The organism is Solibacillus sp. GQ1 (assembly GCF_059758555.1).
Map to the genome: position 1 here is coordinate 634,387 of NZ_JCAXEX010000001.1, position 230,686 is coordinate 865,072.

Below are 230,686 nucleotides of genomic sequence, written 5' to 3' on the forward strand. Positions count from 1 at the left end.
ATCTATAATCAAAAAGGGTTTTCTTACATTAAGCGTGAGAAAGCCCTTTTTCTAACTAATTTTCCGGAGTGGGATGTACCTTGTTACTAGTATTAGAGAATGCTGGATAATTGCGGTAAAAACTAAAGTTTATTTGAAAAAAACTGATTTTTCGGTACATAGCAGTAATAACTATTCCATTCAGCACAAACTAAGTCAATTGATTAAATATAACGCATCACCACAACCCGGAAGCCTATATAGCAACTTTGGCGTCTAATATTAAGGAACAATTTTTAAGTAGGTGAACAAAGATTGGATAAAAAGAAAAGTACTAAAACAAAAGCAAAGGCAAAACCGACGCTAAAGCCAAAAACGAAAGAGGAGCTCCATCCGCTCGCATATGAAATTATCGGATTATTGCTGATTGCATTAGCCATTATCGAATTTCTGGAGTTCGGACTTGTTGGAAGAATGCTCCATTCAATCGCCATGTTTTTCTTCGGCAATCTGCATTTTATCATCCCATTACTATGCTTTTTAGTCGCTGGGATGTTAATGGTCAAACGCCGGGGTGTCCCATTTAATACCCGTGTCGTATACGGTGTGTTGTTTGTCGGTGCCAGCTTGACGATTTTCAGTCATAGCTTGTTATTCGAACAGATGCTTGCAACAAACACACTGTTGTCAAATTCCGTATTAAAGGAAACATGGAGAATACTCATCAGCACAGATGGAATCGTAAACCGCAGCAATGCGCTCGGTGGCGGTATGATCGGCGGATTATTATTCAGCCTGTTCCATGTATTATTTGATGCATCCGGAGCAAAAATTGCCGCATTTGTATTATTGGCCATCGGGATAATTTTAATTACCGGAAAAGCACTCGTGCCAATATTAGTAGAGAAGGCCCCTACACTTAAGGGAAAGTTCAAAAGAACGAAACGCAGCACAAGAAGTAAGCCAAAACCTGAACCTCAGCAGAAGCAGCGTCGTTCTAGAACCGAACCGATGATCGAAGAGGAAGCGGCTGATTTGGAAGACCTGATTATTACGACAGCAACGCCAACACATCATGAGCCGATCATTTCGAATTTTGTGGAGCAAGTAAAACAGGAACAGCAAAAAGGTATCGAAAACGAAGTGGAGGAAAAAATAAGTGAGCCGATTATGGCCGTAACATCCGAAACGGACCAAACCTACATTTTGCCGTCAATGCAGCAGCTGAACCCGCCGCCCGAACATGATCAAAGCGGCGAATATTCGGTTATTCAAACAAATGCAAAGAAACTGGAACAAACATTTTTAAGTTTTGGTGTAAAAGCGAAAGTGACACAAGTTCATTTAGGTCCTGCAGTGACAAAATATGAAGTAATGCCGGACACAGGTGTAAAAGTAAGTAAAATTGTCAGCCTTCAAGATGACTTGGCACTTGCCCTTGCAGCAAAAGATATTCGTATTGAAGCACCGATTCCCGGGAAATCGGCTGTCGGGATCGAAGTACCGAACAGTGAAGTGGCAGTCGTAACGTTACGTGAAGTGCTTGAAGCAAATGAGCAGGTAAAAGTCGGAGCCAAATTGCTGGTAAGTTTGGGACGCGATGTAACAGGCCAGGCGATTGCGGCAGAATTAAACAAAATGCCACACTTATTAGTTGCCGGTTCAACAGGGAGCGGTAAAAGTGTATGTATCAATGGTATTATTGTGTCACTATTGATGCGCGCAAAACCGAGTGAAGTAAAAATGATGATGATCGATCCGAAAATGGTGGAGCTAAGTGTGTACAACGGTATTCCGCATTTATTGGCACCAGTTGTAACAGATCCGCGTAAAGCGGCCCAGGCATTGCAGAAAGTTGTGTCGGAAATGGAACGACGCTATGACCTGTTTTCACATTCCGGTACAAGGAATATTGAAGGATATAACGAATATATCGATTTAAGCAATGAAGAGGCAATGGAGAAACAGCCGAAGCTTCCGTATATTGTCGTAATTGTCGACGAGTTGGCGGACTTAATGATGGTTGCGTCGAGTGAAGTGGAGGATGCGATTACACGACTTGCCCAAATGGCACGTGCAGCAGGGATTCACCTCATTATCGCAACACAAAGACCGTCTGTTGATGTTATTACCGGCATCATCAAAGCGAATATTCCTTCACGTATTGCATTTGCCGTGTCGTCGTCTGTCGATTCCCGCACAATCTTGGATATGGGCGGTGCCGAAAGATTACTTGGCCGCGGTGATATGCTGTATTTACCGGCAGGAGCATCTAAACCAGTTCGTGTGCAAGGTGCATTTGTAAGTGATCATGAAGTCGAAAGAATTATTAATAGTGTCATTGAGCAGCAAAAAGCTCAATATGAGGAGGCGATGATTCCGACTGATGAACCAATCGTTGACGTGATGGACGAAACGGACGACTTGTATGACGATGCCGTACAACTCGTATTGGAAATGCAAACAGCTTCCGTATCTTTACTGCAGCGCCGATTTAGAATCGGGTATTCACGTGCAGCCCGGATTGTCGATCAAATGGAGCAGCGCGGGGTTGTCGGACCACCAGAAGGAAGTAAACCACGTCAGGTTCTAGGAAATCGATTTTAACTAGGAAAACCTTGACATTGTCGCACTTTTCGGAATATATTCTTTTCTATAAGTTTTGAAATAAATTCGCTAATTTTTCACATTAACATGACACATTTAAAGAAATATGTTTTCTTTTTTCGTTTAAAGTGTTATATTATTCACGAATTAGTAGGAATGTTGTACATCAGATGTCTGATCTCTATGTTATGGTGGTGATACTAATTGACAATTAAAGCAGATCATCGTCATTTATACTTACAAGTTATTGATCGTTTGAAGTCAGATATAGATAAAGGGACCTATCGTGAGAACGAAAAATTACCCTCAGAATTCGAACTTTCAAAAACATTGGGTGTAAGTCGTGCAACGCTTCGTGAAGCACTGCGACTTTTGGAAGAAGAAAACGTTATTATCCGTCGTCATGGTGTTGGTACATTCGTCAATCCAAAGCCGGTCTTTACATCAGGCATTGAGCATTTATCGAGTGTATCTTCTATGATTGAAAACGCTGGTATGAATCCAGGCACAATCTTTATCAGTGCGAAGGAAGAAAAAGCCACGGAAGATGATGTGGAACGTTTCCAAGCTGACATTGATGACAATGTTATCACGATTGAACGTGTAAGAACGGCAGACAATGAACCGGTTGTTTACTGTGTAGACAAAGTACCGGCCAATTTACTGCCAAATGAATTTATAAGTAATCAAAACGTTTCGATTTTCTCGGCTTTAGAGCAAACCGGATCTATCCGTGTCGCATATGCAGTGACATATATTGATCCAGTAGGCTTCCACGATGAAGTATCACCGATATTGAAATGTGGGCCGGAAACAGCATTGCTTGTATTAAAGCAACTTCACTATGATGAAAATGATCGTGTTGTTCTTTATTCAAAAAATTATTTCAGAGCTGACAAATTCAGCTTCCATGTAGTACGTAAACGGGTGTAGAACAATAATTTCTATTATTTAATTCCTGCTAATATCAATTACCTTTGAGGGGGACTCATTAATGAAAAAGCGTAAATTTGGTTTATTAATTTCTTCTGTAGTAGCAACTGGTGCAATTTTGGCGGCATGCGGAACTGACGAAGAGTCAACTGATTCAAAAGACACTTCAAACAATGATTCTAAATCTGGTTCTGAAACAAGCACTGACTCAGGTTCTGGCGATTTCTCAATCGCAATGGTTACAGACGTTGGTGGCGTAGACGACAAATCATTCAACCAATCAGCTTGGGAAGGTGTTCAACAATTCGGTGCTGACAACGGCCTATCTAAAGGTGACGGTGGTTTCGACTACTTACAATCTCAATCAGATGCTGACTACAACACAAACTTAAACAACTTATTACGTCGTGACTTCGATTTAGTTTTCGGTGTTGGTTTCATGATGGGTGATGCAATTGAAGAGATCGCTAATGACAATCCAGATGCACAGTTAGCATTAATCGATGCTGAAGTAGAAGCTGATAACGTAGCAAACATCCTGTTCAAAGAGCAAGAAGGCGCTTTCTTAGCTGGTGTTGTTGCAGCTTCAATGTCTGAATCAGGCAAAATCGGTTTCGTAGGTGGTACAGATATCCCAGTAATTAACCGCTTCCACGCTGGTTTCATCGAGGGTGCAAAAGCTGTTAACCCGGACATCGAAATCCAAGTAAACTACACAGGTGTATTCGATGATGCATCTAAAGGTAAAATCGCTGCGAACTCAATGTACTCTTCTGGCGTAGATATTATTTTCCACGCTGCTGGTGGTACTGGTAACGGTGTATTCTCAGAAGCTAAAGAGCGTAAAGCAAAAGATAAAGATGCTAACGTATGGGTAATCGGTGTTGACGCTGACCAATATGCAGAAGGTCAAGTTGATGACTCTACTAACATCACTTTAACTTCTATGTTAAAAGGTGTTAACAACGCGGTAGTGGATATCGCTACTAAAGCGAAAAACGGTGAGTTCCCAGGTGGTACAACTACTGTTTACGGTTTAGCTGAAGATGGTGTTGGCTTAGCAGATTCTCGTGGTGCAATTCCTCAAGAAGTAATGGATAAAGTAGAAGAATATAAAGAGAAGATTGCTTCTGGCGAAATTAAAGTTTCAGAAGAAAAACCTAAAGATAAATAATAATTCTTAATGGTAGTCATCATAGGGGAATTATTCCCCTATGATGATTTTCTAATGTAAAGGTCTGTTTTAAATATTCGGTAAATTTAGTATTAAAAGAAATGTAAGCGTTATATTTTCATAGAATTGTAAGACAAGGGACTTATTTAGTGTAGAATTCGTCTGAAAAATTAATAGATGAAAGATTTTTACAAAAATCTTTCATGTGTTAATTTTATAAAAATACTTTTAAAGATAAATAGCCTAAGGGAGTGAGTCTAGTGGAATACGTGATTGAAATGCTAGGGATCCGCAAAGAGTTCGGTAATTTCGTAGCAAACAACAATATCACCCTCCAGTTAAAAAAAGGCGAAATTCATGCACTACTAGGAGAAAACGGTGCAGGTAAATCGACTTTAATGAATGTACTTTTCGGTCTATATCAACCAGAAGCCGGAGAAATTAAAGTACGCGGAGAATCAGTAAAAATTACAGATCCGAACAAAGCAAATGATTTAGGAATCGGAATGGTGCACCAGCACTTTATGCTTGTGGAAAACTTTACGGTTACGGAAAATATCATTTTAGGTAGCGAACCTACGAAACTGGGAGCTATCAATATTAAAGATGCTGCAAAAGATATCGCTGCATTATCGAAGAAATACAACTTGGATGTGGATCCATATGCGAAAATTGAAGATATTTCTGTCGGAATGCAACAGCGTGTAGAAATTTTAAAAACACTATACCGCGGTGCGGAAATCTTAATTTTTGACGAGCCGACTGCATCATTAACACCGCAAGAGATTACGGAATTAATGGCAATCTTAAAACTTCTGATTAAAGAAGGCAAGTCGATTATCATCATTACGCACAAGCTGAAAGAAATTATGGAAGTATCTGACCGTGTAACAATTATCCGTAAAGGTGAAGGGGTTGGAACGGTAGTAACAGCTGAAACCAATCCGGATCAGCTTGCGGAATTAATGGTTGGTCGACAAGTAGAATTCAAAACAGAAAAAGGGGAAGCAAACCCTACTGAAGAAATCTTCAAAGTCGAAAACCTTGTTGTAACGGATTACCGGAATGTCGAAAAAGTAAAAGGTCTGAATTTATCGATTCGCCGTGGTGAAATCGTTGGTATTGCAGGGATTGACGGAAATGGTCAATCAGAATTAATCGAAGCAATTACAGGACTGCGCAAAATCAAGAGCGGTAAAGTAACTTTAGGCGGCAAAGATATTACAGGTTTAAAACCGCGTGAAATTACGGAAACAGGTGTAGGACATATTCCTCAGGACCGTCACAAACACGGGCTAGTCCTGGATTTCCCTATTGGGCACAATATCGCACTACAAACTTACTACAAATCGCCAATTTCTAAAGGCGTTATTATGGACTATAAGAAGATAAATGAAAAAGCACGCCAAATCATTGAAGAGTATGATGTTCGTACAGGCCAGGGCGAAATGACGCCAGCACGAGCGCTTTCAGGCGGTAACCAGCAGAAGGCCATTATCGGACGTGAAGTTGACCGTGATCCGGATCTGCTGATTGCAGCACTTCCTACTCGTGGATTGGACGTAGGGGCAATTGAATTTATTCACTCTCGTTTAATCGAGCAACGTGATAAAGGGAAAGCCGTATTATTGATTTCATTTGAATTAGATGAAGTTATGAACGTTTCTGACCGCATTGCCGTAATTTACGATGGGACAATCGTGGATACGGTCTATCCGAAAGAAACATCTGAACAAGAGCTGGGCTTATTAATGGCCGGTGAAAAACGTAAAGCAAAGGCAGTTAAGGAGGGGAACGAATAATGTCAAATCGAGTTGTGAATCTGCTCGTTCCACTCATCTCGGTAGTTTTAGGATTACTCGTTGGTGGTATCATCATGGTTGTCAGCGGCTATGATGCAATCGATGGGTATACAGCACTATGGAATGGTATTTTCGGAGATTCTTATTCTATCGGTAATACGATCCGTCAAATTACACCTTATATTTTAGCAGGTCTTGCAGTAGCATTTGCCTTCCGTACAGGATTATTCAACATCGGTGTTGAAGGTCAGCTATTAATGGGGTGGCTTGCAGCGGCATATGTCGGTTATGCAATTGAAGGATTACCACGTATTATCCACTTGCCATTAGCATTACTAGCGGCTGCTGCAGCTGGTGCATTCTGGGCATTTATCGTCGGTTTCCTGAAAGCAAGACTTCAAGTACATGAAGTAATTGCTTCGATTATGTTAAACTACACAGCATTATATTTAACAAATGCAGCGATTAAATCATTGTCAGACGGCGGATTCAAAACGCCGACAGTATTAGAGTCAGCTACATTACGTAATCAGTGGTTACGTGAAATTACGGATAATTCAAGTCTTCACTTAGGGATTATCGTGGCACTGATCATGGTAGTTGTTATGTGGTTTATTTTAGAAAAAACAACTCGCGGTTATGAGTTGAAAGCAGTAGGGTTCAATAAAAACGCTGCTGAATATGCGGGTATGAACGTAAACCGCAACATCATTTTAGCAATGACAATTTCCGGTGTATTCGCCGGTCTGGGCGGTGCGATGGAAGCATTGGGAACATACCAAAACGCATCGATTAAAGCAGCGGCTTCAGGTATCGGATTCGACGGGATTGCCGTAGCATTACTAGGTGCAAACAATCCGATCGGTGTATTCTTCGGGGCTTCATTATTCGGTTCCCTGAAATACGGATCATTAAACATGCCGAACGAAGCAGGTATTCCGGAAGAAATCGTATCGATCATTATTGCAGTAATTATTTTATTCGTAGCTTCAGGCTACATTTTACGTGTTGGTTTACAGAAATTCGGAAAGAAAAAGGAGGGCAAGTAACATGAGCTTTTTAGAAGTGTTATACTTTATCGTCCCTTCTGCCCTTTTATACGCAACACCGCTTATTTTAACAGGTATCGGGGCTCTATTCTCGGAGCGTGCAGGGGTAATCGGTCTTGGTGTTGAAGGGTTAATGATTGTCGGTGCATTTACAGGTATTTATATCAACTTAGAATACTATGATGATTTTGGCAGAAATGTAATTTGGCTTGCGTTACTTGCTTCATTATTAGCAGGAGCAATTTTCTCGCTAATCATTGCGATCGCAGCAGTAACATTCCGTGCAGACCAAACGGTAACAGGTGTTGCACTAAACATGCTAGCTGCAGCAATTACAGTTTTCTTAGTAAAACTGATTTACGGTAAAGGTCAAACAGATATGGTTCAAGCACCATTACAACGTTTTGAAATACCGTATTTATCCGATATACCATTTTTAGGACCATTGCTGTTCCACAACGTGTATTCAACAACGATTATCGCGTTCATCGTGGCAATCGGTGCATGGTTCGTACTTTACAAAATGCCATTCGGTTTACGTATCCGCGCAGTTGGGGAACACCCGATGGCAACTGATACAATGGGTATTAACGTAGCGAAAATGCGCTATATCGGCGTTATGATTTCCGGTGCGTTAGCAGGTGTCGGTGGTGCATCATTAGCAATGACATCATCAAGTGACTTCTCTGCATCAACAGTAGCCGGACAAGGTTTCATCGCCATCGCCGCAATGATCTTCGGTAAATGGCATCCGATCGGAACATTAGGTGCCGCACTATTCTTCGGCTTGGCACAAACATTAAGTATCGGTGGCGGGAACATCCCATACATTCAGTTGATCCCACCAGTAATCCTGCAAGTCCTGCCATACGTTCTGACAATCCTGGCATTAGCAGGCTTCGTAGGAAAAGCAGTAGCACCAAAAGCATCAGGCGTTCCATACATCAAAGGAAAACGCTAATTATAGAACCGTCTGTACAAAGTGGATTTGTACAGGCGGTTTTTTGGTGTTGATTGAGTGGGAGGGCGTTGATTTATTAACCGAATTGCGGAGGAAAGTAGAACATCTTGAAGGTAAAGTAGAAAGTTTTCAGGCTAAAGTGAAAACTGTTTATGTAAAAGTAGAACGATTCGCCGGTAAAGTAGAAAGCGTGGAATTTATTAGCCGAGTTACGGGTGAAAGTAGAACATATTAAAGAGAAAGTAGAAAGTTCTCCGGCTAATGTAGAAACTATTCAAAGAAAAGTAGAAAGTTTTGCGACTAAAGTGGAAACTATTTAGGGAAAAGTAGAATGAATCGCAAGTAAAGTAGAAAGCGTGGAACTTATTAGCTAATTAGCTGGGAAAAGTGGAACGTCTAGAGGGAGAAGTAGAAAGTTCAACTTTTAAGGTAGAAACTATTCAATGAAAAGTAGAATAGGTAGACCGTAAAGTTTTTATTAGCCAAGTTGCGTTAAAGCGTGAACTTTGAATTTAAAGGGAATAAAATTCACCGTACCTTGCCTCAAATTAAATAAGCAGCCCAAACTTCATACAGAACCATAGTTGTGCGGAGTGGAGGGGCCGACTCCTTGGGGATTAAGCGTGCGCGGAAAATCCACTTGATGTATGCCGCCGTAGAGGCATACATCAAGTTAGTTGGAGCCACGCCCCCAGGAATAAAGGAACGAATGCTAAGAGCGTCACATCGTGTGACAACGCATTCGTGACCAACATCGTGTTGGCCTCCCGCAACGCAGCACAACGGCCCCCATTAAGAAACGCAGAAAGCGTAAAGAAATTTTATTTGAAAAAGAAATATTTTTTATTTTCACTCGTTCACAATTTTCATTCATAATTGTCACGAATTAGGGAATACTTAGTACGGATAATAACTTTGCACAAATCAAGGCAACACATGTATAGTAGAGAAGAAGCATTTATATTTATATTCACGAGGTAGTCAGGAGGAGTTTTTTTGTTTTTAACAACAGAAATTGCGAAAGGTGTTTCGCTTCATATACGACAAACCGCCCAATTCAAAACGGTGAACTTTTCGATAAAATGGAGAGCGCCATTAAATGAAGAAACAGCGGCACAGCGTACAGTATTATCGAATGTTCTGCAGCACAGCAACGAGAAATTTCCAACATCGGCAAGTTACCGCAGCTATTTAGATGACCTGTTCGGCACAGTATTGTATTTTGACACAGCAAAGCGCGGTCAGGAACATACAGTATTATTAAATGTCGAAACAGTAAACGACCAATATTTATCGCATGGCAATGTATTAAATGAAGCAATCGACCTGATCCAGGAAGCGATCTTCAAACCGAACTTCGAAAACGGTGTATTTAAAGAATCAATTGTCAACCGTGAAAAAGAAATGGTCATCCAACGAATCCAATCAATTTTCGATGATAAGTCACGCTACGCACAAAAACGTTTAACAGAAATTATCCGTCCAAACAGTGCAGCATCAATTTCTGCAAACGGTAATATCGAAGCCGTAAAAGCAATTACACCACAATCATTGACAAAAACATATGAAGATATGCTAGCAAATGATGTCATTGATATTTACGTTGTCGGTGATATTAATGTAGAAGAAATGACCGAAAAGTTAAAAGCAGCATTTTCATTTGCAGACCGCAATGTACTACAAAAGACACAAGAAAATACAGCTCCTGCAAATGTCGAACCATATACGAAAGAAACGCAGGATATGAAACAAGGGAAACTGCATATCGGCTACTCGACACCAGTACGATTCGGCGATGAAGATTTCCCTAAAATGCAAATTTTCAACGGAATCTTTGGCGGTTATGCCCATTCAAAATTATTTATGAATGTCCGTGAAAAAGAAAGTTTAGCTTATTATGCATCAAGCTCCTATTCTTCACAATACGGATTACTGTTTGTCGTGTCAGGTATTGAGCCGGCAAATGAAGAAAAGGCACGCAAATTAATTGCCGAACAATTAAAAGTGATGCAAAATGGTGAAATTACCGATTTGGAATTGGCGCAAACGAAGGCAATGCTTATTAACCAGTTAAAAGAAGCATTGGATTCACCTCGTGGCCAAATTGAAATTTTTGACCAATACAAAGTATTAGACGAACCGTTTACTATGGATACGTGGACTGCACGCTGGCAATCTGTGTCAAAAGAAGATGTGCAAAAAGTGGCACAGGATATTAAATTAGAAGCAACGTATTTCTTATGCGGTAAGGGGGAGTAATCCATGGAAACAATTGAATTCCAGCAACTAGATGAAACATTATATTACAAGCAACTAAACAATGGATTAGACGTATACATTTTGCCGAAAAAAGGTTTTTCAAAAACATTTGTGACATTTACAACGAAGTATGGTTCGATTGACCGTACATTCGTACCGATCGGAGAAACAGAGCCGATTACAGTTCCGGACGGGATTGCCCACTTTTTAGAGCATAAAATGTTCGAAAAAGAAGACGGGGATGTATTCCAAAAGTTCAGTGAAGTAGGCGCTCAGGCAAATGCATTCACATCATTTACCCGCACAGCGTACTTGTTCTCTGCAACGGACCATATTTATAAAAGTACGGAAACATTACTGAATTTCGTACAGGAGCCGTACTTCACGGAAGAAACGGTAAATAAAGAAAAAGGCATTATCGGACAGGAAATTACGATGTACGATGATCAGCCGGATTGGCGTTTATATTTTGGTGCGATTGAAAATATGTACCATAACCACCCGGTGAAAATTGATATTGCCGGCACGATCGATTCTATTGACGGAATTACAGCCGAGCATTTATATACGTGCTACAACACGTTTTACCACCCATCAAACATGCTATTGTTCGTAATTGGTGCAGTAGACCCTGTTGAAATGATGGCATTTATTGAAGATAACCAAAACAAAAAGACATTCCAGGAGCCGACAGACTTAAAACGCTTATTTGATGAAGAATCAACAAATGTAGCGGAAAAAGAGCGCGTGCTTCATATGGATGTGCAAAAGCCAAAAGTGTATGTTGGTTTAAAAGCGAAGCAAGTTGGTTTAAGCGGCGAAGAAATGCTGAAGCATGAGCTTGCTGTACAAATCGGGGTTGAATGTTTATTCGGCCGTGCTTCATCATTCTATACAGACGTGTATGAAAAAGGCTTAATCGATGAATCATACGGCTATGATTTCTCATTGGAAAACGGCTATGGATTTGCACTGATCGGCTCGGATTCGGAACAGCCGGAACAGCTTGCCAAATTGATTAAAGAAAAGCTGGCAGAAACAGAGCAAGGAAACTTATTTACTTCTGAAGATGTAGAACGTATTAAACGTAAAAAAATCGGTTTCTTCCTGCGTGCACTGAATTCCATCGAATTTATCGCCAACCAGTTTACACGTTACAAATTCAACGATATGAATTTATTCGATGTTGTACCGGTACTGGAAACAATTACAGTGGAAGATATCGAAAAAGCGTTTAAAACAATTCAAGGTGAAGAGCAACAAACGGTGTTTACAATTATGCCAGTTAGCGGGCGCGATCAAAAATGAAGAAGTTTGCATTAGTTTGCGGTGCTTCCGGTGCGATTGGGCAAGCGATTTGCCAGCAATTAGCACAGGATGGCTGGTCACTCTATCTGCATTATCATACTGGGCATACTGTCATTGACAGTATGCTTCAAGTGTTTACCGAGAACTTTCCGGATCAGGAGTTTATCCCAGTAAAAGCCGATTTCAGCATTGACACCGGGGCGGAGCAAATTGCCGCCCAAATTTTTTCATTACAGGCAATCGTTTATGCTAACGGCCATGCATTCTATGATTTACTGGAAAACACATCAGCCGAGGAAATGACGAAACTCTGGCACGTCCATGTACAAAATCCGATGCGTACGACGGCGCTGCTTGCGGGTAAATTACGAACGAACAAAGTCAGCTATGTGCTTGTCATTGGTTCAATCTGGGGTGATGTCGGTGCAGCTGGAGAAGTAGCCTACTCCGCTGTAAAAGGCGCCCAGCACAGCTTCGTGAAAGCGTACTCGCAGGAAGCGGCATTTAGCGGCATTCGTGTTAACGCGATTGCACCTGGAATTATCAATACAAAAATGAATGAAAAGTTTGATGCCGTGGAGCGCGAAATGATCGAAAGCCAAATTCCTTTGCAATCATTTGGCGAAGCGCTTGATATTGCGAATATGGCGGCTTTTTATTTGAGCGGACGCGCCGATTATGTAACAGGACAAATAATTCGAGTTAATGGCGGCTGGTACATATAATTTCCCGATATCCGCACATACTATTTGTGCGAGAGGAGGGAAAGCAAATGGGACTATTACAAAACTGGGAACAATGGACAAGCTTCTTAGGTAAACAAGTATCTGATGCAAAAGAAAGCGGCATGCCTAATAAAATGATTGAGAAAGCCGCAGTTCAGATTGGCGAGTATCTTGCGAAAAACGTTGACCCACAAAACGAGCAAGAGCGCGTATTATCAGATTTATGGTCTGTTGCCGAAAAGGACGAAAAGCAAGCGATTGCAAGCTGCATTATGAAGCTCGTTCAAAACAAAACAACACACTAATTAGTTTTACGGAAAAAATGTCACTCACTGCATTAGTGAGCGGCATTTTTTTATGGATGCAAAAGTGGGAATAAGCTCTTTGAAATGGCGATTAACTACTCGTGATTGACGATTAATCACAATAAAGTGGCGAATAAGCCCCTTAAGTTGATGATTATTCCATACATATTGGGGATTAACACTTAATAAGAATGTCCAAAAAATCCTCCTTCTTTTCAACAAATTTTCCTTGCATGATTTTCTATTAGTACCAATCTCCAACTGTAAATGCACGATTGTCCACCATTGATACTTCTAGAACGTGTTTTTTCAAAAATTATTTCAAGAAAACTAACAAAAACGTGGCTTTCTAACTTTTCAATAGGTAGAAAATCCGCTATGATGGAACTTGTAAGAAATAAATACGTTTCTATTATGAGGGGACAGATACAAAATGGGCGAATGGTATTTTGAATATGAAATTCAAGTGAATCGACCAGGTTTATTAGGAGATATTGCATCGCTGTTAGGAATGCTTCGCGTTAATATTGTCTCGATTAACGGTGTGGATGAGGAGCATCGAGGAATGCTGTTGTCTACAGAGAACGAAGAATCTATCCAGCGTTTTATTTCAATCGTCTCAACAATGGAAAATATTAATGTAACAAGATTTCGTGAGCCAAAGCTGCGTGATCGATTGGCTGTTCGGCATGGACATTATATACCGAAAGATGCGGATGAAAAAAATACATTCCGGTTCGTACGTGACGAATTAGGAATTTTAGTTGATTTTATGGCCGAATTATTTAAAAAGGAAGGGCATAAATTAATTGGGATCCGTGGAATGCCGCGTGTAGGAAAAACAGAATCAATCGTTGCTGCAAGCGTGTGCGCGAATAAAAAATGGATTTTCATCTCTTCTACTATGATTAAACAAACTGTCCGCAATGCGTTAATGGGTGATGAGTTTAATGGGAATAATATTTTTATATTGGATGGTGCCGTGACACGTCGCTCGACGGATGAACGCCACCAGCAGTTAGTTCGGGAAATCATGGGTATGCCGACGATTAAAGTCATTGAGCATCCAGATCTGTTCGTACAGCATTCATCATATAAAATAGAAGATTTTGACTATATTATCGAATTGCGCCATGAACCGAATGAGGAAATAACATATGAAATTATCGAAAAGAATAATATGTTATCGAGTACAGACCATTTTGGCGGGTTTGGTTTTTAGTAAATAAGAGGGCTTAGTGCCATCTTTATTTGAATATATTAAAAGTAGGTGTTTTTTTTGACGGAACTAGGAGCTCGCTTGAAAGAGGCGAGATTAGCTAGAGGTTATAGTCTAGATGATTTGCAAAATATCACGAAAATCCAAAAACGTTATCTAATAGGAATCGAAGAAGGCAACTATACAATTATGCCTGGTTCTTTCTATGTACGTGCCTTCATTAAGCAGTATGCCGAAGCAGTTGGATTAGATGCGGATGAAGTATTAACTGAGTATCGAAAAGATATTCCGGAAATGCAAAAAGAAGAAGTCGCCCAATCATTCACACAAAGTCCGAGTCGCCGCAATATGAAAGCGACATCGAGCAATAAGATGATGGAAGCAATGCCGAAACTGATCGTTGCATTGTTTGCGATTGTCATTATTATCGTTATTACAACTCTATACTTCCAAAAAACGGGCAGTACGCCGGATGGAGGAGAAGAGGAGATTGAACCGATCGAATACGAACAAAATCCGAATTCAACACCAATAAAACCTGTTGAAGACAACGAAGAAAACACAGAAGATGACACTGAAGAAAATGTTGAGCCTGAAGAACCTGTCACAGACGAGCCTGAAGTAGCTCAAACCATCAGTGAAGGTGTTGTACAAGGCGAAGATTCAACATTTGAAGTATCAGGTACAGACAGTTTGAAGATTCGTGTTGAAGTAGCAGGTGATACATGGGTTGGTATTCGTAATGAAAACCGCCAAGAGCAAGTAAGCGCACGTGTCTACAAAGCTGGAGAAGTAGTAGAACATGATTCAACGGCAAACGGTTATGCACGTATTCGCTTAGGAAACTCAAAAGTGGCAAAAGTTTACGTAAATGATGTAGAATTAGCTTACGCACAAGATATGGTTTCTCAAAACGTGATTTTAAAATTAGTGAATGAAGGACAAGGAGAGTAGTCATCTTAAAAGATGGCTCTTTTCTTTAGACGAAAGGTGTTAACAAATGAACATTCCAAATAAGATTACAGTCTCGCGCATTTTATTAATCCCACTATTTGTGATTGTAATGATGTTTGATTTCGGTTGGGGAAATATGACGCTGTTTGGCGCGGAAATGCAAGTGAACTATTTTGTAGGGGCACTGATTTTCATTTTCGCTTCGGCAACGGACTGGGTAGATGGCTACTATGCCCGCAAATATAATTTAGTGACGAACTTAGGGAAGTTTTTGGACCCGCTTGCAGATAAGCTGCTCGTTTCTGCTGCCTTTATTTTATTGGTGGAAATCGACCTGGCACCTGCCTGGATTGTCATTATCATTATTTCGCGTGAGTTCGCGGTAACGGGACTTCGACTGATTTTAGCAGGACAAGGGGAAGTCGTAGCGGCGAACCAGCTTGGTAAAATTAAAACTTGGGCCCAAATCGTGGCGATTTCTGCATTAATTTTACACAATACGATTTTTACATTAGTTGGCATACCTTTTGATATGATTATGCTTTATGTAGCATTGTTCTTTACAGTATGGTCTGGGTGGGATTATTTCTATATAAACCGCCGTGCATTATTGGATTCAAAATAAATAAAATTTCTAAAACTAGGTTAGAATTTCTTTTAGGATAGGTAATAGTAATAAGTATCCATAAAAGATAGAACAAGACTCGTGAACGCGAGGAATGTTTTTCTAATCTAGTTTTTCTTTATTTTTACAGCAGTTGCCAAAACAACTGCTGTAAAAAAAGCCTCTGGCAGATGTCACAGATTTTCTAAAGGTACTTTTGAGTATACGCTAGAGCGTATACTCAAAAAATCTGGACTCCATTACGCCAAGGTGAAATTGATCTATAGGGGGTTTTAGGAATGAATGCAGAAATTATAGCGGTAGGATCAGAATTATTATTAGGACAAATCGCCAACACGAACGCGAAATTTATTTCGAGCCAGCTTTCGGAACTTGGCATTAATGTGTATTATCATACAGTTGTGGGAGATAACGAGGCGCGGCTTTTAGAGGCAATCAAAATTGCGGAACAGCGCGCGGATGTAATTATCTTCTCAGGTGGTTTAGGTCCGACGAAGGATGATTTAACGAAAGAAGCAATTGCGAAACATTTGAATCGTACATTAGTATTTGATGAAACGGCGCTGTTTGCAATTGAAGAGTTCTTCTCGAAGCAAAGACGACCAATGACGGAAAATAACCGGAAACAGGCACTTGTACTGGATGGCTGTGATGTATTGCTGAACCAGCATGGCATGGCACCGGGGATGTTTTTGAAGGAAAACGACCGTATTTATATTTTACTGCCGGGTCCGCCAAAAGAACTTGAGCCGATGTTCCAATATGAAACGAAACCAAAATTGGCAGCACTTCTACATGACGGTGGGGTTATTTTATCGCATGTACTGCGCTTTTACGGTATCGGTGAAGCAGATCTGGAAACCCGCATACAGCATATTTTGGAGGAACAGACAAATCCAACTGTTGCCCCGCTTGCTTCAGACGGTGAAGTAACACTGCGTATTACTGCAAAAGCTCAGAATGAACCACAGGCATTCCGTTTGATTGAATTGAAGAAACGTGAAATTCTCGATATTGTCGGGGAATACTATTACGGTGTAAATGATGAATCATTAGGCTTCAAGCTTGTACAAATGCTTCTGGAGAATGAGTTAACGGTTTCCGCTGCCGAAAGTTTAACGGCCGGTCTGTTCCAGTCGGAGCTGGCAGAAGTTCCGGGTGTGGGGTCCGCATTAATCGGCGGTGTCGTAACATATACGAAAGAAGCGAAGATCAAACATCTCGGTATTTCCGGTGAACTGCTGGATGAATACGGAATCGTCAGCAGTGAATGTGCTGCAGCAATGGCGACACAAGTCCGCGAAAAGTTCGGTACAGATATTGGAGTTGGACTGACGGGGGCAGCTGGACCGGGGGATCATGACGGACAGCCTGCAGGATCGATCTGGGTCGGTATTAAGATCGGTGACAGAGAGCCATTAACGTACCGACTGCAATTAACCGGCTCAAGAAATACAAACCGGATTCGCGCGGTGAAGTTTACGTTCAGCTATTTAATGAGGGAATTGGCGAATCAAGGGTACAAAAAGCTGATTTAATTGTCGGTTTCTTTTGGTAAAGGCGATTTGATCACTGATTTAAAGGCATTTAGAAACATTCAAATAAAATGCGAAAATATGTTCGCTTTTTTCTTGAATGTTATCTCATTAGCAAGTATAATAGAGACATAAGTTAAATAAAGCTTTTTCTTAAGGAGGAAATAGTTTGAGCGATCGTAAAGCAGCATTAGATATGGCGTTAAAACAAATAGAAAAACAATTCGGTAAAGGTTCTGTCATGAAACTGGGTGAAAACTCAAACCGTCATATGGAGACAACTTCATCAGGCTCTATCGCAATTGATGCAGCATTAGGTATAGGCGGCTACCCGCGCGGACGTATTGTAGAAGTTTACGGACCGGAATCATCTGGTAAAACAACAGTTACATTACATGCCATCGCAGAAATTCAGGCAAACGGCGGTACGGCAGCGTTTATCGATGCTGAGCACGCACTTGACCCGGTATATGCACAAAAATTAGGCGTTAACATTGACGAATTATTATTATCACAGCCGGATACAGGTGAACAAGCACTTGAAATCGCGGAAGCATTAGTACGTTCTGGTGCGATCGATATTATCGTAATCGACTCTGTAGCAGCATTAGTACCAAAAGCAGAGATCGAAGGCGAAATGGGTGACTCGCACATGGGTCTTCAAGCGCGTTTAATGTCTCAGGCATTACGTAAATTATCAGGTGTTATTAACAAATCGAATACGCTTGCTATTTTCATCAACCAAGTTCGTGAAAAAATCGGTGTTATGTTCGGTAACCCGGAAACAACAACAGGTGGACGTGCTCTTAAATTCTACTCTTCTATCCGTTTAGAAGTACGTCGCGGTGAAGCGATTAAGCAGGGAACAGAAATTATCGGGAACAAAACGAAAATCAAAGTTGTAAAAAATAAAGTAGCGCCACCATTCCGTACAGCGGAAGTTGATATTATGTACGGTGAAGGGATTTCAAAAGAAGGCGAAATCGTCGACATCGGTGCAGAACTGGACATCATCCAAAAAAGCGGTTCTTGGTATTCTTACAACAGCGAACGAATCGGCCAAGGTCGTGAAAATGTAAAACAATTCTTCAAAGAAAACCCTGCAATGAAAGAAGAAGTAACAGAAAAAATCCGTCAACACTTCGGTATCGGCGAACTAGGCTACACAATCGGCGCCAATGATACAACAGGCGAAGAAGAACTGGACGAACTAGAATTATTCGAAGACGAAAAAGAAAAAGAATAATGTTACAGACCCAAGCGGAGTAATTTGCTTGGGTTTTTGTTTTTGTTGGGGGTATGGATTTTGTTCAAAGTATTGCTGATGGGGTATGCCAGGGATTTTATTAGAACAAATATGCGGTTTATTAGAAGAACTCTGAGTGATATTAGAAGATTTGAAGAGGATATTTAAAGATCGGGAACACTTATTAGAAGAAGTGCAGGATATATTAGGGAATCAAAAGTTTATTAGAACAAATAAAAATATATTAGAACATTTTAAGATTTATTAGAACTTCCGGCCGCCAGCAGCGCCTCAGCTGGATATATTTTGGTAAAATTAGGTTATACTAAACCACAGGGTCCACAAGCTCTCTCCAATAACACCAAACCTTATTTAGAAAATTTTAGGATACACTAAACCCTATCACCACCACCAAACCAACTCAACCAAAAAATATAAAAAACCCCTTAAACCATGGCTATTCTTGACATACCTTATTTTGAACTATACAATTAAAATGTATAATTTCTAAATTTTGAAATGAATAGGCGGTATGTTTGAACAATTCAGATATATTGTGCCAACTAAGAGAACATCAGACATATATAGGCATAGGAGGGAAACGATATGGAAATGATACTCCCTGCTTTGCTAGGATTCGCTGTCGGTGTCGCTGTTATCTATTTCTACATGAAAAACGTGAATGAATCAAAAGTGACTGGTGCAAAGCATGTTGCCGAGCAAATCGTGGAAGACGCGAAACGTGAAGCAGATGCACTTAAAAAGGAAGCACTGCTTGAAGCAAAGGATGAAACTCACAAATTTCGAACTGAAGCGGAAAATGACATTCGTGACCGTCGTGGAGAGCTTCAGAAACAAGAGAACCGTTTATTGCAAAGAGAAGAAAACCTTGACCGCAAAGATGATACTCTGAACAAAAGAGAGATAAGCTTAGAGCGTAAAGAAGAAGCTCTAGCTAGCAGACAACAGCATATTGAACAGATGGAAAGCAAAGTAGAACAACTTGTTGCAAGTCAAAAAACTGAGCTTGAGCGCATTGCAGCTCTTACGCGCGAAGAAGCGAAAGAGGTTATCTTGAAGGAAGTTGAAAACGAACTTTCTACAGATATCGCTGTAATGACGAAAGAATCGGAATTGCGTGCAAAAGAAGAATCAGACAAAAAGGCTCGAGAAATTTTATCACTTGCATTACAACGCTTTGCAGCTGACCATGTTGCAGAAACAACAGTGTCCGTTGTAAATCTGCCGAATGATGAGATGAAAGGCCGTATCATTGGTCGTGAAGGCCGTAACATCCGTACATTAGAAACGCTTACAGGTATCGATTTAATTATTGATGATACACCTGAAGCAGTTATTTTATCCGGCTTTGATCCGATCCGCCGTGAAACAGCTCGTCTCGCATTGGAAAAACTAGTTCAAGATGGTCGTATTCACCCGGCACGTATCGAAGAAATGGTTGAAAAATCTCGCCGTGAAGTGGATGAGCAAATCCGCGAAACTGGTGAGCAAACAACATTCGAAGTAGGTATTCATAACCTGCATCCGGATTTAATGAAAATCCTTGGTCGTATGAAATACCGTACAAGCTATGGTCAAAATGTATTGAAACACTCAATCGAAGTAGCCCACTTAGCAGGATTACTTGCTGCTGAACTAGGCGAAGATGTAACATTGGCGCGTCGTGCAGGTTTACTGCATGATATCGGTAAAGCAATTGACCATGAAGTCGAAGGAAGCCACGTTGAAATCGGTGTGGAACTGGCAACGAAGTATAAAGAACACCCAGTTGTTATTAACTCAATTGCTTCCCATCACGGTGACACAGAAGCAACTTCAGTTATCGCCGTACTTGTAGCAGCAGCCGATGCATTATCAGCAGCTCGTCCAGGTGCCCGCAGTGAAACACTGGAAAACTATATTCGCCGCCTTGAAAAGCTGGAAGAAATTTCGGAAAGCTATGACGGCGTTGAAAAATCATTCGCGATTCAAGCAGGTCGTGAAGTACGTATCATCGTACAACCTGAAAAAATCGATGATCTTGCATCACATCGTTTAGCACGAGATATCCGCAAACGTATTGAAGAAGAACTCGATTACCCAGGTCACATTAAAGTGACAGTTATTCGTGAAACACGTTCAGTGGAGTATGCGAAGTAATTAACTTACTAACAATTGAAAATCCTTAAACTTTAGAATAAAAGACACCCAATTTTCTCTGTGAGGGAAAGGGGTGTCTTTTTGTATTTCTCTTAGAGGGTTTCAAGAATATTGTTTTATTATGGGAAATTTAGGCGATATAAAAGAAGTGAGGTGCCCAATTTAGACGAAGAGTTGGTTAATTAAGCGGAGATTTTCCTTAGATATGTAAATTGTGTCCAATTTCTTCATTCTAATTGTACAATTAGTCAGTTCGTTACATAGTGATTTATTCTTATAAAATATTTCTTAATGCTATTTAAATGCTAAATTCTTATTGTAATTAAATTATTTTAGAGTATTATAAATAGTATTATATTATTATTTAAAAAGAAAATTGTGCAAATATTTCCACCTTTCAAATCGCTATGATATAATCGGCATATCTTGATAAAAAAATGGAGGTTTATACATGAAAAAACAATCTTATAAAAAATTGTTCAATGTAGCATTAACTACCACTCTAGCAGCTGGTGCAGTTGTAGCAGTAGCACCACAAGCGCAGGCGGCAATCAGCTTCAAAGACGTAAAAGAAACAAACTCGCACTATGAAAACATCATGAATCTAGCGGAGCGCGGTATTATCCGCGGTTATGAAGACGGTACATTCCGTCCGGGAGATTCAATCAAACGCGGTAACGCAGCACACATTATTGCAGAAATCATCGGTCTAGACACTAAAAACGTTAAAAACCCTAACTTCAAAGATATTTCTACGAAAAACTCAAACTACGGTGCAATTGCAGCATTAGCAAATGCGGGCATTATTAACGGTTTCGAAGACGGTACATACCGTGCGAACGATATGCTAACACGCGGTCAAATGGCTAAAATTATTGACAACGCATTTAAATTAGCTTCAAATGACGAAGCGCTTCCATTTACAGACGTACAAAATTCTCAATATAAAGAACATATTGCTGCATTATATGCTAACAACGTAACAACTGGTAAAACACCAACGTTCTTTGATGCAAAATCAAATGTAACACGCGCTCAATTATCATCTTTCGTAGTGCGCGCTGAAAAAGCAGCAGCTACACCAGCACCAGGCACGCCAACAGTTGAAGAAGGCGTATTTACTGTAGGTTCAGTAGTTGGGAACACAGTGAAAATTGGAAATGAAGATTTCGAAGTTTCAACAGAATTAGCAGCTGTATTTAATGCAGACAACGCTGCAGCATTACAAGATTCTGTTGTAACACTTGTTGTTGAATACGCACCTGAGACAGTAGCATCTACAACACCAGTATTTGCAAAAGGTAAAGGTAAAATCGTAGGCATCAAAACGTTAAAATTAGTAAAAGACAATACAAGCTTTAATCCAAAAGGATTCAAGATTGCTAAAATTGAAGCTGCAGCTAAATCACTTACATTAGTAAATGTTAAAGCTGATAACCTTGAGCTTCCAGCAAACAGCTCTGTAACAATTTCAGGCGGTGAGATTGCTAATTTAGTAGTAGCTGATGATGCAGCTGTTACATTAAATAACACTGCAGTTACTACACTTGAAGTAAAAGGCGACGGCAAAATTACAATCGGTGAAGGTACAACCCTTACTACTGTAGTTCTTGAAAAGGGCAAAACTTTAGCTGATGTTGTAACAAACTATGAAGCAGTAAAATCTCAATTAGCGAATGTTAAAGTAGTAGAATCTGATGGTACAGTTGTAACACCACCAGTAACTCCTCCAGTAACACCACCAGTTGGAGGCGGCGGTGGAGGTTCTACACCACCTACACCACCAGTTATTACTGAGCAACAAAAACAAGAATATATCTCTAGTTTAAATGCAAAATTAAACGGACTATCAGTTGCCGGTGTTGATAGTATCGTTTCAAATGATACTGCTGTAACAATTACTGCTTCTCCAAGTATTAATAAAACTCAATTAGCAACTGTGTCTAATGATATTATTAGTAACTTTATGGGTCTGGGAACAACAGCATTACTAGATTCAGTAACAATCGGTGGAGGAATTTATACTCAAAATAGCCCGTTGGATTTAGAAGCAATCGCGATTGATTTGGCAGTTGCACTTGGTATTAACGGACAGGAAGCTGCAAATGTAAACAATTTAGGTGGTAACTTACCAATTTGGGACGCATTAAGCAAAAGCTCTTATTCAGGTAACATTACATTAACATTTAAAGACGGCTCTTCAACTCCAGTATCTATTACTTTAGAAGAAGGCACTGTTCAATAAAATAAACAACAAAATTCCCTAGAGCGAAAGTTCTGGGGAATTTCATTAAAAAAAGGAATTTGGTTTATAATTGAAAATAAGGGGTAATAAGGTACCGGTCGTTATCCTTTAGATTGAGGATAAGCCAAAAAACTGCAAAGGAGCCTACAACTGATGAAAAAGCTGAAGTATATATTTATTGCTCTGGCAGTGATTGTGTTATGTATTGGTGGATATATTGTTTACGAATTGAAATTCAAGTCCTATGACATAGCAGATCCTGAAGTAGATGCTTTAATCGAAGAGACGTATAATGTCGAATTGCCGGATGGAACGGTGATTGTTGTCGATAAAGAAGGGAATATTGTCGAAAACAAAACATCGGATTCCCAAAACAACGGCGTGACAACTGCGTCTGCCCAAACTTCTAGTACTAATGAAAATTCTGACTCTACACAAGATGATGAAGAAGGTACAGAAACCGGTACTACGAATAATGGAAATGGTTCGTCAAATTCGAATTCCGGACAAACTGGAACATCTGCTAGCTCAAATTCTAGTTCGAATACAGGTACAACAGGATCAAATTCAAACGCAAACCCGAATACAAACACGAACACAGCCGGATCAAATAAACCAGCTGAAAAAGTAACAGTTGCCTCAATTAAATCGAAATACGAGGGGACATTCAAAAGTCTTGAAAATCAATCACGAGCTCGTATCAATTCGTTGATCAGTCAGGCAGCAAATGAATACTCTACGAAAAAGAGTAATGGAGAATCAATCAGTTACGGATATTTCTATAAAAAATATATGGGTGCAGCAAATGGAATCGAATCTGCTACTGATTCTACAGTAAATGTAGTAGTAGGTTTAGTGGAAAAAGACCTGCAAAAAAATGGTTTTGATAAATCTTATGCTCAGAGCTTTAAGGAAGACTACAATGCAATGAAAGAATCTCTGCGTTCTGAAATGATGGACAAAGCACTAAGCTTCCGTTAGCCTTTAAAGGTTTGCAGTACGTATAAGCGTTTTGCAAACCTTTTATAATTCAATAGCTAATTACCTATTCATTACAAATATCTAAAATTTTTTACAAAAATGTAAAATATACTGCGTTTATCAAATATTTATCAATTATATGAGGATCCTATGTAATAATGGTAGCAACTCATGTATAATCTTAGAAGTTATTATAAAGGAGCGTAACACTTTTGGAAGAGACAATAAGCTTACAAGATATATTCAAGACATTAAAAAAGCGGGCTGCTCTTATTCTTTCGCTTACTATTTTTGCAGGGATTGTAGCAGCAATTGTTAGCTACTTTTTACTGACGCCGATTTATCAGGCAAACACACAAGTACTGGTCAATCAAAAAAAAGAAGACATGACACAGCAAATGACGTCACAAGATATTCAGTCCAACTTACAATTAATTAATACATACAATGAAATTATTAAAAGTCCAGCGATTTTATCCATTGTAGTAGAAAACTTGGACTTGCCGTTAACTCCTGGTCAGATGGCATCAAAGATTTCCGTGACAAATGCGAATAACTCGCAAGTATTAAATGTAAGTGTACAAGATGAAAACTATAATGTGGCAGCCGATATGGCCAATCAGGTTGTAGAAGTATTTAAAGAAGAAGTTCCAAAACTGATGAATATCGATAACGTTAATATACTGGCTCCAGCACAATATTCGGACAACCCGACACCGATCAAGCCGAATAAAATGCTAAACATAGCTATTGCGCTTGTAATTGGATTAATGGTAGGGGTAGGTTTAGCCTTTTTACTGGAATACCTTGATACAACTGTAAAAACAGAGCAGGACGTGGAAGAAATAATAGGATTGCCAATTATTGGTGTTATTAGTATAATAAACCAGGAAGAAATGCGGAAAGAGGAAGCAAGACGAGCTTCTAGACACCGAAAACAAAAAAAAACATTAATTGACCGAAAAGTGAGGGTGTGAGGATATGTTCAACAAGTTTAAACGAAAAAAATCACAGCCAACTACATTAGCAAGAAAACTTATTACTGATTCGAATCCAAAATCCATCGTTTCGGAACAATTCAAAACAGTACGTACAAATATCAACTTCTCGATGCCGGACAAAGATTTAAAAACACTTGTCGTTACGTCATCCACACCGGGAGAAGGAAAGTCGACAAATGCTTCGAATATTGCTGTTGTATATGCACAATCAGGAAAGAAAGTACTCTTAGTTGACGGGGATATGCGTAAACCGACAACCCACCACACATTTGGTGTAAGAAATGTCGGAGGCTTATCAACAGTTCTAATACGCCAGGATACAGTTGAAGAAGTTGTCCATGAAACACAAATCGAAGGGCTTTCTTTAATAACGAGCGGTCCGATTCCGCCAAATCCTGCTGAACTGATTGCATCGAAAACGATGGACCAATTTATTGAAACGGTAAAAGAGAAATATGATATGGTCATTTTCGATGCACCGCCTGTATTATCGGTGACAGATGCACAAATTCTATCGAATAAGTGCGAAGGTACGATATTAGTAATCAACTCAGGAAAAGCAGAGAAAGAAAATGTGATAAAAGCGAAAGAAATGCTGCTAGCTTCAAAAGCAAACATTATCGGAGCAGTATTGAATAATTATGCAATCGATAAAAATCATTATTATTACCAATACTACGGGGCTGTAGAATAAACACACGCCCCTCGAAACTAACATCTAGAAGAGGGGCATTACATTGATAGATATACATAGCCATATATTGTTTGGAGTCGATGACGGACCCGGAGATTTATATGAAACACTGAGTATGCTACAAAAAGCCGTAGACGAAGGCATTACAGAAATCATTTCAACTTCACATAGTTTTCATCCACAATACAATGTTACAGCTAAACAAGTAACCGAGCAGATGGCTGTTTTACAGGAACAGCTTCAGCTCAATAATATTCCATTAAAAATCCATCCAGGTCAAGAAGTCCGTTTAGTCGAAAACATTGTCTCTTTAGTAGAGACAAAGGAAGCTTTGACTCTCGCAAACTCCAATTATTTGCTGCTTGAACTACCATCCAGCACAATACCGAAATACACAAAAGAACTGATTATCACCCTTCAAGCGAAGGGGATTATACCGATCATTGCCCATCCCGAACGAAATAAAACAATTGCAGAACGACCATATAAGCTGGAAGAGCTGGTAAGGGAAGGCGCAATGGCGCAAATTACGGCCGGAAGTCTTGCGGGGCATTTCGGAAAAAACATTCAAAAACTTTCACTTTACTTAGTGAAAGCAAATTTGGTCCATACGTATGGTTCAGATGTGCATAATTTGACAACTCGCCCATTTCTATTTGATGAAGGGCTTATATATTTGGAAAAAAAGAAACAGTTAGATGCAGTGGATATGCTTTTAGAAAATAATGCAAGGATCATTGAAAATAAGAATTTTATCTTATATGAACCTCAGGAAATAAGTTCTAAAAAATGGTGGTCTATTTTCTGAAGAAATAGCATATAGAAAGGTTATGGGAAAAATGAACTATCGAAGAAGATATGCAGTATTTTTTATACTCGACTCTATCATTGTATTAACTGCAATATATATCAGTTATTGGCTGCTGCACCCGACTGTTGAGGTGTATACAAATAAAACGTTATTTATCAGTGCGATTACGCTATTAATCGCACATCATATTGTCGCTAACATTTATAAGTTGTATAGCCGCATCTGGTCGGTTGCATCGGTGAAAGAACTGATTATTATCGGAATTGCTGTAACAATTTCCGTAGTGATGGCGATGATTATGCAGCAGCTAATTAATGGAGACATTTATTTCCGCGTACTGATGATCACGTGGCTGCTCCATATTATTATGATCGGCGGTTCACGCTTTTTATTAAGGCTTTTACATGAAAAAAGAAAAATAAAATTTGAAGGTGAAGCAATTCGCGTGTTAATCGTAGGTGCCGGTCAGGCAGGAACGATTCTAGCACGCAATATAAGCCGTAATGAATATTCCGAATATCAGATCGTTGGCTATGTTGATGATGATCCAAATAAAAAACATTTAACACTTGTAGATTACCGCGTACTAGGTACTACAAAGGAAATTAAAAAAATTGTAGAAAATAAAGATGTCCAAGAAATTATTTTAGCAGTTCCGTCTTTACCAAAAAGCGAAATGAAAGCATTATTCGAGCGCTGTTCAACTACTAGTGCAAACGTTAAAATTATGCCGAAAATTGAAGATGTGCTGACAGGTAAAGTGACTGTAAACGATATGCAGGAAGTGAATATTGAAGACTTGCTTGGCCGTGATGAAGTGAAGCTTGATATGCTGGCAATTTCTGAAGGTATTACCGATAAAGTTATTTTAGTAACAGGTGCCGGCGGTTCGATCGGCTCGGAAATTTGCCGACAGGTGATGAAATTCCAACCGAAGAAATTGTTATTACTCGGTCATGGTGAAAACTCGATTTATTTAATCCATATGGAACTGACAGAACAATATAAAGATTTGGATATTGAAATCATTCCGGTTATCGCAGATGTACAAGATCGCGAGCGTATTTTTGAAGTGATTCAAACGTATAAACCGGATGCGATTTATCATGCGGCAGCACATAAGCATGTACCGCTCATGGAGGCTAATCCAATAGAAGCGATAAAAAATAATGTGTTCGGTACTAAAAATGTGGCAGATGCTGCTCATAAAGCCGGTGTTGACCGCTTCGTACTGGTCTCAACAGATAAAGCAGTCAACCCTCCGAATGTGATGGGCTCGACTAAACGTATTGCGGAAATGATCGTTCAAAACTTGGCTACACAAAGTAAGACGACATTTGCGGCAGTAAGGTTCGGTAATGTTTTAGGATCTCGAGGATCAGTAGTCCCAAGGTTTAAAGCGCAGATTGCTGCAGGCGGTCCGGTTACCGTAACCCATCCGGAAATGACGCGTTATTTCATGACAATACCTGAAGCAAGCCGTCTTGTTTTACAAGCGGGATCACTTGCGCGCGGTGGAGAAGTGTTTGTTCTTGATATGGGTGAACCCGTTTACATTACAGACTTGGCAAAAAATCTAATCCGTCTATCCGGTTTTAAGGAAGATGAGATCGGTATTGAGTATTCAGGCATTCGACCAGGAGAGAAGATGTATGAGGAACTGCTAAGTCCGGATGAAATACAGGAGGAGCATGTGTATCCGAAAATTCATGTGGGGAAAGCGAACTGCATGACCTCTAACCAACTTGAAATGTTTTTAGCAGAGCTTGAATATCAGAATATTTCACAAACAAAAGAAAAAGTCATTGATGTTGCAAATGGTCGGTGGGATGTTATCGCTGATTCACATGCGGATGTAGCGGCTACGGAATGATATCCTAGTAAGTGGATAACAGAAGTTTTTATATAGTAATTGAGTGAATTAATTTTGGGAGGAAGTTTTGGACAATGGCTGAAAGAATATATTTATCATCGCCACATATGAGTGATGAAGGTTATGAACAACAATATGTTAAAGAAGCATTCGATACAAATTGGATTGCGCCATTAGGGACAAACGTTAATGAGTTTGAACAGGAGTTAGCGGCTAAAGTAGGCTCTAAAGCAGCAGCTGCTTTAACATCAGGAACTGCAGCGATTCATTTAGCATTAAAAGCGGCAGGAGTGGGTGAAGGAGATATTGTTTTCTGTCAGTCTTTAACATTTTCTGCAACAGCAAACCCGATTATGTATGAAAAAGCAACACCTGTATTCATCGATAGTGACTACAAAACTTGGAATATGTGTCCAAAAGCATTAGAAGCAGCATTTGAAAAATATCCGGAAGTAAAAGCAGTGATTGTTGTACATTTATATGGTTTATCTGCAGATATGGATCGAATCATGGGGATTTGTAATAAGCATAATGTTGTAGTTATTGAAGATGCAGCGGAGTCGTTAGGTACTTATTACAAAGGACAGCAAACCGGTACTTTTGGACATTACGGTATTTATTCATTTAACGGAAATAAAATCATCACAACATCAGGTGGTGGTATGCTCGTTTCAAATGATGAGGAAAAAATAGCAAAAGCACGTTTCTGGGCAACTCAATCACGCGATAATGCAAGACATTATCAGCATAGCGAAGTAGGGTATAACTACCGGATGAGTAATGTCGTAGCAGGTATCGGTCGGGGACAGTTAAAGGTACTGGATGACCGTGTCGCAAAGAAAAACTATATTTATGAATATTACAAGCGTGAATTGAGTGAACTTGAAGGTATAGAGTTTCTGCCGGATAACGAGTGGGATGCACCTAATTACTGGTTAAGTGCTATGACTGTAAAAGGTAAAGTAAAGCCATTAGATATTATGCTAGCTTTAGAAGCGGAAAATATTGAGTCACGTCCTGTATGGAAACCTATGCATATGCAGCCGGTATTTGAAAAATACAATTTTGTAGGCGAAGGGGTTTGTGAACAATTATTTGAGTATGGAATTTGCTTGCCTTCTGATTCTAAAATGACAGATGAAGATTTAGACAGAGTAGTAAACATTATTAAAGGATTGTGGTTAAAATAATGAAGAATCCTAAAGGTGGAATTTATAGGAGATTTTTTAAAAGACCGATGGATTTCCTATTATCACTAATTGCGATTATTGTTTTGAGCCCTATATTAATAGTAGTAGCTATCCTAGTAAGAACTAAATTAGGAAGTCCTATATTATTTAAGCAGCAGCGACCAGGGCTAAATGAAAAAATTTTCATGATGTATAAATTTAGAACGATGACTAATGAAAGAGATAAAAATGGTGAATTGCTCCCAGACCAAATACGACTTACAAAGTTCGGTAAGTTTTTAAGGTCAACATCTTTAGATGAACTGCCCGAATTGTTTAATATTCTAAAAGGGGATATGTCAATTATTGGACCAAGACCTTTATTAGTTCAGTATTTGCCATTGTACAATAATCATCAAAAAAGACGTCATGAAGTAAGACCGGGTCTATCTGGTTTAGCTCAGATAAGTGGCAGAAATGCGATAAGTTGGGAAGAAAAATTTAATCTTGATGTTAAATATGTAGACAATGGCGCTTTTATAGAAGATTGGAAAATAATTTTAATGACCATTAAAAAAGTTTTTGTAAGGGAAGGTATTAGCTCCGAAACAGCTGCAACTATGGAGCCCTTTAAAGGAACTAATAAAGAAAGAAGAATGGACTTATGAAAAACAAACTTCTAATAATTGGTGCGAGTGGTCATGGCAAAGTAGTGGCTGATATTGCACTGAAAATGGACAAGTGGCAGGAAGTTGCTTTTTTGGATGATGATAAAAAAGTTATCTCTTCTATGGGTCTAGAAGTTATCGGGGTAACAAATGATATCTATAAATATAAAGATGAGTTCGAAATATTTGTAGGTATTGGAAATAATGGTATAAGACAAAAACTTCATGAGATGCTTGAAATAGTAGGGGTAAGCATACCTACATTAATTCATCCAAATACAGTAATAGGTTCAGAGGTAGTAATTGGAATTGGTACTGCTATTATGGCAGGTGCTGTAGTTAACTGTTGTACTACAATTGGTAACGGTTGCATAATAAATACCGGTTCAACAATCGATCATGATAATACAATTGAAGATTTTGTTCATATATCACCTGGTGCCAATTTGGCTGGGTCGGTAAGTGTTGGTCGTGGTTCATGGTTAGGGGTAGGGAGTGTAATTAGTAATAATATAAGTATCACTGAGGAATGTAAAATAGGTGCAGGTGCAGTGGTTGTTAAGGATATTACTGAACAAGGTGTTTATGTAGGTGTACCCGTTAGGAGATTATAACTATGAAGATACTTGTATTAGCGAATTTTGGAATGGGTTTATATAATTTTAGAAGAGAATTATTAGAAGAATTAATTAAACAGCAACACGAAGTTTATATATCATTACCTAATGATGATTATGTACCCAAATTAGAAAAAATAGGATGTAAGTTTATTGATACCCAGATTGAGAGAAGAGGAACAAACCCAATTAAAGATTTTAAGCTACTTTTAAATTATATAAAGATACTTAGAAAGATAAGGCCAAATATTGTCTTAACATATACGATTAAACCAAATGTGTATGGTGGAATTGCTTGTTCAATAACTAAAACACCGTATATTACTAATATCACAGGGCTTGGAACGTCATTAGAAAAGAAGGGTATTATACAAAAAATTACATTAACACTCTATAAATGGGGATTAAAAAAGGCTTCAACAGTATTTTTTCAAAACAAAACAAATCAGATTTTCTTTAAAGAGAATAGAATTGTTAATAAGAATTCTAGATTAATCCCAGGATCAGGGGTAAATTTAGAACAACATGTATTTGAAGAGTATCCTATAAAAAATCGAAATATTTGTCTTTTATTCATAGGGCGTATTATGAAAGCGAAAGGAATTGACGAGTTACTTGAAGCTGCGGAAAGAATAAAAGGTCATCATCCAAACATCCAATTTCACTTAGTTGGCGGTATGGAAGAAAACTACACGCGAAAATTAAATGATTTACAAAAATTAGATATTATAAAATATCATGGACAGCAAAAAGACATACATTCTTTTATAAATGGAGCCCATGCAATTATACTCCCCTCACATCATGAAGGGTTAGCGAATGTACTTCTAGAATCTGCTTCTACAGGGCGACCAGTTTTGGCCTCGAAAGTACCGGGATGTATAGAAACATTTGATGATGGCGTAACAGGTATTGGTTTTGAGGTTAAAAATGTTGATAGTATAGTTGAAGCAATATTAAAATTCATAAACTTATCTTACGAGAAAAAAAAAGAAATGGGTATTGCAGGACGCAGGAAAATGGAAAGAGAATTTGACAGGAATATTGTAGTGAAAACATACTTGGATGAAATTAAAATAGCTATTATTGAGGAGAATCATAATGAACCTTTACGAAAAACTAGTTAATAAAGAAGAAAAAATATCCTTAATTGGCCTTGGTTATGTAGGTATGCCAATTGCCGTAGCCTTTGCTAAAAAAGTTGATGTTATAGGTTTTGATGTTAGTGAGCCCAAAGTTGAACTTTATAAAAAAGGAATAGATCCTACAAAAGAAGTTGGAAATGATGTAATTAAAAATACAACAGTAGAATTTACATCTGATGAATTAAAATTAAGAGAAGCAAAGTTTCATATTGTAGCGGTTCCCACACCTGTAAAAACAGACCATACACCTGATTTATCTCCAATAGAGTCTGCTAGCCGTACATTAGGTAGAAATTTGACTAAAGGCTCAATCGTTGTTTTTGAATCTACTGTATATCCTGGAGTAACAGAAGATATTTGTATTCCAATACTAGAGAAAGAATCGGGCTTAACTTGTGGAATAGATTTTAAAGTTGGCTATTCTCCAGAAAGAATTAACCCAGGAGATAAAGTTCATCGTTTAGAAACAATTATTAAAGTTGTTGCAGGTCAAGATGAGGATTCTCTAAATACTATTGCAAAAGTATACGAACTAGTTGTTGAAGCAGGAGTATATAAAGCTGCAAATATTAAAGTTGCGGAAGCTGCAAAAGTTATAGAAAATTCACAGCGTGATATTAATATCGCATTCATGAATGAATTGTCTATTATATTTAACAAAATGAATATTGATACAAAATCTGTTTTGGAAGCTGCGGGTACTAAATGGAATTTCCTTAATTTTTCTCCAGGTTTAGTGGGAGGGCATTGTATAGGAGTAGATCCATATTATTTAACATATAAAGCTGAAGAAATAGGTTATCATTCTCAAATAATTCTTTCAGGAAGAAAAATTAATGATGATATGGGTAAATATGTTGCTGAGAATACAGTTAAGAAAATGATTAAAGCAAACAAGCAAATAAATGGTGCTCAAGTTGCTATTTTTGGTGTTACATTTAAAGAAAACTGTCCAGACGTAAGGAATACTAAAGTTGTGGATGTAATTAGAGAGTTAGAAGATTACGGTATAGATGTTAAAGTTGTAGATCCTCATGCTGATGAAGAAGATTTATGGCGTGAATATAAAATTAAACTTTGCAAAACAGAAGATATAAAAGATATGGATGCAATAATATTTGCTGTACCCCATGAAGAGTTTAAATTAATTCAATTAGAAAATATAAAAAATATGTTTAGTAAAAAAGTGTTACTAGATACAGAGGAAACGATGGAAGTAGCTGCAACATCAATGGTAAGTGATTTTGTATTAATGGACCTTAAAGGAATATTTGATAGAAAAGAAGCAGAAGTAAATGGCTTTTCATATTGGAGGTTTTAAAATGGGGTATAAAGATATTAAATTTCCAATAGGAAGTAAATTTTTAGTTACGGGCTCTGCTGGATTTATAGGTTCTAATTTAGTAGAGGCTATTTTGGATTTAGGTTATAAGGTGAGGGGTCTAGATAACTTTTCAACTGGAAAAAAAGAAAATGTAGAAGAATTTTTAAATCATCCTAACTATGAATTTTTAGAAGGTGATATTCGTGATTTAGAAACATGTATGAAAGCTTGTGAAGGTATCGATTTTGTTTTGAATCAAGCTGCATGGGGGAGCGTACCAAGGAGTATTGAAATGCCATTATTTTATGAAGAAGTAAATATTAAAGGTACTTTAAATATGATGGAGGCTGCTAGACAATGTGGTGTAAAGAAATTTGTTTATGCTTCAAGTTCTTCGGTATATGGCGATGAACCTAATCTTCCCAAAAGGGAGGGAAGAGAGGGGAATGTTTTATCACCTTATGCCCTTACGAAAAAGATAAATGAAGAATACGGTAAATTATATACTAAATTATATGGCCTAGATACATATGGTTTACGTTATTTCAATGTATTTGGTAGAAGGCAAAATCCTGAAGGTGCATATGCTGCTGTGATTCCGAAATTTATTAAACAATTATTAAATGATGAGCAACCGATTATTAATGGTGATGGAAAACAGAGTAGAGATTTTACTTATATTGAAAATGTAATTGAAGCCAATTTAAAAGCATGTTTAGCTCCTAGTGAAGCTGCAGGGCAGGCTTATAACATAGCTTTTGGGGGGAGAGAGTACTTAATCGATATTTACAATCAATTATCTAATGCATTGGTAAAGGATATACAACCCCAATTTGGACCTGATCGTTTAGGCGATATTAAGCACAGTAATGCAGATATTTCTTTGGCCAAAGAAAAAATAGAATATAATCCTGAGTGGAGTTTTAAAAGAGGAATCTTGGCTGCAATTGACTGGTATAGAAATAACTTGAGGTGAGGCTTATGAACAGAGGGCGACATAAATTTAATAAATACAAGTCTTTATTAAAAATTTTTGTGAGAATAATTTTTATATTACCTTATAGAGTTAGGCTAAAATTATTTAATGGATTTCGGATGATGCAAGGAACAAAAGGATTAGCTATTAGATATGTTTTTTTAAAATCTTTAGTAAAAGAATGCGGAGACAATGTCAGTATTCATCCGAATGTATATTTGTTTAATTTGAAGAATTTATCTTTAGGTCAGAATGTCAGTATTCACCCTTTATGTTATATTGATGCAACAGGTGGAATTGAAATAGGTAATGATGTATCTATAGCTCATGGAGCTTCGATTATGTCAACTACACACTTGTATGAGGATAAATTTATGCCAATTAAAGATCAAGATGTGGCCTCCTATTTTACAAAAATTGAAGATAATGTTTGGATTGGTGCAAAGGTTACGATACTAGCAGGAACAAATGTTGCATATGGGAGTGTAATTGCTGCAAATGCAGTTGTAACTAAAAATGTACCTGAGAATTGGATAGTTGGTGGTGTACCAGCAAAAAAATTAAAAGATAGATTTTAAATATTAATAAAAAAAGGAGGATAATAATGAATAAAATTGTTATACTCACACCTTCCTATAATCGAGTTTCTAATCTTCCCAAACTTTACAAAAGTTTAAAGCAGCAAACTACCAAAAGTTTTGACTGGGTAATAATTGATGATGGAAGCCAGGATAAAACTGAAACCTATGTTAAAGAAATTATGAAAGAAAATATTGTCAGTATCGAATATCATTATCAGATTAATGGAGGTAAGGCTAAAGCTCTGAACACAGGTTTTGAAATATTTAATTATGCTGAGGTTTATGTTGTTGTTGATAGCGATGATTATTTATTACCAACAGCAGTTGAGACTATAGAAGAATATTTAATAAAATATAATAATAATAAAGAAATAGGAGCATTCTTTTTTTACTATGAAACACCTAGTGGAAAGTTATTGAAACCAAGCGGTAAAACAATAGATAATGATATGATAATGTCAAGATACCAATATAATAAAAAATATAAATTAAATGATGGTTGTGTTTGTTATCTAAATAAAGCTATCAATAAATATAGATACCCAGAATATCCAAATGAAAAATATGTAGGACCAACTGTACTACAAATGGAAATGTCAAAAGAATATAAAATGGTATTTTCCCCAAAGGTAATTGGTGTTGCTGAATATTTGGAAGGGGGATTAACAAAGAGTGGGAGAGAATTGAGACTTAGAAATCCCATGGGTATGATCCATTATTCTATGCTAATGATTCAACCTAAAAGTACTCTTTTAACGCAAATAAAGTATGCTATCTCTATTTGGCCATATACCAAGATAGCTAATAAATCATTTTTACAAGTAATAAAGATGGTAAAAAGACCGTTCTTACTAACAATTACTTATTTCCCTGGCTTGATACTATATCATAAGTGGAAGAAGTTAAGATGATTTTATCCTTTAACTTTTAATTAAGTGAATTATATTTTGTGAATTTGTATTTTACAACGTTTATTGAGATTATTTAAAATCATTTAAGAAGAAAGATTATTTTTAAGTGTCCAATAAAAATTTGCAGACACTAGGGGGAATTTCTCCATAAGGAGAGTTATTTATGAACAATAAACAAATGAAAATAAACCCTTTACACATACAAATTATTATAACTGTAATTTTATTTTTATGTGTATTGTGTTTTTTTTATTCTGCTAATCAGCAATCTCAATTGAATATAGGAATATTATGTTGGTTTAACACGCTTGCTTTTATAATCCAGATTAGGTTACTAAAATCTATTGTTGGTACATATGTCAATCCGGTAGTGTTATTTAGTTGTTTTCTATTTATGTTTTCAAGCGGTCATTTAATTTTATATTCTCTTGGTATTAAAATAGAGGGTTTTAATATTTTTGATAGATTAGATCATGGAGTCTTACAATATGCAATTTTATATATCATATTAGGATATTCCATATACCAATTAGGAGTTATATTTGGAATTAGGAAAAATAATTTATATAAAAAATACATTAGTAGCATTGAGGAAAAGCCAAACAAAATTCTTTTTACCGTAGGAGTTGTCTTTTTTATTATAGGTTTCTTTCCATATATGACTGAACTGATTTATTCATTTATGATAGTATCAACATCAGGATATAGCGCTTATTATCAAGAAGGTATACGTTTAAATAACTTATTTACAGGCTTGAAGTACTATATTTTTACTGGAATAATACTAATTGTAACTGGTGGGAAAGAATATCAAAAAAAGCTAGCGATAATATTTTTAGTATTTATAGCCTTTATTAGATTATTATCTGGAGATCGAGGAGACGGGATTGTATTTATATTAACGGCATATATGTTATATTTAATTTTCTTGAGAAAAGGTAAGCAAAAATCTCTACAAACTATTATTTTAGTAATCATTTTAATGTCATTGGTTCCTATAATTGGTAGTTTTAGACATTTCGCGACGATGAATAATGACATAAATATTGTAACAATATTGTTGGAAAACAATATATTTGTAAGTACATTAACAAATTTGGGGGCTACAATTTGGCCGCTTGCAAAAATAATGGAGATAGTACCTTTATACGAAAAATATTTAGTAGGGGGTTCTTATTTTGCTTCATTTTTATTACTAATTCCAAGTTTTATGAGATTAGGGTTTTTAGCAGAAATAGATAAAGTTTACACAAGTCCTGCCGGATGGCTAATGGAGTACCTTTCAATGTCATACGGCCCAGGGTTTACGCCTTTTGCAGAATCTTATCTTAATTTTGGCTGGGTAGGGGTTCTTTTTATGGGTGTATTTGGTTTCTTTATTGCCAAAATATTATCATTACGTGCGAAAAATGAAAAGGATATTCCTTTGATGATAGGACTAAGTATCCTGTGCTTTTTACTTTTTGCAATGGGAGCAAGAGGTTCATTTAACTATATTGTTGCATTTTTTTTGAGGTATGTTTTTATACCATATCTATTAATTCGTGTAATAGAATATCGTTTTATTAGAAAACAAAAAAAGATTATTAAAAATGGATGAAACTCGAATATAAATACTATAAATATAAAATAAAAAATGATATGTGGTGAAGTTAAATGAAAAAAATTAAATTGCTATTTGTCATAAGTAATTTAAGTATTGGAGGTCCCCAAAAAAGCTTATTAGCACTTTTAGATAGGTTAGACTATAATTTGTTTGATGTAGATGTTTATGTTTTAAAGCCGGAAGGACATTTAAAAAATCAATTTAATAGTAAAGTGAAAATTAAAAATGTTGGTGAATTGATAACTGCAGCAACAATTCCAAGTGATAAAACTTATAAATATTTAAAGGTTTTTATTAAAAAGGGAAAGTTGAAAATGTTTTTAAGTGCTCTCAGAGCAATAATTGTTCATCTATTATTTAGAAAAAATATGAATCAAGAGCGACAAAAATTTTGGGAAAAGTATAAAGATGACTTACCTAAAATAACTGGAAATTATGATCTTGCCTTTGGGATATTAGGAATGTCAACTTATTTTACAGTAGACTTGGTTAATGCAAAAAAGAAGTTCCATTGGATAAGAAGTGATACAAGAATTTTAAACAGAAATACTAATATCGATGCGGAATATTTCCGAAATTTAGAAGGTGCACTTTCAGTTTCAGTAGAATGTGCACAAATATTTATTGACATGTATCCTTTTATGAAAGATAAAGTTAAAGTTTTATATAACGATATACCTATAGAATTTTATAAAAAGTTAGCTTATGACGAAGAAATTATGAAGGTTAAAAATGGAGAAATAAAAATTATTACAGTAACAAGGTTGGATCCATTAAAAGGAATAGAGATGGCAATTGAGGCTTGCAGAATTTTAATTGAAAAAGGTTATAAGTTAAAGTGGTTCATATTAGGTGATGGAAAGTTTAGGGCTGAGGTTGAAAAATTGATTGATGAAAGTGGTATAAAAAATTCATTTATTCTTCTTGGATTTCAGTTAAACACATTATCATTTATTAATGATGCAGATATTTTTGTTCATCCCTCAAGAACTGAAGGTAAATCGAATGCTGTAGATGAAGCAAAGTATGTGGGAAAACCTATTGTTGTTACAAATTATGATACTGTAGCCGAACAAATTGAGGACGGTATAACAGGATTGATTTGTGGAATGAGTGGAATTGAGATTTCTAGGGAAATTGAAAAAATAATTAATGATAATACCCTACGGAATAATTTAATAGAAAATTGTAAAAATAATTACGATAATTCTGAAGATATATCTAAATTTATGATTGATTTATATGGTTATGAGGAGAAAATAATATAATGATTTCTAAGTTACTTAAGAATGATTATTCATTAAACTTGATAAATAAAGTTTATTCAATGTTTATAGGGCTAATTTCATCAATTTTCTTAACCAGATATCTAGGAGTTGTTTACAGAGGTGAATATGCATATCTAATAGAAATTGTATCTATTTTAACAATTATTTTCGGATTAGGATTTAATCAATCATATTCATTTTTTTTTCGTAAAAAGTCAGGTAATATTTTCAAGGACTTTGTAAACTTTTATTTCTTTCAATTAATCGTATACAGTATATTTGCAATAATATTTTGCTTTATATTTAGCAATTATCTATTATTAATTTATATTTGTATTTTAATGCCTTTTAGTGTAGTGAAACAACAAATGTCTAGTGCAATCGCCGTAGAAAATATACGTCTTGGTATTCTACTGCAAATGTTTAATAATACAATAAAAATGCTCTCGTTTTTAATATTGTTTTTGTTTGCCGATTCTAATTTACTTTTCCCCGTATTAATAACAGTTGGGCTAAATATTATCTCAGTTTTTTTATATCTATATTATATGAAGACAATTCCAAGTCCTCAAAAAACAAGCTTCATTTTTATGAGAGAAGTAATTAAATTTAGTTGGCTACCCATGCTTACATCACTATTGATAACACTTAATTATAGTGTTGATATTATATTCTTGAAAAATTTAGGTACATCATATGAACTTGGCTTATATGCAACCGCAGCAGGTATAATAATTTATATTTGGCTTATCCCTGATTCATTTAAAGAAGTTTTAGTATCAAGAGTTGCACGCAACTCTGCTGTTAAATCAATTTTACTTTCAATCAAACTATCCATTGTTTCAGTAATATTTATAATCTTAATGTTTATGTTTTTTGGAAAATTTGCAATAAACATATTATATGGTGCTGAATTTGTCGAGGCATATGAAGTTACATTAATCTTATCATTGGGAGCCATAAGTATGGTTTTTTATAAAATGATCGGGGTAGCACTTTTGGCTGAAGGAAAAAGATGGTTTTATTTTTCCACATTATTTATTAGTGTATTAATTAATTCTATTGCAAATTTCCTAGTTATTCCGATTTATGGAATGTATGGAGCAGCTATTTCTTCTGTTATTTCATATTCTATTTGTGGTATAGCATTTTTAATTTACTTTATGAGACTAAAAGATATTAAAATCAAAGAGTTATTAATAATAAGTATTTCAGAAATTAAGATATTAGTAAACACTCTTAGGAGGTAAATGATGTCCAATTTATTTACACATAATATTGCAAGATGGTTTTATCAAAAGAAAATTCCTTTTATCCCTAGAATATTTAATAGATTTACAAGAATAATATTTTCTTGTGAAATTCCTTACACTGCAGATATTCATTCTACAGTTACATTTGCACATAAAGGTCTTGGTGTAGTTATCGGTCATGATACAACTATAGGGGAAAATACAAAAATATTGCAAAATGTAACAATAGGTGGTAGAAGTGGTATTAGAGCAAACCCAATAATTGGCGAAAATGTCATTGTTGGAGCAGGAGCATGTATACTAGGTGGAATAACAATAGGAAATAATTCTACTATCGGAGCTAATTCAGTGGTTATATCTGATATTCCACCAAATAGCGTAGCTGTAGGTGCTCCAGCAAAAGTTGTCAAAACGGTATCATAAGAATTAAATTTTAATTAAGTTTTACTATAAATAAAAAGGCAATTAGAAAGACTGCTCCCTATTAGTTAGACAGATGGAAAAATAAAATCTGTTTAATAAATGGGGAGTTTTTATATGCCTAAAAAGTCATTTTCATATATTCTATTCAGGATATTAGTACGATGTTTTCAGTTAGTATGAAAACCTTACCAATGTAGCGAACTATCTATAATTATGTTGGTTTGGAAACACTAATACGTCCTAAAAAATATGGTGTATACCAAAGAACCGTCAACCCCAATTGGTTCTTACACACTTTTGGTGAATAAGTACGGATGTATGTATATATTAAAGTATCATTATTTTACAATATCATTCAAAACGATATTGCATTCGTTTTTCAAGTAAATCTGGTTTTAGATGAAAAATCAAACAAAAATCGAGAATAGGGCAATGCAAATGTGTACTTTGAGTGCCGTAGGACAGACAAAATGCATAGGATTTCGTTAATTGCAGGTAATATAATCGCCGTTTTACTTGTTGCATAAATTGTAAAGATAATTGTTTTTCGGTGCATGCCAAGGAATCAACATAAACATCAGTCCTTTTCTAATGCTATACCCGAAAAATAATGAAAATAGCCTCACCAAATTTGGGTAAGAACCAGTTTATTTTAGCGGTTACAAAGCCTGCACGATGGAGATAAGGATGGCTGAGCTTGTGAAAAGTAGGGGGTAAACATTAAAAAAACAATTCTATAAAATTTAAAAGCGCTGAGAATTTTTTTTAAGAGGTTAGTGGGTATTCCTCCATCTCGATTCGTCTGAGCGCTTTTTTTTATCAATTTTCTTTTCTGTAAGAAATTCTTACGTGAAATCCACACTTTACAAAGAAATTAATTTTGTTTAAACTGCTTAGATTCATATTCTTCATAATTCATATAAGGCATAAATTCTTCTAGAATCTTTATATGAACTGAAGAATTTTTAAATAATTCTACTAGTGAAAAAAGATGTTCCTCAAATAAATCAAGTCCTAAAATTCTAGTTGGTTGATAATGATAAAATACATTTTTAATATATGGTTCAACAAGGTCCATCAATTTATCAAAAAATAATTCATATTCTTTGATAAGTGCCTCTTCATAAGAGCTTAAACTATCCATAAATTTTTTTTGGGAATCGACAATGTGCGAAAGTTCTTTCCTGGATTCTTTTCTTGCAACTTCTTCTTTAACCATGTGTAAAACACTTCCAATAGGAGCACCTATTACTGCTCCAAAAAGACCTTTTTTAAAATGATTCTTAAAAGAATATTTTTCTATTTTCCTATCATTGTTTCTGAAATAAGCGATTATGTTTTGATTGAATTTCTCAGTTGATTTATCATAAAATTTATCATATAAATTTTTATAAATACCAATATTATTCAACAAAAATAATCTATCTAATTTTTTTATTAAATCATCTCTTTGTGCCTCTAATTGAACATATACTTTTTTTCTTTGCATATGAGAAAATTGATTACTTTTTTCAATATTCTCCATAACTATAAATGGTTCATAAATCAAGTATTGAATTATACAAGATTTCATTAACTCCATAGTAAAACCACTTAAATTTGAATAAAGTATTCTTATATGACTTGGATGTAAAGCCGTAGAAAGTGATTCAAAAAAAGAAACATGATCCGATACAAATTCTTTACTATTACTTCGTGCTAATATTACAGGTTTAAAATAACCGCTAATATTAATGATCCCTTTAACATACATAAAAAACAACTTCTTGAAGTGGGATACATACGCTTGATATGTAATATATCCATTTTTTTCGATTGAATTTAAATGAGATACCAGTGAAGGGAAGTTTGATTCATAAGTAAAAAATCGTAAAAATTTTTCTAGCTCTTCATTTGTAAAATTAGAGGTAGCAACTCCCTCTTTAGATTCCTCCACCAATCTATATCCTGTTTTTATAAATTCATCCTCATTAATAATAGTCAAGTTTGAAATTATAGCTTTCAGCATCTCAGTTTCAAAACTTCTCGTTAAATAGAAAGATTTCATAACTCTGTAAACAGATTCATCTTTCAATATATTATAAATTCCATTTAAAACCTCTTTATTTTTACGATAATTTTCTTGAGCTATAACTTCAGATATAATTAATTCAGCATTCTTTAAAAACTTTTCATGATCATTTATCTCTGGAGAGCTAAATAAATTTAACGATTCTACTTGCTGATAAAGATAATTATAAAAGTATGAATATATCGTATATGCATTTTCGTTATTTAAGATATTTTTTAGAGATTCCAAAATAGGTATCAAATCACTAAATCTTATAGGTTCATTTAGATAACGATGTTTTGTTTTCTCTATACATTGGTACATATGCTCTTTGGTTAACATCTCTGTTGCTTCAACAAATATATCACCAAGAACATTTTTATCTAAAGCTAATTCAATGATTCCCTCTGCATTATTTCCCATATCTTTACCCCACTTAAATTTGAATTAAATTTCTCTGTTATATACGAAAAATATGTGTGATACCCGTTATCAAAAAATCCATTATCGTCCAAATCAATAAACGGATCAGAAAAATCACTGATTGCATTTAAATTAGCATCAATTAACGGGTCAGCGTAATCTGGGAAAAAGTCATGATCTAAACTCATATTTAACTCTAAAAAATCATTAATACCGTTTGCGTTTAAATCCAAAGTTGACAAATTTGAATCTTCAAATCCATTAAAATCAGCATCAATAAACGGATCAAATGAATCAGGTATGAAATCAGCATCAAAATCAAAATTTAAATCCAAAGTATCGACCGTATCAGTTCCCTCTAATAATGCTTCTAGCCAGTCAAGCATTTATGTCCCCCTTAAAGTTCCATAATTTATTTAGAATCTAATTTTACCATAAATATACAATAAAAATGTTTAAAGTAAAATCGATTTGAATGTTTTTATTTTTCTGGTTTAATCAAAATATTAATTTTAAGCAACATACATTTTATGACGATTGGCTATATTGTCTATAAAAAGGAAAGCCAAGCATGTAGAGTGAGTTTATCCAACTGCAATCGCTTTTCTTTTTTATAAGCTACTTATTGATATTTAACATACCTTTAGAAATGCAGGGCTAGTACAATCCTTGTTTAAAAAGAATTGAGATACAAGGCATTTAGAATGGTTATATCCTAAATGCCTTTTTGCATTTTAATAGAAGAAAAAACTTGAATACTAGGTATATATTAGATGTTTCGAGACTATACTATTAGAAAGATATTTATAGAATCTATTTTAATGCAAAAAAGTTGAGAATCAAAAAACCGTCAATCAGTCTATCTAATCCAACTGTATCAAACATATTTCACTTAAAACCACTACCATTCCTACTCTATTATTCACAGCTAAAACTTCACTAACTTACCTTAATCATAATCAATTAGTAATGTGAAAAAATAATAGAAGGAGCTGTGATTCATTTATGCAAATCCCTTTACATGCAAAGCGCTATGCATTCACACAAGTCGTAAAGTTATCCCCAATTGCCGCAAGTAAATTATTATACTGGAACAGATTCAAAACTCGTTTAAACCTGGAAAACCCAAAAACCTTTAATGAAAAATTAATGTGGCTCAAACTATTTGAAGATGTTGAATTTAAAAGAAGATTTACAGATAAAGTGAAGGCGCGCGAATATATGATCACAGTCGGCTACAACTATTTACTGCCGCCGCTGATCGGTATTTTTGATGAAATAGAGGATATTATTTTCGAACAATTGCCGAGAAAATTTGTTTTGAAATGCTCGCATGGCGATGGCATGACAATTGTATGCGAGAACAAACGAGAAATGGATTACCGGGAGACAAGGCAGCAGTTAGCGGAAATGATGGCAACGGATTACTCGCTGAAATATGCGGAGCCTCACTATGCATCAATCATTCCTAGAATTATTATCGAACGTTTAATCGAATCATCGAATGGCGAAGATGTACAAGAATACAACATTCATTGTTTCCATGGGGTGCCGAAGATTATCGAAACTACTTTCCACCGTTTTACACCGAAAGAGCAGACACTCATGTTAACACCGGATTGGTTCAATACAAATTATATAAAGAAAAAGTATCCGTTTGATGAAGGAAAAGTAAAGCCCGCACAACTGGACGAACTGCTCGCCATTGCAAAAAAGCTGAGTAAGCCGTTTACGTACGTACGGATCGATTTAAAGGTAGTAGATGAGAAAGTTTACTTTAACAATTTTACATTTACACCGGACGCTTGTTTAAATAACCAACTCCAAGATGATGACAATTTGAAGCTTGGACAATGGCTTGATTTGGATATTGAGAAGTCGAGGCATCCGGTTTCTGTAGCCCGTTCCAAATATTAATCACTTTAACTGTTTAGGAGGATTTCCATGATACCGATTGTGTCTATTATTGTGGCAACACATAATGTTGAATATTCGATAAGAGAATGTCTGAAAAGCCTGCAGCAGCAAACATTGAAAGAAATCGAAGTGCTTATTATGAATAATGGTGTTTCTAAAGGAACGGCTCTTATTTGTGAAGAATTCGTAAGTGAAGATGAACGTTTCAATTTATTTAATGCGCAAAACCTTACGTTAAGTGAAGCGCGCAATTATGGGATGCAGGAAGCAGCAGGGAAATATGTTGCATTTGTGGATGGGCATGATTTTGTGGAAAGTTCGATGTACGAGAAGCTTGTGCAGCGTGCAGTGCAGAAACATGCGGATCTCGTACTGTGCGGCTATTCGAAATACTGGCCGGAAACGGAACGCAAAAAACAGGTGAAAGTAAATGAAGCGCTGTTAACAAAACCGAACCCAGTTAATTATTATCTCACAAAGCACAATGAAGCGTATATCGTACCTTGGAATAAACTTTTTTTACGTTCCATCATTATGGGGGAGCGATTATATTTTGATAATCATCCATTTTTTGAGGATGTCGGTTTTATCGCGCAGTACTTATCTTTTGCGAAAAAGATTGCCATTGTAAATGACCCGCAGTACAACTTTGTGCAATATGAGGATATGCTGATGAAAAATTATAGTCCGTCGATTGCCCATTCACATGCGCAAACTTATGCTCAGCTAAAGCAATTTTTTGATAAAAGGCAATACCGCAATGTGATTGAGGGGCTAAATTTACGTCTATATATTCATCGGTATCATCATGTATTGTTAACGACGTCAAACACACGACAAGTGAAATCGCTGGAGCGTCAAATTATCCGGGAAAGCAAAAACTTTTCTCAGCTTCCGTGGAATCTGCGCATGATGAAACCGTTAGTGAAAATGAGGGTCTACCCGACATTTTTCCGGTTGGTTCATAAAGTAAAGGCTTAAAAGAGTATATATACTCGTAACTGTAGAAGTAAAATTCGAAGCTCGATAAGGGGGAATATTTGTGATATTAGTCGTTGGTGGAGCGGGCTTTGTTGGAAGCCATGTCGTAAATTTATTACTGGAAAAAGGGCCGGTCGTTGTGTATGATAATTTATCCACAGGACACCGCGGTGCAGTCGATGAGCGGGCGATTTTTATTGAAGGCGAACTATCGGATCAGCAACGGTTAACACAAATATTTACATTATTTCCGGTTCATACTGTAATCCATTTTGCGGCATCGGACTCAGTCAACGAGGCAATGGGGAATCCTGAATATTACTATGAAAATAATGTCGGTGGTACATTAGCCTTATTGAAAGTCATGCGGGCATGCAGAGTGAGAAATATAATGCTTTCTTCAGCCGTTATGGCATGTTCAGAAGAGCATGAGCTTTTACAAGGGCAGAAATGTATGATTGAACAGATGCTTGAAGTTTATACGAAAGCCTATGATATGAATGGGAGCGTTCTCCGTTATTGTAAGAGCACTAGTGTACAGGCTTCGGTTAGTGGAAATCTTGAAGCTGCGATTGATGAGCCAGGCAACCGTGGTTTTAATAATGTGAGCGATGTTGCAAATGCACATGTTTTAGTACTTGAAGCGTTGGAGCGGGAGAAGCCATCATTTAGGATGTATGATTTGTCTGAGGTTAGTTCAAAAAACGTACAACCGGAGCTTAGATGGCATACAGAACAAAATTTAAATGAAATGATTGAAGATGCTTGGAATTGGCATGAAAACTCAAAATGTTAGCGTATTAGTCTGTTACAATTCATTTTGTAGCAGTTTTTTTGCGTCCAATGTATAAAAAGTGATAAAATGATTAGATGTTGAAGAACAGAAAGAGTGGTTTTTAATAATGAAAGTATTATTTATTGGTGATATCGTCGGTTCAATCGGTCGCGATGCAGTAGAGCAGTATTTGCCTCGCTTAAAGAAAAAATATAATTTGGATGTTGTTATTGCAAATGGTGAAAATGCTGCAGCAGGGCGCGGTATTACACGTGCAATCTACAATGATTTACTGCAAATGGGTGTTGATGTCATTACGATGGGCAACCATACGTGGGACAACAAAGACATTTTTGATTTTATCGATGATGCAGATTATTTAGTGCGTCCAGCAAACTTTTCGAAAGATGCACCAGGGCGCGGCGTGACACAAGTGTCGAAAAACGGTGTGACGATTTCGGTTATTAATTTGCACGGTCGCGTATTTTTACCGCCGCATGAAGACCCATTTGCGATGGCTGTGGAAATGGTCGAGGAAGCGAAAAAAACGTCGCCAATCGTATTTGTCGATTTCCATGCAGAAGCAACGAGCGAAAAAATCGCATTAAGTTGGCATTTGGATGGTAAAGCATCTGTTGTTGTAGGAACGCACACACATGTGCAGACAGCGGACAACCGTATTTACCCGGGTGGCACAGCGTATATTACTGACGTCGGTATGACAGGTCCATACGATGAGATTTTAGGTATGGGGAAAGACAATGTTATTTATAAGTTCCTGACAAACATGCCTGCACGCTATGAAGTACCGAAAAAGGGTCGCGCTGTATTAAGTGCCTTCTTTGTAGAAATTGATGACAAAACAGGTAAAGCAATTCGCCAGGAACGTGTACTTATAAATGAGGATAACCCGTTTCAACTTAAGTAAATAATGACACCTATTCCTTATACAAAAGGTAAGCGCCTGTTGTATTTAGTGATAGGTGTTTTTTTGGTACTTCAAAATTTATTACTAAAATAATTAAATGAACGTAATTTTTGCTAACCGGGAGTTGATTGGAATGGAGGGCGGCAGTGTAGCTGACGGCTAGCGCCTTTCGCTACAAGCAAGCTTCCTGCGGGAAAAGCGCGAGGGAGAGACGCTCGTGTAGAGCCGCGCCCGCGGAAAGCGTCCGCCCGAAATGGAAATCAACGGACTATAAAAGAAGTGAGGATTATAAAAAGTAATTGAGGATATTATAATTGAAATTGAGGATTAACGATTCTGATTGAGGATAAAGTCAATCGTAGTGAGGATTATATTTGCATCCCTATCCACTAACCTGTAAAATCTGTTGAATATTTAAGAATAGACAATAGCATTCGTAATGAAATTAGAATAAAATGGAAAACATGTGGAAATAATTATAGAGACTTAATATTCTGACCGAAATTATTTTTCTTAAAAGAGGTGAAAACAAAAATGAGAAAACTGATTGCCTGGCTGATTGTTGTATTGTGGATGGTGCTCATTTTTTACTTTTCACAACAACCAGCATATGAATCGGGCGGTTTAAGTAAAACGATTACTAAACAAATGATAGATATTGCTGAAAAAGTGACGCCACTTGAAAACGTAAATGAGGGACAAGTAGATCATATTGTCCGGAAAAATGCGCATTTTATTATTTACTTCTTCCTCGGTATTTTTGCACTGTTGGCACTAAAATTAACGAGTTTAAAGCGTTCGACCAGCGCAGTAATTGCACTGGCTGTATGTATGATCTATGCAGTGACCGATGAATATCATCAGTTGTTCGTTGACGGAAGAGGCGCTCAATTTAAAGACATTTTTATCGATTGGGCAGGGGCTGCGACGGGAATTACTGTGGCGACGCTTCTCGGTTTGATTGGAAAAACCGGCAAGGCTCGTTCGGAAAACAGAAAAACCAACTCTAGATATAAAGTAAGCGAACGTTAACAACTTTATTACCAAGAAATTAATAAAATCCATGAATAGCTCCCCGTCTTTATGAATATGTATAAAGGTACATGAACTATTGAACGAAGGGAGCCCATGATGAAAGAGCGATGGAAATGGGGGATTATCATCGTGATTATATTTTGCATCGTATCGCTGATCATCTCGCTCAATATTTAAAAAGAAAAAAATAAATTAAAAGAAAGTAAAACTTTGTCGAAAACGAGGTTTTACTTTCTTTTTTTAGGGAAAGTGAATAGTTTGGAATAATTTATGGTATGATAAAATAACTATATATTTGGGTAATGATGTAAAAAGTTAAATATAAGGTGGAATTATATAGTTCCTTTTTACGTCATTTGTACAAGGGAGGAGATTGTGAGAGTAATTTAGAATCATAAGTGAGATTTTAATAGCAATTTAAAGGATTGGTAGTCTTTAGTACCCAATGTCCAAAGCTGCTAAGCATTTCGGACACTAATTATTAAACATTGTATTGTCTAGTCGGGGGAGGATTTTGATTGAGCTACACTGCAAGATACACGACATTTTCCATTGTGGATTCATTAATTGTCGTGTCGGCCATTTTCATCAGTTATTTTTTACTGCATCCATCATTAACGGTCTATTCGGATACAGTCATTGTTTTAACTGCCGTTACACTGCTGATCAGTCACCATATTACGGCCCATTTTTTCCATTTGTACAACAGGCTATGGAGTTTGGCATCGGTTAAAGAGCTGCTTATAATCGGCTATGCCGTTACGATTTCTGTTCTAGCAGCTAGTGCCATGCAGTATGTCATTAAACAGGATATTTATTTTCGTGTGATGGCTGTTACTTGGCTGCTACATATTTTATTAATCGGCGGTTCGCGTTTTTTGCTGAGGGTTGCTCATGACTGGTCTTCCCACAAACCAACTGCTGATTTAAAACGGGTATTAATTGTCGGTGCTGGTGAGGCGGGGACAATGCTGCTGCGAAGTCTGAAGCGAAATCCATCAGAATTTCACGTAGTCGCAATTGTGGATGATGACCTGAATAAACAGCATTTAAAACTGCTGGACGTAAATGTATGCGGAACAACAAAGGATATCCCGCAACTTGTACAGACGAAGGGAATCCAGGAAATTATTTTAGCCATCCCTTCCTTAAGTAAAAAAGAAATCCGTGAAATTTATCATCGCTTAGGTGAAACAAAAGCAACGATTAAAATCATGCCGAAAATTGAAGATGTAATGACCGGTAAAGTTTCAGTTAACGATATGCAGGAGATTAAAATCGAAGACTTGCTCGGCCGGGAAGAAGTTAAATTGGATATGGTGGCGCTCTCGAATAATTTAACGAATAAAAAGATTCTTATTACAGGTGCGGGGGGATCGATTGGTTCGGAAATTTGCCGGCAAACCGCTCACTTTCATCCGAAACAAATCATCATGCTTGGGCATGGAGAAAACTCCATCTATAAAATCCACCTAGAATTATCTGAAAAGACTGAATACAAGGATATAGAATTTATTCCGGTCATTGCGGATGTGCAGGACAGGGAGCGGATTTTCGAAGTCATTAAAGAGTTGGAACCGGATATTATTTATCATGCGGCAGCTCATAAGCATGTACCGATGATGGAAAGTAACCCTCGGGAAGCGGTAAAAAACAATATTTTCGGTACTAAAAATATAGCCGAGGCAGCCCATGCATTCGGTGTTCCCAATTTTGTCATGATATCAACCGATAAAGCGGTCAACCCGCCGAATGTAATGGGTGCGACAAAGCGTATCGCCGAAATCATCATTCAAAATCTAGCAACATACAGCGATACAAATTTTGCTGCTGTTCGTTTTGGTAATGTTCTTGGATCAAGAGGCAGTGTTATTCCAAGGTTTAAAGCGCAAATTGCGGCAGGCGGACCTGTTACAGTTACTCATCCTGATATGACCCGCTATTTTATGACGATTCCGGAAGCGTCCAGACTCGTACTGCAGGCGGGAGCACTTGCTCGAGGCGGAGAAGTATTCGTCCTCGACATGGGAGAACCAATGAAAATTGTAGACCTGGCCAAAAACCTGATTCGTCTATCCGGTTTTTCGGAAGAGGAAATTGAAATTGAATTTTCCGGAATTCGACCGGGTGAAAAAATGTACGAGGAATTATTGAACGCAGAAGAGATTCAGGAAGAGCATATTTACCCGAAAATTCATGTCGGCAAAGCGAGTAGTATTGAAGGGCAGTTGCTGATTGCTTTACTGAAAGACATTGATGAGAGTCGGTCGTCTGAATTAAAGACGAAACTGATTAAAATTGCAAATGCGAAGTGGAATCAAGATGTGATCAGTGTGCAGGAAACGAGTGCCTGAATTATATATAGAAGCAGTTGAGGGGGAAAACCATTGGGAGAAACAATCAGTCTACAGGAAATAATAAAAATCATTAAAAAGCGGCTTGTATTAATTATTGCTCTAACAGTAATTGGATGTGCAGTGGCAGCTGGTATCAGTTTTTATGCGATTACCCCGATCTATGATGCGCAAACGCAGATTTTAGTGAATCAAAAAGGCAATGCCGATCAAGTATATTCATTGCAAAGTACTAATACCGATTTAAGTTTAATTAATACGTATCAAGTCATTATTACAAGTCCGGTCATCTTAACTCCAGTACTGGAAAGCCTTGATTTGGACAAAACGACAGGGCAGCTGGCACAGCAAATATCGGTGTTTAGTAAAACGGATTCAAAAGTCGTCAATATCCGTGTGGAGGACCCGAATCCGGCAGTAGCTGTGGACATATCGAATACGGTAGCGGAAGTGTTTAAAGAGAACATTCCACAGTTAATGAGCATCGATAATATCTCCATTTTATCCGCAGCGAAATTAAGCGAAAATCCGTCGCCGGTAAAGCCGAATAAGATGATGAATATCGCAATTGGCGCTGTTATTGGTGTCATGCTTGGTATAGGTTTGACATTCCTCATTGAGTATTTGGATATGTCGATCAAAAGTGAGCGCGATGTGGAAGATTATCTGGAATTACCGGTGATCGGTATGGTTGATTTGATTAAAGAAGAAAATCAAAAGAGATTTTCATTAATTCCCCGAAAAGCGAGGAGAGGTTAAATGGTGAGGCTGAGTCTGAGAAAAAAGAAAAATGTTCTGCAAAATGTAAATGCAGCAAGGAAGCTTGTCACTTTTACTGAAACGAAATCCCATGTTATCGAGCAGTTCCGTACGATCCGTACAAATATTAGATTTTCTATGCCGGATGAGCCGTTAAAAACGATTTTAATAACGTCTTCTACTCCGGGGGAAGGGAAATCAACGAACGCGGCGAATCTTGGTGTTGTATTTGCTCAGGAAGACAAAAAGGTACTCATAATTGATGCCGATTTGCGTAAGCCGACGCTTCATCATACATTTAAAACATTCAACAAAGTAGGTCTCTCAAATGTCCTGGCCAGAAGATCGGAACTGCATGAGGCGATTCAGGAAACATTTATTGTAGGGCTTGATGTCATAACAAGTGGCCCTATCCCGCCAAATCCTGCTGAACTGCTTTCATCTCAAGGATTGGATGCATTGCTTCAAGAGGTTAAGAATCGGTATGACATCATCATTATCGATTCACCGCCGTTATTATCGGTGACTGACGCGCAGATACTGGCGAATAAATGCGACGGTGCCATTATGATTTTAAATACCGGTGTAATCGATAAACGTGCGGCGAAAAAAGCACAGACGCTGTTGGCGGCTTCGCACACAAAGATTTTGGGTGTCGTGTTGAACAACTACAAAACAAAAGATCATTATAATTATTATGATGGTTATCGTTATGCTGAATAAACTGAATAATTTCTTACGGTAGTTGCAAAAATCGGATTCTAATTGGTCATTGAAGCGCATACAATGACGTACAGGCAATAAAAACAGCCTGAAAAAAAGATAAAGCAGTACTAGATGAGGAGGAAATAGCTGTGGATTCATTAAAAGTATCATCTCGTTCTAATCCTAATTCTGTTGCAGGAGCACTCGTTGCGGTTATACGAGAGCAAGGGTTTGCTGAAATGCAGGCGGTAGGTGCAGGTGCGTTAAACCAGGCAATTAAAGCAGTAGCAATCGCTCGAGGGTTTGTAGCCCCAAGCGGCACAGATTTAATTTGTGCACCGGCTTTCGCGGACATTATCATTGCAGGAGAAGATCGTACGGCATTAAAACTACTCGTTGAAAAAAGAACTCGTTAATTCATGAAGACCCATACACTCGCTTAGCACCCAAACTGGGCTAAGCGGGTGTATTTTTGTTTGCGGGGTATATTTAAATAGAAGGAATTTAAATTATCGCCAATTAGTACGCTTAAAGAATTTAATCGTCATTTTGATAAGAATAATCTTCTAATGCGTGTACTTATTCGTCAGTTCCGGACAATTAATCGTCACTTTTCAGTACATAATCGTCAATAGTGAACAGATATTCGTCACTTCCACTTTTAAGAGAAAATTAAATTATCACCCATATACTGGAACAGCAAATCGCTTCTTCTAGAACGCAACCCTTTTACATAATCAATCGTCCTCCAATTAAAGATTTCCCATATAAATTTAAGGGAATAGAAATCTAAAATTACATCAAAACAATTTGTGTACAGAACTTTCCGTCAAAGGTCTGATTTTTTAACTCGATATGACATTTGCAATAGTAGAGACGAAAACTTCATGTTAAACTAATGTAGGAAAAATAACTTCTTTCAGTAGAAGTCTTCTTATATTTATAAGAGGCAGGATAAAAGCAAGTGTTTACCTTTTAAGTGAAATACTAATTCACTGAAAGAAGTTAAGCACCGGCGGATATCACGAATTCGATAAGGAATTTTTTTGTGCAAGCACAAAACCGAATTCGGATGCAATTACGCATTAGCGTAATTGATTTCTACAAGGCTGTGCAATCGGCAGCTGCTCGATAAAGCATCTTATACGCTTTATTTATAAATACAGAAACTTTAAGGAGATGTTGATATGTTACATCAGCTTTCATGGAAAGTCGGTGGGCAGCAAGGTGAAGGGATTGAGAGTACAGGTGAAATCTTCTCAATGGCAATGAATCGTCTAGGGTATTTCCTATACGGTTACCGTCATTTCTCTTCTCGTATTAAAGGTGGCCATACGAATAATAAAATTACGGTTCGTCCGACAGAAGTACGCGCAATTGCGGACGACTTAGATATACTAGTCGCGTTTGACCAGGAAACGATCGACGTGAACTATAAAGAATTAACACCAAGCAGTATCATTTTAGCGGATGCAAAATTTGATCCGAAGAACCCGGAAGACAGTGTCGCACCATTATACGCGGTGCCATTTACGGAAATTGCGGCTGAGCTTGGTACGTCTCTAATGAAAAACATGGTGGCGATTGGTGCAACGGCAGCGCTTTTAAACTTGGATGAGTCAGTTTTCCAAAGTGTTGTAAATGAAATTTTCGGACGTAAAGGTGAAGAAGTCGTAGCAAAAAATATTGAAGCGATTGAACGCGGTCGTCAAGCGATTTCAGAGCAAATCGGTGACCGTGTTGGCACATGGGAAATTGCGCCTGCAGACGGAAAACGCCGTATGTTCATGATCGGTAACGATGCAGCGGCATTAGGTGCATTGGCAGCCGGCTCTCGTTTCATGGCAGCATATCCGATTACACCAGCATCTGAAATTATGGAATATATGATTAAGAAGCTTCCATTAGTAGGTGGAGCGGTTATTCAAACAGAAGACGAGATTGCTGCAGCAACAATGGCAATCGGTGCAAACTACGGTGGTGTGCGTGCATTCACAGCATCAGCTGGTCCGGGTCTTTCATTAATGATGGAAGCAATCGGTCTTTCAGGTATGACGGAACAGCCGCTTGTTATTTTCGATACACAGCGCGGTGGTCCATCTACAGGTTTACCAACAAAGCAGGAACAGTCGGATTTAATGGCGATGCTTTACGGTACGCATGGTGAAATCCCGAAAGTCGTTATTGCGCCTTCTACAATGGAAGAGGCGTTTTACGATACGATCCAGGCGTTTAACATTGCCGAAGAATTACAATTACCTGTTATCGTGATGACAGACTTGCAGTTATCATTAGGTAAGCAGTCGGTTGGTCCATTTGATTACAGTAAAATTGAAATTCGCCGCGGCAAAATTGTCGAAGCGGTTGAAGATGTAGAATCAAAAGATTACTTCAAGCGTTATGAAAATACAGAAGACGGCGTTTCTCCACGTGTCCTGCCAGGTACAAAAGGCGGTATTCACCACGTAACGGGTGTAGAGCATGATGAAACAGGGAAGCCATCTGAAGCAACGGGCAACCGTCGCACGCAAATGGATAAGCGTATGCGTAAATTACAGCATGTCCGCTTTGAAAATCCGATATACGTGAACGCACCACATGAAGACGCGGACGTATTGCTTGTAGGCTTCAACTCAACGCGCGGAGCAATAGAAGAAGTTCAGGAAAAGCTGAACTCTGAAGGCGTAAAAGTGAACCACGCACATATTAAGCTAATCCATCCATTCCCTGCAGAAGAGATGAGTGCATTAATGGATAAAGCGAAAAAAGTGATTGTCGTTGAAAACAATGCGACAGGTCAGCTTGCAAATGTTATGAAAATGAATATCGGTGGTCACGCGAAGACTAAATCGATTTTAAAATACGATGGTACACCATTCTTACCACGTGAATTAACAAACTTAGTGAAGGAGGAAATTTAATCATGGCAACATTTAAAGATTTCCGAAATTCCGTAAAACCTAACTGGTGTCCAGGCTGTGGTGATTTCTCCGTACAAGCGGCGATTCAGCGTGCAGCAGCAAACGTAGGCTATGAACCAAGCGAATTGGCAGTTATTTCAGGAATCGGCTGTTCTGGTCGTATTTCAGGCTATATTAACTCATACGGCTTCCACGGTATTCACGGTCGTGCATTACCGATCGCACAAGGCCTTAAAATGGCGAACAAAGACCTGAAAGTTATCGCTTCAGGTGGTGACGGTGACGGCTTCGCAATCGGTATGGGTCACACAATCCATGCAATCCGCCGTAACATCGACATTACGTATGTAGTAATGGATAACCAAATTTACGGATTAACAAAAGGCCAAACGTCTCCACGTTCTGCTGCTGGTTTTATTACGAAATCAACACCGGGCGGAGCGATTGAGCCATCATTAAAACCATTAGAAGTAGCGTTAACAGCAGGTGCGACATTTGTGGCACAAGGCTTCTCAACAGATATTAAAGAACTGACAGCGATGATCGAAGCCGGCCTGAACCATAAAGGCTTCTCGTTCATCAACGTTTTCTCGCCATGTGTAACGTACAACAAAGTAAATACGTACGACTGGTTCAAAGAGAATTTAACAAAGCTTGCTGACATCGAAGGCTATGATTCATCTAACCGCGAATTGGCGATGCAAACAGTAATGCGCCATGAAGGTCTTGTAACAGGTATTATTTATCAGGATACTGAAACAACTTCGTATCAGGAAAAAATTAAAGGCTATTCAGAGCTGCCGTTAACAGATATCGATATTAGCTTATCAGCAGAACAATTTGATCAGCTGACTAAGGAATTTATGTAAATAGTTTATAGGGCTATACAGGCTGGGATTTCCGGCTTGTATAGTTTTTTTTGTTGTGGGCGGGAGTTGGCGAATAAACATTTTATTTCGCTAATATATATTGAATTGGAGATTATCTTGGGGAAGTATGAATAAGTAAAGTGATGTGACGATAATCCGGTTCCAGTTGGCGAATATGGATAAACAATTGGCTAATAAATAGTCCGGCGATGTACTGCAAGCTATTTTCAGATGATTTGACGAATAAATCGGTGTAATTGTCTAAAATAATGAAAAAAACGGCGATTAAATTTTTCCGATTATTTTTTCAGGTTATGGATGGATTTGTGCCTCGGAAATGATAGAATTTTACAACAAATTAACATATTTACATAAATCTATTTACACAGCCCCTTTATACTAAATCAAAATACATAGATAAATGAGGTAGTGTAACGTGCGCTTTCGGAATGCGATTAAATTTAAAGACCGGCTTGCCGTATTAATAATCATTTGTATTTGCTCGAATATCATTTTAACCGTATTTAGTATGGATTACTTGAGGAAAATGGAAAGGGAAGCGCAGGCTTTATATGAAGAAAAGCTCATGACATTACATATGATGCAGGAATTCGAACAACAGTATCTACAAACGAATGAAATCCCCACACAGTCCATGGAGCGATTAGACGCTTTTGATTCCAAAATGGAGTTTTATATGAAGCAGTTGGCAAGTAACCCATCCATCGATCTCTTTGAGGAAATTGATGCATACATAATCGAGCGGGCATCCGCACAATTAGCCAGTCATGAAAATGATATAAAATTCGGCTACAGTCTTTTATTATCGATCTCGATGATTTTAATGCTGCTTGTACTGTTTTTCGGCATTCAGGCGATTCGTTCGATCAATAAGCCGACCCGCGAGCTGAAACAGCTATTTAAACTTGTGCAGCAAGGGGATTTAACGAAGTACGCGACATACTCGGCTCGCGATGAGCTGGGGGAAACAACGAAATACTACAATTTAATGATTGGGGATATGAAGGAGCTTTTAAAATCAGTCCGGAAAAATACAGAATCGGCGACAGAAGCGAATAACGAGCTTCAAACAAATGCCGAGAAGATTACAACAGGGGCAATGCGTATTGCCGCAAGCTCTGATGACATGACAGGATCACTGCAATATGCAGCGACCCGATTAGCGGATAACGCAGCATCTGTACAGCAGGTGGCTGCCGGGATTGACGAAATAACCGAGCGCATGCATTATGTTGACCATTATATAAAGGAAACGATCGCCCAGGCTGAAGACGGTGAATCGATCGTCGGGCAAAATCTGATGCAGATGCAGGATGTGGAACAGGCGATGCAAACAGCAAGCAATACAATTACCCAGCTCAATGAACAGACACAGCATGTTTCAAGAGCTGTGACGATGATTCACTCGATTGCCGACCAGACGAATCTGCTTGCACTAAATGCCTCCATTGAAGCAGCAAGAGCAGGGGAACATGGACGAGGTTTTGCCGTTGTGGCCCAAGAAGTGCGTAAACTAGCGGAACAATCGCAGGAGTTCACAAAATCCATTGCAACAATCGTTACAAAAATTCAGCAAGGAACTCTCGAAGCGACGAACAATATGGAAAATGCGATGAGAAGTGTTGATACGGGGGTCACGACAACGGAACAAAGCGCGGCCAAGTTCAGGGAAATTACGATGCAAGTACAACAGATCGGTCCGCAAATGGAGCAAGTTTCTACTATTATGAATGAAATTTCCAGTCATACCCATGATGTTGCACAAAGTTCGATGGAGTTAAGCAACCGCTCCGAGGAAAATCTCGTTTCGATGCACCAGATTCAGGAGCAAATTGACATACAGAAAAATTCAACGTCAGAAATTTATGAAGAAATTCAAAGCATTGCAAAAAATATGCGTTCGTTAACACATGCAGTCAAACGGTTTCAAATCTGATTACGCTGATTTTGACAGTTTTTGTCGAAAGCATTTTAATTTTTGATATATTACTGTAATATTTATAAGTAATTTACAAGAAAAGATAAAAATACGATAAAATTTGTAATTATTTTCTGAAAACTGATGAAATTTATCATGAAAACTGGTATCTTTAATCAAGAAGTCATATTAATGAATGATATGTAAATTTATTCCATAATACAATACACCTATAGTCATTGATTTAATATTAAGAATATTTTTAAGAATGTAGCTTTTAATAAATTATTGACTGTAGTAGAATATTGGTATAAAAATAGCGTATTTTATTGGTTAATATGAAATTATATAGAGAGAATAGTTAGTAAAAAATATTTGTATCTTACCATTTCATTTCAATACAGACTTCAATTTTCTGAATGTTTGTAAAAGGGCAGAGTGTTATGTTCAACTTGGCAAATACTTAATAATTGCTGTGATCAATTAGTTTTGTCATTAGATAAATATATTAAATAAGGGGATGTATTTTTTATGAACAGTCAAATTCAACTAATCGAACCGAAGTGGTTTGTCCAGGATGAGCTACATATCATCGAAACGATCGTTAGCAAAACTTCAGCGGATACAGGTATTGTCATTGCAGGGGAAAACTTTGATGCAACAAAGCGTTGCCATCCAACTGTACGCCTTTATATGATCCAACTATTGGATGATCAATATGAAATAACAAAAGAATTGGATGCCTTCCAGTTCGATACTGCTGAAGAAGCAAAGCAATTTTGTGCAAAGCTGCCTGAAATGACAGCTATTGATTTGGTAATGTTAATGAATAAAGAAGAGCCTGTATTTTCTATTTAATAAATTAATCCAGCTTTGTTGAATGAATCTTCATTTAGCAAAGCTTTTTTTGTTGTCTCTTTTCCGAGGGTCCGTATTTGTATTTTAGTGGATAAAGGCTACAATAAAGGAGAACAACTAGAATAAGGAAGTGATTTAAATGGCTAGAGGTGTATATATTCACATTCCTTTTTGTCATCAAATTTGTAATTACTGCGATTTTAATAAAGTATTTTTTAAAAATCAGCCAGTTGATGAATATATTGAAGCGCTTGGCCGGGAAATGGAAATGACGGTTGCGCAAATGCCGGAAGCATTCACGAATATCGAAACGATTTTCCTTGGTGGCGGTACCCCGACTGCATTGTCTGCACAGCAAATAGAAAAATTATTATCGCTCATTACGAAACATATTCCGATGTCATCCGTAAAAGAGTTTAGTAGTGAAGCAAATCCGGATGAACTGACAATCGATAAATTGCAGGCACTTTATAATGGAGGCGTCAATCGTTTAAGTATGGGCGTCCAATCATTCGACCAGTCACTGCTTAAGAAAATTGGCCGTACCCATTCGAATGAACATGTATATGAAACGATCCAAAACGCAAAAAATGTTGGATTTAAAAATATAAGTATTGATTTAATGTATGGTCTGCCTGGCCAGACGATGGAGCAATGGCAAGAGACGCTTGAAAAGGCTTTGGCATTGAAACTGCCGCATTATTCGGCGTACTCGCTTATTGTAGAGCCTAAAACGATCTTTTATATTCAGTATGCGAAAGGGAAGCTTCATTTGCCGACAGAAGATCTTGAAGCGGACATGTATGGTGTTTTGATGGATACGATGGAAGCGCATGGACTCCAGCAGTACGAAATTAGCAATTTTGCGAATGAAGGCTATGAGTCAACACATAATAAAATCTATTGGGATAATGACGAATACGCAGGATTTGGCGCTGGTGCTCACGGTTACTTGGAAGGAATACGCTATTCGAATGTCGCACCGATCAAAAAATATATTGAAACGGTGATGGCAGGGGAACGTCCTTTATTGCATGAGCATGATGTGACAGGTGATGAAAAGCTGGAAGAGCAGATGTTCTTAGGGTTAAGAAAATCTGACGGCGTGACACATGAAGAATTTGAAAAGAAATTCGGTCAGCCGATGCTTTCTATATATAAGGAAATAATCGATCAATTACGGGAAGAGCAACTTATTGAAATTGACTCTGAAGGGATCCGTTTAACAAGAAAAGGCCGTTTTATCGGCAATGAAGTATTTCAGCGGTTTTTAGTAGGGGAATAATTTTTTTGCAGCGGTGCTTGAAAAAAGTTAAAAAAAACGGACGAATTCATTGACATCAATATAGAGATTTGCTAATTTATAAATATATTAGCACTCCTCTTAATCGAGTGCTAACAGAGGTGAGAAAGATGTTAACAAATCGGCAGTTACAACTATTGCAAGTAATCGTAGACGAATTTGTGATGTCAGCACAGCCTGTTGGTTCGCGTCAACTATCCAAAAAAGAAGGTATTACGTATAGTGCTGCTACAATACGTAATGAAATGGCAGATTTGGAGGAGTTAGGTTTTTTAGAAAAAACGCATACTTCTTCAGGCAGGGTCCCTTCTGAAAAAGGGTATCGCTTTTATGTCGACCATTTGCTTCAGCCTCAAATCATTACGAGTGGCGAAGTAGCGCAAATCCAGTCACTCTTTAAAAAGCAGATTGTTGAAGCAGAACAAATTATAAAAGAATCCGCAAATATATTATCGGAATTGACGACATACACGACCATTTTACTCGGTCCGGATGTTCAAAAACATCGTGTCAGAAAATTTCAGATTGTACCGTTAACAGAACAGACAGCGGTGGCTATTATCATCACAGATAACGGTCATGTAGAAAATCGCACACTAACGTTACCACCGGGTTTTAACCCGCATGATATTGAAAAGATGGTTAATATTTTGAATGACCGCCTAGTCGGTGTACCACTATATGAACTTCCGATAAAGCTTCAAACTGAGGCAATATCGGTATTGAAGTCTCATATTCATGCATCCGATTCGATTGTCCGGTCATTGTTATCCATTACTTCAAACCATCACGAAAATAAAGTTTATTACGGTGGTAAATCCAACATGTTGAATCAGCCGGAGTTCCATGACTTAGAAAAAATGCGAATGCTGATGGATCTGATCGACAAGGAAAGCCAAGTTCAAACTTTATTCAATGAACAGAAAAATGGTATTCAAATCCGAATAGGTTCAGAAAACAATCATTTAGCGATGGAAAACTGCAGTGTCATCACCGCTTCCTTCCTTGTAGGGGAAGAACAGCAGGGGGCGATCGCCATTATCGGTCCGACGCGCATGGATTACCGACGTGTTGTCACATTATTGGATGTTATGACAAACAGTCTGTCCAGAGCGTTTTTCGATAAAAAGCAGTAAAGCCATTGAATCAGCGGTCGTAATGTTATACATAACCGCTGAATTCATAAATGATTGATACTCGAGGAGGAAAAGAAGTGTCAGAAACAAAAAACAATGAAGAATTGCAGCAAGAAGAAACTACGGAAGAAGTAGTGGAAACAGCTGAAACTACTGAAACAGAAGAAAACGCAGTAGATGAAAAAGATCAGAAAATCGCTGAACTTGAAGCGAAACTTGCTGAAGAGGATACGCGTTACTTGCGTTTGCGTGCAGATTACGATAACTTAACACGACGCAACCGTTTAGACCGTGAAGCAGCTGAGAAATACCGTGCACAAAGCTTATTAACTGAACTTTTACCGGTGCTGGACAATTTAGACCGTGCACTGCAAGTAGAAGTGACGACAGAAGAAGCGGCTTCATTATACAAAGGTGTACAGATGGTATATGACCAGTTACTTGCTGCAACGCAAAAAGAAGGTCTTACAATCATTCCGGCAGAAGGCGAAAGCTTTGATCCGAACTTCCACCAAGCTGTAATGCAGGAGCAGGACAGTGAAAAGGAAACAGGCGTCATTTTACGCGAACTGCAAAAAGGGTATCAGTTAAAGGACCGTGTACTGCGTCCGTCGATGGTATCTGTAAACGAGTAATTTAGTGCTTTTCGGTACTATCTATATATTTAAAATTTAGATTTTCATATCAAACACATTTTGTTTTTTACTATTAGGAGGAAAATTAAATTATGAGTAAAATTATCGGTATTGACTTAGGAACAACAAACTCTTGTGTATCTGTATTAGAAGGCGGAGAACCAAAAGTAATTCCAAACCCGGAAGGTAACCGTACATCTCCATCTGTAGTAGCATTCAAAAATGGAGAAAAACAAGTTGGTGAAGTAGCAAAACGCCAAGCTGTAACAAACCCGAACACAATTATTTCAATTAAATCAAAAATGGGTACGAACGAAAAAGTTAAAGTGGAAGATACAGAGTACACTCCACAAGAAGTATCTGCAATGATTTTACAATACTTAAAAGGCTATGCTGAAGACTACTTGGGCGAAAAAGTAACAAAAGCTGTTATTACAGTTCCTGCTTACTTCAACGATGCTCAACGTCAGGCAACTAAAGACGCTGGTAAAATCGCTGGTTTAGAAGTAGAACGTATCATCAACGAACCAACAGCTGCAGCTTTAGCTTACGGTTTAGATCAACAAGACGTTGACCAAAAAATTCTAGTATTCGACTTAGGTGGCGGTACATTCGACGTATCGATCCTTGAATTAGCTGACGGCGTATTCGAAGTATTAGCAACAGCAGGTGACAACAAACTTGGTGGTGACGATTTCGACGACAAAATCATCGCTTATTTAGTTGAAGAATTCAAAAAAGAAAACTCGGTAGATTTATCAAAAGACAAAATGGCAATGCAACGTTTAAAAGATGCAGCTGAAAAAGCGAAAAAAGACTTATCAGGCGTAACTTCTACTCAAATTTCATTACCATTTATCACAGCTGGTGCTGATGGCCCACTTCACTTAGAAATGTCATTATCACGTGCGAAATTCGATGATTTAACAAAAGACTTAGTTGAGCGTACAATCGTTCCAACTCGTCAAGCATTAACAGATGCAGGTCTTTCTGCTTCTGAATTAGATAAAGTAATCTTAGTTGGTGGTTCTACTCGTATTCCTGCAGTAGTAGAAGCAATCAAAAAAGCAACTGGTCATGAGCCGCATAAAGGCGTAAACCCTGACGAAGTAGTAGCAATGGGTGCTGCTGTACAAGGTGGCGTATTAGCTGGTGACGTACAAGGCGTATTATTATTAGACGTAACACCATTATCATTAGGTATCGAAACAATGGGCGGCGTTATGACGAAACTGATCGATCGTAACACGACTATCCCGACATCTAAATCTCAAGTGTTCTCAACAGCTGCAGACAACCAGCCGGCAGTAGACATTCACGTATTACAAGGTGAACGTTCAATGGCTGCAGACAACAAAACACTTGGTCGCTTCCAATTATCTGATATTCCACCAGCACCACGTGGTATTCCACAAATCGAAGTAACATTCGATATTGATGCGAACGGTATCGTATCAGTTAAAGCGAAAGACTTAGGTACACAAAAAGAACAAACAATCGTGATCCAATCTGATTCAGGTTTATCAGAAGAAGAAATCGAGCGTATGGTGAAAGATGCAGAAGCAAACGCTGAAGCAGATGCGAAACGTAAAGAAGAAGCAGATCTTCGCAACGAAGCAGATCAATTAGTATTCCAAGTGGATAAAACAATCACAGACTTAGGCGAGCAAATCACAGAAGACGAAAAGAAATCTGTTGAAGATGCACGCGACGAGTTAAAAGCAGCTTTAGAAAAAGGCGAGCTTGAAGGCATCAAAGCTTCTAAAGAAAAATTAGAAGGCGTATTACAACCATTAGTAATGAAGGTTTACGAGCAAGCGGCAGCAGCAGCTCAAGCACAAGGCAGCGCTGAAGGCTTCGAAGGCGCAGCAGACGCTGGTCAAAAAGACGACGGTATCGTAGACGCTGACTTTGAAGAAGTAAAAGACGACAAAGACAATAAATAATTCTTTCTGATTTCCACATAAAAGCCAAAGACCGCTTGCGGCTTTGGCTTTTAAGTTTGTCATAAGCCCCATTTTTATTCGGGAGAGTGGGCGAGGCAAGGCGGAATAGGAAGCATCGCCCGTGGTTCGCGGGAGTTCGAATTTTATTAGAAGAATTAGTTGAAAAAGTAGAACTTATGGAAGCGAAAGTAGAAAGTTCAGGGGCTAAAGTGGAAGTTCTTCAATGAAAAATAGAACAATTCACCGGGAAAGTAGAAGTTCGAACCAGAATGTAGCTCAATTTAGTTAGAATACGAAATTTAATACTAACCGGGAAGTGCTTGGAATGAAGGGGAGGCGACTCCTGCGGGAACAGCACGACGCCTGAGACTACAGGCTCAGGCCGTGCCCGCGGAAAGCGTCCGACCCGAAATGGAAAGCACTGGACAATATAAAAAAACGTACACTTTATATTGATATAGTGTATGTACTAGTATTTGTGTCCCGTAACGCAGCACAACGGGCTTATGAAGGAAAAGGCACCTTATAACTTCCACGTAATAAAAAGAACGGGACTATATTAGATGGCCCACACTTTATATTCCTATAAAAAAGTACCAAAGCAAAAGCTATACATCAATTTTTCAACATGTTAAAATAGACGTTATGTAAAAAGAGCGGAGAGTGAACAATGAGTAAGCGCGATTACTATGAAGTACTTGGCCTGAGCAAAGGTGCAAGCAAAGATGAAATAAAAAAAGCGTATCGTAAATTATCAAAACAGTATCACCCTGATTTAAACAAGGAAGAGGGCGCGGACGAAAAGTTCAAAGAAGTCGCAGAAGCATATGAAGTGCTGTCAGACGACCAAAAACGTGCTCGCTATGACCAATTCGGCCACGAAGATCCAAATGCAGGATTTGGTGGCGGCGGATTCGGCGGCGGCGCTGGATTCGGCGGTTTTGAGGACATCTTCAGTTCGTTCTTCGGTGGCGGTCGACGCCAAGATCCAAACGCCCCACGTAAAGGCGACGATCTTCAGTTCCGTATGAACATTTCTTTCGAAGAAGCAGTATTCGGAAAAGAAACAGAAATTGAAATTCCAAAAGAAGAAACATGTGATACATGTAACGGCTCTGGTGCAAAACCAGGTACGCAGCCACAAACATGTTCACAATGTAATGGTGCGGGCCAAATTAACCAGGCGGTCGACACACCGTTTGGCCGTATGGTAAACAAACGTTCTTGTCCATCATGTCGTGGTCAAGGTAAAATCATTGTGGAAAAATGTTCGCCATGTCGCGGTACTGGTACAATTACGAAGAAGAAAAAAATCAAAATCACGATCCCGGCAGGTGTGGATGATGGCCAACAATTACGTGTAGCAGGTCAAGGTGAAGCAGGATTCAACAATGGTCCTGCCGGCGATTTATACATTATTTTCAATGTTCGTAAGCATGAATATTTCGAACGTGACGGCGACGATATTTTATATGAATTAAAATTAACTATCCCGCAAGCAGCATTAGGTGATGAAATCGAAGTACCGACAATTCACGGGAAAGTGAAGCTGAAAATTCCTGCAGGTACACAATCCGGTGCGCAATTCCGCCTGAAAGATAAAGGCGTAAAAAATGTACACGGCTATGGCATGGGGAACCAGTATGTCATCGTAAACGTTGTAATACCGACGAAACTAACGGAAAAACAAAAACAATTGTTACGTGAATTTGCAGAAATTAGTGGAGACATTCCGGAAGAACACGGAAGCTCCCTGTTCGACAAAATTAAGAAAAAAATTAAAGGCGACTAAGGAGTGTATTGCAAGTGAAATGGACAGAACTTTCGATTTTAACAACGCATGAAGCTGTTGATGCAGTGACGAACATTTTACACGAAGCTGGTGCAAGCGGTGTAGTAATTGAAGATTCAAAGGAATTAGACAAAGAGAGAATCGATAAATTTGGTGAAATTTATGCACTGAATCCTGAAGATTTTCCGAAAACAGGTGTCATTGTAAAAGCATATTTATCGGCTTCAAGTTTTTTAGCGGAAACAATCGAAGAAATTAAGCTTGCAATCGCAAACCTTGTAAACTTTGATATTAATATTGGTGAAAATGTATTAACACTTTGTGAAGTTGATGAAGAAGATTGGTCAACGGCGTGGAAGCAATACTACCATCCGGTAAAAATTTCAGAACGCTTCACAATTGTACCGACTTGGGAAGACTACAAACCAGTATCAACGGATGAGCTGATCATTGAACTGGATCCAGGAATGGCGTTCGGAACAGGAACACACCCTACAACAGTTATGTGTTTGCAGGCGCTTGAAAAAGTTGTACAGCATGACCACACAGTTGTCGATGTTGGTACAGGATCTGGCGTACTGTCAATTGGTGCTGCCATGCTTGGAGCGAAAAGTGTTCATGCATTGGACTTAGATGAAGTGGCAGTAAATGCAGCACGTGAAAACGTTGAATTGAATAAAACGAGTGATATTGTTGAAGTATTCCACGGTAATCTTTTGGACACAGTAAAAGAACCGGCTGATATTGTTGTAGCGAATATTTTAGCGGAAATCATTATGTCATTTACGGATGATGCATTTTCAATTGTAAAACCAGGCGGTATTTATGTTACATCGGGCATTATCGGGGCGAAGAAAGATGATGTAAAAGCAGCTCTTGAAAAAGCCGGATTTGTCATTGAAGAAGTATTAATGATGGAAGATTGGGTAGCGATTATTTCACGTCGTCCTTAATTAAATCGTTTAATCGAAAATCGAACATTTTGCTAATGGGCAAAATGTTCGATTTTTACGTTATCAACAAGGAGTGAAGACAATGCAAAGATATTTTGTAGATACAGTGGATAATGAAATGGACCAATTTATCATTTCCGGAGAAAACGCGCGCCATATTTCAAAAGTAATGCGCATGACGGTGGGAGAAGAAATCATTGTTGTACATGATAATGTAGCGTATGTTTGTGAAATTACCGAGCTGGACCAGGATGTATATGCGAAAAAAACAGGTACGACAATCCCTTCGCCGGAAATGCCGGTTAAAGTCGATATTGCATGTGGCCTGCCAAAAGGCGATAAGCTGGAACTGATTGCACAAAAGGCGACAGAGCTCGGTATGCATGCATTAATCCCGTTTGCTGCGGAACGTTCAATTGTAAAATGGGATGATAAAAAAGCGAAGAAAAACCAGGAACGCCTTCAAAAAATCGCTCAGGAAGCGGCTGAGCAATCGCATCGTACATATGTCCCGAATGTTGTACAACCAATCAGTTTCAAACAGCTTGTACAAACATTCTCTAACTATGATGCTGTATATATTGCAGATGAAGAGGATGCGAAGTTGGCGACACGTACGACATTTAAGCAAAAGCTGCAATCGTTAAATGCGGATAAAACGCCGCGCATCCTGTGCATTTTCGGTCCTGAGGGCGGCATTTCCCGCAATGAATCGGCATCACTGCTTGAAGCCGGTGCACAGACAATGTCACTTGGGCCGCGTATTTTACGAGCAGAGACGGCGCCATTGTATGCGTTGGCTGCAATTTCTTATGAATTTGAATAATGGATTGGGTTTGAATTAACAGACCTATAAAAAGTAGCAAGCCTTAATTTCTCTCGCAAAGAGAAATTAAGGCTTTTTGTTTTGTAAACAGGCCCCCCACTACTTATAAACTATCTCAAATTAAATGTATTTCCCCCTTGTATAATGAAAAGTAAATATGTATAATGTTTGTATAACATAAAACGGCATCTATTGATAAAATTTTATTATAAACAGCTTTAATATAGAGTTTCATTAATATTAACACCGAAAAGATTAAAGGAAACCTCTAAACGTTATACAAATTATTTTACGCTAATGAAACATTGTACAATATCGAATCGAAACAGGGAGGAACTATAAATGAAAAAAATTGCAGTGGTAGGGGCAGGTCCTGGTGGATTAGCGGTCGCCATGTTATTGGCGCATAAAGGTTATGAAGTAACGATTTATGAAAAGCAGGCTTATGTAGGTGGTCGAACAAGCGAAATTAAGCTTGGTGATTATAAATTTGATATGGGCCCGACGTTTTTAAATATGTTGTACATTGCAGAAGAGATTTTTGAATTAACAGGTCGCGATATTCACGACTATGTGGATTTGATTGATTTGAATCCTATGTATCAATTAATCTACCATAACAAAAAAGTTAATATGACACGTGATGCAGATGAAATGATTCGTCAAATCAACGAGCTTTTCCCTGGAAATGAGGGGAGCTATGAACGTTATATGGAGCAGACACAAAAGAAACTTGAAGTGCTTGCCCCTGTGCTGCAGGCTCCGATGAATAAGCTGACAGATTTGTTCAACCCGAAAGTGATGAAAGCGTTCAAAGAATTGGAAGTAGGAAATTCCCTTGTTGATACGCTGTCGAAGTTTTATAACGAAGAGGAATTACAGCTCGCTTTTACATTCCAGGCAAAATATTTAGGGATGTCTCCATGGGAAAGTCCTGGCGCGTTTTCGATTCTTTCGTATATTGAACATGCGTACGGTGTCTACCACATTAAAGGTGGTATTAATAAGCTGACGGAAGCGATGGCAAAAGTTGTGATGGAATCAGGTGGGAAAATCCTTCTCAATAACGGTGTGAAAAAATTAAAAACAAATGGCAGAAAAGTGACGGGTTTACTGCTGGAAGATGGTCAGGAAATCGAAGTGGATGAAGTCATCATTAACGGAGATTTTGCGCATGCGATGACAAATCTTGTTGAGCCGGGCCTGTTAAAAAAATATACACCTGAAAAACTTGAGAAAAAACAATACTCTTGTTCAACGTTCATGCTGTATTTAGGTGTCAATAAACGATTTGATTTACCGCATCATACAATTTGGTTTGCGAAAGATTACCGAAAAAATGTAGAGGAAATTACAAAAACGAAATTGATGTCTGAGGATCCTTCGATTTACATTCAAAATGCCGTCGTTACGGATGAAACGGTTGCACCAAAAGGGAAGTCGACATTATACATTTTAGTTCCGGTACCGAATAATATGAGCGGTATCGACTGGTCGGAAAAGGCAGGTCCTTTCCGGGATATGATTTTAAATATGGTAGCGGATAAACTGGGTGTTAAGGATATGTGGGAATATATCGAAGAGGAGCGCATGATTACACCAGCTGACTGGGAACGCGATATTCATGTATATAAAGGGGCAACGTTCAATTTAGGGCACCAATTATCGCAAATGCTTGTATTCCGCCCGCGCAATAAATTTGAAGAGCTCGATCATTGCTGGTTAGTTGGTGGTGGTACACACCCGGGCAGTGGCTTGCCGATTATTCTGGAATCAGCCCGAATTACAGCAAACGGCATTTTACAGCAGGATAAACAGACGTTACTCCCGGTTAAACCACTGCCGAAAGTGGAACTGTATAGAAAGAAACAATCCCAATTAAAGCATCAGCCTGCAGCCATTCAAACAAATGTCTGACTAAGGATTGTAATGTAATGAAACTTTTAATTAAATGGAAACGTATAATAACTATTCAATTAAAGGAGGCAATACAATGTTCAAAAAATTAGCATCGGATGCATTAGGGTTATCAGATATCGGGGTAGTGATTTCAAGACAGGACTTTGACAAAACAGATGCAGATGATTTTATTTTTAATGAAGTGGATGAACAAATCTATTTTCTGATCAAAACAAAAGCGGATGAGTATTGCTTCACCAACTATGCATTAATCCATGTGGACGGGGCAAATGCAATCAGTAAAAAACGTATGCTACGCCGCTATGACTACGAACATTTTGCGATTGAAGAAGTGCTGCTGGAAACGGCCGGAACAATTGATTTGGATGTGGAAATTAAATTTGTGATCGGAAATATGCCGTTAAGCATTGATATTCATAAAAAACACTTAACGGAAATTAAAGATCTATACAAAGCGCTTCATGCCATTTCCCTTGAACAGAAGGCGAATACATTCAGCATGGATGCGGCAAAACAAAGCTTGAATTTAGCTGCCTCTGCAATCGGCCGCGCGGGTAATGAGGGTGTTTCACCAGCTGATGCATTTAAGGAAATCACAGCATTTTCACATAGCTGGCTGCTGGAGCAAAAGAAATCATTTGTGAAAAAAGATTTCGGAGATGTTTTCGAAAAATATATTAATAACTAATAATAGCTAACACTCATTTCTTATAGAAATGGGTGTTTTCCTTTTCTATCAGCCATTTTCTGTTTCTCCTCCGTGTTTAAGGGGAAGAGAAACAATAAAGTAATTCTTTCCCTTTTAAATTATTTTGAATAATGGCAGGTGGCGTTGTTGAAGAAAAAGTTGATTTTACTTGGATTACTGCTTCTCATTTCGGTTCCGCTCGCGATTTATCTAATGAATAATCAATCCGTTTCAGAAAGAGATGATGTTAACGTGAATTCCCCGAACTCAAAACAAATAGCCAAAAAATCGGTTGAACCGGTCTATGAGCAGGGGGTTGCCTATAATGCCCGGATATTGAACGATAAATATGAAGTGTTGCAAAACGGCGTATGGCAGAAAATGACGATTAAAGGGGTAAATATCGGGATGGCAAAACCGGGTCTATTCCCGGGTGAAGCTGGCATAAATAAGGAAGATTATTCAGGATGGCTTAAGGCAATCGGTGAAATGCATGCAAACGCTATTCGAATTTACACAATTCATCCACCTGCATTCTATGAAGCGTTGCTCGAATATAATGAATCGCATGAACAACCGATTTACTTGTTCCATGGGGTATGGCTCGAAGAAGAACCGGTAATTGAGCAGTTGGATGTATATGGTGAACCGACGGAGAAGTTCCAAAAGGAAATGAAAAATATTATCGATATTCTTCACGGCAATGCAGAAATTGAACATCAGCCTGGTCATGCATCGGGGAGCTATACTGCCAATGTAGCTCCGTATGTAATAGGGTGGATGATCGGTATCGAATGGTATCCGCAGGCAGTTCAATCTGTGAATGAAAAATATAAAGGCAAGTCTCAATTCGACGGCCGGTATTTTGCGACAAAAGACGCGTCACCATTTGAAATATGGCTTGCGGAACAAATGGAGTATGCCGCCAAGTACGAAATAGAGCAATACAGTTGGATGCGTCCATTCAGCTTTACGAATTGGGTAACGACTGATTTACTCGACCATCCGTATGAACCGAGTGAAGAGGAAGATATGGCGTCGGTAAATCCGAATGTTATATATGAAAAAAACGAAATTCAGCAAGTTGGTCAATTTGCAAATTATCATGTGTATCCGTATTACCCTGATTTTATGAACTTTACCCCTGAGTATTTGCAGTATATCGACCATCGCGGCAAGCCAAACAACTATGCAGCGTATTTGAATGAACTGAAGAAAGCGCACAGATTGCCGATTCTAATATCGGAATTCGGCATCCCGGCTTCGCGCGGATTGACCCATAAAAATCCGTTTGGATGGAATCAGGGATTTGTGACAGAGCGTCAGCAAGGGGAATATTTAGTCAGTCTCTATGAAGATATTCTGCACGAAGGCATGCTTGGTGGTTTAGTATTCTCCTGGCAGGATGAATGGTTCAAAAGGACGTGGAATACGATGGATCTCGATAATCCGGATCAACGGCCATTTTGGTCAAATGCGCAAACGAATGAACAGCAATTCGGACTGCTCAGCTTTGATACATTGAAAATAAAAGTAGATGGGGATACATCGGACTGGTCAGGTAAAAAAGCGGTGTATGAAACTAAACAGCTGAACATGTTTATGGATTCTGATGAACGGTATTTATATTTACGGCTAGATGCAAAAAATGTGGAGTTTTCAAATGATTATTATCCATTGATTTACTTCAGTACAGTAAAAAACCAAGGGAATTCGTCGTATAAAGGTTATCCGCTGTTAAACGAAGCGGATTTTGTACTCGCGATTAAAGATGAGGAAAACAGCAGATTGGAAGTGGATGCGTACTATGATCTGTTTCAGAAACTATATGGTGAACGTTTGGAGCAAGTTCCATTTGAAGGTGTAACTCAAAAAAACAGCGGGCAATTTAACCCTATTGAGTATGCACTGAATAAACAGCTGACGATTCCAATACTCGATGAGACCTATCCATTCGAAAAATACGAGACTGGAAAGCTGAGGAAAGGAAACGGCAATCCGGAAAGCCCGGATTATGATTCGCTTGCCGATTATGAAGTCAATGAAGCGGCTGGTGTTGTGGAAATCCGTATTCCGTGGCTATTGCTGAACTTTACCGATCCTAGCCGTCGGGAAGTATGGGCTGATTTGTATGCGAATGAGGAGATGACTAGGGAAATTACAGAAGGGATTGAAGTTGGGCTATTGATGATCGAAAATGATGAAGCGAAACTGAGTGTCCCGGCAAATAAGTCAGACCTGAAAAGCTATACATGGGAAGGCTGGACTCTTCCGGAATATAAGGAACGTTTGAAGGAATCGTATTATATTTTGCAGGAAAAATTCTTAAATATTCAATGAATCGTGAACAGCAATGATCAGATTATCTGCGTGAATAGGGGTGAAGTACAGGTGGAAGTAACGACGAGTCAGTTTAGTAATAGGATTGGAAATTTTCAAGGGTTAAAGAAACTCTATGATTTGCAGCAAGCTTATATAAGAAAAAAGGGAATTCATTTTACGTTTGTTTTCGTGAAATATTCAGAGGAAGCTGCTGTGAGTTACGAAGATTTCTATCAGGTAGTAAAAGAAAATTTAAGAAAATCAGATTTTGTGTTTGCCCATCAGTCAAAACAATATGTCATTTTGGTACTGACAATCAGCAAAGTAATGGAATCCAAATCATTTCTTGGTCGGCTTCAAACTGCGATGTCACCATTAAAAATGCCGCTTGTAGCTGTAATTGCAGAAATTGCAAATTCTTCTCATCCCCTTGAAGAAGTACTGGATACTGGCGAGAAAAAGATGAAGAGCCTGGATTTTTCAGAGACACAAATGATAGCTATTCCTCATTTTATGGAAAAAGAGCGAATCAAGATGAAAGTAAGCATAATCGAAAATGATCATATTACACAATCGATCTTTTCGAATCTGTTTCATAATCTGGAAACCGCTGAACAGGATTTGGAGGTCCGGGTGTTTAATGACGGACTTGAATTTATGGAATCAGACTGGTACCGAAGTGAGCATCCTCATATTGTCGTGCTGAATGATATATTACCAAGGAAAAATGGTTTTGAGGTATTGCATTTTCTGCGCAGTTTACCTAATGATCAAAAGTATTTGATTTTATTTATATCAACTCGTAATTCTGAAGAAGCCCAGCTTTACTGCCTTGAAAATGGTGCTGATGCTTACTTTGTCCGTCCCTTTAACTTGAAAATATTTGAGATCCGCATCAAAAATCATTTGAGAAGGTCGCGTTAATATGATTGATCGTCAATTTTTAATCGGGTCGGTCATAGTCGGCATCATCATGCTGATTATTATTTTCTGTATATTTATGTATTTAGTATATAAAGGGATGGAAAGAAATCGGATCAATGAAAAGATGAATGTATATTTCGAACAATATAAAACAGAGTGGTATAACTATCTTATTTATGATAAACCGCTGGATCACCGGCCGGAAAATAATATTACAATGAAGGCAATTGATCATTTGTTTGTTTCTTATTTGACTACACTCAACAATGAGACGATTCACAAGAAAGTTTCCGAATACGCTTCATTGAATATGCAGGATTACTATATCGAGCAAATAAGAAGCCGTGATCGATCGGTCCGTCTGAATGCTTTGCAGCGTACATTATTGCTGGAACTGGATTTTTTAGTACCGATTATTGAGCAGCATTTAAAACACAAACGTGATTATGAGATGGAAGAATATTTACTAATGTTGCGGGTAGTCGCGAAATATAATCGGAATTTGTTTTATGCCCATGTTTATCAACCGAAATTACCGTTGAATGACTATGAATATAAACTTTTGTTATCGACGATTGATGAAGGGTATATCGACTATTTCACAAATCATTTTGATGCCTTGCCAATCGTGCTGAAACTTGCTCTTCTTGATTATCTGAGTTTAAGCACAAATGTAAGTAATGATTCTCTCTCTTTCTATGAGCGTTTGTTAATATCGGACAATCAGGAGTTAAGAATCCGGGTTCTAAAAGCGATTGCCTCATTCGGAATGATTTCGAATCTGCAGCTGTATGAGCGCTTTGTTGATTCTGCCAGCTGGGAGGAGAGGCTGATGATGGCGAAAATATTGCGGTTTGTAAAAGAGGAGAAATCCTATCAAGCTCTTGAGCTGCTAATAGCCGATTCGAATTGGCAAGTACGTAAACAGGCGGCCTTATCATTATTGAATATGCCAAAGGGACAAGTAATATTGCAGCAAATAATCGATAGTAAAAAAGATTTGTATGCGGCGGATATAGCAAGGGAAGTCATGAAGTTAGGGTGATGATACATGAATTCAGAAACAATACTTTATTGGTTTAACGAAGTGTTCAGTTCATTAATCTTTATATATATGTTATTTGTTATTTTGATCTATACATTAATGCTGATCTTTGCTTTTTTTCAGCTGAGAAAAGACAGGAATCTGGATAAACATTTGGAAGGCAAGGTAAATTTGAATGCTGTTTACTCAAAGCCTGTATCAATCATTGTTCCTGCTTATAATGAGGAAATCGGTATTATCAGTACGGTTCAATCGTTATTGACCCTTGAATACCCGCAATACGAAATCGTAATTGTCAACGATGGTTCGAAAGATTCGACATTGCAGACAGTGATTGACGCTTTTCATATGGAGCCTGTTTTCCGGACCGTGCAAAATCAGTTGCCATCAGCGAAGGTAAGGGGCATTTATCATTCAAAACTCCATTATAATATTGTTTTGGTGGACAAGGAAAATGGAGGGAAGGCCGATGCGTTAAACGCAGGCATAAATGTATCAAGATTTCCTTATTTTTGCTCGATTGACGGTGATTCAATTTTATCCACTAAATCATTGCTGCAGGTGATGAAGCCGATTGTCTCATCCAACGGGAAAGTCATTGCTGCAGGTGGAAGTGTACGTATAGCAAACGGTTCGGAGATCGAGTACGGCAGTGTTCTGAAATCGGTTGTCCCGAATAATCCGATTGTCGTCATGCAGATTATTGAATATTTACGTGCTTTTTATATGGGAAGAATTGCGCTGAGCCGTTTTAATTTATTATTAATTATTTCCGGTGCGTTTAGTGTCTTTTCGAAAGAATATACAATAAAAGTCGGTGGCTACAATAAGAATACGATCGGCGAAGATATGGAACTGGTCGTCCGGCTGCACAACTATTTACTGAAGAATAAAATAAAAAAATCGATTGAATTTATTCCCGATCCGGTATGCTGGACAGAGGCCCCGGATAATCTAAAGGATTTAAAAACACAGCGGAGACGATGGCATCAGGGGCTGTTAAGCAGTCTTATGCTGAACCGTGGGATGCTGCTCAATCCGAAATACAAACAAATCGGTCTCATATCTGTTCCGTATTTTGTATTTATTGAATTAATCGGCCCGATTGTTGAACTATTGGGATATATATATGTCATTTTATCATTTGTAATTGGGAACATATATTTGGAATCGGCTCTTACTTTATTTGTCCTGTTTTTAATTTACAGTACCGTCATTTCGATGTTTTCTATTTTGCTGGAAGCATGGAGTATGGGCACTTATCCGCGTATCCGTGATTCGGTGAAACTATTATTGTATTCATTATCGGAAGTGTTCTGGTTACGTCCGTTAATGGTTATTTTCCGCCTTCAAGGATTCTGGTATTTTATTCGGGGGAAAAACGATTGGGGAAGCTTAACGCGATCTGGATTGCAAAAGAAAACAAATGATATTTAATATAATAGACTAAGTCGATAGGCGGAAAATCTCCGTCTATTTTGGCTGTTTACTCTTTATTATTGGAAGAAGGGGAGTTATCCGCCCGTTTTCTAATAGAAAATGTATACATATTAATCCGCGTTTTTATATTTAAATTACTTAAATGGACAGAAAATGGAGCAAATTTCAATTATAAATACTATATTGGAGACAGGAGAAAAAATTGGATGTATAAACATAATGAAAAAAGGTGATATATTAGTAATTAACATGGAAAACAGATTGAGAGGGTCGCGATACTAATGAAAATTGAAGAAATTTTAACAGGGATCTTAATTATCTGTAGTGTAATGCTTTTTATTCTATTATGTATTTACTTTTTTGCAATTTATCGAAAGAACAGGAAGAAACACTCTTTCAATAAAATAAATAACTATATTCAGCAAAATGAGAGGGACTGGTATAATTATTTAGTTTTAAACAAACCTCTTCGGAATCATTCAACTACAAAGGATGAGCTGGCGGCAGTTGATTCTATTTTTGTTTCGTATGTTACATCGATGAATAAAGAAGAGATCCTGGAGAGGGCTTCAACATATGCTGCATTAAATATGAAAAACTATTATACAAAGCAATTGACGAGCCGTGATGAAGCTATCCGTTTACGTGCTTTGCAGCGCACACTGATTCTGGACCTGGAATTTTTAGTGCCGTTAATCGAACGCCGACTAAAAGACAATCGTACAGGGTCTATGGAAGAATATTTATTAATGTTAAAGGTTGCAGCGAAATATAATAGAAATTTATTTTTGGCGCATATGTACAAGCCGAGATTGACTTTTTATGATAACGAGTACCATTTGTTGCTATCGAATATTGAGGATAGTTATTGTGACTACTTTAAAGATCATTTTGAAGAATTGCCGATGCAGCTGAAATTAGCGTTCCTGGAGTTCTCATGCCTGAACAGGAACTTGGACCCTTCCTACCTTTCATTATTTGAACAGTTACTGACTTCCGAATGTGGGGGAATTCGTCTTCGTGCATTAAGAGCAATTTCATCGTATGGCGAAATTTCGCATGTGAAGCATTATGAAGAATTTGCCGATTCAACACATTGGGAAGAGCGTCTATTGCTGGCGGAAATTTTACGTTTTGTCAAAGAGGACGATTCATACACTTATCTAAAAAAGTTAATGCTTGATCCAAACAGCAATGTTCGAAAACAGGCTGCTTTATCACTGATGGGTTTACCGGATGGACAGGCGATACTGCAACAGGTATCAGACAATGAAGAACATATCCGTTCTAACTAGTACCAACGGAAGAATCCAGTAATTTAACAAGTAGTTAAAAAAATAGGCTTTGTAAAGCGATTTGTGCTATTATAAAACACGTTGATATTTTTCTTCATTAAGTGAATGAAGAGCATGCTACCGGTCGACTTAAAAGAGGCAATTCACCGGAGTAAAATAGATAAGTGCTAACCTTGAAAGGATGATATAAATTATGAGTTACGAACGTACGAAAACCGTATCTCTACATACATTAGGGTGTAAAGTAAACCACTATGAAACAGAAGCAATTTGGCAGCTATTTAAAGAGCAAGGATACGAGCGTACTGAGTTCGATCATCAGGCGGACGTTTATGTTATTAATACTTGTACAGTAACGAACACTGGCGATAAAAAATCACGTCAAGTGATTCGCCGTGCTATCCGTCAAAATCCGGATGCGGTTATTTGTGTAACAGGCTGTTATGCACAAACATCACCGGCTGAAATTATGGCAATCCCAGGGGTCGATATCGTTGTTGGTACTCAGGACCGCGAGAAAATGCTTGGATATATCGATCAATATCGCAATGAGCGCCAGCCAATCAATGCGGTACGTAATATTATGAAAAACCGTGTGTATGAGGAATTGGATGTACCGGCATTTACAGACCGTACTCGTGCCTCGCTGAAAATCCAGGAAGGCTGTAATAACTTCTGTACGTTCTGTATCATTCCTTGGGCGCGCGGCTTAATGCGTTCACGTGATCCGGAAGAAGTTATTCGTCAGGCTCAACAGCTTGTTGATGCGGGTTATTTGGAAATCGTCCTAACAGGTATCCACACAGGCGGATACGGACAAGACTTCAAAGACTATAACTTAGCGCAGCTGTTACGTGACTTGGAAGCACAGGTAAAAGGCTTGAAACGTTTACGTATTTCTTCAATCGAAGCATCTCAATTAACAGATGAAGTGATTGAAGTACTGCAAAACTCTGAAATTGTCGTAAACCATTTGCACATTCCGATTCAATCGGGTTCAGATACGGTATTAAAACGTATGCGTCGTAAATATACGATGGAGTTTTTCGCAGAGCGTCTGGAAAAGCTGAAAATCGCTTTACCTGACTTGGCGGTTACTTCTGACGTAATCGTAGGTTTCCCGGGTGAAACGGAAGAAGAGTTTATGGAAACATATAACTTTATCCGTGACCACAAATTCTCTGAGCTTCATGTATTCCCGTACTCTCAACGTACAGGTACACCTGCAGCGAGAATGGACGATCAAATTGAGGAAGAAATTAAAAATGAACGCGTTCACCGTTTGATTGCACTGAATGATCAGCTTGCAAAAGAATACTCTTCCCGTTTTGAAGGGGAAGTACTGGAAGTTATTCCGGAAGAACGCTTTAAAGATGGCGACAATGAAAACTTATACGTCGGCTATACAACGAACTACTTAAAAGTAATTTTTGAAGGCACTGAAGAAATGGTCGGCCAACTTGTAAAAGTTAAAATTACGAAAGCAGGCTACCCGTACAACGAAGGACAATTCGTTCGCGTATTGGAAGGTCAGGCAATTTAATAGTATGTTTTACAAAAAAAGAGGGATTGCACTGTGCAATCCTTCTTTTTGTTTTAGACGAATTTACTTGATATAAAAGGTTAACTAGTTGTTCGGAGTGAAAGCGGCGACTCCTTGGGGATAAGTACGACGCCTGAGATAAGGAACAAAAGCTAAGAACGCCACGTCCTGTGGCAACGCTTTTGTGACCAACTTCGTGTTGGCCTCGTGCCCACAGGAAAGCGTCCGCCGTAACGAAGAATAACGGCTAAGAAGCAGGCACTAAATTAGCCGGCTCTTTTTTACTTCCAATAAAATAGGGTAGAGAAAATAGTGTGCGCAAGTTTTCTTAATCGGGCGAAACATCGTGTACTTTTATGCAGCATATTAATTTACAAAAAGTTAGTCGTAAACTGATGGAAGTTTAAGTATATTATGAGGAAGACAAGCCAACACTATTATTCGGAACATAATGTTTATCCCGATTACAAGCAAAGAAGGTGAGCAATTTATATGAAGAAAATATGGATGTTTGCTGCAATTCTATTTATTTTATATGGTTGCACGGAGAAAAAGGAAGAACCAACAGTAGAAAGTGAATCGGCTATGGTGGAAGTCAATATTCCTACAGAAGTAGCAAGACATTACGGCTCGCTAAATATTGAGTACAAAGCATCGGATGTTTATAAAACAATTCAGCCAAATGGTGTCGTTTCTTTGGGAATGAACAAGCAACAGCTATCTGAAATTGCGCACCAAACAGAACAATTCCTGGAGCAGTACAAAGAAACAAGTGAGAAAAGTACAGAAGATGGAATTACGCATATCGATGCAAATGAAAACTATTCGAATTGGGAAATTGTATTATCGGACGATTCTCTTTTAGGGCAAGAAGCGTTTGATTTGGCACAGGAGCATTTAATTAAAAATATTTTAACGTACCAGTTAGTCCATCGTCATAATCCTGAGTTAAATATTCAGTATGTCACAGATGCCGGTGAACCTTTGGACAGAAAAATTATTCGTACAAAATTCGCCTATTCAGACGAATAATTTAAGTTGTCTGATAATTTGCGTCAATTAAAATACATGCTAAACTATAGATGTACGGACAACTAATGTTTAGTAAAAGGAGTAATGAGAAATGACTCGAAATTATGCAGTAATGATTGATCATACTTTATTAAAAGCTGAATCTACAAAAGATCAAGTAGAAAAAATTTGTGCAGAAGCAAAGCAATACGGATTTGCTTCAGTATGTGTAAACCCTACATGGGTGAAATTCAGTGCAGAGCAATTAGCTGGTACAGAAGTTAAGGTATGTACAGTAATCGGCTTCCCGTTAGGTGCTACAACATCTGCAGTAAAAGCATTCGAAACAAAAGACGCGATTGCAAATGGTGCTGGCGAAATTGATATGGTTATTAATATCGGTGCTCTAAAAGACGGCAACTACGATTTAGTTCGTGATGACATCAAAGCAGTAGTAGATGCTGCAAATGGTACATTAGTAAAAGTAATTATTGAAACTTGCCTATTAACGGATGAAGAAAAAGTAAAAGCTTGCGAACTTTCTGTTGAAGCAGGAGCAGATTTCGTTAAAACTTCTACTGGATTCTCTACAGGCGGAGCGACAGCTGAAGATATCGCATTAATGCGTAAAACAGTTGGTCCTGATCTTGGAGTAAAAGCTTCTGGCGGTGTTCGTAGCTTAGAAGATATGCAACTTATGATTGAAAATGGCGCTACTCGTATTGGTGCTTCTTCTGGTGTTGCTATCATGAATGGTCTAAAATCAGATTCTAATTACTAATTCGATAGTTTTTGTTGACTCTTTTTTAAGGATACGCTATACTACTTTAGTACACATTAACTAAATGTTAGCATGTACTGACGTGTGTTCGGAGGGAGGGAAAGAGAGATGTCAAAAACTGTCGTTCGCAAAAACGAATCGCTTGAAGATGCTCTTCGTCGCTTCAAACGTACTGTATCAAAATCAGGTACAATTCAGGAAGTTAGAAAGCGCGAGTTCTACGAAAAACCTAGCGTTAAACGTAAAAAGAAATCAGAAGCTGCACGTAAACGTAAGTGGTAATTTTCCCTGTAAAAACCCTACGTTCATAACACGCAATTTTCAGATTTAACTGAGCAGACAAATGATATACCCCGCAGTTATTTATATAACTGCGGGGTATTTGTATTTATTCGCAAAATCACCCATAATAGAGAAGAAAAAGAAAGCGTTTTCGAGAAAGTTTTAATAATCTGCAACTTGTACCGTATACTTGGTATATGTTAGCAAATAATAGTGAAGTAAGTTTTTTCAAGTTTTATAAAAAATCTTGAAACTTTTCTTCATCTCATCCGTAGAATTAACTGTACATAACTTAGCTAAAGGGGTGATAAAATTGAGACGAACGAAAGGGATTAGTTGGATTTTTCTGATGGTCATATCATTCGTATTAATGTTTCCTTCTTTAACGGCATTTGCAGATGGTAAAGTGTATGAAATCTCCATCAATAATGAAATTGAAAAAGGTTTGGTGGAGCATTTAAAGCGTGGATTCGATGAAGCAAAAGATAATAACGCAGAAGCGATTATTCTCAATATGCATACACCGGGCGGATTTGTTACTGCGGCTTCGGAAATCGGCAGGCTGATGGATGAAATTGATATACCGATTATTGCATTCATTAATTCAGATGCGCTGTCTGCTGGTGCATACATCGCTTTACATGCAGCTGAAATTTATATGACACCTAATGCAACAATGGGTGCTGCGGCGGTTATCGATTCTTCCGGTAATACAGCGGGAGAAAAGGCGGAAAGCGATTGGCTTGCTAAAATGTCATCTGCTGCGGAAAACTCCGGAAGGGACCCTAAATATGCGAAGGCAATGGTCAGAAACGATTATGATCTGCCTGACCTAAGAGCCCCGAAAGGAAAGCTTCTAACACTAACTGCGAAAGATGCGGAAAAAGTTAAGTACTCGGAAGGCACTGTTGCTTCGATAACGGACCTGCTTGAAAAAACCAACCTTGATGGCAGCGAAGTAGTGAAAATTGAGCAGACATTTGCTGAAAAGCTGGCGCGCTTTATTACAAATCCGATTATCGTTCCTATTTTACTGTCGATTGCAAGTATCGGATTAGTTGTTGAGCTGTATTCACCAGGCTTTGGTGTTGCAGGGACAATGGGGCTTGCTTCGTTAGGAATGTTCTTCTTTGGACATACGATTGCAGGTTTTGCCGGATATGAAACAGTCATCATTTTTGTAATCGGACTTATTTTACTCATTGCCGAGCTATTTGTACCAGGTGGAATAATAGGTATTATCGGTGGCGCTTTAATGATAGGAAGTTTGCTTTTTGCAGGGGAAAGCTTTGTTCATATGGCTTATTCGATTTTAATCGCAATGATAATTGCAGGTATAGGAATGGTGATACTTATGAAATTCTTCGGGAAAAAGTTGCATATGTTCAACCGTCTCGTGCTGAGAGATGCAACGACGACGGAAGAAGGTTATGTTTCAAACAAAAACCGAATTGAATTAATAGGCAAGACAGGGCAGGCTATTACGCCGTTGCGACCATCAGGGACCGTTATTGTTGATCAGGACCGTCTGGATGTTGTAACACAGGGCGGCTATATTGATGCTGGTAAAACAGTTGAAGTAGTGAAAGTAGAAGGCTCTCGTATTGTCGTAAGAGAATTTATTGGAAGAGGTGGAGAATAAGTATGAATATGTTGGCAGATGCAGGAACAATTACATTAATTGTCGGATTAGTCATTGCATTTATTATCCTGGCAGTATTTTTCACATTTGTTCCGGTTGCACTATGGATTAGTGCACTAGCAGCAGGTGTAAGAGTAAGTATTTTCACATTAGTCGGAATGCGTTTACGTCGAGTAATTCCGTCCCGTATCGTGAATCCGTTAATTAAGGCTCATAAAGCCGGTTTAGAAGTAACAATTAACCAATTGGAATCACACTATTTAGCAGGTGGTAACGTAGACCGCGTTGTCAACGCATTAATCGCGGCACATCGAGCGAATATTGAATTAACATTTGAACGTGCAGCAGCAATCGATTTAGCTGGCCGTGACGTATTAGAAGCGGTACAAATGTCGGTTAACCCTAAAGTTATTGAAACACCATTTATTGCCGGTGTTGCGATGAACGGGATTGAAGTAAAAGCAAAAGCGCGTATTACAGTACGTGCAAACCTGGACCGCTTAGTCGGTGGTGCTGGTGAAGAAACAATCGTTGCCCGTGTTGGTGAAGGTATCGTATCGACACTAGGTTCTAGTGAATCACATTCAAAAGTACTGGAAAACCCGGATTTAATTTCTCAAACGGTTTTATCTAAAGGTTTAGACTCTGGTACAGCATTCGAAATTCTATCGATCGATATTGCGGACGTTGATATCGGTAAAAACATCGGTGCCGAGCTTCAAATCGAGCAAGCGCAGGCAGATAAAAACATCGCTCAGGCTAAAGCCGAAGAGCGTCGTGCAATGGCTGTAGCAAGCGAGCAAGAGATGATTGCAAAAGTTCAGGAAATGAAAGCGAAAGTAGTAGAAGCAGAGGCGGAAGTTCCAATGGCTCTTGCAGAAGCGCTACGTTCTGGCAACTTCGGTATTATGGATTACATGAACTACAAAAATATTCAGGCGGACACATCAATGCGTGATTCAATCTCAAAAGTTTCGAATGACGACAACAACAAAGATCCGAAAAACAAATAATCGAGGAAGGGAGTGAGCACTAAATGGAAGGACTTATCATTATGGTGATTGTCTTTATTGTCAGTTCTTTATTAGGTAAAGGTAAAGAACAACAGCAAAAAAAAGAATCAAATCAGATGCCGCCATTTAGCAGTCAACCTGCTCCTCGAAAACAGGAAGTTGAGCGCCGAACAGAGCAAAGACGTCCGAAATCATTGGAGGACTTTGCGAATGAAGTATTCGGCCAGCTGAATGAAAAAGTAAAACCGGTAAGTCAAAGAGTAGAACGCGAGCTTCCTAAACAAGTAGAAAAACCTGTTGAAGCTGCTCGCTCTATTGTGGAACCAGTAACTGAAAAGATCCATAATCCTCGTTCATTAAAGGAGCGTCCAATTGTTGCGATGGCCAAAAAAGAAGCAGAAGCCTTCCAAGTCGTGCCATCGAGCAAACGTGATTTAATGCAGGCCATTATTATGACAGAAGTTCTGGGCCCACCTAAAGCAAGAAGAAAATAATAAGAGACTACCTATTTCAACGTAATGTGGGAATAGGTAGTTTTTTTACATAGGATATAATGAAATGGTGATATTTAATGGTGGAACAGGAGTTGATTGGAATGGACGGTGGCAGGGTTCATGCTGTCGGTTTCACCTTTCACACTGTGAAAAAATCCGCTGACGTCTAGCGCCTTTCGCTACGAGCAAGCTTCCTGCGGGAACAGCAAAATTTATTTTGCGACGAAAGCGAAGCGACAGGAGCACCAAGTGAGAGACTGCAGGCTCGAGCCGTGCCAGCGGAAAGCGTCCACGCCAATAATGGAAATCAACGGACTTTATGAAAACATGCAACTAAATTTTTAAGGAAACGGGTATATCTATTATGAGAGGGGGAAACAGACATGAAAAAAAGATGGATGTTATTTTTAATACTTATTTTAGTACTTGCTGCATGCGGTAAGGAAGTGGAAGAATCAATTTCGGAGGCAGATGAAACCGCTACTGTATACGAAAGTGAGGAGTCATTGACACATAATATGGAAGGTGTCACTTTAAAGCTCGACTATAAAATTCAAAAGGTATCCGCAGAGCCGGGAGAATTAAAGCTTGAAATTAACGGCAATATTGAAAATGAGTACAGCCAAATTGTTTACTATACGCCGGATTTTACAATTCAAACATCAGAGCAGGAAGATATAGAGCAGTTGTCGTCTTCTGTTGAGAACGAACAAATTATGGTGAACCCTCAAATGGAAACGACTTTTAATGTGACTTATTTAATACCTCAGAATGTATACGATGAAAATAAATCTCTGAATTTAAAAGTTCCAGCAGCATTTAAGGAGCCGGAAAGTGAAAGTTCCGGTGATGCGTTAGGAGACTTTGCGAACTGGGAAATTCCGATAAAGTGAAACTTCAATCAATTGGGGCTTTAGCTCCAATTGATTGTTAGTTTAACCAATCGGGGCTTTTACGGGTAGTAGTCGATCACCTATGCTTTAAGCTATAGTTGGTAGTCTTGCCTCTAGAGCAGCACAATCGAGGAACATAAATTACTACCCGTTAAAGCGGGATTAAATAATCTATACATGCCTTCTTTTTTCTAAGCATATAGTGACGTAAAAAGGAGGCTTTTATTGAAAAATTTATTTCCTAAAAACAATAAATTGCAAATCACCTCTTTTATGGATATCCGCTATGATGGTTCCTATACAATAGGTGATGTAACCCCGACTGAGTATAACTGCACGACGAAAGATTTTACGATGTACGTTCATGCGGGGGAAGTGGAAGTCCAGCATTTATTCGAAGAAGGTTTTTTAATTCAATGTAAAAATCTGCAGAAGCTTACGATTGAGCGGAATGCAAAATGAGTAAATCCTATAAAAAGCTAATAACAATCAAACTAAAGCAATCTAAAGAAGCGAGCACTTTTATTATGCTGATGAAAGAGCATAAAATCCGAGTTTTTCATTTAACTTTTAAACAGAGCGAAATAACTTTCCAAGTGGCGCATAGTAATTTGTCTTTATTGCGCAGACTAAGAAAAAAAGCGAAAGTAAAAATTACAATCCGTTACAGCGAGCCAGAGAGAATTCTGCAAAAAGATATGGTTACGGCGATTGGTATCATCATGTTAATCATCCTGCCGATCATACTATCCCGGTTTGTATGGCAAGTCGAAGTTGATGCCGCCACGATTGAACTGGAAGATGAAGTAGCACTCTATTTACAAAAGGAAATGGGTGTGGAGTTTCCTGTACCGAAAAAAACATTTTTATCCGATAATGAAATCCGACAGACGATGATGAAGGAGTTTCGGGAGTTTTCATGGGTACATATTATGAAAAATGGAAGTAAAATTACGATAAATCCGCAATTGGCGCCAAAGATTGAGCCGGTTCCAAAAGTGAACAAGAACCAGCATTTAGTTGCGAACAACAGCGGTGTCGTCACTCATTTCCAAATTGAGCGCGGTGTTCGTCAAGTTGAAGAAAATATGACGGTACACAAGGGAGATATTCTCGTTTCAGGTGTGTTGCAGCATGGTGAAAAAGAAATCGTTATTGGTGCTGAAGGCGAAGTGTTTGTTGATTACTGGCTTGAAACATCGTTTTCCGTTCCTAAAACAATCGAAATGGAAGTATTGGATGACCATGGCTGGAAATATGACGTAAACTGGGAGAAGATCGGGACAGCGATAGAACAAATGTCTATTGAACCTTTGAAGTCTGTTGTGACTTATAAGCCTTATCGAATGTTTCATAAAAAAAAGGAAAAGATAAGTGAAAAGGATGTAGAAACAATTATCATGCCATTATTGCATGAAAAGATGATTTCTTCATTACCGCTTGAAACCGCCATTAAAGCAGAAAAACTTTTGCACGTCAACAGTGATGATGATACAGTTAAAGGGAAAGTCTTGTATTTAATTAATGAAAATATCGCACAACCACATCCAATTCACCAAGGAGAATGAGTATGTCAGAAAAATATGTTGAGCTCCAAATCGACAATCCGAATGAAGCTGTAATGCTTTTAGGAATGTCAGATGCAAATATAACATTGATTGAAGAAACTTATAGCGTACAAATTATTACGCGTGGGGAAGTAATACAAATTGCAGGCGATGATTTAGAAAAGAAAAATCAAGCATATGCAGTTTTAGAAGCGTTATTGAAAGTAATTCGGAAAAATATTAATATCGATCAGCGTGATGTATCAACAGCCATTGAAATGGCCAGTAAAGGCACGATAGAGTATTATGCGGAGTTATATGATGAAGAAATTGCGCGTAATACAAAAGGCAAGCCGATACGTGCAAAAACAATCGGACAGCGCGAATACATCCGGGCAATCCGTCATAAAGACCTGATTTTCGGAATTGGACCAGCCGGAACCGGTAAAACGTATTTAGCGGTTGTGATGGCTACACAGGCATTAAAAAATGGTCATGTAAAACGTATTATTTTAACACGGCCTGCCGTTGAAGCAGGAGAGTCATTAGGATTTTTACCGGGGGATTTGAAGGAAAAAGTCGATCCTTATTTACGTCCGCTTTATGATGCCTTACATGATATTTATGGACAGGAACAGACGCAGCGCCTAATTGAGCGCGGGACGATAGAAATCGCGCCGTTAGCATATATGCGCGGCCGTACATTGGATGATGCGTTCGTCATTTTAGACGAAGCCCAAAACACAACGCATCAGCAAATGAAAATGTTCTTAACACGTTTAGGTTTTGGCTCGAAAATGGTCATTACAGGTGATAAAACACAAATTGATTTACCTAAAAACACGGAATCCGGTCTGATTATTGCAGAGCGTACATTACGCTATGTAAAAGATATCCACTTCCAAATACTTGAGCAAGGTGACGTAGTCCGTCACCCATTAGTAGCGAGAGTAATACAGGCTTACACGGAGCAGGAATTATAAAAAAGGAACTTTCAACTTTTATTGTAAGGTTGAAAGTTTTTTTATTGAGTAAATTAGCATGAAACCTATTGGAAAAATTTACGTATATAAACTAAAAGGAGGAATTGATGGCAACGTTAATCGGTAGAAAGACATTTATTTGAAAAACATACGTACTTTTCGTAACACCAAACATATAAATTTGATAAAATGTACATAGAAACAAAGGGAGGTGCATGATCATAGAAAGATTTAACAAGCTCATCCAACTAATCAGCTTTCGCGCACTATTAATCATTATACTTGCAGCTACTGCCCTTCTTCAGTTTTTCCTGATGATTGATAATGTTCGTGGCGTTACATATGATATCCAGCTAACTGAATTAGCACCGGAAACCATTCGTTCATCTAAAACAGTGGAAGATACGGTAAAGACAGAAATAGAAAGGGAAAATGCGGAGAAAGCCGTAGATCCTGTATACATATATAAAGATGAGGTACCTAGTCAGCGTGCAACTTTTGTGACAACCATTTTTGATATTGCATTAGATGTGAAGGATGAGATTGCAAAGGCAGAGGAAGAAATACCTCAAGCTGATCAAATAAAAATGCTGCGTTCAGCGTTAAAAGATATTTTTGATAACCAGCAAAATCTGATTTTATCAGATGCACAGTTGCTGAATGTATTAAGTGCATCACAAGCAAATCTTGAAACTACACGTGATGCATTAGCGACATTGGTTGAAGTGAACTTAAATTATCCGCTTCGTAAGGATAGCTTGCTGCCATACCGAAATGAACTGGAAAGTAAAATCCGTCAGCAGCCTTCAATTTCTGAAGGGTTAATGAGTTTGGCGATTGTCATTGGTCGTGCAGCTATCGTTGAAACTGAAGTACTCGATGACGAAAAAACAGCGATTGCCAAACAGCAGGCAAAGGAAGCGGTTGAGCCGACACGTATTTTGCAAGGACAGATCATCGTCCAGGAAGGCGAAGTCATTACACGCGAAATTTACCGCCAGCTTGAATTGTTAGGGATGCTGGACAGTGAGGAATCGATTAAACCGATTGCCGGGTTAATCATTTTGATTTTACTGCAAATGTCTTTCCTTTTCGTCCTGTTTGATCGATCTGAAAAAGACATTGCTTCAAAACGCAATGAACTGCTCGTTACAATCATTGTGTATGCAATTGCACTAATTATGATGAAACTGATCGCGCTGATTTCAACGAATTTCGATCTGTTGATTGCCTTCATTTTCCCGTCAGCGTTAGCGACAATGCTTGTCCGCGTGCTGGCCAATGACCGTACCGCAAGTATTGTGACGATCATTACAGCTGCATCTGCAGGGATCATCTTTCATGAAGGATTATCAGGTATTTTACAGATGGATACAGCGCTTTACATTTTATTTGGGGGATTTTCATCGATTATTTTCATGCGCAGCCTGGAAAAACGGACAGACATTTTGCAGGCGGTTGGTATTGTAACGCTTGTAAACATAGTGTTTATCACATTTTATATTCTAATGGGACAGTCAGGTTACGGAATGAAGGAAGTCGCATTTTACGTTGCTGCAGCCATTATTTCGGGATTGTTATCCGGTGCTTTAATGATGGGACTGCTACCATATTTCGAATCGGCTTTCGGACTTTTATCGGTCGTGCGTCTGATCGAATTATCGAATCCGAATCACCCGCTGTTAAAGAAAATTTTGACGGAAACACCCGGTACGTATCACCATAGTATAATGGTGGCGAATCTGGCTGAAGCGGCATGTGAAGCAATCGGAGCTGATGGCTTGCTGGCAAGAGTCGGTTGCTATTATCATGATGTAGGGAAAACGCGAAGACCTCTATTTTTCATTGAAAACCAAATGGGGACAAACCCTCATGATACGATGGCACCCGAAAGTAGTGCGGAAATTATTATTGCGCATACTACGGATGGGGCAGAGCTCTTGAAAAAGCATAAAATGCCTCAGGAAATCATCGATATTTGTCTACAGCATCATGGGACAAGCACATTGAAATTCTTTTTGTTTAAGGCTAGGGAAGAAGGGAAAGAATTGGACGAAAGTGTATTCCGATACCCGGGTCCAAAGCCACAGACGAAAGAGGCCGCGATTATCAGTATTGCGGACAGTGTGGAAGCGGCAGTCCGTTCGATGCAGCAGCCAAATGCAGAGAAAATACAGAAGCTTGTGCAATCGATTATTCAGGATCGTGTACAGGATGACCAGTTTGATGAATGTGATATTTCGCTAAAAGAACTGAAAAAGATAGAAGACGTATTATGTGAAACATTGAATGGAACGTTCCACTCGCGTATTGAATATCCAAAGGAATAGTAGGAGGGAACAACATGTTATTAATTGATTTTTTAGATGAAACAAATGAAGTACAACAATCCCACTTGGAATTAGTGGAAAAATTACTCCAGCATGCAGCGGAGCAGGAAGGTATCGAGGACGGCTCGGAAGTGTCAGTTACGTTTGTGACGAATGAAGCGATCCATGAAATTAACCGTGAATACCGTGATAAAGACCAGCCTACTGATGTTATTTCTTTTGCATTGGAAGAAATGGGTGAAGGGGAACTGCAAATTATCGGTGAAGGGATTCCACGCGTTTTAGGAGACATTATCATCTCGACAGACCGTACACGTGAACAGGCAGCAGAGTATGGTCATACGTTTGAACGTGAGCTCGGCTTCTTGGCTGTCCATGGCTTTTTACACCTGTTAGGCTATGATCATATGACACCTGAAGATGAAAAAGTCATGTTCGGGAAACAAGATGAGATTTTACAGTCATACGGCCTAGGTCGTGATATGAATGAACGTCCGTAAATTTTTTCGTTCTTTTCGTTATGCAATGGAAGGACTAGTTACGGCAGTACACGAACAGAATTTCAGATTTCACTTAGTGAGTGCAGTGATTGTCCTGATCGCTGGTTTACTGACAGGGCTATCGATCGTTGAATGGTGTATCATCATTTTAGTCATAGCTTTTGTCATCGGAACCGAGTTGATCAATACGGCAATCGAGCGTGTGGTCGACTTGGCATCACCGGAAATTCATCCGCTAGCCAAGCAGGCAAAGGATGTTGCGGCAGGTGCCGTACTTGTTTTTGCGCTCGCAAGTGTTATAATCGGACTACTCATATTTTTACCAAAATGGTTTTAAAAATAATGTTTTGGGGGAACCAAAGATGAACATGGAACAATTAATGGATCAATCTAAAATTGCACGTGAATTTGCTTATGTACCTTACTCGAAATTTAAAGTAGGTGCGGCTTTATTAGCTGAGGATGGTACAGTGTACAATGGCTGCAATATCGAGAATGCAGGTTACAGCATGACAAACTGTGCTGAACGTACGGCGTTTTTCAAAGCAGTGTCAGAAGGCAATATGAAATTTAAAGCGCTGGCGGTCGTAGCAGACACACCGGGTCCATGTTCCCCATGCGGAGCTTGTCGACAAGTAATGAGTGAATTTTGTGCTCCGGATATGCCCGTCTACTTAACAAATATGAATGGTGACGTTCAACAAACAACAGTAGGTGAGCTGATCCCGGGTGCATTTAATACGGAGGATATGAAAAATGCAGGAAAATAAAGGATACAAATCGGGCTTTGTCTCGATTGTAGGTCGTCCTAATGTGGGCAAATCAACATTTTTAAACCGAGTGATCGGCCAGAAAATTGCAATTATGTCTGATAAACCACAAACGACACGTAATAAAGTACAAGGTGTTTTAACACAACAAAACTCTCAAACAATTTTCATCGATACACCGGGGATTCATAAGCCAAAACATAAATTAGGCGAATTTATGCTGAAAACTTCGCGCAACGCATTGCGCGAAGTGGATGTAATTATGTTTATGGTTAACGCTGAACAAGCAATCGGTAAAGGTGACGAATTTATCATCGAGTTATTGCAAGGCAATCAAACACCGGTATTTTTAATCATCAATAAAATTGATTTAGTACATCCGGATGAACTGGTAAAAATCATTGATTCGTATAAAGATAAGTTCGACTTTGCAGAAATTATTCCAATTTCAGCATTACAAGGCAACAATGTAGAAAACTTATTAACAACAATCGAAAAGTATTTACCTGAAGGGCCTCAATATTACCCGGCAGATCAAGTGACGGATCACCCGGAACGCTTCATTATTTCTGAATTAATCCGTGAAAAGGTATTGCACTTAACACGTGAAGAGATTCCTCATTCAATTGCGGTTGTTATTGAGCGAATTAAGCCACATGAAGAAAAAGAGAATATGATTCATGTACAGGCGACTATCATGGTAGAACGCGATTCACAAAAAGGAATTGTTATCGGTAAACGCGGCGCCCTTTTAAAAGAAGTCGGCTCACGTGCCCGCCAGGATATTGAAATGCTACTAGGCTCAAAAGTATACTTAGAGCTTTGGGTAAAAGTTCAAAAAGATTGGCGTAACAAGCAAACGCATTTACGCGATTTCGGATTTAGAGAAGACGAGTATTAATAGATAGCAGCAGACACACCGATGAAAAATCGGTGTGTTTTTATATGGAGTTCTACTTTTCAGACGTTTTGTTCCACATTGACGGTGAAGAGTTCTACATTCGGACCAAAAATTTCTACTTTGCCCTCGAAACGTTCTACATACTCTGATGAATTGGCGGATAAAATGAATGGGTTCTACATTTCCGCAGCTTTGTTCCACATTATCGATGAGAAGTTCTACATGCATCTGGAAGTATTCTACTTTTCCGACGAAATGTTCTACATACTCAGCTAAATTGGCGAATAAATTAAATAAGTTTTACATTACAACAGCTTTGTTCCACATTTCATAAAAAATGTTCTACATTCGCCCCAAAACTTTCTACTTTCCCCTCAAAATGTTCTACACTTCCCCCAAACCTGGTGAATAAATCCCGCCCTCTCAGGACGAAAATGATTTTATTCTTGATTATGGCCAATGTTCTGCTACCATTTAGTAAGGGAATATTTAACAGAAGTCAGAAGGTGAACACAATGAATAGTTTAAATAAATTTTTACTGACACTTTGGGCGATATCGCTCGCTTTATTATTTATTGTCATTGCGACCGTTGACCAAGATCAAACAATTTTGGTCGCAGAAGGGCAAATGAATATTGAAGAGCCAAATTCATCACAAATTAAGATAGAGAATGATATAAATGATAAAAGCGAACCCATTAGTGAACCAAAGCAACAGGACGCTAAAGAATCGATTCGACTTGCAATGACCGGGGATATTTTGCTGCATTTAAGACTTGCGAAATATGATGATTATACTTCATCTTTTGCAGCGGTGATGCCGAAGATGCAAAGCTATGATTTTCTGATTGCCAATCAGGAATCTCCACCTGTCGGCAATGAGTATCCATTAAGCGGGTATCCGCTATTTTCAAGTCCAGCCCATATTATTCGGGATATCCAGCATACAGGAGTCGATTTAGTCACAATCGCCAATAACCATATTATCGATCAAGGGGAAAATGGTATGCGTACCGTCTTTAACAATCTTGAAGACTACCATATGCCTTATGTAGGGGCTTATAAAAATGAAGACGACAGATCTACACAACGCATCATGGAAATCGGATCGATAAAAATTGGACTGCTTGCCTACACATACGGAACAAATGGCCTTTATTTGCCACAGGAATCGCCATTTCTCATAAATTATATTGATGAAGCAAATATAAAAGCGGATGTCGAGGAATTAAAACAATCGGTCGATGTAGTAGCTGTATCGATGCATTGGGGATCTGAATACGTTTACGAAGCGAATGACAATCAAAAATATTATGCCAATATATTAAATAAAGCCGGAGTCGATATTATTTTCGGGACCCATCCGCATGTATTGCAGCCATATGACAAGCTGATTAATGAACAGGGGCAGGAGACGCATATTTTTTATTCGCTTGGTAATTTCTTTTCAACAATTATAACAATACCGAACACAATGATTGGCGGAATCGCGAGCCTTGAAATTACAAAGGAAGGCGACCTGATTACAATAGATGAACCTGAGCTTTATGCCACTTCTGTATTAAAAGATGCAGACGGTATTTATCGGGTCTATCCATTAAAAGATGTGGAACAGCGCTCTATAAAAAATCTGCAGTGGGTAAAGAAAATCATGGGACAACATGTAACCGTTTATTAAACTTTTCTAGCAATAGTACGGTATAATAGAGATATGAAAGAAATAGAAGGATGTGCAACAGATGCTACATAAATGGGAAGGCATCGTTTTAAAGGCGCGTGCTTATGGTGAATCCAATAAAATCGTGACACTTATGACACGTGAAGCAGGTAAAGTCGCGTGTATGGCACGTGGAGCGAAAAAACCGACGAGTCGTTTAGCAGGTGTAACACAAACTTTTATGCATGGCTCGTTTTTAGTCCAGCGAACATCAGGCATGGGGACATTGCAGCAAGGGGAACATTTCAATTCGATGCGTCATATTCAAACAGATATTGTGGCAACAGCTTATGCAAGCTACATCGTGGAAATAGTGGATCGCCTCGTTGAAGAAGGCAGACCGGAACCTTATGCTTTTGATATATTAATTCAGGCATTGAATGCAATTGAAGAAGGGTATGATCCTGAAGCAATTACATTGTTTGTAGATTGGAAAATGCTTCCGTTTGCAGGTATCCAGCCGATTTTGCATGCATGTGCAGGGTGTGGGGCCGTTGATGGGGAATTTGCATTTTCATTTACACAAGGCGGATTTATATGTCATCGATGCTTCCATTTGGACCCGTATATTATTCGGTTATCACCAACGCAGCTCAAGCTGATTCGCATGTTTTATACGGTGCCGATTGAGCAAGTCGGCAAGCTGGAATTAAAACCGCAAACGAAGCAATTTATTAAAAAAATTGTAACGACAATTTATGAAGAGCAAACAGGGATCCGTCTGAAATCACGCAACTTCATCGAACAACTGGAGCGTACACCGTTACTGCAGCGTGAAAAGAAGGAAGAAGAATAAAATTATTGCCTAGGAAATAAAGCGAGTCGAAAGTGCGCAGACTCGCTTTCTTCTATTAAGGAGGGAAAATATTGCGCCAATTTGAAAATGAACAACTAACCGTTTTTCAAAGTGTTTTGTATCAAACGACATCAGCGGTAATTAAAACAAAGCAGGCCTTAATCGTAACCGACCCTAACTGGCTGCCGAACGAAATTGCCGAAATAAAAGCCTATATCGAGTCGATTATTGAAGATCGGAAATTATATATTATTTATACACATAGTGATTATGATCATATTATTGCAGCAGGTGCTTTTCCGAATGCAACAACAATTGCCAGTGAAGCTTTTGTTAAGCGAATAAATAAAGAAGAAGTATTGGAGCAAATCCTTCAGTTTGATGCTCAGTACTATATTGAAAGAGATTATCCTATTATTTATCCTCACATAGACATTGTTATAAAAGAAGATGGGCAAACACTTGAGCTGCAGGATATAACGTGTAGCTTTTACTTATCGCCAGGGCATACGGCAGATGGGTTATTTACAGTGGTGGAGCCGTTCGGTATTTTACTGGCGGGGGATTATTTATCGAATGTCGAGTTTCCTTTTATCGAGGATTATGAAGCCTATTTTGCAACGATCCAAAAGGTACAAACGATTATATCGGATAAAGAAGTTGAAGTTATGGTGCCAGGACATGGGGCAACGACGAATAACCGAAGTGAAATTCAGAAACGAATTGACGAGTCATTATTATATTTAAATAATTTAGCGAACGATAGTATTGACGAATCACAATTGCAAAAGCTTTATCCGTTTTATAAAGGTTTACAAGAAATGCACGAATTAAATAAAAAAGCCGTACACAAATAAAAAGAGCCACAGGATTTAGGTGATACTAAAATCCTGGGCTATTTTTTTGGGCATTTAGCTGTTTGCCAGTTCATTCATCCGTTCCAGCACTCTTCGCTTGCGATATAGCATCATACCTGCCTCGGCAATATCTTCAATCATCGATTTATTAATAAAGGCACCGAAAATCATACCTGCTACAGGAATCATTTGAAAGAGCTTTTTCATACCAAAATTGTCTCGGTACGTAAAGAAGACTTCCTGCCAGCCTTGTAGCTGTGAAACCATATTTTCTGCAGCGTTAGGTTTTTCATAATGTTGTGCCAGTTCATTTAATATCGCTTCTTTGCCGACAACATCAGAAGAAGCAAACTGCAGACATTTCACGATGAAAATACGCTCGGCTTTTTCATTTGGATCATAGCCATGAATCATCGCGATTTCCTGCAATGTTTTTAGCGCAATCCCTAGAATGACGGGGATATCGAGTGCCAATGTAAACACTCCTCCAAAGCCGGTAGATGCTCCTTGTACGGTTGCAACCTTTGCACGGTTTTTCTGCAGCTTTTCACTCAGTTCCACCATATCTTCAATTGGCATTTGTCCAATATCCTCCAATGTGGAAACCGAATGCAGCGTATGTTTTTGAATATGACGCATCATCGATTTTTCGCTTACTAAATATTTTCCGCCAGTTTGAACATAGCTCACCAGTTCGTCAATTAAAACGGAAATTTTCTCTTGAATGAATTTCGGTGTTAATTTATCGAGTATTTTAAAAGGGATGCGGCCGATTTTTTCCCAAAACCATAAACCGCTTTGATCTTTTTCCCAAAGTTGAATTGTTAATAGGTGATTTTCTAGCTGCTGTTGAGTTTCCATGAATCGCCCTCCCAATGGACATGCTCCTTATTTTACGTTCCATAACGGAAAAGGTTTCAGCAAGTCACTCGAATTGTGTCAGTAATGGGATGATATCTTCTTTTAACCGTTCATAAAACTCTTCTTCAAGCTTTAAGTATTGATGATGATGCATGTGTTCAAAAAGAGTGAACATATTCTCTATTTTTTCTTTGGAAAAGCGGAAGTGATGATTAAAATGGCTACGTTTATTATCATCGCTTAAATGCATATAGCCCCGGATAATTGTAAACAATTGATTGTATTTTTTATTTGCCAGCTCATAAGCTTCACGGCTTAAACGACCAAGTGCGTTGCTCGGATCGTCAAACTTTCTGTAAAATAACTGTGCTTCACGATAAGTTTCAAGTTTCATATTCGCCGTGTAGAGGATGTGATGTTGTGCGCGGTGTTCCGGGCATTCAAATTGAAGTATAGCTTTTACAAGATGTGAAATTTTATCAAATGTGTCTAAAGGTGTGTCGGTTTTGTCCTTTACCTGAAAAAACATAAAATCCCCTCCATCTATTACTATCTTTGATTATAACTTATTTTAAATTTAATTATTTGAATAATCTAAAAATTGAAGGGCTTTTTTTAATACAAGGTAATGTGAAAAAAGGTGCTTAAACTTTAGTGAATGAACCTTTGGATTATTCAATGCTTGAGAGAGGGGGCTAGCGGATAAATAACTGTAGATAAGATTTTATATTTCAATCCTGTAAAAAGAAAAAACACTTTCTGCTCAAATCGAACAGAAAGTGTCTTATAGATTTTAGAATTGTAAATGCTTCTCGATGTAAGCTTTTACTTCCGCGATTGGCATACGGATCTGTTCCATTGAATCACGGTGACGTACTGTTACTTGACCGTCTTCTTTTGAATCGAAATCGTACGTGATACAGAATGGTGTACCGATTTCGTCCTGACGGCGGTAACGTTTACCGATAGATTGTGACTCATCGTAATCAACCGGGAATGCTTTACGTAAATCAGCCCATACGTCGCCAGCTTCTTCTGATAATTTTTTAGATAGTGGCAATACAGCTGCTTTGAATGGAGCTAGAGCAGGGTGGAAGCGTAATACTGTACGAGTATCGTCGCCTTCTAATTGCTCTTCTTCATAAGCATCGCATAAGAATGCCAATGTTACACGGTCTGCACCTAATGATGGCTCGATGCAGTATGGTACATAGCGCTCATTTGAGACAGGATCGATGTAAGTGAAATCTTCACCTGAATGTTCCATATGCTGCTTTAAGTCATAATCTGTACGGTCTGCGATACCCCATAGTTCGCCCCAGCCGAATGGGAAGCGGAATTCAATATCCGTTGTCGCATTTGAATAGTGTGAAAGCTCATCATCTTCATGGTCACGTAAACGCATTGAATCTTCTTTCATACCTAATGCAAGAAGCCAGTTTTTGCAGAACTCTTTCCAATATGAGTGCCACTCAAGGTCTTCACCTGGTTTACAGAAGAATTCTAGTTCCATTTGCTCGAATTCACGTGTACGGAATGTAAAGTTACCAGGTGTGATTTCGTTACGGAAAGATTTACCAATCTGTGCGATACCGAATGGTGTCTTTTTACGCATTGAACGCTGAACATTTTTAAAGTTTACGAAAATACCTTGTGCAGTTTCTGGGCGCAGGTAAATTTCATTTGATGAAGATTCAGTTACACCTTGGTGCGTTTTGAACATTAAGTTGAATTGGCGGATATCTGTGAAATCGATTTTTCCGCAGTCTGGACAAGCTACTTCAAGCTCTTCCATTTTTTCTTTCATTTGATCGAAAGTCATACCGTCAACGATAATTTCTTTGCCTGTTTTTGTTAAAGAAGCATCTTCAATCAATTTATCTGCACGGTGACGCGCTTTACATGATTTACAGTCGATCATCGGGTCATTAAAGTTACCTACGTGACCAGATGCAACCCATGCTTTTGGATTCATTAAAATCGCAGCATCCAAACCTACGTTGTGTTCAGATTCCTGAACGAATTTCAGCCACCAAGCTTTTTTTACGTTGTTTTTAAGTTCTACACCAAGTGGACCGTAATCCCAAGTGTTTGCTAAACCACCGTAAATATCAGATCCGGGAAATACGAATCCGCGGTGTTTTGCTAATGATACAATTGTCTCCATTGATTTTTCTGCCATGAAAAAAACCTCCTGTTCGTTAATGAAAAAAATAAAAGCACCCGTCTCCGGGCACAAAAGCTCTGCCCGGGGACGAGTGCATCAAGACGATGTACCCGCGGTTCCACCCCGCTTGTTTTTAAATAAATAAAAACCTCTTTTATAAAAATAGCTCAGGGGCGCCGTTTCTCAATTCATTGTAGGCTTGCACTATCCCTACTCGCTTATGTTAGAATTGATACTTATTAATCCCTTCATCGCTTACATATTAATATTCAAAACAACAAGTGAGTTGTTCGCTAATATTGTAGCATGGGTTTGTTTTCTTCGCAATATAGAAGGGAATAGTATATAATAATTAAGGATAAAGTATAACATTATTTGAAGCGGGTGAGTCCAATCGAACTCAATAAACGTCAAGATGTAATCTTGCAAATTGTAAAAGAAAATGGCCCTATTACGGGCGAACATATCGCTGAGCGCCTTGGATTAACGCGCGCTACATTGAGACCTGATCTAGCTATACTAACGATGGCTGGATTTTTAGATGCGCGCCCACGTGTCGGCTACTTCTATGCAGGTAAAAAGACAACGGCTGCCTTTACGGAATCAATGCTGAATTTAAAAGTAAAGGATTTTCAGTCGATCCCGGTAGTCGTTCCGGATGATATGACAGTCTATGATGCGATTATCCATATGTTTTCCGAGGATGTCGGAACACTTTTCGTTATTGATAAAGATGAAATATTACAAGGTGTGCTGTCTCGAAAAGATTTACTGCGTTCGAGTATAGGAACACAGGATTTAAATAAAATGCCTGTGCATATAATTATGACGAGAATGCCGAATATTGCCTATTGTGTTAATTCGGATTCATTAATCGTGGCGGCCAAAAAGTTAATAGAACGAGAGATCGATTCCATGCCGGTTGTTGAAGAAACAGAGCGGGGATTGGTCATTACCGGACGGTTAACGAAGACGAATATTACACGTGCGTTTATTTCGTTAGCAGAAACGCATGATTTATAGGTGATCTTATGAAAAAATTGACTATATTTGTTGTGTCAGATTCGGTCGGTGAAACTGGAGAAGCTGCTGTGAAAGCGGTAGTAAGCCAGTTTCGGCCAAATTTCGAAAAAGTAAGGATTCGAAAGTTTCCGCATATTGCCAATGTGGATGTGTTGGAGAAAATTGTCCAAATTGCTATCGCAAATGAGGCAACGATTGTCTTTACACTTGTTGAAAAGCAGATGAGACAAGCACTTCAAAAAATCGCAAGTGAATATAAGGTTCATGCAATCGACTTATTGGGATCGATGCTCGACTTGATCGAAACTTCATTTGATGAAATGCCGTTGCAAAAGCCGGGGCTTGTCCATCAATTGGATGATGATTATTTCAAAAAAATTGAAGCGATCGAATTTGCTGTTAAATATGATGACGGGCAGGATCCGCGCGGTATTTTGCTGGCGGACATTGTTTTAGTCGGTGTATCAAGAACGTCTAAAACCCCATTATCGCAATATTTAGCTCATAAACGGTATAAAGTGGCGAATGTGCCGCTCGTTCCGGAAGTGGAACCCCCAGCGGAATTAATGCAAATCGATCCGAAAAAATGTTTTGGATTGGTCATTACACCGGAAAAGCTCAACAATATTCGAAAAGAGCGTTTAATAACATTGGGTTTAACGGAAAATGCATTTTATGCACAACATACTAGAATTGAGCAGGAAATTAGCTATTTTTATAGTATTGTTGATAAAATAGGTTGTCGAACGATAGATGTTACAAATCGTGCTGTCGAAGAAACAGCGCATAAAATTATTGATATGCTAGAGCTTGATTGTAGATAGCAACTATAGCCGCCTCTTCAAAAAGGAAGAGGAGGTTTTTTTGGTGGAATAATATTTAAGATTTTTAAGAAACTAAGTGAACAATACTTTTGTTACAGAATAAGCTTGCATATATCGCTAAATTTCGACATTTTTAGTTATATTCTGATTATTTTTTTGAAATTATATAGCAACAATAGTCTTTTTGTTTTATAATAATAAAATTGTGGTAAAAATAATTATTATAGGGTAATTACAAATTTGTATAAGAAATTTTGTCGTATTTTAGAGGATATTTGTAATTTATCTCGAATACTGTAGATGGTGATAATGTGGCTGGAAAAATACCCGAACATGTGATTGAACAAATTCGCTCGCAGTCCGATATAGTCGATGTCATTAGCGATTATATGCAGTTAACGAAAAGAGGGCGCAACTATTTTGGATTATGTCCATTTCATGGTGAGCAAACACCCTCTTTTTCCGTATCCAGCGATAAACAGATATTTCACTGTTTTGGCTGTGGGGCAGGAGGAAACGCCATTACCTTTGTAATGGATATGGAACATCTGTCGTTTCCGGATGCACTCATTAAACTAAGTCAACGTGCGGGAATCCCGCTTGAAATGGAATTGTCGACCGATCAATCGATGTCGAATTCACCCATTTCAAAAAAAGAGCAGCAAATGCGAGAGGCTCATACGTTTGCAGTGGAGTTTTATCATCATATTTTAATGAATACAGAAGATGGCGAACCTGCATTAAATTATTTGCTTGAAAGAGGATTTACACGTGAGCAAATCGAAACACATCAGATAGGATGGGCGTTACCGAATTGGGACACGCTGTCAATCTTACTTGAGCGAAAAGGTTATGATCCTGAAGAAATGGCCGAAAGCGGTCTGATCATTCGTAAAGATAGTGACGACAGCTACTTTGACCGTTTCCGGGGACGTATTATGTTTCCGATCCGAGATGAAAATGGAAAAACAATTGCATTTTCAGGAAGGATTTTAAATTCCGATGGCGAAGATGCTAAGTACTTAAATAGTCCTGAAACGCCGATCTTCCATAAAAGTCAAGTACTTTATAATTTGGATAAGGCGCGGGCATCTATCCGTAAATCAAGACAAGTAATTTTAATGGAAGGCTTTATTGATGTTTTAGCAGCTAATCAAGCAGGTATATACAATGCTGTAGCAACGATGGGTACGTCTCTTACGCCCCAGCATATTACAAAGCTCAAACGCTTAGTTCAGCAAATTACGATTTGCTATGATGGTGATAATGCTGGATTTGAGGCTGCCAAGCGTGCTGCACAAATGCTTCATCAAGAACAGATTAAAGTTGAGGTCGCTGTTTTACCAGATAAACTTGATCCGGACGAATACATTCGTACACACGGACAAGAGGCATTTAAAAATCAAATAATAGAAAAGCCGCACGCTTATATTGCATTTATGATGATGCATGCGAAACGCGGCAAAAATTTTCAATTTGAAAATGACACACTTCAATACATTCAAGAAGTTCTGGAAACATTAAAAAATAATACTTCTCCAACTGAACGTGATTTATACATTCGTCAATTGGCAAATGAAACAAATATTTCCCAAGAGGCGATCAGTACCCAATTAAGAAAAATGGTCGCGGATAATGTAAAAGAGCAGAAACGCGATCAGAAAATGGTGGAAGAACCAACACCTCTACTCCAAAGGGAGCGGAAAAAAGATGCAACAGACCGTGCGGAAAGTATACTTTTAGCCCATATGTTGCATGATGTAAATATTGTGAATAAAGTTCTCAGAGAGGGAAATAACGAACCTTTCATTCATGAGGAATATTTATCCGTATTTGTTCGTTTAATTGGTTTTTATGAAGAATATGAAATGGCTGATTTCCATCGATTCGTCGAAGTGTTGGATGATCATGATTTACGAAAAATTGTGATGGATGCTGCGTTACTTGAACGTGACCCTGATAATGGTGAAGCGGAAATAATAGATTGTTTAAAGCAAATCGAAAAACGCCGATTAGAACTAAAGATTGAACAATTAAAGCACGATCAAAAAGAAGCAGAAAAAATGCATGAGCATAGACGAGCACTTGAGATTGCCCAACAAATAATTAACTTAAATAGAAAGATAAAAATGGGCGTTTAACGCGATTTGTTTTTAGAAGGAGGAAGGTTTATGGCGGACAAGTCAAAACATTCAAAAGATACGGTAGTAAACGGGGTTTCATTAGAGCAGGTAAAAAAGCAACTTTTAGCTAAAGCAAAACAGGTTGGCGAAATGTCAATGAAGGAAATCTCTGAAACATTAGCATTTTTTGAACTGGAGAATGAAGAGATTTTCAACTTTGCCGATGAAATCGAAAAAAATGATGTAACAGTTGAAGGAAAAGAAGAATTTGAAGAAGAAGCATTATCTAAGCAAGAATCAAGCGAAGAAGCTTTCGACTTAAATGATTTAAGTGTTCCTCCTGGCGTTAAAATTAATGACCCGGTACGTATGTATTTAAAAGAAATCGGACGCGTGGATTTACTTTCTGCAGACCAGGAAATCCGTTTAGCGGAACGTATCGAACAAGGTGACGAAGAAGCACGTAAACGTCTGGCCGAAGCTAACTTACGTCTTGTAGTTTCGATTGCAAAACGCTATGTAGGCCGTGGAATGCTGTTCCTGGATCTTATTCAGGAAGGAAACATGGGTCTGATCAAAGCGGTTGAAAAATTCGACCACCGTAAAGGGTTCAAGTTCTCGACTTATGCAACTTGGTGGATTCGTCAAGCGATTACACGTGCGATTGCCGACCAGGCACGTACTATCCGTATTCCGGTACACATGGTTGAAACAATCAACAAATTAATCCGTGTACAACGTCAGCTTCTTCAGGATTTAGGTCGTGAACCTTCTCCGGAGGAAATTGGGGAGGAAATGGATTTAACACCTGAAAAAGTTCGTGAAATTTTAAAAATTGCCCAAGAGCCTGTATCATTGGAAACACCAATTGGGGAAGAAGATGATTCGCATTTAGGTGATTTCATTGAAGACTCGGAAGCACAATCTCCTTCTGATCACGCAGCATATGAGTTATTGAAGGAGCAGTTGGAAGACGTGCTGGATACATTAACAGACCGTGAAGAAAACGTATTGCGTTTACGTTTCGGTTTAGATGATGGCCGTACGCGCACTTTGGAAGAAGTAGGTAAAGTGTTTGGCGTTACACGTGAACGTATTCGTCAAATCGAGGCGAAAGCATTACGTAAACTGCGTCATCCATCTCGCTCAAAACGCTTAAAAGATTTCTTAGAATAAGCTAAACAGGGAAAAGATGAATGAGTATATTACTCTTCATCTTTTTTTGTGTAACTATTGCAGGTAATTACTATTTTCCGAGAATAATGGTATTGCTTTTTACCGATGTTGTTCATGTAGGAATTATTTACAATATGATAGAGCATATAAAAACAGATTTGGAGCGAAATGATGTCAAATCCTAAAAAACAAATTATTATGAATGAAATTACGTTCTGGAAACAAAATAAAATGTTACCGGAACATTATTGCGACTTTTTGATGACCCTTTATTCGGAAGGAAACCATCAAGAAGAGATTGCAGGGAAATCCAAAAATGCCGTCATAAATGTCGAAAAACGCAGAAACCGCAATGTATCGATGTTTTTCCCGATCATTGCAATGGTTATTTTATTGCTGCTGTTTACGATGCAGTTCGAATGGGTTGTCATTGCAGTTGCCGCTGTATTTGCAGCAGGCTCTCTGATCGGGGCTATCTATTTTGCAAAAAGAAATCATCTAATGGCAGTGATGTTGCAGCTGGCGACCGCTTTATCCATTTTAGGTGTGACATTGAAAGTGAGTACAACGTATTTCGCCGGCAACAACGAAATGCTTTATATCATCCTTATTGTAAACTGTGTCTTTTGGCTTTTAAGCGGCATCATGCTGAAGATCATTTATTTTACGATTTCAGGCATTCTTGGTTTGATTGCCATCATTAGTGCATGGATTTATTTTCTATAGGAAGTTCAAAATCATACATATACCTTATACTATTCTTTGAAGCTATGCGGAAGTTTTGGAACTTCTATGCATAGCTTTTTTGTGTCTATTTTACAAAATACTCTGTAAAATACATATATTTTCTGTAAAAATACATATTTTTAGATTACAATAGAGTTGAAGTGAAATAGGCTGAGAGGATGAATGGTATGCATTTTGATTTAACAACAGAGCAAGCGATGTTACAAAAGATGATACGTGAGTTTTCGGATGAAGTAGTGGCACCAGGAGCGGTCGAGCGTGATAAAACGAAAGCCTTTCCTGTAGAAATTTTTAAAGAACTTTCCAATATGGGAATTATGGGTCTGCCGTTTCCTGAACAATATGGCGGGGCGGGTGCAGATACAATCAGCTTTGCAATTGTTACAGAAGAGTTGAGCCGTACATGTGCTTCGACAGGAATTACATATTCGGCTCATATTTCATTAGGCGGTGCGCCATTGCATTTATTCGGTACGGAGGCGCAGAAGGAAAAATACTTAACGCCGATCTGTACGGGTGAATCATTCGGTGCATTCGGTTTAACAGAGCCTAATGCCGGTTCTGATGCAGGTGGTACAGAAACGACCGCTGTGTTGGATAATGGAGAATTTGTCATTAACGGGTCGAAAGTTTTTATTACAAATGCAAGTTATGCCAAACATTTAGCGTTAACAGCAATCACAAATCGGGATGGAAACAAAAAAGAAATTAGCGCGATTATTGTCCCAACTGATGCAAAAGGATTTACGATCAAGTCGGAATACGAAAAGATGGGCTTAAATGCTTCGAATACAACAGAATTGATTTTAGAAAATGTCCAGGTACCGGAAGAAAACTTGCTTGGGGTCCGGGGAAATGGCTTTAAACAGTTTTTAACGACGCTGGATGGCGGCCGGATCGGTATTGCGGCAATGGCTGTCGGAATCGCACAGGGCGCATTAAATAAAGCGGTTCAATATGCAAAAGAACGCAAGCAATTCGGAAAGGCACTGGCGGAGTTTCAGGCAACACAGTTTAAATTGGCTGATATGGAGGTAAAAATACAATTAGCGCGGACATTTGTATATAAAGCGGCATGGCTGAAAGATCAGGGGCGTCCATTCGGAAAAGAAGCTGCTATCGCAAAATACTATGCTTCCGAGATGGCAATGGAAGTTTGCGATGAAGCAATTCAAATTCATGGCGGCTACGGTTATATGAAAGAATATGAAGTAGAGCGCTTTTTACGTGATGCGAAATTGTTGGAAATCGGTGAAGGAACGTCTGAAGTACAGAAAATGGTAATTGCAAGACATATATTATGATAGAAATTGTAAATTGGTAAAATTGTTACAAAGCTAGTAAAACTTGTTCATTAAGTCTTTCAGTTTTCTATAGAATCAAGTACAATTAATATTGTTTACTAGGCAAAAGTCTAGCATGAAATAGAATATTTAATGAGGGAGGGGAACGCAATGAGAAACAATCCACTTATTCCTTACGTACTTATCATGGCATTCGGTATCGGACTAATTTTCTTCATGTCATTTGAGGGTGCAGCTGATAAAAACAGTGCGGACGGCGAACATTCAGGGGAAACTGCTGAATTAAATGGTGAAGATATTGCTCAAAAGAACTGTATTTCGTGCCACGGTGGTGATTTAACTGGTGGTGGAGGTCCTTCAATCGTTGGATTAGATGCTGAGCATATTAAAGATTACGCATTAAATGGTTCGGAAAACGGCATGATGCCACCAATTCTTAAAAATGAAGCGGAAGCAGATGCAGTAGCTGAATATATTTCAGGTTTATAATGAATAGCCAAGTGCAGAAATGGAGTGATCCTGTTCTGCACTTTTTTGTATTCTGGAAAGAGACGTTTATGTAAAAGTTCTATATAATAGGGGTAGTTTGTGATATAGAAAAGAGGATATATAAATATGAACGCACAAAAACTTTCAAAACGACTTGAAACGGTCGCTTCATTTGTTCCGACAGGAGCCATTGTAGCGGATATCGGAAGTGACCATGCCTATTTACCATGTTATTTAGTGCATAAAGGAATTGCTGCGCGTGCAGTAGCAGGAGAGGTTGTAAAAGGACCTTATGAATCAGCCGTAAAACAAGTTCGCACTGAAGGCTTAACAGATAAAATTACAGTACGCATGGCAGATGGGCTGGCTGCTGTTGAAGAAGCGGATGAAATTACAGCTGTTACAATTGCAGGGATGGGCGGACCACTAATTGTGTCCATATTAGAAAAACATCCACAAGCTTTAAAAACGGTAACACGTTTAATTTTACAGCCGAATATTCATGCAAAAGCGATCCGTGAATGGGCAATGGCAAATGGCTGGGCAATCCAGGATGAGGTCATTTTAGAAGAGGACGGAAAAATTTACGAAGTCCTTGTATTACAGCGCGGGGAAATGAAATTAAACGAAGCGCAAACATTGCTTGGGCCAAAGCTGATGGAAACGAAAGTACCTGTTTTCATTGAAAAATGGTCACGTGAAATCGCAAATTGGCAACGTGTTCAACATGCGATTTCAGAAGCGGAAAAAACACCTGAAAATCAGGAAAAGTATGAACAACTTACACGTTACATTAAAATGGTACAGGAGGCGATTGCGTGAAATCCGTAAATGGCAACGAGATTATCCAACTATTTGAATCATGGTCACCTAAAAAATATGCATGCATGCCGAATGACCCGATCGGATTGGCCATTGGTACATTAAATAAACCGATTTCAAAAGTGCTTGTAACACTGGACGTGACAAATGAAGTCGTTGATGAGGCGATCGACAACGGCTGTGAGCTTATTATTGCACATCATCCGCCTATTTTCATGAAGCTCTCGAACTTGCGTACAGATAATCCGAAAGGGGCACTGTATGAAAAGTGCCTGAAAAATGATATTGCAGTCTATGCAGCGCATACGAATCTTGACGTAGCACCGGGCGGAGTCAATGATTTACTTGCAGATGCACTAAAACTGGAAGATCGTAAAATTCTGGAGGTTACCTTCGAAGAAAAAATGATGAAGCTAGCCGTATTCGTTCCTGTCGATGATGCAGATGCTTTGCGTGATGTACTGGCTAAAGCCGGAGCGGGTCGTTTAGGCCACTATGAGGCGTGCAGCTATACATTGCAAGGTAAAGGCCGTTTCCGTGCTACAGAAGGAGCAGACCCGGCTGTAGGGGAAATCGGTGAGCTTCACATCGAGGAAGAGGAAAAGGTGGAAGTCGTGTTCCCGAGATCGATGAAAAATAAAATATTAAAAGCTATGCTAAACAACCACCCGTACGAAGAGCCTGCATATGATCTGTTTACGATGGATGTTGACACGAATGAACAAGGACTTGGCCGAATCGGTAAGTTAAAACAACCGATGACATTACGGGAATTTGCTGAATTTGTGAAAGTGCAGCTGGACGTGCCTTGTCTGCGCGCAGTTGGACCTTTGGATCGTATTGTCCAGAAGGTTGCAGTTGTCGGAGGAGACGGCAATAAATATATTCGCACTGCAAAATATGCAGGGGCGGATGTATTTGTAACAGGAGATATCGGCTTCCATATGGCACAGGATGCAGAAGTGGATGGATTGAGCATAATTGATCCGGGTCACCATGTCGAAAAGGTCATGATTAAAGGTGTTGCAGAAAAAATGGCTTCTTTATGTGCGGATCAAAAATTACCTGTTGAATTTATTCAGTCAAAAATCAATACAGAGCCGTTCCAGTTTATTTAATGTGAAAATCAAAAAGCCCATTTTTCTCGAGTGTTAGAAAAATGGGCTTTTACTTAAGAGTTTTCGCCTTATTATTGAAATTTCTAGTTACGTACAGGAATCGCCTTTGCAGCCATTTCCTCGTCAAAGTCATTTTCGGATTTTGCCACTACGACACATGCTACACCATTACCAATAATATTTGTTACAGCACGAGCTTCAGACATGAAGCGGTCAACGCCGATTAATAATGCAATTCCTTCAAGTGGTACCATCGGGAATGCAGCTAATGTTGCAGCTAATGTAATGAATCCCGAACCCGTTACACCGGCAGCCCCTTTTGAAGTAATCATTAATACCCCAAGAAGTGTGATAATTTCTAACCAAGATAAATCAACACCATATGCTTGTGCGATGAATAATGCTGCCATCGATAAGTAAATAGATGTTCCGTCCAAGTTAAAGGAATACCCGGTAGGTACTACTAAACCTACTACTTGCTTCCCGCAACCGTAGTTTTCTAACTTTCGCATCATAGCTGGTAAAGCCGATTCAGAAGAAGATGTACCGATTACGATAAAAATTTCTTCTTTAATATAGGCAATGAAGCGGAAAATGTTGAAGTTAAAGTATTTCGCAATTAAGCCTAGCACGACTATAACAAACAGGAACATTGTAATATATACTGCGGCCATTAAAAGACCAAGGGATTTTAAAGAACCTAAACCGAAATTACCAATTGTGTAAGCCATTGCACCGAACGCACCGATAGGAGAGAATTTCATTACAATCCCAACGATTTTGAAGAAAATTTCAGATACTTGTTCAAAAAATGTTATTACAGGACGTGTTTTTTCGCCTAAAGATGCTGCAGCAATACCGAATAGTACAGCAGCAAATAAAGTCGGAAGTAAAGCACCCTCAGCTAATGCACCGACAAAATTTTCAGGAATAATATCGTAAATGAATCCGCTCAAACCAGCTTCACTATTTTCTTCAGCAGCAGTTGTATATTTCGAAATATCTGTTTCTCCCGCTTTAGATGTATCGATTCCAGCCCCAGCATTTATGACAACAGCTACCATAATACCAATTGCAAGAGCGATTGTTGATACAATTTCGAAGTAAAGTAATGCCTTACCACCGATTTTACCAACCTTTTTCATATCACCCATGCCACCAATACCAATAACAACCGTTAAGAAGATAATTGGAGCGATTAACATTTTAATTAATTTAATAAATAAGTCAGCTAAAATTTTAAGGCTTGCGCCGAACTCTGGCCAAAATGCACCGACGATAACGCCAAGAATGATGGCGATAATTACTTGGACTGTTAGATTTTTTAGTAATTTCAATTTCGCTTCCCCCTCTGATTTATCTATGATAACGTTTACATTTGCAATAATAACGTAGGATTATTCGGAATATTTATTTTGTTGATAAAAAACATATCGTTCATTTTGGTCAATTTTTACTGCAATGATCTGAAATATTGATATAGCAAGGGTTTGCTTTGTTATAATACTGTTATAAGACTTGAAGTTTTTGTACTATAACAAAAAGAAAAACTACTTATTTTCATAAGTAGTCGAATATTGTTTATTTTGTTCAATTATTTATATCCTGAATTTCTTCACGAAGCTGTGTCAGGAAATCTTTATTACTTATTTTTTCATAGGAGCTATAAATAGGCTGTAATGCTTCCATCCATTGTTTACGTTGCTGTTCTGAAATAGTGTAAAACTGAATATTCTCGTCTGCTTTTAGCTGCTGGTAGTTTTCTGCATTCAATGCGACTGCCTGATCATGTTGCCAGCGCTGCATTTCATCAAGTGAATCTTGAATTATTTTTTGCTGGTCGTCAGTAAGCGATTCCCAAAAATCAGCGTTCATCATTACACTATAGGCAAGTATGCCGTGATTCGACAAGGTAATATTCGGTTGCATTGAATAATAGCCCTTTGAATATAAATTTGAAAGTGTATTTTCTTGGGCAATGATTTCGTTATTTTGAATCGCGATGTATAAATCATTGAAAGTTTTTAAAATCGGCTTTGCTTTTAATAATAAAAACTGTTCTTTTAGTATATCACTTGGCATGATACGGATTTTGAGATCTTTAAACTGATCAACCTCAAGGAGTGGTGTTGTATTGGAAGCCATCTGTTTAAAGCCGTTATGCCAGAATGTCAAACCATGTACATTAATGCTGTCTAGCTCTTGCAGTAAGGAATCACTAAGATCGCCATGCAGTATTTCATATACTTGTTCGTCATTTTCAAAAATAAACGGCAGGTCAAGAACTTGCCATGTTGGAAGTGCTTCCGTGATTTTTGAAATCGTAGGTGCAATCATTTGAATATCACCCTTTTGTAAGGCGGCTAATTCGTTTTCATCATTGTATAAAATACCGTTAGGATAAGTTTGCACAATGATTTCGCCATCCGATTTTTCTTTAACTAGTTCAGCAAACATATTAACCGCAAGCCCTTTTGGTGTATTTTCAGCTACAACGTGACTAAAGTTAATTACAATTTGGTCATCTAGCCCAACTTGCTCGTCATCGTAAGGTAAGTCTTTTGTATTCCACAAGTCGAAACGGTAGGAAATAGTAACGATTAACAGTAAAGCAGCAACGATAGCAGTTATGATATAAAGGCGCATTAGGATTCCCTCATTTACATTGAAATTTTTTGAATGTTGTAGAAAATCTCCACACACTTCGAAGTTTGTTATATTATATAGCAAAAAAGGAGGGACAAAATGAAAATTAAACAATTAACAATGAACGGAAAAATTGTACTGCTTACCTTTTTCATTATTGCATTCTCCTTTTTCGTAGCAGGAATATTATTGTTAAGCAATCTAACACGGGAACATGAAGAAACGGTAGGTAGCCGTGCTATGCTGATTGCCCGGACCATTTCCGATTTGCCGGAAATTCAAAAGCAGCTTGAAGAGCAGGATTTACAATTGGCACAAACGATGATTACCCAAATTGTTCACGATATCAAAATTATTAATAAAGCGGAATATATTGTTGTCATGAATATGGATCGTATTAAATTATCGCATCCATCTCCGAACCAACTAGGTAAAAAAAGTAACTCATCGGATATGCATGCTGCATTTAATGAAAATTATTATATTTCAAAAGCAATTGGAGAACAAGGCAAGACAATTCGGGCATTTGTACCAATTTTAAACGAGCAAAAAAAACAAGTAGGGGTTGTCGTCGTAGGATTTGCATTGCCAACATTTTGGAATATTCTTGCTGAAAATACAAATGAAATTATTTTGGCAGTTCTATTGTCTTTCCTTTTTAGTATTTGGGGTGCACATTTATTAGGGCGGCATATAAAACGTCAAATGTTCGGGCTGGAACCAATTGAAATTGCAAAAGTGTATGTCGAGCGGACTGAAACGTTTAATGCAATGCATGAAGGAATTATTGCAGTAGATAACAATATGGTGATTACGATTTTCAATCAAAAGGCAGGCCGTATTTTAGGTGTGGGTGGTAATCCTGAAAAATATATTGGAAAAAATATTTTTGATGTACTGCCTGACACAAGGTTACCTGAAATTGTCGAGAGTGGGCTTGCTGTATATAACCAAGAAATTTACGTAAACAATCATAGTATTTTAAGTAATCGTATCCCGATTTTTGTAAAAGGGAAAACAGTCGGGGCGGTAGCAGTTTTTAAGGATTTAACAGAATTTAAACAACTTGCCGAAGAATTAACAGGCGTCAAAGCATTTGTACAAGCTTTACGTATTCAAACGCATGAGTATAAAAATAAGCTACATACAATCGCAGGACTTTTGCAGCTTGGTCATAATAAGCAGGCGCTTGATTACTTATCTCAAGTGAAAATGCAACATGATCAAGTGACGAAGTTTCTGAATGAGCGTATTTATAATGAAAATATTTCAGGTCTATTGCTTAGTAAAATAAGTCGAGGAAATGAACTAGGAATTGAAGTGACGATTGATGAGGAGAGCCAGCTGACAAGGTTTCCGGAATTATTGGACCATCATGATTTTGTATTGTTATTCGGTAATTTGATCGAGAATGCTTTTGATGCGCTTACGGTGGTAGAACGAAATCATAAAGAAGTAGTAATTTCCATTGATGATAACGATGGTATACTGGCAATTATGGTTACAGATAATGGTATCGGAATTTCAGAAGAAAATTTAGAACAGATTTTCGAAAGTGGATTTTCAACAAAGGATAATGAAAACAGGGGCATTGGTTTATATTTGGTTAATGAAATTGTGAAAAAAGGGAATGGCGCAATTGAAATATCGAGTGAAGTAAATAAAGGCACTACATTCATCCTGACATTCGAGTATTAAGAAAGGGGCTTACTAGTGAAGACCATTCAAGTATTATTAGTAGAAGATGATCCAATGGTGCGTGAAGTAAATCGGCAATTTATCGAACGGGTGGAAGGATTTAAAGTCATCGATATGGCATCAAACGGTATTAAAGGAATCGAAAAAATATTAGAGCTATTGCCGGATTTAGTTGTAATGGATATATTTATGCCGGAGCAAGATGGAATTGAAACATTGCGCCAAATTCGTCAGAAAAATATAAATGTGGATTGTATTTCGGTAACAGCGGCAAATGATGTTCAAACAATTCAGCAAATATTGCACTTAGGTGTTTTTGATTACATTATGAAGCCATTTACATTTGAAAGGATCGAGCAAACGTTAATTCATTATCGTCAATTTAAAGAGAAAATGCATGCAGCAGGCGATGTGACTCAAGCAGAGTTAGATGAAATAATCGGTCAAATGAAGGTCCAAAAGGAAGGGCAAAATCCACCCCACATGATAGCTCAAGAGCTTCCTAAAGGCTTTAACCGTGCCACAATGGATAAAGTATTGGTTTTTCTAAAACAGTCTTCAGGTGGTGCCTCAGCAGATGATGTTGCAACAGGCATCGGTGTAGCTCGTGTAACTGCGCGGCGCTATTTAGATTTTATGGAGAAAAATCATCTAATTCAGGTAGATATCCAATATGGCAGTGTTGGGAGACCGATCAATCAATATTTTATTAAGGAATAGGTAAGCCCGGAATTTATTAAAAAATCATCATTCCCCTAGTGGAAATGATGATTTTTTTACGATTAGTAAGGCATAATTTTTTCAACAGGTTTTGGTGCTTTAATTTTCGGTAAAATTTTATCCAATGTTACGGAACGTACGATTTCATGTGTTGCTGGATCGTTTTTATCAAACTTTTCTAGGAATGCAATGACTTCCTTAACGATAGGTGTCGGTGTTGAAGCACCTGCAGTTACTGCTACAGTTTCAACGTTTTCAAGCCATTCAATTTGCAGCTCTGAAATATCCGAGATGCGGTAAGATGGTGTTCCGGCAATTTCTACCGATACTTGTGTTAAACGGTTCGAGTTGTTCGATTTTGGATCGCCAACAACGATTAATAAGTCGGAAGCACCGGCCTGTTCAGCAACTGCTTCTTGACGAACCTGTGTCGCAAGGCAAATTTCTTTATGCACTTCGACATGCGGGAATTTTTCTTTTAAACTATCCATCAGGAAGGCAACATCCCATTGGCTCATCGTCGTTTGGTTTGTTACGAGAATTTTTTCATTTTCAAAAGAAAGATTATCAATATCTTTCATCGATTGAACAAGATGAACGTGATCTGGTGCAACACCGATAGCGCCTTCCGGTTCAGGATGTCCCTTTTTGCCGATATAAATAATATCGTAGCCTTCTGCAGTTTTTTCGCGGATTAAGTCATGTGTCACCGTAACGTCCGGGCAAGTCGCGTCAATTGATACGAGTCCTTTACGTTTTGCGATTTCACGAATTTCAGGTGATACACCGTGTGCTGTGAAAATCACTGTGCCTTGCTCTACCTGTTCGATTATTTCTTTGCGGTTTTCGCCATCAAGCGTAATGATGCCATCTTGTTCAAAAGCATCTGTAACATGTTTATTGTGTACAATCATACCTAAAATGTAGATTGGTCTTGGTAATGTCGGATCAAGTGCGGCATTGCGTGCAATGACCATAGCGTCTACTACCCCATAGCAGTATCCACGCGGATTAATTTTTACAACTTTCATTTATACGTAACTCCTTTCAAAGCCCTGTAATTTCATTATATAGGACGTGTATGCTTTATTCAAAGTTCGCTTACTGAAATCTCTAGTAAATTCGACGGAAATGGCGCGATATATCGAAATGATAGCGCAAGTACAGAATTTTGCGAACGTTTGCTATAATAGCAGAAATAAATAAAACGTAAAGTGGGGAAATGGGATGGCGTTTTCTTTTTTTAAGAGGAATAAAACGGTAGCGTTAAAAAATCAGGTGGAGTTTTGCATAACAAATTTATCGCTCGGTGCAGCGGATGTGTATGATGTGCTGTTAGAGCGCGAAGACATAGAAATAACGGAATCCGGTTGTACTTCAAACTGTGAAATTTGCGAATGTCATTTGTTTGCGATTGTAAATGGTGAACTTATTAAAGCGGAAAATACGGATAAGCTTTTACAATATGTTGAAAATGAGCTGGAAGAAAATTCAGTCTTGTTTTAAAAAGTCTATGCGGGGAAAAAACATTACATAAGTTGAAAAATAGTTTTAAGTGAACAGAAAATGAAAACTCTTCACTAAAACTTTATAACAAAATTTCAATAGAGGAGTGTTTCATTCATGACAAACGTTGAAAATAAACAAGTTGGTGGTACACCCGCACAAACTCAACCATCACAACCCGGAATCGAAAGTAAGATGAATCCATTGCCAACACAGCCTTATGAATATACGGGAAGCGATAAGTTAAAAGGAAAAGTAGCAATTATTACAGGCGGTGATTCAGGAATTGGCCGAGCCGTTGCCATTGCCTACGCAAAAGAAGGGGCAAATCTTGTCATAAACTATTTGGAAAAAGAGCAATCCGATGCAGAAGAAACGAAACAATTGGTTGAAAAAGAGGGCGTTCAGGCCGTTCTAGTTGAAGGGGATATCGGTGATTATGAAACAAGTAAAAAACTTGTAAAGACAGCACTTGACCATTTCCAGCAAATTAATATTGTCGTTAATAATGCTGCGGTACAATATCCTGTCGATTCATTTTTAGATATTACGGTCGAACAATGGGACAAAACATTCCGTACAAATATGGATGGTATTTTTTATTTATGTAAGGAAGCCGTTCCGCATTTGGGACAAGGAGATTCCATTATATGTACAACATCTGTCAATGCCTACCGCGGCCATTCGATTTTAATTGATTATACATCAACGAAAGGGGCGATTGTAGGCTTTGTCAGAAGTTTAGCGCAAAACATAGCCGATCAAGGGATCCGTGTAAATATGGTCGCACCAGGACCGATTTGGACACCGTTAATTCCTTCTACATTTGATGCAGAGCAAGTAGCAGAATTCGGTACAGAAACGCCATTAAAACGCCCAGGTCAGCCAAGTGAGCTTGCTGGGGCATATGTGTTGTTGGCATCCCAAGACGGAACATATATTACTGGCCAATGCATCCATGTGAATGGCGGCAGCATTATGTCTTCATAAAAGAGAGTTAAGGATTGGATTGATCGGTAAAGCATACATGGTCAACAAATAGAAAGCTACTCCATTATGCATAAGAGAGGACTCGTATTAGAAATGACGAATCTGCACTCATTTGCTTGGGGTAGCTTTTTCTGGTGTTATTCAAAAGGAGGCTGAAATATTTTTGGTAATGAAGGTTTTGTTGTAATTTTCTCCTGAACTGGCTCTTCTTCTCGACGATTGCCTCGCGGATTTCCTCTTTCTCTCATTCTATCTCTCTCTCTTGGTCGTTCCTGCGGCATTGAAACAGTAGAAGACTCCAGTGGGTCCGATGTATCCTTAAATCCTTTATATAAACGCCATAAAGCGGGCAGATTTTTAAACATTGGAGCTGCCTGCTGAATATAAGGTGTGAACTTTTGGGCATTATTAAATAAAGAGTTTGCTCCTGATAAAAATCCTTCGAGCTTCGGTACACCTGCTGCACCTTGCACGGGTGCTTGAGGCGGAATCGGCATTTGGTCCATAAACTGACCAGCTCCAGGAATAGAACCTATTCCGGGAATCGGACCTCCCCCTGGACTTGGGCCTCGCATCATGTATGGTGCATACATTGGAAAACGTGGTGCAACCGGCATCTGATTCATCATTCCTTGAGGTGGAAAGTAATAAGGTGGGCGCATATTAAACTCCTTTCTAAAAATCGACATGATATTTCAATTTTCTTTCATAAATTCGTCCCAACTGTTTGACGTTGAAACTATTTACCGTTATGATATGCAGATGGTCACTTAAATGTACGAATTATGGTACAATAGGAAAGATGTAAGGAGGTACGTGAATGTCAAAATATACTGATTATCAATTCAAGCCATTTTTGCAGGACGCCATTGCAAAGCTTGGATTTACAGAGCCGACACCCATTCAAAAAGAAATGATTCCACTCGTATTAAAAGGTAAGAGTGCAATCGGACAAGCTCATACAGGTACAGGAAAAACACATAGTTTTTTATTGCCAATCGTGGAGCGTATCGTAGAAGAAAAACAAGAAGTACAGGCAGTTATTACATCGCCGACACGTGAACTGGCACAACAAATTTTTGATGCGTTAAACCAGCTTGTTGAAGGAACGGAAATTTCAACAAAATTATTTATCGGTGGTACGGACAAACAACGTACAATCGACCGTTTAAAAACACAGCCGCAAATCGTTGTAGGTACACCTGGTCGTATTAAAGATTTAGTTAAAGAAAATGCATTGCTCGTTCACACTGCGCCGATTTTAGTTGTCGATGAAGCAGATCTGGCATTTGACATGGGCTTCATTGAGGATATTGACGGCTTTGCGTCGCATATGCCTGAAAAGCTTGAAATGTTCGTTTTCTCAGCGACAATTCCGGAAAAATTAAAACCATTCTTAAAGAAATACATGGATTCACCAGTCCATATTCATATGAATGACAAACGCCCGGTAGCGGAAGGTATTGATTTTGTATTAGTACCTGTTCGTTCGAAAGCACGCAATACGCGTTTACTTGAAGTGATTAAGGGAATCAATCCATTCCTTGCTGTTATTTTCTGTAACACACGTAAAAATGCAGAAGCTGTAGCAGGATTTTTAGCAGAACAAGGTATCCGTGCAGGACAAATCCACGGTGATTTAAGTCCTCGTGACCGTAAAAAAATGATGAAGCAAGTACGTGATCTTGAGTTCCAATATATCGTAGCAACAGATTTAGCTGCGCGTGGTATTGATATTCAAGGAATTTCGCATGTCATCAATTACGAAATCCCGGAAGATCTTGAGTTCTTCATTCACCGTGTTGGACGTACAGCACGTGCCGGCTCAAAAGGAACAGCGATTACGTTATACCAGCCGGAAGATGAGGATGCAGTTGTACGCATCGAAAAAATGGGAATCCCATTTGTACAAAAAGATATTAAAAATGGCGAATGGTCTGAGTTAAAAGATCGTCACCAACGTGCAAACCGTAAAGGTGAGCGTAAAGAAGATGAGATTGATGCTAAAGCCAAAGCCCTAGTACGTAAGCCGAAGAAAGTTAAACCAGGCTATAAACGTAATATGAAGTGGGAAATGGAAAAAGTGAAAAAACGCGAACGCCGTATTAAAGCGCGCCGCAACAATAGATAATTTTGCAAGGGGCTGCTTAGAAAGATATTTCTACGCAGCCTGTTTGTTTGTTAAATGGAGGAAAGTAGAATGTTATTAGGTTCACATGTTTCAATGAGCGGAAAAAAAATGCTGCTAGGTGCCAGTGAAGAAGCTTTAAGCTATGGTGCCAATACTTTTATGATCTATACAGGCGCACCTCAAAATACGCGCAGAAAGCCGATTGAAGAGCTGAATATTATGAAGGGCCTGCTCCATATGAAAGAAAACGGCCTATCGAACATTGTTGTTCATGCACCTTATATTATTAATTTAGGGAATACGACAAAGCCGGAAACCTTTGAGCTTGGCGTAAACTTTTTGCAGGAAGAAATTAAACGTACCGCTGCATTGGAAGCAACTCAAATCGTGCTGCATCCGGGTGCCCATGTCGGTGCAGGCGTTGATGCGGGTATTGAGCGTATTGTAGAAGGTTTAAATGAAGTGCTGACACAGGACTACCCTGTACAGATTGCACTCGAAACAATGGCAGGCAAAGGCACTGAAATCGGTCGTACATTTGAAGAGTTGGCACGTATTATCGATGGTGTAACAAACAATGAGCGCCTGTCGATTTGTATGGACACTTGTCATATCCATGATGCCGGCTACGATATTGTCAATGACTTTGACGGTGTGTTAAATGATTTCGACAAAATTATCGGGTTGGACCGTTTAAAAGTACTGCACGTCAATGATTCGAAAAATGTGTGCGGCGCTGCGAAAGACCGTCATGAAAATATCGGTTTTGGTGAAATCGGTTTTGATGCGATGCACTATATTGTCCATCATCCACAGTTAATGCATTTACCGAAAATATTGGAAACACCATTTGTCGGTCCGGATGCTAAGAACAAAAAAGCGCCATATTTACACGAAATTGCGATGCTTCGTAATAGTGAATTCCAACCCGCATTAATTGATGCAATGCGCGAATAATAAGAATAAGAAAAACATACTTGGCACAAATTTGATGCAAAGTATGTTTTTTTGCGTTTTTTATGACATAATTTGTTATAATGAGTTAACTGTAAATTAGCAATATTCAAAAGGAGGAACCAGTTAATGAAAAAAATATTTCAGCTCGTCATTTTATTAGCATTATTCTTTTCATTGCCTATCCAAAGTTTCGCATCGGTCAATGGTGCGGTTACAACGCATTTAGGGAAAAGTAATGCAGCGGTGACGATACGTGACGCGGAGAGCGGGAAAATCGTTTACTCGCAAAACGGGGACAAGCTGATGCGACCAGCTTCGAATATGAAGTTAGTGTCAGGTGCTGCCGCATTGTCGATTTTAGGAGAGGACTATCGTTTTAAAACGAATTTTTATATCGACGGCATTATTGTCAACGATACGTTAAATGGAAATGTATACATAAAGGGCAGTGGCGATCCGACATTGAAAAAAGATGATTTTTTGGAGTTTGCCAAAGTCTTGAAGCGCAATGGTATACGTACAATCAATGGTCACTTAATCGGTGATGATACCGCATTTTCGGGAAGTACATTACCACCGGGTGTTCTAAAGTCGGATGAGACGTATTACTTCGGTGCACGTACTTCTGCAATCACAATGTCACAAAACAATGACTTTGATGCGAGTACAGTTATCATTACTGCAAATCCTGGTAAAGTTGGGGCTAAACCGAGCTATTCGATTGAACCGAATTTAAGCGGTATGGTCATTTCCAATCAAGCAAAAACAGTAAGTAAAGGAAATCGCAATACGATATCAATCAAACGTGCCTACAACACAAACCGCATTATTATTTCCGGGAACCTTCCACAAGGGAGCAGCAAAAAGGAATGGGTAACATTGCAGGACCCGTCGAAAAATACAATGCAGGCAATTAAACAGACGCTGCAAGGAACAGGTTTAAAGTTTGTGAAGAGTTCGAAAGTAGAATTAGGGAAAGTTCCCCAAAAAGCAACATTGCTCCATACAAATGAATCACGTACGTTGGCAGCCATTTTCCCGGCATTTATGAAGCTGAGCAATAACAGTATTGCCGATATTCTTGTAAAAGCAATGGGCAAGCAGCAACTAGGGGAAGGCAGTACAAATAAAGGAATCACTTTACTGAAGAAATACAGTGCATCAATGAATATTCCTGTGAATAACTGGCGTTTTGCAGATGGCTCGGGACTATCCAATTCTAACCGTGTAACATCAAACGGTCTTTCACAGCTTCTTTACAAAGTTCAAAAAGAACCGTATTTCGGTACATTTTTTGATTCGTTGCCAGTCGCCGGCAATAAAGATCGCATGATTGGCGGAACACTAAAAAGCCGTTTAACAAGCAGTGCGTTGCAAAATAGAATTTATGCGAAAACGGGCTATATCCCGAATGTATATACTTTATCGGGATATATGAAAGGCCAAAGCGGAAAACAATATATTTTCTCGATTTTACTGGAAAACAAATCGAATGGCACAGTATATATTGACCGTACTATGGCAGCGCTTGTAAAGAACTTATAGAGGGGCAAAACAGATGGAGAAATTACTATTAACAGGATTTGAACCGTTTTTATCAAATCCGATTAACCCTACAATGGAAGTCGTGCAGGCACTGAACGGAAAATCTATCGGTCAGTTTGAAATTGTTGGCCGTGTATTATCTGTGGACTTTGCAAAAGCACCGGAACAGTTTATGGCACTGGTCGAAGAAGTAAAACCGACGATAATCGTTTCATTGGGATTAGCTGCAGGCATTACGAAAATTTCTCCGGAACGGGTTGCATTGAATGTAAAAGACGGGGAAAAGGACAATGCGGGAAATGCATTTGAAGATGCACCGATTAAAGAAGATGGGGACGTTGCGTATTTGTCGACATTGCCGATTCGCAAAATTGTCAACCGATTAAATTCTGCAGTTTATCCGACAGTCATATCGAATTCAGCCGGAACATATTTATGCAATAATATTATGTATGAAGGCTTGTACTATGCTGCTAAGAATGAAGCGATACGAGCAACAGGATTTATCCACATCCCTGCATCGTTTGAGCTGGCGATTGAGCATGGCCGAATTCCAGGCTGGTCAATGCGTGATTTGACGGCTGCCATTGAACTGGCACTCGAAGTATGTGTTGAAAACGTGGAGCTGGCAGATAAAGTGCTTTAAGTTAAATTCATTATCAAATAGTAAGAAAAGCAACAGTACAACTGTTGCTTTTCTTTTTCATATTACATAAATTTTTACAATCCGACTAGCTTCATCAATTTTTTATAGCGTTTATCCCCAAGCAGCTTATGAATTTTTTGTAAAACCTCTTTTGGAACGCCGGTAAGAGCCCAGCTTATATTGGCATGCTTCAAAATTTTTTGCAGCTTCTGAACTTCTTCAATGCTCAATTCAAGCCCCTGTTGTTTTGCAAAATCCTGCAGCTGGCTGTCATTCATTCCTTTTAAGTTATCAAACCATTGTAGCATTTGAATTGTCTTCATCCTTTCAAGTTTATTCCCTTTACATGAACAAAAATCTGCATTATACTAACATGATGTAAATCGTAATGATTTTGAATTAGAAAGAAGCGAACGAAATGAAAAAACCATTGATTGAATTGAAGGATGTTTCCTTTCAATATGAATACACACAAGCATTGAAAAATATTTCGCTACGTGTCAATGAAGGCGACTTTTTGGCGTTAATCGGTCAAAACGGTTCCGGAAAATCGACACTTTTGAAATTAATTTTAGGACTGTTAAAGCCCATGTCAGGGGAAATTAAATTATTTGGCGAACAAGCAAACCATTTTAAACACCGCGAATGGATTGGCTATGTTTCGCAGAAATCCAATGCCTTTAACTCGGGGTTCCCTGCAACGGTCGAAGAAGTCGTGAAAAGCGGTTTATCGCAAAAGGTCGGGCTCTTTAAACGCTATCCAAAAGATGCGGACTTTCTAGTGAAAGGTGCTCTAAAAGATGTCGGCATGGAGAAATTTCTAAAACGGAATATTGGTCAGCTTTCCGGAGGGCAGCAGCAGCGTGTTTTCATCGCACGTGCATTAGTGTCCGATCCGAAGCTCCTTATTTTGGATGAACCGACAGTCGGAATTGACCGCGAAAATGTGCAGGCATTCTATGATATGCTCGCACATTTAAATAAGCATCACAATATGACAATGATTTTAGTTACACACGATGTGGACACGGTTTCGGATCGTGTCAGTCATGTCGCATGCTTAAATCAGTCGATCCATTTTCACGGATACAAAAATGATTTTGATACGATTTCGGAAGAACAGATTGCTAGCTGGAACGGCCACTCTGTTCGAAAGATTCATTAAGAGGAGCAGGCCGTTATGATTGAAGCTATATTAAACTATGAATTTTTACAAAACGCCTTTTTCTCAGGGCTAGTTATTGGAGTAATCGCACCACTATTAGGTGTATTTATCGTAGTAAGACGTTTATCGCTTATTGCAGATGCACTGTCGCATGTCACTTTGGCGGGGATTGCAGGGAGCCTGTATTTGAGCCAATCGTTTGCAGCGCTGGCATTGCTGAACCCGATTTATCTAGGGATTGTCGCATCTGTAAGTGGTTCGATTTTAATTGAACGATTACGTAGACTATATAAACATTATGAAGAACTTGCGATTCCGATTATTATGTCGGGTGGAATCGGTGTGAGTGCCATTTTTATTTCACTTGCAAGCGGATTTAATGCGGATTTAATGAGTTATTTATTCGGCTCTGTATCGGCTGTATCACGCCAGGATTTATATGTTGTACTGGCAATTGCAGTCATAGTTGTATTATTTTTAATACTATTTTTTAAAGAACTTTTCGTATTGTCTTTCGATGAAGAATATGCGAAAGCGAGCGGTTTACCCGCGAAATGGATTCATCTAATCTTTATGGTTGTTGTCGCACTCGTAATCGCAGCAAGTATGCGTATTGTCGGAATTTTGCTTGTTTCAAGCTTAATGACATTACCGGTAGCAGCAGCGATGCGATTAGCTCGCGGCTTTAAAGAAGCAATCATTTTAGCGATTGTATTTGGAGAGCTGGCCGTAGTAATTGGACTCGTTTCTGCCTTTTACTTAAACTTGGCACCAGGTGGAACAATTGTTGTCACATCCATTTTAATCTTGCTGTCAGTAATTTTAATTAAGAAGATTGTGTTGAAATTAACTATTAAATCGGAAGGGGAAAAAGTACTGTGAATGCAGCGCGCGCGTGGGAAATATTAAAGGAAAATGGCTATAAAAAGACGGATAAACGAGAGTTGATTTTGGGTATGTTTGCAGCTACAGAAAAATATTTGACTGCCCGTGATTTGTTATCGGTATTAAAAAAAGATTTCCCTGGAATGAGTTTCGATACAATTTACCGTAACTTGGCTACTTTTGTGGAGCTTGATATTTTAGAAGAAACAGAATTAAACGGTGAGCGTAATTTCCGTATGCATTGTGAGTCGGATCACCATCACCACCATTTTATTTGCCGTGATTGCGGGAAAGTAAAAGAACTGTCTGTTTGCCCGATGGAAATGCTCGGTGAAAAACTGCCGGGTTATGCTGTGGAGGCCCATAAATTTGAGATTTACGGGAAATGTCCGGAATGTTTGTAGGTAGCTGTAGTAAATATTTATTTGCATAATCTTTTTTATATGCTAAAGTGATTAAGACAAATTGAATAAATTTGCAGGAAAAAGATGCATTATGCATAAATGGGAATTCGGTGCAAATCCGAAGCTATATCCGTAACTGTAAGCGTTGATGAAAATAAGTGTGAGACCACTGCTAATATAGCGGGAAGGTACTTATGAGTAAAGTGAAACGCAGAGCCAGGAGACCAATCTTTTTCTTATCGTAACATCCCTCTTCGGAATTAAAGAGAATGTACGGCAGTCACTGATTGAATAAGCAACATTTTGCATTCTTGTTTGATTTTTGAAGCCATCCATTTTCTCATGGGTGGCTTTTTTTCGTACACTCAATATTTTCGGTGAGGCATTACATGAAGTGAGGAGAATTTTTATGAAAAAGGATATCCGTTTTTCCTGCTATCCGTTTATGCGGGAAAAGCAAAGCTGTGTCGATTATGAAATCCGCACTGATTCTTTAACAACACGAATCGGTACCGTTTTTCCGACATTAGTCGATGATGCATCCGGTCAAGTCGTCTTGGAGGATTTGAGGAGGATTCAACCATTAGCCTATCATGCAAATGGTTCGGTCCGCGGCAAATTGGCCATTACATCTGAGGATTTGCAATGGCTAAGCAATCGATACGATTTTTATGTAAGTGAAGTTGGAGAAGCGATTCAGCAGTTTGTACTGCCACAAGGAATCGAAAGTGCAGCAAGACTGCATATTTGCCGCAGTGAGGCGAAAAAGTCTTACAGGGCATTACATAAAGTGAGCGAGGAAAGAGAAGTGGATGAAATTCTGTTTGATTTTCTAGGGCTGCTTGCTAATGTATTTTTTGTCATGGCGGTCTATATGAATCAGCAGCATCAACAAGAGGAAATTCCATTTATCTCAAAATCCTATCCATCGAAAAAGAAAAAAGGAGTTACAACAAATGAAATTTAATAACAAGTGGGTCGTTGCTTTAGCAGCAACATTATTACTGGCAGCATGTGGATCAGATGAGGAAAAAACAGGTGGCAAAGCAGAAAAAGAAGAGCAGGCTGAATCGAAAAATAATGGAGTACCCTACACGGTTATAGATGACCGTGGTGTTGAAGTGATATTCGATGAAGTACCGGAAACAATTATTTCTCTGCAACCAAGCAATACAGAGATTTTGTTTGAGCTGGGTGTCGGTGAACAAATTATCGGCGCAACAGAATATGATACATATCCGGAAGCAGCACAAAAAATTGAACGAGTGTCGACTTCTACAGTCATCAATGCAGAGCGAATTCTGGAATTAGATCCGGATGTCGTTGTAGCGTACACAATCGGGGAGGAAGCACAAATTACCCAATTGGAAGATGCAGGTCTTAAAGTGTTTGTAATTGCTTCTGCGGAGACATTTGATGATGTATATTCGGATATTATCCAGCTGTCGGAAGTAATGGGTGTCGAACATAAAGGGGAAGAAGTTGTAGCCGACATTAAGGAACAAATTGATACAGTACAGGAAAAAACAGCGACACTTGATACGAAGAAAAAAGCATATTATGAAGTGTCACCAGCTCCGGCTCTTTGGACTACCGGCAGCAGCACGTTCCAGCAGGAAATAATGAACCATGCGAATGTTGAAAATATTTTTGCTGATCAGTCGAGCTGGATTAGTGTAACGGAAGAAGATGTCATCACTCGTAATCCAGAAATTATTATTACGCCAGCAACATATATGGAAAATGCAATTGATGAGATTCTAGGACGGACAGGCTGGGATAAAATACAGGCAGTCACAGAACAGGCAGTTTATTTAGTCGATGGAGATATTATGTCCCGTCCTGGACCGCGTATTGGTGAAGCAGTTGAAATTATGGCACAATCAGTATATCCGGAACTGTTTAAATAAGTATAGAATAGAAGGGCATGCCTTAGTTTAGGCATGTTCTTTTTACAATGTTTAAGGAGGGATACCATTGATTTTTATAACCGGTGGTGTACGCAGCGGTAAAAGTGCTTTTGCAGAGAAATACGCAAGGCAATTAGGTGAGAAAAAGACGCTCTACTATGTCGCGACAGGCGTATCCTTTGATGATGAAATGAAAAAACGGATAATCCGCCATCAGCAGGACCGTGAAACTCAGAACATCAACTGGAACACAGTGGAAATGCAAGTCAAAGTTCCGGTAGCGATAGGGCAGCTTTCCAACGAGGCAGTTGTGCTTTTTGAATGTGTGACAACATGGCTTTCGAATGTAATGTATACATATGAACAAAAAAATGAAAATAGCGAATATATCGATAATTGTATCGAATCGCTGCAAAAGCAATTGCTAACTTGGCGGAAGCAAGGTGCTACAATAATAGTTGTATCAAATGAAGTGCTGGATGAATTGCCTTCACAATATGATGAGGTAAATTTATATCGTAAATTGTTGGGTGAGTTACATCAATGGATTGTCCAAAATAGTGATGAAGCATATGAAGTACAATTTCAGCTTGTACAGCGGTGGAAGTAAGGAGGAAACAAGTTGAAAAATAGTTGGAGCGGTTTTTTATTAGCGTGGCAGTTTTTTTCGGCAGTGCCGATTAAGAAACAGCTGGATATGAATTCGAAATCTGTTACATGGATGTATGGATTTTTGCCGATTGTCGGATTGCTGATTGGAGCCATAATTAGTAGTGGTGTATTGATACTATCTCGCTATAGTGAAATTTCGGAGCTGCTGTTGGCGATTTTGATTGTTATCGGGTTGATCGTCCTGACCGGGGGGCTGCATTTAGACGGGTGGATTGATATGAGCGATGCGTTCTTTTCCTACGGAGAAAAAGAGAAACGGCTGGAAATATTAGATGATCCACGTACAGGCGCTTTTGGGGTTATTAGTGTTTTTTGCTTACTCGTATTAAAAATCGGCGTTATTTACGAAATGCTGTTGCATGGTCAATTGGCGATTGTGCCGTTTTTAATCTTCATTCCCTTTATAGCAAGAATGGGGATGCTGCTATATTTTGTAACGATGCAGCCGGCAAAGGAAAAGGGACTCGCTGCTTATTTTAAAGGGATCGTCATTCAAAATAAGCTTGCTGTTTTAATCGGCGTTCAAAGTATCCTGGCATTTGTGTGCTGGTTATACATTGGCGTTTTCAGCTTGTTTATTTTAGTGGTCGTGATGCTGTTCGCCGTATTTATTTACCGGATTTGGTCAAAGAAACATTTTGGCGGTGTAACAGGTGATTTGCTCGGTGCACTCGGTGAAGGGTTGGAGGTTGTACTATGGCTAACAATATTACTGTGCATTTAATCAGGCACGAAAAAACGAAAGCAAATACAGAACGGAAATATATTGGCTGGACAGATGAACCGATACTGAAAAAAGTGGAGGCTGAGATCGATCTACAGCCTGGTATTGTATATGGGAGCGATTTGCGAAGATGTCATGAGACTGCACAATGTTATTTTCCGAATGCTGAATTTATCGCTTCTCAATATTTGCGTGAGCTGCATTTTGGGGACTTTGAAATGTGTACATATGAACAATTACAGCATAATGAAACATACCGGGCTTGGATTGATGATCCGCTTGAAAACCCGATACCGAACGGAGAAACATTTTTCCAATTCAAGCAGCGAGTATTGGATGGCTTTCATAAGATTGTAAATGAAAAGAAGGAATATACGTTCATCGTACACGGAGGAGTAATTCGATTATTACTTGCCATATACGGAATGAAGGAGCAAACTTTTCAGCAAACAGTGGCCAATCATCGTACGATTTATACACTTGGCTGGGATTCGGTAGATGAACTCATAGGAGGTGCGAGATGTACGTTATACTCGGAGGCGCACATAACGGTAAACGAAAATATGCAGAAAAATTGATTGAACAGTTACCTGCAAAAGAACTGATTGTTTGTGAAGGCCACTTGCCAAAACTTGAAAATATAAATGAAAACGAGCGCTACATAATAAGTAATTTTGAACAAATGATTTTACCACTTCTTCATGAACCGGAAGAAAAGGCTGCCCAGCAAATTTTCGAACAGATTATACAAATTGCAGAGCGGGCAGAACTGTTTTGTATTTGTACAGATACGAGCCGCGGCGTTGTACCGCTTGAAAAAGAAGCACGGCAATTAAGAGATACATGCGGACGGCTTTATCAGAAGCTTTGTTATGAAGCACATACAGTTGTTCGTGTATGGTACGGCATTCCACAAATTTTAAAAGGAGATTCTCATGGACAAAACTAAATTACGTTTAATTATTTTAACAGCATTGATTGCGGCAATTTGTGTGATTGGGAGTTTTATTAAAGTGCCGGTAGGAATAGTCGGAACAGCTGCACTCGATTCTGCCCCGGCTCTTATTAGCGCAATCTTTCTACCGCCAGTTTTTGCCGGCGCGGCAGGAGCACTCGGACATATCGCGACAGGTCTCACATCCGGCTTTCCGCTAGGCGTTTTACATCTTTTAATTGCAGCGGAAATGTTTATTATCGTTGCGATTTTTGCGATTATGCATCAAAAAGGCCAACGTATTTTAAAATGGATCTTTGTAATAATCGCAAATGGGGTCATTGCACCAATTCCGTTTTATTTTATTATTTCTCCGGCATTTTACATCGGCTCGATTGCCTCATTAACAATTGCTACAGCTGTGAACTGTCTTATCGCGATACTTGTCATGCCTGTATTGAAAACGGTGGTGCAGCGGGTAGGGGTTAATGTATGAGAAATGCGATTGAAGTTAACGGGTTAGTCGTATCGATTGATAATTCGGGTTGTATCGGCACAAAAGAACACGATATTGTACATGTCCCAAATGAAATTACCGCTTATTTTACCGCTCGTACGGCTATTTTAGAGCAACTTTGCGCGGGTGCAATACCGGTACAGTTATTAATGGCCAACTTTTCAGGCGATGATATCTGGACAGAATATGAGCAAGGTTTTAAAAAGGCATTTTCCGAAATGGGGCTGGAGATGCCTTCTTTAATGGGCTCGAGTGAAACGAATTTTCAGTCGCTTCAGTCAGCTGTCTCACTCACGATGCTTGGGAAAAAGCAATTCGCACGAAATACGAACCATTGCGAGTTCTATGTTGTCGGCGAACCGCTTGTCGGAAATGAGGTGATAGAAAATCCCCACAAAATAGCCCAGTTAGATGAGTTATATGAAGGACTGGTCAACGGTATGATTCAAGCAATATGGCCAACAGGTTCTAAAGGAATCGGGGCAGAAATAATACGTTTTGCCGGAGAAAATTTTACAGCTCATGTCGATTTAACCAGCTCTGCAGGTCCATCATGTGCGGTGTTAGTTGCTGTGAAAAAAGAGCATGAAGAAATTTTCAAAACTAACATGACAGCACCTGTTAGTAAACTTGTAAAAGCTAAAAAATGATTGTAAGAAATTTGCTCGAAAACTAATGGAACTGCTAGAAAAAAATATTTTTTGACGGAAATTAAAAAATACTAAATTTTCTAAAAATAACGTGGTATGATAGAGTGTATCAACTTAAATTAGTTAAGGAGCCTGAAATTATGACAACATACCAAATTACAACTGAGTTATCAACAAATAGAAAACAAAAAACACCTGCAGAACAGCTTGGTTTTGGTAAAATTTTTACTGACCATATGTTTGTTATGGATTATGAAGATGGAAAAGGATGGCATAATGCGACAATTACACCATATGCTCCGATTACATTAAGTCCTGCTGCGATGGTATTCCATTATGGACAAGCGGTATTTGAAGGTTTGAAAGCATATATGACAGAAGATGGTGAAGTCCAGTTATTCCGCCCGGACCGTAACTTCCAACGATTAAATTCTTCCAATGCACGCCTTTGCATTCCTCCGATTGACGAGGATTTTGCATTAGAAGCATTAAAAGAATTACTTCGTGTAGATCGCGAATGGGTTCCGACATCTCCAGGTACATCTCTTTATATTCGACCATTTATTATTGCGACAGAAAGCTATTTAGGAGTAAATCCTGCGAAAAGCTATAAATTTATGATTATTATGTCACCGGTTGGGTCTTATTATAAAGAAGGCATTAACCCGGTTAAAATATTAGTAGAACAGCAATACGTACGTGCCGTAGTTGGCGGTACGGGTGAAGCGAAAACAGCCGGCAACTATGCGTCGAGCTTAAAAGGTTCAGAAATTGCTGCACAACAAGGCTATTCTCAAACATTATGGCTGGACGGTAAGGAAAATAAATACGTAGAAGAAGTCGGCAGTATGAACATCTTCTTTAAAATTTCAGGAAAAGTTATTACACCTGCATTAAACGGCAGTATTCTACCAGGGATTACTCGCGATTCGATGATTGAAGTTTTAAAATCAAAAAATATTCCGATTGAAGAGCGTGCAATTGCCTTTGAAGAGGTTGTAGAAGCGGCTAAAAACGGCACATTGGAAGAGGCATTCGGTACAGGAACAGCAGCTGTAATTTCGCCGGTAGGGGAGCTGAAATGGCTGGATGAAATCATTTCTGTCAACAACGGCCAGATCGGTGAAGTAACGCAAATGCTTTACGATACATTAACAGGCATCCAATACGGTAAAGTTGCAGATACATTTGGCTGGACGGTTAAAATTTAATAAAAAGAAAATACAGCATTTTCCGTTTTGGAAGAATGCTGTATTTTTTATTGAACTAATTATTTTTCAAGGATTTCTTCAACGCGTGAAAAGTCTTCCCGAGGAATTATTGCCGATTTTTCAAATGCATTTTTTCCGACATATGTTTCAATTAGTTCTTTAACATCAATACCGGAAGAGGCTTTTAATGTTTCCTGTAAGCCGGCCATTAAATCAGTCGCATAACCCGTCACTTTACCAGCACCGCCGTTTGCACCGCCACCTGTATCAACAACTGTAATCTTATCGATATTTGAAAGCGGGCTAGCAACTTGTTTTGCGTATTCCGGTAACATTTTAACAATCATATCAAGGACAGCCGCCTGACCGTATTGTTCAAACGCTTCTGCAATTTTCTCTTTTGCTTCTGCTTCCGCAAGACCGCGTAGACGGATAATCTCAGCCTCAGCTGTACCTTGTGCACGCTCTGCATCTGCTTTCGCCAGACCATCTAAACGAATGCGTTCTGCTTCAGCTTGAGCCTGTGCTTCAATACGGTATTTCTCCGCATCTGCCTGCGCAAGCTCTTTACGTTTTTGTGCTTCTGCGTTTTGTTCAATTGCATAACGATCCGCATCTGCTTTTTTCTTTACTTCTGAATCATATTGCTTTTCACGACGCAGAATTTCTTTTTCTTCTAATTCGATCTGCTTTTGACGTTCAATAATTCGTACTTGCATTTCCTGTTCTGTTACTTCCTGTTTAGCACGTGCAGATTCCAATTCGTACGCCTGGTCGGCACGGGCTTTTGCGATATCCTGCTCACGGCGGTATTCAGCCACTTTTAACTGATTATTTTTCTCCGCTTCCGCAATTTCAGTAGCACGCTCTAATTCAGCCTGTTGCGCTTCCTGAGCTGCCTGAGCACGTTTAATACGTGTTTCTTTGTCTGCTTCAGCAGTTGCGATATCGGCATCACGTTTCACTTGAGCGATTCGAGGCTTACCTAGAGAATCCAAATAGCCGTTTTTATCACGAACATCTTTAATTGTAAATGATACAATGATCAATCCCATTTTCGCTAAATCCTGAGATGCGACACGTTGTACTTCCTGCGAGAACTTATCACGGTTTTTATAAATTTCTTCAACTGTCATCGATCCTAAAATCGAACGTAAGTGACCTTCCAGTACTTCGCGAGCTTCACTTTCGCGTTCCTGTTTATCTTTTCCTAAGAATTGCTCGGCAGCAGTTGCGATTTCTGAAATTGAACCACCGATTTTGATGATTGCTGTTCCGTCAGCCATAACAGGAACACCTTGCTCAGTATAGACTTCCGGAGTTGTTACTTCCAGTTTGCTTGAAAGTAGACTAAGTGGTTTCGCCTGCTGGAAAACCGGGAATACAAATGTACCACCACCGCGAATAATTTTAATGCGGTTTCCTGAATCATCGGTATGTACATTTTTACTTCCTAAATAACTACCTGTTACGATTAATGCTTCATCCGGACCGGCTGTACGATATTTCATAATATAGACGGCTACAAGAGCGACAATTAGAAATACAACTACCCCGACTGCTATTAAAATACCTGATATACCTGCCAAACTTGACATAAAAATTCCTCCCTGTTTCTAAAATTGAAGTTCTTCTTTCTCATAAATCGCGACCATTGCTGTACCATCACGTATCTCAATAATTAAAACTTGCGTGTCGTATGGAATCTCCACTTGATGAAAACTTGCTGCACGCTTTGATATAATGCCGTTTGCCGTTTCAATCACCATCTCCCCAAAGCCTTCAAGAGGAACAGGTACAATCACTTTTCCGACCTGACCTTCTAGCGATTCTTCTGTATAGGCAAGAGATACTTCCGCAGAACGTAAAGGAACGAGTAGGAAAAAATAAAGAAGTGCTGTCAATAAACTCGCAATTATAAGAGCGATGATGAATGTGATGAAACTTGTAAAGCCGGTAAACTGTTCCAGCAAATAGCCCGCAGCCGAAGTAAACGTAATAAACGAAAGGATTACAGCTGGGTCAAAAAATGGTGATCCATCGATGGAGACATCCGCAACATCTGCAAAAAATAAGTAAAGAACAGTGCAACACCCAATAACGATTAAGATGATTAAATAAATGGTTTCAATGGAATAACCAAACAAGTTGCCACCTCCTTAATGCTATTTAATAAATTTACGGATGAAATGGAAAAAAGTTTCATAAAAATTTAATATTTTCCGAAAAATAAAATGTATGCCAATTCAAGTGGTTGACATACATCCTGCTAGAGACTATTTCATTTGAAAATCATTTTTGACTTGGACGGTAAGAGGCCTGTTTTGTTCTATGTATTCCATCATTAAATCGGGGATGAATTTAGCTGCTTCACGAACAGGCGGTTTTTTAAACATCTGCATTTGGTGCGCACCTGTTGCACGGTAACTATTGACGGCAACTTCAAAGATCTCATTATCCTGAATGGGTTTACCTTCAAACGTTAGCTTCGTGACACGTTGACCTGTTTGTTGACGCAAATCAATTACGTAATCAATGCCACCCCACAAATCATAAATATACGGCTGCGGCTCCGGATAGTGCACGGTCATACTAAAATCGATTTCCCCTTTATCATTCAGCGCAAAGACAGCTGCACTTTGTTCAATCGCCCGGCGGATTTCAGCTCCGTTCATTTTGATGACGAGCAGCCGGTTCGATCGGGGAAGATTATGTAAAACATGTTCACGGGTTACTTTTTCAGGAAAGCCACCTTGTGTATGGTAGGGCAGTTCGATAACCGAAATTTGGGCACCCGTGTAATGGAGCTGCATATCATGAAGCAATTGTGTATATGCGGTCATTTTTGTACGGGGCGTAAAAAAGTCCTCATAAGTCAACGCTTGATTTGCTGTTCCGATTTGTTGTTTTTTCCACGCATCAAATTCGGGAAAAGACTGCATTTTTGATGTGGGGTCCACGTGGATGATAGACGGTTCAAAAGAAAATGTACCGTGTTCTACAGTGACATCAATTTGCGCAAAGTAATGTGCATTTGCCCCGGGTTGCACGACAGCGACACCGTTGTGCACTGTGGCAATTTCCAAATGCTGATGCCCGGTAATGAAAAGATCAATGCCTCCTATTTCATGAAGCATGCGATAGCCTTCATTTTCACCTTGTTCCTGATCTATTAGGTGACCGCTATGAAGATCCCGTTCAAACCCGCCGTGATAGCTTAAAATGACAAGCTGTACCTGTTCCACATCGCGAACATATTTTACAGTGTTTTTCGCACTTTCAAATGCGTTTTCGAAATCCAGATACTTTGTTGATCCACATTCATCCCAGTTTTTTGTGAAATGTGTCACAACTCCTATGACAGCAATGCGCAACCCGTTTATTTCTTTAATGAAATACGGTTCGGCAAACCCTGGAATATTGGCGGCAATCCATGGGAAATTCGAGGCGTTGCGGATCGCTTGGATTTTTTCGGGAGAATAGTTGAATTCATGATTGCCGAAAACTGCAACATCATAGCCGAGTGTGTTTGCAAGTTCGATTTGCGGGTGCTGTTTTTGGACAATATAATCGTAATAATAGCTTAAATGACTCCCGTGCAAAAAATCCCCGTTATCGATTAACAGTGCGGGCTGCCTTGCGGAAATCATTTGCGCAAGCTGTGAAAAGCGTTCGGTATGTCCATGGATATCGCTTGTCGCAATAATAGTAAATTTCATTGAGAAAACTTCCTTTAATATTTCATTTTCCTTATTATAGCGTGAATTATTGCGCAACAGTTCTGAAAGTGATTAAATAAATATATAGGCAGTTTATGCTAAATTATAGGAGTTGGTAATTATGATAACAGTAACAAACCGTATCAAAGTAAAAAAAGGTTTTGCCGAAAAAATGGCCCCACAATTTGTACAACCAGGACCATTACAAGAATTCGAAGGTTTCCAAAAAGTGGAAGTACTAGTTTCTACACAATTTGAGGAATATGACGAAATGAGCGTTGTGATGTACTGGGATTCAAAAGAAAGCTTTGCAGTATGGCGTGAAAGTGATGCATTCAAACAATCACACAAACGTCCATCTCAAGGTGAAGGCGGAGGCCACCAAGGCGAATCTCCAATGCTAGGTTCAGAAATCGTAATCGCCGAAGTAGCAGGCACAATCTCAAAATAGTGTTAAGGGGTGTCCTAATGTATTCGTTAGGGCACCTTTATGCTATACATACTATTGGTTGAAATACATATAGGTTATGCTTTAATAAATTGTGAATGAAAAACAGAAAGGTGTTTTTAATGTCGAACATGGTGCAGTATTTTTATGATGGACAGTTTTTAAAATGCTATGAAGAAGCGAAACGCCAATTACAGGGCGGAGAAAATGAAGAACAGGCAACGCAATTCCTAAAGATCTTTGAAAAATATGAGTATGAAAAATTCCCGAAGCCGACAGAACAAATTTCGCAGAGTGTCGAACGTGCTAATGAAAGCTATCCGGAAAATGATGAAGTTGAACAACTACGGGCGATCAAAGATGAACAACAGTTTTCGGAAAAAGTGAAACAGCTTGAACATGATGCACGGACAGCGGATGCTGAACGGAAAGCACAGTCGTTTTATGTACAGGGACACCTTTTTTTAATGTCGCATCATTATGATGAAAGTGTGCACTGCTTTATGGAAGCGGTGAAGCATCATCCAAATAAGGCATTGTATTACGGGATTGCAGGGCAGACGATGAACCGCTTTAACTGGTCTCCGTTTGATGTGATGGTCTATATTGAGCGGGCGATCGACATGGATTCGGATAACTCAAGATGGTACTGGAATAAGGCGCTCGTTTTAACACAGTTGTACAAAGATTTAAATGCCGAGCCGTTTTTGGAAAATGCTTTAATTGCAATTGAGAAAGCAATCGAGACGAGCCGCGAAGATCAAGTATCACTGCGTTCAGGCATCGATTCAACATTGGAAAATTTGAAAGAATATCTTTTCAATTAATGAAGCACCGTTAAATGGAGGAAAAAGCATGAAGTTTTTATCTTGGAAAGGTATTTCGATATACTTAACGATTATTCTATTTTTACTCATTTTTATTCAGATTCTGGACTGGAATAAAGGGAAAGACAAAGAGGGTCAATATGCGGTAGAGCTGGAAAAAGCGTATACGGATTTAGTTGATTTCCAAACATATATTTTGAACGATGAAGTGCAGATCGATGACAATAAGCATGTGCTGACGATGTACGATAAAAACTTTCAATATCAGCTAAGCATGTTCATTGATATTTTCGGCAATAAAAAAGTGGATGATGCGAACCTATTTGATTCTTATAAACAAATTGAAGAAGCACTGGCAGCTTTTTATGAAGCGGAAAGCGCAGAACAGCAAGGGCAGGCACATGTACAATTGCTCGACGCGAAAAAATCACTGTTTATTATATTGAATGACATGAAATAATATGGGCTCACGAACGCTTTGAGGGAAGCGGGGCGTGGGCTTTTTTTGTGGGAGGGAGTGGCTGCAGGGCGGAAAAGTTCTAATATTCTTGCCGGAAGTTTTAAAAAGTCCCTTAGATTTTCTAATAAACCGAAAAAAGTTCTAATAAATCAAAGCCGGACATACTCCATAACAACCCCAACCCCAAAAAAAGCCATCCCAAAGTTATCTACAAACTTTCAGGACAGCCTCAGCTATTCACATTCCTTACTTTTTCTTCTTTTTCTCCTTCACAAACGCAAACACGATTAACGCAACCCAAATCACAACGATCGCTATAAAAATGTAAAAGTTTTTCGAGGAGCTGGATAAATTCAATTCATCTGCCAAAATTCCTGTAATCGACTGCAATTGTGCACTTAATAAAATAATCAGCGCGCCAATAAATAGCATGATCTTAGGATTGATCGCAAAGCGCAGCAGCACGATGATGAACAAAGCTGAGAAAATCAGCAATAGGGTGAACAGGGGATCCAGTAATGTGAGTGTCCCGTCTTTTGCGAAGTTTTCGTACGTAAATGTCATGAATAATTCTCCTTACTTTACTAAGCCATTTTGAAATGCATAGACGACAGCCTGTGTGCGGTCCTGCACTTCAAGTTTACTTAAAATGTTGCTGACATGGGTTTTCACTGTTTTTAATGCGATAAACAGCTCTTCCGCGATCTCCTGATTGGCAAGGCCGCGAGCCATACATAACAGTACTTCCATTTCCCGGTCTGTTAAATGGTTATGCAGGGCAGGGGCGGTACCGCGCATACGTGCCATTACCCGTGTCGTTGCTTCCGGCTCCAGAACGGTTTCCCCGGCCATCGTTTTCCGGATCGCGTCAGCAATTTGTTTGGCATTGCTCGTTTTCAGTATATAGCTGACAGCCCCTGCTTCAAGTGCCGGGTATAATTTATCGTCATCGATAAAGCTCGTGACAATCATAACTTTTGCTTGCGGCCATTGTGCCAGAATTTCGGCAGTCGCTTCAGCACCCGTTTTTATCGGCATCACATTATCCATCAGCACAATATCCGGCTTTAGCGAAAGCACTGTTTCAATCGCTTCCTCGCCGTTTGTTGCTTCGCCGATGACTTCGATATCGGGTTGTGCCGATAAATAGGCAGCAACACCGATTCGAACCATTTCGTGATCATCTACTATGACAACTTTAATCATTCATTTGTTCCTCCTTTTTAAGCGGAACTTTCACTTCGACAATTGTTCCTTCATCCGGTACAGAGACAATCTTATACGTACAGCCAATTTCGACAGCGCGTTCAGCAATATTGCGCAGCCCGTACGAAGTCGTTTTATCTCCCTCCAAATTAAAGCCAAGGCCATTATCCTGAATGCGCAAAATCGCAAGCTGATCACGTGCGATTAATAACAGCTCGACTTCTGTTGCTTTTGCATGCCGTAAAGTATTTGATAAAGCTTCTTGGGCAATACGGAATAAATGATCTTCCTCCGCTTTCGATAATCCGATTTCCTCGATCTGGTAATCAATATTGAAATACACTTTTTCCTGTAATTCTACAATTAGATCTTCTAAACCTTCTGCCAAGCTTTTATTATGCAAAGCAACAGGACGCAAGTGAAGGAGAAGGGCGCGCATTTCGAGCTGTGCCTGCTGGACGATTTTTTCCACCTGCCCCAGCTGCTTTTGTGCAAGATCATCTTGACGCTGTTCTGTAAGCGCGGAGAGAAGCATGGATGCCGCAAACAGCTGCTGGGAAACAGAATCATGCAGTTCCCGTGCAAGACGCTGACGTTCTGCGAGAAGCCGCTCCTGGACGATGGCGTCATTTGTTTCCACCTTTTCATTGGAAAGTCGCTGTAAAGATGTCCGCTGTGTTTCAATTAATTCGTTCGTTTCGCGCAAGGCCTTTTTTAAGGAACCATTTGCTTTCTTGAATTTTTGTGCAAAATCTGGCTCTGCTACTTTTTTCACGATGCGGGTCATCTGATTTTCTTTTATTTTTAATGATATCGATATCCATAAAGAAATAAAGAAGCTGGTCGTTGTTGCGGTAATGGCGATAACAGCGACAATCGGTATTGAATACTCATCGCTTTCCCATAAAAAACGCCAAGTCTCTTCCTGGGGCTGACCGAGCAGGAAAACAAAAATATTCAGAGCAAATGTCGCAAAAACCATCATCAATATAAAAAATCGTATTATAAATGCAATCATCCGCGCTGCACCTCCACATCGCCAATCCAAGATGTCACATAAAGTACTAGGACACGTTTTGCATCCATTTCTCCATCCTCAAAATGGAGCTGTTCATTAATACACTGCTTTGGCGCATAGTGCAGGTATGCTGCTTCTCCGTATATAGTGGAGTAATGGAGCTGAATCGTCACTTCATAAGGTACAATAACCCGTACTTTACCTAAAGATTGATGGATAACAATAATCGATTTCCCGTTTGGTAAAATAGTTTCGGTCGTATCGATTGTAATATCGCCGATAAAGCGTTGAATATGAACATCTTTCCAATGATAGCTTTCTGTCGGAGCACTAGTTGTTCCGATCAACTGATTTTGATTTGATGTATTGGCAAAGTGGCTTTTGATTTCCATCACTTGCTCTTTTTTCGTTAAGTATTGGTATAAAAGAAAGACAAGAACACCAATGATTAATAGGCGCAGTGTCCAAATATTAATAATAGCAAAGAATAATAGAACGAGTCCCGTCCATAATAAGTAACGTTTCTTCTTTTTAAAGCTGAAAAAGAGAAACAGTGCACCTAAAATCAGTAAAAACACGGTGCCGTTATTGAAAAGTGTCAATTCGATCAATACGACAAGTGCCATACTAATCGTGATAATTGCAAGCTGATCAGATGTAATTTTCGGCATAGTGCCTCCCCCTATAACGTGCAAAATGGAGAAAGCACGATGCCTTCTCCTTTACGCATTATATCATTATTTTGGTTGTTCTATGAGCTTTTGTTCTTTTTCAAGCTGTGCCAATCGAGCTTCAAAAGAGGTTACTTCATATTTACGCTCAATATTTTGAGATAATTCATCAATATAAGTTGATAGTTCATCGAAATTACCGGCATTGTCCGAAGTGAGAACTTTATCCATCTGGTGGTTGGCACGCACGACATTTTCTTTGCCCATCAGCTGTAGTTGGCGCACTTTCATGTCTTTGATTTTATGTTTCATCGTTTCGAATTTGCGTTCCAGTGCAAAGTATTCAGTATTCGCAGCATCAATGCTTGAAAGAAGGGCATGCTTTCTGGCAGTGTAAGCCGTTACTTCTTCCTGTGCAAACGCAATCAGTTCAGACTCTTCAGTTGACTGAGCCAATAAAAGCTGTTTTTCACGCTTCTCAAGCATTTCGATTGTTTGTGAAAGCTGCAGTTCCAGCTCTTTTTTCAGCTGTGCCTGACGTGCAAGTAATTTTCCTGTTTCTTCCGTTTGTTTTTCTGCTTCACGAATATAGTGGTTCAGCATTTTAATCGGGTTTTTATCGACCTTTTTGTCAAACATATCATGTAAATCCGCCTGTATTGAATATTTAAATTTTGTCAATAAATTTCTCATTGTCCATCGCTCCTATTTGTTTAAATTTGCCCATTCACGTTCAAAGTTTGTAAATGGATCTTCTTCCTCTTTTTTGCCTGGTAAAAATTCAAGCTTTTCATTTTTACGTGCTTTGTATAGATAAAACAATCCACCGATTGCAGCTAAACCGATAAAGCCTGGGATGTTTGATAAGGCACTTACTAAACCGGCTAAAGCGACAACCAGGCTCATGACTTTTCCGAAAGTAGATTTACTTTCTGTGTAATAGTGAAGACCTGCTGCCAGAAGCGCTCCTGAGATTAATAAGCCGGCTACTGGTGCGAGCAGGCAAAGTGCGATGATCGCTGTGATAAAAGCCGCTGAATATAAGAAAAACTTTTTCATTATGTGTTCCTCCTTGTCGTTGATATGTTCATGTTACAGTGGATTTAAAAATCCGATAACGACCTGTTACTGTATTTTCATCTAGGTCTCAAGGCTGAGATGGACTCAGACAGCTATTTGTATGGCTTAACTTCTGTCAGGAGAAGTTAAAATATATAGAAACGTAATAACTTTTATTGTATAATGCTTGATGGAGAGTTTTTCTCGGTACATAAGTAGTGGAGGAGGTTGGACAAAATGGCTTTATGGTTAGGAATTACACTTATCGTCGTAGCTCTTATCGGGGGCGTGGCAATTGGGTTCTACGCAGCTCGTCAATATATGATGAAGTATTTAAAAGAAAACCCGCCAATTAATGAACAAATGATTCGCGTGATGATGGCACAAATGGGACGTAAACCGTCTGAAAAACAAGTGCGTCAAATGATGGCACAAATGAACAAATTCCAAGATAAATAATAAAAAGTTGGACTACCTTTTGCATTCTATTGAGTGAAGAAGGTAGTTTTTATTTTCTGTAAAACAAAATTCAGAATATTTCGTTGAAAAGAACAATAATCTAGTCTATCCTTATATAGATTGTAAGTATTGGAGGGACGAAAAAATGGCAACAGAGAAAACGAATGTAGAGAGCTTTGATTTAGACCATACAATAGTGGTCGCACCGTATGTACGTTTAGCGGGTACAAAAGAAGGGGCGAAGGGCGATGTCGTGACGAAATACGATATCCGCTTTAAGCAGCCGAATAAAGAGCATATGGAAATGCCGGCACTTCATTCACTGGAACATTTAATGGCAGACCGTATTCGCAATCATAGTGACGCGGTTGTCGATATCTCGCCAATGGGCTGTCAAACAGGCTTTTATGTCTCCTTTATGAACTATGATGACTACGAAGGTGTGCTGGGGATTTTAGAAAAGACCGTTCAGGATGTGTTGGCGGCGACTTCTGTTCCTGCCTGCAATGAAGTTCAATGCGGTTGGGCGGCAAGTCACAGTTTAGAAGGCGCGCAACAGTTGGCAAAAGAATTCTTAGCCAAACGCGGTGAATGGCATATCGTTTTTAATGATTAATAAGAATGTGCAGTGCCCCCATTAAATTGGGGGCATTTTTATTCCCGACATCAAACCAAAAAGCACTTCCTGTTCAATGAAATGAACAGAAAGTGCGTATTTCTTTTATATTAAAGAATCCGTTATATTGCGGTATGCCGGTACATAATCATGCAGGAACTTGGCTACCGTTTGCTCATAGTCACCCTGGTTATCGTTGAATGATTTCGCATGCTCTCCTTTTTCAAACAGTTTCAGCATTTTAGGTTCCGGTTTTTGTTCGTACAGTTCTTCGGTCATTGAGGAAGGAATGAAATCATCCGGTGTACTGTGAATAAAGAGGACGGGCTTTTGAATTTGTTTTACAGCATCAATCGGCATCACTTCTTTTACGGAATAGCCATCGCGGATTCGCATGAAAAAGTCGGCGAAAGGAAGTGTATATTTCGAATCAATCGGTACAACACTTTCAAAAATTTGTTTCAATAGCTCGGGGAAATTCGAGAAAGCACAGTCGGAAACATAGAAATCCGCATTATCTGCTAACGTTCCTGCATAGAGCAGTGTCGTTGCCGCGCCCATTGATTCCCCGTGAATACCGAGCAGGGCATCTTCCCCGGTCATATTTCGGATTGTCTCAACTACTGCCTGTAAATCGTATTTTTCATAATGGCCATAGCTTGTTGTTTTCCCTTGGGATTCTCCGTGACGGCGGTGATCGTATACAAATGCATTAAAACCAAGCCGTTCAAACATTCGGGCATAGCGCATCGAGTTAATTTTATTTTCAGTGACGCCATGACAGATGATGACTGTATTTTTCGTTTCCAAAGGTTTTAAATAGATGCCGCTTATTTTATAGCCATTTGGAGAATCGATCAATAAAATTTCTTTCGGACAGCCTTCATACCATGCTTCATCAAAGCGTTTTGCCGCAATTTCGCGCTCGCGGATGAAAGCATCGTCCTTTTTCTTTATATACATAATGTGATTTGTCATCACGACACCAGTGATCGTTGTAGCAGCTGCCAGCAGGGTTGTTACAATACTGCCAGATAAAAACAGGGTACGTTTTTTCATGAAAATCACTCCTTAATTAATTTAATATTCGATGAATTTTTGGGATAAATCAACTAATATGTATCTATTTATTATTGGAAACTTTTGTGTGAAAAATGCGAAATATTTGATAAAATCTTTGTAAGCAAGTAATTAATTTCAGCGGATGACAAAGATTCGGCAATGAGTTCTAAAAATGAAGTCAGCCAAATAACGTAGCATCGTGCGACAATGACTGACCCACATCGTGTGGACCTAAAGCCGAATCCTGACGCAATTACGCCAAGGCGTAATTGATTATATTTGCTCACAAAGGGACCATTCACAATAAAGGGGGATATATTCATGACAGAAGTTGTAATAGTAAGTGCAGTACGTACGCCAATTGGTGCTTTTCAGGGAGCATTAAAAGATATTTCGGCTCCGACTTTAGGGAGTATCGTAATAAAAGAAGCCTTGAATCGTGTTCAATTAGATCCATCAACAGTTGATGAAGTTATTATGGGGAATGTTCTTGCAGCAGGTTTAGGTCAAAACCCGGCAAGACAGGCAAGTATACAAGCTGGTTTACCATACACAGTTCCAGCGATGACAATTAATAAAGTATGTGGTTCAGGCCTAAAGGCCGTTCATTTAGCAGTACAGGCAATCATTGCCGGGGATGCGGAAGTTGTTGTCGCTGGAGGCTTTGAAAATATGAGTCAAGCACCTTATATTATGCGAAATGCAAGAGAAGGTTTCCGCATGGGAGATCAAAAGATTATCGATACATTAATTCAGGATGGCTTATGGTGCGCATTTAATGATTACCATATGGGGGTAACTGCAGAAAACCTATGTGATCAATATGACATTTCTCGTCAGGAACAGGATGAATTTGCAGCACGTTCTCAAGCCCGTGCATCGGAAGCAATTTCCGCAAATAAATTCGCTGAAGAAATTGTCCCTGTAGAAATTCCTCAACGTAAAGGGGAGCCGGTTATTTTTTCACAAGATGAATATGTAAAACATGGAACAACAGCAGAGAAATTAAATGGATTACGTCCTGCTTTCAAGAAAGATGGTTCGGTTACTGCTGGAAATGCTTCGGGTATTAATGACGGAGCTGCAGCAGTTGTCGTTATGTCAAAGCAGCGTGCTTTTGAATTAGGCCTTACACCACTTGCTACAATCGTCGCAAATGCCAGCGCAGGGGTTGATCCATCTGTAATGGGTATCGGACCGGTAACTGCAGTGAAAAAAGCCTTGGCGAAAGCGAATGTAACATTGGATGACATGGATTTAATTGAAGCGAATGAAGCATTTGCTGCTCAGGCGATTGCAGTTGATCGCGAATTGGCGTTCAATCATGATAAACTAAATGTAAATGGCGGGGCAATTGCACTTGGTCACCCAATCGGGGCAAGCGGTACACGCATTTTGGTAACATTGTTACATGAAATGCAAAAACAGGATGCAAAATTAGGTCTTGCAACATTATGTATTGGTGGCGGGCAAGGTGTTGCAACAATTGTACAACGCTAAAATTAATTGTAGGTGAGAATGATGGCAAAAAAGAAACAGCAAAGAACGACGAATGAATTTGAGCTTCCAAAAGATAAGGCAGCAACATTGGCCGATCAGTTAGGCGGCGATGTATTGGCCAAGCTAAAGGCAGCGAAGCAGGAAATGGTGGCAGACGAAAAGGCGAAAGAAGAAGAGCGTCTGGCGAAAGCAGCATTCGAACGCAAACAACGAGAAAAAAATATGAGCTTTGAAGAACTGTTAAATCAATACGGCGACAAAGGTTCGAAATTTTAACAGTAATCCAAAACGGATTATAAAGAAGCTTAATAAATATGAAAAGATAGCACACTATTTTTGTGTGCTATCTTTTTTAAATACAACAATAATAAGTTTTGCAACCACTAACAATGTGAACGCACCACATGCATCAAGCACGACATCTTCTACGAGGCCGCTGCGACCTGGTATCATACTTTGGCGGTATTCATCAAGGCTTGCGATTATTATGGCTGTAACAAAGGCAAGAACTATTGGGAAGTGCCATTTCAGTTTTCGGTATAAAGTATAGAATATAACCGCTAATAAACCGTATCCGAAGAAATGAGTTGCTTTCCGGATAAGAAACTCAAGAAATTGAAAATAGCCTCGTGTTTCGACCGATATAATTTTTCCCCAATAAGGAATTTCAAACTGACTTAACCATGCTTCAAAAGGTTTGTCTTTTAATAGATCTTTTAACGCCGGAACAATCGTTTGCTGTTCATAGCTCATATTGGACATTACCATCACAACGATTATCCCGATGATGACGAGAACAATCCATTTTTTCATCTATGCTCAGTGTAACGGTCGGTTTTTGTCCAGCTGTCGATCTCTGAAATATTTTGTATTGATTGCGCTTTTTCGTAAGCATCCAGATTTTGCTGCAGTTGCGCAACTGTACGCGCCCCAATAACAGTTGAAGCAACCGCTGGGTATTGTAAATTGAAAGCGAGGGCAGTTGCATGAACATCACCGAATTGCTGTTCAATTTTTTGCAGCACATCTTTTGCTGCCGCTTCATCATAGCTCATAAAGGACTTTAAGCGTGTGCGCCATTCATTCGTCAGCAAACCTTTTGCAATCGATCCGCGTGTTACGATAGAAGCTCCTGTCTGTTGAATCGGTTCAAAAAATTCGCTTGCCCGTTCATCAAAAATATTAAACTGCATCATATTGCTGATTGCATTACTGTTTTGTAAATATGGCATGAAAACATTCGGTCGGATGGAGGAAATGCCATATTCGCGGATAAGTCCTTCTTTTTTCAAACTTTCAAATGTGTCGGTAATTTCCCCCCAATTATCTTCGGTCGTACCGCCATGTAACTGGTAAAGATCCAAGTAATCTGTCTGTAGTCGTTGCAGGCTGTCACGTACCGCCTTATTAATATAATTTGCGGATGTATCCCAGCTCCAACCTTCTTTTCCTTCTTCCCAACGATTCCCGACTTTAGATGCCAGGTAAATATTGTTGCGGTGTTGCTTCAGTGCCGCGCCAACAACCTTTTCGTTGTCTCCCTGATTATACAGATCGGCGGTATCATAATAATTAATGCCCGCGTCAATTGCCGCATGAATGACCTCTTCTGCTTCTGCTGGATTTGGAGGTAATGACATACAGCCTAAACTAATTTCAGAAATATGAAGATTGCTTGTACCTAATTGTCGTTTTTTCATGTGAATTCCTCCCTGGTTCAATATTTTAGAAAAGCTCTTACTAATGGTACAATGAATATAAGCAAGAGAACAAGTGGAGGCATGGTCATGAAAAAATTTGAAGAGAAAACAATTCAATCCCAACCCATCTATTCAGGGAAGGTTATTTCATTAAAAGTAGACGATGTATCGCTACCGAATGGTGAAACAGGGAAACGTGAAATTATTAATCATCCAGGAGCAGTTGCAGTAATTGCCATCACAGACAACAATAAAATTTTACTTGTTGAGCAGTACCGTAAAGCTCTTGAACGTTCCATTATAGAAATCCCTGCCGGTAAGCTGGAAAAAGGGGAGGAGCCAATTGTAACGGCCCGCCGCGAATTGGAGGAAGAGACAGGGTATACGTCTGATCATTTCGAATTTATTCAGGCTTTCGCTACTTCACCGGGTTTTGCGGATGAAATTATTCATATTTACGTAGCAGAAAAGTTAAAAAAATTAGACATTCCTGCTGAATTAGACGAAGATGAATTTGTGGAGTTAATGGAAGTATCACTGGAAGAAGCAGAAGCGATGGTTGCGGACGGCCGTATTTACGATGCCAAAACGGCTTTTGCGATTTTATGGCTGAAAATTAAAATGAAATTAAATCAATAATTGTTTACGCATAAGGACAATTTATGTGCATAAGTTGTATGGACAAGGAGGCGTCCAAATGCGTAAATATCTATATATTCAATATACTTCGATGATCGTCGTATGTTTCATTTGTGGTGTAGTTTGTTATCAGTTATTCGATATTGGACAAGTGCAGCAAATTATTAAATATAGTGATCGTAGACTGCTCCAAATGGAAAAACCAGAATTGCTTTGGAGTGTAGTTCCTTTCATAGTTGCCTTAAGTATTGTATTATTCTTTTCGACACATAAATATTTGCCGCGTATAGGCCTTATTTTTATTGCAATAAAAGTAACGTTTTTAGGCTTTAGCTCGGTTTATTTACTAGTACAGCATGAATCTATTAAACTCTATGCATTTTGGTGGTTTCCATTTCAGTTAATATATTGTGTATTATTAATTATGCTCTATCAAATAACTACTAAAACTACGAGTAGACGAGCCTTGAAAACGGTGATGCCATGGAAAAAGATTATGTTCCTGATAGTCGTGATGATAATTGTTTTTGCAGTCGAAAATTTAGCAATTACTTATTTATTTAAATAATCATTGTCTTGTAATGAGATTTACTCATTTGGTATAATGAAAAGAGTTTAGGAGGGCGTCACATATGGAGAGCCGTATTGATCGAATTAAAAAGCAACTGCATAGTGCGAGCTATAAGCTGACGCCACAGCGAGAAGCAACAGTAGCGGTTTTACTGGAGCATGAGGAAGATCATTTAAGTGCTGAGGATGTTTACTTATTAGTAAAAGAAAAGGCACCAGAGATTGGACTAGCTACTGTATACCGTACATTGGAGCTTTTAACAGAGCTGAAAATTGTCGATAAAATAAATTTTGGTGATGGGGTGTCCCGTTATGATTTACGTCAAGAGGGCGCAAAGCATTTCCATCATCATCTAGTTTGTATCGAATGTGGCGCAGTAGATGAAATTCAAGAAGATTTACTAGAAGATGTAGAAGAAATTGTGGAGAAACGTTGGAACTTTATAATCAAAGATCACCGTCTTACATTCCATGGCATCTGCTGGCGTTGTCATGATAATAATGACAACTCTGGAGACAGCAATGCATAATCTATAATCAAAAAAAGGGACAGCATATTTTGCTGTTCTTTTTTTGTGCCCTATTTTGTTATTGCCGGGCAATTATTAGCGAGCATTGCACAAAAAAACTCTATTTCCCTCAGTTGAGAGAAATAGAGTTTTACAATTTTTATTTATTTCCCCGGATGATGAGCAACAATTAGGATCTTACCTGCATCCAGATCATTCTTTGCAGTTGCATGTTCATTTTCGCCTACACCAATGTCAGCAAGCTGATGGTGAAGATCTTCCGGAGTACTTTGGAAGAAATTTTTAATTGATGCCAAGAAGCCTTTATCATTTTCTGTTGTTCCAGGAGTTTTGCTCGCATCAACATCGAAAAAGTCAGCAATATCTTCCGCACGTTTATTGCTGTTTGCGAAAACATGAATATGATCGCGTTCATAGCCCTCTGTAATAAATGATTCGATTACTGATTTTGCTTGCACACCGTTTTCTACTGATTTGATAATTGCCATATATATACACTCTCCTTTGTTTGAATACTTATGTTATTCCCGAACTCATACAATTAAAACGTTAAGAGATTCATACAGTCGTAATTCAGCTTTCAGGAGAACGTGCATACAGATGAGAATTATCTTGTTTAGACGGCTACTGTTCTATAAGATCATGCATTTTTTTGATTTCTAAAAATTGCAGCTGATGGCCGTCAATTTCATGGATTTTAAACGCATAGTTTTCAAAAATAAATGTATCTTCAATATTCAGGTCCGGCATGTTTGTGAAGTACCAGCCCCCGATTGTATCAACATTCGGATCTTCAATATCAAGAAACAGCAATTTAGAAATATCTTCAAGCAATACTTTTGAATAGACTAAATAATGGTCTTCACCGATTTTACGAATATCTGAAACTTCATCATCGTCAAACTCATCGCGAATTTCACCGACAAGCTCTTCCAGAATATCTTCAACGGTAATCATACCGCTCGTTCCGCCGTATTCATCAAGCAGGATCGCAATATGAATACGCTTTTTCTGCATAATTTGAAGCAAACTTTGAATTGGTGTTGTTTCAATTGTGCGAACGACCGGATTAATATAGTCTTCCAATTTAAATGTTGCCGGATCGATCCGGTTATTCATGCCAAGTGTTAAAAAGTCTTTAATATTTAAAAAACCTAATATATTATCGCGGTCCCCATCGTAAACCGGGTAGCGTGTATAGCGTTCCTCTGAAACTTGTGTTAAAACTTCTTCGAACGTTGCAGTCACATCAAAGCCGATAATATCTGTACGGGGAACCATAATTTCGCGGGCGATTTTATCATCGAATTCAAACACATTGTTTACATATTTTAATTCGTTGACATTGATCTCACCGGATTTATAGCTCTCGGATAGAAGCAGGCGCAATTCCTCTTCCGTATGAGAGAGTTCATGTTCGCTCGCTGGTCGCATCCCGAACAATTTCAATAATAAACGTGCTGAACCATTTAATAGCCAAATTAACGGGAACATAAGTTTATAGAATAATTGAATAGGCTTCGCGAATGCCAGAGTAATCGCTTCTGCTCTTTGAATAGCAATCGTTTTAGGTGCAAGTTCACCTACTACAACGTGGAAGAAAGTCGCTAAAAAGAATGCGCCACCTAATGTAAACCAATGAATATATTCTGTGCCAATTCCCATAGATTCGAATAGCGGGTGAAGTATAAACTCAAATGTGGATTCACCGACCATCCCGATTCCCAGGGCTGTTACCGTAATACCTAATTGACAGGCAGATAAATATTCATCAAGGTGGGTTGTTACATTTTTAGCTGAAATGGAACCGGCTTTACCTTCAGCTACAAGTTGGTCAATACGGGATTGACGTACTTTTACGATCGCAAATTCCGTTGCAACGAAAAAGGCCGTAAAAGCGATTAAAACCGAGAAAATAATTAAGTTAATGATTGTGGTCAAACGAGCGTCCTACTCACGAAGTAGAACGTTCACCTCCTAGTTATTTAAAATTAATAATAGTGATTGCATGAGAGCAACACTTTCAGGCGAAACTTTTTTGCGGAGTTTCTGCCGCTCTTTGTCATCTAAGTGTTCCATTAATACCGTTACATCATGTTCAAGTTTGCGCATTTGCAATCGAATATCCTGAACATCGATTTCTTCGGGTTCATCTTTTGAAGGGCCAAGCGAGCGGTGAATTTCTTCAAGGCACTTGCCAAGCTTCTTTTGCTCTTCAATCCAGTGTATACGTTCAATCATCTCTTTATCATAGTAGCGATAATTGGATGCCGAACGTTCAACTTTTAGAAGGCCCAAATTCGTATAATAATCAATAGTTCGTTTTGTCACGCCAGTTGCTGCAGCAAGCTCTCCGATTTTTAGTTTGTCGATCCCAAATTATCACCCCAATCTGTCACGTTTTACTTTCAAGAATACCGTATATAGTACGTTTTGTAAATGGGATGCTATCATATGGAGATGCTGAGCGGCATTGAAAAAATGAATGAACGAAGGATAAAACGTCACTTCAATTGTACGAAAATGGTAATATAAATGTATAGAATGCAAGAGGGGCGATTAATATGCAAGCTTTAAATGATTCAATAGAAGATTATCTACATTTTATTAAAGTCGAACGTCAGCTATCTGATAATACATTACAATCCTATAAGCGTGATTTAGTCGCATATGCCCGTCACATCCATCATGAGCAGCAGATCATGGAATTAGATAAAGTTATGCGCGAACATATTTTGCTTTATTTGGACAGCTTAAGGTCTGTAGGAAAATCATCGAAGACGATATCGAGACAGATTTCATCGATCCGTTCATTTCATCAGTTTTTATTGAGGGAAAAAGTGACGAATCAAGATCCTACCGTTCATTTGGAAATGCCTAAAAAAGAACTGTCTTTACCAAAAGTATTATCAATAGAAGAAATTGATGCACTTTTGACAGCACCATCTGTCGAAAAACCACAGGGAACTCGGGATATTGCCATTTTGGAAATGATGTACGGTTCCGGAATGCGTATAAGTGAACTGATTGAACTGAACTTGGAGGATGTCCATATGACAATGGGATTCGTCCGTGTATTTGGTAAAGGCGGAAAAGAACGTATTATACCGCTTGGGAGAAGTGCGATTTCTGCATGTGTAAATTATTTGGAGCAGGCGAGACCTCAACTTTTAGGCAATGCACCTAAAAATGATGCGTTTTTCATTACGCAGAGAGGGAAAAGATTCACGAGACAAGGCTGCTGGAAAATCATTAAGGAACATGCAGCAGAAGCTGGCATTTCCAAAGAAATTACACCGCATGTTCTGCGCCATTCCTTTGCGACACATCTGATTGAAAATGGTGCCGATTTGCGTGCAGTACAGGAGCTTTTAGGACATGCAGATATTTCAACGACACAAATTTATACACATGTAAGTAAAACTCGTTTATCGGAAGTTTATAAACAATTCCATCCGCGTGCTTAAAATCAGCATAATCGCGTAAGACTAATGGGGTGCTTAACTTTTTTCTATTAAAAATAAATCTTTTGAAATCGGATGTCTGACCTTTACTTTGTTTAGACGTTTTATGTAAAATAGAATGGAAGAAGAGGAGTTGAAAGCATTATGCAACCGTTTAAGAAAGTACATGTAATTGTAATGGATTCTGTTGGTATCGGTGAAGCACCGGATGCCGATAAATTTGGCGATGCTGGCTCAAATACATTAGGACATATCGCAGAAAAAATGAATGGCTTAAATATGCCGAATATGGAGAAAATGGGTTTATCTAATATCCGTGAACTTCAAGGCATTAATAAAACTGAAAAACCTGCTGCATTTTACGGTATGATGCAAGAAGCATCTGTTGGTAAAGATACAATGACAGGTCACTGGGAGATCATGGGACTGAACATCGATACTCCGTTTAAAGTATACCCGGAAGGCTTTCCCGCAGAACTGATTTCTAAGCTAGAAGAAGCAACTGGCCGCAAAGTACTTTGTAATTTACCTTACAGTGGAACCGCTGTCATTGACGATTATGGTCCGGAACATATGGAAACAGGTGCAATTATTGTGTATACATCGGCAGACCCGGTTATGCAAATTGCAGCACATGAAGAAGTTATTCCAGTAGAAGAACTTTATAAAATTTGTGAAATTGCACGTGAATTAACATTGGATGCTGAATTTTTAGTAGGTCGTGTTATTGCCCGTCCGTTCGTTGGCGAACCAGGTAACTTTACACGCACATCAAACCGTCATGATTATGCATTGACGCCATTTGGACGCACGACAATGGCTGAAATGAAGGACGCAAATCTTGATGTCATTGCGATCGGTAAAATTTCGGACATCTTTAATGGTGACGGGGTAACGGAAGCGATTCGTACGAAAGACAACACGGATGGCATGGACAAAATGGCGGAAGTTGTTCGTCGTGATTTCCATGGTATCAGCTTCCTGAACTTAGTGGACTTTGATGCAAACTTTGGACACCGACGTGATCCGATTGGCTATGGTCAAGCATTGGAAGAATTTGATCGTCGTTTACCGGAAGTTATGGAAGCGTTATCAGACGATGATTTGCTGATTATTACGGCAGACCACGGGAACGATCCGACATTCCCAGGTACAGACCATACACGTGAATACGTACCGTTAATTGTTTACTCACCGCGCTTTACAGCAGGATCAGAATTGCAGTTACGTGAGACATTTGCGGATATTGCTGCAACAATTGCAGATAATTTTAATATTGCAACACCGCAATTCGGAAAAAGCTTTTTATCAGAGCTGAAATAAGGGGGATTTTCCACATGAGAATGGTAGATATTATTGAAAAAAAACGTAACGGCGAAGAATTGACAACAGCTGAAATTCGTTTCTTTGTAGAAGGATATACAGATGGCACAATCCCTGATTATCAGGCAAGTGCGTTATGTATGGCAATTTACTTTAAGGATATGACAGATCGCGAACGCGCGGATTTAACAATGGCGATGGTTGAATCAGGTGACCAGATTGACCTTTCTTCAATTGCAGGCGTAAAAGTGGACAAACACTCAACAGGCGGAGTTGGCGATACAACGACATTGCCGTTAGCTGCAATGGTAGCAGCTGTCGGTGTTCCGGTAGCAAAAATGAGTGGTCGTGGTTTAGGGCACACAGGCGGTACGATTGACAAGCTTGAAGCGATTGAAGGTTTCCACGTTGAATTAACAAGTGAGGAGTTTTCAAAACAAGTAAATGAAATCGGCATGGCTGTTATCGGTCAATCGGGCAACTTAACACCAGCGGATAAAAAGCTATATGCGCTACGTGATGTTACAGGAACAGTTTCAAGCATTCCGCTAATTGCCGGCTCTATTATGTCTAAGAAAATTGCTGCAGGTGCAGATGCCATTGTTCTTGATGTTAAAACAGGTGACGGCGCATTTATGAAAACGATTGAAGATTCAATTAAACTTGCTGAAGCGATGGTGAAAATCGGAAATAACGTTGGCCGTAAAACAATGGCAATTATTTCGGATATGAGTCAGCCTTTAGGATATGCAATCGGAAATGCTCTTGAAGTTCAAGAAGCAATCGATACATTAAAAGGTAAAGGTCCGGCTGATTTAAATGAACTTTGCTATACATTAGGATCTCAAATGGTTGTTGTTGGCGGCAAAGCAAAAACAATCGAAGAGGCTCGAAAAATGCTGGAGGAAGTTGTAGATAACGGGGCAGCATTGGAAGTACTGAAAAAATTCATCGCTGCACAAGGCGGAGATGCTTCAGTCGTTGATGACCCATCTCGTTTACCTCAGGCGAAATTCAAATTTGATGTACCGGCAAAACAGGCTGGCTATGTCTCAAAAATTGAAGCGGATGATATCGGAACAGCTGCAATGCTTCTTGGTGCAGGTCGTGCAACGAAGGAATCTGAAATTGACTTAGCGGTAGGGCTTGTCCTTCATAAAAAAGTAGGCGATCAAGTCGAAGTAGGCGAATCGCTAATGACAATCCATGCTAATACAGAAAATGTCGACGCAGTATTAGAAAAGATTTATGCACATGTATACATTTCTGCTGAAAAAGTCGAATCACCAAAATTAATCGAAGCAATTATTACACAATAATAATAATTAGGAGTCTTCCGCAATCAAGAATGGATTGCGGAAGACTTTTTTTGTTCTTTAAATATTTTAAGAATATGTTACACTAGGAAGTGTATTACTGCTTAATGTAATAAAAATTCTGTTTTATGAATATTTATAAGAAGAAGGGATAATATGAAAGTTAAGTGGTCTGGAAGATTTGAAGGCTATTCATTCGCCCATTTCAAAAAGGATTTATTATCTGGGACGATTGTCGGGATTATTGCTGTACCGTTGGCGATGAGTTTTGCCATTGCCTCAGGGGTCAAACCGGAATACGGAATTTACACAGCAATCATCGCAGGTATTTTAATTTCCTTACTAGGAGGTTCAAAATTCCAAATTGGCGGTCCGACAGGTGCATTCGTTCCGATTTTGCTTGGAGTTGTGCTCGTTTACGGGTATGAAAACTTGCTCATCGCAGGTTTAATGGCGGGGGTTATGCTGCTGCTGATGGGGATTTTCAGGCTGGGGTCCCTGATTAAATTTATCCCGAGGCCCGTTACAGTCGGTTTTACAGCAGGGATTGCCGTCATTATTTTTACCGGACAAATCGGAAATTTTTTAGGGTTAACAAATATGGAGCAGCATGAGAAGTTTCATATGAATGTTCTTGAAATTGCTTCCAATATTGAAAGCGTTAATTTTTATAGTTTACTCGTTGCAATTATTAGTTTCACATTAATACTTATGGCACCGAAAGTTTTACCGAAAGTGCCCGGTGCCCTTATTGGAATTCTTGTGTCGTCCGTTGTAACGGTGCTTTTTTTACAAGGAAATGTTGCGACAATTGGCTCCACATATGGTGCAATACCGAATACACTTCCTCAGTTCCACATACCGGAAATAACATTTGAACGTATATACATGCTCATCGGGCCAGCGTTTGTCATTGCAATGCTAGGCGGAATTGAATCGCTGCTATCGGCGGTTGTTGCAGACGGCATGACGAACAGCAAGCATAACAGTAACCGGGAACTGATCGGGCAAGGGGTTGCCAATATTGTGACACCGTTTTTTGGAGGAATACCTGCTACTGGTGCAATTGCACGAACGGCTACTAATATTAAATCCGGTGCTGTTTCGCCAATGTCAGGGGTAATCCATGGTATCTTCGTTTTAATCACGTTATTATTGCTCGCGCCATTAGCGGTACATATTCCACTTGCGAGTTTAGCACCTGTACTCATGATGGTCGCATGGAATATGAGCGAACGTCACCATTTCGTACACATTCTAAAATTGAAATCCGGAGATTCGCTTGTTCTATGTATTACATTTTTATTGACTGTATTTATGAGCTTAACGGTTGCTGTAATGGCTGGACTCATTTTAGCGGTGATTCTTTTTGCGAAAAGTATGAGCGATAGCCTGACTGTTTCCAAAGTGCTGCCGAATATGGAGAGAGCGAACGGAAAGTTGCAGCCTCAGATTGTATCGGATTTTCATGATTGTCCACAAATCAGTATTTATACAATAGAAGGTCCTCTATTTTTCGGTGCTGCTGAAAAGTTTGAACAGACGCTGCTGAATACAATACAGGAACGTCCGAAAGTGTTTATCCTTCGAATGCGAAAGGTACCGTATATCGATTCGACAGGGGAAGAGTATTTCCGCAATATCCTTCAACATATAAAGTCATATGGCGGTAAAGTTTTCGTAACAAATGTTCAGCCGGGATTAGAGCAGATGCTAAAGCGAAGCGGGTTATATGATTTAATGGAAGCGGAACATTTTTATCATACGACAAGTGACGCAATATCAGCGGCATGCCAGTATATCGAGTTAAATAAATGTATTGGATGCACGCACTATGCGTTTAAAGAATGCCAATTGCTAGCAAATGGCATCCCACTATCGGAGCATGAAGTGCAGGCACAGAAAAAATTGACCGAAGCAACAATATAACATGTATAAAAGTAAAAAAAAGAACAAAGAATAAGAGACTGAATGGAAAGGTAAAACTTTCTGTTCAGTCTCTTTTTTCATGTTAGGAATGATTAAAAATAGACCGCGCTACCTATACTGATTTTAGTTGTCGCACGAGCACTACTTTTAACGAATGAGCACTAGTTTTGTCAGCTAGATAGGATTATTTCTCAACTTGCCGAATTTGCATGCAAGAAGGAGGCGATGTAGGTGAACTTTAATTTAACGATGTATCCAAATGATGTATTGATTGTCCAACTATTTGGCGAACTGGATCATCATGAGACAGAAAAAGTGAGAACACATATATCGAAAGCTATTTTACAAGGAAATGTAAAATTACTCGTTTGGAATTTAGAGCATTTGCATTTTATGGACAGTTCCGGAATTGGGTTAGTGCTTGGCAGAATGCGAGAACTCCGAGCTGTCGATGGACAAACAATTTTGTTAAATCCGTCAAAAACGATGCAAAAAATATTCCAGTATTCCGGTTTAGGAAATCTCATACAATTTGCATCTGAACAGCAAGTTATTTCACACAGCGAGGGGGATTGTCAATGGATAACGAAATGACGCTAACTTTTTTGGCGCGCAGTGAAAATGAAGGGTTGGCACGTATTGCCGTTACAAGCTTTATGGCACAACTCGATCCGACAATTGAAGAGCTATCGGAATGTAAAACAATCGTATCAGAAGCTGTATCGAATGCCATTATTCATGGTTATGCCGATAATCCGCATGGCATCATTACGGTTTATGCGGTTCGTTACGGTTCAGAAGTAAGTGTGACAATTAAAGATGAAGGTTGCGGAATTGAAGATATCGAACAAGCACGTGAGCCATTATTTACAACGAAGCCGGAGCTAGAACGTTCCGGAATGGGCTTTACAATCATGGAAAGTTTTTCGGATTTCCTGCAAGTAGAATCCGTACTAGGAAAAGGCACAGTCGTAACATTCACAAAACAAATTTTGCCAATAGGGACACTCGTGACATAACGAAATAAGGGGATGGGGAACATCGAGCAGTCATCTGAAACGTTATTAACGCAAGCTTATATGCGTGAACTAATCGCAAAGTCACAACAAGGCGATCAAGTTGCGAGAAAAACGATGATTGAAGGAAATACTAGACTTGTTTGGTCTATCGTTCAACGCTTTGCGTCAAGAGGTGTTGAACTGGAAGATTTGTTTCAAATTGGCTGTATTGGCTTAATGAAATCGGTTGATAAATTCGACTTGTCCTATGAAGTGAAATTTTCCACATATGCAGTGCCGATGATAATTGGGGAGATTCAACGTTTTTTAAGAGATGACGGCATGGTAAAGGTAAGTCGTTCTATCAGGGAATTGAATTACAAAATTCGTCATGCGACTGATGACTATTTAAAAACGAATGAAAAACCTCCATCTGTTGCAGAATTGGCTGAAATATTGCAAGTTTCACAAGAAGATATTTTATTGGCAACTGATGCAATGCGTGATCCGGCAAGTTTGCATGATCAGCTCTTTGAAAATGATGGAGATTCCATTACATTAATGGATCAGATGCGTGACGATAAGTCTGAGCTTGCATTTGATTATGTGCCATTGAAAGACATGTTGAAGAGACTAGGGAAACGGGAACAATCGATTATTTATTTCCGCTATTATCTGGATTTAACCCAAACGGAAATTGCCGATCGTCTCGGTATCTCACAAGTACAAGTATCACGATTGGAAAAGAAAATACTAGCCCAGTTGAAATCATGGATGGATCAGTCTACATTAAGCAGATAAGTTAAGTGACCCGCAATTACTCCATGGTGCATTAGACTAAATATGAATAAGCGGTGAAAAAATGACAAATCAGCTTTTTACATCAATGAAAATTGCAGAAGGATTTTTTAATTCACAATTTGAACCAGATAAAAATTTTGATTTATGTATTAAAGAAATTATGATCAAAAATTTGCCGACATTAACGGTATATGTGAGCGGGCTCGTAAATGGAGACAGTTTGACAGAAATTCTTTCGGAATTACAGCGTGACAATGAGGAAGAAGAAATTCTGGATGAACAGGACTATTTTCACGCCCACTTCAATTATTATGGGGTAGATTTAGCAAAATCGATTGATGACTTTATGCTCGGCGTATTAAGTGGCCGGGTAGGCTTTGTAACGAAGAGCGGTTATTGTTATTTGGCGGAATTCCGGAATTATCCGGGTCGGAATCCGGAAGAGCCGGATAATGAAAAGGTTATTCGTGGTTCGCGCGATGGTTTTGCCGAAAATATTATTTTGAACACGGCGTTAGTTCGTCGACGAATTCGAAGTGAAAAGCTGCGATTTCAAATGCACCATGTAACGACCTATAGTCAAACAGATGTCGTTCTTTCCTATATGAGTGATTTAGTCAATGATAAGCATCTTAACTGGCTTGTTGAACGACTTCAGCAAATTAGGCATGATGGGTTAACGATGAGTGACAAATCGCTGGAGGAATGGCTGTTTAAACAGAAATATCACCCGTTGCCTTTTGTGCGTTATACGGAGCGGCCTGACATTGTAGCTGCCCATATTTTAGAGGGGCATATTGCGATAATGGTCGATACATCGCCTTCTGTAATGCTTATTCCTGTCACCATGTTCCATTTGCTGCAGCATGCGGAAGAATATCGCCAGGCGCCGTTAGTCGGTACGATGATGCGGTTTCTTCGTTTTGGAGCGGTTATTTTAAGTTTTCTTTTACTTCCTTTTTGGTATTTACTCGTTACACATCCAGAGTTACTCCCCGATAAGTTAGCATTTATCGGGATAAATGAAAGTGGTGAAATTCCTATATTCCTGCAAATATTAATTGCGGATATCGGAATTGAATATTTGCGAATTGCTGCGATTCATACACCGACACCGTTATCGACTGCAATGGGTTTAATCGCCGGTATTATCATCGGACAAATTGCGATTGACGTTGGACTATTTTCAAGTGAAATTGTTTTATATACCGCGATTACCGCAATTTTTACATTTGCTATTCCGAACTACGAATTGAGTATTTCAGTGAAAGTTTTCCGTTTGATGTTGTTAAGTGCGACGGCGTTATTTGGTATCAATGGATTCTTTATTGGCGGATTCCTGATTTTTACGTACTTATGCTCATTAAAGCCGATGAATGTTCCGTATTTATGGCCTCTTGTTCCGTTTTTCCCAAAGGCGTTCGCACGTGTCATTATTCGGACACCTATGTCGGAGGATGCTCCAAGACCATTTATAGTGAACGCAAAAAAGCGAAAACGTGTATAAACATGAATTGCATCACTTTGACACCTATGTTAAAGTTCTCATATAATATTTTGTGATTTTTGAGAATATTAGCGAGGATTAGCTAAAGTCAGGGGAGAATACGATGCATTTATATGGAACACAGCAAATTAATGAACTCGGCCATTTAACAATTGGCGGAGTAGATACAATTGAATTGGCAAAACAATACGGGACACCGTTATTCGTTTATGATACAGCGTTAATTCGTAAACGTTCACGCGGCTTTATCGATACATTTGAACAATTAGGTGTAAAAGCGCAGGTTGCTTATGCATCTAAAGCATTTGCCTGTGTTGCGGCATATCAGTTAGCTGCGCAGGAAAACCTGTCGCTGGATGTTGTATCAGGAGGAGAACTTTATACAGCGATTAAAGCTGGATTCCCGGCAGATCGCATCCATTTCCATGGCAATAATAAATCGGTTGCCGAACTTGAATTGGCCTTTGAAACGGGGATCGGTTGTATTGTAGTCGATAACTTTTACGAGATTTCGTTAATTAAAGAAATTGCACAGCAGAAAAATCAGCAAATGAAAATTTTATTACGTGTAACACCAGGTGTTGAAGCACATACTCATGATTTTATTACAACAGGTCAAGCAGATTCTAAATTTGGCTTTGACTTAAATAATGGACAAGCTGATGAGGCATTTAAGCAAGTAGTAAACGATGAACATATCGAACTATTAGGTTTACATTGCCACATCGGCTCTCAAATTTTTGAAACAGAAGGCTTTAGTTTGGCAGCAGGTAAAGTAATGCAAAAAATGGGTGCATGGAAGGAACAGCACGGTTTTATTGCACAGGTACTGAATCTTGGCGGTGGCTTCGGAATCCGTTATACAGAAGAGGACAAGCCTTTAGAACCTCATGAATATGTTGCGGACATGATTCGAACAGTGCAGGATGAAAGTAAAAAACTTAATTTGGCAATGCCGGAAATTTGGATAGAGCCAGGCCGCTCTTTAGTTGGAGATGCTGGTACATCACTGTACACAATCGGTTCTCAGAAAACAGTACCAAATGTGCGTGAATATATTGCTGTTGATGGCGGGATGAGCGATAATATCCGTCCAGCACTTTACGATGCAAAATATGAAGCGATAATTGCCAATAAAGCAAATGATCCAAAAACAAGTACATACACTGTTGCAGGTAAGCTATGTGAGTCAGGAGATAAGTTAATTATTGATGCGTCATTACAAAATGCACATACCGGTGATATTTTAGCGATGTTCTGTACAGGGGCATACGGTTATTCGATGGCATCAAACTATAACCGTGTTCCAAGACCGGCAGTTGTGTTCGTTGAAAATGGAGAGCACCAATTAGCGATTAAACGTGAAAGCTATGAAGATTTAGTGACAAATGATTTGCCGTTAACATTTACAAAGGGTGAATAGCCGTTGAAATTATCAAAACAAGCTAAATGGGGTTTCGGTCTATTAATTGGAATTGTGATTTGGTCGCTCTTGTTTATTTACATTATTAGTCCGCTAATTTACAAATTTTCAAACTGAACGTTGGAAAATTGTGTTATTGCATTTCGGTCGATCTTTTGATAGGATGTGCAATGGTAGAATTGAGGGAATGTAAAATGTTAGTTCGATATAAAAAAGCACTTGAAAAAATTGCAATGGGATTAATTTCGTTAATGCCACAGGAAAAAGATATTAAACGCTTAATGGAAACCATTCAACATTATGATCAAAATGAAAATTGGACACTTTTCTTATGGAAAAATGGCGAAGAATATGTAGGGGCTATTGGGATTGCAGAAGAAAAAGATGCTGCAATCGTCCAACATATTACAGTCATCCCATCGTATCGGGGTGAAGGTGTCGCATTAAAGATGTTACATGAACTGCGGAATATGGGGTATGAGCATATTCAAGCGAATGAAGATACAAGTGCATTTGTCCAGAAATGTATACCTATATTAAAAGAAGTCGACTAATTTACTGTCGACTTCTTTTTTTTAATTCTCTAGCTTCAAGTATTTCAGTCCGGTCCCGAAGCATATGTTTATTGAAAATAAAGTGTGAATCCATTAGAGGAATCGACTTTATTCTTTCCTGTACCAATTCTTGCAGCTGTCGATCTGTAATAGGCAGTGTAAAGTGTGCGAATGGTTCATTTTCCTGCATTTTTCGAAGTTGGTTTTTCATTAGACGAAGCAGTTGTCTTACATCGATAAACTCGAAAAATTGACTATTATGATTCAGCTCAAAGTTAACAATGGCTTTCTCCATTATGCGTGCAGCGCCAGTAACATTTGCCCGCCGGAAGTGGTACATACCTGTCGCAAGCTGGACATAGCCTACTAACGGATGGAGTTTTTCTTTTGGTGCAATTTCTTTCCAATATTCTTCTAAAACTTCATGGCATTCAAAATAGTCATTATTGCCATTAAAATAGGCGCAATAATCGATAAATAGTGGATGAAACAAAGGATGCATTGTTGTCCCCTTTCCTCTATACTAATTAGATAGGTTCTGCTATATTTTGTTGAATTTTGACGAATAAAGTAACTAGCAAAACGTAAAATTAATCATAGCGAATTAGATGCTAATGATAATTTCCGATTAACGATAGGTGGTATTTTATGTCTTACGAAGTGAAACTAGACGCCTTTAGCGGGCCACTAGATTTATTATTGCATTTAATTCATCGTTTGGAAATTGATATATATGATATTCCAATGGCGGAATTAACGGAACAGTATATTGATCACATCCATGCGATGCAAACATTGGAACTGAATGAAGCAAGCGAGTATTTAGTAATGGCCGCAACATTATTGGCGATTAAAAGCCGTATGCTCATTCCGATTAATGAAAATGAAATCGATGCAGAGGAGCTCGAAATAGATGAGGTCGATCCACGGGAAGAGCTTGTTGCACGTTTAATCGAATATAAAAAGTATAAAGAAGCAGCTGTTCAACTTCAGGAATTGGAAACAGAACGCGGGCAAGTGTTCACGAAAGCGCCGGCAGATTTGTCGGAATTTATGCCGGAAGAACAATTAGCGCTTTTTGATCAAAATGTAAATGTTTACGATATGTTAAGTGCGTTCCAAAAACTGATGCGTCGTAAACAGTTGAAAAAACCATTGTCAACGCGTATCGCAAGACAGGAAATTTCAGTGAAGGAACAAATGCGTTCCGTTGTGAACATTTTAAAAAATGCAGGCGGAAGAGTGATGTTCTCGCAATTGTTTGAAGCAGAGGATAAGCCAATGCTTGTATTGACGTTTTTAACATTACTGGAATTAATGAAGCGCCAAGTGATTTTTGTCGAACAGCAAAATAACTTCGATGATTTATCTGTATTACTGACAAAAGAGGAGATCAATGATGAATTCGAACAACTTACTGAGCCGAATTGAGGCACTATTATTCGTAGCTGGTGATGAAGGTATGACCGTTAAACAACTTGCACAATATATAGAAGTAGAACCAATGGATATTGAAGCGGGATTAAGCGAGCTCCTGTCTCATTACAATGAGGAGGAAATGCGGGGAATTACATTAAAACAGCTTGCCGGTACATATCAGTTAACAACAAAACCGGAAGTGACGGACACATTGAAAAAATTAATTGAAAACCCGACAAATCAAGTATTAACCGCAGCTTCATTAGAGGTTCTGGCAATTATAGCGTATAAGCAGCCGATCACGCGCGCGGAAGTGGAAGATCTGCGAGGGGTGAAAAGCGAACGCCCGATTACGACACTCGTTTCTAGGGCGCTCGTACAGGAAGTTGGCAGGGCGGAAGGAACAGGACGGGCAATCTTATATGGTACGACAAAAGAGTTCCTAAATTATTTTGGCTTAAAAAATATTAAAGAATTGCCGCCTTTACCGGAAGAAGTCGATCAGGAAGATGATCAGCCGACTGATTTATTTTTAACGAAGTTCCAGGAAACATTTAACCAAAACTAAAGGAGTGGCCTGTTGAAAAAGTGGTTTGTTTCTATTGTTGTATTGTTCGTATTTTTGAGTAGTTCGTCACAAATTCAGGCGGCGTATAATAGCTATGTTGTTATCGATGCGGAAAATGGACGGACATTAATGGGTGTGAATGAACATGCACGCCTGCCGATTGCCAGCCTGACAAAAATCTGGACGGCCCTGGTTGTTTTAGAAAATAGTGAGCTTACCGATGAAGTTGTCATTTCGAAGGAAGCCTCGCTTGTTGAAGGCTCATCAATTTATTTATTGGAAAACGAGACGTATACGATTGATTACTTGCTTCATGGTTTAATGATGCAATCAGGAAATGATGCCGCTACTGCGCTGGCGGAACATATTGGAGGATCTGTAGAGGGCTTTGTTCAGCTTATGAACGAGAAGGCAGAGCTTTATCAATTGAATGAAACAACTTTTACAAATCCTACAGGGCTACACAATGAAGCCCATTTATCCTCTGCCTACGATACGGCAAAGATGCTGCAAATTGCGATGATGAATCCACAGTTCAGAAAAATTGCATCTACTCAAAATTTTTCGGATGGCAGGCAGTGGAGAAATAAACACCGGCTTATGCATGAGAAGATAGGAGCCGTTGCAGGGAAAACAGGCTATACAAAAGTGGCTGGAAGAACATTGGCAACTTATTTTGAACGGGAACAAAAATCATTTGTTGTCGTTACTATTAACGAAGGAAATGATTGGAATATCCACCGGAACTTGGCGGATTTTGTCGACAATAATTTTGAACATAAAACGATTGTGAAAAAAGGGAAATATAATGCGAACGGGTTGGCAATCGAGTTAGATGAACCGTTCCAAATGCTGCTTCATAAGAAAGAACGACCGAATTTTGAGCATATTGTTAAAGTTTCACGGCTGAAAGGGTCGGATCGAGGGGTTTGGCTTTTATACGCAGATGAATCGCTCGTATCATCAAAACTCGTTAAAGTAAAATAATCCAAAAAGTGAAATACTTTAACTTCAGGATTGAAGTTAAGCCCCCGGAGATGTCATGGATTCGAAAAAGAGTTCTTAAAATCAAGTCAGCTTAAAAGCATCGCATCATGCGACAACGGCTGACTGACCCACATCCTGTGGGCCTCAAAGCCGAATCCAGACGCAATTACGCCAGAGCGTAATTGATTAAGTTCTAAAAGTATGACATAATTTTTATTCGTTAAGGATTTATTTTCGCTCGTATTTGTGGATTACAGCAATAGTATTTAATAATTAACAGAGCAGTAAATGAAAAGTGCAGGGACGAATGCTGAAGAAGTATGCGTCTTTGCAGTTTATCAATCAATGAGGTGAACTTATGGAAAGATTACAAAAAGTGATTGCCTATGCAGGCGTTGCATCACGACGTAAAGCAGAGCAATTAATCGTAGAAGGTAAAGTAAAAGTAAATGGAGTCGTAGTTAAAGAGCTTGGTACAAAAGTATCCAACTCGGACACGATTGAAGTTGAAGGCGTAAAACTGGAAAAAGAAGATAAAGTTTATTTCCTGCTATATAAACCACGTGCCTATATTTCAGCAGTAACTGATGATAAAGGTCGAAAAACAGTAACTGATATTTTTAAAAAGCATGTTCACCAACGTATTTTCCCGGTAGGTCGTTTAGATTATGATACGACTGGATTATTGCTTTTAACGAATGACGGTGAGTTTTCAAACTTAATGACACATCCGAAATTCAAAATCGATAAAACATATATTGCACGTGTTAAAGGGATTCCAACAAAACAAGGTTTAATGAAACTACAAAACGGAATTAAGCTGGAAGACGGAAAAACGGCTCCTGCAAAAGTTAGTATGACAAGCTTTGATGAGAACGCTGGTAAAGCGATTTGTGAGATTACCATTCATGAAGGGCGAAATCGTCAAGTCCGTCGTATGTTTGAAGCAATCGGTACACCTGTCGTGAAATTAAAACGTGAGCGCTTTGCATTTTTAGATTTAACTGGACTTAGCCCAGGCGAATACCGTCAGCTGACAAAACATGAAGTAAAACTACTACGTGTATTAGCTGAAACAGGAAAAATTGAGTATAACAATTAATAGTTTAAGAAATTCATAAATCATTCTGAAAGAAAAGAATTTAAATTTTGTAATAATTTGCTATAATAGGCAACAGTAGTTGCTGAAGTGGAAGGGGGTTTTTTATTTTGGAAAAAAAGAAACAACGTTCTGTGACTCGCGGTATCATTTTAACCATTTTAGCAATCGCAATCGGATATACAGTTTACGCTGCCGTAACGAAAGATAAAATTAATATTGTACAAGCCGGGGCACAGGCGCCTGATTTTGAAGTAGTAGATTTGCATGGTGAAAAGCATAGATTGAAAGACTACGAGGGAAAGGGTGTCGTACTGAATTTCTGGGGTACATGGTGTGAGCCGTGTGAACGCGAATTCCCTGCAATGACTCGTCAATATGCGGAATTTAAGGGCCAGGATGTTCAAATTATTGCCGTTAACTTCGCACAGTCTGAATTCGAAGTAAAAAAATATGTGGCGAATATGGGGATGACGTTCCCGGTTGCGATCGATAAAACGAAAAGTGTTTTCACTGCCTATAATATTGGACCCCTGCCTACATCAATTTTCATTAAACCCGACGGTACAATAGACCGTATTATTACTGGAGAAATGACCGAAGGAGAAATTGTGCAATATATGGGGTCAATAAAGCCGGAATAGGAGTTTTTACGCAATGAATAAACTACTTTGTGAATGCGGGCATGAAAATCCTGAAGGTACAACACTCTGCCAAAAATGCGGTTCTCCATTATCCGCAGAGGAAAAAAGCAAAAAAATTGCAGATATGCGGTACGAAGGGACAGCCATTCGTTCAAAAACTTATAACAAGTCAGTTATTGATAAGGTTTGGAATTTTTTCTCAAGTGTAAAAGTCGGAATTACGCTCATTATTATCAATTTAATAGCAGCATCAATTGGTACAATACTGCCTCAGGAGTTTTACATAAGCGTAGCAACAGACCCGGAGAAGGAAAAGTACTATTCAGATGTTTATGGATGGTTCGGTGAAATATACTACGCGTTAGGTTTATCGGATCTTTATTCATCCCTATGGTTCCAATTACTTGTATTAATGTTAGGTGTGTCCATTATTATTGCAAGTATTGATAGAGGAATTCCATTACATAAATCTTTAAAAAATCAACGAGTCAAACGACATACAAACTTTATGAAGCGTCAGCGAATTATCGGTGAAGGGAAACCAAGTGAAACGCCTGAACAAACGCTCCAGCTCGTTGAACAATCTTTAAAAAATTTAAAATACAATGTGCGTCGTGAAAATGATTCCATTTTAGCGGAACGCGGGCGTTTTTCCCGCTATGGTGCTTACGTAAACCATGTTGGATTAATTGTCTTTCTGATTGGGGTCATGCTCCATCTAGTACCGGGCATGTACGTGGATGAATCGATGTGGCTTCGTGAAGGCGAGACACGTGCAGTACCGGGTATGGACGGGTACTTTCTGAAGAATGACAAATTTATTCTTGAAACTTACGACAATGTTCCCCAGGGCGAGCAGATCAAACAAGGGGTCAATGTAGTTGCGAAAAACTTCCAGACAGACGTGACATTGTATAAACAGAAAGAAAACAGTGTGCCGGGACAGGCGGAAAACCTGGAAGAAGTAACGAAATACGGAATTCAGGTAAACCATCCGCTGAAGCATGAGGGCTATGCATTTTATCAGATGGATTTCCGTTTAAATGAGATTAAAACAATGGTGTTTGATTTAACGAATAAGGAATCGGAAGAATCGCTTGGTCAAATTAGCATTGATTTAACGAACCCGCAGGAAGTGTATACGCTCGAAAATGGCGCACAAGTCGAATTAATGGGTTTTTATCCGGACTTTTCAGGTTTTAAAGAAGGTGTACCGCAAACTGTGTCCCAAACACCGAATAATCCGGCATTTATTTTTAAAATGATTACTCCTGAAACACCTGAAGGAGAAACAAGCTTTGTTGCGATTCAGCAAACACTTGAGCCTGAAGGTGACAATATTTATAAAATGAAGTTTTCGAATGTGGAAACACGCCATATGTCTGGTTTAACGATCCGTTATGATCGGACAATCCCTATTCTAATCGTAGGGGGTATTATCTTTATGATTGGTGTTGCAATCGGTTCCTATTGGAATCATCGCCGTATATGGATTGAACAGTTGGCGGATGGAACAATACGTCTGGCGGCACATACGAATAAAAACTGGTTTAGTATGAAAAAAGATTTAGATGCATTAACGAAGCATGCTCATTTACCGCAATACGTAGATCAACAGGAAATAGAAAACAATGAACATGTTGAAACAGAAAAGGATGGTAAAACCTTATGAGTTTAATCGATTTAAGCGGTTATTTACTGTATGCTGCATTCATTTCTTACTTAGTTGGTACATTTTTATTTGCAGGCGCAATTAAAGTGAAAAATGACACAGCAGCAACACGGGCGGATAAATACGGTAAAATTGCCCTTGTTGTTACAATTATCGGTTTTGTTGCACAGTTAGGTTATTTCATTACGCGTTGGGCGTATACAGGACATGCACCGGTTAGTAATATGTTTGAATTTACTACAGCATTCGGTATGTTCATAGTACTATCGTTTATCGTCATTTACATTACGTATAAAGTTGCGGCATTAGGTGTTGTTGCTTTACCAATTGCATTATTGATAATTGCCTTTGCCTCTATGTTCCCGACAGAGGTAAGTCCTTTAGTACCTTCACTGCAAAGTCATTGGCTGACGATACATGTTACGACTGCAGCACTAGGGCAATCGATTTTTGGGATTAGTGCGGTAGCCGGACTTATTTACTTGCTCAGAAATGTGAATATGGACGAGCGCTCAAAAGAAAGCTTTTGGCTGGAAACAGTCATGTTCTGCTGTGTACTAGTCGTAGGATTTGTTGCAGCAACGGTTACATTCAACGCCATGGGTTATGAAGCAAAGTATGAATACGTTGATACATTGGATCAAGTCAATACATCTACGTATTTGATGCCGGCTGTTTTCGGTATGAATGAATATGTGGAACTGTCTGAAGACCGTATGACACCATTATTTGAGTTGCCTGCATTGATTGATGCACGAAAGCTAACAACTGTTTTCTGGTCTGTTCTATTCGGTACAATCATTTATATATTGATTCGACTGATCTTTAGAAGAAAGATAGCGAAAATGTTCCAGCCATTAGTAAAACGGGTGAACTCGACGCTGATGGACGAAATCGCCTACCGTTCAATCTTGATTGCTTTTCCGATTTTCACATTAGGCGCGCTTATTTTTGCGATGATTTGGGCACAGGAAGCATGGGGCCGATTTTGGGGCTGGGATCCAAAAGAAGTATGGGCACTTATTACATGGCTGTTTTATGCAGCATTTTTACACCTTCGCCTCTCAAAAGGTTGGGAAGGAAGAAAGAGTGCATGGCTTACGGTAATCGGTTTCCTTATTATTTTATTCAATTTAGTCGTAGTTAATCTAGTTATCGCTGGATTGCACTCTTATGCATAATGTGACAACAATTTGCTTTTTACACTATTTTTAAAGCAATTTTGATAGTTTCCAATTCTAAGCAAAATAATTAATAAACTGTCATAAAGTTAGAAAAGTTCAATCAGAATGATTGGGCTTTTCTTTTCAATCGTTCGCTAAAAAGGTACAATAGAGAAGAGAAATAGAGTTTTGAAAGGGGCAACACCAGTGTCTGAAAATATTTCTGTGTTAATTGTGGACGACGAGGATCGAATTCGTCGTTTGTTAAAAATGTATTTAGAGCGTGAGGGCTATACAGTAGAAGAAGCGGAAAATGGAGAACAAGCACTTTCGATGGCACTTGAAAAAGATTATCATTGTATTTTGTTGGATATTATGATGCCTGAAAAAGATGGTTTGGAAGTTTGTGCTGAACTGCGCGAAAAGAAAACAACGCCTATTATATTGTTGACGGCAAAAGGTGAAGAAGCAAACCGTGTACAAGGATTTGAACTTGGTGCGGATGATTATATTGTGAAACCATTTAGTCCGCGAGAAGTCGTATTACGTGTAAAAGCAATATTACGACGCTCAGCAGTATTTTCACCTGTTTCAAATGCTTCATCTTCTAAAGATTTAGTTGTGTTCCCGCATTTAACAATCGACCATGATGCACATCGTGTGACAGCAGATGGAACGGAAGTAAATTTAACACCGAAAGAATATGAATTATTATACTTTTTGGCGAAGTCACCCGATAAAGTATTCGACCGTGAGCAATTATTAAAAGAAGTATGGCATTATGATTTCTTTGGTGACCTGCGCACAGTTGATACACATGTAAAGCGCCTGCGTGAAAAGCTGAACCGTGTCTCTGAAAATGCAGCAAAAATGATTGTTACGGTTTGGGGAGTAGGCTATAAATTCGAGGTCGTAAATGATTAGAATAGCAACAAGTATTGTCGGGAAGCTATGGGTAACCATTTTGCTTCTCGTTTCATTTGTCCTGTTTATTTTTACAATTTTCATGTTGGAGTTTCTTGAAAACTATCATAACGAACAGTCCGAGGTTTCATTAAGGCAAACAGCCGCAGCCATTGCGAGTATTATCGATGAAGAAGAGATCGATGATAAGCAGTTTGCAATCATTTCGGAGTTATTGACGGAAACGACAAACGTACTTATCGCCAAAAGTTCAGATGAAATATTGTATGCAAGACAAGAAGGCATCAATAAAGAAGAAATTCAGCAAAAAATTATAAGCAGCAAAGCATTTGAAGAAGTATATGCATCATCAGAGCCGATAGTAAAGGAACTGACGCTACCTTCGAATCGAGAAGAAGCGAACAGCTCCAATTATATTGTATTAGGCTTCCCGCTTAAAAGTGTTGAAGATCTACATGGGGCCGTCTTTATTTACAAAAACCCCGACGCTTTACACCAGACTAGTAATGAAACGACGAAAATTGTTGTGTTAGCTGCGGCTATTGCATTTATATTGACGACAATTTTTGCATTTTTCCTTTCTTCTAAGATAACGCTTCCATTGCGTAAAATGAGAGAGCATGCATTTGAATTGGCAAAGGGGCGTTTCGATTCAAAAATTGAAACGAAGCAAAATGATGAAATTGGTCAGCTTGCCGTCGCCTTTAACCAGATGGGCCGTCAATTGAAGCATCATTTGGAAGTGATCAACCAGGAAAAAGAACAATTATCGAGCATTTTAACATCGATGACCGATTCTGTTATTACATTTAATCGCGATAAGACGATTTTAGTGAGCAATCCTCCTGCAGAGCGACTACTGCAAAAATGGTTCGTCGAAAAAGGATTGGATAGCTCAAAGCCGATACCGGATGAACTTTATCAAATGCTTGACCATGTGTTGAATTTCGAGGATCAGCTGGACGAAGAGTTTGAAATGGGTAAATCCTATTACAGTATAACGATTAGTCCTTTGTACAGCAGAGATTCCATTCGTGGTGCAGTCGCTGTTATACGCGATAAAACCGAGGAAACGAAACTGGAAAAACTGAAATCGGATTTCATTGCCAATGTTTCACATGAGCTCCGGACACCAATCGCGATGCTACAAGGCTATTCTGAGGCGATTATTGATGGGGTTGTGACAACAGAGGAAGAACGTATTGATATGATCCGGATAATTTACGATGAATCACAGCGTATGAGTCGTCTCGTAACAGATTTACTTGACTTGGCGCGGATGGAATCAGGACATATGAGTCTGTATAAGGAAGACGTGCCATTAGTAGCGGTTATTGAACGGATGACACATAAGTTTGACCAAACAGCGAAAGAAAAGCATGTGCAACTGCAGATTGAAACTGACTTTTCGGATGAAACGCTTATTTCGATTGATGAGGACCGTATCGAACAAGTATTAACGAACTTGATCGACAATGCGATTCGCCATACACCAGCCGATGGATCGGTAACTGTTTCTATGGCAAATGAGCAAAACTATGCAAAAATTCAAATTAGGGATACAGGGCAGGGTATTCCGCAAGATGATTTGCCATATGTATTCGAACGGTTCTACAAAGCAGATAAAGCACGTACTCGTTCGAAAGGCGGAACGGGCTTAGGCTTGGCCATTACGAAAAACATTGTGGAAGCACATAACGGCAGAATCTCTGTTGATAGTGTGGAAAAGCAAGGAACAACCTTTACATTTTACTTGCCATTATCTTAAAAAAGTGGGGTAATGGAATTATGAGTATAAAAAAGTTTATCATTTTGAATCGTTCAAAGTGATAAACTTTTCTTTTTAATAGACTAATTCGTTCGTAAAAGGATGATTACTGTAACTTTTCTGTTTCGAAAACGACAAATTACGTGAATGGAGGTGGGATGGGTGCAGCAATCCATTTTCCATCGATTATACGATACGTATCATCAGGATGTTTTTAATTTCTTATTTTACTTAGTGAAAAATCGTACCGCAGCTGAGGATCTTGCCCACGAAGTATACGTTCGTGTATTAAAATCATACGAGCGATTCGAAGGGAAAAGCTCGGAAAAAACTTGGCTGTTCTCTATAGCAAAAAATGTGGCGATTGACTATTTCAGAAAAAAACAAGTTCGAGATAAACATGCATTTACAGCTTTTGATTGGGAGACAGAGCAACTCGTAAGCCCAATCCCTTCACCTGAACAATTCACCGAATTAAATGACCAGCTCCATCAATTACTGGTTGCATTGGAGGAATGTTCAGGTGATCAGAAAATGGTGATTATTATGCGGTATATTCAAGAACTTTCAATTCAGGAAACAGCGGAGATATTAGGATGGACGACCGGAAAAGTTAAAACGACACAGCACCGTGCTTTAAAGAATCTGCGGCTGCTATTGGAAGCGCAAGAAGGAAGGGAGGCGAATCCATTATGAAAAAGGAGCATTGGGATGAAAAAGAGATTGAACTTTTTCTGAAAAAAGCACCGAAAGTAACTGATCATCGTTCAAAAGATGAGGTATTTAATCGTTTAATGGATGAAGGAGCATTTAATGAAGATCCGCCTCACATAGAGCAAAACAATCAAAAGGGTATACGTTGGGCGCCATTATTCGTCTCGATTGCATCAATATTTATTATTGTTTTAATCAGCGCGCAATTTATAGGCAATAATGAATCGGTTACTATGCAGAATGAAACATTCGATCTTGCCACTCCGGAATCGGAAGAAAGTATGACAATGAGTGCGAAGGAAGATGCATCTACACAACGCTCCATGATTAATAGTTTTTCGACGGAAGCTCAACCGGAGCAAACATTAGTTTATGAAAGCGAGCTAGAGGAAAACACATTATTTGCAATTGGTCTTGCAGGGGATGATGCAGAAAGTGTACCTGTAAGCATATTGATTCCAAATGAAATTGTTGCCGAAAAAACGGGTACAGAAAATCCGACGAAGCTGGAACTTTATAACACATTCAGTCCGTTGCTTGACGAACAGTCGCTAGGCTTTAATGAATACCATCCTTACAAGGGCAAATTGCGTGAGGAAGGGAACAGGCTTGTTCATATGTTGCCGGAAGATCACCAATATGATGCGGGAACTGCTTCCTTATCAAATTATCTCGGTTCCCTTGTCGACACTTTCAGAGATGCATATATGGAAGTGGAAATACAAAATACGGCCGGAAAACCAATTTACTTTGACCATGTTGGCGACGTAAAAGAACCGTTTTTATTAAATGATGAGAACGCTCAATATAATTATTTTATGTATCAGATGCGGAATGGGGCGGTATATTTAAGTCCCAATTTCCGAATGAGCTTTAAAGATGTGCAAGAAGCAATCAAAAATATGACGGTGGAAGCGAATGATATATACAGAACGGTTATATTGCCGGGTGTATATTTAAAAGTTGAATACGCTAAGTCGATTGTAAGAATTACATTTGAAGAACCTTTAAACTTGGACAATTATGAACCAGCTCAAGGAATGCGAATGATTGAAGGATTAATAATGACAGCAGCAAGTTTTGATAAACAGGTGAAATTTGAAAATATCGTACAGGAACAATGGGGCGGTTATGACTTCACAAAACCGGTAGATAAGCCGGTTGCGGCGAACCGTATTCATTATGAATTTCAATAATTCAAATAATTTTACTAGGAATTGTAAGCAATGGGCTTTACAATTCCTTTTTTTTATATATAATAATAGTTATAGCAAGGTAATTGCTACATAATTTCATATTGATTCATCTTCGGGGCAGGGTGTAACTCCCGACCGGCGGTAATAAAAGTTATAACTTCTGACCATTTACTTGGAGGAAGTTATGTCGAACTTTTCGAGCCCGCGAGCCACTTTTGTGTGCAGGATTTGGTGCAATTCCAAAGCCGACAGTATAGTCTGGATGGGAGAAGGTGAAGGTACGGTCGTCATTTTTTGAAAATGCCGTGCTTTGCAGTACTTATTTCTAATTCCTTATTTGTAAACGGAATATTTTTCGTGTACAAAAAACAGGAATTGCTGCAAATGCACAGATAGACCCTTTATTTAAGTGTGCCTATTTCTCCCTTATGCTCTAGTTTAGCATAAGGGTTTTTTCATGGAATGATTTGATTCGTCCTTTCTTCTTGCGAGATGGAATCAGCAAAGAGGAGAGATTTATATGCAAAAAAGAAGTTTAAAGTTACGATCATTCGTAACAATCGCAATGCTGAGTGGGGTTTCATTTGTGCTAATGTTGTTAAACTTCCCACTACCATGGTTCCCGGTGTTTTTACAAATTGATTTCAGTGATGTGCCAGCATTGATTGCGGCAATTACGATGGGACCTGTTGCAGGTATCCTAGTTGAACTTGTTAAAAATGTGCTTGACTGGATTTACACAGGGGCTCCTGAAGGAATTCCGGTAGGTCATATGGCTAACTTCGCTACAGGTGTATTATTCATTTTACCAGCTTACTATATTTATAAAAAATTCCCTTCTGCAAAAGGGTTAATGACAGGCTTAGTTGTTTCTACAGTTGTAATGTCACTTGGAATGGCGGCATTAAACTACGTGGCGTTCTTACCGCTGTACACGTACTTACTAGGCTTCGAATATAATATGTACGAAACAATCGTGTTAGGTATTTTACCGTTTAATATTGTTAAAGGAATTATGATGTTTGTGGTCGTGACGATGCTTTACCGTTCAATGCGTGTATGGATTGAAAATCAGCGCAGACAATATTTAGCTTAATTAAATAATAAATTATGGAGCGATGTCATAAAAGTGTTAACTTTATGACATCGCTCCTTTTATATTTACTCTTACTATTGTCATTCTGTTATAGGGCTGATATGATATTGTACATTGTTAAGAAAATTAGGACGTTTCATTAAAACACCATGAAATGACATCTTGGGAGAGAATATGATGGACAAGAAAATACCATTTTCAACCTATGCAGTAATCGGAACGATGCTGTTTGGGATGTTTTTTGGAGCAGGAAATTTAATATTTCCGATTCAAATGGGGCAATTGGCAGGGACAAACTATTGGTTTGCGCTAATTGGCTTTTTAGTTACGGCAATTGGTTTGCCGTTTTTAGGAATTCTGGCAATCGGATTGTCGGGAAGTAATGGATTGCGCGATTTGGCAAGTAAAGTACATCCAATGTTTGGATTGTTTTTTGCATTGGCTTTATACTTAACGATTGGGCCGTTTTTTGCAATTCCGCGTACAGCAACAGTACCGTTTGTTGTTGGATTTGAACCGTTTATCGATCCTTCACAGGCGACATTGTGGCTTGCGGTATTCAGTTTTATTTTCTTCGCGATCGTTTTTTATTTTTCACTAAATCCGGCGAAGATCATGGACATTATAGGGAAGTACTTAACACCGGCATTTTTAGTATTTTTATTTGTGCTAATCGGTATTAGTCTGTTTTCTCCAATGGGGAAATTCGTTGAGCCTGCTGGAACTTATATTAACGAGGCGTTTATGACAGGTTTTAAAGAAGGCTATAATACGATGGATGCACTTGCTTCGCTTGCATTTGGTATTGTTGTCATCCATGCGATAAAGCGGACAGGGATTACAGATAAGAAAGAAATTGCAAAAGCGACTTGGAAATCAGGTATTTTCGCAATGGCATTAATGATGCTGATTTACGGTCTGATTGCTTACATGGGAGCATCGAGTATAACGGCGATTGGTACATTTGACAATGGCGGTCAAATTTTTGCTGCGGTTGCCGATCATTATTTCGGCTCATACGGAGCAATTTTGTTGGCGATTATTATTGTACTTGCATGTTTAAAAACGAGTATTGGGCTCATTACTTCATGCAGTGAGTTTTTCCATGAAGTGTTTCCGAAAATCAGCTATAAAACATTTGTAGTCCTATTATGTGTTGTTTCATTTATCATTGCGAACTTTGGTTTAACAAATATTATTACATATGCAATTCCAGTGTTGATGTTCCTTTACCCTCTGGCAATAGTGTTAATAATACTGGCGCTTCTAGGACCGCTATTTCACTACAAAAGGACTGTATTTGCAGGGGCAATTTTACTCGTATTCTTTATTAGTATAATTGATGGGTACAATGCGTTAATCGGAAGTGTGCCGGCATTTGAAGTGAGTGTGCTGTCTTCTATTTCAGCTTTTTACGCAGATTACCTACCGCTCTATTCCATTGGTTTAGGGTGGATTGTTCCGGCGTTAGTAGGAGCGGTTATCGGATTATGTATTCCGAAACGCACGAATGAAATCAATACGGATTAAAAAATGGTTGTGTAAAAGGAAAATTTCCTTTTACACAACCATTTTCTGTTTTAGTGGATATTTTGCTTTTTAAAGCTTCCACCTTTAACTTCGACTACTTCGTATACTGTCACAAAGGCATTCGGATCGATTTCTCGGATAATACCCTTTATCTTACTTTCTTCCATCCGGTTGATTACACACGTAATTTCTTGAAATTCCTGATGGGAGTATGCACCGTATACTGTACTGAAAGTCGCGCTTCTTCCTAAACGATCTCGAATTGTTTCGACCATTTTAAGCGGCTCTTTTGTAATGATTTTATATGTTTTAGAGCCACTAAGTCCTTCTTCAACAATCAAGATAACTTTTGATGCGATATAATAAGCAATTGCTGATAACAAAGCACCTTTAAAGCCGAATACAAACGATACAATGATGAAAACGAAAAAGTTTAAAAACAAAATGAGATCACTTGTACCGAAAGGCAATTTTCTCGATAGTAACACTGCAAGCATGTCTATCCCATCAAGAGCACCACCATTACGAAGCGCTAACCCCATACCAATACCTAAAATAATTCCTCCTACAACTGTAATAAGCAATGCATCGCCAGTAATAATAGTTGGAACATGGTGCATAAGCGAAGTACCAATTGCTAATGATGCGATACCGATAACGGAGTTGATTGCGAAGGTTTTTCCAATCTGTTTATATCCTAAGTAAATAAACGGAATGTTTAGTATGGCGATCAGCAGGCCTAATGATACTGGTGTTAGCTGAGAGATGACAATACTAATCCCCGTGATTCCACCATCCGATACGTTATTTGGTATTAATACTGCTTCTAATCCGTAAGCAGCGATTAAACCGCCAATAATAACGATGATTTTTTGTCCGATTGACTTTGCTATGTGTTGCTTTGACATAAAATTCCCCCTCAATATACGGTAACAATTATACATGAATAATAGCGATATTACTTTTCATTGCCCCATTTTTTTCAAAAAAAAGCTATCGGGAAAAACAATGCTTTTTCCTGACAGCTTTTATGGGAATTTTGGGAATTATTTATTTCCTATTTCTGATTCAATTAAATCCTCCAAAGATTTTGCGTTTTCCAGAGCTTCGGCAGGGATTGTTATTGTTGGTACTGTATTAAAATCTGAATATTTCATAGTTGATTTACTTTTTATATTCATTACAACACCTTCCAGGTTCATGCCGAATCCGAAGTCCATTACCATTTCTTCTATATCAAATGTTTCCTTATTAATTTTGATTTCATAAGAAAAATTATCGTATTTTAAATTTTTCATATCGGCCAGTACTTCCTCGTCCAAACCTAAGTTCATGGCAGACATTTGTTCTTGTATAAGAGCGGTAAAGTTATCTCCAGTACCTTTCAAATTTAATGTATAATACCCATCCGTTTCTTTGATATTGAAATCGGTTGCAAATTTCTGCAACATTTCTAATTGATCAGCAGCATTAATTTGTGCGCCAGCTTGCGTTAATATTTCTTCGAACATGTCGGCAGGATAATTAATCCAAGTTTCTGACGTGCCTTCATACATATACATGCCATCTTTTTCTGTCATATACATTTTTAAAGGCATATCAATCGATTCGCCTGTTGTTGGCTCGACCATAGACATTGTTCCTTCAATGAAGAACTGCATAGGTTTATTGACAATTGACATATCCATTTTTCCGTTAGTATCGATTTTTATACGTTCTTCCCCATCTTGGATATCCATCGATTGCGTCATTGTCATTTTTGCTTTCATGCTAGTTGTAGCTTGTTGTTTTTCGATTGCCTTTGTGAAAATGGTTTTTAATAGCGCTGAATCCGTTGAAGACGCTTCTGTATCATTTTCTGTGAATTCGTTCACTACATTGAAAATGAATGTTGCTAGTTGACCGCGTGTTATCGATTTCTCTGCGCCAAATTCCGTATCACTTATGCCTTTTGCTATACCGTATTCATATAAAGCTGTAACGACATAAGCGTATTCATTATCCCCAGTCACATCATGAAAAGGGCTGTCGCCTTCAGCTTTTAAATCCAATGCTTTAGCGAGCATATAAGCAAATTCCCCACGCGTAATTGTTTCATTTGGCTTGAAAGTGTTATCTTCATACACTTTAATTGCATCGAGTGCAGTCAATGCTGCGATAGAACCGTAGTACTGATGTGATGCCGGAATATCGGTGAACTTAGGATTGACCACATTTTCCGTATCAAGACCAAGTGCACCGGCAATAATTTTAGCTGCCTGTCCACGTGTCACATTCTGCGCGGGTTTAAATGTTCCATCTGGATAACCACTAATAATTTCGGCTGCATGCAATTCTGTAATCGCCTTAAAATGTATGTTGTTTTCAGCAACATCTGTGAAATTTACGGCAGCTGAAGCAGGGGCTACTGTTGCTGCTGTCATTGCTAATGAAGCAACTGCAAATGTGTAAAACTTCTTTTTCATACTAAATATCCTCCTTGTCCTAAGCAAATATTCATATGTGTCATGCATAATTTGCAAAAGACTTTATCTTAATTCGGCAGCTGTTTTCGTGCAGCTAATGAATTAGAAACAAAGTAAGTGACCGGCAGGAAAGACGGATAAGCTTCCGGGTAACGGGAAATTTCTATTATTTGTAAGAGTAGTTAAGCATTTTTTAGTATGCCATATCACATATATCCATTATATATTAATATCTTATAATTATTTCAATAAAGTCCATAATTTTGAAATATATTTGTGTTTTAATTATGACTGTGACATGGATTGTAATAATCAGGTGGAACTAACTTAAATGTAAACAACTTTTAAAAATAGAGGAAAGCTCACATAAAAAAGAATGAAACTTCGGTGACCGTATGCTAATTGCTGTTCTTGGCGTACGGTTCTTTTTGTGGAATTAAAATGTTCGAATTATGCGATTAAATTATTCTAAAAACGATATGTTAGTTTTTATAACATTAGATTGACAAAGAACATTACATTGATTTAAAGTAAATGGTAAGAAGAGGGAGGCGAGATAATGAGTCGAGAGTTTCGAAGAGCGATGCCGTTACTGCCGATTAGCATGGTTATGCAATTGACGGAATTAACGGCTAGACAAATTCGTTATTATGAAGAACATGAATTAATCGTCCCTGCCAGATCAGAAGGGAATCGAAGGATGTTTTCTCTTGATGATATTGATGCATTGCTGGAAATAAGAGAGCTACTCGACCAGGGCATTAATATGGCGGGTGTCAAAAAGGTATTTGCAATGAGATCGAAAGAGTATGTAAAGAAACCTGACGTGGTACGCGTGACAGATACAGAATTGCGGACTATATTGCGTGAAGAAATGCTGCAGGCGCAGCGCATGCAAAAAACATCGCTACGTCAAGGCGATTTATCGCGTTTCTTTCAATATAAAACTGAGTAGGACCAACTAAAAAGGAGAGTGTTGAAGTATGGCAAATGTAATGGTGAATGGAACAAGCAAAGCAACGAAAGAAAGCATTAAAAAAATTGTAGCCGATAAAAATGTTAAATTTATTCGTCTGCAATTTACCGATATTTTAGGAACAATCAAAAACGTTGAAATTCCGGTAAGTCAGTTAGATAAAGCGCTGGATAACAAAATGATGTTTGACGGTTCTTCAATTGAAGGTTTCGTGCGTATTGAAGAATCTGACATGTATTTGCGTCCGGATTTAGATACTTTCATGATTTTCCCATGGACTGCAGAAAAGGGAAAAGTTGCCCGATTAATTTGTGACATCGCACGTCCGGACGGCTCTCCTTTTGAAGGGGATCCGCGCTCTAACCTAAAAAGAATGTTAAAAGAAATGGAGGAATTAGGTTTTACAAGTTTTAACTTAGGACCTGAACCAGAATTCTTCTTATTTAAATTAGATGAAAAAGGCAACCCGACATTAGAACTAAATGATGATGGTGGATACTTCGACTTGGCACCAACAGATTTAGGGGAAAACTGCCGTCGCGATATCGTATTGGAACTTGAGGAGATGGGCTTTGAAATTGAAGCATCACACCATGAAGTAGCTCCGGGTCAACACGAAATTGACTTCAAATATGCAAACGCGGTGGAAGCATGCGATAACATTCAAACGTTCAAATTAGTAGTAAAAACAATTGCGCGTAAACATGGCTTACATGCGACATTTATGCCAAAACCTTTATTCGGTGTGAACGGTTCAGGAATGCACTTCAACTTATCGTTATTCCAAGGAAGCAAAAATGCGTTTTGGGATGAAGGGGAAGACTTACAGTTATCAAAAACAGCGAAACATTTCTTAGCAGGTGTATTAAAGCACGTTCAAGGATTTACAGCGGTGACGAATCCGACTGTCAACTCATACAAACGTTTAGTACCAGGCTATGAAGCACCTTGTTATGTGGCATGGTCACCAAAAAACCGTTCACCATTAGTACGTATTCCGGAATCTCGTGGTCTGTCAACTCGTATTGAATTAAGATCAGTTGACCCATCTGCAAACCCGTACTTAGCAATGGCTGTTATTTTGGCTGCAGGATTGGATGGCGTGAAAAATAAAATCGAGCCACCAGCACCGGTTGACCGTAACATTTACGTGATGAATGCTGAAGAGCGTGCAGCTTATGGTATTGCAAGTTTACCAGGTTCATTGGATGCAGCATTAGCTACTTTAGCGAAAGATGAAGTAATCATTGATGCATTAGGTGAACATATTTATGCAAACTTCAAAGAAGCAAAAGAAGTGGAGTTTGATATGTTCCGCACATCTGTACACCAGTGGGAACGCGACCAATATATGAAGATGTACTAAGAAGAAAGCGTTGGGGCTGTAGGCTCCAACGCTTTTTTCATTAAACAATATTTAAGATTTTTATTTCATCCTAATGTTGTAGAGTTTTTTTCTCCTTTTCTCTCTAAAATGTGGTAAGGAGGGATGTAAATGAAACAGTGGACAGAAACATTACATGTAGCACAATTTCGTATCGCACGGCCAACTGATCAAATAGAACAGATTGAACGTTTTTATTGTGAAGGTCTTGGTCTTAAAAAACTTGGCGGCTTTAAAGGACATCGAGGGTACACTGGTATTATGATTGGTTTACCGGATGCATCGTATCATCTGGAATTTACTGAACATATTGATGGAAGTCCATGTCCTGCACCAACGGAAGATAATTTGCTCGTATTTTATATGCCTGATACCGAACAAATTCAAGCAGTGAAGTCTCGACTCGCTAGTATGGGCTACCACGAGGTGCCGCCTGAAAATCCGTATTGGGAAGAAAAAGGTGTGACTTTTGCGGACCCGGATGGCTGGCGAATAGTATTGATGAACACAGAGGGGATTTAATATCTGGTAAACAGTATATAGGTACAAAACCTGCACTACGAGGACGCACCACTAAATGAAAATATATTAAAAAGAAAGCGTTGGGGCTTATGCTCCAACGCTTTTCATTAATAAAACATAAATATGGCAGATCCATATTACGAACCTGAACAACATTATTTATGTATTCTCTCTATTTTACGCAGCAGTATCTGAATACTTATTAAGTAATTCATCTAATTCTTGACTGCAATGTACTACTTCAGGGTGTGTGAATCCTAGATCATTTGCTTTTTTGTACATGTCTTTTCTTTTAGATTCAATTCTTATTCTCAATCTTAGTCTAAATATTTTTTTGAAAAATAAAAATTTCATTGCTAAATTTATGTTCCTTTCTGAAATATTACGCTGTTTTATATTTTCGAATTAAATATAATAGCGCTTATTCATCGTATCCTATTAAGAAATAATAAAGTGTCGAATCGTGGTAGAAATATAAAGTTCATAAATTTGTAAAAAATAGGTGTATTATACAAAAATAATTTCATCTCATATTGACTTCAATTATGAAACGAAATAGTTAAATTAAAGTGTTGATTTAAAGCGTTTATTTTCCTGTTTTTTGAAAATTTACCTTTTAGTTTGTAAATTATTAATTGATAGATTATTCTAATAAAGTACCCAATAAATCGAAATTTAGGTTTGTAACCGTTTTCAATGTCGATATATAGAAGGGGGAGGGGATTACATATGTTGCAGGCATTAAAAGTTGGATTTCTCATCGAACGCTCTAACCGAAAAAATATTGTTGCGTTACTCGCAGTGATCGTTATTGTGTTTGGATGTATGTTTTTTATTAAGGCAGAGTCAGTAGGGGATCAGCTCAATGAAAAAAGAGGCGACTACTATAGTTCGCGTGCTGTATTATCCAAGTTCCAAGTTCAGGATGCCTCAAGGGACGGGGATGGCAGTGATTTATTTAAAAATCTGACACAGCAGAAAAGTGCCGTGGCCTTACAAATTGCTTCATTAACTGTAGAAAACTATCCGATGTATTATGAGGCTTCCTATCGTATTGCTGAGTTGCGGCAACAAGCTTTTGATATGGAAGAGTACGAAAAAGTGAAGGATTTGCTGCCTACAAAGTTTCAAAATTCAATGAATTACTTATATTTTAAAGTGATGTACGAATCGGGCAAAAATACGATTAGCGATCTATCTCATTACATACCGTTTTTGTTGTATTTCTTTAGTTTAGTAGGTGTTGGCTGGTACATATTTATGAGTTTCTATACGAGTTCGATTTTACTGGATGATTTTGAGCATTCAAGCATTATTAAAGGTTACCCGGTCCGATTTGACCAATATGTAATATCCAAATGTATCATTGCCTTTTTGTATGTTGTCGCATTTATTGCGCTCATCTTTATTAGTGCTTCACCCTTGTTATTCAATGGATTGGGTGAAGGCTCTGAACAAGTGGCCGTCTATTTCGGAGAGCCGACATTAATTTCAAGTGTGTACTATATTGTACTTTGCATTGTCTATATGTTTGTCATTTCGATATTTGTAATGCTTTTGTCCATTATTTTAAATGTACTGCTGAAAAATATGTATTTGACATTGTTTGTTCATTTGATTCTATTCTTTTTACCGATTATTTTCCCTTTAATTATTAGTGTGTTCCCGTACAATCCGTTCCATTTCATGAACTTCAATGAAATTTTAAATGGAATGCCGTTGGATTTAGTGCGTCCTGTGGATGTAACGATGAATATCGGATTACTGATTATGAGTATTTGTATTTTAATCATGTTATTCGTCATTAAAACATTCTTCTCTACAGGAAAAATTAAAAGGGCCTAGGGGGGAAAGAAATGTACGGATATTTTAAATTTGAACTGAAACAGTTTTTTACGAATAAGAAAAACTTGGCGGTCTATTTTCTGCTGGCATTTGCTGCGATATTTTATGCGTTTAAGATTGCACCTGCCTATGATCCTATTGAAAAGGTCGACAGGGAGGAAATTGAAGCCCGCTATTTAACGCGTCAGGAATTTATTGATGATTTAAGTAAGAGGGATTTAAGGGAAATACATCCGACATCAGTTAGAGCATATTATGATTTTGCTGATATCAACCCGCTGGATAAGGCAAGAATGGATGCCCTTGACGCAAATGATCTGAAAAAGTATGCGGAAGTAACAAGCGACTGGTATATTCAAATGAACTATTTGACATTTTATAATGAAAACCTTTTCTATAATGACCGATATTATGTGGCAGACAGGGAATTTGCAAATGTTGAAGGTGCTTTAAATGCGATGGATCAACATTTCCGGTACGGTGCTTTTAATGAGGCTAATTACGAATTGTCGATTGGTGTTTTTGAACAGCGTACGGCATTGCAGACGTTTGAGCGACTTCTGAAAGGTCCGCTTCCTTTAATATTAATTATTTGTACCTTATTACTGGCGATCGATATTGTGACGAAGGATCGTCGTCACCCGTCTGTGCTGAAAGGCTTTCCGATTGCGGACTGGAAGAAGCTGCTCGTAAAAATAGGTGTTGCTTTTATCGGCAGTATCACATTATTTGTACCTTTACTTATTGGTTTTATGATAATCGGGGCTCAATCAGGTTTCGGCCATCTTAAACTGCCATCACCCGAGTATGCTTTTAATTTCTTGCAATGGGGGAATGAGAGTTTAGCTAATATGATGACATTAGGCATGTTTTTGGGTCGGTCTTTATCATTACTGATTGTATGGTTCATTGTCATAATCAATGTTGTAATTTTATGCAGTGTACTGTTCCGCCAAGAAATGGTGAATTTGGCAGTCGGACTATTGGCCATTTTTGGCGAAAAGTTTTATATAAGCCGCGGTATCGGATATTTTTGGGAAGTGGAAAAAGTTCCTACTACGTATATCCATGTCGGAAAAGTTGTATCTGGTTATCAGAACTATTATTTAGGAAGTGAGAATGTAGATTATCAATACGGCCTGCTATTATTGACAATATGCGCGGTTATTCTATTGGTGATTGTGTTGCTCATTTCACTTATTAAACGTTTCAAGCTTGTAAAATAGGGGGGACAACGAATGATTGCTATTGAAAATATTACCGTTCAGTTTGCTGATAAAAAAGTGCTAAACGATATTTCGATCAAGTTTGAACAAGGCGAAATGATCGGGCTAGTTGCACCGAACGGAACCGGTAAATCCACTTTGATGAATGTCATTATGAACTATTTGCCGCCAACAAGCGGAAAAGTATCATTTAACGATAATCTTAGCTATTCAAATAAATCCAGTGAGGTAAAAATCCACAAGTTTGTGTCGATGATGCCGGATCAAAGCGATTTATATAATCATTTAAGCGGACGTGCCCATTTAAAAATGTTCGCAACGATGTGGAAGTCTGATCCGAAACTGATCGACGAAACAATTGAAGCGCTGAATATGGGCCATTATGTAAATAAGAAAACTGGGACTTATTCACTCGGCATGCGTCAGCGGCTTTGTTTTGCGATGCAAATTGTGGCGAATACAGACATTATGATGATGGACGAAGTAATGAACGGACTTGATCCGAATAATATTGAAGTGATTTCTAGGATTTTAATGAAGAAAAAGGCTGAGGGGAAAATGATCATTATCGCTTCGCACTTGCTTGATAATCTGGAAAAATATGCGGACCGGATTTTCCTGTTTAATGAAGGGAAGCTGGTCGATACAAATGAAATCATTGAAGGGTTCAGTCAGGCGAAAATTAAAACAGTACGGGTAAAAAATATGGAGGAGTCCGTAAAAGCGCTCCTAAAGGAGAAATATCCGCTAATCGAGCAGCAAACACTCGTTACGGATATGACACTGCTGCATCTCCCTAGTTCGGAACCGATGCTGTTAAGCAATCTAACTGAATTTTTGGTGGATAACAATATAATGGACTTTGCATTTGGCAAAGTGACATTGAATGATTTATATGCCCTTTACTATCATGAAGTTATATAATAAAAAGCCTTCGTCAATCAATTTTGACGAAGGCTTTATTTATAACGAACAACAAGTTTGAATGGTATGCTTGTAAGTTATAAAAGAGTATAAATTTTACTTTTTAAACATTTAATTTTTTCTTCCAGTTCAATGAGAAGATACTTGAAGAAATAACAACTACGAATAACGTAATTACCGTAATAAATACGATGTAGTAAGAACCAGTTGTATCGAAAATATAACTGAATAAAGTAGTACCGACTGCAACACCTAATGTTGAAGCAGACATGATTGTAGTATAAATGGATGCATAGTCTCTACCGCCAAATACTTCACGAATAACCATTGGAGGTAAAAGGGTAGACCCTGAGAAACCGATACCGAATAATAATGCACCTAAATACATCATACCGATGCCGAATGAATCAGAGAACAGTAGCGCAATCGTACCTAAAATACCACTGCCGATACCTGTCAATAACGCTAATTTAACGCCAAATTTATCGTTAACCGCACCGATTAAGAACTTCCCGCCCGTTTGGCCGATCGTCACACATGTAACACCTGTAGCGGCCATTGCAGCAGAGAAACCAACTGACTGGATAAAGTTTGGTACATGGAAGCCAACTGTAGATGCTAAACCAAATAAACCTGTAAATCCTAAAATTAAATAGAATGGTATTGTTTTGATGGCAACTTTCTTCATTACCCCAGTTTCAGGTTGTGCTTGTACAGCATCTTTATTTGTTGTTTCTTCAGCACCATAAGGCTGTTTGTTCATATCTTCGGGTTTTGAACGAATAACGAATAATGTAAACGGCAAAATTAATAGGGCAATACATACACCTAAAATCATGTATGTTGGACGCCAGCCGATTGATTCGATTAACGCACCAGTGATTTGAGCGAAAATCGCACCACCAATACCCATGAAAGCCATTGCAAAACCTAATGCCGTACCGGCTTTTGCTTTAAACCAATTGTTGATTAGTAATGGAATCGTTCCATAAATTAAGAATGTACTACCGATACCAAGTGCTACACCTGAGATGTAGAAATTCCAGGCAGATGTATAGAAGCCCATTAATCCGAATGCGAGTGCATTTATAATACCAGCTATTGTTAAAATATAACGAACATCGAATTTATTTAGAAACTTCCCAGCGAACGGTAAGAAAATTGTTACCGTTAAATACATAATTGATGTATACAAACTAATATCAGATACACCAACACCGAAATCTTGTGCAACAGCGCGATATAATAGACCAGCACAGCTTACGATGATCCCGACACTTGCCGCATAAATCGCAGCACTTGCGATCATGATCCACCATGCATAGTGCATTTTTCCTTGTTTTTTCATGCTATCTCCTTTGATGTATAAGAGAAGCAAGTGAATTGCTTCTCCTCTTCATTTTTGTAAAATCATTTATTGAATTGTGAAACCGCCATCAATTGTTACCGCAGTACCGCTCATAAATTTCGCTTCATCAGATGCTAAAAATACAGCTAAGTCTGCTACTTCTTCAACTTGACCAAATGTACGTGTCGGTACAGCTTCTTTAGAAAGACCAGCTAAAACGTCTTTTACTAAAGGTGTTTCAATTGTACCCGGGCAAATTGCATTGATTTTTATACCGTAGCGAGCGTATTCGCTAGATAAATGTTTTGTGTAACCGATTGCACCATGTTTAGAAGCTGTATATGCTGCTCCACCTTTACCTGCAACTAAACCGGCAACTGAACAAATATTTACGATTGCACCAGTTTGACGCTCAATCATGCTTGGTAATATAGCGTTACAGAATTCGAACATGCTTGTTAAATTAATATCAATTAAAAATTTCCATTGATCTAATGTAGTTTCAAGCGATTTTTGATACTTGTCGAATACACCTGCATTGTTTACTAGTACATCAACTGGACCGAATGTTTCTTCTGTCACTTTAATGCAGTTTAAAATGTCTTCTGTTTTCATGACATTTACCGGTACAGCGATTGCTTCGCCGCCAGCTGCTTTAATCTCTTCTGCAACAGCTTTTGCCCCTTCCAGGTTTAAGTCTGCAACAACGACTTTTGCCCCTTCTTTAGCAAAACGAATTGCTTCGCCTTGACCCATTCCTGATGCTGCACCTGTAATTATGGCAACTTTATTTTGTAATCGCATAGTAGATCTCTCCTTAAATCAATTTTTTAATAATTGCTTGCGCGCAATTTATATCTTAAACTTATGGTACATATAATTAAAAATACTTATTTCTTATGTTGATATAACTTAAAGTTATTTAGAGGAGGCAATTTGAATGGATTTAGTGAAACTGCGCTATTTTTATGAAACAGCGAAAGTACAAAATATGTCACATGCCGCAAAAGAACTTTTAATTTCACAACCGGCATTAAGTAAGGCAATTGCGCAGCTGGAGGAAGAATTGGAGATGGATCTTTTTTACCGTAACGGCAAACGCATTACACTTAATTCAAATGGTGAATTTTTATTTAAACGAGCGGAACGAATTTTTGCGGAAATCCTGGATCTGGAGCGAGGTTTACGTGAATTTCGTGAGCAGGGCAATGGGGAATTGTCCATTGTTACAACGTTACCATATACATTTACGAATATATTAAATGAATTTTTAAATTTTTATCCATCCATTAAATATAAGCAAGTGCCACTATCGAAGGATAATCTTGAACAATTTATCGAATATGGAAAATTTGATTTGTGTATCACAACGGAAAAGTTGAATCACCCGAATGTGGAATGGCTTCCTTTGTTCAACGAGGAAATATTTTTAACGGTACCTTCGACATACCCGGAAGCTGAATTGGAGTCGGTTAACCTTTCCGAATTGCGTTCTTTACCATTCATTGGTCTGACTGCTGAATACCGTTTTCGGCAGCTGACGGATGATTTTTGTCGGGAGAACGGTTATACACCTGAATACCAAGTGGAAGTAGAGGAAGCGACGACGATACTTCAGCTTGTAAAGAATGGTCGTGGTGCTGCCTTTACACCTGAAACGTCGATGAGTATGTATGATGATAAAATCAGGCATATCCGAATTGAAAATGGAGAATTTACTCGGACAATTGGATTATTAAAACATAAATATACGTATACTACAGCCATTTCTAAAGCATTTATTCAGCATTGTTATAATTATTTTGAGAGTACACATAAATAACCCTTTAAAAGACGAATTCCCCGCCTATTGAACATAGACGGGGACATTTTATTAGGGGGAGTTGATTGTTTTGTCGAACAATGTATTGTAATAGTTTAGAAGTCATTCGTTGAGCAGAACTTAATAAACTATAATTCGTCCAAATTTCCTCCAAGAAATTTGATGGCTTTGAATTTTAAAGTTGGAGGCTGTAAAATCCAATGATAAGACTGAGTAAAAGTCCTGAATTACAAAATCGTAACTTAAATTCGAGAGTGAAACGAATTTAAATTAGGTTATTTATGCAGAGACAAACAATCTTTTGCACAAGTAAAATATACATGGATTTTTTTATTATGAAAAATACTTATTTTTTATTCTGATATAACTTTTGGTTATTAAGGGAGCACTATATAAAATCAAAACGCCATTTCCTATTAAAGAAATGGCGTTATTGTTTATATGATGAATGGGGGATTGTATCGTAGTGCAATATAAAATGACAAATAATTATTAAGGGATTCAATACTTCATCAATGCAATGGATGGTGCAGATGCAATGGTGGAGGGATGAGCCAGCCTTTTGATTTGTTTAGGCGCAATAGCTTTGCTCCAAGCTGTGCCTTAGCCGTATGGAATTGACCATACATCATTCCGATATCTTCTCGCATTGTCATACCCATAGCCTGACTGCAAGCAACTAAACCGGCAGCGACATCTACAGATAATGCTGCACTTATTTCAGGATCATTGAATCTTGCTCCTGGCGGGATATTTTCGATTCGTGCTTCAGGACGTTCTGGTGGTGCAGGAGGAAGTCCAACTCCATTTAATTTAAGAATTTTTTCTAATTGCTTAACTTCATCTCTTGCAAATTGGATAAAGTCTTCAATTATTTTTTTCAAGTCCTGGTCACCGGCATGATTATAAAAAGTCTGATACCCTGCAATCATACTGTAACCTGCAGCCAAACTTGTCCAAATGTTAAAAACTTCTCCATAATGTAACGGTTCGTCTTTTGGGTTACCCGTTAATATTCCCATCATTACACTTCCTTTCAAAATTAGGTGAATTTCATACAACGGTAGTATGAGCAACTAAAGTGTTTTAATTCATTTTTAATTGAAAAAAATACTATACATCACCTGACTTTGAAAAACGAAAAACAATTCATCATTAGAATGAAAAGTTTGATAAATGACAAAAAAATAAGACGCTTGCTACTGAAATAGAATAGCAAACGCCTTATTTGAATGTAATTAATATGTATAAAGTGGTAAGTCAACCAGTAACGAGTAATGTTGAAGTAAACGGGATTTACTTCAACTCGTTAATAAAATAAAGCTATTTTTATAAATTAGTTAGTAGGACCTTGAACTCTTTTGTAAATTTCTTTTTCAATTTCTTCTTTTGGCTTTTTAAGCGCAATTTCCAAGACATCTAATATAATTGTTGAGAGTTGCTGTAAAATTTGGGAGTCTTGAGATGTGATTTTTTTCTCTTCTTTTTGTAATTCCAAATCTTTTCGTAGGAGTGTATTCATTAATTGGGCAGCTTCTAAATGATTATTCGCACCTAAGATTTCTGCGTGATTTCTTTGGCGGTTTGTACTGCGGTCATTCCATTCGCTTGGTTCATTCGAAAAACAATCCATAATTTGAACTGCTTCATCATAGCTCAATAATTTTTCAAGTTGTGAGTTTTTACTCTCAACTGGATGATATAGTGTTACTCCCGGTCTGATTTTTGATTGCATAACATAGTAAAGCATAGGTTCTCCTGTGAAGTTTTGTTCTATAATACCCTCAATCTGGCAAATACCATGGGATTTATAAAACGTTAAGTCACCAATTTTATACATATATACGCCTCCGGAAAAAGTTATACATTTAATAATAAAGTAAATTACCGTTCAAGTCAACTAAGTTGACTTGAATATCCTATTAGTATTATGAACTTGAATTAATATATTAGCTTTAGTATGATGCTTGAGACTATTTAAGAATTATGTTGACAGAAAAAAGGGGGGAGAAGCAATGATTGACTTTATCGAATTATTGTATCGCCAACATAAACAATTACGCCAAAAGGCAGAAATTATGTGGAATGAAAATAATGACCTTCATATAACGAGTTCCGAATGGTTTGTACTGAAAAACATATATGAGGGCTACGTAACGGTACCCGAATTAGTAAAACAGTTAGACATTTCAAAGCAGGGGGTTCATAAATTTGTGACTTCCTTACAAGAAAAAAAATTAATTACGACCGAATTAATAAAAGGCTCGAAAGTTCAAAAGATGGCACATTTGACCGAGAAGGGAATCGTTATTTTTAATGAAAGCAAAAAGATGGAGCTTGAAATAGAAAAGATGGTAAGGGACACGATCGGGGATAAAGAATATGAACTGCTGCTGGAAATGCTCAAAAAGCCGCTCCTGAAAATTTAAATCCGATAATTTGGAAATGAAGATAACTGAAAAACCGCACGAAAGAATACTTCCTTCATGCGGTTACTTTAATATAGTATAAATCTTATTTAAAAGAACCTTCAAAAACAATTTCGTTTAACGGACGTCGACCTGATGGTGTTTCACGTGCCTGTAATTCAGGAGACAGCATTTCTTTGTCGCCTTTGTAACCAATTGCTATTGCTAAATGCACATCAAATGTATCCGGAATGTTAAACGTCTCTTTTGCCACATCTTTATGAATACCGCTCATTGGATGTGTGATTAAACCTTCCTTAGCTGCCTGAAGCGACAAGAAGCCCCATGCTGTCCCTGCATCAAACTCATGTGAACCTTTTGTATTGTCAGAAACGACTAATACTAAAACAGGTGCACGTTTTGCCCATACTAAATTACCTTCCATTAAAACAGGGTGGAATTTTGCTAAATCCTCTTCTGTTTTCGCTACGATAAAACGCCAAGGTTGGTTATTGCCTGCTGAAGGAGCCCAACGAGCTGCTTCAAATAAACGGTTTAATACATCTTCTGCAACAGGTGTGTCTGCATAAGCGCGCGGTGACCAACGATTTAAAAATACGTCAGAAATGTCGTGTTCCGCTGTTCGAAATTCTTTTGCTTGTAATACCATAAAAAAATCCTCCTAGTTCTATGTAATACATCTCCTATAATAACCAACGCTAAAATACAATTGCAAACAAAACGATTACAAAAAGTAAGTAAATAATTTTTAGTTAGCTAATGTGGCTAGTTATTGAAAATATGCATCTACCCATAAATAATTGTTAAGGCAGATAAAGTTGAGTTTATAGTAGACAAAACCGATTTTTTGCTATATACTAAGGTCAATGAGATAGTTATAAGACATTAAATTCACCTATTACAAAAAGTATTTCGTGGTTTAGTTGGTACTTTTTGTAATATGTGAATTTTTTTCTTTTTGAAGAATTGCGATCTTATTAAATTTAATTAATTGGAGGTCATTTATTATGACACAAGGTACAGTAAAATGGTTTAACTCAGAAAAAGGTTTCGGTTTCATCGAAGTTGAAGGCGGTTCTGACGTATTCGCTCACTTCTCAGCTATTCAAGGCGACGGTTTCAAAACTCTTGAAGAAGGTCAAAAAGTTGAGTTTTCAGTAGAAGACGGTCAACGTGGACCACAAGCTACAAACATCGTAAAACTTTAATTTTAATGATGTAACTATAAAAGAGGGATCCTTTCATTAGGATTCCTCTTTTTTGGGTATTTTTAGACAAAAAAATAAAGCAGTTCAAATTTATGGGGAAGTAAATTTGAACTGCTATTAATTTTGCTTATTTTTTAAAGTTTATCCGACTAAGTTATGCTTAACGACTTCATAAGCCTAATTCAGACTCAAAACCTTGATTTATTAAGGTTTGTAGCCTAAAAAAACAATTGTACCCCAAAATGTACCCCAAAATGAGCTTAAAAAGCAGAAAAACTTAATTTACACGAACTAAATCATTGAGCATTTTCGAAGCGAGAATTTCCTCGTTTTCGAACGAGTGGGCATAAGTTGAAGTAACTGTCTCCACTGTATCTCCCAACAATGCAGCGATCGTTGGAAAAGGTGTATTTTGTGCCGCTAAAATTGAAGCATATGTGTGGCGTAAATAGTGTGGCGAAATATGCGGCAGCTTATAATCTGTACACAGTCGAGTTAAAGCACGATTAATGTAGTCACGAGCAACCGGCATACCATTTGGATGCACAATTAAATATTTCTCAGGATTAGCATCGCGATTGTACCACATGACCGGTTCAAACCATAATAAGTACTTTTTGATGCACTTGGCTAATTCGTCAGTCAATGGGATAGTACGGATACTATTTTGAGTCTTAGGGGAACGTGTCCCTAAGGAGTCACGAGTTTTAGTGATGGAGATTGTTTTATTGTCAAAGTCAATATCATTTGTAGTTAATGCAAACAATTCTCCTTTTCTCATGCCAGTGAGCGCTAAAATTATAATGGCCGTGTATTGTGGGATAGAGCTGTTTTCTTTTGAAATTAGTAATAGTTTTTCCAAATCCATCACACTCAGAGGCTGCCTCTTCTTTTTTGGTTCTGCATGCTTTATATTGACAGATGTAAAACGTTTGCGATCTAACCATTCCTCGGCGATGGCATAATTAAATGCTGAATTTAATGTGCGATACATGGATTCAATTGAAGTAGCTTTGTAACCGGCATTAATCATGGGGTCTACAATATTCGTTTGCAAGACACCATTGGTTACTTGTTTTAGCTTCAAGTTTCCGATATGCGGATTAATATGCCGTTTAATTGCATTCAAACTACTTTTGTAAGTAGTAGGTTTCCAGGAATTCTGTTTAGCTGTTGCATAATTCTCCATTAAAGCCTTTACTGTCATGTTGTCATTTTTTAAAATTTCATGATTATCATTTAAAATTTGTGCTTTCACTTTAATTAAAGCGCGTTCGCAGTCTTCGATTGTTTCAAATCCTCGCTCACTTTTCTCAGGTCGTTTCCCATTATGGTAATATTTAAAGCGAAAAGCGTATTTCTTCTTACCCTTAGAGTCTTTGTAATAGTAGATACAATCTTTTTTTGTTTTAATGTAATTTTCTCTTGCCATTTGATTACCCCATTCTTTATGCACGGGCAGGTGCTTTAGCTTAATGTTGGCAATCGATTAACATCACCTCCTTTAAAGGGGAATATATGTTCTTGGAAGGGTATTAAAAAAACTTCCTACATTTCAGCTCGACTAATTCAATCGGTACATTATGTATAGAAGCTATGTCATAGATAGTCTCCTTTTCTTCAAAACTATCATCCGGGATTAATAGTTCAGCTGCAAAGCGATTGGCTTCGAGTTCGATTTTGCTTACAGATAAATAAGTATTATTGTTCATAAAAGGTGTATTTACTTTAGGATGCAGTACAGCATGGCCCAGTTCATGCGCACAAACAATCCGTTGCTGATTAAGATCCAGGTTATGGTTGATTACAATATATTGATTACGTCGATCGTATTTGTAATAACCATTTATATCAGGGTGTAAATTATGTTCCATCACATGGATTTTTAAGTAACTTGCTAATTCATATGGGCATTCAGTGTTATATTTCTGTTTTAACTGATTGGTTTTTTCTTTTATCCACATGCAATCACTTCGTTTCTTTATAAACATTAATATATACTGATACTAAATATATCTAGGAGTGAAGAAAATGATTAATGAAATTCATCAAATAACGGTAAATCAATAAGAAGTATCAATACTGATGTCTGCATTGAAATATTTATAATTTGAATGGGAAATGATTTCAGAAGAAGAGGAACTACACTAAAATTTAACTTCAATCATTCGAGATAAAAGAAATTAATTCGAAAATTCCAATTAAATATTGTTCTGCATCCCATTCAGTAATAACGCCTGATTTACTATGTGCACTTGCTCTACGCAATTCATTTAACGCTCGTATTCGGTGATTTAGCCTTTCATTAATAATTCCATTTTCTAAAAGTATATTTGCGTAGTTTAACGTGTGTTTATCTCGGAAGTTTTGTGGTAAACGATTTTTCCCTAACCTTGAAACTATAGTAATTTGAAGTAACGTTTCCAGAGACACCGCTGCAGTTACAGTCGAAGCAAGGTATAATTTATGGTCATAAGCTTTTAGCGCTTCTTGAATTTCGTACTTAAATTGTTCGTTATCTATCAATGATAAATATTTGCGTACGTTAATAGATGTCAAAGAATAACCTATTCTATCGATTTCTTGGAAATGTTTATCGGCTAGATTTCTACCACGATACTTAGCAGCGTCCAAATTATAACTCGGTTCAGGCTCATCAGTTTCGCCATACCAAGAATATAATTTTTCAATATAATTATCAATTCCAGCAATTTCCAACAATCTCGCTCTTTTAATATGTTCAGGCAGATCTTCAATCACTTTATACTCTTCGTAAGTTTTAAATCCATCTACTTTAGAAATGAATTCGTCTTTACTATTAGATGAATGAAGATAGTAAATATTAATATCGTAATCACGGAAAAGAGCCACAACTTTTACCGGTGACATAAACGGAAAAGAACTGTTATTTTCGTGGAAATCATCTTTGTAATATTCCATTACTCTTTCCCGATAAGTTTTTAAAGTTTCTTTAAAAAACCATTCTTCATATTTAATAAAATCATCCACATTTTTTAACCAAATCATAAAAATACCCCCCTAATATTATTCATCCTCACGGTATTTCTTAGGTGTGTATTTCTTGTTAATCCGCTGCGTTTGTCTAAACAATAATTCCATTGATTCCAGTAATGATTCCTTTGCTTCATCGCTCATTGGCTCACCATCAAAAGCAAGGCCATTCGAATTTTCGAGGTCGGCTTCGAATTGTTTTAGACGCTTCGCAATGTCGAGCTTGTCTTTATCTTGCGATTGCCCACTAGTAACTCCCAAAAGGTAGTCAGTGGAAACATCAAAGAAATTTGCTATGATCTCAAGAGTTTCAAAGTCGGGCTCACGAGTTCCCTGTTCATAATTAGCCAATTTTCCTCTTGAGAATCCCAATCTTTCCGCTAATTCGTATTGACTTAACTTTTTGGCTTTCCTTAAATTTTTTAAACGTTCAGAAAACATAACTATCACCTCTTTCATATTGATTATATAGATAGAAACTATGTGTTTCCATATGAAACTACAAAAGGAAACAAAAAGTTTCTAAAAGTGGTTGACAGAAACAAAATGTTTCTGATAAGATGAATTTAATTTAGAAACAAAACGTTTCTTTTGGAGGTGACATAGTGAAAAATACTAATAAAGTTCGCACACTTTTAATTGAGTTACGAGGGAATAAAGGGCGTACTGATGTAGCTACTAATTTAGGTATAACACCTCAAATGCTAGGAGCGATTGAAAGGGGAGATCGAACTCCATCGTTGCCATTAGCAAAAAAAATTGCAGATTACTATAACACAACAGTAGACTTAATTTTTTTTGAAGAAAAAAGACACGTATTGTGTCTTGGAAAACTAGCTTAGGGGGTTTTTACATGAATCAATTTCCACGAAACATTAGCAGCTTAGAAGTTGCTGAAATGGTCGGTCGTGACCATAACGAAGTATTGAAGGATTTACGCCGTATCAGGACTCAATTAGGAGAGGGGATTTTACCCCAGTCCTATTTTATCGAATCTTCATACACAAATAGCCAAAACAAAGAATTACCTAGTTTCCTTTTAACGAAAAAGGGTTGTGAGCTCTACGGCACACGAATGACAGGTGAAAAGGGTACGCAGTTTGCGGTTAAATACATCGATCGTTTTAACGAGATGGAGCACCATATCCAGCAACAATTACCGAATGATCCAGTTGAATTGGCTTTGCAACAATCCCTTAAAAACTACCAAGAAATCAAAGGTATTAAAGAGGATGTAACTTATTTAAAGGGTTCTATGCGTATTGACGGCATTCAGCAAAAGGCTATTCAATCAGCTGCTAAAGGCAAAGCGATTGATGCGCTTGGAGGCTTTGATACTAAAGCTTATAAAGCGTTAAGTAGTAAAACTTTTCGTTCTATTTGGAAAGAATTTAATACCTATTTCCAACTGCCACGTTATGGCGAGTTACCAAAAGCAAAATTTGATGAAGCTCTTTACTTCATTTCAAAATGGCGTCCGAGCGCTGCTTTAGAAATAGAAATTGAAGCATGTAACAGACAAAAAATTTCCGTTTAGTTGATTAAAGTAAGGAGCTTGTTCAGCGTATTTAGATTGGAGGAAGTAGCATGATCCCTCAGACAGAGCATGCATTGATTCAAACTCTTTTTGAAATGTCAGGTATTACAAAAGAAAGCGTACAAGATGAACTTCAAAAACTCATTCAAGATACTGTACGTCCATCAATTCTCTTTTGGGATATCGAGGACATTGTAAAAGCGACAACTTTTCAAAAAGCTTTTTTGGAAGAACACATCCTCTCTGATCCTCGTGTAAGAGAATTTCAGAGACAACGTGGCTTCCGGGGGAAACGCGTGTGGCTTGCGGAGCCAACAGCGAAAGTAATACAAAAAATAATTATGGATGAATGGAATTAAAAATTATTGCACGGGCAGGTGCTTTAAAAAGTAGGTGGAGATTGAGGGCAATCAATCTCCAAAGTTAACCGAGGGCAATCGGCCTTTCTAGAAGAGCTAGGGCAATAGCTCAATAGCAAGTTATCTTGCTTAAGTTAATTATAAAACAAACATATAAAAATTTGTGTTCTCAGTTGGAACATCATAGTGCATGTTCGATTTTGGAACACGGGGGAGAAATCAGAATGGAATACGGAAAAATATTGAAGGGATTTCGTGAAAAAGCAGGCTACACACAACAGGAGTTAGCAGACTTATTAAATAGAAGCAGATCATGCATCAGTAAGTTTGAAAGTAACAGCAAGTTGATGGACATCGAAACTTTTAGAAACTGGGCACGAGTAACAAACAGTGAAGTCCAAGCAGCAGCCATTTTATTTGGTACAGATATTTTTGCAAATATGACACAAGTTTTATCTTTAGTACCAGCTTTCATTCGATTTTCAATATTTTAGGAGGGAAGAGCATGCGGATTAAACCGAGAGTGTGGCGAATCATGACAGTCAAACAACGCTTACAAGCTATGTATTATTTAGCGCAAAAAAACCGCTGATTGGTAGCACAATCAACGGCTTGCTAAATTACCTCAATATTTACACTAATTATTATATCAGATATTTACAGGCATTGCGAGCCCATCGCTCGCTCTTGTCAAGCAATCCTCAATCGGTTGGTTAGCCGTTCTCCTCCTAGAGAAATTGAGGGTTGATTGATGGGATTCCATCGGGAAGCAGGTGAAATAAATGAAAGAATCATACAAGGTTTGGGAAATTATCAGAGGTTTTGATTTTGGCTCTTATATCGAAGGAGATGTGTTCATTAACGAGCTGGGGCAGGAAATTCACTTTGATGGTGAATCAATCAAAGGTTTAGACAACTTAGATCCAAGCAGCAAATGGATGTACGTTCCTTATAAATCAAGATGGGAGGCAGTGTAAATGTTCGAAGTTGAAAACACAACGTACAGCGGTATCGGTAAAACGTTCAGTGGTTTATACGATTCTTTTGAAAGCCCAGTAGATTGGAAAGGTCGCCGAATATTTAAAGGCGAGGAGTATTACGTTTTTAATGAAGGTGAACACGAAGTTTTCGTGCATATCGAGGAAGTGCAAGAGTTTTTAGATGATAACAGATTAAGCGTGAGCTGTTACGAGCAGCTAATCACATTAATAGAAGTTTATCACGATAATTACCCAATTATTGCATAAAAAAACCGCTGTTACGAGCAGCGGTAGGATTAGGCCCATGACCATTTAATTTATTCTAGTTTATCTCATGGGCTTAATTTTTTCAAATACAACCTAGCAGGAGGACTTTAATATGAACAAATTACAGGAACAAGAATTATTCGAACTTGATGAACAAAAACAGGAAGAGCGAAAAGTATTCGTTATTACTGATCTTAACGGTTTGAACTGGGCGTTTCGAAAAATGAGCGCTATTCAAGCGAAATTAAATGAAGTGAAACAGCTGGCGGATGCCGAACGTGAGCGTATTGCAGAATGGGAGAAAAAAGAAAGTGCTGCATATCAAGATGATTTAGCGTTCTTCTCTCACAAAATTAGCGAATATCATGCATCGGTTTTGGCAACTGACTCAAAAGCCAAGTCCATCAAAACACCATATGGCGTAGCAAAATCTACAACAAGTAAAGCACAGCCTGAGAAGGTGGATGAATTGGAATTAATCAAGTATGCCAAAACTAACAAGCTTGACATTGTAGAGGTTGAAACGAAGGAAAAGCTCAAATGGGCAGAGTTGAAGAAAACGCTCAGTGTGGTTGAATCTGACGGCGAATTAGTGGTAGTTGATGCAGATGGACAAGTCGTGCCAGGTGTAGCAGTAAAACCGGAATCAGTCTCCTTCAAAGTAGAGGTGAGTGACTAATGATTTTTTCAGAAAAAAATGCAGAGGTTTCAGCAGCATTAGCCAAATCATGGGCCGAGTTAGAGACACCTAAACACAATACGACTGTAAAGGTACAGACAAAAAGTGGTGGTAGCTACTCATTCGATTATACGGATTTGAACGGCATATTCGAAACAGCTCGAAAGGTTTTTAAAGAAAACGGTATTGCGATTATGCAAAACAGTTATACGGAAGTTTCGCCGAACGGCTTACTGGCTTGTGTAGAAACAACATTTTTACACTCCTCAGGTGAATGGGTTAAGTCTTTTCCTTTAAAATTCCATGCAGCAGGTGGCATGCAAGATTTCGGTGGTCAGATCACCTACATGAAACGCTATAGCTTATCGGCAATGTTGGGTATCGCTACCGAAAAAGATGATGATGCAAACGGAGCAAGTGGCAATACGTACGATTATTCAAGTCGTGGCAGTAACGGTGGCGGTCAACGTTCATCCGTTCCGATGCCTAAAGATGCAAAAGAGGCAGGAGCAATTGCATTATCCTTTGGCAAACACAAAGGAAAAACTCTTAAGCAATTATGGCGAGAAGATAACCAATATATCATGTGGCTTGCTGAAAACGAAAAAACGGACAATGTCATTAAAGAAGCTATTGGGATGATGCAAGTGGCAGCTGCACAACAACAGGCACAGCAAAAGATGGAGCAAGGGGCTTAGTGCCCCAATCTTTTATAAGGAGGGTCAGGGCAATGACTCAATCAAAAATGAATCGTGAAATAATTTACGCCAACAGTATGTATATGCTTATGCGTCGCATCCATTTTAAAGCGGAAAGAGGCTGGAAAGTAGTCGGCGAGATTAAAGGAACAGCCGAGGGGCGCTATGGCTGTTTGATAGAACGAGAGATTAGATTTAACTAGGAGGGCTAGGGCAATGGCTAAAACTATCATCCGTGTGGAGAAAAACCGAGATTATACAACGATCAATAATACATCAGTACACGATGAGCGCCTTTCATGGAAGGCGAAGGGCATACATGTTTTCATGTTAACTCGTCCAGATGATTGGGTGTTTTATAACGAAGAGCTTCAGAAATGGGCAAAAGATGGGCGCGATTCGTTCCTTGCAGGTTTAAAAGAGCTTCAAAAATTCGGCTATGTCAAAAAGATTCGTGAGCGAAATGAAGATGGCACATTTGATTACGTTACCGTGGTGTATGAAGTACCGCAGGAGGTAAAACCACCAACGGGAAAACCGGTTACGGATAATCCGTCTACGGAAAAACCATTAACGGAAAACCCGCAACTACTAAGTACTAATAAACTAAATACTAATACACCAAATACTAATATACAAAGTACTGAAAAAGAAAGAGAGATTTCTTCTCCTTCTTCCTTAATCGATATGAATTATTTAAAAATCAAACAGCATTTTGAAAACGTAGTTATTTACCAACAATCTAATTATCAACAGGCCCAACAGTTAAGTAGAATGCTAGACGAATATCGCGATATTAATTTAATCGCTGAGGCTATGAATATATCAGTCAGTCGACAAGTTGTTTCACTGAATTATATTAACGGCATATTAAATACTTGGCGCTCAGATGGCATTACAACTTATGAGCAATATCAAAAAATAAAGGTGGTGCGAAAAGATGATATCCGACCAGCAAGCAATGGAAACAGTTTCAAAGATACGTTTGGGGTTGATGTGGGATTCTAAGCGTTGTGATCAGCATGACATTGCTTACATGATTATAAATGGTCAATCAGTTTGTCCACGTTGTCAGTTAGATGCTGAAAACGAGCGCTTCGAAAAAAAGGTGCAGCAGGAAATTGAACAAAGCCAACAGCGTATTAAATACAACGTGTTAGGTAGCAGGAGCTTGGTACAAGACGAATCGATTCGGCGGGCTACTTTTGATAGCTTCATAGACTCAGGTGGCGAGGAACGTTCCAACAAACAGCGTGCGTTCCAATTTGTCGAAAGTTATCAGCGTGGTGAGCAATTTAATTTATGGATCCAGTCGCAGATTACTGGAGTCGGTAAATCACATCTGGCTATGAGTATTTTAAAAGCTCTCAATAGTTTGGAAGTAAGTTGCTTATTCATAGATATTGACGAAATGCTACGGAAAATTAGAGCGTCATTTGATAACCCAGATTCCATCTATACAGAGACGTATTTCATCGATTTATGCACTAGGGTAGATTTTCTTGTCCTAGATGATTTAGGGGCAGAGACGGGCGATATAGACACAAAAAAACGTGCATCCGATTACACATCCAAAATATTAAGAGCCGTTATGAATGGCAGGCAGATGAAAAGCACTATCATTACAACCAATTTAACTAGCCAGCGATTAAATGAAATTTATGACCGCAAAGTAATTAGTCGCATGATGACCAATTTACAGACCATTACATTTAAAACAGCTAACGACAAGCGTATAGAACGATTAAATTTTTAAGTACACTTATTTTAAGGCAAAGGGGGATTGGAAGTGAACATACACTCAGCCTATACCATTTACAACAACGGTATTCATACAGTCGAACCACAACTGAACGAGGCAATTCATGAAATTATTGAGGATTCGAAACAGCGGATCGAGCAGCTGGAGGAAGTATTAAACGCAGTCAAAGATTTCTCAGGAGAGTACGCACCATTTAATTCAGCAATGGCGAAAATACAAAAGATGGCCGAGGAGGGCTTACGATGAAACCAACATTAATCGGATACGGTGGACCAACACCTTTAGCAGTTATTTTCTGGAGAGAGCCAGGTAAAGATGAAGCGTCATTTAAAACAATTTGCTATAACGAGCAGGACGTAATGAACATGTACAAGCGCCATACGACAGATGGGGATTTTTATAACAAATTAATGCCGAGTGTGCAGATGGTGAATGGTAAAGAGCCAATGCAGCAGGTGGCGTAAGGGGAGGGAATAATTATGAATCTAGCATTCTTTAAAATAGACCGAATAATCGAGAATCAAGGTCATAAAGTCATCGAAATTCCAGCAGGTGGCATTCAGTTTGAATACCGTGGGAATGTAATTCAATCAATTGAGCCAGTACAGCTTGAAATGAATAATGAGGGGATATTCCATAACACAATGCGATATATGAATTTCGCAGTTTATACGGATCAATCATTGTTTACATCGGGACAGCTCATGACCCAGTCAGTATTTAGTGTTGTAGCGCATGAAGAAGTACAGAGAGATATCTATAAAGAGATAGCCAAGCGTTGCAAGGTTGTGCCAATGTATAAGCCAGTGAATGAGCTAGAACTGTTTGCTCGAGAATATGAAGCTGCTTATGCGCAGTTGTTGGGGGTGTAGCGGAATAGCATGAACGTCTAGAATATCCAGACGTTCGCAGCTACTACACCTAAACCTAGCAGGAGAACAAGTTGTCCAATGCCTGTACGAAAAAAAGACTTAACCATTTCGTATGCAAAGCCTAAAACTATGCCAATTATAATTATAAAAACCGCGAATAATAAAACTGGAGCAACTGTTATTAGATTTTCCATTGTAAAGAGGGAGCCTAAAGTTGAAATAGCAAGCATAATGCCTTCTAATAAAGCATCTTGTAAATCCAAAACCATCATCCTTTCCTTATTTTGTAATTAATACGTATTACTAGAATAAAAGTTTCACATTTATAGAAAAAAGGTGGTAAAAATGATTCGAAAAAATAAATCATATGCCAATCGAGGTGCGTTTTTGGAGCGCATCATCGATATGGCAAATAACAAATATCGGAACGCAGGTGTTGCAGATATTAATAAAATTCCAACACCTGTAAAAATAACAGAGGATTATGGCCGAACAGTAAAAGGTCGTAAAGAAAAAGCTCTATGGGTGGATTACTGCGGCATTTATAAGGGCACTGCAATTATTTTTGATGTTAAGCAAACATCAGGTACAAATTTTCCGTTAGCGAATTTAGAAGATCATCAATATAACTTGCTGAAATCATGGTCAGAAAAAGGCGCAGTTGCGTTCCTAATCGTTTATTTTAGCAAACAGGATAAATACTTCATGTTACCGTTCGAAACGCTTAAATGGGCTTGGGAACGTGGTCAAAGTGGTGGACGTAAATCGATTGCATTGAAAGAATTCGAAACAATGGCAACCGAGGTCAAAAGTAAGGATGGGTACACGCTGCATTATTTGGAGTCGTTTTGATGAAAAAGCGACTTTGTAGATTGATAGATTATATTGTATATCTAGTGGATCGGTTTATTTATTAATTGAACAAAAAAAGTGGAGCCATGGGATTTAGTTTGATAAGCATTTTGCAAAAAATCCGTTATAAAACAAAAAACCTCAAACTTTACAGTCTGAGGGTGATTTGGGCAGCGGGAATCGAACCCGCACGGTCCTTAGACCTCTAGAGTTTCAATCTAGCGCGTCTGCCAGTTCCGCCATGCCATAATTAATATACCATTTATTACAAAAAGAGGCTAGTAGTTTTTTATTTACTACTTAATATCAAACAAATCGCTTAGTAAAAAGCACATAAAAAAGATTTGAGTTATCACCTCAAGTCAGCAAAATTATACAATTTCATTATAGGTATGTTCTTGTATAAACAAATTAAAAACCGTAACGAGTACAGTCGCTACGGTTCCCCTCTTGCTATATATGGGTGACACACCAATTATAGCATAAGGGGGGCAATCTTATGTATTTTCCGGAGTTATTAGAGGAATACAAGCAGTTGTTGAAGGAAATGAAGTCTGAGGGCGTAACAAGTGGCAGTATGTACCAGGAAGTGAAACAGGCAATTGAATGGATGGAAACAGGTTATGACCCTGCAGAGTATCGGGCATCAACTCGAGCGGACGCATTTCCAATGGATCCGTACCATATGCAGACGTATATGGCTTATGCCAATAACGACTATGAAATGTTGGATAGCATGTCCAACTTACAGAACTATATTGAATCACATCAGGACGAACAGCGATTTAAAGCCGACTTGAGAAAAGCTGAGGAAAACAAAAAAAAGGTTAATAGTGCATTAAAAGGATTAACTTCAGATGAAAAAGCAGTATTTGTTGCAATTGAAGCCGAGTGCCTACCATTTAGTAAGGTTGCTAGAATGCTAGATATTAGCAAGAGCACGGTGCAGAGTTATTACAAAAGAGCTCGCACAAAAATTAATCAAAATATCCAAAAAGGTACACAAACAGATATTTTTGATTTTGTTAGCTGATTTTGCCATACGAATACCCTATATATAAGAGCACTTATTTTTTACTATAAAAATGAGAGGCTATATTATTAAAATATTTTAAGTATTAAGCATTAAGCATTAAGTATTAAGTATTAAGTATTATATCAAAAAAGAGCACCTAATAGATGAGTGCTCTTTTAGTATGTTAGGAAATTATGAAAAATAGATTATAAGTTATTAACAGAAATAGTATAATATACCTTTAAAATTCGACAAATATATAGTATATTTGGAGATGTATTGTTAATAAGGATAAAGGTGGTTATAATGTTGAACTTAAAAAGTGAATTCCATAATTTCCAACAAAATATAAAAGCTTTGGAACTTTTTATTAAGGCTCAAAAAGATTTGGTGAAAATTAGTTTTAATGAAGGCAGTCTAAAAAAAGATGAAAATACGAGAGTGGCAGCTGAAGTTTTAAAAGAATTGATAACTATACCGCAATCTATAAAAAAAGAAGATTTTGATATACAAATAATAAATGAAAAATTTGCAGATAAAGGTGTAAATATTTCTATTAATGAAAGTAAAGAAAATAGTGTTTCAATAGATATATCTAATTCTGAAATGGACAAAAATATACAAGAATTAATAAAAATATCTGATTTGATGATGAGACAAAGAGAATTAATAAATAGAAACTCGTTGACAAGTTTAATGATTTATTTTGAAAATTTAGTTTCGAAATTAATGAAAATGCGATTATCTAAATATCCGAATGCATTTAATCCTGGTGAAAAATCTATTAAGTACAAAGATCTTAGAGATTTTGAAAGTATAGATGAAGCATTAGATCATTTAATTGAAAATGAAATTTTAGATATTATGCATGGTGGATTTAAAAGTTGGATTATTTATTTAAATAAGGCGGGCGTTAATTTAGAGAATATTGAATTGTTTATTGAACAAATTAATGAAGCTTATTGTAGAAGGAACTTATTTGTGCATAATGATGGAATTGTAAATAACGTATATTTAAAAAAAGTTGCTAAGGAGTATTCAGAAGAAGTTAGTAAAGGTAAGACAATTTCTATTTCGGAACCTTATTTAAATAAGGCGGTTCAGAATGTCAAAATATTCGGAACTATATTATTGTTAGAGGGATGGAATGCATTTGATAAACAAGAATTAAATGAAGCTTCCGATTTCATATTTAAACAGGGATATAATGTTATGAAAGAACAGGATTGGGAATTTGCAAAATTTATTTTTGAATTTTTATTACCAAAGACCGAAACAAACGCAGAAAAGATAAGTACTCAAATGAATATATGGCTATGCGAAAAAGAACTTGGAAATTTTGAAGGGATTTGTGAAACTATTAAGAATTATGATGTTTCAGGATTACAAATACAATACCAACTTTGTAAATTATCTTTGTTAGAAAGCGCAGATGATTTTTATAGTGTTCTAGAAAGAAACCCTGATTCATTCAGTATCGAAGAGTTAAGGGAGTGGCCAATTCTTGAATATATGAGAAAAGACCCAAGAATAGCGGATTTCTTACAAGGTGTAGAGGGGGCAACGGTTTCTTGAAAATGATTAGGGATTAAAGGATATCTAGAATTTGAAAAATAAACATACTAGTCACTTTCAATAGAGAGTGACTTTTTATTTTTAGGTTTCGGAGGTGGTGTTGATGCAGTATGATTAGCTGGGAGAAAATTAAACTGGAATATGAAACAACAAAAATTACATTAGCAAAGCTCGCAGAAAAGCATGATATACCATTAAGAGCCAGAGAGTCGTGATACTAAAAACAGTTATCCTATAATTTAGATGTTATTCCAAAATAGTAAATAAGTACTTTTGGGAATATTGTAAATACCGTTTGCTCATTCAATATCTTTCCATATAATATAAAGAATATATGGAGGATGATATTATGCTAGTGCCAATTACTATTTATAAAAATGGCGTAATGTTATGTCATTGTGAAACAATCCAAGAAACTGCAAGAGTTTTGCAAGCTGACACAGGTGATAAAAATAAACGATTTAATGCCATAGAGAGAGGATATTGTATTGGTGAACTATATTCATTCAATGGAAATGTATATAGATTTGTCGCAAGTGAAGAAGATGCTAAACGTAGACGAGAGCAATTGATTAGTTTGGGCATCTTATAGTAAAAGTAATAATTTAAGATCTATAAAAACGTTTTCGTTAGTGTTTTGTGATTAAAGGAGTGCTACTAGTGCAAAGAGAAATTAGGCTATTGTATAGCAGTAAAGAAATATTTAAGTATTTTAAACCTGCTCTTAATCGAGATTATTATGATACCCTTACTATGAAGAATTTTGTTAAAAAGTATGTTGATAATTTCTCGGTAGAAGAATTAAATACAATGCTTGAAACAGTTAAAAGCGATAATGAGTCAAATAATGTGATTCATTCAAACACAACAAATAATATAAATTCTATTATTTCACTAATATCAATAATCTGTGCTGTTATGGTGGCATTTTACGTGGCCTTACTATCATTTATAATTAGTCAAGGCAAATTAGAGTTTGTTCCTGATGGCTTATCATTTATGTATTGGATTATAGGCCTAATATTTTCTTTTATTTTGTTAATATTTATATTGTCTTTAAGCTATACAAGAAAATATATAAAGTTAAATAAGCTTCAAAAGATTATTCAAATAACAATTACTATTAAAGAAGCGGAATTGATTAGTAAAAAATAAATATACATACTGGTCGCGTTCATTCGAGCGTGGCTTTTTTATATTTACAAAGCAATTAGCATAATGAGGTGATGCCATTGGGAAAGTTAATAAAGGTGGAGCGAAGGGGAAGTACAAAGAATGGCTCACACCGGAAGGATTATTAAAAATTGAAGGCTGGGCTAGAGATGGCTTAATAGATGAACAGATAGCAAAAAACATGGGAATTACACGATCTACTTTAAATGAGTGGAAAAAGAAGTTTTCGGACATATCGGACACCTTAAAAAGGGGCAAGGAAGTCATTGATCGTCAAGTTGAAAATGCTTTGCTTAAACGTGCATTAGGCTATCAATACGAGGAAGTGACAAGAGAGATGGTTGAAGACGGTTCGGGCCGTTTGGTTGTCACTAAGGTTGTTACGAAAGAAGTGCAGCCTGACACGACAGCACAAATTTTCTGGCTTAAAAACCGGAAACCGGATCAGTGGCGAGATACACCTTTGCAACAGCTACAAGCTGAGAAACTCAAAGCTGAAACAGACTTTGCCCAAATGCGTGCAGCTAAACTACGTGGTGATAAGAAGGACACAAGTTTACTGGATGCTTTATTAGAAGGGCGCAAGCAATACGAAGAAATGAAGCGTGGTGAATCGAATGGCGAAGCTTGATATTAAATTTAGTGCCAAGCAACTTGAAGCAATCTTTCGTCCATATGATTTTACGTTTGATGTGCTGGAAGGTACGCCACGTTCAGGCAAAACAACAGCCGGTCATTTCCGCTATTCTGATTATTTAACTTGGACACGCGATACAAACCATCTCATTGTTGCATACAACCAGGAACAAGCTTATCGACTGTTTATTGATGGCGATGGCACAGGGCTTATGCATATCTTTGGGCCGTTATGTAGTATCAAGCATGATGAACACGGCTCACACCTAGAAATACATACACCAAATGGCGTTAAAAAGGTGTATTACAAGGGCGGCGGTAAATCAAACAGTGTCGGCGCTATTACAGGTATGTCATTAGGCAGCGTTGTTTTTTGTGAGATTAACTTACTCAATATGCAGATGATACAAGAATGTTTTCGCCGTACATTTGCTGCATTAGACCGTTACCATTTAGCAGACCTTAATCCTCCGGCTCCACATCATCCAGTAATTAAAGAGGTATTCGAAGTTCAGAATACACGCTGGATGCATTGGACAATTCACGATAACCCGATTATCACAGAAGAACGTAAGCAGGAGATTTACAAAGTATTATCCAAAAATCCATACTTGCTTGAGCGTGACTGGGAAGGTAAACGAGTAATGCCACAAGGCGTCATCTATTCGATGTTCAGCATGCAGGATAACGTTTTACCTGCTATTCGAGGGAAAGTATATGAAATGTTCTTTGTAGCTGATGGCGGGCAATCTGATGCGACCTCATGCAGTTGCAATATTGTTGTGCAGTTTGAAAGTAAGTTTCGATTGCTACGGGTAGCTAACTATTATCACAGCGGAGCAGATACGGGCCAAATAAAAGCTATGTCTACTTATGCGAAAGAACTTAAAAGGTTTGTAGAATGGTGTGTGAACAAATTTGAAATGCGCTACTCGGAATTCTTTGTTGACCCAGCTTGTTTATCGTTACGAGAAGAACTGAGGGAAGTTGGCATTCAAACGAGTAAAGCTGATAACAATGCAAAGGATGTAGAAAAGAAATCGAAAGGCAAAGAGGTTGGAATTGAACGATTGCAAAACTCGATTGCTGATGAACAATTCTTTGTAGTTGAAACGGACAGCGAGTACGATCATTACGACTTCTTCAAAGAAATTGGTATGTATGTCCGTTTGGATAACGGCGAGCCTATTGATGATTATAACCATGCTTTGGATGAATGCAGATATGCTCACAATTATTTCTTTAAAAGATACGTTAGAGTTTAGGTGGTGAAACCATGTTTGAAGGAATTAAAGGCTTTATACGGAAAGTAGGTGTGAAATTGAAACTGATTAAGCAATTGGAAAGTGTGACGGATCATAAAAAGGTGTCGCTACCCGAGGACTTTTACAATCATATTATTAAATGGCGTGAGATGCATAAAGGCTATCTGCCGGAGATGCATGACTTGATCTATCGTACAATCGAAAAGCAAGTAAATAATCGTAGAATGGCTACACTGGGCATGCCAAAAGTAATCAGTAATGAAATGGCCTCATTAATCTTTAATGAACGGTGCAATATTAGTGTATCGGATGATGGCTTTAATACATTTATTGAAGATGTATTTAAAGACAATAAATTTAACGGCAACTTCCAACAGTATTTAGAATTTATGTTTGCTCAGGGTGGCATGGCCATTAAGCCATATGTTAAAGACGGGCAAATTAAATTATCATACGTGACAGCAGACTGTTTCCTTCCGATTAGTTGGACCAATTCCAACATTACGGAGGGTGTTTTTGTTTCGGAAATTAAAAAGCAGAACAAAACGTATACCCATCTGGAATGGCATACATTCGAGGGCAATGAGTATGTAATTAAAAATGAATTGTATGAGAGTGAGACAGGCGTTGATTTAGGAACGAAAGTGTCGTTGACTGTACTGTTTACGGATTTAGAAGCAGAAACACGTATTAAGAACGTTGAGCGTCCGTTGTTCGCTTATTTCCAACCGGCTATTGCAAATAATATTGATAGTACTGTTCCACTTGGTGTTTCGGTTTATGCAAACTCCTACGACACGTTAAGAGCAATTGACATTACATTCGATTCCTTCATTCGTGAATTTAGATTAGGGAAGAAACGGATTTTAGTTCCTTCTCACATGGTCAAAACGGTTTTGGATCCGCAGACGCAAAAGCTTCACCGTTATTTTGATCCATCTGACGAAACATATGAAGCATTTAGTGATGGCAATATGGACAGTGACAAAATACATGACATATCAGTTGAATTACGCGTTGACGAGCACATTGCAGCTATCAACGCTTTTTTAAATATCCTGGCAATGCAGATAGGATTTAGTCCAGGTGCCTTTACGTTTGATGGCAAAAGCATGAAAACGGCTACCGAGGTTGTATCAGAGAATAGTAAAACTTTCCGTACCAAGCAATCTCATGAGAATGTTGTTGAGCAAGGAATTACCGATTTAATTGAGTGTATTGGCGTTGTCGCTGAATTATATGAGTTATATACATCACCAGCTGAATATGATGTGACTGTTACTTTTGATGATTCTATTGCCCAAGATAGACTTGCAGATATAAATGAGCAGATTTTACTTGTCGGTTCACGTTTACAGTCACGAGTTAAGGCGATTATGAAAATTCATGGCTTGACCGAGGAAGAAGCAATTCTATTAATTGAGGAAATTCAAAAAGAAGAATTGTCCGGGCAACCGTCATTAGAGCAACTTCAAAAAGAATCCGTTTTATTTGGGCAAAGGGAGTGATTAAATGGCAGGTCCAGTCATTACCCCTTATCAATTTAACGAATACACCTCACAGATCAGTGATATTTACGTAGCTTTAGAGGATGAACTCTTTCGACAAATTGCCAATCGATTAAAAGCACCACCTGAGCAAGGTAAAGATTACGTTTTGGAATGGCAAATTGAGAAGATGCAGCAGTTACGCATGCTCAATCAAGAAACCATTAAAGCATTGGCTGAAAAAACAGGGCTTGCTACTAAAATGATTGAAGATATATTTCAAGATGTCGGTTACAGCTCTATTGAGAGCATTGAACAACAGTTGGCTAAAGCGAAATACGAGCAAAAGCCTTTGCCTAGTAATCTTGACAACGTGCTCGAATCATATGTAAAACAAACCTTTCGCGAGATTGATAATTTCGTCAATCAAACGCTCATTACCACCAATTACGGCGAAGGAACAGTCACTCGAATGTACCGTAAAATCGTTGAGGAAACGACAGCACAGGTTTTAGCCGGTAATAAGACGATTAATCAAGTTGTTACGGAAACGGTGATTAAGTGGCAGCAGAAGGGCATTGAAACGGGCTTTGTTGATAAGGCAGGACGTACTTGGCATTTGGAGCACTATGTTGACACGGTGCTCAGGTCTACAGTGAACCGAACGTACAACGATTTACGTTTGAGCCGTATGGAAGAGTATGGTGTGGATTTGGTGCTAGTGAATAGCTACAGCAACGCTCGGCCAGCATGCGCAAAAATACAAGGTGGCATTTGTTCCATGAGCAATCCTTCAAGTGATCCGGAATATCCGAGTATTTACGATTTCGGTTACGGAAAGCCGGACGGTATTCGAGGAATCAATTGCCGGCACATTTTGTACCCATATGTTGAAGGTATTAACGAAAACAATCAGATGCAGGTCGATGAAACGAAAGCTAATGAAGAATATAAACTCACTCAGCAGCAGCGTTATTATGAGCGCCAAGTCAGAGAAGCAAAGCGTGCTTTAAATATAGCAATGGTGACAGAGGACGAGGAAACAGTTGCTAAATTTAAAAAGAAAGTAAGGGAACGTCAGGGCAAGGTTGCTGAATTTGTGGCAGAGCATGGTTTAACAAGACGATACGATAAGGAGAGGGTGATTACATGAAAAAAGTATATTTACTCTACTTAATGACTACTGGAGGTTTCGCAGAAAACGTTGAACTAAAAGGTGTTTATAATAAGCGTGAAAAAGCTGAAGAAGATGGGAAAAAATCTAAGTACGCATATTTCGTTAAAGAGAAAGAAGTTCTGTAGTCGTAGCAATACGGCTTTTTATTATGTCTTTTATACGTTAGACGCCATAAAGAAACGTAAGTACATTATCCATTATTGGAGGGCTTTTAGATGTTAGAACAAAACAAAATTTTCAAACCGTTTTTACCATTAACGGATTTACAATACTTCGCTGATGGCGGCGATAATCCACCAGCAGACGGAGGGGATAATCCTGCTCCACAAGATCCACCAAAGGATCCACCGGCAGAACAGAAAACCTTTACGCAAGAGGAACTGAATAATCTTATTGCGAAAGAAAAGAAAGCAGCACAAGAAAACTTTTTAAAGTCAGTAGGCTTTGACGATTTCAAAAACGCGAAAGATGGGCTTGCAAAATTTAAAGATTGGCAAGACAGCCAGAAAACAGAAGCTCAAAAGCAAGCTGATGCGTTAGAGCAAGCAAGCAAAGATTTAGAGGTTTATAAAGCTGAAAAAGAAACTTTAGCAGCCCAATTAGCGGCAGTTAAAGTGGGCGCTGACCCTGAAGCTTTGGAGGATTTAATTGTACTTGCCAAAACAAAGGTTACTGACGAGATTACGATTGACGAGGCTATCAAGCAAACAATCGAAAAGTACCCACACTTTAAAGCACAGCAAGAACAGCAACAGAACAAACCATCGTTTAGCGGTGGTCAGCATACACCACCGGCAGGCAACGGCACAGATGATCCGTTTGCTGCTAAATTAGCAAAATATAATAAATAATCGGAGGGATTTTATCCATGGAAATTAAAAAGCAAGAGTTATTCATTCAATTACCGTCATTACAATTCTTTGCTGCGGGGGATAACAACGACCAGCCTGTGCGCATTTATCAAAAACAATTCAGAGAGTTAATGACTGCAGTATTCCGTAAGCAAGCGTATTTCGGACGCTTCTTCACAGGCGGGTTACAAGCCTTGGACAGCATTTCAAACAATGCGACTGCCTTTTCTGTTAAGACATCAGATATTCCGGTTGTAGTCGGCACATATAACACTGATCCAGATGTCGCGTTTGGCTCAGGTACTGGTAATTCTACACGATTCGGTGCACGTACAGAAATTATTTACGTAGATACTGACGTACCGTATACGTGGGATTGGAAATTCCATGAAGGGATTGACCGTCACACGGTAAACAACGACTTTAACGCAGCGATTGCAGACCGTTTAGATTTACAAGCGCAAATGAAAGTAAATGAATTTAACCGACATCATGGTGCATTCATTTCTTCTGTTGCAGGCAAAACGGAAGCATTAGAAGTTTATTCGAATGATGCAGTGTTAGCGCTATTCAATCGTTTAGCTGCATACTACATCAACATAGAGGCAGTAGGAAACAAAGTGGCTGTTGTTACGCCTTCCTTATACAATGCGATCGTTGACCATCCATTAATGACGACAGGTAAAAACTCTCGTACAAATATCGATGATAACGAAGTATACCGTTTCAAAGGCTTTGAAATTCAAGAGCTGCCGGAATCACTTGCTCAAACTGGCGAGGTGGCTTATGTCTTTATTGATGGTGTGGCAAAAGCGTTTACCGGCATTAACACAGCTCGAACAATCGAATCTGAGGACTTCGACGGCGTAGCATTACAAGGTGCTGGTAAAGCCGGCGAATTTATTCCGAATGACAATAAGAAAGCAGTTGTAAAAGTCACAGGTCCGGCGGAAGTTCCGGCAGGATAATGAAAGGAGTGTTTTAAATGGCAAAGTATAAAGTATTACAACGATTCGAGGATATTGAAACAGGCACAGTATATACGGCCGGTGAAGTTATTGAAATGACGGTAAAACGAGCAAATGAAGCCATGAAAAACTTAGAGAAATGGACAGGCGATTTCCTAGAGCGTGTAGATGAAAAGGGTGAGGAGTAATGCCTTACCTCACTTATGAAGAATATAAATTTTGGGGAAATGCTTCTGTAACTGAAGAAGCATTCCCGAAATTATTACAGAAAGCGAGTGAGGTGATTGATAGCGTTACTCGCGCTTTTTATCGTTTCAATGATATTAATATGGATGTCCCGTATCGTAGGGAGCAATTTAAAAAAGCGGTTACTGCTCAAATCGATTATTTTGACGATATGGGGACGAATACAGCTCATGGCTTGTCTAGTATTCAATCCGTCACAATTGGGCGTACATCGATTTCTGGAAAGGCTGGCGCTAATGTAGAGAAAAACATCTTATCAACTGATGCACTGATGTACTTACAATATACTGGTTTATTATATAGCGGCGTGAGGTGTTGTTAATATGCGAGCACCACCGATACCAAAGATCATGTTGCCTCATACCATTGTTTATCGGGCTTATAATGGCAAAGATGATTTTGGAAGTGCAACTTATGGCAATCCGGTAACGATTGAGCGAGTACGCATCGATGAAACAACCGTCTTTAGTCGTGACGGCACACAAAGTAGAATCGTAGCGAATGGTGTAATATTTATCGATGCGGTCAATAGCACACCGTTTTTGAATATTGAAGAGCAATCACTCGTTATTTTCAATAGCCGGGAGCTTGTTGTTCAAAAGGTCATACCATGTTATCAACCTTTTAGCGCCGATGTTCACCACTACGAGCTGGAGGTGTTGTAATGGCGAGAATTAAGGTGACAAAGAAGCTCACCGGTGTTGGTGTGCGAATGAATGACATGACACAAAAGGGGCAGCGTGCCTTTGTTAATCAGGTCTATGCAGATGCTAACCGTTATGCGCCGATGCTAAGTGGTGATTTGCGGAATCAATCTAGTATTGCTATTGATGGGAAATCGATTATTTGGCATGTTCCGTATGCTCGCCGTCATTATTACAATCAGATGGTGAACTATACGACACCAGGAACTGGCCCGAAATGGGACCAAAAGGCAAAGGCGATTCATCTGGAAAGTTGGAAGCGCGTTGCAAAGGCGGCGATGAAATAAATGGAACTGGATTTCTTATTGAAACTGAATCAATTCATCAATAGTCAAATGTTAACGGGAAGCGCACCAAATGAACCGTTAACAAGTCAAATTGGTTTATTAAAAGTTGACGAAAGTATGAGCATCATGGCGATGCCGGGTGGGGCACAGGTGGTCTTTATGAACGGTGATAGGGAAAAGGCTTATCAAGTGCAAATAAACGTCAAAAGCAAGCGTCAGGACGTCTGCATGAACGCTTTGAATGCCTTGTCTAAAAAACTAGAGAACTTGATGGACTTACCCTCATCCAATAACTCATACGAATTTCAAGAAATAGTGATTACCTCATTCCCTTCTTTCCTGCAACAGGACGAGCAAGGGTTTTTTATATGGGTGCTATCCATTAGCGCCGAACTAACAATTTTTAAAGGAGTGGTTGAATAATGGCACGTAACAAAAACGCCTTAACGAGACATTTTATCGCAGAACTTACAGAGGGCGACGTAGCACCAGATTACAAACGTCTTGCTCACCGTATTACAGCGGTAAATGATGCATCAGACGAAACAACAGAGGATTTTGCCTACTATGATGGGGACGGCACGCCTACAACGGATGTAGTGACTGTTCGAAAAGCCTATGATGTTGAAGGGCAATTGGATTTAGATGATCCGGCACACTTACTTGTTTATGAAAAAGAGTTTGAAACAGGGGACGGTCGTCGCGTAATGTACAAACAAGAACGAACAGACGGGACAGTTTTAGAAGGTCTGGCTACTATTTCAAACGTTGTTGTAGCAGGTGGAGAAGCAGCGGACTATGCGCCAATTACATTTACAATCGGTTGGGAGAACAAACCGACAATTACAGTTGCTTCAACAGTAGAACAACCAACAGGATAACCAACGAAAGGGGCGCACAGTAGCGCTCCTTTTTAATTACTTAACATAAGGAGGATTACACATGGTAATCAAAATTAATACAACACAAGCAGGAATACCAGTTGAAATTGGGGAATTAAAATTTACTTTTGATACATCAGACGATGGGTTAGCAAAGTTAGCTGAAGCAGCTGAGACTTTCACGGAAGATTTATCAAAGATCAAAGGTAATGATATTAAAGCAACGAAAAAGGCTTTAAAACGTGGCTTTGAATTTTTACTGGGTCCATCATCATTTGACAAAATTTATGAACAAACATCATCAGTCATGCAATGCATCAACATCTTAGAGGAATTGTGCTACTCATTAACAGCTGAGCTGCAGGCGACAGGCAATAAATTTACACAGCAAGAAAAAGCCGAGCATTATCTAAAGCAGAAGCAAAAGAAACAGAAAAAACGTAAGAAGTGATCCGTATGTTCAAACTGAATGAGGAACTCGTTGAATCCATTGAAGTCAACGGGAAAAAGTACAAAGTTGATATGTCGTTCGATAATATACTAAACCTTACTGAAATGTTGAATGACAAGGATTTATCAGACGAGCTGCAGATATTACTCGGTATCCAAATGCTGTTTGACGACCCTTTAGACATGCCGATTGATGAACAGGCGAAGATTTTCTTTGAAGCCTACCAATCCTTAATCGGTAATGATGCTGACAAGGACCTCGAATATGATTTACTTGGTAATCCAATGCCGAGGCAAGCGGAGGAAGAATCAGAACAGTTATATGATCTGCAGCAGGATGCCGAATACATTTATGCGAGCTTTATGCAGGATTACGGTATTGACTTAATCGAGCAGCAAGGATTACTGCATTGGTATAAATTCAGAGCGTTGCTTGCTGGTTTGAGCGATAACACCAAATTTAAAAAGGTAATCGAAATACGCCAGATGCCATTACCGACTGGAAAAGGTAGCAGTAAGCAACGGGCAGAGGTAGAAAAACTTAAGAAAGCTTATGCGCTTAAAAATAAGGCGGTGAGCGAATGAAAGAAGTCAGATGCATTAAATGTAATCGTAAGCTCGGCATGCTAGAGGGCAAAGCAGAAATCAAATGCACACGATGCAACACCATAAATAAAGTCGAAAAATAGAGGACCACTGAGTCCCATGAGCGGTTAGCAAATGGGAGGTGGTCTTTTTGGCGTCAGATGGGTCAATTGTAATTGATGTCTTGCTTGATGATGGCTCCGTCGCAAAAGGCGTAGCAGACATAGGAAAAGAATTTGATGGGCTGGATAAAGCGGGTTCCAGTAAGTTAAAAAGCTTAGGAAGTGGCTTTAAAACACTGGCTTCCGTTGCAGCAGTTGGTGCTACGGCTATTGTGGGGGTAGGTGCAGCAGTCGGAGGTTTAGCGGCTCCATTAGTACAGGCGGCTGCAGGTGCACAGGCAATGAATGCTCAGTTCGGACAAGTTTTCGGTGACTTACAAAAACAAGCTCAAACAACCATTAATACATTAGGTGAGAACTTTGGTATGATGCCTGACCGTATCAAGCCAGCATTTACGCAAATGACTTCGATGTTTAAAGGGTTGGGCTTAGATACAAATACGGCAATGGTTGAGGCAGAAAAGGCAGTTACAGCCGTAGCGGATGCTGCTGCTTTTTATGACATGTCATTTAATGACGCGAACGCAGCACTTAACTCCTTCATCAAGGGGAACTATGAAGGTGGAGAAGCGATCGGGTTATTTGCCAGTGAAACACAAATGGCTAGTTATGCGGTTAAAGAGGGGCTAATCGGCGCTACAAAAGAGTGGGCCAGCCTTGATGAAGCGACTAAACAAGCAACACGTCTTGAATATGCGCTTGCTATGCAGAACATGGCCGGCGCCACAGGACAGGCAACCCGAGAATCAGACAGCCTTGAAAACCAATTAGGAAACCTTAATCAAGCATGGGAGAACCTAAAAGCACTACTGGGCGCACCTTTACTTGAACCGGCTATCCAAGGCATTAAGCTATTAACGGGTGTTATACAAAATTTTGATGCTGCTCCGTTTGTGGCAGCGTTTGAACGAATAAAAACGGTTGTTTCAGATGTAGTTACCACTATAAGAGAGTACTTTGACCAAGGGCTTTCAACTTTACAGGCTATATGGGAAGCTCATGGAGAAACGATTCTAAATACAGTACAAACAGCTTTTAATTTTGTAGTAACACATATTCAAAACGCACTGAATGTTGTTGTCCCATTTGTCCAAGATCAGTTATCAAAATTAAAAAGTTATTGGTCAGAGAATGGTGAGCAAATTGTACAAGCCGTAACTAGCTTTTTACAAGGTGCGAAAGCGGTCTTTGATTTTGTATTACCTGCAATACTTTTTGTTGTCGAATATATCTGGAATGCAATAAAAAATGTGGTCACTGGTGCCCTGAATGTAATTATGGGCGTGGTGAAAATATTCAGTAACTTGTTAACGGGCGATTTCAGCAGTATGTGGGAGGGAATAAAGCAGACTTTCTCGGGTTCTATTGACTTAATTATGGGATTGATGTCTCTTTCATTTGTTGGAGGCATTCGTACACTCATAACGAATTTAGCAAAAACCTTTATTAATGTAATCAAGACGAAGTGGACTACAGTTGTCGGGGTATTTAAAAACTCAGCGAATACCGTTGCCAGCACTATCAGTTCATGGGTCGGAAAGCTACTAAACTTCGTTAAAAATTTAGCGACCAAATTCACATCGACAATAACTAATTTACGAACATCGGTTGTCACTCGATTTAAAGAGCTAAGCACTCAGGTAATTAATGTTATTAAAGATTTGCCGTCCAAAATGCTACAAATCGGTAATGATATAGTCAATGGATTAATTAATGGTATTAAATCCGTACCAGGTAAAGTGGTCGGTGCAGTAAAAGGGGTAGCAGATTCCGTATTAAATACGTTCACTGGTAGAACCGGTTTTGACACTCACTCCCCTTCAAAGAAAACAACAGAAATCGGTAAGTTTGTAGGGCAGGGTTTAGTTAAAGGGATAGAATCCACTAAGAAGTCGAATGAAAAAGCGGCTTCTGATTTAACGAAAGTTATTAATAATGTCATTAAAAAGAATACTGCTGAAGTAGTGAAGATTGGTGCTGAAGCTGAAAAAGAACGTACGAAAATCCAAAAGGATCATGCAACCAAACGTAGCAACATGAAAAAAGCAGATGCGAAAAAGATTCAGCAGCTTGAATCCGATATGCATAAAAAATTAACTGAAATTAATACAAAAGCTTCTTCAGACATTGCTAAAAAGGAAGCAGAACTTTCCAAACAAAAGCTTGAAGCGATTCAGCAGTTTATTGAGGGAAAGAAGAAATTAAACGAGCTTAGCTTAATCGAAGAAGCTGAGTATTGGCGTGCAGCTTATAAACAGTTCAAGACAGGCTCAGAGCAATTCGTAACATTGCGTCAGTCTTACCGAGAGAATGTAAACCGAATCAATGATGCTATTACTTCAAAAAATACCGAATATTTATCAAAGGCTCAAAAAATAAATGATGATTTGATTAAAGGTGAACAAGATTTAAATCAGAAATACAACGATGCGCTTGAGAGTCGTTACCAAACAATCTTAGGTTATTACGGTTTATTTGATGCGGTAACGAAAGAAGATCCCGTATCTAAATTGGATTTAACTTTAAACCTACGTGACCAAGTGATGTCGCTGCAAGATTGGGCTATTCAATTAGAGGCATTGCGGAAACGTAAGCTATCTTCAGGTTTAATTGACGAACTCGAGTCAATGGGACCGAAAGCAATCGAACAATTGCGTGCTTTAAATTCCATGACCGATAAAGAACTAAAAAATTATCAGAACCTGTATCAACAAAAATCCAGAATTGCTAGAGAATCAGCTATTAAAGAATTAGAGCCGTTGAAACAGGAAACGGAAGCTAACATACAGGCATTGCGCGATGCAGCTAATGTCGAATTAACACAATTAAATACAGATTGGCAGAAAGCAATCAAGGATGTTATCGGTGGTACAGAAAAGCAATTTAAAACGCTACACCAAGTCGGGAAAAATGCAGGACAAGGTTTATTAGATGGTCTATCCAGTATGCAGCCGGCATTGGCAAAGAAAGCGAAAGCAATTGCTGAAACGGTTAAGAGCACCATTCAAAAAGCACTAGATATTCATAGTCCGAGCCGTTGGATGCGTGATTTTGTCGCCGGCAATATGGCAAAAGGCTTTACAATCGGTGTTGATAAGAATGAATCGGCATTACTGAAAGCGGCTGCTCAAATGGGTGAGTATTTAAAGCCGGATTTAAATATAGTCAATCCATTGCGAAACGCGAAATTAAATCTAGGTTTGGATATGCCTTCAACTTCAACAAGCAATATTTCAAATATTTATAATTACGGCCAGACACAAGCAGATCCACCACAAATAGCAATACAACCGGCGCCGATTTTATTGGACGGACGAAAAATTGCGGATGTAACGTTTGAGGCGGTTTCAGTTAATCAAGGCAACAATTTAGCGATTAGAAGCATGGTCAGGGGGGTGCGATAAATGACGTTAATACTCATTAAGCAAGATGGCACTCGCTATAACTTGCGGGAGTTAGGGATTCGGGTTGTGGATTTTGAGCCTGAATCCTTAAATGTACAAAATACTGTACAGGACGTAGCAGGCGGCGGATATGTTATAACAGATGCCAGTTACGGTCCCCGTTATATCAATTGTGAGCTGCAGATCAGCGGTACGGATTTAACAGACTACGCTTTATTTAGGGCAGATGTATTTGCACTGTTCACAAATGCGGAACCGTTCTATGTAATCGATACAAAGGTACCGAGCAGGCGTTGGCATGTTCGTTCTGACGGAAGTTTTACATTAGGCAGGAGAAATAAAAGAGGAAATTACAGTTTGAAATGGCTATGTGTCAATAAATACGCAGAATCAATTGCGACCACCAGCTCAGTAAAAGAATGGGATGCAGATGTCTGGGCATGGGACGGGACGATTAATTGGGACGAGGAACTACAGTATACTTTTAGTTCTAATGAATTTACCGTTAGAAATTTAGGGAATGCCCCAATTGATCCGAGAGAAAATGAGCTTGAAATTATTATCAAAGCGACTGCAGCAAGTCACTTGCAAATTGTTAATAATACAACGGGCGAGACGTATCGATTTAACGGTCCTTTGACTAGCGCTGATACTTTGGTTATCAAAGGGGTGCGAACGCTTAAAAACGGTGTCAGTGCCTTTAAAAGTACCAATCATAAACTGCTTACTTTAGCAGTCGGAAATAATAACTTTACAGTCACAGGCGACACTATTCAAAGTGTCGCTTTTAATTTTAGATTTTTATACAAATAGGGGTGATAAAATGGAGAATTTATATAACGTTGACTCACCAATCGATCGCGAACGGCGCAAAAACTTAAATGATACATTTGCAGATATTTTACGTCGATTCAGTAATTTACAACGTCAAATTAATATTCTGACCGGAGACAATGATGTCGATGAATTAATCCAACGTATTATGAATGCAATTAATAGTTCAGAAGCTACATTAGAAGATTTACAAACAGCATTATCCGATGCACAACAGGAAATTGTCGATATGTTAACTGCCACAACAAACGCAACCAATGCTGCAGAGGCGGCTAATCAAGCAACTACAGACGCAACTCAATTAATCGGCGAAATGACAACTTTACAGACGGATTTAGAGCAATTACAAACATCGTTAAATCAGATCGTTACAGATGCAACTCAAGCAACTACTGCTGCCGATACTGCCACGGATAATGCGAATCAGGCTACAAATGATGCCCAACAAGCCAAGACAGATGCAGATAATGCAGCAAGTCGAGCTAATAATGCAGCGGAGGCTATTGAAGGTTGGGGCGGTGCAATTACGTGGGTTTCTGGCACGTATAATCGAAATAATGTAGTAACGCACGGAGGAAATACCTATCAAGCTAGAAAGGATGGCGTTACATCAACACCGCCAATTAATCCGGCAATTGATAATAGCGATTGGATTATTCTTGCCCGAAAAGGTGTAGATGGTACCGGGGCTGTCTCGAGTGTTAATGGATTCACTCCAGACCCAGAAGGAAATGTGACAGTACCTACAAATAATACGGTAATTACGGAAACGGATATACCAATAGCCGACAGGGAAAGTGATACGTTTTATTGGATAGTAACCGATAGTGCACACGTTGTTCCTGACGGAAATATTAAAGCGAGTCCAACAATGGGGTTAAAAATCGTGGAGGAGTGATTTATCGTGGCAAATTTAAGTAAAGTTCGAGTGCAATTATTGGACGAAGTAACAGGAGCAGTTATTGAAGAAGTAGATGTATTAACGTCTGCCGATGCTGTTTCCTTTGCAGATGGTCAAACATTTCAACAAAAACTTGATGCAGGTCTATTAAAAGGGGATACAGGAACTGCTGGAGCAAAGGGTGCAGACGGAAAAACATGGCATACATCTACGACTACACCAGCGACGGCTCTCGGCACGGTTGGAGATATGCATCTGAATACAACTACATTTGATGTAAGCGAAAAAACAGGTGCAAGTATCTGGACAATACGTGGAAATATTAAAGGTGCAACGGGAGCTACTGGACTAAAGGGAGATAAAGGTGACACAGGAACAGCAGGGGTAAATGGAGCTGACGGAAAGACGTGGCACATTACTAGTGCAGTGCCAGCAACTAGTCTGGGTGTTGTAGGAGATATGCATCTTAATACTGCAACATATGACATTCGTGAAAAAACCGGAGCAACTGTCTGGACTGTAAGAGGGAATATTCGAGGAGCAACCGGTGCTAAAGGGGACAAAGGTGATAAGGGTGATCCGGGAACAGACGGTGATAGCGTTAAATTTGGTACTACACTTGCCACGGCAACCGATGTGAGATTATTCCTCAAAAAGGTTTAATAGGAGGGTTTAATAATGACTGAAAATAAAGTTAGAATTGAAGATCATGAAGGGAACGCTTATTATCCTCATAATACGGCAGATGTTACTTTTATGAACGATGGAACTACTGTCGAAGAAAAGATTAATTCCCAAATGGATCTTAGTTCATCTGTATTAAAAATTCCATTAAAAAATGATTATAGAGGGTGGCAAGGAGTTGCGGTTCATAATAATTTAATTTATGTTTTTACGGATCGTAACGAAAATTTCGAATTAGAGAATATTATCTCAGTTTATACCTTAGATGGAAAGTTTGTATCTGAAAAAAGAAATGCATATACCGGGCTAGACCCACAGGGGAAATTCATGTCATTTGGTGATGCGAATGTGATAGATGAATTTATATTCGTTACAGCTTACAACATTAACAGTAATGGTAACCCGCTAATTAGTAGGATTATTAAATACAATCCAATAGATTTATCAATCGTATCAACATATGAAATAGGAGGGAATACAGCGGAATCTGTTACAAAGCATAACAACTTTTACTGGGTTGTTTATCACGATGTATTTGTTGTACGTCAATACGACTTAACCTTTAAATTAATAAAAGAGTTTGCACTACCTACGGATGTTGCGCATCATGGAGGATATCAAGGCTCTCTATGGGAAGACGGTTATTTTTATGCTAATTTGCATGGGCATAATTCTAACGATAGCTCGACCCCTTTTGCAGAGTTAAGAAAATTCAGCTTCAATGGGACAACTTTCGCATTTGAAGAGAAAATTGAACCGCCTTCTATAGGTTGTGGTCAAGGGATGGCGAAATATGGTGATTACTATTTTTGGAATGATAGACCGAATAATGCCATTGTTATTACTAAAGCTTTAAACAGAGGAAACATTTTTTCGGAAACATTACCCTATCAGAAAGAAGATACATTTAAAATTAACTTAATGAATGGTTGGGAACCATTTGACCTTGCATACGATAGACCACCTCGAATTACTGTTTCAAAAGGGATAGTTTATCTTTCGGGTATGGCAAAAAATTTAACTAACACTAATGCTTATGATGGCGCTACACCGATGTTTCGAATACCAAAACAGTATAGCCCTAAGTATAGTATTAATGTTATGGCGCTGACTGATAAAGGCATATTAAGAATACCTATTGTCGGAAGGAACTCTATAAGTAGTGCAAACGATATTGGAAATTTAAATTTACAAAATATCCTGAATCTCGCGAATATCGGTTGGGTCTCATTAGATGGTATTAGCTATCCTATTTTAGATTAATAACCCATTTTTATTAAAACTCCTATATAATAACTGTATTAAAGGGTTTTTAAAGGAGTATTAATCATGCGAAATATAGGATTAGATATAGCTAGAAGCATAGCAATAATCATGGTACTCATAAGTCATAGCAGAATGTTTTTTGGTCAATATGCAGATGTACAATGGCTATCATTTAATGGTTTTTTAGGGGTCGAAATATTTTTTGTATTAAGCGGGTTTTTAATAGGTAGAATTATAATTAAGCAAGTAGTTGAAAAACCGTCTTTATCAAACCTATTAACATTTTATAAAAGACGTTGGTATAGAACGTTACCTTTATATTTTTTAATGGTAATTATTTTGATTTTAGTAGGTAAGCAATTCCATTGGTCAAATTTAGTTTTCCTACAGAACTTCGGTGAAGTTAGTCTAGGGTTTTTCCCAGTATCATGGAGCCTTGCAATTGAAGAATGGTTTTATTTAACAGTTCCATTCATATTTTTGATTATCTTCTCTTTTGCAAAGGTGAAAAATAAAGGGATCCTATTTTTAGGAGTAACCCTATTATTATTAGCATTCTTTAATGGTCTCCGAATTTATGAAGTAATAGTTAACAATCCGACTTGGGATTATGGAGTGCGAAAGCAAATTTTCTTAAGATTAGATAGCATTTTAACAGGTGTTTTAATAGCTGGAATAAGTGTGTATTACAAACGCTTTTATGATTCGCTTAAAATTTCTTACCTTTATTCAATATCAATAATAGGACTATTACTATGTGGATATTATTATGTAATTGAATTAGAAGCAGGGAAAGAAATTATTAACTCTTCATTCTTTGGACGAACTTTCTTATTTAGCTTTGTTTCGTTATTTTTTGGGATTTTAATTGTAGCCTTAGAGAAAACGGATTTTTCTAAATTAAAAGGAACAAAATTTATTGAATTCTCAAGTGTAACAAGCTATGCTGTTTACCTAGTTCACTATGAATTGTTTATTATCTTAAATCAATACAATACAAATTCAATTAAATGGAGCATTTTATTGCTAAGTGTTTCTTTGGTACTCACTTATGTGTTTTCATATTTATTATATAAATACTATGAGCAGCCGTTTATGAAATTGCGGGATAAGAAGTTATTTGTAAGGAAGAATAATCAAGCAGTACGCAGTTAGGGATTATAATTAAAAAGAAGGTGATAACTTGTTTTACGTCACTAGTTTAGATGGCTCGCAAGTTGAGCCTTTAATCAATATCGGCACCGATTTTAAATTGGAGCAATCGGTAGACGGCACTTTTACAGTGTCGTCTTCTTGTTTTCTTGGCGACAACAACCCCGGCTATGACCTGTTGAAATCAGAAACGGTAATTACAGTGGATGGCAACGACTTTAAAGTTAAACAGTACCGGGATAGCGCTTATAGCAAAAACATTACAGCACTATCTATATTTTTCGAACAATCGAAAACACAGCGGCATGGTATTTTTAGTGGCAGCCATACTTTGAATAATCATCTTAATTTCGTCTTAGCCGGCACCGGATGGACGTTTACGGTAGATAGTGCCATTGCCAATATTACAAATTATATTACTGATTTCGGCAATGATAATGTCGTTTCACTCGTTAATAAAATCTGTAAATACCATGCGTGTGAGTATCAGATTTTGCCGAATAACCGATTACATTTTGCCAAAGAAATCGGTCCTGATGAAGATTACCAGTATCAATATAAACACAATGTAAGCGATGTTGTATTGATTGAGGACACAAATAATCTTTATACGTACATTAAAGGATTCGGAGCAGATGGTTTAGAGGTAGATTATACTTCGCCAAATGTTGGTGTTTATGGATTTAAAGAAGCTCCACCGATTCGTGACGATCGCTTCAAGGATCGTACTTCATTGTTGAATTATATTAAAAACTCACTGAAAGACGTTCCGGACTTAGCTATTGAGTCAAAAATACCTGAGCTGACTAATCGGGCCATAGGTGAGCGTATCTGGTTGATCTATGAGCCACTGGGTATTGAAATGCAGACGCGAATATTAAAGCAAACGAAGGTATTACGCAATGGAGAACTTATTACTGAGAGTGTTGTATTCGGCAATGCGTTAATTCAGTCTTCCATTGATATATTGGTCGAGCAGCAGGAGCAGATCGACGAAACAAACAAAGTAATAGAGAAAGCGAAAGACGAATATCGTAGTGCCATTACCCAAACTGAGGGGCGTATCACGCTTGAGGTTGAGCAGTTAAATACTTCGATTGCCCGAGTTGATATTAAAGCCGATCAGATACAATCGACCGTTAGCAGTCAGCAGAGCACCTTAGATACGTATGGGAATCGTATCAGTAATGCAGAAAGCTCTATTACTCAAACGGCTTTTGAAATTATTCAAAAGGTATCGTATACCGATTACAACGGAAATGAAATTGCCTCCAGAATTAATCAGACAGCTACGGCCATTTTAATTGAAGCTGATCGCATTGACTTTGTAGGTCAAATCTTTGGGCAAGGTGCTATTTTCTCAGGTGATATTCAAACGACGCAAAATGTAATGGTTGGTAACAATTTAGAGTTAGGCTATCCAGGCGATACAAGCTATAAATCGATTACATTCAATTTCTTCTCGGAAATCTATAGTAATGGTGATAGCTTAACGATCCAGTCAAATGACATTTCCTTATGGGGTGATACATCATTTTCCGGAAATGTTGATTTTAGAGGAGCTTACGTTACAGGTTTAGACGGGATAGATGCAGGCACATTAGATGGTTATACGTATCAAGACTTTGCATTTAGTGACACGATGGGGCTTGGGTTTGGTTATAGCTCAACATCTAAGCGTTTATATGTAAGGCTTTGGGGCGCTGACCAAGGTTTCATAACATTACTTTAGGAGGGTACAAATGAAGAAAATATACTTATACACAAACGAAAATGTATTAGTGGGGATCAACGGTGAGACGGATTTAGAAAAGTTGAAAAAGCTCCTTAATTCAAATACAACAATCGTTGCACGCATCGGACAAAAGGTGCTGAATAAAGGCAAAATCTTTGCTATCCGTTATGCAGAAGAACTCAATCCTGCTGAACATAATTTAGGTGTTTTCGTAGCTAATACCATGTTCAATTTGAATGTCGATGATTATGACAAAGCCTTAGATGATATTGAGCAGAGCGCCAATAAAGAGGAATTTGTATTGATTGATGATTTGATATTTTCAAGAAAAGTATTTTTATCTGCTGAAGAAACGCAGTCAATCGGCTAGTGTTTTTTCTATGACTTATGTAATATTGCAAAATATTATTGCTGGAATCATTCAAATATACTAATCTAATATAGAAAAATTTTCTAATTGGAGAGTTGTATATGATTATATTAAGATTAATTAGTTTATTTAAAGCCGGAGGATATGCATTATTGGCATTCTTTATTTATTTAGATTTTGTATTAAATGCTGCAACTATTACATCATCAGCAGATGAAAGTATTAAAGAAATGGCCAGAAATTTATTTAGCGATAGAATTATTTATACCACAATTACAGTTGCTATATTAGAAGTTTTAGGTAATTTGGCAGATGCATTCAAAATAGAATAATTATATGGTTCAAGCCTTCCACATTTGTGGAGGGCTTTTATATTGCTTTACCAGACGATTCGAGATGGGCAACTACTCACAAAGTAGATTCTCGATGCGTCTCACAGAGTATGTTTTTTAGTAATTATATATCACACATGAATTGGGGGTAAGGGGACAATGCCAGAAGAAAAGGGCGGTGGACCATCAATGTTTGAAACAGTAACTAAACACGGAAAGCTCATCGACGAACACGGGAAGCTTATTTCGACACATGAGCAACTTATCGAAGCGCACGAAAAAAGTATTGAAGAATTAAAATCTAGTTACAGTAAATTAGAAGAGAACGACAAAAAACAAACAGAGAAATTAGATATGTTAGCAGGTCAAATGAGCAATTTAGTTATACAAAATTCTGAAATAAAGTCAACCATTTTACAAAGTAGCCAATCACAACAAGACTTTGTCCGTGATACCTTGAAGAATCAATGGGAACTTATAAAAGCTCGTGATGAAAGTAAAGAGTCGGAAAGAAATCGTACTCATGAAATTAACTTGTCAAAACAAGCTCTCAAGAAAACTAATAGTGAAAAAGGTTGGGAATTAGTCGGGAAGCTTATTATGGCGGGGGGATTACTTTATCTTATCGTCGAAAGATTATTAACAACATAGGAGGGATGAAAAATGGATTTAACAACATTATTCATCATTGCAGCATCAATCACAATTTTAGTCACAGCGTTTATTGAGGTGGTCAAACGAACTATAAATATTGCTACGCGCTACTTGCCGATTACATCTATTGTAGTCGGTATTTTTGTGGCAATTATTGTTGCGCCATTTAGCGTTTACGATTATTACACAATGGTTATAGCGGGTACGATTGCTGGATTGTCTGCATGTGGGTTGTTCGATTTAACTAAAGTGACAAAGGGGGATAAATAATGGAATGTATCGTATGCGGAAAAGAAATCGAACCATTAGAAAAGTTCAACGGCGAACCAATGTGCAAAGAGTGCTATCATGCACCTGAAAATGAGGTGTTTACAGATGAGTAAAAAAAAAATATTTATCGACCCTGGGCACGGTGGACATGACCCAGGTGCAATTGGCGCTAACTCAAAGGAAGCAGAAAACGTATTAGCAGTAGCTATTACACTTGAAAAGAAACTAAAGGCTCAGGGCTACGAGGTTAAGCTATCAAGACGCACAAATGTTTTCGTGACACTTTATGACAGAGCCAAGATGGCTAACGACTGGGGAGCAGATGTCTTTTTTTCTCTGCATGACAATAGCGCAGTAAACAAAAAAGCAAATGGTTTTGAATCATTTATTTTCAACGGAAATGTTAGTGCAAATTCAATCAAGCTGCAGCAACATGTGCATATCACAATTGCAAAAGGGTTCGGATTGCGTGATCGTGGATTGAAACGTGCTAACTTTGCAGTTTTACGCTTAACGAGTATGCCGGCGTTGTTAATCGAATACGGCTTTATCAGTAATATTGAGGATGAAAAAATTATAGCCTTTGAAATAGAAAAACAAGCACAATTAACGTATGTAGGGATTAACAATTACTTTGGAGTTACTACGATAACGCCGAAGCCACCAACAGAAAATACTAATCCGACGGGAGATAATGAAATTATGTTAACTGAAACAGGACGTAAAGAAATTAGAATATTGCTTAGAAAAGCGCGTGATAAAGGTATTATCAATGCGGAAGTTCATAAAGACGCTAAAATTAATCAATATACTGATGTGCAATTGTTGAGTTACCAAGCAGCTATTATAAATCGTACTTTCGAATAAAATAAAGCCTATTACCTTATTGGTAATGGGCTTTTTTATTTTGCCAATAATAACGAAATTAAATTGAGTTCAACAATCAGGTTAGAAGGTTGATTATGTCCCCCCTTTTTTATAGCAACAATTAACGTCCTTGTTTCGGTATGACCTTAAATAAAATGATTTATATATTCTACCCTATGTTATAATAGTTCTAAAATATTGTTAAATATTATATATTCAGGGGGATTTTATTGAAAGATATAAGAAATATTCTCTTTTTTTTCCTTGGTATTATATTTGCTGGACTTTCAATCTTTTTAGGAAGTTCTGCTCAATCTCATTATAATCAAGAGAAAATTTGGAGTTACATAATCTGGTGTTTCGAAAAACAAGAATTTAATATTTTTCTACAATTAATATTTCCATTTATATTTGGATTAATTGGAGGTTTAGCTTCATATTTTATTGGTAAAGCGGATGGAGAATATGATACCAAAAAATTAAATGGTAAGGGTTCTCTTTATATTTGGTTAGGAGGGCTCGCAGGGTGGCTATCTGTTAACCTTTTAAATCCAAGTGGTACAATTGGTCAAGTTTCGGTTTTAGGTTTCATCGCTGGTTTAAGTGGTGTAACTTATCTAAAAAGAAATGCATTGGTTGAAGCTGTTGAAGAAAAAAGAATGTTTGGAGTTCCGGAATTTAAGGAAAGTTTCTTTAATCGTTATGGTGACGAAGACGATATCAATAAGGAAGTTGTATTCAATGAATCAGACCTTGCAATGGATGAAGAAGAACAGGAATCAATACTATCAACAATCCTAGAAGAGAATGAAAAAATTAATTTAGGGCAAAATAATAATGAATCTGATATTCGCAGTGACAAAATTGATTAGAAGCGATATAATAAAATAAAGGAAGGAGCTGTTTATTTTATGGTAACTTTTGCTGAAAGACCTATTAATGAAAAACGAAAAGTCAAATTTAATCCAGAAAAATATCTTACTCCTCAAGATCGAAACAAAATTAGAGACATTAAAAAATCAGTAAAGATGAGTAATGACTTGTCAGAAATAAAAAAATATCAAGCACAAATGGAATATCTGATGAAGAAAGCGTATATCAGACATCAAAAGGGTATGGAAATAGACTGAAAAAAGTAAAGGGTAGTTAAAATGCTACCCTTTATTTTATTATATATTTTAATAAAATACACACCTACACCACATTTAATCTCCACATATGGGATATATGGAACTTAGTCTATGCATAAAATCATATTACATGTTGAAATTTTATGGTTGAAATAATGGTATTTAAGAAATGTCTTGCTTATGTTAGTGGTTTACCATTTATTTTATTTCCACTAAAAAACCTCCGCGAATTAATTTGCGGAGTTTTTTTATTTCCAAAAATTATATGTTGCTATAAAACGAACGTTTGCTCTATTATGTATACAAACTAGTGTTCGTGTATAGAATTAGATGTAATGATTAATCAATTACTCCATGGGAGGAAATTAAAATGAGAGAGAAACTGATCAAAGCCATGCAGCACAACCAAATCATAGATATTATGTACATAGCAAAAGACGATAAAATCACTAAACGTCGTATCAAAGTAATAAAAATTGCAGGCGATACAGTGCAAGCATACTGTTTTACTCGACATGCCAAACGAACGTTTAAAATAGAAAATATTTTAGCGGTATATCCAGTAATCAGTAAAGCGAGTGGTTTAAATGCATAAGGCCTTTATAGAGCTGAGCGACGATATTCACCGGTACATTGTGCTGGAAATGTTTTTAAAAACACTCGAACGCGATAGAGATCACTTATCGCAACTGAAAATGAAAGACGTATTCAACGCCTGGTACGAATCCAAAATTAATGAGACCTTTCAGGAATTTAAAAAGTTAAGGGACTTTTTATATAAGAAAGGATGTAAAATTGAGAAACAAAAATCTGATGACTTTATAACCTATTACTTTATATTGTTTAGGGGATATGATGAAACGAGAAGTTACAGTAACATTGCCCTGAGGAAATGGGTGAGTGAAGAGATGAAACGTGTATTAGGAATGAAGTATCTCACACCTGCTGATAGAAAATAATCCTTGTCGAATTTTGCGAAAATACCCTGAAAAAGAAAGTTTCGGACATTCCCTTCCTTTTATCCCTTTCCTATTGTAAATTGATTGGTAATATGGAGGTGAGTAATGTGTATAAATACCAATTTAAATTAAAAAATAAGCAAGTCGTGGAATTTGAAAGTGCACTACATATTTCTCTAGCTAAAATGTATATTTTTGAATACGGGACGTTCATCTATTTCTCTGATTCAGAGCATGCAATTAATTTAAACACAGTAAAGGAAGTAAAAATTAATGGAATTAAGCATCGAGTCAGACCATATGCAATGCGTTAAAGAAAAAGCCTTCCACAATAATCTGCGGAAGGCTTATTTTTATTTTTGTATACATTTATAAAAGCACCTGCCCTGATGCTTTTTCTGTTTTGGGGTACAAAAGAATATGTACCCCAGTTGTACCCCGCTTAACAATATTTAAAAATGTTAAAATAGAAACCAAAAATACAACCAAGAATTAGAGAAACCCTGTAATATTAATGGTTCGTTACTTTAAAATATTTTATCCTACTAAGTTATGCTTAACGACTTCATAAGCTTGGCAAATATTTTTGTAAGCATCTTTATGCTCAGCGATCATTTCAACTGCAATTTCATATAAATCAGAAGAGTCTGTTGTAACTAAATCGTTTAGTACAGCTGCTTCCATTTTCTCTACAAATGATAAAATTTCTGTATTCATAATTCCATCTCCGAATCTGTTTGTTGTTACTCTTAATATACAGTAAACAGACGTCTGACTTCAAAGGGAATGGGGGTGAAAACGGGTAAAACTTTTAAAGTTTGACGATAAAATGAACTTAACAAATTTTAGCTCTTTGAAAGCGTTTTTCTAACAATTGTCCAAATATTACATAAAAAACTGTTTCAAAAGAGTTCTTCTGAAACAGTTTTTTAGCATCTTTATAGGTTTACTACATCGGAAAACACGGCATCCATACCAAGTGATTCCATTTGCCGGGCTATTGCTGCATCATTTACTGTATAAGTTCTGACGATCATGCCGTTCTTAATTGCTTGCTGAACAATGGAGCGCATCCCGTAGTAGTAGGGGATATGTATAGCATCAGCGCCAAACTTCTTTACATATTCCTCTATGTTTACAATAAGCGAAGCGAATAGCAGCGCGGTTTTCACATTTGGCATGATTTGCTGGAAACGCGTAATGCTTTC

The 230,686-nt window shown here is 38.3% G+C and carries 245 protein-coding genes and 2 riboswitches (1 of these 247 cut by a window edge); of the genes, 204 read left to right on the forward strand and 41 right to left on the reverse strand.

Features of this window, described 5'->3' with window-relative positions; translation table 11 throughout:
• The first annotated feature begins 294 nt into the window (after positions 1–294).
• From AC6CH1_RS02955 to AC6CH1_RS03125, 35 genes are all read left to right on the forward strand, one after another.
• Entirely contained in the window at positions 295–2,586 is a 2,292-nt protein-coding gene (locus tag AC6CH1_RS02955; RefSeq protein WP_498316259.1) for an FtsK/SpoIIIE family DNA translocase, read from the forward strand.
• A gap of 204 nt (positions 2,587–2,790) precedes the next feature.
• Positions 2,791–3,519 (forward strand): GntR family transcriptional regulator, encoded by a 729-nt coding sequence (locus AC6CH1_RS02960; protein ID WP_079525331.1) that lies wholly within the window; start codon positions 2,791–2,793, stop codon positions 3,517–3,519.
• A 61-nt stretch (positions 3,520–3,580) separates the two neighbouring features.
• Entirely contained in the window at positions 3,581–4,693 is a 1,113-nt protein-coding gene (locus AC6CH1_RS02965) for a BMP family lipoprotein (RefSeq protein WP_498316260.1), read from the forward strand.
• A 260-nt stretch (positions 4,694–4,953) separates the two neighbouring features.
• Entirely contained in the window at positions 4,954–6,495 is a 1,542-nt protein-coding gene (locus AC6CH1_RS02970) for an ABC transporter ATP-binding protein (RefSeq protein ID WP_427710887.1), read from the forward strand.
• Complete coding sequence (locus tag AC6CH1_RS02975; protein WP_350477309.1) at positions 6,495–7,544, forward strand: ABC transporter permease; 1,050 nt, start codon at positions 6,495–6,497, stop codon at positions 7,542–7,544. Before AC6CH1_RS02970 ends, AC6CH1_RS02975 begins: the two co-directional genes overlap by 1 nt.
• A 1-nt stretch (position 7,545) precedes the next feature.
• A complete protein-coding gene (locus AC6CH1_RS02980) occupies positions 7,546–8,505 on the forward strand; it encodes an ABC transporter permease (protein ID WP_498316261.1) in 960 nt (319 codons plus the stop codon).
• 46 nt (positions 8,506–8,551) lie between these two features.
• Entirely contained in the window at positions 8,552–8,740 is a 189-nt protein-coding gene (locus AC6CH1_RS02985; RefSeq protein ID WP_498316262.1) for a hypothetical protein, read from the forward strand.
• Between the two features lie 761 nt (positions 8,741–9,501).
• Positions 9,502–10,764, forward strand: coding sequence for an EF-P 5-aminopentanol modification-associated protein YfmF (gene yfmF, locus AC6CH1_RS02990; RefSeq protein ID WP_498316263.1), 1,263 nt, complete (start codon positions 9,502–9,504; stop codon positions 10,762–10,764).
• Positions 10,765–10,767: 3 nt separating this feature from the next.
• A complete protein-coding gene (gene yfmH / locus AC6CH1_RS02995) occupies positions 10,768–12,072 on the forward strand; it encodes an EF-P 5-aminopentanol modification-associated protein YfmH (RefSeq protein WP_498316264.1) in 1,305 nt (434 codons plus the stop codon).
• The gene (ymfI, locus tag AC6CH1_RS03000; protein ID WP_498316265.1) at positions 12,069–12,797 is read left to right on the forward strand and encodes an elongation factor P 5-aminopentanone reductase; all 729 of its coding nucleotides are present in this window, start codon (positions 12,069–12,071) and stop codon (positions 12,795–12,797) included. Before yfmH ends, ymfI begins: the two co-directional genes overlap by 4 nt.
• Positions 12,798–12,844: 47 nt before the next feature.
• Positions 12,845–13,102 carry a DUF3243 domain-containing protein gene (locus AC6CH1_RS03005; protein ID WP_079525348.1) on the forward strand — a complete coding sequence of 86 codons (258 nt, stop codon included), beginning with the start codon at positions 12,845–12,847 and terminating at the stop codon, positions 13,100–13,102.
• 433 nt (positions 13,103–13,535) lie between these two features.
• The gene (locus AC6CH1_RS03010) at positions 13,536–14,324 is read left to right on the forward strand and encodes a DUF3388 domain-containing protein (RefSeq protein ID WP_251689227.1); all 789 of its coding nucleotides are present in this window, start codon (positions 13,536–13,538) and stop codon (positions 14,322–14,324) included.
• Between the two features lie 48 nt (positions 14,325–14,372).
• Positions 14,373–15,275: a helix-turn-helix domain-containing protein gene (locus AC6CH1_RS03015; RefSeq protein WP_498316266.1), complete on the forward strand. Its 903-nt coding sequence runs from the start codon at positions 14,373–14,375 to the stop codon at positions 15,273–15,275.
• Positions 15,276–15,321: 46 nt separating this feature from the next.
• Positions 15,322–15,900 carry a CDP-diacylglycerol--glycerol-3-phosphate 3-phosphatidyltransferase gene (gene pgsA / locus AC6CH1_RS03020; protein ID WP_008403198.1) on the forward strand — a complete coding sequence of 193 codons (579 nt, stop codon included), beginning with the start codon at positions 15,322–15,324 and terminating at the stop codon, positions 15,898–15,900.
• A gap of 278 nt (positions 15,901–16,178) precedes the next feature.
• Positions 16,179–17,438, forward strand: coding sequence for a competence/damage-inducible protein A (locus AC6CH1_RS03025; RefSeq protein ID WP_498316267.1), 1,260 nt, complete (start codon positions 16,179–16,181; stop codon positions 17,436–17,438).
• Between the two features lie 166 nt (positions 17,439–17,604).
• On the forward strand, positions 17,605–18,681 hold the full coding sequence (gene recA / locus AC6CH1_RS03030) for a recombinase RecA (protein ID WP_498316268.1): 1,077 nt from the start codon (positions 17,605–17,607) through the stop codon (positions 18,679–18,681).
• A 606-nt stretch (positions 18,682–19,287) separates the two neighbouring features.
• Entirely contained in the window at positions 19,288–20,841 is a 1,554-nt protein-coding gene (gene rny / locus AC6CH1_RS03035; RefSeq protein ID WP_079525364.1) for a ribonuclease Y, read from the forward strand.
• A 451-nt stretch (positions 20,842–21,292) separates the two neighbouring features.
• Positions 21,293–23,086 carry an S-layer homology domain-containing protein gene (locus AC6CH1_RS03040; protein WP_498316269.1) on the forward strand — a complete coding sequence of 598 codons (1,794 nt, stop codon included), beginning with the start codon at positions 21,293–21,295 and terminating at the stop codon, positions 23,084–23,086.
• A gap of 153 nt (positions 23,087–23,239) precedes the next feature.
• Complete coding sequence (locus AC6CH1_RS03045) at positions 23,240–24,067, forward strand: hypothetical protein (RefSeq protein ID WP_498316270.1); 828 nt, start codon at positions 23,240–23,242, stop codon at positions 24,065–24,067.
• 212 nt (positions 24,068–24,279) lie between these two features.
• Positions 24,280–25,044, forward strand: a complete 765-nt coding sequence (locus AC6CH1_RS03050) for a YveK family protein (RefSeq protein ID WP_498316271.1) — start codon at positions 24,280–24,282, stop codon at positions 25,042–25,044.
• Between the two features lie 4 nt (positions 25,045–25,048).
• On the forward strand, positions 25,049–25,762 hold the full coding sequence (locus AC6CH1_RS03055; RefSeq protein ID WP_498316272.1) for a CpsD/CapB family tyrosine-protein kinase: 714 nt from the start codon (positions 25,049–25,051) through the stop codon (positions 25,760–25,762).
• A gap of 43 nt (positions 25,763–25,805) precedes the next feature.
• Positions 25,806–26,570, forward strand: a complete 765-nt coding sequence (locus tag AC6CH1_RS03060) for a tyrosine-protein phosphatase (RefSeq protein ID WP_498316273.1) — start codon at positions 25,806–25,808, stop codon at positions 26,568–26,570.
• Positions 26,571–26,601: 31 nt separating this feature from the next.
• Entirely contained in the window at positions 26,602–28,446 is a 1,845-nt protein-coding gene (locus tag AC6CH1_RS03065) for a polysaccharide biosynthesis protein (RefSeq protein ID WP_498316274.1), read from the forward strand.
• 74 nt (positions 28,447–28,520) lie between these two features.
• Positions 28,521–29,636, forward strand: a complete 1,116-nt coding sequence (locus tag AC6CH1_RS03070) for a DegT/DnrJ/EryC1/StrS family aminotransferase (RefSeq protein WP_498316275.1) — start codon at positions 28,521–28,523, stop codon at positions 29,634–29,636.
• Positions 29,636–30,283 (forward strand): sugar transferase, encoded by a 648-nt coding sequence (locus AC6CH1_RS03075; RefSeq protein WP_498316276.1) that lies wholly within the window; start codon positions 29,636–29,638, stop codon positions 30,281–30,283. Before AC6CH1_RS03070 ends, AC6CH1_RS03075 begins: the two co-directional genes overlap by 1 nt.
• A complete protein-coding gene (locus AC6CH1_RS03080) occupies positions 30,280–30,897 on the forward strand; it encodes an acetyltransferase (RefSeq protein ID WP_498316277.1) in 618 nt (205 codons plus the stop codon). The genes AC6CH1_RS03075 and AC6CH1_RS03080 overlap by 4 nt, the downstream gene beginning before the upstream one ends.
• A gap of 2 nt (positions 30,898–30,899) precedes the next feature.
• The gene (locus tag AC6CH1_RS03085; protein ID WP_498316278.1) at positions 30,900–32,027 is read left to right on the forward strand and encodes a glycosyltransferase family 4 protein; all 1,128 of its coding nucleotides are present in this window, start codon (positions 30,900–30,902) and stop codon (positions 32,025–32,027) included.
• A complete protein-coding gene (locus AC6CH1_RS03090) occupies positions 32,002–33,366 on the forward strand; it encodes a nucleotide sugar dehydrogenase (RefSeq protein WP_498316279.1) in 1,365 nt (454 codons plus the stop codon). Before AC6CH1_RS03085 ends, AC6CH1_RS03090 begins: the two co-directional genes overlap by 26 nt.
• Position 33,367: 1 nt before the next feature.
• Positions 33,368–34,345: an SDR family oxidoreductase gene (locus AC6CH1_RS03095; protein WP_498316280.1), complete on the forward strand. Its 978-nt coding sequence runs from the start codon at positions 33,368–33,370 to the stop codon at positions 34,343–34,345.
• Between the two features lie 5 nt (positions 34,346–34,350).
• The gene (locus tag AC6CH1_RS03100; RefSeq protein ID WP_498316281.1) at positions 34,351–34,923 is read left to right on the forward strand and encodes an acyltransferase; all 573 of its coding nucleotides are present in this window, start codon (positions 34,351–34,353) and stop codon (positions 34,921–34,923) included.
• Positions 34,924–34,949: 26 nt separating this feature from the next.
• Entirely contained in the window at positions 34,950–35,837 is an 888-nt protein-coding gene (locus tag AC6CH1_RS03105) for a glycosyltransferase family A protein (protein WP_498316282.1), read from the forward strand.
• A 163-nt stretch (positions 35,838–36,000) separates the two neighbouring features.
• Positions 36,001–37,437, forward strand: a complete 1,437-nt coding sequence (gene wzy / locus AC6CH1_RS03110; protein WP_498316283.1) for an O-antigen polysaccharide polymerase Wzy — start codon at positions 36,001–36,003, stop codon at positions 37,435–37,437.
• A 56-nt stretch (positions 37,438–37,493) separates the two neighbouring features.
• The gene (locus AC6CH1_RS03115) at positions 37,494–38,711 is read left to right on the forward strand and encodes a glycosyltransferase (protein ID WP_498316284.1); all 1,218 of its coding nucleotides are present in this window, start codon (positions 37,494–37,496) and stop codon (positions 38,709–38,711) included.
• Positions 38,711–39,961, forward strand: a complete 1,251-nt coding sequence (locus AC6CH1_RS03120; protein WP_498316285.1) for an oligosaccharide flippase family protein — start codon at positions 38,711–38,713, stop codon at positions 39,959–39,961. The genes AC6CH1_RS03115 and AC6CH1_RS03120 overlap by 1 nt, the downstream gene beginning before the upstream one ends.
• Before the next feature lie 3 nt (positions 39,962–39,964).
• Complete coding sequence (locus tag AC6CH1_RS03125; protein ID WP_498316286.1) at positions 39,965–40,387, forward strand: serine O-acetyltransferase; 423 nt, start codon at positions 39,965–39,967, stop codon at positions 40,385–40,387.
• An 874-nt stretch (positions 40,388–41,261) separates the two neighbouring features.
• Here the strand turns inward: AC6CH1_RS03125 and AC6CH1_RS03130 are convergent.
• Both AC6CH1_RS03130 and AC6CH1_RS03135 read right to left on the reverse strand, forming a co-directional pair.
• Positions 41,262–42,860 (reverse strand): hypothetical protein, encoded by a 1,599-nt coding sequence (locus tag AC6CH1_RS03130; protein WP_498316287.1) that lies wholly within the window; start codon positions 42,858–42,860, stop codon positions 41,262–41,264.
• Positions 42,827–43,246, reverse strand: a complete 420-nt coding sequence (locus AC6CH1_RS03135) for a hypothetical protein (protein WP_498316288.1) — start codon at positions 43,244–43,246, stop codon at positions 42,827–42,829. Before AC6CH1_RS03135 ends, AC6CH1_RS03130 begins: the two co-directional genes overlap by 34 nt.
• 619 nt (positions 43,247–43,865) lie before the next feature.
• Between AC6CH1_RS03135 and AC6CH1_RS03140 the strand changes: the two genes are divergently transcribed.
• From AC6CH1_RS03140 to AC6CH1_RS03365, 46 genes are all read left to right on the forward strand, one after another.
• Complete coding sequence (locus tag AC6CH1_RS03140) at positions 43,866–44,777, forward strand: ATP-grasp fold amidoligase family protein (protein WP_498316289.1); 912 nt, start codon at positions 43,866–43,868, stop codon at positions 44,775–44,777.
• 27 nt (positions 44,778–44,804) lie between these two features.
• Complete coding sequence (locus AC6CH1_RS03145) at positions 44,805–45,758, forward strand: glycosyltransferase family 2 protein (protein WP_498316290.1); 954 nt, start codon at positions 44,805–44,807, stop codon at positions 45,756–45,758.
• 61 nt (positions 45,759–45,819) lie between these two features.
• Positions 45,820–46,554: an NAD-dependent epimerase/dehydratase family protein gene (locus AC6CH1_RS03150; RefSeq protein WP_498316291.1), complete on the forward strand. Its 735-nt coding sequence runs from the start codon at positions 45,820–45,822 to the stop codon at positions 46,552–46,554.
• Between the two features lie 106 nt (positions 46,555–46,660).
• Positions 46,661–47,461 carry a TIGR00282 family metallophosphoesterase gene (locus AC6CH1_RS03155; RefSeq protein ID WP_498316292.1) on the forward strand — a complete coding sequence of 267 codons (801 nt, stop codon included), beginning with the start codon at positions 46,661–46,663 and terminating at the stop codon, positions 47,459–47,461.
• Positions 47,462–47,995: 534 nt separating this feature from the next.
• The gene (locus AC6CH1_RS03160; RefSeq protein WP_498316293.1) at positions 47,996–48,493 is read left to right on the forward strand and encodes a VanZ family protein; all 498 of its coding nucleotides are present in this window, start codon (positions 47,996–47,998) and stop codon (positions 48,491–48,493) included.
• 521 nt (positions 48,494–49,014) lie between these two features.
• Entirely contained in the window at positions 49,015–50,850 is a 1,836-nt protein-coding gene (locus AC6CH1_RS03165; RefSeq protein ID WP_498316294.1) for a polysaccharide biosynthesis protein, read from the forward strand.
• Positions 50,851–50,883: 33 nt separating this feature from the next.
• Positions 50,884–51,609 (forward strand): YveK family protein, encoded by a 726-nt coding sequence (locus tag AC6CH1_RS03170; protein WP_498316295.1) that lies wholly within the window; start codon positions 50,884–50,886, stop codon positions 51,607–51,609.
• On the forward strand, positions 51,610–52,332 hold the full coding sequence (locus AC6CH1_RS03175) for a CpsD/CapB family tyrosine-protein kinase (RefSeq protein ID WP_498316296.1): 723 nt from the start codon (positions 51,610–51,612) through the stop codon (positions 52,330–52,332).
• A gap of 131 nt (positions 52,333–52,463) precedes the next feature.
• On the forward strand, positions 52,464–52,730 hold the full coding sequence (locus AC6CH1_RS03180; RefSeq protein WP_251689152.1) for a stage V sporulation protein S: 267 nt from the start codon (positions 52,464–52,466) through the stop codon (positions 52,728–52,730).
• Positions 52,731–53,501: 771 nt separating this feature from the next.
• Positions 53,502–55,235 carry a 2-oxoacid:acceptor oxidoreductase subunit alpha gene (locus tag AC6CH1_RS03185; RefSeq protein ID WP_498316297.1) on the forward strand — a complete coding sequence of 578 codons (1,734 nt, stop codon included), beginning with the start codon at positions 53,502–53,504 and terminating at the stop codon, positions 55,233–55,235.
• Between the two features lie 2 nt (positions 55,236–55,237).
• Positions 55,238–56,104: a 2-oxoacid:ferredoxin oxidoreductase subunit beta gene (locus AC6CH1_RS03190; RefSeq protein ID WP_251689148.1), complete on the forward strand. Its 867-nt coding sequence runs from the start codon at positions 55,238–55,240 to the stop codon at positions 56,102–56,104.
• A 436-nt stretch (positions 56,105–56,540) separates the two neighbouring features.
• Entirely contained in the window at positions 56,541–58,061 is a 1,521-nt protein-coding gene (locus AC6CH1_RS03195) for a methyl-accepting chemotaxis protein (protein ID WP_498316298.1), read from the forward strand.
• A 513-nt stretch (positions 58,062–58,574) separates the two neighbouring features.
• Positions 58,575–58,901, forward strand: a complete 327-nt coding sequence (locus AC6CH1_RS03200; RefSeq protein WP_427710822.1) for a geranylgeranyl pyrophosphate synthase — start codon at positions 58,575–58,577, stop codon at positions 58,899–58,901.
• A 139-nt stretch (positions 58,902–59,040) separates the two neighbouring features.
• The gene (gene hemW / locus AC6CH1_RS03205; RefSeq protein WP_498316299.1) at positions 59,041–60,186 is read left to right on the forward strand and encodes a radical SAM family heme chaperone HemW; all 1,146 of its coding nucleotides are present in this window, start codon (positions 59,041–59,043) and stop codon (positions 60,184–60,186) included.
• A gap of 128 nt (positions 60,187–60,314) precedes the next feature.
• On the forward strand, positions 60,315–61,340 hold the full coding sequence (gene hrcA, locus AC6CH1_RS03210; protein ID WP_498316300.1) for a heat-inducible transcriptional repressor HrcA: 1,026 nt from the start codon (positions 60,315–60,317) through the stop codon (positions 61,338–61,340).
• Positions 61,341–61,417: 77 nt separating this feature from the next.
• On the forward strand, positions 61,418–61,975 hold the full coding sequence (gene grpE, locus AC6CH1_RS03215; RefSeq protein WP_427710818.1) for a nucleotide exchange factor GrpE: 558 nt from the start codon (positions 61,418–61,420) through the stop codon (positions 61,973–61,975).
• A 92-nt stretch (positions 61,976–62,067) separates the two neighbouring features.
• Positions 62,068–63,921: a molecular chaperone DnaK gene (dnaK, locus tag AC6CH1_RS03220; RefSeq protein WP_498316301.1), complete on the forward strand. Its 1,854-nt coding sequence runs from the start codon at positions 62,068–62,070 to the stop codon at positions 63,919–63,921.
• 670 nt (positions 63,922–64,591) lie between these two features.
• Positions 64,592–65,713, forward strand: coding sequence for a molecular chaperone DnaJ (gene dnaJ, locus AC6CH1_RS03225; RefSeq protein WP_498316302.1), 1,122 nt, complete (start codon positions 64,592–64,594; stop codon positions 65,711–65,713).
• 14 nt (positions 65,714–65,727) lie between these two features.
• Complete coding sequence (gene prmA / locus AC6CH1_RS03230; protein WP_498316303.1) at positions 65,728–66,666, forward strand: 50S ribosomal protein L11 methyltransferase; 939 nt, start codon at positions 65,728–65,730, stop codon at positions 66,664–66,666.
• 82 nt (positions 66,667–66,748) lie between these two features.
• On the forward strand, positions 66,749–67,492 hold the full coding sequence (locus AC6CH1_RS03235; protein WP_498316304.1) for a 16S rRNA (uracil(1498)-N(3))-methyltransferase: 744 nt from the start codon (positions 66,749–66,751) through the stop codon (positions 67,490–67,492).
• Positions 67,493–67,834: 342 nt separating this feature from the next.
• Positions 67,835–69,409, forward strand: coding sequence for a phytoene desaturase family protein (locus AC6CH1_RS03240; RefSeq protein WP_498316305.1), 1,575 nt, complete (start codon positions 67,835–67,837; stop codon positions 69,407–69,409).
• A 76-nt stretch (positions 69,410–69,485) separates the two neighbouring features.
• Positions 69,486–70,100: a PH domain-containing protein gene (locus AC6CH1_RS03245; RefSeq protein WP_498316306.1), complete on the forward strand. Its 615-nt coding sequence runs from the start codon at positions 69,486–69,488 to the stop codon at positions 70,098–70,100.
• A gap of 138 nt (positions 70,101–70,238) precedes the next feature.
• Complete coding sequence (locus tag AC6CH1_RS03250) at positions 70,239–72,440, forward strand: hypothetical protein (RefSeq protein WP_498316307.1); 2,202 nt, start codon at positions 70,239–70,241, stop codon at positions 72,438–72,440.
• Between the two features lie 51 nt (positions 72,441–72,491).
• Complete coding sequence (locus AC6CH1_RS03255; protein WP_498316308.1) at positions 72,492–73,346, forward strand: response regulator transcription factor; 855 nt, start codon at positions 72,492–72,494, stop codon at positions 73,344–73,346.
• Position 73,347: 1 nt separating this feature from the next.
• Positions 73,348–74,391, forward strand: coding sequence for a HEAT repeat domain-containing protein (locus AC6CH1_RS03260; protein ID WP_498316309.1), 1,044 nt, complete (start codon positions 73,348–73,350; stop codon positions 74,389–74,391).
• Positions 74,392–74,397: 6 nt separating this feature from the next.
• Positions 74,398–75,828: a glycosyltransferase family 2 protein gene (locus AC6CH1_RS03265; RefSeq protein WP_498316310.1), complete on the forward strand. Its 1,431-nt coding sequence runs from the start codon at positions 74,398–74,400 to the stop codon at positions 75,826–75,828.
• 284 nt (positions 75,829–76,112) lie between these two features.
• Positions 76,113–77,126 carry a HEAT repeat domain-containing protein gene (locus AC6CH1_RS03270; RefSeq protein WP_498316311.1) on the forward strand — a complete coding sequence of 338 codons (1,014 nt, stop codon included), beginning with the start codon at positions 76,113–76,115 and terminating at the stop codon, positions 77,124–77,126.
• A 193-nt stretch (positions 77,127–77,319) separates the two neighbouring features.
• Positions 77,320–78,669 carry a tRNA (N(6)-L-threonylcarbamoyladenosine(37)-C(2))-methylthiotransferase MtaB gene (gene mtaB / locus AC6CH1_RS03275; RefSeq protein ID WP_498316312.1) on the forward strand — a complete coding sequence of 450 codons (1,350 nt, stop codon included), beginning with the start codon at positions 77,320–77,322 and terminating at the stop codon, positions 78,667–78,669.
• Positions 78,670–79,161: 492 nt separating this feature from the next.
• On the forward strand, positions 79,162–79,701 hold the full coding sequence (locus tag AC6CH1_RS03280; protein ID WP_498316313.1) for an adenylate cyclase: 540 nt from the start codon (positions 79,162–79,164) through the stop codon (positions 79,699–79,701).
• A 91-nt stretch (positions 79,702–79,792) separates the two neighbouring features.
• On the forward strand, positions 79,793–80,461 hold the full coding sequence (deoC, locus tag AC6CH1_RS03285; RefSeq protein ID WP_498316314.1) for a deoxyribose-phosphate aldolase: 669 nt from the start codon (positions 79,793–79,795) through the stop codon (positions 80,459–80,461).
• Positions 80,462–80,569: 108 nt separating this feature from the next.
• On the forward strand, positions 80,570–80,743 hold the full coding sequence (gene rpsU / locus AC6CH1_RS03290; protein WP_004227078.1) for a 30S ribosomal protein S21: 174 nt from the start codon (positions 80,570–80,572) through the stop codon (positions 80,741–80,743).
• Between the two features lie 313 nt (positions 80,744–81,056).
• On the forward strand, positions 81,057–82,385 hold the full coding sequence (locus AC6CH1_RS03295) for an NfeD family protein (protein WP_498316315.1): 1,329 nt from the start codon (positions 81,057–81,059) through the stop codon (positions 82,383–82,385).
• Positions 82,386–82,387: 2 nt separating this feature from the next.
• Entirely contained in the window at positions 82,388–83,398 is a 1,011-nt protein-coding gene (floA, locus tag AC6CH1_RS03300; RefSeq protein ID WP_251689112.1) for a flotillin-like protein FloA, read from the forward strand.
• Positions 83,399–83,421: 23 nt separating this feature from the next.
• Positions 83,422–83,892 (forward strand): YqfB family membrane protein, encoded by a 471-nt coding sequence (locus AC6CH1_RS03305; protein WP_427710793.1) that lies wholly within the window; start codon positions 83,422–83,424, stop codon positions 83,890–83,892.
• Positions 83,893–84,275: 383 nt separating this feature from the next.
• The gene (locus AC6CH1_RS03310) at positions 84,276–84,785 is read left to right on the forward strand and encodes a hypothetical protein (protein WP_498316316.1); all 510 of its coding nucleotides are present in this window, start codon (positions 84,276–84,278) and stop codon (positions 84,783–84,785) included.
• A 225-nt stretch (positions 84,786–85,010) separates the two neighbouring features.
• Positions 85,011–85,247 carry a hypothetical protein gene (locus AC6CH1_RS03315; protein WP_008403137.1) on the forward strand — a complete coding sequence of 79 codons (237 nt, stop codon included), beginning with the start codon at positions 85,011–85,013 and terminating at the stop codon, positions 85,245–85,247.
• The gene (locus tag AC6CH1_RS03320) at positions 85,244–86,353 is read left to right on the forward strand and encodes a sporulation protein YqfD (protein ID WP_498316317.1); all 1,110 of its coding nucleotides are present in this window, start codon (positions 85,244–85,246) and stop codon (positions 86,351–86,353) included. The genes AC6CH1_RS03315 and AC6CH1_RS03320 overlap by 4 nt, the downstream gene beginning before the upstream one ends.
• Positions 86,354–86,355: 2 nt before the next feature.
• The gene (locus AC6CH1_RS03325) at positions 86,356–87,315 is read left to right on the forward strand and encodes a PhoH family protein (RefSeq protein ID WP_008403135.1); all 960 of its coding nucleotides are present in this window, start codon (positions 86,356–86,358) and stop codon (positions 87,313–87,315) included.
• A gap of 215 nt (positions 87,316–87,530) precedes the next feature.
• Positions 87,531–89,645, forward strand: coding sequence for an HD family phosphohydrolase (locus AC6CH1_RS03330; protein ID WP_498316318.1), 2,115 nt, complete (start codon positions 87,531–87,533; stop codon positions 89,643–89,645).
• 14 nt (positions 89,646–89,659) lie between these two features.
• Positions 89,660–90,145, forward strand: a complete 486-nt coding sequence (gene ybeY, locus AC6CH1_RS03335; RefSeq protein WP_079525603.1) for an rRNA maturation RNase YbeY — start codon at positions 89,660–89,662, stop codon at positions 90,143–90,145.
• Positions 90,132–90,482 (forward strand): diacylglycerol kinase family protein, encoded by a 351-nt coding sequence (locus AC6CH1_RS03340; RefSeq protein WP_498316319.1) that lies wholly within the window; start codon positions 90,132–90,134, stop codon positions 90,480–90,482. Before ybeY ends, AC6CH1_RS03340 begins: the two co-directional genes overlap by 14 nt.
• 25 nt (positions 90,483–90,507) lie before the next feature.
• On the forward strand, positions 90,508–90,915 hold the full coding sequence (locus tag AC6CH1_RS03345; RefSeq protein WP_251689098.1) for a cytidine deaminase: 408 nt from the start codon (positions 90,508–90,510) through the stop codon (positions 90,913–90,915).
• Positions 90,902–91,816: a GTPase Era gene (gene era, locus AC6CH1_RS03350; RefSeq protein ID WP_087615321.1), complete on the forward strand. Its 915-nt coding sequence runs from the start codon at positions 90,902–90,904 to the stop codon at positions 91,814–91,816. Before AC6CH1_RS03345 ends, era begins: the two co-directional genes overlap by 14 nt.
• A 515-nt stretch (positions 91,817–92,331) precedes the next feature.
• Positions 92,332–93,495 (forward strand): CapA family protein, encoded by a 1,164-nt coding sequence (locus AC6CH1_RS03355; protein ID WP_498316320.1) that lies wholly within the window; start codon positions 92,332–92,334, stop codon positions 93,493–93,495.
• A 61-nt stretch (positions 93,496–93,556) separates the two neighbouring features.
• Positions 93,557–94,330 (forward strand): DNA repair protein RecO, encoded by a 774-nt coding sequence (recO, locus tag AC6CH1_RS03360; protein ID WP_008403126.1) that lies wholly within the window; start codon positions 93,557–93,559, stop codon positions 94,328–94,330.
• Positions 94,331–94,401: 71 nt separating this feature from the next.
• Complete coding sequence (locus tag AC6CH1_RS03365) at positions 94,402–95,187, forward strand: MBL fold metallo-hydrolase (protein ID WP_498316321.1); 786 nt, start codon at positions 94,402–94,404, stop codon at positions 95,185–95,187.
• Between the two features lie 54 nt (positions 95,188–95,241).
• Here AC6CH1_RS03365 and AC6CH1_RS03370 read toward each other — a convergent pair whose 3' ends face one another.
• The 3 genes from AC6CH1_RS03370 to AC6CH1_RS03380 all read right to left on the reverse strand — a co-directional run bounded on the left by AC6CH1_RS03370 (position 95,242) and on the right by AC6CH1_RS03380 (position 98,230).
• Entirely contained in the window at positions 95,242–96,048 is an 807-nt protein-coding gene (locus tag AC6CH1_RS03370; RefSeq protein WP_498316322.1) for an EcsC family protein, read from the reverse strand.
• Between the two features lie 64 nt (positions 96,049–96,112).
• Complete coding sequence (locus AC6CH1_RS03375; RefSeq protein ID WP_251689090.1) at positions 96,113–96,577, reverse strand: hypothetical protein; 465 nt, start codon at positions 96,575–96,577, stop codon at positions 96,113–96,115.
• 264 nt (positions 96,578–96,841) lie between these two features.
• On the reverse strand, positions 96,842–98,230 hold the full coding sequence (locus tag AC6CH1_RS03380; RefSeq protein ID WP_079525619.1) for a glycine--tRNA ligase: 1,389 nt from the start codon (positions 98,228–98,230) through the stop codon (positions 96,842–96,844).
• Between the two features lie 369 nt (positions 98,231–98,599).
• Here AC6CH1_RS03380 and ccpN point away from each other — a divergent pair, with 369 nt between their 5' ends.
• From ccpN to AC6CH1_RS03425, 9 genes are all read left to right on the forward strand, one after another.
• The gene (ccpN, locus tag AC6CH1_RS03385; protein WP_008403112.1) at positions 98,600–99,238 is read left to right on the forward strand and encodes a transcriptional regulator CcpN; all 639 of its coding nucleotides are present in this window, start codon (positions 98,600–98,602) and stop codon (positions 99,236–99,238) included.
• 8 nt (positions 99,239–99,246) lie between these two features.
• Positions 99,247–100,062, forward strand: a complete 816-nt coding sequence (locus AC6CH1_RS03390) for a pyruvate, water dikinase regulatory protein (RefSeq protein WP_251689088.1) — start codon at positions 99,247–99,249, stop codon at positions 100,060–100,062.
• A gap of 311 nt (positions 100,063–100,373) precedes the next feature.
• Positions 100,374–102,203: a DNA primase gene (dnaG, locus tag AC6CH1_RS03395; protein ID WP_427710774.1), complete on the forward strand. Its 1,830-nt coding sequence runs from the start codon at positions 100,374–100,376 to the stop codon at positions 102,201–102,203.
• Between the two features lie 30 nt (positions 102,204–102,233).
• Entirely contained in the window at positions 102,234–103,361 is a 1,128-nt protein-coding gene (gene rpoD, locus AC6CH1_RS03400) for an RNA polymerase sigma factor RpoD (RefSeq protein ID WP_339175709.1), read from the forward strand.
• Positions 103,362–103,532: 171 nt separating this feature from the next.
• Positions 103,533–104,087: a hypothetical protein gene (locus AC6CH1_RS03405; protein ID WP_251689084.1), complete on the forward strand. Its 555-nt coding sequence runs from the start codon at positions 103,533–103,535 to the stop codon at positions 104,085–104,087.
• A gap of 188 nt (positions 104,088–104,275) precedes the next feature.
• Positions 104,276–105,412: an acyl-CoA dehydrogenase family protein gene (locus AC6CH1_RS03410; protein ID WP_427710771.1), complete on the forward strand. Its 1,137-nt coding sequence runs from the start codon at positions 104,276–104,278 to the stop codon at positions 105,410–105,412.
• 150 nt (positions 105,413–105,562) lie between these two features.
• Positions 105,563–105,901, forward strand: a complete 339-nt coding sequence (locus AC6CH1_RS03415; protein WP_427710769.1) for a c-type cytochrome — start codon at positions 105,563–105,565, stop codon at positions 105,899–105,901.
• 126 nt (positions 105,902–106,027) lie between these two features.
• Positions 106,028–106,723, forward strand: coding sequence for a tRNA (adenine(22)-N(1))-methyltransferase (locus AC6CH1_RS03420; RefSeq protein WP_498316323.1), 696 nt, complete (start codon positions 106,028–106,030; stop codon positions 106,721–106,723).
• Positions 106,720–107,841 (forward strand): Nif3-like dinuclear metal center hexameric protein, encoded by a 1,122-nt coding sequence (locus AC6CH1_RS03425; protein ID WP_498316324.1) that lies wholly within the window; start codon positions 106,720–106,722, stop codon positions 107,839–107,841. Before AC6CH1_RS03420 ends, AC6CH1_RS03425 begins: the two co-directional genes overlap by 4 nt.
• An 83-nt stretch (positions 107,842–107,924) precedes the next feature.
• Here AC6CH1_RS03425 and dctA read toward each other — a convergent pair whose 3' ends face one another.
• The gene (gene dctA, locus AC6CH1_RS03430; protein WP_498316325.1) at positions 107,925–109,178 is read right to left on the reverse strand and encodes a C4-dicarboxylate transporter DctA; all 1,254 of its coding nucleotides are present in this window, start codon (positions 109,176–109,178) and stop codon (positions 107,925–107,927) included.
• A 253-nt stretch (positions 109,179–109,431) separates the two neighbouring features.
• Positions 109,432–110,487 (reverse strand): DctP family TRAP transporter solute-binding subunit, encoded by a 1,056-nt coding sequence (locus AC6CH1_RS03435; RefSeq protein ID WP_498316326.1) that lies wholly within the window; start codon positions 110,485–110,487, stop codon positions 109,432–109,434.
• A gap of 105 nt (positions 110,488–110,592) precedes the next feature.
• On the opposite strand from AC6CH1_RS03435, the gene AC6CH1_RS03440 reads away from it, so the two are divergent.
• Both AC6CH1_RS03440 and AC6CH1_RS03445 read left to right on the forward strand, forming a co-directional pair.
• On the forward strand, positions 110,593–112,185 hold the full coding sequence (locus tag AC6CH1_RS03440) for an ATP-binding protein (RefSeq protein ID WP_498317732.1): 1,593 nt from the start codon (positions 110,593–110,595) through the stop codon (positions 112,183–112,185).
• Positions 112,186–112,200: 15 nt separating this feature from the next.
• Entirely contained in the window at positions 112,201–112,905 is a 705-nt protein-coding gene (locus AC6CH1_RS03445; RefSeq protein ID WP_353056558.1) for a response regulator, read from the forward strand.
• 62 nt (positions 112,906–112,967) lie between these two features.
• Here AC6CH1_RS03445 and AC6CH1_RS03450 read toward each other — a convergent pair whose 3' ends face one another.
• A complete protein-coding gene (locus tag AC6CH1_RS03450) occupies positions 112,968–113,936 on the reverse strand; it encodes a 4-hydroxy-3-methylbut-2-enyl diphosphate reductase (protein ID WP_251689072.1) in 969 nt (322 codons plus the stop codon).
• A gap of 196 nt (positions 113,937–114,132) precedes the next feature.
• On the opposite strand from AC6CH1_RS03450, the gene AC6CH1_RS03455 reads away from it, so the two are divergent.
• Positions 114,133–114,411 carry a YuzB family protein gene (locus AC6CH1_RS03455; protein ID WP_498316327.1) on the forward strand — a complete coding sequence of 93 codons (279 nt, stop codon included), beginning with the start codon at positions 114,133–114,135 and terminating at the stop codon, positions 114,409–114,411.
• A gap of 117 nt (positions 114,412–114,528) precedes the next feature.
• Positions 114,529–115,401 (forward strand): SDR family oxidoreductase, encoded by an 873-nt coding sequence (locus tag AC6CH1_RS03460; RefSeq protein ID WP_251689068.1) that lies wholly within the window; start codon positions 114,529–114,531, stop codon positions 115,399–115,401.
• A 137-nt stretch (positions 115,402–115,538) separates the two neighbouring features.
• On the opposite strand, the gene vrrA is transcribed toward AC6CH1_RS03460, so the two are convergent.
• Positions 115,539–116,063, reverse strand: coding sequence for a VrrA/YqfQ family protein (gene vrrA / locus AC6CH1_RS03465; protein ID WP_498316328.1), 525 nt, complete (start codon positions 116,061–116,063; stop codon positions 115,539–115,541).
• 158 nt (positions 116,064–116,221) lie between these two features.
• Here vrrA and AC6CH1_RS03470 point away from each other — a divergent pair, with 158 nt between their 5' ends.
• From AC6CH1_RS03470 to AC6CH1_RS03485, 4 genes are all read left to right on the forward strand, one after another.
• Positions 116,222–117,532 (forward strand): DEAD/DEAH box helicase, encoded by a 1,311-nt coding sequence (locus AC6CH1_RS03470; protein ID WP_251689064.1) that lies wholly within the window; start codon positions 116,222–116,224, stop codon positions 117,530–117,532.
• Between the two features lie 69 nt (positions 117,533–117,601).
• Positions 117,602–118,489 (forward strand): deoxyribonuclease IV, encoded by an 888-nt coding sequence (locus AC6CH1_RS03475; protein WP_498316329.1) that lies wholly within the window; start codon positions 117,602–117,604, stop codon positions 118,487–118,489.
• Positions 118,490–118,615: 126 nt separating this feature from the next.
• Positions 118,616–120,034, forward strand: coding sequence for a D-alanyl-D-alanine carboxypeptidase/D-alanyl-D-alanine endopeptidase (gene dacB / locus AC6CH1_RS03480; protein WP_498316330.1), 1,419 nt, complete (start codon positions 118,616–118,618; stop codon positions 120,032–120,034).
• Positions 120,035–120,047: 13 nt separating this feature from the next.
• On the forward strand, positions 120,048–120,680 hold the full coding sequence (locus AC6CH1_RS03485; RefSeq protein WP_498316331.1) for a pyroglutamyl-peptidase I: 633 nt from the start codon (positions 120,048–120,050) through the stop codon (positions 120,678–120,680).
• 74 nt (positions 120,681–120,754) lie between these two features.
• Here AC6CH1_RS03485 and AC6CH1_RS03490 read toward each other — a convergent pair whose 3' ends face one another.
• Positions 120,755–120,988 carry an isopropylmalate synthase gene (locus tag AC6CH1_RS03490; RefSeq protein WP_251689056.1) on the reverse strand — a complete coding sequence of 78 codons (234 nt, stop codon included), beginning with the start codon at positions 120,986–120,988 and terminating at the stop codon, positions 120,755–120,757.
• A gap of 110 nt (positions 120,989–121,098) precedes the next feature.
• Between AC6CH1_RS03490 and AC6CH1_RS03495 the strand changes: the two genes are divergently transcribed.
• From AC6CH1_RS03495 to AC6CH1_RS03550, 12 genes are all read left to right on the forward strand, one after another.
• Positions 121,099–121,845 carry a metal ABC transporter ATP-binding protein gene (locus tag AC6CH1_RS03495; protein WP_251689055.1) on the forward strand — a complete coding sequence of 249 codons (747 nt, stop codon included), beginning with the start codon at positions 121,099–121,101 and terminating at the stop codon, positions 121,843–121,845.
• Positions 121,846–121,860: 15 nt separating this feature from the next.
• Positions 121,861–122,727: a metal ABC transporter permease gene (locus AC6CH1_RS03500; RefSeq protein ID WP_427710749.1), complete on the forward strand. Its 867-nt coding sequence runs from the start codon at positions 121,861–121,863 to the stop codon at positions 122,725–122,727.
• On the forward strand, positions 122,724–123,134 hold the full coding sequence (locus AC6CH1_RS03505) for a Fur family transcriptional regulator (RefSeq protein ID WP_251689050.1): 411 nt from the start codon (positions 122,724–122,726) through the stop codon (positions 123,132–123,134). The genes AC6CH1_RS03500 and AC6CH1_RS03505 overlap by 4 nt, the downstream gene beginning before the upstream one ends.
• Before the next feature lie 65 nt (positions 123,135–123,199).
• Positions 123,200–123,381, forward strand: a riboswitch (cobalamin riboswitch).
• Positions 123,382–123,543: 162 nt separating this feature from the next.
• Positions 123,544–124,101 (forward strand): cobalamin adenosyltransferase family protein, encoded by a 558-nt coding sequence (locus tag AC6CH1_RS03510; protein ID WP_498316332.1) that lies wholly within the window; start codon positions 123,544–123,546, stop codon positions 124,099–124,101.
• On the forward strand, positions 124,091–125,044 hold the full coding sequence (locus tag AC6CH1_RS03515) for an ABC transporter substrate-binding protein (protein ID WP_498316333.1): 954 nt from the start codon (positions 124,091–124,093) through the stop codon (positions 125,042–125,044). The genes AC6CH1_RS03510 and AC6CH1_RS03515 overlap by 11 nt, the downstream gene beginning before the upstream one ends.
• 67 nt (positions 125,045–125,111) lie before the next feature.
• A complete protein-coding gene (locus tag AC6CH1_RS03520) occupies positions 125,112–125,654 on the forward strand; it encodes a bifunctional adenosylcobinamide kinase/adenosylcobinamide-phosphate guanylyltransferase (RefSeq protein ID WP_498316334.1) in 543 nt (180 codons plus the stop codon).
• Positions 125,655–125,666: 12 nt separating this feature from the next.
• Positions 125,667–126,440, forward strand: coding sequence for an adenosylcobinamide-GDP ribazoletransferase (gene cobS, locus AC6CH1_RS03525; RefSeq protein WP_498316335.1), 774 nt, complete (start codon positions 125,667–125,669; stop codon positions 126,438–126,440).
• On the forward strand, positions 126,413–127,018 hold the full coding sequence (locus AC6CH1_RS03530; protein WP_498316336.1) for a histidine phosphatase family protein: 606 nt from the start codon (positions 126,413–126,415) through the stop codon (positions 127,016–127,018). Before cobS ends, AC6CH1_RS03530 begins: the two co-directional genes overlap by 28 nt.
• On the forward strand, positions 126,961–127,389 hold the full coding sequence (locus AC6CH1_RS03535; protein ID WP_498316337.1) for a bifunctional adenosylcobinamide kinase/adenosylcobinamide-phosphate guanylyltransferase: 429 nt from the start codon (positions 126,961–126,963) through the stop codon (positions 127,387–127,389). Before AC6CH1_RS03530 ends, AC6CH1_RS03535 begins: the two co-directional genes overlap by 58 nt.
• On the forward strand, positions 127,376–127,870 hold the full coding sequence (locus AC6CH1_RS03540) for an ECF transporter S component (RefSeq protein WP_427710735.1): 495 nt from the start codon (positions 127,376–127,378) through the stop codon (positions 127,868–127,870). Before AC6CH1_RS03535 ends, AC6CH1_RS03540 begins: the two co-directional genes overlap by 14 nt.
• A complete protein-coding gene (locus tag AC6CH1_RS03545) occupies positions 127,867–128,541 on the forward strand; it encodes a hypothetical protein (RefSeq protein WP_498316338.1) in 675 nt (224 codons plus the stop codon). The genes AC6CH1_RS03540 and AC6CH1_RS03545 overlap by 4 nt, the downstream gene beginning before the upstream one ends.
• Before the next feature lie 140 nt (positions 128,542–128,681).
• Positions 128,682–129,752 (forward strand): branched-chain amino acid aminotransferase, encoded by a 1,071-nt coding sequence (locus tag AC6CH1_RS03550; protein ID WP_251689033.1) that lies wholly within the window; start codon positions 128,682–128,684, stop codon positions 129,750–129,752.
• A gap of 59 nt (positions 129,753–129,811) precedes the next feature.
• Here AC6CH1_RS03550 and floT read toward each other — a convergent pair whose 3' ends face one another.
• The 3 genes from floT to AC6CH1_RS03565 all read right to left on the reverse strand — a co-directional run bounded on the left by floT (position 129,812) and on the right by AC6CH1_RS03565 (position 133,471).
• Positions 129,812–131,350, reverse strand: coding sequence for a flotillin lipid rafts scaffold protein FloT (floT, locus tag AC6CH1_RS03555; protein ID WP_251689031.1), 1,539 nt, complete (start codon positions 131,348–131,350; stop codon positions 129,812–129,814).
• An 18-nt stretch (positions 131,351–131,368) separates the two neighbouring features.
• The gene (locus AC6CH1_RS03560; protein ID WP_251689029.1) at positions 131,369–131,899 is read right to left on the reverse strand and encodes an NfeD family membrane protein; all 531 of its coding nucleotides are present in this window, start codon (positions 131,897–131,899) and stop codon (positions 131,369–131,371) included.
• Between the two features lie 129 nt (positions 131,900–132,028).
• Positions 132,029–133,471, reverse strand: coding sequence for a bifunctional metallophosphatase/5'-nucleotidase (locus tag AC6CH1_RS03565; protein WP_498316339.1), 1,443 nt, complete (start codon positions 133,469–133,471; stop codon positions 132,029–132,031).
• 121 nt (positions 133,472–133,592) lie between these two features.
• On the opposite strand from AC6CH1_RS03565, the gene AC6CH1_RS03570 reads away from it, so the two are divergent.
• The 3 genes from AC6CH1_RS03570 (at position 133,593) to AC6CH1_RS03580 (ending at position 135,206) form a co-directional block, all read left to right on the forward strand.
• Positions 133,593–133,922 carry a heme oxygenase gene (locus tag AC6CH1_RS03570; RefSeq protein WP_251689025.1) on the forward strand — a complete coding sequence of 110 codons (330 nt, stop codon included), beginning with the start codon at positions 133,593–133,595 and terminating at the stop codon, positions 133,920–133,922.
• A gap of 119 nt (positions 133,923–134,041) precedes the next feature.
• Positions 134,042–134,746, forward strand: coding sequence for a tetratricopeptide repeat protein (locus tag AC6CH1_RS03575; protein WP_251689024.1), 705 nt, complete (start codon positions 134,042–134,044; stop codon positions 134,744–134,746).
• 28 nt (positions 134,747–134,774) lie between these two features.
• Positions 134,775–135,206, forward strand: coding sequence for an iron ABC transporter substrate-binding protein (locus AC6CH1_RS03580; protein ID WP_498316340.1), 432 nt, complete (start codon positions 134,775–134,777; stop codon positions 135,204–135,206).
• 246 nt (positions 135,207–135,452) lie between these two features.
• Here AC6CH1_RS03580 and AC6CH1_RS03585 read toward each other — a convergent pair whose 3' ends face one another.
• The 6 genes from AC6CH1_RS03585 to AC6CH1_RS03610 form a co-directional block, all read right to left on the reverse strand.
• On the reverse strand, positions 135,453–135,770 hold the full coding sequence (locus tag AC6CH1_RS03585; RefSeq protein ID WP_498316341.1) for an acyl-CoA dehydrogenase: 318 nt from the start codon (positions 135,768–135,770) through the stop codon (positions 135,453–135,455).
• Between the two features lie 12 nt (positions 135,771–135,782).
• Complete coding sequence (locus AC6CH1_RS03590; RefSeq protein ID WP_251689019.1) at positions 135,783–136,412, reverse strand: response regulator transcription factor; 630 nt, start codon at positions 136,410–136,412, stop codon at positions 135,783–135,785.
• Complete coding sequence (locus tag AC6CH1_RS03595) at positions 136,405–137,430, reverse strand: sensor histidine kinase (protein ID WP_251689018.1); 1,026 nt, start codon at positions 137,428–137,430, stop codon at positions 136,405–136,407. The genes AC6CH1_RS03590 and AC6CH1_RS03595 overlap by 8 nt, the downstream gene beginning before the upstream one ends.
• A complete protein-coding gene (gene liaF, locus AC6CH1_RS03600; RefSeq protein ID WP_251689016.1) occupies positions 137,427–138,101 on the reverse strand; it encodes a cell wall-active antibiotics response protein LiaF in 675 nt (224 codons plus the stop codon). Before liaF ends, AC6CH1_RS03595 begins: the two co-directional genes overlap by 4 nt.
• Before the next feature lie 66 nt (positions 138,102–138,167).
• Positions 138,168–138,794 (reverse strand): PspA/IM30 family protein, encoded by a 627-nt coding sequence (locus tag AC6CH1_RS03605; RefSeq protein ID WP_251689014.1) that lies wholly within the window; start codon positions 138,792–138,794, stop codon positions 138,168–138,170.
• Positions 138,795–138,806: 12 nt separating this feature from the next.
• Positions 138,807–139,160, reverse strand: a complete 354-nt coding sequence (locus AC6CH1_RS03610; RefSeq protein ID WP_251689012.1) for a lmo0954 family membrane protein — start codon at positions 139,158–139,160, stop codon at positions 138,807–138,809.
• Between the two features lie 237 nt (positions 139,161–139,397).
• Here AC6CH1_RS03610 and AC6CH1_RS03615 point away from each other — a divergent pair, with 237 nt between their 5' ends.
• Both AC6CH1_RS03615 and AC6CH1_RS03620 read left to right on the forward strand, forming a co-directional pair.
• A complete protein-coding gene (locus AC6CH1_RS03615) occupies positions 139,398–139,619 on the forward strand; it encodes a YneF family protein (RefSeq protein ID WP_008408061.1) in 222 nt (73 codons plus the stop codon).
• A 145-nt stretch (positions 139,620–139,764) separates the two neighbouring features.
• Positions 139,765–140,235 carry an S-ribosylhomocysteine lyase gene (locus tag AC6CH1_RS03620; protein WP_251689010.1) on the forward strand — a complete coding sequence of 157 codons (471 nt, stop codon included), beginning with the start codon at positions 139,765–139,767 and terminating at the stop codon, positions 140,233–140,235.
• 105 nt (positions 140,236–140,340) lie between these two features.
• Here AC6CH1_RS03620 and AC6CH1_RS03625 read toward each other — a convergent pair whose 3' ends face one another.
• On the reverse strand, positions 140,341–141,294 hold the full coding sequence (locus AC6CH1_RS03625) for an alpha/beta hydrolase (protein ID WP_251689008.1): 954 nt from the start codon (positions 141,292–141,294) through the stop codon (positions 140,341–140,343).
• A gap of 324 nt (positions 141,295–141,618) precedes the next feature.
• On the opposite strand from AC6CH1_RS03625, the gene AC6CH1_RS03630 reads away from it, so the two are divergent.
• Positions 141,619–142,797, forward strand: coding sequence for an acetyl-CoA C-acetyltransferase (locus AC6CH1_RS03630; RefSeq protein WP_498316342.1), 1,179 nt, complete (start codon positions 141,619–141,621; stop codon positions 142,795–142,797).
• A gap of 21 nt (positions 142,798–142,818) precedes the next feature.
• The gene (locus AC6CH1_RS03635) at positions 142,819–143,073 is read left to right on the forward strand and encodes a YqkE family protein (RefSeq protein WP_008408065.1); all 255 of its coding nucleotides are present in this window, start codon (positions 142,819–142,821) and stop codon (positions 143,071–143,073) included.
• A gap of 54 nt (positions 143,074–143,127) precedes the next feature.
• Here the strand turns inward: AC6CH1_RS03635 and AC6CH1_RS03640 are convergent, their stop codons facing one another.
• Both AC6CH1_RS03640 and AC6CH1_RS03645 read right to left on the reverse strand, forming a co-directional pair.
• Complete coding sequence (locus tag AC6CH1_RS03640; protein ID WP_427710718.1) at positions 143,128–143,610, reverse strand: VanZ family protein; 483 nt, start codon at positions 143,608–143,610, stop codon at positions 143,128–143,130.
• The gene (locus AC6CH1_RS03645; RefSeq protein ID WP_498316343.1) at positions 143,607–144,497 is read right to left on the reverse strand and encodes an aldo/keto reductase; all 891 of its coding nucleotides are present in this window, start codon (positions 144,495–144,497) and stop codon (positions 143,607–143,609) included. The genes AC6CH1_RS03640 and AC6CH1_RS03645 overlap by 4 nt, the downstream gene beginning before the upstream one ends.
• An 87-nt stretch (positions 144,498–144,584) precedes the next feature.
• Between AC6CH1_RS03645 and AC6CH1_RS03650 the strand changes: the two genes are divergently transcribed.
• The 3 genes from AC6CH1_RS03650 to fur all read left to right on the forward strand — a co-directional run bounded on the left by AC6CH1_RS03650 (position 144,585) and on the right by fur (position 146,236).
• Entirely contained in the window at positions 144,585–145,136 is a 552-nt protein-coding gene (locus AC6CH1_RS03650) for an NUDIX domain-containing protein (protein WP_427710714.1), read from the forward strand.
• A gap of 58 nt (positions 145,137–145,194) precedes the next feature.
• On the forward strand, positions 145,195–145,704 hold the full coding sequence (locus tag AC6CH1_RS03655) for a hypothetical protein (protein ID WP_251688999.1): 510 nt from the start codon (positions 145,195–145,197) through the stop codon (positions 145,702–145,704).
• A gap of 64 nt (positions 145,705–145,768) precedes the next feature.
• The gene (gene fur / locus AC6CH1_RS03660; protein ID WP_079525722.1) at positions 145,769–146,236 is read left to right on the forward strand and encodes a ferric iron uptake transcriptional regulator; all 468 of its coding nucleotides are present in this window, start codon (positions 145,769–145,771) and stop codon (positions 146,234–146,236) included.
• Between the two features lie 143 nt (positions 146,237–146,379).
• Here fur and AC6CH1_RS03665 read toward each other — a convergent pair whose 3' ends face one another.
• The 3 genes from AC6CH1_RS03665 to AC6CH1_RS03675 all read right to left on the reverse strand — a co-directional run bounded on the left by AC6CH1_RS03665 (position 146,380) and on the right by AC6CH1_RS03675 (position 148,567).
• Positions 146,380–146,724, reverse strand: coding sequence for a YflT domain-containing protein (locus AC6CH1_RS03665; RefSeq protein ID WP_251688997.1), 345 nt, complete (start codon positions 146,722–146,724; stop codon positions 146,380–146,382).
• 136 nt (positions 146,725–146,860) lie between these two features.
• Positions 146,861–148,177, reverse strand: coding sequence for a hemolysin family protein (locus AC6CH1_RS03670; protein ID WP_251688995.1), 1,317 nt, complete (start codon positions 148,175–148,177; stop codon positions 146,861–146,863).
• Positions 148,178–148,213: 36 nt separating this feature from the next.
• Positions 148,214–148,567 carry a MerR family transcriptional regulator gene (locus AC6CH1_RS03675; RefSeq protein ID WP_251688993.1) on the reverse strand — a complete coding sequence of 118 codons (354 nt, stop codon included), beginning with the start codon at positions 148,565–148,567 and terminating at the stop codon, positions 148,214–148,216.
• A gap of 233 nt (positions 148,568–148,800) precedes the next feature.
• Between AC6CH1_RS03675 and xerD the strand changes: the two genes are divergently transcribed.
• From xerD to AC6CH1_RS03725, 10 genes are all read left to right on the forward strand, one after another.
• Positions 148,801–149,703, forward strand: a complete 903-nt coding sequence (xerD, locus tag AC6CH1_RS03680) for a site-specific tyrosine recombinase XerD (protein WP_498316344.1) — start codon at positions 148,801–148,803, stop codon at positions 149,701–149,703.
• Between the two features lie 141 nt (positions 149,704–149,844).
• Positions 149,845–151,023 (forward strand): phosphopentomutase, encoded by a 1,179-nt coding sequence (gene deoB / locus AC6CH1_RS03685; RefSeq protein WP_498316345.1) that lies wholly within the window; start codon positions 149,845–149,847, stop codon positions 151,021–151,023.
• Between the two features lie 14 nt (positions 151,024–151,037).
• The gene (locus AC6CH1_RS03690; RefSeq protein WP_251688987.1) at positions 151,038–152,342 is read left to right on the forward strand and encodes a pyrimidine-nucleoside phosphorylase; all 1,305 of its coding nucleotides are present in this window, start codon (positions 151,038–151,040) and stop codon (positions 152,340–152,342) included.
• Between the two features lie 153 nt (positions 152,343–152,495).
• A complete protein-coding gene (locus AC6CH1_RS03695; RefSeq protein ID WP_498316346.1) occupies positions 152,496–154,268 on the forward strand; it encodes a SulP family inorganic anion transporter in 1,773 nt (590 codons plus the stop codon).
• Positions 154,269–154,499: 231 nt separating this feature from the next.
• Positions 154,500–154,862: an anti-sigma F factor antagonist gene (spoIIAA, locus tag AC6CH1_RS03700; protein ID WP_008408083.1), complete on the forward strand. Its 363-nt coding sequence runs from the start codon at positions 154,500–154,502 to the stop codon at positions 154,860–154,862.
• Positions 154,847–155,287 (forward strand): anti-sigma F factor, encoded by a 441-nt coding sequence (gene spoIIAB / locus AC6CH1_RS03705; protein ID WP_079525739.1) that lies wholly within the window; start codon positions 154,847–154,849, stop codon positions 155,285–155,287. The genes spoIIAA and spoIIAB overlap by 16 nt, the downstream gene beginning before the upstream one ends.
• A 12-nt stretch (positions 155,288–155,299) precedes the next feature.
• On the forward strand, positions 155,300–156,067 hold the full coding sequence (locus tag AC6CH1_RS03710; protein ID WP_079525741.1) for a SigF/SigG family RNA polymerase sporulation sigma factor: 768 nt from the start codon (positions 155,300–155,302) through the stop codon (positions 156,065–156,067).
• A 61-nt stretch (positions 156,068–156,128) separates the two neighbouring features.
• Positions 156,129–157,574, forward strand: a complete 1,446-nt coding sequence (locus AC6CH1_RS03715; RefSeq protein ID WP_251688983.1) for a spore germination protein — start codon at positions 156,129–156,131, stop codon at positions 157,572–157,574.
• Positions 157,575–157,677: 103 nt separating this feature from the next.
• A complete protein-coding gene (gene lysA, locus AC6CH1_RS03720; RefSeq protein WP_251688981.1) occupies positions 157,678–158,997 on the forward strand; it encodes a diaminopimelate decarboxylase in 1,320 nt (439 codons plus the stop codon).
• A gap of 194 nt (positions 158,998–159,191) precedes the next feature.
• Complete coding sequence (locus AC6CH1_RS03725; RefSeq protein WP_251688979.1) at positions 159,192–159,551, forward strand: GNAT family N-acetyltransferase; 360 nt, start codon at positions 159,192–159,194, stop codon at positions 159,549–159,551.
• A 1-nt stretch (position 159,552) separates the two neighbouring features.
• Here AC6CH1_RS03725 and AC6CH1_RS03730 read toward each other — a convergent pair whose 3' ends face one another.
• The gene (locus AC6CH1_RS03730) at positions 159,553–160,053 is read right to left on the reverse strand and encodes a DUF309 domain-containing protein (protein WP_498316347.1); all 501 of its coding nucleotides are present in this window, start codon (positions 160,051–160,053) and stop codon (positions 159,553–159,555) included.
• A 146-nt stretch (positions 160,054–160,199) separates the two neighbouring features.
• On the opposite strand from AC6CH1_RS03730, the gene AC6CH1_RS03735 reads away from it, so the two are divergent.
• From AC6CH1_RS03735 to brnQ, 13 genes are all read left to right on the forward strand, one after another.
• Positions 160,200–160,982 carry a segregation/condensation protein A gene (locus AC6CH1_RS03735; protein ID WP_251688975.1) on the forward strand — a complete coding sequence of 261 codons (783 nt, stop codon included), beginning with the start codon at positions 160,200–160,202 and terminating at the stop codon, positions 160,980–160,982.
• The gene (gene scpB, locus AC6CH1_RS03740) at positions 160,948–161,538 is read left to right on the forward strand and encodes an SMC-Scp complex subunit ScpB (protein WP_498316348.1); all 591 of its coding nucleotides are present in this window, start codon (positions 160,948–160,950) and stop codon (positions 161,536–161,538) included. The genes AC6CH1_RS03735 and scpB overlap by 35 nt, the downstream gene beginning before the upstream one ends.
• 12 nt (positions 161,539–161,550) lie before the next feature.
• A complete protein-coding gene (locus AC6CH1_RS03745; RefSeq protein WP_498316349.1) occupies positions 161,551–162,525 on the forward strand; it encodes a D-alanyl-D-alanine carboxypeptidase family protein in 975 nt (324 codons plus the stop codon).
• Between the two features lie 358 nt (positions 162,526–162,883).
• Positions 162,884–163,627: a pseudouridine synthase gene (locus tag AC6CH1_RS03750; protein ID WP_251688969.1), complete on the forward strand. Its 744-nt coding sequence runs from the start codon at positions 162,884–162,886 to the stop codon at positions 163,625–163,627.
• 107 nt (positions 163,628–163,734) lie between these two features.
• Positions 163,735–164,268, forward strand: a complete 534-nt coding sequence (gene resA, locus AC6CH1_RS03755; protein WP_251688967.1) for a thiol-disulfide oxidoreductase ResA — start codon at positions 163,735–163,737, stop codon at positions 164,266–164,268.
• Positions 164,269–164,281: 13 nt separating this feature from the next.
• Entirely contained in the window at positions 164,282–165,940 is a 1,659-nt protein-coding gene (locus AC6CH1_RS03760) for a cytochrome c biogenesis ResB family protein (protein ID WP_498316350.1), read from the forward strand.
• Entirely contained in the window at positions 165,937–167,121 is a 1,185-nt protein-coding gene (ccsB, locus tag AC6CH1_RS03765) for a c-type cytochrome biogenesis protein CcsB (RefSeq protein ID WP_251688963.1), read from the forward strand. Before AC6CH1_RS03760 ends, ccsB begins: the two co-directional genes overlap by 4 nt.
• A gap of 189 nt (positions 167,122–167,310) precedes the next feature.
• Positions 167,311–168,027, forward strand: coding sequence for a response regulator transcription factor (locus AC6CH1_RS03770; RefSeq protein ID WP_353056557.1), 717 nt, complete (start codon positions 167,311–167,313; stop codon positions 168,025–168,027).
• Positions 168,020–169,795 (forward strand): ATP-binding protein, encoded by a 1,776-nt coding sequence (locus AC6CH1_RS03775; protein ID WP_498316351.1) that lies wholly within the window; start codon positions 168,020–168,022, stop codon positions 169,793–169,795. Before AC6CH1_RS03770 ends, AC6CH1_RS03775 begins: the two co-directional genes overlap by 8 nt.
• A 162-nt stretch (positions 169,796–169,957) precedes the next feature.
• Positions 169,958–170,491, forward strand: coding sequence for an RNA polymerase sigma factor SigX (locus AC6CH1_RS03780; protein ID WP_251688958.1), 534 nt, complete (start codon positions 169,958–169,960; stop codon positions 170,489–170,491).
• Positions 170,488–171,705 carry a hypothetical protein gene (locus AC6CH1_RS03785; RefSeq protein WP_498316352.1) on the forward strand — a complete coding sequence of 406 codons (1,218 nt, stop codon included), beginning with the start codon at positions 170,488–170,490 and terminating at the stop codon, positions 171,703–171,705. The genes AC6CH1_RS03780 and AC6CH1_RS03785 overlap by 4 nt, the downstream gene beginning before the upstream one ends.
• Positions 171,706–171,809: 104 nt before the next feature.
• Positions 171,810–171,983: riboswitch (FMN riboswitch) on the forward strand.
• A gap of 242 nt (positions 171,984–172,225) precedes the next feature.
• Entirely contained in the window at positions 172,226–172,801 is a 576-nt protein-coding gene (locus AC6CH1_RS03790; RefSeq protein ID WP_427710689.1) for an ECF transporter S component, read from the forward strand.
• Between the two features lie 177 nt (positions 172,802–172,978).
• Positions 172,979–174,331 (forward strand): branched-chain amino acid transport system II carrier protein, encoded by a 1,353-nt coding sequence (gene brnQ, locus AC6CH1_RS03795; RefSeq protein WP_498316353.1) that lies wholly within the window; start codon positions 172,979–172,981, stop codon positions 174,329–174,331.
• A 50-nt stretch (positions 174,332–174,381) separates the two neighbouring features.
• On the opposite strand, the gene AC6CH1_RS03800 is transcribed toward brnQ, so the two are convergent.
• Together AC6CH1_RS03800 and AC6CH1_RS03805 are read right to left on the reverse strand one after the other, a co-directional pair.
• Positions 174,382–175,239, reverse strand: a complete 858-nt coding sequence (locus AC6CH1_RS03800) for a YitT family protein (protein ID WP_251688950.1) — start codon at positions 175,237–175,239, stop codon at positions 174,382–174,384.
• A 138-nt stretch (positions 175,240–175,377) separates the two neighbouring features.
• Positions 175,378–176,796 carry an S-layer homology domain-containing protein gene (locus AC6CH1_RS03805; protein WP_251688948.1) on the reverse strand — a complete coding sequence of 473 codons (1,419 nt, stop codon included), beginning with the start codon at positions 176,794–176,796 and terminating at the stop codon, positions 175,378–175,380.
• Positions 176,797–177,355: 559 nt separating this feature from the next.
• Between AC6CH1_RS03805 and AC6CH1_RS03810 the strand changes: the two genes are divergently transcribed.
• The 3 genes from AC6CH1_RS03810 (at position 177,356) to AC6CH1_RS03820 (ending at position 179,678) form a co-directional block, all read left to right on the forward strand.
• A complete protein-coding gene (locus tag AC6CH1_RS03810) occupies positions 177,356–177,751 on the forward strand; it encodes a MerR family transcriptional regulator (protein WP_008408113.1) in 396 nt (131 codons plus the stop codon).
• Positions 177,752–177,791: 40 nt separating this feature from the next.
• A complete protein-coding gene (gene glnA / locus AC6CH1_RS03815; RefSeq protein ID WP_251690033.1) occupies positions 177,792–179,138 on the forward strand; it encodes a type I glutamate--ammonia ligase in 1,347 nt (448 codons plus the stop codon).
• A 129-nt stretch (positions 179,139–179,267) separates the two neighbouring features.
• Positions 179,268–179,678: a VOC family protein gene (locus tag AC6CH1_RS03820; RefSeq protein ID WP_498316354.1), complete on the forward strand. Its 411-nt coding sequence runs from the start codon at positions 179,268–179,270 to the stop codon at positions 179,676–179,678.
• A gap of 177 nt (positions 179,679–179,855) precedes the next feature.
• On the opposite strand, the gene AC6CH1_RS03825 is transcribed toward AC6CH1_RS03820, so the two are convergent.
• The gene (locus AC6CH1_RS03825; RefSeq protein ID WP_251688944.1) at positions 179,856–180,032 is read right to left on the reverse strand and encodes an aspartyl-phosphate phosphatase Spo0E family protein; all 177 of its coding nucleotides are present in this window, start codon (positions 180,030–180,032) and stop codon (positions 179,856–179,858) included.
• Positions 180,033–180,407: 375 nt separating this feature from the next.
• Between AC6CH1_RS03825 and AC6CH1_RS03830 the strand changes: the two genes are divergently transcribed.
• From AC6CH1_RS03830 to AC6CH1_RS03840, 3 genes are read left to right on the forward strand one after another with little or no spacing between them, the layout of a single operon-like run.
• Positions 180,408–181,523: an ABC transporter gene (locus tag AC6CH1_RS03830; RefSeq protein WP_498316355.1), complete on the forward strand. Its 1,116-nt coding sequence runs from the start codon at positions 180,408–180,410 to the stop codon at positions 181,521–181,523.
• Between the two features lie 11 nt (positions 181,524–181,534).
• Positions 181,535–182,749: an ABC transporter permease gene (locus tag AC6CH1_RS03835; RefSeq protein WP_498316356.1), complete on the forward strand. Its 1,215-nt coding sequence runs from the start codon at positions 181,535–181,537 to the stop codon at positions 182,747–182,749.
• Between the two features lie 12 nt (positions 182,750–182,761).
• Positions 182,762–183,673 (forward strand): ABC transporter ATP-binding protein, encoded by a 912-nt coding sequence (locus tag AC6CH1_RS03840; protein ID WP_498316357.1) that lies wholly within the window; start codon positions 182,762–182,764, stop codon positions 183,671–183,673.
• Positions 183,674–183,776: 103 nt separating this feature from the next.
• On the opposite strand, the gene AC6CH1_RS03845 is transcribed toward AC6CH1_RS03840, so the two are convergent.
• Together AC6CH1_RS03845 and AC6CH1_RS03850 are read right to left on the reverse strand one after the other, a co-directional pair.
• Complete coding sequence (locus AC6CH1_RS03845; RefSeq protein ID WP_498316358.1) at positions 183,777–185,021, reverse strand: MFS transporter; 1,245 nt, start codon at positions 185,019–185,021, stop codon at positions 183,777–183,779.
• 66 nt (positions 185,022–185,087) lie between these two features.
• The gene (locus AC6CH1_RS03850) at positions 185,088–185,825 is read right to left on the reverse strand and encodes an SDR family NAD(P)-dependent oxidoreductase (RefSeq protein WP_251688936.1); all 738 of its coding nucleotides are present in this window, start codon (positions 185,823–185,825) and stop codon (positions 185,088–185,090) included.
• Positions 185,826–185,961: 136 nt separating this feature from the next.
• Between AC6CH1_RS03850 and AC6CH1_RS03855 the strand changes: the two genes are divergently transcribed.
• On the forward strand, positions 185,962–186,843 hold the full coding sequence (locus tag AC6CH1_RS03855) for a LysR family transcriptional regulator (protein ID WP_251688934.1): 882 nt from the start codon (positions 185,962–185,964) through the stop codon (positions 186,841–186,843).
• Between the two features lie 512 nt (positions 186,844–187,355).
• Here the strand turns inward: AC6CH1_RS03855 and AC6CH1_RS03860 are convergent.
• Positions 187,356–187,865 carry a DUF3231 family protein gene (locus tag AC6CH1_RS03860; protein ID WP_251688932.1) on the reverse strand — a complete coding sequence of 170 codons (510 nt, stop codon included), beginning with the start codon at positions 187,863–187,865 and terminating at the stop codon, positions 187,356–187,358.
• A gap of 314 nt (positions 187,866–188,179) precedes the next feature.
• On the reverse strand, positions 188,180–188,683 hold the full coding sequence (locus AC6CH1_RS03865; RefSeq protein ID WP_251688930.1) for a CarD family transcriptional regulator: 504 nt from the start codon (positions 188,681–188,683) through the stop codon (positions 188,180–188,182).
• A gap of 175 nt (positions 188,684–188,858) precedes the next feature.
• Here AC6CH1_RS03865 and AC6CH1_RS03870 point away from each other — a divergent pair, with 175 nt between their 5' ends.
• The gene (locus tag AC6CH1_RS03870) at positions 188,859–189,272 is read left to right on the forward strand and encodes a MarR family winged helix-turn-helix transcriptional regulator (protein ID WP_251688928.1); all 414 of its coding nucleotides are present in this window, start codon (positions 188,859–188,861) and stop codon (positions 189,270–189,272) included.
• Positions 189,273–189,357: 85 nt separating this feature from the next.
• Here AC6CH1_RS03870 and AC6CH1_RS03875 read toward each other — a convergent pair whose 3' ends face one another.
• Complete coding sequence (locus tag AC6CH1_RS03875; protein ID WP_251688926.1) at positions 189,358–189,921, reverse strand: nitroreductase family protein; 564 nt, start codon at positions 189,919–189,921, stop codon at positions 189,358–189,360.
• Between the two features lie 358 nt (positions 189,922–190,279).
• Here AC6CH1_RS03875 and AC6CH1_RS03880 point away from each other — a divergent pair, with 358 nt between their 5' ends.
• The gene (locus AC6CH1_RS03880; RefSeq protein WP_008404960.1) at positions 190,280–190,480 is read left to right on the forward strand and encodes a cold-shock protein; all 201 of its coding nucleotides are present in this window, start codon (positions 190,280–190,282) and stop codon (positions 190,478–190,480) included.
• 277 nt (positions 190,481–190,757) lie between these two features.
• On the opposite strand, the gene AC6CH1_RS03885 is transcribed toward AC6CH1_RS03880, so the two are convergent.
• From AC6CH1_RS03885 to AC6CH1_RS03900, 4 genes are all read right to left on the reverse strand, one after another.
• Positions 190,758–191,912 carry a tyrosine-type recombinase/integrase gene (locus AC6CH1_RS03885; RefSeq protein ID WP_498316359.1) on the reverse strand — a complete coding sequence of 385 codons (1,155 nt, stop codon included), beginning with the start codon at positions 191,910–191,912 and terminating at the stop codon, positions 190,758–190,760.
• Between the two features lie 103 nt (positions 191,913–192,015).
• Positions 192,016–192,444, reverse strand: a complete 429-nt coding sequence (locus AC6CH1_RS03890) for an ImmA/IrrE family metallo-endopeptidase (protein WP_498316360.1) — start codon at positions 192,442–192,444, stop codon at positions 192,016–192,018.
• Positions 192,445–192,640: 196 nt separating this feature from the next.
• Positions 192,641–193,507 carry a hypothetical protein gene (locus AC6CH1_RS03895; RefSeq protein WP_498316361.1) on the reverse strand — a complete coding sequence of 289 codons (867 nt, stop codon included), beginning with the start codon at positions 193,505–193,507 and terminating at the stop codon, positions 192,641–192,643.
• Positions 193,508–193,525: 18 nt separating this feature from the next.
• Positions 193,526–193,933, reverse strand: coding sequence for a helix-turn-helix domain-containing protein (locus AC6CH1_RS03900; RefSeq protein ID WP_498316362.1), 408 nt, complete (start codon positions 193,931–193,933; stop codon positions 193,526–193,528).
• A 164-nt stretch (positions 193,934–194,097) separates the two neighbouring features.
• On the opposite strand from AC6CH1_RS03900, the gene AC6CH1_RS03905 reads away from it, so the two are divergent.
• The 14 genes from AC6CH1_RS03905 to AC6CH1_RS03970 all read left to right on the forward strand — a co-directional run bounded on the left by AC6CH1_RS03905 (position 194,098) and on the right by AC6CH1_RS03970 (position 200,646).
• On the forward strand, positions 194,098–194,334 hold the full coding sequence (locus tag AC6CH1_RS03905) for a helix-turn-helix transcriptional regulator (protein WP_498316363.1): 237 nt from the start codon (positions 194,098–194,100) through the stop codon (positions 194,332–194,334).
• 11 nt (positions 194,335–194,345) lie between these two features.
• Complete coding sequence (locus tag AC6CH1_RS03910) at positions 194,346–195,029, forward strand: ORF6C domain-containing protein (RefSeq protein ID WP_498316364.1); 684 nt, start codon at positions 194,346–194,348, stop codon at positions 195,027–195,029.
• Between the two features lie 50 nt (positions 195,030–195,079).
• On the forward strand, positions 195,080–195,388 hold the full coding sequence (locus AC6CH1_RS03915; protein ID WP_498316365.1) for a hypothetical protein: 309 nt from the start codon (positions 195,080–195,082) through the stop codon (positions 195,386–195,388).
• Between the two features lie 224 nt (positions 195,389–195,612).
• Complete coding sequence (locus AC6CH1_RS03920) at positions 195,613–195,882, forward strand: helix-turn-helix domain-containing protein (RefSeq protein ID WP_498316366.1); 270 nt, start codon at positions 195,613–195,615, stop codon at positions 195,880–195,882.
• Between the two features lie 288 nt (positions 195,883–196,170).
• Complete coding sequence (locus tag AC6CH1_RS03925) at positions 196,171–196,365, forward strand: hypothetical protein (protein WP_498316367.1); 195 nt, start codon at positions 196,171–196,173, stop codon at positions 196,363–196,365.
• Positions 196,366–196,635, forward strand: a complete 270-nt coding sequence (locus AC6CH1_RS03930; RefSeq protein WP_498316368.1) for a hypothetical protein — start codon at positions 196,366–196,368, stop codon at positions 196,633–196,635.
• A gap of 112 nt (positions 196,636–196,747) precedes the next feature.
• A complete protein-coding gene (locus AC6CH1_RS03935; RefSeq protein WP_498316369.1) occupies positions 196,748–197,314 on the forward strand; it encodes a host-nuclease inhibitor Gam family protein in 567 nt (188 codons plus the stop codon).
• Positions 197,314–198,012 (forward strand): ERF family protein, encoded by a 699-nt coding sequence (locus tag AC6CH1_RS03940; protein ID WP_498316370.1) that lies wholly within the window; start codon positions 197,314–197,316, stop codon positions 198,010–198,012. Before AC6CH1_RS03935 ends, AC6CH1_RS03940 begins: the two co-directional genes overlap by 1 nt.
• 32 nt (positions 198,013–198,044) lie before the next feature.
• Positions 198,045–198,215: a hypothetical protein gene (locus AC6CH1_RS03945; protein ID WP_498316371.1), complete on the forward strand. Its 171-nt coding sequence runs from the start codon at positions 198,045–198,047 to the stop codon at positions 198,213–198,215.
• 13 nt (positions 198,216–198,228) lie between these two features.
• Positions 198,229–199,020, forward strand: coding sequence for a DnaD domain protein (locus tag AC6CH1_RS03950; RefSeq protein ID WP_498316372.1), 792 nt, complete (start codon positions 198,229–198,231; stop codon positions 199,018–199,020).
• Positions 198,953–199,768 carry a P-loop NTPase family protein gene (locus AC6CH1_RS03955; RefSeq protein WP_498316373.1) on the forward strand — a complete coding sequence of 272 codons (816 nt, stop codon included), beginning with the start codon at positions 198,953–198,955 and terminating at the stop codon, positions 199,766–199,768. Before AC6CH1_RS03950 ends, AC6CH1_RS03955 begins: the two co-directional genes overlap by 68 nt.
• 33 nt (positions 199,769–199,801) lie before the next feature.
• Complete coding sequence (locus AC6CH1_RS03960; protein WP_498316374.1) at positions 199,802–200,020, forward strand: hypothetical protein; 219 nt, start codon at positions 199,802–199,804, stop codon at positions 200,018–200,020.
• Entirely contained in the window at positions 200,017–200,238 is a 222-nt protein-coding gene (locus tag AC6CH1_RS03965; protein ID WP_498316375.1) for a hypothetical protein, read from the forward strand. Before AC6CH1_RS03960 ends, AC6CH1_RS03965 begins: the two co-directional genes overlap by 4 nt.
• 15 nt (positions 200,239–200,253) lie before the next feature.
• Positions 200,254–200,646, forward strand: coding sequence for a molecular chaperone (locus tag AC6CH1_RS03970; RefSeq protein WP_498316376.1), 393 nt, complete (start codon positions 200,254–200,256; stop codon positions 200,644–200,646).
• Positions 200,647–200,663: 17 nt separating this feature from the next.
• Here AC6CH1_RS03970 and AC6CH1_RS03975 read toward each other — a convergent pair whose 3' ends face one another.
• On the reverse strand, positions 200,664–200,909 hold the full coding sequence (locus AC6CH1_RS03975; protein ID WP_498316377.1) for a hypothetical protein: 246 nt from the start codon (positions 200,907–200,909) through the stop codon (positions 200,664–200,666).
• Between the two features lie 82 nt (positions 200,910–200,991).
• Between AC6CH1_RS03975 and AC6CH1_RS03980 the strand changes: the two genes are divergently transcribed.
• The 38 genes from AC6CH1_RS03980 to AC6CH1_RS04165 all read left to right on the forward strand — a co-directional run bounded on the left by AC6CH1_RS03980 (position 200,992) and on the right by AC6CH1_RS04165 (position 229,792).
• Complete coding sequence (locus AC6CH1_RS03980) at positions 200,992–201,498, forward strand: Holliday junction resolvase RecU (protein WP_498316378.1); 507 nt, start codon at positions 200,992–200,994, stop codon at positions 201,496–201,498.
• A 499-nt stretch (positions 201,499–201,997) separates the two neighbouring features.
• The gene (locus AC6CH1_RS03985) at positions 201,998–202,531 is read left to right on the forward strand and encodes a sigma factor-like helix-turn-helix DNA-binding protein (protein WP_498316379.1); all 534 of its coding nucleotides are present in this window, start codon (positions 201,998–202,000) and stop codon (positions 202,529–202,531) included.
• A 288-nt stretch (positions 202,532–202,819) separates the two neighbouring features.
• Entirely contained in the window at positions 202,820–204,088 is a 1,269-nt protein-coding gene (locus AC6CH1_RS03990) for a hypothetical protein (RefSeq protein WP_498316380.1), read from the forward strand.
• Positions 204,089–204,437: 349 nt separating this feature from the next.
• The gene (locus tag AC6CH1_RS03995) at positions 204,438–204,680 is read left to right on the forward strand and encodes a hypothetical protein (protein ID WP_498316381.1); all 243 of its coding nucleotides are present in this window, start codon (positions 204,438–204,440) and stop codon (positions 204,678–204,680) included.
• A gap of 68 nt (positions 204,681–204,748) precedes the next feature.
• Positions 204,749–205,243, forward strand: a complete 495-nt coding sequence (locus AC6CH1_RS04000) for a hypothetical protein (protein ID WP_498316382.1) — start codon at positions 204,749–204,751, stop codon at positions 205,241–205,243.
• 76 nt (positions 205,244–205,319) lie between these two features.
• A complete protein-coding gene (locus AC6CH1_RS04005; protein WP_498317734.1) occupies positions 205,320–205,892 on the forward strand; it encodes a helix-turn-helix domain-containing protein in 573 nt (190 codons plus the stop codon).
• Positions 205,879–207,162: a PBSX family phage terminase large subunit gene (locus tag AC6CH1_RS04010; protein ID WP_498316383.1), complete on the forward strand. Its 1,284-nt coding sequence runs from the start codon at positions 205,879–205,881 to the stop codon at positions 207,160–207,162. The genes AC6CH1_RS04005 and AC6CH1_RS04010 overlap by 14 nt, the downstream gene beginning before the upstream one ends.
• 11 nt (positions 207,163–207,173) lie before the next feature.
• Positions 207,174–208,670 carry a phage portal protein gene (locus tag AC6CH1_RS04015; RefSeq protein ID WP_498316384.1) on the forward strand — a complete coding sequence of 499 codons (1,497 nt, stop codon included), beginning with the start codon at positions 207,174–207,176 and terminating at the stop codon, positions 208,668–208,670.
• A 4-nt stretch (positions 208,671–208,674) separates the two neighbouring features.
• Positions 208,675–209,802 carry a phage minor capsid protein gene (locus AC6CH1_RS04020; RefSeq protein ID WP_498316385.1) on the forward strand — a complete coding sequence of 376 codons (1,128 nt, stop codon included), beginning with the start codon at positions 208,675–208,677 and terminating at the stop codon, positions 209,800–209,802.
• The gene (locus tag AC6CH1_RS04025; protein WP_498316386.1) at positions 209,799–209,951 is read left to right on the forward strand and encodes a hypothetical protein; all 153 of its coding nucleotides are present in this window, start codon (positions 209,799–209,801) and stop codon (positions 209,949–209,951) included. The genes AC6CH1_RS04020 and AC6CH1_RS04025 overlap by 4 nt, the downstream gene beginning before the upstream one ends.
• 90 nt (positions 209,952–210,041) lie before the next feature.
• Positions 210,042–210,677, forward strand: a complete 636-nt coding sequence (locus AC6CH1_RS04030; RefSeq protein ID WP_498316387.1) for a hypothetical protein — start codon at positions 210,042–210,044, stop codon at positions 210,675–210,677.
• A gap of 17 nt (positions 210,678–210,694) precedes the next feature.
• Positions 210,695–211,645: a phage capsid protein gene (locus AC6CH1_RS04035; protein WP_498316388.1), complete on the forward strand. Its 951-nt coding sequence runs from the start codon at positions 210,695–210,697 to the stop codon at positions 211,643–211,645.
• Between the two features lie 17 nt (positions 211,646–211,662).
• A complete protein-coding gene (locus AC6CH1_RS04040; protein WP_498316389.1) occupies positions 211,663–211,833 on the forward strand; it encodes a hypothetical protein in 171 nt (56 codons plus the stop codon).
• Entirely contained in the window at positions 211,833–212,213 is a 381-nt protein-coding gene (locus tag AC6CH1_RS04045; RefSeq protein WP_498316390.1) for a head-tail connector protein, read from the forward strand. Before AC6CH1_RS04040 ends, AC6CH1_RS04045 begins: the two co-directional genes overlap by 1 nt.
• Before the next feature lie 28 nt (positions 212,214–212,241).
• Entirely contained in the window at positions 212,242–212,556 is a 315-nt protein-coding gene (locus tag AC6CH1_RS04050; protein WP_498316391.1) for a putative minor capsid protein, read from the forward strand.
• A complete protein-coding gene (locus AC6CH1_RS04055; protein WP_498316392.1) occupies positions 212,556–212,882 on the forward strand; it encodes a minor capsid protein in 327 nt (108 codons plus the stop codon). The genes AC6CH1_RS04050 and AC6CH1_RS04055 overlap by 1 nt, the downstream gene beginning before the upstream one ends.
• The gene (locus AC6CH1_RS04060; protein ID WP_498316393.1) at positions 212,883–213,305 is read left to right on the forward strand and encodes a minor capsid protein; all 423 of its coding nucleotides are present in this window, start codon (positions 212,883–212,885) and stop codon (positions 213,303–213,305) included.
• A complete protein-coding gene (locus AC6CH1_RS04065) occupies positions 213,305–213,763 on the forward strand; it encodes a phage tail tube protein (protein WP_498316394.1) in 459 nt (152 codons plus the stop codon). The genes AC6CH1_RS04060 and AC6CH1_RS04065 overlap by 1 nt, the downstream gene beginning before the upstream one ends.
• Before the next feature lie 61 nt (positions 213,764–213,824).
• Positions 213,825–214,214: a DUF6673 family protein gene (locus AC6CH1_RS04070; protein ID WP_498316395.1), complete on the forward strand. Its 390-nt coding sequence runs from the start codon at positions 213,825–213,827 to the stop codon at positions 214,212–214,214.
• Between the two features lie 5 nt (positions 214,215–214,219).
• Complete coding sequence (locus tag AC6CH1_RS04075; RefSeq protein ID WP_498316396.1) at positions 214,220–214,798, forward strand: bacteriophage Gp15 family protein; 579 nt, start codon at positions 214,220–214,222, stop codon at positions 214,796–214,798.
• Between the two features lie 38 nt (positions 214,799–214,836).
• Positions 214,837–214,902, forward strand: a complete 66-nt coding sequence (locus AC6CH1_RS04080) for a zinc finger domain-containing protein (protein WP_446746118.1) — start codon at positions 214,837–214,839, stop codon at positions 214,900–214,902.
• A gap of 47 nt (positions 214,903–214,949) precedes the next feature.
• On the forward strand, positions 214,950–218,324 hold the full coding sequence (locus AC6CH1_RS04085; RefSeq protein ID WP_498316397.1) for a hypothetical protein: 3,375 nt from the start codon (positions 214,950–214,952) through the stop codon (positions 218,322–218,324).
• Positions 218,325–219,137 carry a phage tail domain-containing protein gene (locus tag AC6CH1_RS04090; protein ID WP_498316398.1) on the forward strand — a complete coding sequence of 271 codons (813 nt, stop codon included), beginning with the start codon at positions 218,325–218,327 and terminating at the stop codon, positions 219,135–219,137.
• Between the two features lie 10 nt (positions 219,138–219,147).
• Entirely contained in the window at positions 219,148–220,056 is a 909-nt protein-coding gene (locus AC6CH1_RS04095) for a hypothetical protein (RefSeq protein ID WP_498316399.1), read from the forward strand.
• Between the two features lie 6 nt (positions 220,057–220,062).
• On the forward strand, positions 220,063–220,722 hold the full coding sequence (locus tag AC6CH1_RS04100) for a hypothetical protein (protein ID WP_498316400.1): 660 nt from the start codon (positions 220,063–220,065) through the stop codon (positions 220,720–220,722).
• Between the two features lie 15 nt (positions 220,723–220,737).
• Positions 220,738–222,006 (forward strand): hypothetical protein, encoded by a 1,269-nt coding sequence (locus tag AC6CH1_RS04105; RefSeq protein WP_498316401.1) that lies wholly within the window; start codon positions 220,738–220,740, stop codon positions 222,004–222,006.
• A 66-nt stretch (positions 222,007–222,072) separates the two neighbouring features.
• Complete coding sequence (locus tag AC6CH1_RS04110) at positions 222,073–223,164, forward strand: acyltransferase family protein (RefSeq protein ID WP_498316402.1); 1,092 nt, start codon at positions 222,073–222,075, stop codon at positions 223,162–223,164.
• Positions 223,165–223,192: 28 nt separating this feature from the next.
• The gene (locus AC6CH1_RS04115; RefSeq protein ID WP_498316403.1) at positions 223,193–224,893 is read left to right on the forward strand and encodes a phage tail protein; all 1,701 of its coding nucleotides are present in this window, start codon (positions 223,193–223,195) and stop codon (positions 224,891–224,893) included.
• A 10-nt stretch (positions 224,894–224,903) separates the two neighbouring features.
• Positions 224,904–225,266, forward strand: a complete 363-nt coding sequence (locus AC6CH1_RS04120) for a hypothetical protein (RefSeq protein ID WP_498316404.1) — start codon at positions 224,904–224,906, stop codon at positions 225,264–225,266.
• A 101-nt stretch (positions 225,267–225,367) separates the two neighbouring features.
• Complete coding sequence (locus AC6CH1_RS04125; RefSeq protein ID WP_498316405.1) at positions 225,368–225,598, forward strand: hypothetical protein; 231 nt, start codon at positions 225,368–225,370, stop codon at positions 225,596–225,598.
• 159 nt (positions 225,599–225,757) lie between these two features.
• Positions 225,758–226,249, forward strand: a complete 492-nt coding sequence (locus AC6CH1_RS04130; protein WP_498316406.1) for a hypothetical protein — start codon at positions 225,758–225,760, stop codon at positions 226,247–226,249.
• Between the two features lie 12 nt (positions 226,250–226,261).
• The gene (locus AC6CH1_RS04135) at positions 226,262–226,522 is read left to right on the forward strand and encodes a holin (RefSeq protein ID WP_498316407.1); all 261 of its coding nucleotides are present in this window, start codon (positions 226,262–226,264) and stop codon (positions 226,520–226,522) included.
• A 105-nt stretch (positions 226,523–226,627) separates the two neighbouring features.
• A complete protein-coding gene (locus AC6CH1_RS04140) occupies positions 226,628–227,389 on the forward strand; it encodes an N-acetylmuramoyl-L-alanine amidase family protein (protein ID WP_498316408.1) in 762 nt (253 codons plus the stop codon).
• Positions 227,390–227,619: 230 nt separating this feature from the next.
• Positions 227,620–228,261 (forward strand): hypothetical protein, encoded by a 642-nt coding sequence (locus tag AC6CH1_RS04145; protein ID WP_498316409.1) that lies wholly within the window; start codon positions 227,620–227,622, stop codon positions 228,259–228,261.
• Positions 228,262–228,300: 39 nt separating this feature from the next.
• A complete protein-coding gene (locus AC6CH1_RS04150) occupies positions 228,301–228,519 on the forward strand; it encodes a hypothetical protein (RefSeq protein ID WP_498316410.1) in 219 nt (72 codons plus the stop codon).
• Between the two features lie 370 nt (positions 228,520–228,889).
• A complete protein-coding gene (locus tag AC6CH1_RS04155) occupies positions 228,890–229,114 on the forward strand; it encodes a transcriptional regulator (RefSeq protein WP_498316411.1) in 225 nt (74 codons plus the stop codon).
• The gene (locus AC6CH1_RS04160; protein WP_498316412.1) at positions 229,107–229,478 is read left to right on the forward strand and encodes a YhjD family protein; all 372 of its coding nucleotides are present in this window, start codon (positions 229,107–229,109) and stop codon (positions 229,476–229,478) included. The genes AC6CH1_RS04155 and AC6CH1_RS04160 overlap by 8 nt, the downstream gene beginning before the upstream one ends.
• A gap of 107 nt (positions 229,479–229,585) precedes the next feature.
• Entirely contained in the window at positions 229,586–229,792 is a 207-nt protein-coding gene (locus tag AC6CH1_RS04165) for a hypothetical protein (protein WP_498316413.1), read from the forward strand.
• A gap of 223 nt (positions 229,793–230,015) precedes the next feature.
• On the opposite strand, the gene AC6CH1_RS04170 is transcribed toward AC6CH1_RS04165, so the two are convergent.
• Complete coding sequence (locus tag AC6CH1_RS04170; RefSeq protein WP_251688924.1) at positions 230,016–230,195, reverse strand: hypothetical protein; 180 nt, start codon at positions 230,193–230,195, stop codon at positions 230,016–230,018.
• 221 nt (positions 230,196–230,416) lie between these two features.
• A protein-coding gene (locus AC6CH1_RS04175) for a glycerophosphodiester phosphodiesterase (protein ID WP_251688922.1) crosses the window boundary here: on the reverse strand, positions 230,417–230,686 show its end. Its footprint extends 429 nt past the window's final position; 270 of the gene's 699 nt are visible here — the last part of the coding sequence; the start codon falls outside the window, past its right edge — the gene reads right to left on this strand; it ends in the stop codon at positions 230,417–230,419.

Coding starts and splice junctions, on each gene's coding strand:
- mtaB (WP_498316312.1), top strand. CDS start 77,320: ATGAGTTACGAACGTACGAAAACCGTATCTCTACATACATTAGGGTGT.
- AC6CH1_RS04130 (WP_498316406.1), top strand. CDS start 225,758: ATGCCAGAAGAAAAGGGCGGTGGACCATCAATGTTTGAAACAGTAACT.
- AC6CH1_RS03580 (WP_498316340.1), top strand. CDS start 134,775: ATGAAGTTTTTATCTTGGAAAGGTATTTCGATATACTTAACGATTATT.
- AC6CH1_RS03945 (WP_498316371.1), top strand. CDS start 198,045: ATGACTCAATCAAAAATGAATCGTGAAATAATTTACGCCAACAGTATG.
- AC6CH1_RS03435 (WP_498316326.1), bottom strand. CDS start 110,487: ATGCGCCTTTATATCATAACTGCTATCGTTGCTGCTTTACTGTTAATC.
- AC6CH1_RS03090 (WP_498316279.1), top strand. CDS start 32,002: ATGAACCTTTACGAAAAACTAGTTAATAAAGAAGAAAAAATATCCTTA.
- recO (WP_008403126.1), top strand. CDS start 93,557: ATGCTACATAAATGGGAAGGCATCGTTTTAAAGGCGCGTGCTTATGGT.
- AC6CH1_RS04070 (WP_498316395.1), top strand. CDS start 213,825: ATGGTAATCAAAATTAATACAACACAAGCAGGAATACCAGTTGAAATT.
- AC6CH1_RS03495 (WP_251689055.1), top strand. CDS start 121,099: ATGAAAAAACCATTGATTGAATTGAAGGATGTTTCCTTTCAATATGAA.
- AC6CH1_RS03080 (WP_498316277.1), top strand. CDS start 30,280: ATGAAAAACAAACTTCTAATAATTGGTGCGAGTGGTCATGGCAAAGTA.
- ymfI (WP_498316265.1), top strand. CDS start 12,069: ATGAAGAAGTTTGCATTAGTTTGCGGTGCTTCCGGTGCGATTGGGCAA.
- AC6CH1_RS03585 (WP_498316341.1), bottom strand. CDS start 135,770: ATGACATTTACGTACGAAAACTTCGCAAAAGACGGGACACTCACATTA.
- AC6CH1_RS03605 (WP_251689014.1), bottom strand. CDS start 138,794: ATGAGAAATTTATTGACAAAATTTAAATATTCAATACAGGCGGATTTA.
- AC6CH1_RS03550 (WP_251689033.1), top strand. CDS start 128,682: ATGACAACATACCAAATTACAACTGAGTTATCAACAAATAGAAAACAA.
- AC6CH1_RS03775 (WP_498316351.1), top strand. CDS start 168,020: ATGATTAGAATAGCAACAAGTATTGTCGGGAAGCTATGGGTAACCATT.
- AC6CH1_RS03260 (WP_498316309.1), top strand. CDS start 73,348: ATGATTGATCGTCAATTTTTAATCGGGTCGGTCATAGTCGGCATCATC.
- brnQ (WP_498316353.1), top strand. CDS start 172,979: ATGGACAAGAAAATACCATTTTCAACCTATGCAGTAATCGGAACGATG.
- AC6CH1_RS03345 (WP_251689098.1), top strand. CDS start 90,508: ATGAACATGGAACAATTAATGGATCAATCTAAAATTGCACGTGAATTT.
- AC6CH1_RS04010 (WP_498316383.1), top strand. CDS start 205,879: ATGGCGAAGCTTGATATTAAATTTAGTGCCAAGCAACTTGAAGCAATC.
- AC6CH1_RS03830 (WP_498316355.1), top strand. CDS start 180,408: ATGTTGCAGGCATTAAAAGTTGGATTTCTCATCGAACGCTCTAACCGA.
- AC6CH1_RS03340 (WP_498316319.1), top strand. CDS start 90,132: ATGAACGTCCGTAAATTTTTTCGTTCTTTTCGTTATGCAATGGAAGGA.
- AC6CH1_RS04060 (WP_498316393.1), top strand. CDS start 212,883: ATGGAACTGGATTTCTTATTGAAACTGAATCAATTCATCAATAGTCAA.
- AC6CH1_RS03190 (WP_251689148.1), top strand. CDS start 55,238: ATGGCAACATTTAAAGATTTCCGAAATTCCGTAAAACCTAACTGGTGT.
- AC6CH1_RS03570 (WP_251689025.1), top strand. CDS start 133,593: ATGATAACAGTAACAAACCGTATCAAAGTAAAAAAAGGTTTTGCCGAA.
- AC6CH1_RS03380 (WP_079525619.1), bottom strand. CDS start 98,230: ATGGCAGAAAAATCAATGGAGACAATTGTATCATTAGCAAAACACCGC.
- AC6CH1_RS03870 (WP_251688928.1), top strand. CDS start 188,859: ATGATTGACTTTATCGAATTATTGTATCGCCAACATAAACAATTACGC.
- AC6CH1_RS04035 (WP_498316388.1), top strand. CDS start 210,695: ATGGAAATTAAAAAGCAAGAGTTATTCATTCAATTACCGTCATTACAA.
- AC6CH1_RS03595 (WP_251689018.1), bottom strand. CDS start 137,430: ATGATTGCATTTATAATACGATTTTTTATATTGATGATGGTTTTTGCG.
- AC6CH1_RS03240 (WP_498316305.1), top strand. CDS start 67,835: ATGAAAAAAATTGCAGTGGTAGGGGCAGGTCCTGGTGGATTAGCGGTC.
- AC6CH1_RS03305 (WP_427710793.1), top strand. CDS start 83,422: ATGGAAGGACTTATCATTATGGTGATTGTCTTTATTGTCAGTTCTTTA.
- AC6CH1_RS03410 (WP_427710771.1), top strand. CDS start 104,276: ATGCATTTTGATTTAACAACAGAGCAAGCGATGTTACAAAAGATGATA.
- AC6CH1_RS03270 (WP_498316311.1), top strand. CDS start 76,113: ATGAAAATTGAAGAAATTTTAACAGGGATCTTAATTATCTGTAGTGTA.
- AC6CH1_RS03545 (WP_498316338.1), top strand. CDS start 127,867: ATGAGAAATGCGATTGAAGTTAACGGGTTAGTCGTATCGATTGATAAT.
- AC6CH1_RS03265 (WP_498316310.1), top strand. CDS start 74,398: ATGAATTCAGAAACAATACTTTATTGGTTTAACGAAGTGTTCAGTTCA.
- AC6CH1_RS03460 (WP_251689068.1), top strand. CDS start 114,529: ATGACAAACGTTGAAAATAAACAAGTTGGTGGTACACCCGCACAAACT.
- AC6CH1_RS03985 (WP_498316379.1), top strand. CDS start 201,998: ATGTATTTTCCGGAGTTATTAGAGGAATACAAGCAGTTGTTGAAGGAA.
- AC6CH1_RS03880 (WP_008404960.1), top strand. CDS start 190,280: ATGACACAAGGTACAGTAAAATGGTTTAACTCAGAAAAAGGTTTCGGT.
- glnA (WP_251690033.1), top strand. CDS start 177,792: ATGGTGAATGGAACAAGCAAAGCAACGAAAGAAAGCATTAAAAAAATT.
- AC6CH1_RS04150 (WP_498316410.1), top strand. CDS start 228,301: ATGGTAACTTTTGCTGAAAGACCTATTAATGAAAAACGAAAAGTCAAA.
- AC6CH1_RS03330 (WP_498316318.1), top strand. CDS start 87,531: ATGATCATAGAAAGATTTAACAAGCTCATCCAACTAATCAGCTTTCGC.
- AC6CH1_RS03715 (WP_251688983.1), top strand. CDS start 156,129: ATGACAAATCAGCTTTTTACATCAATGAAAATTGCAGAAGGATTTTTT.
- AC6CH1_RS03325 (WP_008403135.1), top strand. CDS start 86,356: ATGTCAGAAAAATATGTTGAGCTCCAAATCGACAATCCGAATGAAGCT.
- AC6CH1_RS03005 (WP_079525348.1), top strand. CDS start 12,845: ATGGGACTATTACAAAACTGGGAACAATGGACAAGCTTCTTAGGTAAA.
- fur (WP_079525722.1), top strand. CDS start 145,769: ATGGAGAGCCGTATTGATCGAATTAAAAAGCAACTGCATAGTGCGAGC.
- ybeY (WP_079525603.1), top strand. CDS start 89,660: ATGTTATTAATTGATTTTTTAGATGAAACAAATGAAGTACAACAATCC.
- AC6CH1_RS03995 (WP_498316381.1), top strand. CDS start 204,438: ATGCTAGTGCCAATTACTATTTATAAAAATGGCGTAATGTTATGTCAT.
- spoIIAB (WP_079525739.1), top strand. CDS start 154,847: ATGGATAACGAAATGACGCTAACTTTTTTGGCGCGCAGTGAAAATGAA.
- AC6CH1_RS03100 (WP_498316281.1), top strand. CDS start 34,351: ATGAACAGAGGGCGACATAAATTTAATAAATACAAGTCTTTATTAAAA.
- AC6CH1_RS04160 (WP_498316412.1), top strand. CDS start 229,107: ATGCATAAGGCCTTTATAGAGCTGAGCGACGATATTCACCGGTACATT.
- AC6CH1_RS03490 (WP_251689056.1), bottom strand. CDS start 120,988: ATGCTACAATGGTTTGATAACTTAAAAGGAATGAATGACAGCCAGCTG.
- AC6CH1_RS03895 (WP_498316361.1), bottom strand. CDS start 193,507: ATGATTTGGTTAAAAAATGTGGATGATTTTATTAAATATGAAGAATGG.
- AC6CH1_RS03710 (WP_079525741.1), top strand. CDS start 155,300: ATGGGGAACATCGAGCAGTCATCTGAAACGTTATTAACGCAAGCTTAT.
- AC6CH1_RS04055 (WP_498316392.1), top strand. CDS start 212,556: ATGGCGAGAATTAAGGTGACAAAGAAGCTCACCGGTGTTGGTGTGCGA.
- floT (WP_251689031.1), bottom strand. CDS start 131,350: ATGTCAAGTTTGGCAGGTATATCAGGTATTTTAATAGCAGTCGGGGTA.
- floA (WP_251689112.1), top strand. CDS start 82,388: ATGAATATGTTGGCAGATGCAGGAACAATTACATTAATTGTCGGATTA.
- scpB (WP_498316348.1), top strand. CDS start 160,948: ATGATGAATTCGAACAACTTACTGAGCCGAATTGAGGCACTATTATTC.
- AC6CH1_RS03875 (WP_251688926.1), bottom strand. CDS start 189,921: ATGGTATTACAAGCAAAAGAATTTCGAACAGCGGAACACGACATTTCT.
- AC6CH1_RS03970 (WP_498316376.1), top strand. CDS start 200,254: ATGAATCTAGCATTCTTTAAAATAGACCGAATAATCGAGAATCAAGGT.
- AC6CH1_RS03955 (WP_498316373.1), top strand. CDS start 198,953: ATGATATCCGACCAGCAAGCAATGGAAACAGTTTCAAAGATACGTTTG.
- AC6CH1_RS03455 (WP_498316327.1), top strand. CDS start 114,133: ATGGCGTTTTCTTTTTTTAAGAGGAATAAAACGGTAGCGTTAAAAAAT.
- AC6CH1_RS03835 (WP_498316356.1), top strand. CDS start 181,535: ATGTACGGATATTTTAAATTTGAACTGAAACAGTTTTTTACGAATAAG.
- AC6CH1_RS03085 (WP_498316278.1), top strand. CDS start 30,900: ATGAAGATACTTGTATTAGCGAATTTTGGAATGGGTTTATATAATTTT.
- AC6CH1_RS04110 (WP_498316402.1), top strand. CDS start 222,073: ATGCGAAATATAGGATTAGATATAGCTAGAAGCATAGCAATAATCATG.
- AC6CH1_RS04025 (WP_498316386.1), top strand. CDS start 209,799: ATGAAAAAAGTATATTTACTCTACTTAATGACTACTGGAGGTTTCGCA.
- AC6CH1_RS02965 (WP_498316260.1), top strand. CDS start 3,581: ATGAAAAAGCGTAAATTTGGTTTATTAATTTCTTCTGTAGTAGCAACT.
- AC6CH1_RS03825 (WP_251688944.1), bottom strand. CDS start 180,032: ATGAAATTTTTATTTTTCAAAAAAATATTTAGACTAAGATTGAGAATA.
- AC6CH1_RS03420 (WP_498316323.1), top strand. CDS start 106,028: ATGAACGCACAAAAACTTTCAAAACGACTTGAAACGGTCGCTTCATTT.
- hrcA (WP_498316300.1), top strand. CDS start 60,315: ATGTTAACAAATCGGCAGTTACAACTATTGCAAGTAATCGTAGACGAA.
- AC6CH1_RS03980 (WP_498316378.1), top strand. CDS start 200,992: ATGATTCGAAAAAATAAATCATATGCCAATCGAGGTGCGTTTTTGGAG.
- AC6CH1_RS03155 (WP_498316292.1), top strand. CDS start 46,661: ATGAAAGTATTATTTATTGGTGATATCGTCGGTTCAATCGGTCGCGAT.
- AC6CH1_RS03070 (WP_498316275.1), top strand. CDS start 28,521: ATGGCTGAAAGAATATATTTATCATCGCCACATATGAGTGATGAAGGT.
- AC6CH1_RS03650 (WP_427710714.1), top strand. CDS start 144,585: ATGAAAAAATTTGAAGAGAAAACAATTCAATCCCAACCCATCTATTCA.
- xerD (WP_498316344.1), top strand. CDS start 148,801: ATGCAAGCTTTAAATGATTCAATAGAAGATTATCTACATTTTATTAAA.
- AC6CH1_RS03475 (WP_498316329.1), top strand. CDS start 117,602: ATGTTATTAGGTTCACATGTTTCAATGAGCGGAAAAAAAATGCTGCTA.
- AC6CH1_RS03910 (WP_498316364.1), top strand. CDS start 194,346: ATGAATCAATTTCCACGAAACATTAGCAGCTTAGAAGTTGCTGAAATG.
- AC6CH1_RS03860 (WP_251688932.1), bottom strand. CDS start 187,865: ATGGGAATATTAACGGGTAACCCAAAAGACGAACCGTTACATTATGGA.
- AC6CH1_RS04040 (WP_498316389.1), top strand. CDS start 211,663: ATGGCAAAGTATAAAGTATTACAACGATTCGAGGATATTGAAACAGGC.
- vrrA (WP_498316328.1), bottom strand. CDS start 116,063: ATGCGCCCACCTTATTACTTTCCACCTCAAGGAATGATGAATCAGATG.
- AC6CH1_RS03540 (WP_427710735.1), top strand. CDS start 127,376: ATGGACAAAACTAAATTACGTTTAATTATTTTAACAGCATTGATTGCG.
- rpoD (WP_339175709.1), top strand. CDS start 102,234: ATGGCGGACAAGTCAAAACATTCAAAAGATACGGTAGTAAACGGGGTT.
- AC6CH1_RS03145 (WP_498316290.1), top strand. CDS start 44,805: ATGATACCGATTGTGTCTATTATTGTGGCAACACATAATGTTGAATAT.
- rpsU (WP_004227078.1), top strand. CDS start 80,570: ATGTCAAAAACTGTCGTTCGCAAAAACGAATCGCTTGAAGATGCTCTT.
- ccsB (WP_251688963.1), top strand. CDS start 165,937: ATGAGTTTAATCGATTTAAGCGGTTATTTACTGTATGCTGCATTCATT.
- AC6CH1_RS04135 (WP_498316407.1), top strand. CDS start 226,262: ATGGATTTAACAACATTATTCATCATTGCAGCATCAATCACAATTTTA.
- AC6CH1_RS04090 (WP_498316398.1), top strand. CDS start 218,325: ATGACGTTAATACTCATTAAGCAAGATGGCACTCGCTATAACTTGCGG.
- AC6CH1_RS04155 (WP_498316411.1), top strand. CDS start 228,890: ATGAGAGAGAAACTGATCAAAGCCATGCAGCACAACCAAATCATAGAT.
- AC6CH1_RS03645 (WP_498316343.1), bottom strand. CDS start 144,497: ATGAAAAAACGACAATTAGGTACAAGCAATCTTCATATTTCTGAAATT.
- AC6CH1_RS03850 (WP_251688936.1), bottom strand. CDS start 185,825: ATGCGATTACAAAATAAAGTTGCCATAATTACAGGTGCAGCATCAGGA.
- AC6CH1_RS03515 (WP_498316333.1), top strand. CDS start 124,091: ATGAAATTTAATAACAAGTGGGTCGTTGCTTTAGCAGCAACATTATTA.
- AC6CH1_RS03185 (WP_498316297.1), top strand. CDS start 53,502: ATGTTACATCAGCTTTCATGGAAAGTCGGTGGGCAGCAAGGTGAAGGG.
- AC6CH1_RS03750 (WP_251688969.1), top strand. CDS start 162,884: ATGGAAAGATTACAAAAAGTGATTGCCTATGCAGGCGTTGCATCACGA.
- AC6CH1_RS03690 (WP_251688987.1), top strand. CDS start 151,038: ATGAGAATGGTAGATATTATTGAAAAAAAACGTAACGGCGAAGAATTG.
- wzy (WP_498316283.1), top strand. CDS start 36,001: ATGAACAATAAACAAATGAAAATAAACCCTTTACACATACAAATTATT.
- AC6CH1_RS03535 (WP_498316337.1), top strand. CDS start 126,961: ATGTACGTTATACTCGGAGGCGCACATAACGGTAAACGAAAATATGCA.
- AC6CH1_RS03200 (WP_427710822.1), top strand. CDS start 58,575: ATGAACAGTCAAATTCAACTAATCGAACCGAAGTGGTTTGTCCAGGAT.
- AC6CH1_RS03865 (WP_251688930.1), bottom strand. CDS start 188,683: ATGTATAAAATTGGTGACTTAACGTTTTATAAATCCCATGGTATTTGC.
- AC6CH1_RS03405 (WP_251689084.1), top strand. CDS start 103,533: ATGTCAAATCCTAAAAAACAAATTATTATGAATGAAATTACGTTCTGG.
- AC6CH1_RS03695 (WP_498316346.1), top strand. CDS start 152,496: ATGAAAGTTAAGTGGTCTGGAAGATTTGAAGGCTATTCATTCGCCCAT.
- AC6CH1_RS03635 (WP_008408065.1), top strand. CDS start 142,819: ATGGCAAAAAAGAAACAGCAAAGAACGACGAATGAATTTGAGCTTCCA.
- AC6CH1_RS03930 (WP_498316368.1), top strand. CDS start 196,366: ATGTTCGAAGTTGAAAACACAACGTACAGCGGTATCGGTAAAACGTTC.
- AC6CH1_RS04140 (WP_498316408.1), top strand. CDS start 226,628: ATGAGTAAAAAAAAAATATTTATCGACCCTGGGCACGGTGGACATGAC.
- AC6CH1_RS03845 (WP_498316358.1), bottom strand. CDS start 185,021: ATGAAAAAACAAGGAAAAATGCACTATGCATGGTGGATCATGATCGCA.
- AC6CH1_RS04170 (WP_251688924.1), bottom strand. CDS start 230,195: ATGAATACAGAAATTTTATCATTTGTAGAGAAAATGGAAGCAGCTGTA.
- AC6CH1_RS03160 (WP_498316293.1), top strand. CDS start 47,996: ATGAGAAAACTGATTGCCTGGCTGATTGTTGTATTGTGGATGGTGCTC.
- rny (WP_079525364.1), top strand. CDS start 19,288: ATGGAAATGATACTCCCTGCTTTGCTAGGATTCGCTGTCGGTGTCGCT.
- hemW (WP_498316299.1), top strand. CDS start 59,041: ATGGCTAGAGGTGTATATATTCACATTCCTTTTTGTCATCAAATTTGT.
- AC6CH1_RS03370 (WP_498316322.1), bottom strand. CDS start 96,048: ATGGAAACTCAACAGCAGCTAGAAAATCACCTATTAACAATTCAACTT.
- AC6CH1_RS02975 (WP_350477309.1), top strand. CDS start 6,495: ATGTCAAATCGAGTTGTGAATCTGCTCGTTCCACTCATCTCGGTAGTT.
- AC6CH1_RS03935 (WP_498316369.1), top strand. CDS start 196,748: ATGAACAAATTACAGGAACAAGAATTATTCGAACTTGATGAACAAAAA.
- AC6CH1_RS03010 (WP_251689227.1), top strand. CDS start 13,536: ATGGGCGAATGGTATTTTGAATATGAAATTCAAGTGAATCGACCAGGT.
- AC6CH1_RS03245 (WP_498316306.1), top strand. CDS start 69,486: ATGTTCAAAAAATTAGCATCGGATGCATTAGGGTTATCAGATATCGGG.
- AC6CH1_RS03470 (WP_251689064.1), top strand. CDS start 116,222: ATGTCAAAATATACTGATTATCAATTCAAGCCATTTTTGCAGGACGCC.
- AC6CH1_RS03375 (WP_251689090.1), bottom strand. CDS start 96,577: ATGTTTTTTCAGGTAAAGGACAAAACCGACACACCTTTAGACACATTT.
- AC6CH1_RS03115 (WP_498316284.1), top strand. CDS start 37,494: ATGAAAAAAATTAAATTGCTATTTGTCATAAGTAATTTAAGTATTGGA.
- AC6CH1_RS03890 (WP_498316360.1), bottom strand. CDS start 192,444: ATGTGGATAAAAGAAAAAACCAATCAGTTAAAACAGAAATATAACACT.
- AC6CH1_RS04120 (WP_498316404.1), top strand. CDS start 224,904: ATGAAGAAAATATACTTATACACAAACGAAAATGTATTAGTGGGGATC.
- AC6CH1_RS03925 (WP_498316367.1), top strand. CDS start 196,171: ATGAAAGAATCATACAAGGTTTGGGAAATTATCAGAGGTTTTGATTTT.
- AC6CH1_RS03725 (WP_251688979.1), top strand. CDS start 159,192: ATGTTAGTTCGATATAAAAAAGCACTTGAAAAAATTGCAATGGGATTA.
- AC6CH1_RS03790 (WP_427710689.1), top strand. CDS start 172,226: ATGCAAAAAAGAAGTTTAAAGTTACGATCATTCGTAACAATCGCAATG.
- AC6CH1_RS04105 (WP_498316401.1), top strand. CDS start 220,738: ATGACTGAAAATAAAGTTAGAATTGAAGATCATGAAGGGAACGCTTAT.
- AC6CH1_RS03120 (WP_498316285.1), top strand. CDS start 38,711: ATGATTTCTAAGTTACTTAAGAATGATTATTCATTAAACTTGATAAAT.
- AC6CH1_RS03025 (WP_498316267.1), top strand. CDS start 16,179: ATGAATGCAGAAATTATAGCGGTAGGATCAGAATTATTATTAGGACAA.
- AC6CH1_RS03175 (WP_498316296.1), top strand. CDS start 51,610: ATGGTGAGGCTGAGTCTGAGAAAAAAGAAAAATGTTCTGCAAAATGTA.
- liaF (WP_251689016.1), bottom strand. CDS start 138,101: ATGCCGAAAATTACATCTGATCAGCTTGCAATTATCACGATTAGTATG.
- AC6CH1_RS03135 (WP_498316288.1), bottom strand. CDS start 43,246: ATGCTTGACTGGCTAGAAGCATTATTAGAGGGAACTGATACGGTCGAT.
- yfmH (WP_498316264.1), top strand. CDS start 10,768: ATGGAAACAATTGAATTCCAGCAACTAGATGAAACATTATATTACAAG.
- AC6CH1_RS04095 (WP_498316399.1), top strand. CDS start 219,148: ATGGAGAATTTATATAACGTTGACTCACCAATCGATCGCGAACGGCGC.
- AC6CH1_RS03965 (WP_498316375.1), top strand. CDS start 200,017: ATGAAACCAACATTAATCGGATACGGTGGACCAACACCTTTAGCAGTT.
- dnaJ (WP_498316302.1), top strand. CDS start 64,592: ATGAGTAAGCGCGATTACTATGAAGTACTTGGCCTGAGCAAAGGTGCA.
- AC6CH1_RS03065 (WP_498316274.1), top strand. CDS start 26,602: ATGAACTATCGAAGAAGATATGCAGTATTTTTTATACTCGACTCTATC.
- AC6CH1_RS03045 (WP_498316270.1), top strand. CDS start 23,240: ATGAAAAAGCTGAAGTATATATTTATTGCTCTGGCAGTGATTGTGTTA.
- AC6CH1_RS03530 (WP_498316336.1), top strand. CDS start 126,413: ATGGCTAACAATATTACTGTGCATTTAATCAGGCACGAAAAAACGAAA.
- AC6CH1_RS04030 (WP_498316387.1), top strand. CDS start 210,042: ATGTTAGAACAAAACAAAATTTTCAAACCGTTTTTACCATTAACGGAT.
- AC6CH1_RS04125 (WP_498316405.1), top strand. CDS start 225,368: ATGATTATATTAAGATTAATTAGTTTATTTAAAGCCGGAGGATATGCA.
- AC6CH1_RS03625 (WP_251689008.1), bottom strand. CDS start 141,294: ATGAAAAAACGTACCCTGTTTTTATCTGGCAGTATTGTAACAACCCTG.
- AC6CH1_RS03235 (WP_498316304.1), top strand. CDS start 66,749: ATGCAAAGATATTTTGTAGATACAGTGGATAATGAAATGGACCAATTT.
- pgsA (WP_008403198.1), top strand. CDS start 15,322: ATGAACATTCCAAATAAGATTACAGTCTCGCGCATTTTATTAATCCCA.
- AC6CH1_RS03785 (WP_498316352.1), top strand. CDS start 170,488: ATGAAAAAGGAGCATTGGGATGAAAAAGAGATTGAACTTTTTCTGAAA.
- AC6CH1_RS03915 (WP_498316365.1), top strand. CDS start 195,080: ATGATCCCTCAGACAGAGCATGCATTGATTCAAACTCTTTTTGAAATG.
- dacB (WP_498316330.1), top strand. CDS start 118,616: ATGAAAAAAATATTTCAGCTCGTCATTTTATTAGCATTATTCTTTTCA.
- AC6CH1_RS03130 (WP_498316287.1), bottom strand. CDS start 42,860: ATGGGAAATAATGCAGAGGGAATCATTGAATTAGCTTTAGATAAAAAT.
- AC6CH1_RS03840 (WP_498316357.1), top strand. CDS start 182,762: ATGATTGCTATTGAAAATATTACCGTTCAGTTTGCTGATAAAAAAGTG.
- AC6CH1_RS03415 (WP_427710769.1), top strand. CDS start 105,563: ATGAGAAACAATCCACTTATTCCTTACGTACTTATCATGGCATTCGGT.
- AC6CH1_RS03355 (WP_498316320.1), top strand. CDS start 92,332: ATGAATAGTTTAAATAAATTTTTACTGACACTTTGGGCGATATCGCTC.
- AC6CH1_RS03810 (WP_008408113.1), top strand. CDS start 177,356: ATGAGTCGAGAGTTTCGAAGAGCGATGCCGTTACTGCCGATTAGCATG.
- AC6CH1_RS03310 (WP_498316316.1), top strand. CDS start 84,276: ATGAAAAAAAGATGGATGTTATTTTTAATACTTATTTTAGTACTTGCT.
- AC6CH1_RS03280 (WP_498316313.1), top strand. CDS start 79,162: ATGAAGAAAATATGGATGTTTGCTGCAATTCTATTTATTTTATATGGT.
- AC6CH1_RS03630 (WP_498316342.1), top strand. CDS start 141,619: ATGACAGAAGTTGTAATAGTAAGTGCAGTACGTACGCCAATTGGTGCT.
- AC6CH1_RS03565 (WP_498316339.1), bottom strand. CDS start 133,471: ATGAAATTTACTATTATTGCGACAAGCGATATCCATGGACATACCGAA.
- AC6CH1_RS03510 (WP_498316332.1), top strand. CDS start 123,544: ATGAAAAAGGATATCCGTTTTTCCTGCTATCCGTTTATGCGGGAAAAG.
- AC6CH1_RS04020 (WP_498316385.1), top strand. CDS start 208,675: ATGGCAGGTCCAGTCATTACCCCTTATCAATTTAACGAATACACCTCA.
- AC6CH1_RS03800 (WP_251688950.1), bottom strand. CDS start 175,239: ATGTCAAAGCAACACATAGCAAAGTCAATCGGACAAAAAATCATCGTT.
- AC6CH1_RS03615 (WP_008408061.1), top strand. CDS start 139,398: ATGGCTTTATGGTTAGGAATTACACTTATCGTCGTAGCTCTTATCGGG.
- AC6CH1_RS04015 (WP_498316384.1), top strand. CDS start 207,174: ATGTTTGAAGGAATTAAAGGCTTTATACGGAAAGTAGGTGTGAAATTG.
- AC6CH1_RS03950 (WP_498316372.1), top strand. CDS start 198,229: ATGGCTAAAACTATCATCCGTGTGGAGAAAAACCGAGATTATACAACG.
- AC6CH1_RS03590 (WP_251689019.1), bottom strand. CDS start 136,412: ATGATTAAAGTTGTCATAGTAGATGATCACGAAATGGTTCGAATCGGT.
- AC6CH1_RS04045 (WP_498316390.1), top strand. CDS start 211,833: ATGCCTTACCTCACTTATGAAGAATATAAATTTTGGGGAAATGCTTCT.
- AC6CH1_RS03055 (WP_498316272.1), top strand. CDS start 25,049: ATGTTCAACAAGTTTAAACGAAAAAAATCACAGCCAACTACATTAGCA.
- AC6CH1_RS04065 (WP_498316394.1), top strand. CDS start 213,305: ATGGCACGTAACAAAAACGCCTTAACGAGACATTTTATCGCAGAACTT.
- AC6CH1_RS03390 (WP_251689088.1), top strand. CDS start 99,247: ATGAAAAAATTGACTATATTTGTTGTGTCAGATTCGGTCGGTGAAACT.
- AC6CH1_RS03900 (WP_498316362.1), bottom strand. CDS start 193,933: ATGTTTTCTGAACGTTTAAAAAATTTAAGGAAAGCCAAAAAGTTAAGT.
- AC6CH1_RS03920 (WP_498316366.1), top strand. CDS start 195,613: ATGGAATACGGAAAAATATTGAAGGGATTTCGTGAAAAAGCAGGCTAC.
- AC6CH1_RS02980 (WP_498316261.1), top strand. CDS start 7,546: ATGAGCTTTTTAGAAGTGTTATACTTTATCGTCCCTTCTGCCCTTTTA.
- AC6CH1_RS03855 (WP_251688934.1), top strand. CDS start 185,962: ATGGATTTAGTGAAACTGCGCTATTTTTATGAAACAGCGAAAGTACAA.
- lysA (WP_251688981.1), top strand. CDS start 157,678: ATGCATTTATATGGAACACAGCAAATTAATGAACTCGGCCATTTAACA.
- dnaK (WP_498316301.1), top strand. CDS start 62,068: ATGAGTAAAATTATCGGTATTGACTTAGGAACAACAAACTCTTGTGTA.
- AC6CH1_RS03075 (WP_498316276.1), top strand. CDS start 29,636: ATGAAGAATCCTAAAGGTGGAATTTATAGGAGATTTTTTAAAAGACCG.
- deoC (WP_498316314.1), top strand. CDS start 79,793: ATGACTCGAAATTATGCAGTAATGATTGATCATACTTTATTAAAAGCT.
- AC6CH1_RS03125 (WP_498316286.1), top strand. CDS start 39,965: ATGTCCAATTTATTTACACATAATATTGCAAGATGGTTTTATCAAAAG.
- AC6CH1_RS04075 (WP_498316396.1), top strand. CDS start 214,220: ATGTTCAAACTGAATGAGGAACTCGTTGAATCCATTGAAGTCAACGGG.
- AC6CH1_RS03485 (WP_498316331.1), top strand. CDS start 120,048: ATGGAGAAATTACTATTAACAGGATTTGAACCGTTTTTATCAAATCCG.
- AC6CH1_RS03640 (WP_427710718.1), bottom strand. CDS start 143,610: ATGAAAAAATGGATTGTTCTCGTCATCATCGGGATAATCGTTGTGATG.
- AC6CH1_RS03820 (WP_498316354.1), top strand. CDS start 179,268: ATGAAACAGTGGACAGAAACATTACATGTAGCACAATTTCGTATCGCA.
- AC6CH1_RS03655 (WP_251688999.1), top strand. CDS start 145,195: ATGCGTAAATATCTATATATTCAATATACTTCGATGATCGTCGTATGT.
- AC6CH1_RS03095 (WP_498316280.1), top strand. CDS start 33,368: ATGGGGTATAAAGATATTAAATTTCCAATAGGAAGTAAATTTTTAGTT.
- AC6CH1_RS03620 (WP_251689010.1), top strand. CDS start 139,765: ATGGCAACAGAGAAAACGAATGTAGAGAGCTTTGATTTAGACCATACA.
- AC6CH1_RS03575 (WP_251689024.1), top strand. CDS start 134,042: ATGTCGAACATGGTGCAGTATTTTTATGATGGACAGTTTTTAAAATGC.
- deoB (WP_498316345.1), top strand. CDS start 149,845: ATGCAACCGTTTAAGAAAGTACATGTAATTGTAATGGATTCTGTTGGT.
- AC6CH1_RS03105 (WP_498316282.1), top strand. CDS start 34,950: ATGAATAAAATTGTTATACTCACACCTTCCTATAATCGAGTTTCTAAT.
- AC6CH1_RS03320 (WP_498316317.1), top strand. CDS start 85,244: ATGAGTAAATCCTATAAAAAGCTAATAACAATCAAACTAAAGCAATCT.
- AC6CH1_RS03610 (WP_251689012.1), bottom strand. CDS start 139,160: ATGAAAAAGTTTTTCTTATATTCAGCGGCTTTTATCACAGCGATCATC.
- AC6CH1_RS03760 (WP_498316350.1), top strand. CDS start 164,282: ATGAATAAACTACTTTGTGAATGCGGGCATGAAAATCCTGAAGGTACA.
- AC6CH1_RS03805 (WP_251688948.1), bottom strand. CDS start 176,796: ATGAAAAAGAAGTTTTACACATTTGCAGTTGCTTCATTAGCAATGACA.
- AC6CH1_RS03990 (WP_498316380.1), top strand. CDS start 202,820: ATGTTGAACTTAAAAAGTGAATTCCATAATTTCCAACAAAATATAAAA.
- AC6CH1_RS03665 (WP_251688997.1), bottom strand. CDS start 146,724: ATGGCAATTATCAAATCAGTAGAAAACGGTGTGCAAGCAAAATCAGTA.
- era (WP_087615321.1), top strand. CDS start 90,902: ATGCAGGAAAATAAAGGATACAAATCGGGCTTTGTCTCGATTGTAGGT.
- AC6CH1_RS03735 (WP_251688975.1), top strand. CDS start 160,200: ATGTCTTACGAAGTGAAACTAGACGCCTTTAGCGGGCCACTAGATTTA.
- AC6CH1_RS04050 (WP_498316391.1), top strand. CDS start 212,242: ATGTTGCCTCATACCATTGTTTATCGGGCTTATAATGGCAAAGATGAT.
- AC6CH1_RS03450 (WP_251689072.1), bottom strand. CDS start 113,936: ATGAAAGTTGTAAAAATTAATCCGCGTGGATACTGCTATGGGGTAGTA.
- AC6CH1_RS03500 (WP_427710749.1), top strand. CDS start 121,861: ATGATTGAAGCTATATTAAACTATGAATTTTTACAAAACGCCTTTTTC.
- AC6CH1_RS03140 (WP_498316289.1), top strand. CDS start 43,866: ATGCAAATCCCTTTACATGCAAAGCGCTATGCATTCACACAAGTCGTA.
- AC6CH1_RS03885 (WP_498316359.1), bottom strand. CDS start 191,912: ATGGCAAGAGAAAATTACATTAAAACAAAAAAAGATTGTATCTACTAT.
- AC6CH1_RS03040 (WP_498316269.1), top strand. CDS start 21,293: ATGAAAAAACAATCTTATAAAAAATTGTTCAATGTAGCATTAACTACC.
- AC6CH1_RS03940 (WP_498316370.1), top strand. CDS start 197,314: ATGATTTTTTCAGAAAAAAATGCAGAGGTTTCAGCAGCATTAGCCAAA.
- AC6CH1_RS03730 (WP_498316347.1), bottom strand. CDS start 160,053: ATGCATCCTTTGTTTCATCCACTATTTATCGATTATTGCGCCTATTTT.